Origin of the sequence: Salinibacillus xinjiangensis, assembly GCF_009649735.1 — a bacterium.
Classification (GTDB): domain Bacteria; phylum Bacillota; class Bacilli; order Bacillales; family Alkalibacillaceae; genus Salinibacillus; species Salinibacillus xinjiangensis.
Genome location: NZ_WJNH01000004.1, coordinates 1 through 224928, shown reverse-complemented (window position 1 = coordinate 224928; position 224928 = coordinate 1). Strand labels below are relative to the sequence as shown.

General features: G+C 40.3%; 207 protein-coding genes, 1 pseudogene and 1 riboswitch. Of the genes and pseudogenes, 150 read left to right on the top strand and 58 right to left on the bottom strand.

Translation table 11 applies throughout. The features are described from left to right. Window positions 1-106: IS3 family transposase (locus tag GH754_RS08465; RefSeq protein ID WP_153728279.1), on the top strand; the 106-nt coding region annotated here is incomplete at its 5' end. Between the two features lie 79 nt (window positions 107-185). On the opposite strand, the gene GH754_RS08460 is transcribed toward GH754_RS08465, so the two are convergent. From GH754_RS08460 to GH754_RS08445, 4 genes are all read right to left on the bottom strand, one after another. Then, window positions 186-3449, bottom strand: coding sequence for a DEAD/DEAH box helicase (locus tag GH754_RS08460; RefSeq protein WP_153728278.1), 3264 nt, complete (start codon window positions 3447-3449; stop codon window positions 186-188). A 143-nt stretch (window positions 3450-3592) separates the two neighbouring features. Beyond that, a complete protein-coding gene (pepT, locus tag GH754_RS08455) occupies window positions 3593-4825 on the bottom strand; it encodes a peptidase T (RefSeq protein WP_153728277.1) in 1233 nt (410 codons plus the stop codon). A gap of 84 nt (window positions 4826-4909) precedes the next feature. Beyond that, the gene (locus GH754_RS08450; RefSeq protein ID WP_323741922.1) at window positions 4910-6943 is read right to left on the bottom strand and encodes a TRAP transporter permease; all 2034 of its coding nucleotides are present in this window, start codon (window positions 6941-6943) and stop codon (window positions 4910-4912) included. A 102-nt stretch (window positions 6944-7045) separates the two neighbouring features. Continuing rightward, window positions 7046-8047, bottom strand: coding sequence for a TAXI family TRAP transporter solute-binding subunit (locus GH754_RS08445; RefSeq protein WP_153728276.1), 1002 nt, complete (start codon window positions 8045-8047; stop codon window positions 7046-7048). A gap of 427 nt (window positions 8048-8474) precedes the next feature. On the opposite strand from GH754_RS08445, the gene gndA reads away from it, so the two are divergent. Continuing rightward, complete coding sequence (gene gndA / locus GH754_RS08440) at window positions 8475-9884, top strand: NADP-dependent phosphogluconate dehydrogenase (RefSeq protein WP_153728275.1); 1410 nt, start codon at window positions 8475-8477, stop codon at window positions 9882-9884. 260 nt (window positions 9885-10144) lie between these two features. Here the strand turns inward: gndA and GH754_RS08435 are convergent, their stop codons facing one another. Further along, window positions 10145-10759, bottom strand: a complete 615-nt coding sequence (locus GH754_RS08435; RefSeq protein WP_153728274.1) for a cyclase family protein — start codon at window positions 10757-10759, stop codon at window positions 10145-10147. Window positions 10760-10774: 15 nt separating this feature from the next. Further along, window positions 10775-12250 (bottom strand): glucose-6-phosphate dehydrogenase, encoded by a 1476-nt coding sequence (gene zwf, locus GH754_RS08430; protein WP_153728300.1) that lies wholly within the window; start codon window positions 12248-12250, stop codon window positions 10775-10777. A 275-nt stretch (window positions 12251-12525) separates the two neighbouring features. Between zwf and GH754_RS08425 the strand changes: the two genes are divergently transcribed. After that, window positions 12526-13833, top strand: coding sequence for an amino acid permease (locus GH754_RS08425; RefSeq protein WP_153728273.1), 1308 nt, complete (start codon window positions 12526-12528; stop codon window positions 13831-13833). Here the strand turns inward: GH754_RS08425 and GH754_RS08420 are convergent. Beyond that, window positions 13830-14453: a LysE family transporter gene (locus tag GH754_RS08420; protein ID WP_153728272.1), complete on the bottom strand. Its 624-nt coding sequence runs from the start codon at window positions 14451-14453 to the stop codon at window positions 13830-13832. The two genes, GH754_RS08425 and GH754_RS08420, sit on opposite strands and share 4 nt — an antisense overlap. A gap of 159 nt (window positions 14454-14612) precedes the next feature. Here GH754_RS08420 and GH754_RS08415 point away from each other — a divergent pair, with 159 nt between their 5' ends. The 5 genes from GH754_RS08415 (at window position 14613) to GH754_RS08395 (ending at window position 19070) form a co-directional block, all read left to right on the top strand. Further along, entirely contained in the window at window positions 14613-14858 is a 246-nt protein-coding gene (locus GH754_RS08415) for a hypothetical protein (protein ID WP_153728271.1), read from the top strand. Window positions 14859-14878: 20 nt separating this feature from the next. Further along, window positions 14879-15466, top strand: coding sequence for a DNA-3-methyladenine glycosylase (locus GH754_RS08410; protein ID WP_153728270.1), 588 nt, complete (start codon window positions 14879-14881; stop codon window positions 15464-15466). Window positions 15467-15546: 80 nt separating this feature from the next. Beyond that, window positions 15547-16518 (top strand): bile acid:sodium symporter family protein, encoded by a 972-nt coding sequence (locus GH754_RS08405; RefSeq protein ID WP_153728269.1) that lies wholly within the window; start codon window positions 15547-15549, stop codon window positions 16516-16518. 153 nt (window positions 16519-16671) lie between these two features. Next, complete coding sequence (locus tag GH754_RS08400) at window positions 16672-17439, top strand: ABC transporter ATP-binding protein (protein WP_407690661.1); 768 nt, start codon at window positions 16672-16674, stop codon at window positions 17437-17439. Between the two features lie 302 nt (window positions 17440-17741). After that, window positions 17742-19070, top strand: coding sequence for a hypothetical protein (locus GH754_RS08395; RefSeq protein ID WP_323741921.1), 1329 nt, complete (start codon window positions 17742-17744; stop codon window positions 19068-19070). Window positions 19071-19158: 88 nt separating this feature from the next. Here the strand turns inward: GH754_RS08395 and GH754_RS08390 are convergent, their stop codons facing one another. The 3 genes from GH754_RS08390 to ectA form a co-directional block, all read right to left on the bottom strand. After that, window positions 19159-19548 carry an ectoine synthase gene (locus tag GH754_RS08390; protein ID WP_153728266.1) on the bottom strand — a complete coding sequence of 130 codons (390 nt, stop codon included), beginning with the start codon at window positions 19546-19548 and terminating at the stop codon, window positions 19159-19161. A 20-nt stretch (window positions 19549-19568) separates the two neighbouring features. After that, window positions 19569-20831, bottom strand: a complete 1263-nt coding sequence (gene ectB, locus GH754_RS08385; protein ID WP_153728299.1) for a diaminobutyrate--2-oxoglutarate transaminase — start codon at window positions 20829-20831, stop codon at window positions 19569-19571. A gap of 150 nt (window positions 20832-20981) precedes the next feature. Beyond that, window positions 20982-21506 (bottom strand): diaminobutyrate acetyltransferase, encoded by a 525-nt coding sequence (gene ectA, locus GH754_RS08380; protein WP_323741926.1) that lies wholly within the window; start codon window positions 21504-21506, stop codon window positions 20982-20984. A gap of 358 nt (window positions 21507-21864) precedes the next feature. Between ectA and GH754_RS08375 the strand changes: the two genes are divergently transcribed. Next, complete coding sequence (locus GH754_RS08375) at window positions 21865-22641, top strand: hypothetical protein (protein WP_153728264.1); 777 nt, start codon at window positions 21865-21867, stop codon at window positions 22639-22641. A gap of 57 nt (window positions 22642-22698) precedes the next feature. On the opposite strand, the gene GH754_RS08370 is transcribed toward GH754_RS08375, so the two are convergent. The 4 genes from GH754_RS08370 to GH754_RS08355 all read right to left on the bottom strand — a co-directional run bounded on the left by GH754_RS08370 (window position 22699) and on the right by GH754_RS08355 (window position 27796). Next, entirely contained in the window at window positions 22699-23448 is a 750-nt protein-coding gene (locus GH754_RS08370; RefSeq protein ID WP_194841315.1) for a type 1 glutamine amidotransferase, read from the bottom strand. 33 nt (window positions 23449-23481) lie between these two features. Next, window positions 23482-24873 carry a hypothetical protein gene (locus GH754_RS08365; RefSeq protein ID WP_153728262.1) on the bottom strand — a complete coding sequence of 464 codons (1392 nt, stop codon included), beginning with the start codon at window positions 24871-24873 and terminating at the stop codon, window positions 23482-23484. Window positions 24874-24978: 105 nt separating this feature from the next. Then, on the bottom strand, window positions 24979-26475 hold the full coding sequence (locus tag GH754_RS08360; RefSeq protein WP_194841314.1) for a BCCT family transporter: 1497 nt from the start codon (window positions 26473-26475) through the stop codon (window positions 24979-24981). A 118-nt stretch (window positions 26476-26593) separates the two neighbouring features. Further along, on the bottom strand, window positions 26594-27796 hold the full coding sequence (locus tag GH754_RS08355; RefSeq protein WP_153728260.1) for an MDR family MFS transporter: 1203 nt from the start codon (window positions 27794-27796) through the stop codon (window positions 26594-26596). Between GH754_RS08355 and GH754_RS08350 the strand changes: the two genes are divergently transcribed. From GH754_RS08350 to purU, 3 genes are all read left to right on the top strand, one after another. Beyond that, window positions 27783-28022, top strand: coding sequence for a hypothetical protein (locus tag GH754_RS08350; protein ID WP_153728259.1), 240 nt, complete (start codon window positions 27783-27785; stop codon window positions 28020-28022). The two genes, GH754_RS08355 and GH754_RS08350, sit on opposite strands and share 14 nt — an antisense overlap. 1070 nt (window positions 28023-29092) lie before the next feature. Further along, a complete protein-coding gene (locus GH754_RS08340; RefSeq protein ID WP_153728257.1) occupies window positions 29093-31255 on the top strand; it encodes a type IA DNA topoisomerase in 2163 nt (720 codons plus the stop codon). Window positions 31256-31483: 228 nt separating this feature from the next. Next, on the top strand, window positions 31484-32386 hold the full coding sequence (gene purU, locus GH754_RS08335; RefSeq protein WP_153728256.1) for a formyltetrahydrofolate deformylase: 903 nt from the start codon (window positions 31484-31486) through the stop codon (window positions 32384-32386). A 33-nt stretch (window positions 32387-32419) separates the two neighbouring features. On the opposite strand, the pseudogene GH754_RS08330 reads toward purU, so the two are convergent. From GH754_RS08330 to GH754_RS08320, 3 genes and pseudogenes are all read right to left on the bottom strand, one after another. After that, window positions 32420-33092 (bottom strand): annotated as a pseudogene (locus tag GH754_RS08330) (DUF421 domain-containing protein). 163 nt (window positions 33093-33255) lie between these two features. Then, window positions 33256-35355: a metallophosphoesterase family protein gene (locus tag GH754_RS08325; protein ID WP_153728255.1), complete on the bottom strand. Its 2100-nt coding sequence runs from the start codon at window positions 35353-35355 to the stop codon at window positions 33256-33258. A 129-nt stretch (window positions 35356-35484) separates the two neighbouring features. Next, window positions 35485-36879 carry a tetratricopeptide repeat protein gene (locus GH754_RS08320; RefSeq protein WP_153728254.1) on the bottom strand — a complete coding sequence of 465 codons (1395 nt, stop codon included), beginning with the start codon at window positions 36877-36879 and terminating at the stop codon, window positions 35485-35487. A gap of 187 nt (window positions 36880-37066) precedes the next feature. On the opposite strand from GH754_RS08320, the gene GH754_RS08315 reads away from it, so the two are divergent. Beyond that, the gene (locus GH754_RS08315; protein WP_153728298.1) at window positions 37067-37996 is read left to right on the top strand and encodes a 1,4-dihydroxy-2-naphthoate polyprenyltransferase; all 930 of its coding nucleotides are present in this window, start codon (window positions 37067-37069) and stop codon (window positions 37994-37996) included. A gap of 93 nt (window positions 37997-38089) precedes the next feature. After that, window positions 38090-39427, top strand: coding sequence for an MATE family efflux transporter (locus GH754_RS08310; protein WP_153728253.1), 1338 nt, complete (start codon window positions 38090-38092; stop codon window positions 39425-39427). A 454-nt stretch (window positions 39428-39881) separates the two neighbouring features. Here GH754_RS08310 and GH754_RS08305 read toward each other — a convergent pair whose 3' ends face one another. The 4 genes from GH754_RS08305 to GH754_RS08290 form a co-directional block, all read right to left on the bottom strand. After that, window positions 39882-41081 (bottom strand): M20 family metallopeptidase, encoded by a 1200-nt coding sequence (locus GH754_RS08305; protein ID WP_153728252.1) that lies wholly within the window; start codon window positions 41079-41081, stop codon window positions 39882-39884. Between the two features lie 63 nt (window positions 41082-41144). Then, on the bottom strand, window positions 41145-41987 hold the full coding sequence (locus GH754_RS08300; RefSeq protein ID WP_153728251.1) for a MetQ/NlpA family ABC transporter substrate-binding protein: 843 nt from the start codon (window positions 41985-41987) through the stop codon (window positions 41145-41147). Between the two features lie 36 nt (window positions 41988-42023). Further along, on the bottom strand, window positions 42024-42686 hold the full coding sequence (locus GH754_RS08295) for a methionine ABC transporter permease (protein ID WP_153728250.1): 663 nt from the start codon (window positions 42684-42686) through the stop codon (window positions 42024-42026). Continuing rightward, on the bottom strand, window positions 42676-43704 hold the full coding sequence (locus tag GH754_RS08290; RefSeq protein WP_323741918.1) for a methionine ABC transporter ATP-binding protein: 1029 nt from the start codon (window positions 43702-43704) through the stop codon (window positions 42676-42678). Before GH754_RS08290 ends, GH754_RS08295 begins: the two co-directional genes overlap by 11 nt. 167 nt (window positions 43705-43871) lie before the next feature. Further along, a riboswitch (SAM riboswitch) is annotated at window positions 43872-43982 on the bottom strand. A gap of 223 nt (window positions 43983-44205) precedes the next feature. On the opposite strand from GH754_RS08290, the gene GH754_RS08285 reads away from it, so the two are divergent. Genes GH754_RS08285 through GH754_RS08275 form a run of 3 tightly spaced genes read left to right on the top strand, consistent with a single transcriptional unit; the run spans window position 44206 to window position 47399 of the window. After that, the gene (locus GH754_RS08285) at window positions 44206-45210 is read left to right on the top strand and encodes a pyridoxal-phosphate dependent enzyme (RefSeq protein WP_153728249.1); all 1005 of its coding nucleotides are present in this window, start codon (window positions 44206-44208) and stop codon (window positions 45208-45210) included. Beyond that, the gene (locus GH754_RS08280; RefSeq protein ID WP_323741917.1) at window positions 45207-46190 is read left to right on the top strand and encodes a cyclodeaminase; all 984 of its coding nucleotides are present in this window, start codon (window positions 45207-45209) and stop codon (window positions 46188-46190) included. Before GH754_RS08285 ends, GH754_RS08280 begins: the two co-directional genes overlap by 4 nt. A gap of 45 nt (window positions 46191-46235) precedes the next feature. Further along, window positions 46236-47399, top strand: coding sequence for a M24 family metallopeptidase (locus GH754_RS08275; protein ID WP_153728248.1), 1164 nt, complete (start codon window positions 46236-46238; stop codon window positions 47397-47399). Between the two features lie 96 nt (window positions 47400-47495). On the opposite strand, the gene GH754_RS08270 is transcribed toward GH754_RS08275, so the two are convergent. Beyond that, window positions 47496-47975 (bottom strand): CarD family transcriptional regulator, encoded by a 480-nt coding sequence (locus GH754_RS08270; protein ID WP_153728247.1) that lies wholly within the window; start codon window positions 47973-47975, stop codon window positions 47496-47498. Between the two features lie 198 nt (window positions 47976-48173). Between GH754_RS08270 and GH754_RS08265 the strand changes: the two genes are divergently transcribed. From GH754_RS08265 to GH754_RS08235, 7 genes are all read left to right on the top strand, one after another. Next, on the top strand, window positions 48174-49118 hold the full coding sequence (locus GH754_RS08265) for a fumarylacetoacetate hydrolase family protein (protein WP_323741916.1): 945 nt from the start codon (window positions 48174-48176) through the stop codon (window positions 49116-49118). A gap of 28 nt (window positions 49119-49146) precedes the next feature. Beyond that, on the top strand, window positions 49147-49749 hold the full coding sequence (locus GH754_RS08260; protein ID WP_153728246.1) for a threonine/serine exporter family protein: 603 nt from the start codon (window positions 49147-49149) through the stop codon (window positions 49747-49749). 152 nt (window positions 49750-49901) lie between these two features. Next, window positions 49902-52241, top strand: a complete 2340-nt coding sequence (gene helD / locus GH754_RS08255; RefSeq protein WP_153728245.1) for an RNA polymerase recycling motor HelD — start codon at window positions 49902-49904, stop codon at window positions 52239-52241. A gap of 57 nt (window positions 52242-52298) precedes the next feature. Beyond that, window positions 52299-54026, top strand: coding sequence for an ABC transporter ATP-binding protein (locus GH754_RS08250; protein WP_153728244.1), 1728 nt, complete (start codon window positions 52299-52301; stop codon window positions 54024-54026). A 43-nt stretch (window positions 54027-54069) separates the two neighbouring features. Further along, window positions 54070-55866, top strand: a complete 1797-nt coding sequence (locus tag GH754_RS08245) for an ABC transporter ATP-binding protein (RefSeq protein ID WP_153728295.1) — start codon at window positions 54070-54072, stop codon at window positions 55864-55866. Between the two features lie 347 nt (window positions 55867-56213). Next, a complete protein-coding gene (locus GH754_RS08240) occupies window positions 56214-57773 on the top strand; it encodes a BCCT family transporter (protein WP_153728243.1) in 1560 nt (519 codons plus the stop codon). Between the two features lie 136 nt (window positions 57774-57909). Then, the gene (locus tag GH754_RS08235; protein WP_153728242.1) at window positions 57910-59277 is read left to right on the top strand and encodes an FAD-binding oxidoreductase; all 1368 of its coding nucleotides are present in this window, start codon (window positions 57910-57912) and stop codon (window positions 59275-59277) included. Between the two features lie 66 nt (window positions 59278-59343). Here the strand turns inward: GH754_RS08235 and GH754_RS08230 are convergent, their stop codons facing one another. Then, the gene (locus GH754_RS08230; protein WP_153728241.1) at window positions 59344-59658 is read right to left on the bottom strand and encodes a hypothetical protein; all 315 of its coding nucleotides are present in this window, start codon (window positions 59656-59658) and stop codon (window positions 59344-59346) included. 186 nt (window positions 59659-59844) lie between these two features. Between GH754_RS08230 and GH754_RS08225 the strand changes: the two genes are divergently transcribed. Next, window positions 59845-60177: a DUF2680 domain-containing protein gene (locus GH754_RS08225; RefSeq protein WP_153728240.1), complete on the top strand. Its 333-nt coding sequence runs from the start codon at window positions 59845-59847 to the stop codon at window positions 60175-60177. Between the two features lie 48 nt (window positions 60178-60225). Here GH754_RS08225 and GH754_RS08220 read toward each other — a convergent pair whose 3' ends face one another. Beyond that, window positions 60226-60405, bottom strand: a complete 180-nt coding sequence (locus GH754_RS08220; RefSeq protein WP_153728239.1) for an H-type small acid-soluble spore protein — start codon at window positions 60403-60405, stop codon at window positions 60226-60228. Between the two features lie 141 nt (window positions 60406-60546). Between GH754_RS08220 and ltaE the strand changes: the two genes are divergently transcribed. After that, window positions 60547-61584: a low-specificity L-threonine aldolase gene (gene ltaE / locus GH754_RS08215; protein WP_153728238.1), complete on the top strand. Its 1038-nt coding sequence runs from the start codon at window positions 60547-60549 to the stop codon at window positions 61582-61584. Window positions 61585-61734: 150 nt separating this feature from the next. Further along, window positions 61735-63546, top strand: coding sequence for a dihydroorotate dehydrogenase (locus GH754_RS08210; RefSeq protein ID WP_153728237.1), 1812 nt, complete (start codon window positions 61735-61737; stop codon window positions 63544-63546). A gap of 34 nt (window positions 63547-63580) precedes the next feature. Here GH754_RS08210 and GH754_RS08205 read toward each other — a convergent pair whose 3' ends face one another. Both GH754_RS08205 and GH754_RS08200 read right to left on the bottom strand, forming a co-directional pair. Next, complete coding sequence (locus GH754_RS08205) at window positions 63581-65053, bottom strand: amidase family protein (protein WP_153728236.1); 1473 nt, start codon at window positions 65051-65053, stop codon at window positions 63581-63583. A gap of 18 nt (window positions 65054-65071) precedes the next feature. Further along, the gene (locus tag GH754_RS08200) at window positions 65072-66256 is read right to left on the bottom strand and encodes an MFS transporter (protein ID WP_153728235.1); all 1185 of its coding nucleotides are present in this window, start codon (window positions 66254-66256) and stop codon (window positions 65072-65074) included. Window positions 66257-66640: 384 nt separating this feature from the next. Here GH754_RS08200 and cysK point away from each other — a divergent pair, with 384 nt between their 5' ends. The 3 genes from cysK (at window position 66641) to treC (ending at window position 71573) form a co-directional block, all read left to right on the top strand. Then, window positions 66641-67570, top strand: a complete 930-nt coding sequence (gene cysK, locus GH754_RS08195; RefSeq protein ID WP_153728234.1) for a cysteine synthase A — start codon at window positions 66641-66643, stop codon at window positions 67568-67570. Window positions 67571-67921: 351 nt separating this feature from the next. Then, a complete protein-coding gene (gene treP, locus GH754_RS08190) occupies window positions 67922-69862 on the top strand; it encodes a PTS system trehalose-specific EIIBC component (RefSeq protein ID WP_153728233.1) in 1941 nt (646 codons plus the stop codon). Window positions 69863-69887: 25 nt separating this feature from the next. Further along, window positions 69888-71573 (top strand): alpha,alpha-phosphotrehalase, encoded by a 1686-nt coding sequence (gene treC, locus GH754_RS08185; RefSeq protein ID WP_153728232.1) that lies wholly within the window; start codon window positions 69888-69890, stop codon window positions 71571-71573. A 31-nt stretch (window positions 71574-71604) separates the two neighbouring features. Here the strand turns inward: treC and GH754_RS08180 are convergent, their stop codons facing one another. The 3 genes from GH754_RS08180 to GH754_RS08170 are packed head-to-tail and all read right to left on the bottom strand — an operon-like array spanning window position 71605 to window position 73381. After that, window positions 71605-71778 carry a hypothetical protein gene (locus GH754_RS08180; RefSeq protein WP_153728231.1) on the bottom strand — a complete coding sequence of 58 codons (174 nt, stop codon included), beginning with the start codon at window positions 71776-71778 and terminating at the stop codon, window positions 71605-71607. Between the two features lie 52 nt (window positions 71779-71830). Then, window positions 71831-72442 carry a YpmS family protein gene (locus GH754_RS08175; RefSeq protein ID WP_153728230.1) on the bottom strand — a complete coding sequence of 204 codons (612 nt, stop codon included), beginning with the start codon at window positions 72440-72442 and terminating at the stop codon, window positions 71831-71833. A gap of 42 nt (window positions 72443-72484) precedes the next feature. Then, complete coding sequence (locus tag GH754_RS08170; RefSeq protein ID WP_194841313.1) at window positions 72485-73381, bottom strand: SGNH/GDSL hydrolase family protein; 897 nt, start codon at window positions 73379-73381, stop codon at window positions 72485-72487. Window positions 73382-73671: 290 nt separating this feature from the next. On the opposite strand from GH754_RS08170, the gene GH754_RS08165 reads away from it, so the two are divergent. Further along, on the top strand, window positions 73672-74484 hold the full coding sequence (locus GH754_RS08165; protein WP_153728228.1) for a DUF4097 family beta strand repeat-containing protein: 813 nt from the start codon (window positions 73672-73674) through the stop codon (window positions 74482-74484). 40 nt (window positions 74485-74524) lie between these two features. On the opposite strand, the gene GH754_RS08160 is transcribed toward GH754_RS08165, so the two are convergent. Further along, window positions 74525-75445 (bottom strand): FtsZ/tubulin family protein, encoded by a 921-nt coding sequence (locus tag GH754_RS08160; RefSeq protein WP_153728227.1) that lies wholly within the window; start codon window positions 75443-75445, stop codon window positions 74525-74527. A gap of 256 nt (window positions 75446-75701) precedes the next feature. On the opposite strand from GH754_RS08160, the gene GH754_RS08155 reads away from it, so the two are divergent. The 3 genes from GH754_RS08155 (at window position 75702) to GH754_RS08145 (ending at window position 77213) form a co-directional block, all read left to right on the top strand. Continuing rightward, a complete protein-coding gene (locus tag GH754_RS08155) occupies window positions 75702-75902 on the top strand; it encodes a cold-shock protein (protein WP_153728226.1) in 201 nt (66 codons plus the stop codon). A gap of 78 nt (window positions 75903-75980) precedes the next feature. Further along, the gene (locus GH754_RS08150) at window positions 75981-76874 is read left to right on the top strand and encodes an NAD(P)/FAD-dependent oxidoreductase (protein ID WP_153728225.1); all 894 of its coding nucleotides are present in this window, start codon (window positions 75981-75983) and stop codon (window positions 76872-76874) included. 132 nt (window positions 76875-77006) lie between these two features. Continuing rightward, window positions 77007-77213: a DUF1657 domain-containing protein gene (locus tag GH754_RS08145; protein ID WP_153728224.1), complete on the top strand. Its 207-nt coding sequence runs from the start codon at window positions 77007-77009 to the stop codon at window positions 77211-77213. Window positions 77214-77263: 50 nt separating this feature from the next. On the opposite strand, the gene GH754_RS08140 is transcribed toward GH754_RS08145, so the two are convergent. Further along, entirely contained in the window at window positions 77264-77620 is a 357-nt protein-coding gene (locus tag GH754_RS08140) for a DUF4363 family protein (protein WP_153728223.1), read from the bottom strand. 66 nt (window positions 77621-77686) lie between these two features. On the opposite strand from GH754_RS08140, the gene GH754_RS08135 reads away from it, so the two are divergent. Next, window positions 77687-78547, top strand: a complete 861-nt coding sequence (locus GH754_RS08135; RefSeq protein ID WP_153728222.1) for a DUF421 domain-containing protein — start codon at window positions 77687-77689, stop codon at window positions 78545-78547. Window positions 78548-78589: 42 nt separating this feature from the next. Here GH754_RS08135 and GH754_RS08130 read toward each other — a convergent pair whose 3' ends face one another. The 6 genes from GH754_RS08130 to GH754_RS19955 form a co-directional block, all read right to left on the bottom strand. After that, a complete protein-coding gene (locus tag GH754_RS08130; protein WP_153728294.1) occupies window positions 78590-80104 on the bottom strand; it encodes an FAD-dependent oxidoreductase in 1515 nt (504 codons plus the stop codon). Window positions 80105-80542: 438 nt separating this feature from the next. Continuing rightward, complete coding sequence (gene rarD, locus GH754_RS08125; protein ID WP_153728221.1) at window positions 80543-81469, bottom strand: EamA family transporter RarD; 927 nt, start codon at window positions 81467-81469, stop codon at window positions 80543-80545. A 340-nt stretch (window positions 81470-81809) separates the two neighbouring features. Further along, window positions 81810-82997: a methionine gamma-lyase gene (megL, locus tag GH754_RS08120; RefSeq protein WP_153728220.1), complete on the bottom strand. Its 1188-nt coding sequence runs from the start codon at window positions 82995-82997 to the stop codon at window positions 81810-81812. 112 nt (window positions 82998-83109) lie between these two features. Beyond that, window positions 83110-83793 carry a CPBP family intramembrane glutamic endopeptidase gene (locus tag GH754_RS08115; protein WP_194841312.1) on the bottom strand — a complete coding sequence of 228 codons (684 nt, stop codon included), beginning with the start codon at window positions 83791-83793 and terminating at the stop codon, window positions 83110-83112. A gap of 651 nt (window positions 83794-84444) precedes the next feature. Beyond that, a complete protein-coding gene (gene abc-f, locus GH754_RS08110; protein ID WP_153728218.1) occupies window positions 84445-86055 on the bottom strand; it encodes a ribosomal protection-like ABC-F family protein in 1611 nt (536 codons plus the stop codon). Window positions 86056-86211: 156 nt separating this feature from the next. Further along, window positions 86212-86322, bottom strand: coding sequence for an RAxF-45 family protein (locus GH754_RS19955; protein ID WP_323741915.1), 111 nt, complete (start codon window positions 86320-86322; stop codon window positions 86212-86214). 224 nt (window positions 86323-86546) lie between these two features. Between GH754_RS19955 and pxpB the strand changes: the two genes are divergently transcribed. The 8 genes from pxpB (at window position 86547) to GH754_RS08070 (ending at window position 94663) form a co-directional block, all read left to right on the top strand. Continuing rightward, window positions 86547-87266, top strand: a complete 720-nt coding sequence (pxpB, locus tag GH754_RS08105) for a 5-oxoprolinase subunit PxpB (protein WP_153728217.1) — start codon at window positions 86547-86549, stop codon at window positions 87264-87266. Further along, entirely contained in the window at window positions 87263-88276 is a 1014-nt protein-coding gene (locus GH754_RS08100) for a 5-oxoprolinase subunit C family protein (protein WP_153728216.1), read from the top strand. Before pxpB ends, GH754_RS08100 begins: the two co-directional genes overlap by 4 nt. 2 nt (window positions 88277-88278) lie before the next feature. Beyond that, window positions 88279-89046 carry a LamB/YcsF family protein gene (locus GH754_RS08095; protein ID WP_153728215.1) on the top strand — a complete coding sequence of 256 codons (768 nt, stop codon included), beginning with the start codon at window positions 88279-88281 and terminating at the stop codon, window positions 89044-89046. A gap of 24 nt (window positions 89047-89070) precedes the next feature. Then, entirely contained in the window at window positions 89071-90261 is a 1191-nt protein-coding gene (locus GH754_RS08090) for an NRAMP family divalent metal transporter (RefSeq protein WP_153728214.1), read from the top strand. 14 nt (window positions 90262-90275) lie between these two features. After that, window positions 90276-91067: a putative hydro-lyase gene (locus tag GH754_RS08085; protein ID WP_153728213.1), complete on the top strand. Its 792-nt coding sequence runs from the start codon at window positions 90276-90278 to the stop codon at window positions 91065-91067. A gap of 420 nt (window positions 91068-91487) precedes the next feature. Beyond that, window positions 91488-92678, top strand: coding sequence for a glycine C-acetyltransferase (locus GH754_RS08080; protein ID WP_153728212.1), 1191 nt, complete (start codon window positions 91488-91490; stop codon window positions 92676-92678). 34 nt (window positions 92679-92712) lie between these two features. After that, window positions 92713-93648 carry an L-threonine 3-dehydrogenase gene (locus GH754_RS08075; RefSeq protein WP_153728211.1) on the top strand — a complete coding sequence of 312 codons (936 nt, stop codon included), beginning with the start codon at window positions 92713-92715 and terminating at the stop codon, window positions 93646-93648. 172 nt (window positions 93649-93820) lie between these two features. Then, the gene (locus GH754_RS08070; RefSeq protein WP_153728210.1) at window positions 93821-94663 is read left to right on the top strand and encodes an STAS domain-containing protein; all 843 of its coding nucleotides are present in this window, start codon (window positions 93821-93823) and stop codon (window positions 94661-94663) included. 49 nt (window positions 94664-94712) lie between these two features. Here the strand turns inward: GH754_RS08070 and GH754_RS08065 are convergent, their stop codons facing one another. Further along, entirely contained in the window at window positions 94713-95249 is a 537-nt protein-coding gene (locus GH754_RS08065; protein ID WP_153728209.1) for an HD domain-containing protein, read from the bottom strand. Window positions 95250-95388: 139 nt separating this feature from the next. Here GH754_RS08065 and GH754_RS08060 point away from each other — a divergent pair, with 139 nt between their 5' ends. From GH754_RS08060 to GH754_RS08030, 7 genes are all read left to right on the top strand, one after another. Beyond that, window positions 95389-95904 (top strand): acyl-CoA thioesterase, encoded by a 516-nt coding sequence (locus GH754_RS08060; protein WP_153728208.1) that lies wholly within the window; start codon window positions 95389-95391, stop codon window positions 95902-95904. Window positions 95905-95991: 87 nt separating this feature from the next. Next, window positions 95992-97197: a beta-N-acetylhexosaminidase gene (gene nagZ, locus GH754_RS08055; protein ID WP_194841311.1), complete on the top strand. Its 1206-nt coding sequence runs from the start codon at window positions 95992-95994 to the stop codon at window positions 97195-97197. Between the two features lie 6 nt (window positions 97198-97203). Continuing rightward, window positions 97204-97359 carry a hypothetical protein gene (locus GH754_RS08050; protein WP_153728206.1) on the top strand — a complete coding sequence of 52 codons (156 nt, stop codon included), beginning with the start codon at window positions 97204-97206 and terminating at the stop codon, window positions 97357-97359. Further along, window positions 97356-98060, top strand: a complete 705-nt coding sequence (locus tag GH754_RS08045) for an alpha/beta hydrolase (RefSeq protein WP_323741925.1) — start codon at window positions 97356-97358, stop codon at window positions 98058-98060. The genes GH754_RS08050 and GH754_RS08045 overlap by 4 nt, the downstream gene beginning before the upstream one ends. Next, entirely contained in the window at window positions 98057-98524 is a 468-nt protein-coding gene (locus GH754_RS08040; RefSeq protein WP_228550194.1) for a DUF6884 domain-containing protein, read from the top strand. Before GH754_RS08045 ends, GH754_RS08040 begins: the two co-directional genes overlap by 4 nt. Window positions 98525-98542: 18 nt before the next feature. Further along, the gene (locus tag GH754_RS08035; RefSeq protein WP_153728203.1) at window positions 98543-98920 is read left to right on the top strand and encodes a PH domain-containing protein; all 378 of its coding nucleotides are present in this window, start codon (window positions 98543-98545) and stop codon (window positions 98918-98920) included. Between the two features lie 65 nt (window positions 98921-98985). Further along, window positions 98986-99168: a hypothetical protein gene (locus GH754_RS08030; protein WP_153728202.1), complete on the top strand. Its 183-nt coding sequence runs from the start codon at window positions 98986-98988 to the stop codon at window positions 99166-99168. 64 nt (window positions 99169-99232) lie between these two features. On the opposite strand, the gene GH754_RS08025 is transcribed toward GH754_RS08030, so the two are convergent. Together GH754_RS08025 and GH754_RS08020 are read right to left on the bottom strand one after the other, a co-directional pair. Further along, the gene (locus GH754_RS08025; RefSeq protein WP_153728201.1) at window positions 99233-100915 is read right to left on the bottom strand and encodes a putative bifunctional diguanylate cyclase/phosphodiesterase; all 1683 of its coding nucleotides are present in this window, start codon (window positions 100913-100915) and stop codon (window positions 99233-99235) included. 256 nt (window positions 100916-101171) lie between these two features. Further along, complete coding sequence (locus tag GH754_RS08020; RefSeq protein ID WP_153728200.1) at window positions 101172-101357, bottom strand: SE1832 family protein; 186 nt, start codon at window positions 101355-101357, stop codon at window positions 101172-101174. Between the two features lie 186 nt (window positions 101358-101543). Between GH754_RS08020 and GH754_RS08015 the strand changes: the two genes are divergently transcribed. The 3 genes from GH754_RS08015 to GH754_RS08005 are packed head-to-tail and all read left to right on the top strand — an operon-like array spanning window position 101544 to window position 104137. Continuing rightward, a complete protein-coding gene (locus GH754_RS08015) occupies window positions 101544-102095 on the top strand; it encodes a DUF6230 family protein (RefSeq protein ID WP_153728199.1) in 552 nt (183 codons plus the stop codon). A gap of 20 nt (window positions 102096-102115) precedes the next feature. Continuing rightward, window positions 102116-102538 (top strand): DUF6114 domain-containing protein, encoded by a 423-nt coding sequence (locus GH754_RS08010; RefSeq protein ID WP_153728198.1) that lies wholly within the window; start codon window positions 102116-102118, stop codon window positions 102536-102538. Between the two features lie 12 nt (window positions 102539-102550). After that, window positions 102551-104137, top strand: a complete 1587-nt coding sequence (locus tag GH754_RS08005) for a hypothetical protein (protein WP_153728197.1) — start codon at window positions 102551-102553, stop codon at window positions 104135-104137. Window positions 104138-104169: 32 nt separating this feature from the next. Here GH754_RS08005 and GH754_RS08000 read toward each other — a convergent pair whose 3' ends face one another. Together GH754_RS08000 and GH754_RS07995 are read right to left on the bottom strand one after the other, a co-directional pair. Then, window positions 104170-105015: a GNAT family N-acetyltransferase gene (locus GH754_RS08000; RefSeq protein WP_153728196.1), complete on the bottom strand. Its 846-nt coding sequence runs from the start codon at window positions 105013-105015 to the stop codon at window positions 104170-104172. An 89-nt stretch (window positions 105016-105104) separates the two neighbouring features. Then, window positions 105105-105440 (bottom strand): hypothetical protein, encoded by a 336-nt coding sequence (locus GH754_RS07995; RefSeq protein WP_153728195.1) that lies wholly within the window; start codon window positions 105438-105440, stop codon window positions 105105-105107. Window positions 105441-105786: 346 nt separating this feature from the next. On the opposite strand from GH754_RS07995, the gene GH754_RS07990 reads away from it, so the two are divergent. From GH754_RS07990 to GH754_RS19425, 13 genes are all read left to right on the top strand, one after another. Beyond that, window positions 105787-106605, top strand: coding sequence for a lipoate--protein ligase family protein (locus GH754_RS07990; protein WP_153728194.1), 819 nt, complete (start codon window positions 105787-105789; stop codon window positions 106603-106605). 22 nt (window positions 106606-106627) lie between these two features. Then, entirely contained in the window at window positions 106628-107554 is a 927-nt protein-coding gene (lipA, locus tag GH754_RS07985; protein ID WP_323741914.1) for a lipoyl synthase, read from the top strand. A gap of 327 nt (window positions 107555-107881) precedes the next feature. Then, complete coding sequence (locus tag GH754_RS07980) at window positions 107882-108445, top strand: TRAP transporter small permease (RefSeq protein WP_153728193.1); 564 nt, start codon at window positions 107882-107884, stop codon at window positions 108443-108445. Between the two features lie 24 nt (window positions 108446-108469). Then, window positions 108470-109744 (top strand): TRAP transporter large permease, encoded by a 1275-nt coding sequence (locus tag GH754_RS07975; RefSeq protein WP_153728192.1) that lies wholly within the window; start codon window positions 108470-108472, stop codon window positions 109742-109744. A gap of 124 nt (window positions 109745-109868) precedes the next feature. Next, window positions 109869-110960 (top strand): DctP family TRAP transporter solute-binding subunit, encoded by a 1092-nt coding sequence (locus GH754_RS07970; protein WP_153728191.1) that lies wholly within the window; start codon window positions 109869-109871, stop codon window positions 110958-110960. Between the two features lie 337 nt (window positions 110961-111297). Further along, window positions 111298-112134: a TerC family protein gene (locus tag GH754_RS07965; RefSeq protein WP_153728190.1), complete on the top strand. Its 837-nt coding sequence runs from the start codon at window positions 111298-111300 to the stop codon at window positions 112132-112134. 72 nt (window positions 112135-112206) lie between these two features. Further along, a complete protein-coding gene (locus GH754_RS07960) occupies window positions 112207-112638 on the top strand; it encodes a universal stress protein (RefSeq protein ID WP_153728189.1) in 432 nt (143 codons plus the stop codon). A 367-nt stretch (window positions 112639-113005) separates the two neighbouring features. After that, window positions 113006-114100, top strand: a complete 1095-nt coding sequence (locus GH754_RS07955) for a PRK06851 family protein (protein WP_323741913.1) — start codon at window positions 113006-113008, stop codon at window positions 114098-114100. Window positions 114101-114126: 26 nt separating this feature from the next. Further along, complete coding sequence (locus GH754_RS07950) at window positions 114127-114489, top strand: DUF488 domain-containing protein (RefSeq protein ID WP_153728188.1); 363 nt, start codon at window positions 114127-114129, stop codon at window positions 114487-114489. A gap of 13 nt (window positions 114490-114502) precedes the next feature. After that, the gene (locus GH754_RS07945) at window positions 114503-114952 is read left to right on the top strand and encodes an OsmC family protein (protein WP_153728187.1); all 450 of its coding nucleotides are present in this window, start codon (window positions 114503-114505) and stop codon (window positions 114950-114952) included. Window positions 114953-115130: 178 nt separating this feature from the next. After that, the gene (locus tag GH754_RS07940) at window positions 115131-116531 is read left to right on the top strand and encodes an L-cystine transporter (protein WP_153728186.1); all 1401 of its coding nucleotides are present in this window, start codon (window positions 115131-115133) and stop codon (window positions 116529-116531) included. Window positions 116532-116685: 154 nt separating this feature from the next. Continuing rightward, window positions 116686-117927 carry an aminopeptidase gene (locus tag GH754_RS07935; protein ID WP_153728185.1) on the top strand — a complete coding sequence of 414 codons (1242 nt, stop codon included), beginning with the start codon at window positions 116686-116688 and terminating at the stop codon, window positions 117925-117927. Between the two features lie 145 nt (window positions 117928-118072). Then, window positions 118073-118276, top strand: a complete 204-nt coding sequence (locus tag GH754_RS19425) for a hypothetical protein (RefSeq protein ID WP_194841317.1) — start codon at window positions 118073-118075, stop codon at window positions 118274-118276. Between the two features lie 172 nt (window positions 118277-118448). Here the strand turns inward: GH754_RS19425 and GH754_RS07930 are convergent, their stop codons facing one another. From GH754_RS07930 to GH754_RS07920, 3 genes are all read right to left on the bottom strand, one after another. Beyond that, window positions 118449-119720 carry a YjiH family protein gene (locus GH754_RS07930; protein WP_407690659.1) on the bottom strand — a complete coding sequence of 424 codons (1272 nt, stop codon included), beginning with the start codon at window positions 119718-119720 and terminating at the stop codon, window positions 118449-118451. A gap of 103 nt (window positions 119721-119823) precedes the next feature. Then, window positions 119824-120693, bottom strand: coding sequence for a fructosamine kinase family protein (locus GH754_RS07925; RefSeq protein ID WP_153728183.1), 870 nt, complete (start codon window positions 120691-120693; stop codon window positions 119824-119826). An 88-nt stretch (window positions 120694-120781) separates the two neighbouring features. Then, complete coding sequence (locus GH754_RS07920; protein ID WP_153728182.1) at window positions 120782-122887, bottom strand: M6 family metallopeptidase; 2106 nt, start codon at window positions 122885-122887, stop codon at window positions 120782-120784. Between the two features lie 302 nt (window positions 122888-123189). Between GH754_RS07920 and GH754_RS07915 the strand changes: the two genes are divergently transcribed. Further along, entirely contained in the window at window positions 123190-123339 is a 150-nt protein-coding gene (locus tag GH754_RS07915) for a hypothetical protein (RefSeq protein ID WP_153728181.1), read from the top strand. Between the two features lie 60 nt (window positions 123340-123399). Here GH754_RS07915 and GH754_RS07910 read toward each other — a convergent pair whose 3' ends face one another. Beyond that, window positions 123400-124500, bottom strand: a complete 1101-nt coding sequence (locus tag GH754_RS07910) for a M24 family metallopeptidase (protein WP_153728180.1) — start codon at window positions 124498-124500, stop codon at window positions 123400-123402. Window positions 124501-124696: 196 nt separating this feature from the next. Between GH754_RS07910 and GH754_RS07905 the strand changes: the two genes are divergently transcribed. Then, complete coding sequence (locus GH754_RS07905) at window positions 124697-126103, top strand: Na+/H+ antiporter NhaC family protein (protein ID WP_153728179.1); 1407 nt, start codon at window positions 124697-124699, stop codon at window positions 126101-126103. Here GH754_RS07905 and GH754_RS07900 read toward each other — a convergent pair. Next, entirely contained in the window at window positions 126068-126826 is a 759-nt protein-coding gene (locus GH754_RS07900; RefSeq protein WP_153728178.1) for a YwaF family protein, read from the bottom strand. The two genes, GH754_RS07905 and GH754_RS07900, sit on opposite strands and share 36 nt — an antisense overlap. Before the next feature lie 196 nt (window positions 126827-127022). On the opposite strand from GH754_RS07900, the gene GH754_RS07895 reads away from it, so the two are divergent. Then, window positions 127023-128513 (top strand): aldehyde dehydrogenase family protein, encoded by a 1491-nt coding sequence (locus GH754_RS07895; RefSeq protein ID WP_153728292.1) that lies wholly within the window; start codon window positions 127023-127025, stop codon window positions 128511-128513. 16 nt (window positions 128514-128529) lie between these two features. Beyond that, window positions 128530-129672: a saccharopine dehydrogenase family protein gene (locus GH754_RS07890; protein WP_153728177.1), complete on the top strand. Its 1143-nt coding sequence runs from the start codon at window positions 128530-128532 to the stop codon at window positions 129670-129672. Between the two features lie 41 nt (window positions 129673-129713). Here GH754_RS07890 and GH754_RS07885 read toward each other — a convergent pair whose 3' ends face one another. After that, the gene (locus tag GH754_RS07885) at window positions 129714-130904 is read right to left on the bottom strand and encodes an acyl-CoA dehydrogenase family protein (protein WP_153728176.1); all 1191 of its coding nucleotides are present in this window, start codon (window positions 130902-130904) and stop codon (window positions 129714-129716) included. Between the two features lie 238 nt (window positions 130905-131142). Here GH754_RS07885 and GH754_RS07880 point away from each other — a divergent pair, with 238 nt between their 5' ends. The 4 genes from GH754_RS07880 to GH754_RS07865 all read left to right on the top strand — a co-directional run bounded on the left by GH754_RS07880 (window position 131143) and on the right by GH754_RS07865 (window position 133864). After that, a complete protein-coding gene (locus GH754_RS07880; protein WP_153728175.1) occupies window positions 131143-131934 on the top strand; it encodes a basic amino acid ABC transporter substrate-binding protein in 792 nt (263 codons plus the stop codon). A gap of 67 nt (window positions 131935-132001) precedes the next feature. Then, complete coding sequence (locus GH754_RS07875) at window positions 132002-132658, top strand: amino acid ABC transporter permease (RefSeq protein ID WP_153728174.1); 657 nt, start codon at window positions 132002-132004, stop codon at window positions 132656-132658. Window positions 132659-133162: 504 nt separating this feature from the next. After that, a complete protein-coding gene (locus GH754_RS07870; RefSeq protein ID WP_153728173.1) occupies window positions 133163-133462 on the top strand; it encodes a YwdI family protein in 300 nt (99 codons plus the stop codon). A gap of 36 nt (window positions 133463-133498) precedes the next feature. Further along, window positions 133499-133864, top strand: coding sequence for a DUF423 domain-containing protein (locus tag GH754_RS07865; protein WP_153728172.1), 366 nt, complete (start codon window positions 133499-133501; stop codon window positions 133862-133864). On the opposite strand, the gene GH754_RS07860 is transcribed toward GH754_RS07865, so the two are convergent. From GH754_RS07860 to hemQ, 4 genes are all read right to left on the bottom strand, one after another. Beyond that, complete coding sequence (locus tag GH754_RS07860; RefSeq protein WP_153728171.1) at window positions 133861-134139, bottom strand: hypothetical protein; 279 nt, start codon at window positions 134137-134139, stop codon at window positions 133861-133863. The two genes, GH754_RS07865 and GH754_RS07860, sit on opposite strands and share 4 nt — an antisense overlap. Before the next feature lie 99 nt (window positions 134140-134238). Then, window positions 134239-134781, bottom strand: a complete 543-nt coding sequence (gerQ, locus tag GH754_RS07855) for a spore coat protein GerQ (protein ID WP_407690660.1) — start codon at window positions 134779-134781, stop codon at window positions 134239-134241. Between the two features lie 44 nt (window positions 134782-134825). After that, window positions 134826-135248, bottom strand: a complete 423-nt coding sequence (locus GH754_RS07850) for a cell wall hydrolase (protein WP_153728170.1) — start codon at window positions 135246-135248, stop codon at window positions 134826-134828. Window positions 135249-135528: 280 nt separating this feature from the next. Beyond that, window positions 135529-136272 (bottom strand): hydrogen peroxide-dependent heme synthase, encoded by a 744-nt coding sequence (gene hemQ / locus GH754_RS07845; RefSeq protein WP_153728169.1) that lies wholly within the window; start codon window positions 136270-136272, stop codon window positions 135529-135531. Between the two features lie 261 nt (window positions 136273-136533). On the opposite strand from hemQ, the gene pta reads away from it, so the two are divergent. Further along, entirely contained in the window at window positions 136534-137508 is a 975-nt protein-coding gene (gene pta / locus GH754_RS07840; RefSeq protein WP_153728168.1) for a phosphate acetyltransferase, read from the top strand. Window positions 137509-137560: 52 nt separating this feature from the next. On the opposite strand, the gene GH754_RS07835 is transcribed toward pta, so the two are convergent. After that, on the bottom strand, window positions 137561-138391 hold the full coding sequence (locus GH754_RS07835) for a lipoate--protein ligase family protein (protein ID WP_153728167.1): 831 nt from the start codon (window positions 138389-138391) through the stop codon (window positions 137561-137563). Between the two features lie 247 nt (window positions 138392-138638). On the opposite strand from GH754_RS07835, the gene GH754_RS07830 reads away from it, so the two are divergent. The 3 genes from GH754_RS07830 (at window position 138639) to GH754_RS07820 (ending at window position 142903) form a co-directional block, all read left to right on the top strand. Next, complete coding sequence (locus tag GH754_RS07830; RefSeq protein WP_153728166.1) at window positions 138639-139934, top strand: HD domain-containing protein; 1296 nt, start codon at window positions 138639-138641, stop codon at window positions 139932-139934. A gap of 13 nt (window positions 139935-139947) precedes the next feature. After that, on the top strand, window positions 139948-140448 hold the full coding sequence (locus tag GH754_RS07825; protein ID WP_323741912.1) for a YwgA family protein: 501 nt from the start codon (window positions 139948-139950) through the stop codon (window positions 140446-140448). 394 nt (window positions 140449-140842) lie between these two features. Further along, window positions 140843-142903, top strand: a complete 2061-nt coding sequence (locus GH754_RS07820) for an ABC transporter permease subunit (RefSeq protein ID WP_153728165.1) — start codon at window positions 140843-140845, stop codon at window positions 142901-142903. A 54-nt stretch (window positions 142904-142957) separates the two neighbouring features. Here the strand turns inward: GH754_RS07820 and GH754_RS07815 are convergent, their stop codons facing one another. Next, window positions 142958-143146 carry a 2-hydroxymuconate tautomerase gene (locus tag GH754_RS07815; RefSeq protein ID WP_153728164.1) on the bottom strand — a complete coding sequence of 63 codons (189 nt, stop codon included), beginning with the start codon at window positions 143144-143146 and terminating at the stop codon, window positions 142958-142960. Window positions 143147-143300: 154 nt separating this feature from the next. Here GH754_RS07815 and GH754_RS07810 point away from each other — a divergent pair, with 154 nt between their 5' ends. Beyond that, window positions 143301-143825 carry a YwhD family protein gene (locus tag GH754_RS07810; protein WP_153728163.1) on the top strand — a complete coding sequence of 175 codons (525 nt, stop codon included), beginning with the start codon at window positions 143301-143303 and terminating at the stop codon, window positions 143823-143825. 1051 nt (window positions 143826-144876) lie between these two features. Here GH754_RS07810 and GH754_RS07805 read toward each other — a convergent pair. Beyond that, window positions 144877-146916, bottom strand: a complete 2040-nt coding sequence (locus GH754_RS07805) for a transglycosylase domain-containing protein (protein WP_228550192.1) — start codon at window positions 146914-146916, stop codon at window positions 144877-144879. Window positions 146917-147200: 284 nt separating this feature from the next. Between GH754_RS07805 and speE the strand changes: the two genes are divergently transcribed. The 4 genes from speE (at window position 147201) to argS (ending at window position 151367) form a co-directional block, all read left to right on the top strand. Beyond that, window positions 147201-148031, top strand: a complete 831-nt coding sequence (speE, locus tag GH754_RS07800; RefSeq protein WP_153728289.1) for a polyamine aminopropyltransferase — start codon at window positions 147201-147203, stop codon at window positions 148029-148031. A gap of 52 nt (window positions 148032-148083) precedes the next feature. Then, the gene (speB, locus tag GH754_RS07795) at window positions 148084-148956 is read left to right on the top strand and encodes an agmatinase (protein ID WP_153728162.1); all 873 of its coding nucleotides are present in this window, start codon (window positions 148084-148086) and stop codon (window positions 148954-148956) included. A gap of 314 nt (window positions 148957-149270) precedes the next feature. After that, window positions 149271-149687, top strand: a complete 417-nt coding sequence (locus tag GH754_RS07790) for a DUF1934 domain-containing protein (protein ID WP_153728161.1) — start codon at window positions 149271-149273, stop codon at window positions 149685-149687. Window positions 149688-149693: 6 nt separating this feature from the next. Next, on the top strand, window positions 149694-151367 hold the full coding sequence (gene argS, locus GH754_RS07785) for an arginine--tRNA ligase (RefSeq protein WP_153728160.1): 1674 nt from the start codon (window positions 149694-149696) through the stop codon (window positions 151365-151367). 192 nt (window positions 151368-151559) lie between these two features. On the opposite strand, the gene GH754_RS07780 is transcribed toward argS, so the two are convergent. Then, window positions 151560-152753, bottom strand: a complete 1194-nt coding sequence (locus GH754_RS07780) for a phospholipase D-like domain-containing protein (RefSeq protein WP_153728159.1) — start codon at window positions 152751-152753, stop codon at window positions 151560-151562. Window positions 152754-152955: 202 nt separating this feature from the next. On the opposite strand from GH754_RS07780, the gene GH754_RS07775 reads away from it, so the two are divergent. The 10 genes from GH754_RS07775 to GH754_RS07730 all read left to right on the top strand — a co-directional run bounded on the left by GH754_RS07775 (window position 152956) and on the right by GH754_RS07730 (window position 167344). After that, window positions 152956-155097: a 4Fe-4S dicluster domain-containing protein gene (locus GH754_RS07775; RefSeq protein WP_153728158.1), complete on the top strand. Its 2142-nt coding sequence runs from the start codon at window positions 152956-152958 to the stop codon at window positions 155095-155097. Between the two features lie 141 nt (window positions 155098-155238). Beyond that, entirely contained in the window at window positions 155239-156426 is a 1188-nt protein-coding gene (locus GH754_RS07770) for an acetyl-CoA C-acetyltransferase (RefSeq protein ID WP_153728157.1), read from the top strand. 76 nt (window positions 156427-156502) lie between these two features. Next, window positions 156503-157339 carry a 3-hydroxybutyryl-CoA dehydrogenase gene (locus GH754_RS07765; protein ID WP_153728288.1) on the top strand — a complete coding sequence of 279 codons (837 nt, stop codon included), beginning with the start codon at window positions 156503-156505 and terminating at the stop codon, window positions 157337-157339. Window positions 157340-157391: 52 nt separating this feature from the next. Beyond that, entirely contained in the window at window positions 157392-158534 is a 1143-nt protein-coding gene (locus tag GH754_RS07760; RefSeq protein WP_153728156.1) for an acyl-CoA dehydrogenase, read from the top strand. A gap of 18 nt (window positions 158535-158552) precedes the next feature. Continuing rightward, a complete protein-coding gene (locus GH754_RS07755) occupies window positions 158553-159695 on the top strand; it encodes an acyl-CoA dehydrogenase (protein ID WP_153728155.1) in 1143 nt (380 codons plus the stop codon). A gap of 13 nt (window positions 159696-159708) precedes the next feature. Then, window positions 159709-160656, top strand: coding sequence for a methylmalonyl Co-A mutase-associated GTPase MeaB (gene meaB / locus GH754_RS07750; RefSeq protein WP_153728154.1), 948 nt, complete (start codon window positions 159709-159711; stop codon window positions 160654-160656). Further along, window positions 160649-161260 carry a TetR/AcrR family transcriptional regulator gene (locus GH754_RS07745; protein ID WP_153728153.1) on the top strand — a complete coding sequence of 204 codons (612 nt, stop codon included), beginning with the start codon at window positions 160649-160651 and terminating at the stop codon, window positions 161258-161260. The genes meaB and GH754_RS07745 overlap by 8 nt, the downstream gene beginning before the upstream one ends. 35 nt (window positions 161261-161295) lie before the next feature. Then, window positions 161296-164538 (top strand): fused isobutyryl-CoA mutase/GTPase IcmF, encoded by a 3243-nt coding sequence (gene icmF, locus GH754_RS07740; RefSeq protein WP_153728152.1) that lies wholly within the window; start codon window positions 161296-161298, stop codon window positions 164536-164538. 361 nt (window positions 164539-164899) lie between these two features. Next, on the top strand, window positions 164900-165415 hold the full coding sequence (gene rpoE / locus GH754_RS07735; RefSeq protein ID WP_323741910.1) for a DNA-directed RNA polymerase subunit delta: 516 nt from the start codon (window positions 164900-164902) through the stop codon (window positions 165413-165415). A gap of 321 nt (window positions 165416-165736) precedes the next feature. Beyond that, window positions 165737-167344, top strand: coding sequence for a CTP synthase (locus tag GH754_RS07730; protein ID WP_153728151.1), 1608 nt, complete (start codon window positions 165737-165739; stop codon window positions 167342-167344). A 542-nt stretch (window positions 167345-167886) separates the two neighbouring features. Here the strand turns inward: GH754_RS07730 and GH754_RS07725 are convergent. Beyond that, window positions 167887-168426, bottom strand: a complete 540-nt coding sequence (locus tag GH754_RS07725; RefSeq protein ID WP_153728150.1) for a DUF2529 family protein — start codon at window positions 168424-168426, stop codon at window positions 167887-167889. Between the two features lie 162 nt (window positions 168427-168588). Between GH754_RS07725 and GH754_RS07720 the strand changes: the two genes are divergently transcribed. The 50 genes from GH754_RS07720 (at window position 168589) to spoIID (ending at window position 217899) form a co-directional block, all read left to right on the top strand. Further along, window positions 168589-168957: a response regulator gene (locus GH754_RS07720; protein WP_153728149.1), complete on the top strand. Its 369-nt coding sequence runs from the start codon at window positions 168589-168591 to the stop codon at window positions 168955-168957. Between the two features lie 141 nt (window positions 168958-169098). Then, entirely contained in the window at window positions 169099-169962 is an 864-nt protein-coding gene (gene fba, locus GH754_RS07715) for a class II fructose-1,6-bisphosphate aldolase (protein ID WP_153728148.1), read from the top strand. A 92-nt stretch (window positions 169963-170054) separates the two neighbouring features. Next, entirely contained in the window at window positions 170055-170699 is a 645-nt protein-coding gene (gene fsa, locus GH754_RS07710) for a fructose-6-phosphate aldolase (protein ID WP_323741909.1), read from the top strand. Window positions 170700-170806: 107 nt separating this feature from the next. Then, on the top strand, window positions 170807-172093 hold the full coding sequence (locus GH754_RS07705; RefSeq protein ID WP_153728146.1) for a UDP-N-acetylglucosamine 1-carboxyvinyltransferase: 1287 nt from the start codon (window positions 170807-170809) through the stop codon (window positions 172091-172093). An 83-nt stretch (window positions 172094-172176) separates the two neighbouring features. Further along, window positions 172177-173148: a class II fructose-bisphosphatase gene (gene glpX / locus GH754_RS07700; RefSeq protein WP_153728145.1), complete on the top strand. Its 972-nt coding sequence runs from the start codon at window positions 172177-172179 to the stop codon at window positions 173146-173148. A gap of 341 nt (window positions 173149-173489) precedes the next feature. After that, entirely contained in the window at window positions 173490-174773 is a 1284-nt protein-coding gene (rho, locus tag GH754_RS07695) for a transcription termination factor Rho (RefSeq protein ID WP_323741908.1), read from the top strand. 238 nt (window positions 174774-175011) lie between these two features. Further along, entirely contained in the window at window positions 175012-175257 is a 246-nt protein-coding gene (locus tag GH754_RS07690) for a type B 50S ribosomal protein L31 (RefSeq protein WP_153728144.1), read from the top strand. 268 nt (window positions 175258-175525) lie between these two features. Further along, window positions 175526-176146, top strand: coding sequence for a thymidine kinase (locus GH754_RS07685; protein ID WP_323741907.1), 621 nt, complete (start codon window positions 175526-175528; stop codon window positions 176144-176146). Window positions 176147-176679: 533 nt separating this feature from the next. Then, window positions 176680-180084, top strand: a complete 3405-nt coding sequence (locus tag GH754_RS07680) for a phosphodiester glycosidase family protein (protein ID WP_153728143.1) — start codon at window positions 176680-176682, stop codon at window positions 180082-180084. A gap of 398 nt (window positions 180085-180482) precedes the next feature. Beyond that, window positions 180483-181553, top strand: a complete 1071-nt coding sequence (gene prfA, locus GH754_RS07675) for a peptide chain release factor 1 (protein ID WP_153728142.1) — start codon at window positions 180483-180485, stop codon at window positions 181551-181553. Then, complete coding sequence (gene prmC, locus GH754_RS07670) at window positions 181513-182424, top strand: peptide chain release factor N(5)-glutamine methyltransferase (RefSeq protein WP_228550191.1); 912 nt, start codon at window positions 181513-181515, stop codon at window positions 182422-182424. Before prfA ends, prmC begins: the two co-directional genes overlap by 41 nt. Before the next feature lie 189 nt (window positions 182425-182613). Further along, on the top strand, window positions 182614-183246 hold the full coding sequence (spoIIR, locus tag GH754_RS07665) for a stage II sporulation protein R (RefSeq protein ID WP_153728141.1): 633 nt from the start codon (window positions 182614-182616) through the stop codon (window positions 183244-183246). A gap of 170 nt (window positions 183247-183416) precedes the next feature. Continuing rightward, the gene (locus tag GH754_RS07660) at window positions 183417-183845 is read left to right on the top strand and encodes a hypothetical protein (RefSeq protein ID WP_153728140.1); all 429 of its coding nucleotides are present in this window, start codon (window positions 183417-183419) and stop codon (window positions 183843-183845) included. 385 nt (window positions 183846-184230) lie between these two features. Next, on the top strand, window positions 184231-185274 hold the full coding sequence (locus GH754_RS07655; protein WP_323741906.1) for an L-threonylcarbamoyladenylate synthase: 1044 nt from the start codon (window positions 184231-184233) through the stop codon (window positions 185272-185274). A gap of 67 nt (window positions 185275-185341) precedes the next feature. Continuing rightward, window positions 185342-185887, top strand: a complete 546-nt coding sequence (locus tag GH754_RS07650) for a manganese efflux pump MntP (RefSeq protein WP_323741924.1) — start codon at window positions 185342-185344, stop codon at window positions 185885-185887. A 549-nt stretch (window positions 185888-186436) separates the two neighbouring features. Then, a complete protein-coding gene (locus GH754_RS07645; protein WP_153728138.1) occupies window positions 186437-187027 on the top strand; it encodes a low molecular weight protein arginine phosphatase in 591 nt (196 codons plus the stop codon). Between the two features lie 32 nt (window positions 187028-187059). Beyond that, on the top strand, window positions 187060-188349 hold the full coding sequence (locus tag GH754_RS07640) for a methyl-accepting chemotaxis protein (protein WP_153728137.1): 1290 nt from the start codon (window positions 187060-187062) through the stop codon (window positions 188347-188349). 18 nt (window positions 188350-188367) lie between these two features. Beyond that, window positions 188368-188808 carry a ribose 5-phosphate isomerase B gene (gene rpiB / locus GH754_RS07635; RefSeq protein ID WP_153728136.1) on the top strand — a complete coding sequence of 147 codons (441 nt, stop codon included), beginning with the start codon at window positions 188368-188370 and terminating at the stop codon, window positions 188806-188808. 18 nt (window positions 188809-188826) lie between these two features. Next, complete coding sequence (locus tag GH754_RS07630) at window positions 188827-189408, top strand: TIGR01440 family protein (protein ID WP_153728135.1); 582 nt, start codon at window positions 188827-188829, stop codon at window positions 189406-189408. A 72-nt stretch (window positions 189409-189480) separates the two neighbouring features. Next, window positions 189481-190716 (top strand): serine hydroxymethyltransferase, encoded by a 1236-nt coding sequence (locus tag GH754_RS07625; protein ID WP_323741905.1) that lies wholly within the window; start codon window positions 189481-189483, stop codon window positions 190714-190716. Window positions 190717-190837: 121 nt separating this feature from the next. Then, window positions 190838-191548: a hypothetical protein gene (locus GH754_RS07620; protein ID WP_153728134.1), complete on the top strand. Its 711-nt coding sequence runs from the start codon at window positions 190838-190840 to the stop codon at window positions 191546-191548. Further along, window positions 191545-192297, top strand: a complete 753-nt coding sequence (locus GH754_RS07615; protein ID WP_153728133.1) for a hypothetical protein — start codon at window positions 191545-191547, stop codon at window positions 192295-192297. Before GH754_RS07620 ends, GH754_RS07615 begins: the two co-directional genes overlap by 4 nt. Window positions 192298-192471: 174 nt before the next feature. Further along, window positions 192472-193101 (top strand): uracil phosphoribosyltransferase, encoded by a 630-nt coding sequence (upp, locus tag GH754_RS07610; RefSeq protein WP_153728132.1) that lies wholly within the window; start codon window positions 192472-192474, stop codon window positions 193099-193101. A gap of 106 nt (window positions 193102-193207) precedes the next feature. Further along, the gene (locus GH754_RS19800; protein WP_267206654.1) at window positions 193208-193336 is read left to right on the top strand and encodes a hypothetical protein; all 129 of its coding nucleotides are present in this window, start codon (window positions 193208-193210) and stop codon (window positions 193334-193336) included. A 280-nt stretch (window positions 193337-193616) separates the two neighbouring features. Then, window positions 193617-195818, top strand: coding sequence for a S8 family serine peptidase (locus GH754_RS07605; RefSeq protein ID WP_153728131.1), 2202 nt, complete (start codon window positions 193617-193619; stop codon window positions 195816-195818). A 128-nt stretch (window positions 195819-195946) separates the two neighbouring features. Further along, complete coding sequence (locus GH754_RS07600) at window positions 195947-196165, top strand: AtpZ/AtpI family protein (protein WP_153728130.1); 219 nt, start codon at window positions 195947-195949, stop codon at window positions 196163-196165. A gap of 1 nt (window position 196166) precedes the next feature. Then, entirely contained in the window at window positions 196167-196538 is a 372-nt protein-coding gene (locus GH754_RS07595) for an ATP synthase subunit I (RefSeq protein WP_153728129.1), read from the top strand. Window positions 196539-196556: 18 nt separating this feature from the next. Beyond that, window positions 196557-197279, top strand: coding sequence for a F0F1 ATP synthase subunit A (gene atpB / locus GH754_RS07590; protein WP_153728128.1), 723 nt, complete (start codon window positions 196557-196559; stop codon window positions 197277-197279). A gap of 49 nt (window positions 197280-197328) precedes the next feature. Beyond that, window positions 197329-197538: a F0F1 ATP synthase subunit C gene (gene atpE / locus GH754_RS07585; RefSeq protein WP_153728127.1), complete on the top strand. Its 210-nt coding sequence runs from the start codon at window positions 197329-197331 to the stop codon at window positions 197536-197538. 219 nt (window positions 197539-197757) lie between these two features. Then, entirely contained in the window at window positions 197758-198282 is a 525-nt protein-coding gene (locus GH754_RS07580; protein WP_323741904.1) for a F0F1 ATP synthase subunit B, read from the top strand. Beyond that, window positions 198275-198820, top strand: a complete 546-nt coding sequence (locus GH754_RS07575) for a F0F1 ATP synthase subunit delta (RefSeq protein WP_153728125.1) — start codon at window positions 198275-198277, stop codon at window positions 198818-198820. The genes GH754_RS07580 and GH754_RS07575 overlap by 8 nt, the downstream gene beginning before the upstream one ends. A gap of 17 nt (window positions 198821-198837) precedes the next feature. After that, window positions 198838-200346 (top strand): F0F1 ATP synthase subunit alpha, encoded by a 1509-nt coding sequence (gene atpA, locus GH754_RS07570; RefSeq protein ID WP_153728124.1) that lies wholly within the window; start codon window positions 198838-198840, stop codon window positions 200344-200346. 45 nt (window positions 200347-200391) lie between these two features. Beyond that, window positions 200392-201255 (top strand): ATP synthase F1 subunit gamma, encoded by an 864-nt coding sequence (gene atpG / locus GH754_RS07565; protein WP_153728123.1) that lies wholly within the window; start codon window positions 200392-200394, stop codon window positions 201253-201255. A 28-nt stretch (window positions 201256-201283) separates the two neighbouring features. Further along, a complete protein-coding gene (gene atpD, locus GH754_RS07560; protein WP_153728122.1) occupies window positions 201284-202696 on the top strand; it encodes a F0F1 ATP synthase subunit beta in 1413 nt (470 codons plus the stop codon). A gap of 60 nt (window positions 202697-202756) precedes the next feature. Continuing rightward, a complete protein-coding gene (locus tag GH754_RS07555; RefSeq protein ID WP_153728121.1) occupies window positions 202757-203161 on the top strand; it encodes a F0F1 ATP synthase subunit epsilon in 405 nt (134 codons plus the stop codon). 610 nt (window positions 203162-203771) lie between these two features. Continuing rightward, the gene (locus GH754_RS07550; RefSeq protein WP_153728120.1) at window positions 203772-204146 is read left to right on the top strand and encodes an NADH-quinone oxidoreductase subunit A; all 375 of its coding nucleotides are present in this window, start codon (window positions 203772-203774) and stop codon (window positions 204144-204146) included. Then, a complete protein-coding gene (locus tag GH754_RS07545; protein ID WP_153728282.1) occupies window positions 204143-204655 on the top strand; it encodes a NuoB/complex I 20 kDa subunit family protein in 513 nt (170 codons plus the stop codon). Before GH754_RS07550 ends, GH754_RS07545 begins: the two co-directional genes overlap by 4 nt. Further along, a complete protein-coding gene (locus tag GH754_RS19950; RefSeq protein WP_323741902.1) occupies window positions 204652-205407 on the top strand; it encodes an NADH-quinone oxidoreductase subunit C in 756 nt (251 codons plus the stop codon). Before GH754_RS07545 ends, GH754_RS19950 begins: the two co-directional genes overlap by 4 nt. 2 nt (window positions 205408-205409) lie before the next feature. After that, window positions 205410-206510, top strand: a complete 1101-nt coding sequence (locus tag GH754_RS07535) for an NADH-quinone oxidoreductase subunit D (RefSeq protein ID WP_153728119.1) — start codon at window positions 205410-205412, stop codon at window positions 206508-206510. Between the two features lie 9 nt (window positions 206511-206519). Beyond that, the gene (gene nuoH, locus GH754_RS07530) at window positions 206520-207518 is read left to right on the top strand and encodes an NADH-quinone oxidoreductase subunit NuoH (protein ID WP_153728281.1); all 999 of its coding nucleotides are present in this window, start codon (window positions 206520-206522) and stop codon (window positions 207516-207518) included. A 48-nt stretch (window positions 207519-207566) separates the two neighbouring features. Continuing rightward, entirely contained in the window at window positions 207567-207980 is a 414-nt protein-coding gene (gene nuoI / locus GH754_RS07525) for an NADH-quinone oxidoreductase subunit NuoI (RefSeq protein WP_153728118.1), read from the top strand. Between the two features lies 1 nt (window position 207981). Further along, on the top strand, window positions 207982-208488 hold the full coding sequence (locus GH754_RS07520) for an NADH-quinone oxidoreductase subunit J (RefSeq protein WP_153728117.1): 507 nt from the start codon (window positions 207982-207984) through the stop codon (window positions 208486-208488). Beyond that, on the top strand, window positions 208485-208799 hold the full coding sequence (gene nuoK, locus GH754_RS07515) for an NADH-quinone oxidoreductase subunit NuoK (RefSeq protein WP_153728116.1): 315 nt from the start codon (window positions 208485-208487) through the stop codon (window positions 208797-208799). The genes GH754_RS07520 and nuoK overlap by 4 nt, the downstream gene beginning before the upstream one ends. 52 nt (window positions 208800-208851) lie before the next feature. After that, on the top strand, window positions 208852-210708 hold the full coding sequence (nuoL, locus tag GH754_RS07510) for an NADH-quinone oxidoreductase subunit L (RefSeq protein ID WP_153728115.1): 1857 nt from the start codon (window positions 208852-208854) through the stop codon (window positions 210706-210708). A gap of 1 nt (window position 210709) precedes the next feature. After that, entirely contained in the window at window positions 210710-212182 is a 1473-nt protein-coding gene (locus GH754_RS07505) for a complex I subunit 4 family protein (RefSeq protein ID WP_153728114.1), read from the top strand. Between the two features lie 3 nt (window positions 212183-212185). After that, entirely contained in the window at window positions 212186-213652 is a 1467-nt protein-coding gene (gene nuoN / locus GH754_RS07500; protein ID WP_153728113.1) for an NADH-quinone oxidoreductase subunit NuoN, read from the top strand. 59 nt (window positions 213653-213711) lie between these two features. Continuing rightward, complete coding sequence (locus tag GH754_RS07495) at window positions 213712-213945, top strand: DUF1146 family protein (protein WP_153728112.1); 234 nt, start codon at window positions 213712-213714, stop codon at window positions 213943-213945. A gap of 72 nt (window positions 213946-214017) precedes the next feature. After that, window positions 214018-214746, top strand: a complete 729-nt coding sequence (locus GH754_RS07490) for a YwmB family TATA-box binding protein (protein WP_153728111.1) — start codon at window positions 214018-214020, stop codon at window positions 214744-214746. Window positions 214747-214781: 35 nt separating this feature from the next. Then, on the top strand, window positions 214782-216113 hold the full coding sequence (gene murA, locus GH754_RS07485) for a UDP-N-acetylglucosamine 1-carboxyvinyltransferase (RefSeq protein WP_153728110.1): 1332 nt from the start codon (window positions 214782-214784) through the stop codon (window positions 216111-216113). Window positions 216114-216867: 754 nt separating this feature from the next. Further along, the gene (spoIID, locus tag GH754_RS07480; RefSeq protein WP_323741923.1) at window positions 216868-217899 is read left to right on the top strand and encodes a stage II sporulation protein D; all 1032 of its coding nucleotides are present in this window, start codon (window positions 216868-216870) and stop codon (window positions 217897-217899) included. A 71-nt stretch (window positions 217900-217970) separates the two neighbouring features. Here the strand turns inward: spoIID and GH754_RS07475 are convergent, their stop codons facing one another. Beyond that, a complete protein-coding gene (locus GH754_RS07475; protein WP_153728108.1) occupies window positions 217971-218135 on the bottom strand; it encodes a hypothetical protein in 165 nt (54 codons plus the stop codon). 277 nt (window positions 218136-218412) lie between these two features. On the opposite strand from GH754_RS07475, the gene GH754_RS07470 reads away from it, so the two are divergent. The 7 genes from GH754_RS07470 to fabZ all read left to right on the top strand — a co-directional run bounded on the left by GH754_RS07470 (window position 218413) and on the right by fabZ (window position 224727). Beyond that, window positions 218413-219366 (top strand): M23 family metallopeptidase, encoded by a 954-nt coding sequence (locus GH754_RS07470; protein ID WP_153728107.1) that lies wholly within the window; start codon window positions 218413-218415, stop codon window positions 219364-219366. Window positions 219367-219925: 559 nt separating this feature from the next. Beyond that, entirely contained in the window at window positions 219926-220201 is a 276-nt protein-coding gene (gene spoIIID / locus GH754_RS07465; RefSeq protein WP_323741901.1) for a sporulation transcriptional regulator SpoIIID, read from the top strand. A 291-nt stretch (window positions 220202-220492) separates the two neighbouring features. Further along, window positions 220493-221491: a rod shape-determining protein gene (mreB, locus tag GH754_RS07460; RefSeq protein WP_153728106.1), complete on the top strand. Its 999-nt coding sequence runs from the start codon at window positions 220493-220495 to the stop codon at window positions 221489-221491. 30 nt (window positions 221492-221521) lie between these two features. After that, entirely contained in the window at window positions 221522-222343 is an 822-nt protein-coding gene (locus GH754_RS07455; RefSeq protein WP_153728105.1) for a flagellar hook-basal body protein, read from the top strand. Window positions 222344-222356: 13 nt separating this feature from the next. Beyond that, window positions 222357-223157, top strand: coding sequence for a flagellar hook-basal body protein (locus GH754_RS07450; RefSeq protein WP_153728104.1), 801 nt, complete (start codon window positions 222357-222359; stop codon window positions 223155-223157). A 97-nt stretch (window positions 223158-223254) separates the two neighbouring features. Continuing rightward, complete coding sequence (locus tag GH754_RS07445; RefSeq protein ID WP_153728103.1) at window positions 223255-223578, top strand: DNA-directed RNA polymerase subunit beta; 324 nt, start codon at window positions 223255-223257, stop codon at window positions 223576-223578. Between the two features lie 726 nt (window positions 223579-224304). Then, the gene (gene fabZ / locus GH754_RS07440; RefSeq protein WP_153728280.1) at window positions 224305-224727 is read left to right on the top strand and encodes a 3-hydroxyacyl-ACP dehydratase FabZ; all 423 of its coding nucleotides are present in this window, start codon (window positions 224305-224307) and stop codon (window positions 224725-224727) included. Window positions 224728-224928 lie beyond the last annotated feature (201 nt).

The following is a 224928-nucleotide window of genomic DNA, read 5'->3' as shown; positions in this document are numbered from 1 at the left end:
GATAGAAGAATATATTTACTGGTACAACCATGAACGATCAAAAGAAAAATTGGCTGGATTGAGTCCAGTTGAATACCGAACTCAATCCAGCCAATCAGCTGCATAATAAAAACTCTAACTTTTGGGGGTAACCACCATCCCAAGCGTCTTGTACAGTTCAGTGTAAAACAGTTTTAAAATCTATTCTATACACTAAGCAATTCTCGAATTTCATCCTCGCTAAGGCTCTTAAACATCGTTTCTCCTGGCTGGATAATATTTTCGATTAACTCTCGCTTTTTCTGCTGCAAGGAATAGATTTTCTCCTCAATCGTCCCTTCTGTAATCAAACGGAATACTTGGACGACCTTTTTCTGGCCGATGCGATGAGCGCGTCCTGTTGCTTGTTCCTCAATAGCTGGGTTCCACCAGAGATCATAGAGAATAACCGTATCTGCACCGGTAAGGTTAAGCCCTGTACCACCAGCCTTTAAGGAAATTAAAAAAATTTCTTTTTCCCCTTGGTTAAATCGCTCAGCCATATCTACCCGCTCACGTGAAGGTGTTTGACCATCTAGATAAAAAACATCCTTACCAAGCTCCTGAAGCTTTTCCCTGATAATTTTCAGCATGCTAGAAAATTGGGAGAAAATGAGCATTCTTTGCCCGTTTTCAGATGTATTCTGAACAAGCTCTAACAATTGATTTAGTTTACCAGACTCTCCCTGATAGTCCTCAATAAATAAGGATGGGTGACAGCATAGCTGGCGTAGCCTTGTTAAGCCTGCTAGTATTTTCATTCGACTTCGCTGAAAGCCCTCTGTTGAAATGGCGTGCGCAGCTTCCCCTTGGATTTGCTCGAGGTAACCAAGGTATAGCTGCTTTTGTTCTTTGGTGAGTTCAGAAGTATGTACCGTTTCAATTTTGTCTGGCAATTCCCTCAGAACATCCTGCTTGAGTCGGCGTAAAATAAAAGGTCGACTCATCCTAGAAATTTGCTCTTGTGGTAAGGTATTGAACGTCTTTTTATTAGGAAAAAAGCCAGGTAAAATGGCATCAAAGATCGACCAAAGTTCATCTAACGAATTTTCAATCGGCGTCCCACTTAACGCAAAACGCTGTTGGGCCTTTACAGACTTTACGGCCCTGGCTGTTTTGGTTAAATGATTTTTAATGGCTTGTGCTTCATCCAAAATGATGGTTGAAAACTCTAATTCTTGATAGGATTCTACATCCTGACGTATTAAAGGATAAGACGTTACCATTACATCTACTTCTTGGAAGCCTTCAATCTGAGCCTGCCGCTCGTCTTTATTTCCACTCACTACTACAACGTTTAACTGGGGGGCGAACTTCGTAAATTCACTCTTCCAATTGTAGACGAGAGAAGCGGGTGAAATAACTAAAGATGGTTTGTTGGTATGGTTATGCTCTTCCCATTCTGAAAGCAGAAAGGCAATCGCTTGTAGCGTTTTACCAAGTCCCATATCATCAGCTAAAATACCGCCGAAACGATAATAACTAAGCCCCTTTAGCCACTGAAACCCTACATTTTGATAGTCTCTTAAATCAGCTTGGAGGGAGTCAGGAATGGAATAGTCATTGTCATCAGGATTTTTAATATCCTGAATTAACTGTCGGAAGGCTTTGTTATATTTGGCCCCGGTTTCTTTATTGATGAATTCTTCCACCTGCAGACCTCGATAAGCAGGTAATGTCACCTTCCCCTGCTCAATGGAATCTGGCTGAAGATTCAATTCATCAAACAGCTTTGTAATGGGTGAAAACGATTCCTCCTCAAGGGGGATAAACGTCCCATTTGGTAAGCGATAATAACGTTTCTTTTCCGTAATGGATTGGAAAATATGCTGAATTTCATCTTGATTGATATCCTCAAAATCAAAATTAATCTCTAAGAAATTCTCACTCGCATCTAAATCTACGTTTACTTTCGGCAATTGTCGTTCTTCAACCAATAATTGCTTCACTTGATTGGTCATAAAAATATCTAGCTTATCCTCAATTCGAGGTAGCAGGTCATAGATGAAGGAAAATATCTCATCCTCTTCATCAATATATAATTCATACCCATTGTATTTAAAGGATGCATTCTCAATCACATTCATAATTTCTTGCTCTTTTTCCATATCTCGTATTAGAATTTGATTGCTTTCAGGTCTTGTCTCCTCCTGGTTTCGATCAAAAGGATAAAAAACGTAATCATCATAGTGATATTCAAGATTAGCATCCAGGCGTTCCTCATTAAGGTCTAAATAAAGCTTTGCCTGTAAGGGTGGATGAATAATTTCATTGGATACGTCCTCTGTAATGTTTAACTCTCCAATTTTATTAAGAGAGGGCATGACATTTGATAAAAACGGCTCGATTTGCTTTAAGTCAATGGGTAATGTGCGGTTATGGACTCGTTCAATGATATTGCCCATTTCCGTTAAAATGCCCAATTGAGTTGTGTTTAGCTTATAAAACGTATTTTCCGTTAAAATATATTTGTAATCCTCAAAAATTGTTGCATCGTTGAGAAAGTGTAAATCGAGATTGTAATTCTCTTGTTGTTGATCACGGGTCAGCTCAAAATTGAAAGGCAGAGGACCCTCACTCCACTCAATATTTTCATAGGTTTGGCCATTTATATTAGTAAAGTGACAGTTCCGTTGTTGTAGTAGCTGTAAAAACCGATCAATAAATAGTGGTGGAATGGACATTGCTCGTTTTTCATCTGCTGAGGCTGCTAGCCAACTGGTTTGATAAAAGGCTTCACTTTTATGAATATCGATCAGTAAGCGAATGACCTCCCAATCCTCCTTTGTAAAATGATGGATACGGGGGTCATAGGAAAACTTTTTCGTGAAAAATAATTCCTTTTGCTGCTCAATATGCTCTAGAAGCTCTCTTATTTTTTTAACTACGTAAACTCTCTCTTCACCAATTTTCAGTTCAATCGTCAAAAGTGGACTATCCCAGGGTCTTTTGCGCGTCTTCAATATGTATTCACAGGTTAATGGCTTACTCGTTATGGATGTTGATTGAGGAGATTCAGAAGTCTCCAAGTAATTTGAAAATAGATTTATCATTTCATTGGTTAAATCAGGTGCTTTTCTTGGCTTGTTTTGTCTGAGCATAGGTCCACCTTCAAATTGACTAAGAAAGTTGTTTAGAGTCGTTTTATTTTGCACATCATGGATTTCATCGGAAATTTCCAACATTGCAGCAATCGAATGCTTACAAGCTCGATATTTATCGTGAGCAGCACATTCGCATACGTATGAAATTCCATCATCGTTAAATTCAATTGTTACGACATACTCGTCTTGTCCAACAACAAGTCCCTTCCAAACATCTTCATGATTTGAAGAGTTCAAATAGTGTACACGACCTTGATTATAATATTCTAAGCCACGTCGATAAACCTTATTTGTAAACATACCTTTTGACGATTGATTTCTAAGCATAACACGAACATCCTAACCGTTTTTATTCTATCATTCTACTTTTTTAGTTGTAATATACGTATATACTGGTATTTTTACTCGAAAAGAAAGGCTAATCCAATTCTTTGGAATCGGATTAGCTCTGACTAACTATTATATAGTGGCTATGCTTTTTGTTCAAACAATTTTATGATTTGAACGATCGTTTCAGTCGATTTCAACATGTGGTCGACGGAAACAAACTCGAATTTACCATGAAAGTTTTCCCCACCTGTAAAAATATTCGGTGTAGGTAGCCCCATATAGGATAGCTGAGAGCCGTCTGTTCCTCCGCGTATCGGTTCAACAATCGGTTTAATATCTAGAGTGTCCATAGCTTCATAAGCAATATCTACAATGTGCTTAACCGGCTCAATTTTATCTCGCATGTTGTAATATTGGTCCTTCATTTCTAAAATAATGTTACTCTCACCATACTTTGCTTGTAGATCGGCTACTACCTTTTCCATATTCTCTTTTCGGGCTTGGAATTTTTCCTTATCATGGTCGCGAATGATATAGGTAAGATTTGTTTGCTCTACATCTCCTTCAAAGGATAGAAGATGATAAAAGCCTTCATATTTTTCTGTATGTTCTGGTGCTTCTTCTGCTGGAAGCATACCATTTAGCTCCATTCCGATTTTAACGGAATTGACCATTTTTCCTTTAGCCGTACCTGGGTGTACATTGTTTCCTTTAATTGTGATTTTAGCGCCAGCAGCGTTAAAACTTTCATATTGAAGTTCACCAATTGGCCCACCGTCAACTGTATATGCATAGGAGGCATTAAAGCGTTCTACATCAAATTTGTGAGGTCCTCTACCAATTTCCTCATCAGGAGTAAAGGCAACTCTGACCTTGCCGTGCTTAATTTCTGGATGCTGAATTAAGTAATCCATGGCAGTCATTATTTCTGCAATCCCTGCCTTATTATCAGCTCCAAGTAAAGTGGTACCGTCAGTTGTAACAAGTGTATGTCCTTTGTAATTTGAAAGGTTTGGGTAATCGTTTGGTGAAAGTACAATATGTAAGGATTCATTTAACACAATATCATTACCATCATATTGCTCGACGATTTGTGGATTCACATTTTTGCCCGTAAAGTCAGTAGCTGTATCCACATGTGCTAAAAAGCCAATTGTTTCTACTTCTTTGTTGGTATTGGCTGGGAGAGTGGCCATTACGTATCCGTGTTCATCTATACCAACATCTTCCATCCCTATCTCTTTAAGCTCATCAACTAGCTGATTAGCTAAAGTGAGTTGTCCTTGAGTAGAAGGACAAGATTCGTTATTTTCGTTTGACTGTGTGTCTACCTTTACGTAAGATGTAAATCTTTTAATCATATCGTTTTTCATATTACTTATTCACCTCTTTTATCTCTATAGTAGCATACGTATAACAAAAAAACACGGGAGGTATAGTCCCTCCCGTGTTAGCTTTTACGCTTGTAATGATGGTTCGATTTTTTGGCTGTCATCTGGTCGTTGTGATTGAAGCATCCAAATACCAGCAATTAAAACAAGGCCAATAATATTTGTAATATTCTCAGGAACAATTAGCATTAAACCACCAACAAGTAGTACCAAACGTTCCCAACCATATGCCTTCCGCTTAAAGTAGCCCATAATCGAACTACTTACTCCCATCATACCGAGCAGTGCTGTTGCAACAGCAATAATGAGTACTATGACGTTATAATCTCCCGATTGAACTAATATCGGGTTAAATACAAATATATATGGGATGATAAAGGCTGCGATTGCCAGCTTGACGGCAGTGACTCCGGCTTTAAATGGATTGGCTCGTGCAATACCTGCTCCAGCATAGGCTGCCAAACAAACTGGTGGAGTAATATCGGCAACAATTCCAAAATAGAAAACAAATAAATGTGCTGCTAGGATATCCACACCAAAACCATTAATTAATGCAGGTGCAGCAACAGTAGCTGTAACAACGTAGTTTGCTGTTGTAGGAAGTCCCATACCGAGAATGATACAAGCAATCATCGTGAAGAAAAGAGCTAATGGTAATATTCCATTGGATAACGTAATAATTCCAGAAGCTATTTTTCCACCTAAACCTGTCATCCCGACTACACCAGCAATAATCCCGGCTGTACCAACTGCAGCAATTACGGGAAGAGCTACTCTTGCCCCTTGTTCTAAAACATGAAGAACCTGTTTAAAGTTCATACGGTCTTCTTTTCGAACAAAACTAGCTAAAAAGGCAACCAAAATACCGCTTAATGCTGCTCTTTGAGGTGTAAATCCTGCAAACAGCGTCCCGACTATTGCAATTAACGGTAACAGCATGTAGCCTTTTCTCTTAAATAATTCCTTTGCATTTGGCAAGAAATCCTTAGATAAGCCGAAAATTCCTTGTTTTTTCGCTTCGTAATGTGTACCCATAAAAATCCCTGAGAAATAAAGCAAGGAAGGGATTAGGGCCGCTAACATAATCGTACCGTAAGAAGTACCTGTATATTCAATCATAATAAAGGCAGCAGCACCCATAATTGGAGGCATTAATTGTCCACCAGTTGATGCAGATGCTTCAGTAGCTGCAGCAAATTCTGGCTTGAATTTGGCCTTCTTCATCATAGGAATGGTAAAAGAACCAGAAGCAACAGTGTTTGCAATAGAACTTCCTGAAACCATACCTTGCAGGGCACTTGCTGTTACGGCTGCTTTTGCCGTACCACCTGTAAATCGTCCTGTTAGGGCATATGCAATATCATTAAAAAATTTCCCTACACCAGAATGGATGAGTAGCACCCCAAATAGTAAGAAGAGGAAGATAAATTTTGAGGACACTTGTACAGGTATACCAAATATAGCATTCTCTCTAAACCAAAGATCCGTCATTACCTTTTCAAATGAGAATCCTGCATGGGACAACATTTGTGCTGGAATGTGGTTTCCGAATAGGGCATAAAGGATTACCACAGAAGCTACAATAACGATTGGTAAACCAACACATCTTCTTGTTGCTTCAAGTAAGAGAAGCACACCTAAAACAGATACAATAATATCAAGGGTTTCATAACCGTGGACACGTGCATCTAAAATATGGTCAAACTGAATAATTTTAAAGTAGCCAACGAAAATTGCGGTAAAAGCAAGCACCACATCATACCAAGGCACTTTATTTTTATGCAAACCTTTTTTCGCGGGATAAAGTAAAAAAATAAGCCCTAGAGCAGTACCAACATGGACGGCACCTTGGATTTGTGATTGCATCGTACCAAAATACCCTGTATATAGATGAAACAGGGTCAGGTAAATAGCAATAAAAGAAACAACCCATGTCCATTTCCCTATATTTTTTCGATAGGTACTTTCACGGTCATATTTCTCTAGCAGCTCTTGTTCAGACAATTGTTCACCGTTTTCTTCAGTGATTTCTGATGTGAGGTTCTTCTTTTCTTGGGTGACTTTTTCTTCGTTTTTATGATTGTTGTTCTTTTTAGTCACACCTTTCACCACCTTTTATAAGAATTGAGATTAAAAGGGACCGGACACACTGTGTCGGTCCCCACAAAAATGAAAGATTGCTAGATTTGCTTAACTAGCTATTTATTCCTTCAAATCTTCAAGGTTAGTGATACCTGTTTCTTCGCGTGTAATAATTTGCATTACTTCAGGATAGATATGACCAATAAACGCGAAGTTTTCAACTGGTGCACCCTCAAATTCGCCTTCTCCGTTATAAGCGTCTTGAGCAGGTACGTGAACAGTCATACCAAGGTCCATAGAGCCCTCACCAATAGTAGCAAGGTTTTCAACTGATGCACCAGTTTCGGTAGCTGTTACGTTAACACCATCAATATAGTTACTCCATAGCGTAGCCATTTCACCACCTAGTGGGTAGTAGGTTCCACCTGCACTACCTGTACCAAGAACAAGTTCTTCTTTACGGCTGTCAGCAGTTGCGCTAACTTCCGCTTCCTCTGATTCAACTGTTAATCCTTGTTCCTCATAATATTTTTTCGCACCAGGGTGGATAGGTAAGCCTTGTGATCCGTTTAAAGCATTTTCAATTGTGGCATGAGCAGACTGAGCGTGGGTGTTTTCATCAGCGTGTTCAACCGAAATTCTTGCAAGCTCATATGCAAGCTCGTTGTCAATTGTATCTGTGTTACCAACGAGTACAGCATAGGCTGTTACGGTTTTAACATCTTCCTCTTGGAAGTCATATGTTCCAGCAGGAATTGTATATTCCATGTAGCCGAGGTTTTCTTCTACGTAGCTAATTGTTTCGTCAGAAAGGCTAACTAGCTTTGCATCGCCAGCTGTAGCTTGCAGGTCATTCACACTTCCGGCTGGTAATCCTAATAAACCAAAGGACAAATCAATGTTTCCATCCTGTAGACCATCTTTCGCATTACCGAAGCCTTCTTCATATGCTTCATAATGTTCTCCTTCTTCTAGACCTGCACCTTCAAGAATGACTTTTGTAGCAGCTTGTGTACCACTACCAGCAGGACCGATGGCGACATTTTTGGTGCCTCCACCTCCGCATGCTGTTAATACAAGTGCAATAATGGAAAATAAAGCAACTGTGATTGTTTTCTTCATGCAATTTTCCCCCTTTAATATTTATATGATTCTCATGTAACTTAAATATTTGATAATAATAGAGTTTAAGTTACCGAGAATGACAACAAAAATAGCACATGTAAAGCGGTTGCACATGACATCATAATCTATTCTATCATAATTTAAGAATTTGTAAATTTTTGTTTAAATTTTTTGTAAATTTGATTCGTTATCGATAGTTTAAAACACCTTAAACAGACAGAAGATTTTATGTAGACAAACGTTTATTAATAACATTTTATTCCTTAAATGTTACAGTTATGAACAAAGCTAGACAAACAAATTCTGTTTTTCATATTTCATAATTTCACATCCGTCTCAACATAATATAAAATAGAGACGAAAATGAGTTTTCTTTAACGTTTACTAAAAAACGTCAATGTTGATACAGAAAGGATAATGTAGAATGTCAAAGCAACAAATTGGTGTTGTGGGAGCAGGCGTAATGGGAAAAAGTCTAGCCCTAAACTTTGAAAGTAAGGGATATTCCCCTGCCATATATGATATATCAGAGGATACGATTTCCAAGATCCTAGAGGAGAATCGTGAAAAGAATTTAGTCGGAACAAGTGATGTAAAAGACTTTATTGAGATGCTCGAAACCCCAAGAAAAATTCTAATGATGGTTCCAGCTGGTGACATTACGGATAAAGCCATTGATTCGTTACTCCCTTATTTGGACCAAGGAGATATATTAATTGATGGTGGAAATACATATTTTGAGGATACGATGCGTCGAAATAAACGATTAGCTGAAAAAGGGATCAACTTCATTGGTGCTGGTGTTTCCGGAGGAGAAGAGGGAGCCCTTAAAGGCCCATCGATTATGCCTGGTGGTCAGAAGGATGCTTATGAAAAAGCAGAAAAATTGCTGACAGATATTTCGGCTAAAGTAAATGGAGAGCCTTGCTGTTCCTATATTGGCCCAGATGGTGCTGGTCATTATGTGAAAATGGTGCACAATGGAATTGAATATGGCGATATGCAGTTGATTTGTGAGGCATACTTTTTCCTTAAGCATACGCTAGGATTAACAGCTGAAGAATTTCATGAAATCTTTTCTAAGTGGAATGAAGGCGAATTAGATAGCTACTTAATCGAAATTACTGCGGATATTTTCACGAAAAAAGACGATGAAACTGGAAAACCGATTATTGATGTCATTCTTGATACTGCTGGTCAAAAGGGTACAGGGAAATGGACAAGTCAAAGCGCACTTGACTTAGGGGTTCCACTGCCTATTATCACTGAATCCGTTTTTGCAAGGTTTATTTCTGCGTTAAAGGATGAGCGTGTCGCTGCTAGTGAAGTTTTACAAGGACCGCAAGACAAGCCATCCCTAAGCATGGAAAAAGAGGAATTAATCGAAGCGGTACGTAAAGCCCTTTATATGAGTAAAATTTGCTCCTATGCCCAAGGATTTACCCAATTAAAGGCGGCATCAAAGGAATACGATTGGAACCTTGATTTTGGTGAAATTGCCATGCTATGGCGTGGAGGCTGTATTATTAGAGCTGGTTTCCTTCAAAATATTAAGGAGGCCTATGACCGCAATGAAAACTTGGACAATCTGCTTCTAGACTCTTATTTTAAGGAGATTGTCGAGTCCTACCAAGGCTCGTTGCGTAAAGTCATTGCGCTTGCGGTTGAACAGGGAATTCCTGTACCAGCATTATCTGGTGCTATTTCGTATTATGATAGCTATCGAACGGCTACACTACCAGCCAATTTACTACAAGCACAACGAGATTACTTTGGAGCACATACGTATAAGCGAATTGATAAAGAGGGAACTTTCCATACAGAGTGGTATTAATTAAAAAAGACGTGATTGCCTTTGGTTGTGGCAATCACGTCTTTTTATTTGGTAGTGGTTGAAGGCGGGGCCGGGGCTTCAGCAAATTTTGTTAATACTTTAGCATAGAGGTGCGATTCTTTAGCAAAGTCTAAGGCAACTTTAGCAGAAAAACCCCTGACTTTAGCTAAAATGATCTTCTTCAGCATTTTGATAAGAATCATCAGCATAAATCAGCCAATCATCAGCATTCCGCCAACCGGAGCCATCAAGCAACAATCCTACTTCTCAAACAACAACACTCGTGCTGGTGAAGCGTCAATTCCAGAAACCTTCAAGGGAGCAGCCACCATGTGATAGGTGCCTGGTTCTACTTCTTTAAAACTTAGTCCTTCGATCACAATAATGTCATGAGCAAATAAGGTTTTATGTGTTGGGTGACCCTCTTGAGCTCGTTCAATTCCGAGTGAATCAATTCCAACTCCAGTAATGCCTTTTTCGGAAAGATACTTGGCCCCACTTTCCGCTAAGAAAATGAATTCAAAATTAAATTCTTCATCAAAGGTGTTTTGGGTCTTAAACAGAACAAAGTCACCCTTTTCAATACCAAGGTCTTGAATATGTTCCTCTTCAATTTTTTCTTCTACATGTGTTAAATCAAACACCTTCACATCCCCGATTAATTTATCCAGTGGAATAGTTTCAAAGGTATCACCATCATTAATCATGTGAAGAGGGGCATCAATGTGTGTTCCGGTATGAGCATCCATTTTAATGGTTGATTCGGTTACATGTCCGTTTGTTTTGGTTGCAAACTCGGGTTGCTTTTCTGGTTTATTCTTATAAACAGGCATCCCTTTATAAACGGGAAGTGTAATATCGTACATTTTCGTCATACAAATTCTCCTTTTTTAAATGGAATAATCGCCATCGTCGGCAATCGGCCACCACTTAAAGCCATCCTGATTTAATAGGTCATCAGCGGCTTTAGGACCCATCGTTCCTGAATCATAGTTTGGAAAGTCCGTTGCTTTTTTCTCCGCCCATGCTTGATAAATCGTATCGACAAACTGCCAGGATAATGCGACTTCATCCCAGTGAGTGAAGTTCGTAGCGTCGCCATTAATGGCATCATGTAACAATTTTTCATAGGCTTCAGGTGTGTTTTGTTGATCGACACAGTTATTGCAGTAATCCAATTTGACTGGTGTAGTTTCCTTGGAGTTGTCTAGCTTTTTACCGTTCATCACAATGGAAATCCCTTGGTCTGGTTGGATATGAATAATCAGTAAGTTAGGATGCATTTCGTCCTCTGACTTATAATAAAGGTTCATAGGGATATCTTTAAACTGAATGACAATCTTCGTAGACTTTTCAGCCATTCGTTTCCCTGTGCGAATGTAAAATGGTACACCTGCCCAACGGAAATTATCAATTAACACCTTTCCAGCCACAAATGTCTCAGTGTTGGATTCAGGGTTAATGTTTTCTTCACTTCTATAGCCAGGCACTTCCTGATTTTCTATTTGTCCAGGACCATATTGACCACGGACAAAATACTCGTCTACTTCATCAATTGCCATCGGGCGGAGAGCACGTAATGCTCTAATTTTTTCACTTCTAATTTCATCAGTGGACAGCTTGATTGGCGGTTCCATGGCAAGTAAAGCTACCATTTGTAGGATATGATTTTGAACCATATCTCGAAGTGCGCCAGACTTATCATAATAACCGCCTCTTTCCTCCACACCTAATGACTCACTTGATGTGATTTGGATGTTTGAAATGTAACGGTTATTCCACAGTGGTTCAAACATCGCGTTAGCAAAACGGATGACTTCAATGTTTTGGACCATTTCTTTGCCAAGGTAGTGGTCAATTCGGTATATTTCATCCTCCTCAAAGGCTTGGCGAATTTCTGCATTTAATTTTTTAGCAGAAGGTAAATCGTGTCCAAATGGCTTTTCGATAATCAATCGATTCCAGCCATCACCGTTCGTTAGACCTTCAGATTTTAGGAATGAAGCAATCGTTCCAAAGAATTGAGGTGCCATGGCTAAGTAGAACATCCGATTTCCGGGTATATGAAATTCACCTTCTAGGCTTGAAATTAGCTTACTAAGTTCCTGATAGGACTCTTTTGTGGTTACATCCATAGGAATATAATCAAAGTGGGCCAAAAAGTCCTCTACATTAGCCTCCACTTCTATTTTGGAATCGTGAAGAGCCTTTTCCACATTTTCACGAAAAACCTCTGTACTCCAACCACGCCTTGCTGTTCCAATTACTGCAAACTTCTCATCAAGGTACCCTTTTTTATAAAGGTTATAAATCGATGGAAATAACTTGCGTTTGGCTAAATCTCCTGTAGCACCAAAAATAACCATTGTACAATATGTATGATTTTCGTTCTTCACTGTAAATCCTCACCTTCATCTAGTTGTATCTGTAGTATTCCTCTAAACCTTAGATGAAACACATTTTTTCTACTATCTTTAGGAAACTAGACCGTTTATTCAAAAAGAAATCCCCTAAAAAGTATAAGGGTTTGCTCTCAGGATATCAATAAACAGACATTTCCCAGTTGGAAAAGAGACAATCATAAAATGTCAGTCGTATCGTCTCTAATTTTGGGCATCCTTTACTTTAGAGGAGGATGTAGATGAGTAAACAGGAAGGAAATATGAAATGGTGGCAGCTATCACTATTTGGGGTAGGCTGTACGATTGGTACGGGATTTTTTCTTGGCTCTAGTATTGGCATACGACTTGGGGGACCTGCCATATTATTAGCTTTCATTTTTGCGGGGCTCACCACTTATATTGTGTTCGATGCCTTAGCCAAAATGACAGCTCAGGATCCGCAAAAAGGATCCTTTCGATCTTATGGTAAAAAAGCATTTGGCCATTGGGCTGGCTTTACGATTGGATGGGTTTATTGGGCATCTGAAATATTAATTATGGGAAGCCAATTAACAGCTTTATCGATTTTCACACAATTTTGGTTTCCAAATATATCAATGTGGATCTTCGCTGCCATCTATGCAGTGCTTGGTTTACTTGTACTATTAGCAGGCTCTAAAAGGCTCAGCAAATTAGAAAACGTTTTTGCAATCATAAAAACAGCGGCGATTGTTATGTTTATATTCATTGCTGGGGCTTTTATTTTAGGTTTCATTGACTATTCAAGTGAAATTTATTTGCCTAAAACCATAAATGATTTTTTTCCGAATCAAATGTTAGGGGTCTGGTCGAGCTTTATTTTTGCTCTTTACGCTTTTGGAGGAATTGAAATCATGGGATTAATGGCAATGGAATTGAAGGACCCAAAGGAAGCTCCCAAAGCGGGAAAAGTTATGATTTTTACTCTAGTGACCATTTATGTGATTTCGTTAGGATTAGCTCTATTGTTTATGAATTCCTTTAGTACCGAGGAAAGCCCGTTCGTAGAGGTCTTAAACAAGCTAGGTTTACCATTTTTTACGCATGTACTTAATGGTGCACTAGTTATTGCTGGCTTTTCCACAATGGTGGCTTCTTTATTTGGAGTTGCTAGTATATTGCGGTCCTTAGCCGAGGACGGGGATGCCCCAGCATTTTTTGCGAAGGATGGACGACTCGCCATTCCCTATCCTTCGCTCACTTTACTTGTGATTGGTTTGTTAATTTCCATTTTTATGGCCTTATTACTGCCGGATAAAATTTATGAATATGTTACAACAGGTGCAAGCTTAATGCTGATTTATAATTGGCTCTTTATTATCCTATCTGCTCGCAGGCTGTTGAAAAAGTCTACCGTCGATCGTCTGAAATTTACTATTGGGATTATTCTTGTGTTGTTAGGAGTTAGTGGAACTTTATTTCATGCAGCTAGTCGTCCAGGCTTTCTTATTAGCCTAGGGTTTGTTGTTGTTATTGGAATTGTCACCATCATCATGTCTAAACGATGGAAGTTTCAAAGACGAGGTTAAAGCAATAATTTCAAGCCTTGGTACCCAAAGTAAGCACCAAAACCAATGAGTGATAAACCTGAAATGGCAGATAGACCCTGTAATATACGGGTATTTAAAAGCTTTCGAAAGCTACTTGAAATTGTCGCCATGGTGATATCCCAGCTCATAAGACCAATAAAAATAGCCGTACTATATAAAATAAGTTGTTGGTTTCCATATGAAGATGCAGTTTCGGCTAAGACTGAACCGTAAATCCCCAGCCAGAACAGAATGGTAAGAGGATTCATTAAGGACATCATAAATCCTTTTAAAAAGGATTTAGAAAAGGGACCGACATTTCGTTGGTTTTCAATGCTCATTTTATTGGCTGATAGCATACTTTCAAACCCTGTATAAAGTAAGACAAAGCTACCAAATAGCCATAAAAAGGTTTTAATAAAGGGGGTGTCGATAACATGAACTACCCCTAAGTAAACGACTAGCATATAAATTCCATCGGCTATAACAGCTCCTAGTCCAACTAGCCAAGAATGAAAAAACCCCCCCTTAATACCGAGGTCTAGTTGTGCTGCGTTAACAGGTCCAATGGGAATAGCTAGTGATAATCCTAATAAGATATAGCTGAAAAACGTATTCAATTTGTCCACCCCTTATGAAATAAAGCTTGTCTAATTCATGTGTATTCATAGAAGAGGGGTTGTACCACAAAAAGATATAGATATGTTTCTTAGGATGAATAACGGACATTGTGATAACAAAAATTAGAAGTAAAATAAGTACTGGAAGGGGATTTACAGATGACGAATCAACAATTTCAAGAAGCAATTAACTCTGTCCATGATGCAGAAAGAGCCGTTTTAGATGCACAAGGAAATACAGACCCTGAGCATTATCAGCAGGCACAGCAGCATTTATTTAGGGCACAAAAGCTATTGAATGAACTGGAACACAATCACCACAGCGGAAATGAGGAAGAAACACGACAGTTACAGCATGCTAGGGAATTACTAAAGCATTTACTTGAAGCTCAAAATTCCATTTAAAAGAGAGAGGAGGAGAGTGTTTGCGATATACTCCACTTGGTTCGTCCTTTTATAATATGCCTACCCTGACTTTGGCTGAAGAACTTCTTGGGAAGCTACTTGTGAAGGAAACCTCATCGGGACTGACCTCGGGATGGATTGTTGAGACAGAAGCGTACAAGGGACCAGAGGATCGAGCTGCTCATAGTTATCAAAATCGGAGAACAAAAAGAACAGAGGTCATGTTTGGGAAACCGGGGTTGGTCTATACGTATTCTATGCACACCCATTGTTTGGTAAATGTTGTGAGTGGTGAGGTGGATAGGCCTGAAGCGGTATTAATTCGTGCCGTTGAACCAAAAGACGGAATTGACCTCATGTATGAAAGACGTGGTGTGGATAAAAAGGAAGTGAATTTAACCAATGGACCCGGAAAATTAACGAAGGCCCTAGGAATTACGATGGAGGATTACCGTCGAAGTCTTTATGAGCCACCGATTTACATAGCAGAGGGCCCGAAGCCAGCGTCCATTTCAAAGGGTCCTCGGATTGGTATTGAAAATAGTGGTGAGGCAAAGGATTATCCTTGGCGTTATTGGGTGACGGGGAATCGGTTTGTTTCGAGGTAACAGTAGTCTTTTTAACATATGACACCAGTTTTATATTATGATAGGTACATAGTTTGCTAAAGGGATGAAGGAGTCTTTTCATGTTAAAAACTTTTAATCAATTTTTACAACGCTGGATGCCTCTGATTACACCGCTATCGGTCGTTATTGGGGTGGCGCTTTCAGATTGGCTAATCCCGTTAGAATATCTCGTGCCATGGATTTTTGCTTTTATGACCTTTGCAGGAAGTCTAGGGTCAAACTTTTCTGATTTGAAAAAGGTTATGCTTCATCCGTTGCCTTTGTTTATATGTTTATTGATTCTGCATATTGTCATGCCGGTAATTTGTTTTGGGGTCGGGAGTCTAGTTTTCTATGATGAACCTTACTTTGTGACCGGTCTTATTTTAGCATTTCTAGTTCCAACTGGGATTACGAGTTTAATATGGGTTTCGGTATATAAGGGGAATATTGTCTTAACGCTCTCCATTGTCTTAATAGATATGTTTCTGGCTCCGTTTCTAGTTCCGGCTATTTTAAATGTGTTTGTTGGTTCATCTGTGAATATGGACGGTGTGGATATGATGATTGGTTTGTTATGGATGGTTGTGATTCCGTCTGTTCTGGGTATGGCTCTGAATCAGATGACCAAAGGGAAGGTCAACGAGCAATTGGCACCCAATCTAGCCCCTTTTTCCAAGATTGGACTAGGTGCTGTGGTCATGATTAATAGTTCTCAAGCCGCCTCCTATTTTCTTAATATTAATTGGCAGTTAGTTCTAGTAGGAGTAGTTGTGTTTTTATTAGCTGCACTAGGCTATGTGTTGGGGTGGTTTGCATCCAAGGCACTTAAAGCTAATCAAGATACGGCTGTGACGCTGATCTTTAATAGTGGAATGCGTAATATCAGTACGGGAGCAGTAATTGCCATCACCTACTTCCCTGCAGCTGTGATCGTTCCAGTTGTTATGAGCATGCTATTTCAACAGGTCTTAGCCTCTCTTTCAGGTGGGCTATTAGATCGACTATACTCCATAACGTTTAATCGCAATGTATCACAAATAGAACAATAATCTCCCTTTAGCGCTTTAAAGCAGTTGGGGACAGTCCCCAGTCGCTTTAAAGTGTTAAAGGATTTATTTGGAAATTTGGTTTGGGTTATATGTTATGATGGGATTAGCATTTTTTGGGAAGGTGATCTTATTTCTACGGCAGCTAATGAACCGATTCTTTCGCTTGAAGGATTGGGGAAATCTTATGGCGCAAAGCGTGTATTAGATGGTATTGATTTAAATGTATATAAAGGGCAAATCATCGGCTATATCGGCCCAAATGGTGCGGGCAAGAGCACAACGGTGAAAATTATGCTTGGACTTGAGCAATCCTATTCAGGTAGAGTGAAAATTTTTGGACGGGATATTTCTGATGGTAATGTGGAATATAAGCAAAGAATAGGTTATGTACCTGAAATTGCGGAGCTTTATGACAATCTTACAGCTCACGAGTATTTAACGTTTATCGGCGAACTGTATGGATTAGATTTTGACGTAGCAAACCAAAAAGCTATCAGGCTCATGAAAATCTTCGGGTTGGAGGAGGCTTATCATAGTCGAATATCTTCCTTCTCCAAAGGAATGAAACAAAAGACTCTCATTATCTCAAGTCTATTACATAACCCAGACTTACTATTTTTAGATGAACCCATTGGTGGACTCGATGCTAATAGTGTGATGGTATTCAAAGAGGTGCTCGCCCAGCTTGCAGCACAAGGTAAAACCATTTTTTACTCCTCACACATCATGGATGTTGTGGAGAAGATAAGCAATCGTATTATTCTACTCAATGGTGGCCAAATTGTTGCAGATGGTAGCTTTGAAGATTTACAGGCACACAACCAGGAAGGAACGTTGGAGGAAATCTTTAATCAATTAACAGGCTTTGATGAGCATAAAGGATTGGCTGAAGAGTTTGTCTCCATCGTTCAGGAGTCGTGATTGACATGAAAGACTACCTGACACTAAGGTTTTTCGACAAATTTAAGTGGATTTTTACTAGATTTGGCGTGGACTACCCCGTGATGAGGAGGATTCTACAAGTCAAACTCACCATGGACCAACGAAGGGTGCCTACACTTTTCAATCAGCCAAACCAAAAAAAGAAAAAGGATCAAAACTACTTTCTAAGGTCATTGTGGATGTACGTGTTTTTTGGACTTTTTCTCATACCATTTATGTTTTTGGGGGAAAATTATTTTTTTCAAATGAGTATAATGTTTGGCATCATGATGTTTATAATTATGACAGCAATGATTTCCGACTTCTCAACAGTTCTTTTGGATATTCGTGATCGAAATATTTTGTCCACAAAACCTGTGGATAAAATGACTATCAGTACCGCAAAGGCCTTACATATTTGTTCATATTTATTTTTATTAACAACAGCAGTCGTAGCAATTCCTTTTATTGTGGGCATATTTAGGCATGGACTTATGTTTTCAGTTCTTTTCCTATTGAATATTGTTTTAATTGATATCCTTGTTGTCGTGCTAACGGCCTTGCTATATATTCTGATTTTACGCCTTTTTGATGGAGAAAAATTGAAGGACATCATTAATTATGTACAGATTGGCCTTTCGATTACGATGGTAGTGGGCTATCAAATCTTGGCACGTGCATTTAATGTTGTTAATGTTGACATTACCTTTAACCCAGTTTGGTGGCACGTGTTCATTCCGCCTATGTGGTTTGCATCACCATTTGAGTTAGTGTTAGGTCAAAATGATGATCAGGTGTTTGTTATATTTACGGTCATCGCCGTTGCTGTCCCAATTGCAGCCTTACTTGTTTATATCAGGTCCATGTCAGCTTTTGAAATTAATTTACAGAAGCTTGCCAATCACGCTGTGAGCAAGGAGCCTAAACAAAAAACAGGGAAGGTGGGATTGCTAAAGCTAGTTTGCGCATCAAAGGAAGAAAGGGCATTTTTCCGCTTTGCGAGTTATATGATGAAAAATGAGCGAGAATTTCGGTTAAAGGTGTACCCTTCCTTAGGCTTTTCGCTCGTTTTTCCCTTTATCTTTATTTTTAATCAATTACAGGTGGAGAGTTTAGCGGAAATCGCCACGGGTAAATTGTATTTATCTTTATATTTTTGTTTCATTATGATTCCGACTGCAGTCATGATGCTAAAATACTCAGGAACTTACAAGGGCTCTTGGATCTATAAAACGATACCAATAAATGACTTAGAGCCACTATATAAAGGGACCTTAAAGGCTTTTATTATCAAGCTCCATATTCCGATTTACGTGGTTCTTAGTGCTATTTTTATTTGGTTATTCGGATTTCGTATTGTTCCGGACGTTATCGCTATTCTGTTAGGTTCATGTGTTTATATTGCGATATGCTTTACCATTCTGAAAGGATCACTTCCTTTTTCAGAGCCGTTTGATACTGCCCAACAAAAAGAGGGGTGGCTGACCCTTCCATATATGATATTAATCGGTGTATTTGCAATCGTGCACTTCTTAGCAACACTTTATGATTATGGAGTCTATATATATTTAATCATCTTACTGATAGCCAATACTATTGCATGGAAAAAGTTGTTCAAGGTAACGTGGTAAAAGTAAAAAAGGGCCCCTTTCCACTCCGGAAAGGGGCTTTGTCTATGAAATATTGGTTAACCTTAAGTGGGGAAGTTCTCGTTCATGTTTAGTCCATCACAGGGTATACGCCGTTTTCATCATGAACTTCTTTACCAGTTAGCGGCGGGTTGAATACACATACCATGCGCATATCTCCCTTTTCGCTAGCACGTAAAAGATGTTCATCATGTTCATCAAGAGCATAAAGAGTACCAGCCTTGATTGGCCAAATTTTGCCGTCCTTTAGGGTTTCTACTTCACCTTCACCCTCAATGCAGTATACTGCTTCAAGGTGATTTTGGTACCAAATATGAGTCTCAGTACCTGCTTTAATGATCGTGTCATTTACAGAGTACCCCATGTTATCTTTTTTAGTAAGAAGGCGTCGGCTTACCCAAGTACCACCATCTACATCATGTTCAGTTCCTTGAATGTCTTCTAGTTTTACTGTTTTCATCGATTAGTTCCTCCTCTAAATTAATTGAATACTGGCTCTTTTACTAATTTTCTTACACTTTGTTCGATAATGTCAAATCCTTTTTTCAATGTCTCATCATCGATATTAATAGCTGGGAATAACTTAAATACTTCATCGTTAAATCCTGAAGTCTCCATAATTAATCCTTGGTTAAAGGCCTCAGCTGCAACTTTGGATGCTAGCCCTTCAACATCGCTCGCGATTCCTGCCATTAAACCACGACCACGAACTTCTCCCTTTAATTCAGGATATTTTTTGTTTAGGTTTTCTAAGAATTCACGAGTGAGCTTTCCTTTTCGTTGCACTTCTTTTTCAAATTTCGGGTCCGCCCAATAGTCTAGGGCAGCTGTAGCTGTAACAAATGCGTGGTTATTTCCACGGAAAGTTCCGTTATGCTCACCTGGATTCCAAACATCTAGCTCAGGGCGGAATAAGGTAATAGCAAATGGAACGCCATAACCACTTAGGGATTTGGACATACAAACGATATCAGGCTTAATCCCAGCTGGTTCGAAACTAAAGAATGTTCCTGTGCGTCCTACACCAGCTTGAACATCATCGATAATAAACAAAATGTCCCAACGCTTACAAAGCTCATCTAAACGTTTCAGCCACTCGAAACGAGCAACATTAATTCCGCCTTCACCTTGAACTGTTTCCACGATAACGGCTGCTGGGATATCAACTCCACTACCGCCATCCTCTAAGAAACGCTCGAAGTACTCTAATGTATCCATGTCCTCATTGACATAATTGTCAAAAGGCATTGTGACAGCATTTTGTAGTGGAACTCCAGCACCCTTACGTTTAGAGGCGTTTCCTGTTACAGAAAGTGAACCAATGGTCATGCCGTGGAAACCGTTCGTAAAGCTAATGATATCCGTACGACCTGTTACCTTTCGAGCAAGCTTCAGGGCACTCTCAACTGTATTTGTACCTGTTGGACCAGGGAACATAATTTTATAATCAAGTTTTCTAGGCTTTAAAATCACATCGTTAAATTTTTGGATAAATTCCCCTTTAGCTGTTGAAGCTTTATCTAGTGAATGAGTAATTCCGTCATTTTGAATATACTCAATCAATTTCGCTTTCATTTTGTCATCATTGTGGCCATAGTTTAATGCACCAGCGCCGGAGAAGAAGTCAATGTATTCGCGCCCCTCTTCATCCCACATTTTTGATCCTTTAGCTTTGTTGAAAACAGTTGGAAAGCTTCGGCAATAACTACGTACCTCTGATTCGTACTTTTCAAAAATGTTCATATTTGTGTTACCCAAATTTTTTCCTCCTTAATAAACTTTACCTATTTTAGATAGGTTTTAAAGTTAAGACCTTCTCGCATTCTATTTATTTATGAAAACTTTGTATGGTAAGAGTAATATGTTATCAACTTAAGAACTAAACAATTCTAATTAAGACCTTTCAAACGGCCCAATTAAAAAGCTAAGTTCTTCTTCATGGTCATCAGATGGAAATAGATCCTCAGTAAAGCATTCTGAGATTTTGCAATCGGTTTGATGATCACGGGCTAAACGCTTGAATAGGGATTGAGATGCCTTGTTTGATGGTGTTACGGTTGCCTCCAAGTAATTAACGTCTTTACAGGCTTGACGTTCAACTAAGGCATTTAATAGCTTGGATGCGATACCTTTACCGCGTTGTGAGGAATCAACCCCAATTTGCCAAACAAACACAACATCCTTCTTCTCAGGAGGGATAAATGCGGTAACAAACCCTACTAATTTACCATTTTCCTTTGCAACAACACATGTATCTGCGAAATATTCGCACATCATGATGTATTTGTACGCAGAGTTTTGGTCGAGTGACGAATTGTTCACTAATTCCCACATCGCTTTACCATCTTCTACACTCGGCTTCTCAAACGTAACCGAATCCTGTGTCGATGGCTCGAGAACAACTTGACTATTAATAATAGTAAATACTCCCTTCGTAAACGTTATTTTTCAAATCAAAATAAGTACATAATTAATCATAGTAATGACAGAAAATTTTATCAAATCACATTAATAATGATTAACAAGCATTATTTATGCTTTGTAATGATTAAACAAGTTAAGATAGTTGATTATTAAAAATGCTTACATATTGTTAGTTTTCCTAACGATTATTAGAGATATGGAAAAACACGCATAAAGTGAAAACATTCACATAAGAATACGCTTACTTTAGCGCTTTAAAGGATGTGGGGCCTGACCCCCGTCGCTTTAAAGTGTTAAAGCGAGGAACGTAATTCCCTAGCATGAATATGGTGTTTATAGGGTGGTGATATTCGTGCAGGGGCCATTTTTACTGCGACAAAATAAAGATTGGATAAAGCTGAGGAAAATTGATGATATCCCCAATAGTATAACGGCTATTTATATTGATCATCAGCTGACAGCTTTACTATATAAAGGGAATGAATTTCAAATGGGGAAGGGGCATCTCCCGCCTGGACAGCATCACTTGAGCGTTAAAACATTTCATCAAGCTTCAGGTTATCCCCCTCTCTATGAGCAGCAGTTTCGATTTGTCGTACTTGAACAGCAAAAGGGGAGTCGTCAACGAACCTTCAAACCAGGGGATGTTTTGGTTTCAAGTGATAACGTTATGCAACAAATGACAGGCTATATGGGTCATGCAGCGCTTGTAATCAATGAGAATGAGTTAATCGAAAGCCCAGGTGGTTATCCCGCAATCAAACAAGATACCATTCAACAGTTTTTAGAAAAGCATCCCGAGCATGCCCAATTCCGACCTATTCAAGAACAAATGGGAGTCGGTGCTGCAGAATTTGCTAAGCAATATTTAGCTACTTATGAAAAGAATTTGGAAAAAGGCGAGGAAAAGCCTGTTTTCTTCTTCTCCCTTTCAGAACTTACAAATCCATGGGCGTATGTTTATTGCTCCAAGCTCGTGTGGCTGAGCTACTACTATGGAGCTAATTTTGAAATGAAAAATGACCATTTATGGTTTTCACCTGAAGATTTATATACAGTATTAGGTGCCAGTTCTGAATTTGAAAAAGTGTATGAACATCCAAATGTTTTATTTAAGGTAGATACTTGATTTGTTGCAAAAAAGGACCCCACACATACGTTGTTAGGCCATAAGTGTGGGGTCTCTTTATGATTCTTGTAAACTCATGAAATTTGTGAAAATTTGTTTATTAGCGGGAATGTCCCTCACATTTTTCTCAATTTCTTTAATCGATAATTGTAAGTCATTTTCTAATAGAGTTTGATAATTCCTAATGAGCTGCATAAATATTGGGAAAGTCAGCTCAGGGTGAAACTGAACACCATAACAATAGGAATCCTCAATTTCATATGCTTGAACAAATTCTCCACCAGAAAATTTATGTGAGGAAATAATATTCACATTGTCTATTTTGATTTGATTGTAGTGAAATGAATAAGCAGGTAATTCCCCTTCATAACCTACAAATAAAGGACAGCTTTGCTTGTCCAGTTTAATCGTACTTACACCCATTTGAGGTTGATTTAAATACGTAACACTGCCCTTTTGCTGTGATTCTGCAATTAATTGGGCACCAAAACAAATACCTAGGAGCGGAATTTTTTTGGCTTGATCTACTTGCTTATTAAATGAAATTCGTTTTCTTACAAAGTCACGTGCTTCATTTACCCATGGAATATCAGCTGATGCTTCGGTCATTCCCCCAGATATAATCAAAGGCAAATTCGGGAGATCATCTAAACGCCAGCTATTTTCCTTTAATGAAACTACAATTGGCCGAAAGTTAAGTCGCTTCAACTGTTCTGCAATACCATAGCCGTATCCCTTATCATCTGCAACCACACCATCTGCTTCTAATATAATGACGTCTCCATCTTTTTCATTGATCCACGCCATGTTCATGCCCCCTTGTCTCTAGTAGCGTTGATCCTAGCTTTTACTCCTAAGAATTAAAAAGATAGATAACAAAGTAGCCAAGACCCCATTACCCAAAATAAATAGCTTCATATACGGGCTAAATTGAAAAATTTCTTGTGTGTAATCAATTATAATCGCAATGATTTGACTCATACTTAGAATGGTAATAAATAGTAAGACTACATTTAAGGTGTCGTCTCTTTGTTCCTTAAGTCGATGATACAAAAAGTCTAGCATATTTTCTACCAATGCCATTTTTTCTTGAACATTAGATAGCATATCCAAAGAGTTCCACCTTTTCTGCATTTCAACTAATAGATTTCGCTTTTCCGTATCAAAAGTTACTCGAATTTCTCTCGCATCATCAAGGATTTGATCAACATACTTATTGAAGAATCGAATTTCATATATATCCCTTTTCAGTCTTCTAAAGGATAATTTTTTACCATTACGACTAAAGGAGTATCTAGCTAAATCTACTATATTGGAAAGTAAATCAAAGCATTGCCAGTTTGATTGAGCAATTTCAACTAAACGAACATATTCTTTTACTTGTGTTTGTGTTTGTACATAATTTTTAGTAGTATCCTTTGTTAAAATGAGGGAATGTCCCCAACCAAAGTAGATGTACTTATCTTCATAAATAGATAGATCAACAATATCCTCTTTTTTTGATGGAGTTAGTATGTATTTGAAGGGTTGTCCAGGATTATCTAATTCAAAAAGACGCTCATCGTGAATATGATAAATTCGATGTGTCCAAGGTATACAGGCTTTTTCCTTATTCTCCTTTTTTAGTGTCGGCATAAAATCAAACGAAAACGCACTAATACTTAATTCTGATATAACCCGACTATATGCTTGTGTTAGTTCAAAACAAATATCTTCAAAATACACTTTAAATAATTTGTTGATGGATTCTGATATATGTTCAAGTTCAATTAAATTAAAGTCATCAATAGACTCAATCTGAATTTTAGCCGAACAAGTTCCAACACCGGATTCTCGAAAATAAAACCTTACCTTTTCAAATGACAAAGCATTTTGTGGTAGTTTATCACTAACCTTTTCCAAGATCGGGAATCCTTTTCCTTCAGTAGGAATCAACTCAGCGTAAATCAGGGAATTGCTTTGCCCTTGATTGGCAAAAACACCCTTAGCCTTTTTTAATTCATTCGAATCCTCTCTATTCCATTGTACTTTTGCGTTTAAGTTATGATTGGTTATCGGAATGCTATTTAATGAGTTTATGAGTTTGCTAGGTACATCTAATTCTTTATTAAACTTTAATTCATCAAGGTCTAGGAACACATATGTATGAAAAGGGGCGAAGATATATTCTGTTACCTTGGTGAGTGCTACATTTTGATCCTCTAATAAATTTGATCGTTCTTTTATTTGCAAGACAAACACCTCGCTTTACTGTTGGGTATATTTTACCATAAGTGACGATGTTGAGGGGGAAACAGTAAAGCTTTTAAGGTGTTTGGTGAGTAGCAGTTCGGTTTTTTATAACCGATCTTGGTCAATGATACGTAAAAAGGAAAAGGCCAGTAAAACAAGTATAAATACAGATGGCAAAGCGGCGATGATCGTAACGGTCTGTAATGCCTTTAATCCGCCAATAAACATGAGAGCAGTTGGCGGTAGAGCCAAACCAAAGGCCCAAAACAGTCGGTTCCATCGAACTGGATCATCATCCACTTGATTCTGCGTAACGGCCGCTAACATATATGAGGATGTATCGTATGTTGTCGCAATAAAAATAATAGATAGTACAGAGAATAACAATACGATAAAATCCCCGAATGGTAGCGAGTGAATAATGCTAACAATCGCTTCAGGACCATTCGCAACCTCTAAAATCGTAGACACCTGCAGCAAATCGTTTAATTGTAAATATAGACCATAGTTTCCGAGAATCGAATAAAATAACCAACAGCCTAACGAACCGAACCCAACAGCGCCTAAAATCATTTGCTTTAGCGTTCTTCCCCTAGAGATTTTGGCGATGAAAAGACCAATAAAGGGCGCAAATACAATCCACCAAGCCCAATAAAATAGTGTCCATTTTTCTGGAAATCCTGTATTCATAATAGGGTCAATCCATGTATTTAACCGAATAAAATGATCTGCAATTAACCCTATACTGTTGGTTGTCATTTTTAAAATGAACACGGTAGGACCTAATATGAAAACAAATGCCAATAAGAAAATGGCTAAATATACATTAATATCACTTAATCTTTTAATCCCTTTACTCAATCCAGAATAAACACTGATAGAAAAAATGATAGTACAAATAAGAAGAATTACAATATCCAATAAATAAGTATGGGGAACCCCTAACACGCGGTGAATCCCAGCTGATATCATCGGAATACTGAGTCCAAGGGTTGTCCCAGAGGCACCCAACAGACCAAACATAAACATCAAATCAATCGCTTTGCCTAAAAAGCCATTCGTATGATGCTTCAAAATGGGCTGACAGGCTTCGCTAATTTTAAGGATTTTCTTTCCCTTTACATGATATAAATAAGCCATTGGAATGGCTGGTAAGCAGTAAATGGCCCAGGCTGTTGGCCCCGAGTGAAACATGCCATAGGTTGCACTCCACTCAATGGCTTCAGCCGTACCAGCATCAAGTCCGAACGGCGGGGTTGCATAATAATAAGCCCACTCAATGGTTCCCCAATAAATGACGCCTCCACCAATACCTGCACAGAAGAGCATGGAAATCCAACTAAAGGTTGAAAAGGCGGGCTTTTCGTGTTTAGGACCTAGTTTAATCCGACCATAGCGGCTAAAAGCAATCCAACATAAAAAAAGAACGGATAAAAAACCAACCCAAAGGTAAAGGATGCCGATTTTATCCATTAATAGAGTGTGTGCTTGATCCAGCCACACTTCGGTTTGGTTAGGATATAAGAATATCGTCGAGCAAATCACAACTAGAAATCCAAAGGTAAGTACAAAAGTAGGCCAGTCGAGTACATTTTTTTTCAAATTCTGACACTCCTCAGTTTGTCCATATCTATGTTCAAGCATATGAACAAGCGTAAGGAATCATGACTGTAAAAAGATGAATCAACAAAGTCACCTACACGAAAAAAGGCTGTCTCATCTAATGTGAGACAGCCTCTTGTTTAGTGTCATGTATTTCCCGATTGCGAAACTTACGGTCATAAACTGACGTGGTAATGTAAGGAATAGTAAATAAAAAGATTAGGATGTAAAACAAAAATTGGATATGAAAATGGTCGACAATAAGCCCACCAAGTACAGGGCCAATCATTCTTCCTGCGGTGCTGACGCCATTGATAATGCCCTGATAGAACCCAGTTTTGCCTTTAGGTGCTAGCTGATCGGCGAGCGTTGGAACAGAGGGCCAAACGAGCATTTCACCTAAGGTTAAAATCACCATACCAGTAGCAAATTGGGCAAATGAATCAGCGAATGATACATAAATGAACGATAGCATGAAAATTGTATTTCCAATATAAATGTGCGTTTTTGGTGACGGGATCACACTCGCCACTAGTTTGACCAAAGGCTGCCCGGCTACAATTAACACACCATTAATAGTCCACAGTAAGCTGTAGCTACTAATCGAGATGCCTAAATCCTGTGTATAGGAGGAAATCGTCGTTTGCCACTGAACATAAGCGACCCAACAAATAAAGAATCCGATGCTTAATATAATAAGTGACTTGAAGGCTTCTTTATTGGCAATAGCGGTTGGCTGGTCAATCCCACCTGTATATGCAAAGTTATCAAGCTTATTTTCAATAGGTTTAAATTTAAACCATACAAGTAAAAAGAATATGAAAAAGGTAATCGCATTGGCGATAAAGATGTAAGAAAAAGAAAGAGCTGCAACAAATCCACCTAAGGATGCTCCGAGGGCAACCCCGAGGTTTTGGGCTACATAGATAGCGTTGAAGGCTCTTCTTCCTCCTTCTGGCCAAGCAGAGCTTGCTAATGCAAACATGGAAGGCTTCACCATTCCTGAGCCAAGCCCTATGAGCATGAGTAAAACGACATAAGGGACAATGCTGTTAAAAAAGGCTAGAATGGAGGCTGAAACCATCGCGATTGAGGTTCCGAGCATGATGGTTTTGTATCCGCCAAATTTATCAAATAAAGTTCCGCCCACTAGGTTTCCTAGAATCGCAAATCCCTGATTGAGCATTAAAATAACCCCTGCAAACGCAAGAGATTTTCCGAGTTCATTGTGCATATAAATTGTATTTAATGGCCATATAAATGAGGCCCCAGTTACATTGACCGTCATACCAATAATGAGTAACCAAATGTGTTTTGGCATTATACCACTCTTTTCTAGATGTTTAGGAGTACTAGAGAATACTAATACGGTTGAGGGGAAATTGCAATGGTTTTGTTTTGGTAAATTTATGAGTAGGGTGGATGGTGGGTGTGGCGGGGAGGGTGCTGAAGTAGGGAGTTTTTGGCTGAAGATGGGGATTGGGATGCTAAAGGTTGTTCTGAATGCTAAAGGTGGCTTGGAGGATGCTGAAGAATTGACGCGTTAGGCTAAAGTTTGGTGTCCTTTTGCTGGAGAGCGTGGCTCACATGCTGAAGGTGTGGAGTATGCTAAAGATTCCATTAATAAACTAAAGTGGACTGGCTTTTTGCTGAAGATGCCCGAAGATGCTGAAGAATACGTGTGTATAGCTAGAGTTCACTCGTGTTAGGCTGAAGCTACTTACAATTATGCTGAAGTCCATCAAAAGAAGCTGAAGATTCCCGTTCAGTATCATCTCACACCTTTGCGAAATCTGTAATTTGTTGCGCCTAAGCCTCAATTATTCTATTTATACCCTGTTATCTCCACATTTAAATTCATTCTAAATTAGAGCAAATATGTATATATGGCTCAATTCCCCGTCTAAAATTCATTTTCTGTCATTTTAAAAGTAGAACTTTAAAGCACCTTATTAATCTCAAAACCAAGTTTTCCCCATGTGACTTTTAAATTGTTTTGTTTATAAAATAAGGTACGTACACTGAGTTGTATGAGGATGAAAGTGATATTCTATATAAATTAAGGTAAAATATAGGGAGGTATGGAGATGGGAATTTGGGGGTTCATACATATATATGTATTATAATGACCACATCCCACCTCATATTTACATTATAAAAAAAGTTGTTTTTACAATATATGTGGAACATTTAAAAGGTTCTTTAAATGGATTGAACTTAAAGGATATTGCCAAAAATAAAGAAATTCTAGAATATAACTGGATACAGATGCAGGATGGAGGAATTAAAAAATTTAGGTAGGTGATAAAATGATATAACCTCTGTTTATCCAACTAGAACATTCAAGTTAATTTTGGAATTTGAAAAGAAAGAGTATCGTTTACTGGATAAAAAATTCTTAGAATCAGATAAAGGTGTATTGGCTGATATACGTGATAACATTGACTTGTTTTTAACAGTCGAAATAGATGAAACTGCTGGTACCGTTTACTGGGAGAATGGGGTTATTTTGATCAAGAGGTGTTATATCAGAACAGTGTAGATAAAGATAGATTCTCTGACGTAATTTGAGGGACAAGGGACCTGTCCCTCCGTCCCAAAGGAGGTTCATAATCAATTGGGAAATACATTAATTCTTGCTGAAAAGCCTTCTGTTGCGAAGAATATCGCCGAGGCATTACATATAAAGGGTAAACAAGACGGTTATTTTGAAGGGAATAACTATATTGTGACCTGGGCGTTTGGTCATTTGCTAGAGCTCTATGATGCAAAAGACTATGATTCTAAAATGGCTAAATGGCGGATGGAGAATTTTCCATTCATCCCAGCAAGCTTTCAATATAAAGTAAAAAGCAATCCAAAAAATCGCACTAAGCCTGATTTCGGTGCACAAAAACAATTAAAAACAGTTCATTCATTAATGAAGAGACGTGATGTGGAATCGATTGTATCTGCGTGTGACTATGACCGGGAAGGACAATTAATTGGAGATAGTATTATCTATAAACAAAAGCCCTCAAAGCCCGTATACCGCTTGCTATTAAATGAGTGGACACCAGAGGGGGTAAAAGAGGCGATTGGGAAGTTAAAGCCAAATGAAGAAATGCGTCCTTTGCTCCACGCTGGGATGAGTCGGCAATGGGCGGACTGGGTTATTGGGATTAACCTTACATCAGTTGCGACATTGAAGTTTCAAAAGGGGAAAGGTAAAGCGCTTAATATTGGTCGTGTGCTATTACCCACGTTGAAGATTATTTATGATCGCGATGAGGAGATTAAGCACTTTAAGCCAGAGGAGTATTTTAAATTAAACGCAACCTTTCTCACCAAGGATGAGCAGACTTATGAAGGTACATATGTGGATAATAAAAAGGAGAAGTTCAAAGACAGGGCTTCGTTAGATCAAATCCAGCAGCTTATTCACAATCAACAAGCTACCATTGTGGATAAACAAGTGGATAAGAAAAAAGAGTTTCCGCCGTTTCTCTTTAATCTATCAAACTTGCAAGGTTTTATTACTCATAAATATCGAGGTTGGTCTAGTGATAAGGTGTTGAAAGTCGCTCAATCACTCTATGAAAAGAAATTAATCACCTATCCACGCACATCAAGTGTCGCCTTAGATGAAAGCTTGGTAGGGAAAACGGCTAAGGTTTTAAAGGTTCATTCTGAGGGACTTCCCTATCAGGATGAAATCAAATTTATGAGGACTAAGCGGGTGTTTAATAATCAGAAAGTAGAGAGTCATAGCGCAATTATCCCGACCTATTTAAAACCAAAGCGACTGACTAGAGATGAAGAAATCATTCATACTGCGATTAAAAATCGTTTTATTATGCAGTTTATGCCCGTAGCTGAGTATGAGCAGACAAAGATCATCACCAAGATACAGGATGAGCAAGTGAAAGGGCACTTTTTATCAAAGGGTAAAGTTCAGTTAGTAGAAGGGTGGAAAAAAATAGAGAACATTGAATCGAAGGACACCATCCTTCCTAAGGTAAATCAGGATGACCAAGTTGAGGTGAAAGGGTCCAAGGTTACCTCCCATATGACCAAACCACCCAAACCACACACGGAAAAGACGCTGTTAAAGGTGATGGAGACCTGTGGGAGAAACGTTAAGGAAACGGATGATAGTGAGGAAATGCTAGGGAGTATTTTAGCTGGATATAGCATTGGCACACCGGCGACTAGAGCTGAAACGATTAAAAAACTTAAAGATATTGGCTACATTACCACAGATAAGAAAAATTTAGTTTGCACTTCTTTAGGCAACAGGCTTGTGGAGACTTTTCCAGTCAAAGACCTGTTTGACCTTGAATTTACCGGACGCTTAGAAAAAACATTGTCTGACATTGAGAAAAATAAGGTCCCGAGAAATGACTTTTTAAATCTTGTATTTTCCTTTACTCGCGAATCGGTTGAACAAATAAAAAATGAACAAGATATCATTATAAATGAAGTTTCATCGACCAGGAAAACAAATGAGGTGTTAGGAAAATGCCCTCTATGTGGACAAGGTGTAGTGGAAACGTCAAAAGGATTTGGCTGTAAGAATTGGAAAAAGGGCTGTAAATTCACTATCTGGAAAAACGATAAGTTCCTGGCTACTATGAAGAAAAAGCCGAACAAAACGATGGTGAAATCATTGTTGAAGAGCGATGTTGCCTATGTAAAAGGCTTAACGAGTAAAAAGGGTAAGAAGTTTAATGCCTACTTAAGGTATGAAAAAAATAAGGATAATGATTATTTTAGCTGGAAAATGGAATTTAAAAAATAATATGTTTGGAGAAGACAAGTGGAGGTGATATCTACTTGTCTTTTTTTGTTTGTTTTTGGCATGTGGGCGGAGACGGGAATATCTGAAGAAGTGACAGGAGTAATGGAGGTTGACGGAATAAAGGGCAAAATGACAGGATTAATTATTTCCCTCCACCCCTTTTTGCGCCGATTGGTTTGATAATCCATTTTCTTAAAGTATAATGTGGTACAAACCATTAAAGAAGGAATGAAAGCAGTGAATATGGAAGATAGACTACGTGAATTTAAGGAAAGTCAAAAAAACCGCGGTCGTTTACTCATTAGCTGTCCTGATCGGCCTGGAATCGTTGCTGCGGTTTCAAAGTTTTTGTTTCAGTTTGGTGCTAATATTTTGGAGTCAAATCAATATTCAACCAATCCTCAGGGTGGGACCTTTTTTATTCGACTGGAATTTGAATGTCCGGATTTAGCGGCAAAAGAAGCCATTTTAAAGAAGCGTTTTGAAGAGGTAGCTAAGAGCTTTTCCATGGACTGGCAAATGACAGCAGTTCAAAACGTGAAAAGGACAGCTATTTTCGTTTCAAAGGAATTACATTGCTTGAGGGAATTATTGTGGGAGTGGCAAACAGGAGATTTAATGACCGATATTGTCATGGTGGTAAGCAATCATGAAGAGGCAAGAGAAACAGTGGAATCCTTTCACATTCCTTTTCATTACATACCCGCAAATAGGGAAATTCGAGAGGAAGCGGAGGCAAAGCAGAAGCAGTTATTAAAGGAGTATGATGTGGATCTCATCGTTCTGGCACGCTATATGCAAATATTAACCCCATCCTTTGTAGAGGCTTATGAACGTAAAATTATAAATATCCATCACTCATTTTTGCCGGCATTCGTGGGTGCAAAGCCTTATGAAAGGGCATTTCAACGAGGGGTAAAATTAATCGGTGCGACCTCACATTATGTCACAAACGATTTAGACGAAGGGCCGATTATTGAACAGGATACGATGAGAGTGGATCACAAAGATCAAGTCCAGGATTTGAAAAAAATTGGAGCAAAAATTGAACGAAGCGTTTTAACCCGTGCTGTAAAATGGCATTTAGCGGATCGAATCATTGTCCATGAGAACAAGACAATTATATTTTAATAAGGAAGGTGTCGGAAGCTTCTCCCGGCACCTTTAATGATAAAAATTAGGAACAGATTTTGATTGTTCATTCATTAATGAAATATGTAATTCGAGACTTCGATTAATAGAGACATAAAAAACATCATTTAACTGACAAATGCCTTTGTTGTTCAGCTGCTTCATCAGCCACTCCTCGTTAACCTGGAAGTCCTTCAATTCATCCGAATAAAACCTTCCTTCCACAACCACAGGGAAGGCAATGGAGGGTGTAGTTTTCACTAAGCCCATATCCTTTAAGGTCACAGTATGCTCAGCGGGCTTCTTATAAACGCTCAACTGCCCATTGGCTTCAATAATCCCCGTTTCAACCTCGTTCAGATCAAAAACGTCCTTTTGCCTAAGCATCTGTAAAACATTATCCACTGAATAGCGGATTTGTCTTAGATTATCCTCAATTATTTTTCCGTTATGAATGACTACAGTGGGGCCAAAGGTAATGAAACGTCCTACTTTTCTATTTTTTATTTTCCAATGAACAACAAGCCTTTGTAAAATACCAACTAAAATGATAGCAAGGACGGTTAAAAAATGATTAATTTTAGGATCTGCGATTATCAGCACTAACAACAGACCCAAGCGTGATAACAATTAAAAAACCAAATACAGGAAGTTCACCAATAGCTCGTTTACCCATGAAAATCCCTATGAACAGTAGTAGTGGCATAATGGTTAAAACTCTCCCTAGCACAATGAGGGAATCGGTAAATATTTTTTCCACTACATAACCTCCTACACTATTTTGTTAATTTTAATATTTTACAAGAGGAGGAAAGTTATGCCTTGGAATTAAAAAGGGGAGCACAGTTTGTTTAGTGCTCCCAAATGGTTCACATCAAATGTTTAATCTCACGCTTTTGTTTTCCATTATATTTTATAAAGCAACTATCTACCTTATCACCTTGAACAGATAATAAACCCATATGATTATCCGTTTCCATAACAGAGCCATTTTCTAAACGAAGATAATCCATTTTTTCACGCCATTTTAAGGTTTTTGCATCAGATGAAGGAAGCTCGTTGACATAAACATCTTCATGTTGGTCATAAGCTCTGTAAATGGTGTTTTGTTTCCGTTTAAGGGATTTAAACCAGACTGCGCGTTTTATTAAAAATCCCCACAGACCTGAAAAACTTATATTTTGAATGGGGCTACTCGTAAATTGATAAAGTGTATTTTTTTGGCCAGTTCTTGTTCGTATAAAGGACTTTAATGCTGTGCCATAGTGAACATCTCCTGATAAAATATAGCATGGATTTGGATTCCATTGTGAAATTTGTTGAATCAAACGATGAAATCCTTTTTCATTATAGCTCCATCCCTCAAAATCTAGGTTAAAGCGTACAGGTAACCCTAATGAGCGGAGTGGATACATATAGCCTTGAAGGAGGTTTTCGATGAGTCCCACACCATAAACAGGTGAAGGGGAAACAAGAATCAATGGTTCACCTCGATTCCAACCACTATTTGCTAATCGATTGTTTACGTCCTTCCAGCCCTTTTCATCAATCATCTGTGGGGCCCTAACCATTTCTTTAAAGGTACCTTCAATCTGAATAGGCTGCGGATCCAGTTCATACTTGCGCATCGTCCTTGTATCCAGAAATAGACTTTTAGGCTTGGTAGGAGCGGTAAAATGCCAAGTATGGAATTCCCACAATAAATTAATCCAGTTCGTATAAGTATGGGAATTAGATGAAAAGTTTTTAAAGTAATCCGATACGGTGTCTATAAAGTAGTGGTCAAAGGAATCTGGATCATTTCCCCATCCTTGAAATAAAAAGTAAGCGGATAATCCGTTGGCCACCACATGCCTCCCCAATGGAGATTTTTTGACGTTGTTCTTCCATTCAAGAGACAGATTCCAGTCATCAGTAATGTCGTGGTCGTCAAAAATCATATACGTAGGTGTATTGGCAAGTACGCGACGTATTCGTGGAAGGTTTTTAGCATATAATCGAATGGCTTTTAACTGCTCTTCGTATCGTAATTCCGTTTCTTCTAATTCTTTAATACGTTCGTTTGAGTGATTTCCATAACCCGAAAAGATAAAGTAGACCTGATTTTGGATAAGTAGTTGTTCAAATGAAGGAAAGGAGTCTTTTTCATCCCTAATCTCGCACAATGGAGTGCCGAACATAAATAAATACATGGCCACATATTCGTGAAAACGGAATAAATGATTATCTGCTTTTCCTGATGTAAACTTGCAAAATTTTTCGGTGATATATTGCCGTCCATTTAATTTATCTATAGCCGAGTGAAAAGGAGATTTAACTAGACGGGGATCAACCTTTGTTAATTTTTCCTCTCTTTTTCTACCCATTAGCTCTTTGGCCCATGAAGTGATAACAGGAAAGAGTGGACCGGCTACATCGTCGGCATAGATTTGATCTCCCATCATAAAAAGGGTGTTCGGTCGGTCTTCTAAATGGAGGTGTGTTTGCTGCAATTTGATGTCGGCGCCTACTAGTGTATCCTCACCCTCGCTATGTGGCTTTCTGCAAGAACCATATAGGATATTCGTAGGGTTTTCATGCGGAATTATAAAGGTCGGGTAGTCTAAATCTCCATATACAATGGAGTTAGGATTTTCATGAGATAAAAGTTGAAAATCTCCTAAATCTAACCAGCTCCCATATTCAGTGAAAAATAGATTATAGCCTAATAACGTATCGGTTGGGAAGGACCGGCCTGCTGGTGAAACCTTGATTAAGTGAAAAAATAAGTGAGCCCCCGCTTGAATGGTAGTAGGTTTCGATTTATTGGAAACAGGTTTGTATGTTGTTTCATTTTCACCAGATTGATTAACATGATAAACCTCAGCTTCAATGTTAAAGCGTTTGCTGGTTGCAATCCAAATGTAGACCTCTTCTAGTGATACCCGCCGAATGATAGGTCCTAACAGAATATTAGGTAATGTCATCACACAAGATCACCCCATGTTAATGAATTCCTGATATCCTATTCACCCATGTGTGGTCTTGTGTCTGGGACAGGGGGTCACATCAACCTTGTCCCGCTCGGTAGGGTCAAGGTACCTGTCCCTCCGTCCCCTTTAAGCGTTTTTCTGCATGTCTTTATAGAGTTGTTGATAGGCTTTTGATTCTTCGGTTAAACCAATCTCCTGATACACCTTGGATAGCCATTTGACTGGTTTAGGGTCGTTTTCCTTTAACTCCATTTCAAAGCTAAAGCATTCAATGGCCTGATCAAAGTGCTGAAATTGAAAATATAGCTCGCCTAGCTGCTGTTGTTGGTCAGGGTCATTTCGTATTTGAAGCATTTGCTCAATCTTATGGAAAATAGGTAGGTTATGTCCATTTGCCTTCATGGGCCCAACCCACTCTTCGATAAAGGTAATATCATGTTTTTTTAATAAATGGTGAACACATTTACGAATGAATTTTTCTTGTCGTTCTACGTCAGAACTGTAGACTTTGGGGATGAATTTATTTAAGCTTTCTACCTTAATGTTCTCACTCTCTAAATCAATTTGGTCAAAGATAGACTCAAAATAAGTCAGTTGGTTATGAGGGATAGGGAGATTATTTTCAATGACAAGCTGCAGTAGCTTTGTCGGTTGATTAAGGGTTTTATAAATTTTCATTATATCTTTATATAATGGTTCAAAGCTCGGATGCTGGGTAAGCAAGGTTTCTAAAATGACAACCGTTTGGTCGAGGTTGAAATGTTCTTCGCATAAAGATAAAAGGGAGGAATAGACAGATTGCGATGGGGACATGGAAAACTTTCGTAAGGCAATGGTTATTAATTCGGTCATGCGATGTTCTTTTTTGAGGATAGAACAGAGCCTGTCGTAGTATAAGTCCTGATCCATTTGCAAAAATAGCATTTGTTCAGCCCAAACAGGATCCTTTTTTTGTAATTCTTCAGAAGGTTTATTGTAAATGTCTTCATATTTGTTGTAGGCTAATTTACTCCCAAAATCCTGCACCCACTGATCTTCTGGAGCAAAGGATTGAAGAATTTTAATAATTCGATATCCCAAATAGGTTTGCCCATTACGTTGATACTGATAAAATATTTCCTTTATGTACGTTAGCAATTCGTCTTTTGGGATAAAGGAGTCAAAATATGTTGCGATAACGGCACATTCCTGATGCGTATATTTTTGTTCATTTCTTTTACACAGCTGCTGAAAAGAATATTTCCGGTAAGGTTTTTCTAAGTTAAGTGAAACTTGTGTTAATGGGTGATGTGAAGAAAAGGTGATTCCAGAGGTGAAGGCGGATTTTAAAAAGGATTCATCGTGAACATGGGTTGCTTTACAGTAGGTAAGGTATTCATTCTTATAGAAAAACAGGTAGTATGTTTTTCCATTTTCATCAAGGGCTTCTATAATCTTGCTTTGCAGGTAGGTAGCCATTCTTCCTACCTCCAATGTACTGGTCTGTTTTTGCTGGACAATCGAAATTTGATTATTTACCATCGTAATTCCCCCTTATAATTACTTATACTATATCATATTTTATGCCATCAGTTGAAATACAACCATTAATAGAAGGTTCATGAAAAATTAGCTAAATCTGTATGACAAAAAGATGTCATTTTTATGATAATATATAGTTTGAAGAAAAATATTTAAGTATTTAATCCAAGGAGCGATTCATTTGAAAATGACTACGAATGATCCTTTTTTAGATAAAGCTGCAAGCCCTAATGTAGGCAAAGTATTGTGGCAGCTTACACGACCTCACACCTTAACCGCATCCTTTGTTCCCGTCTTAATTGGGACTGTATTAGCGATGCATTATGGTCAAATTCATTTCGGCCTTTTTATGGCGATGCTCTTATCTTGTTTATTTATTCAAATTGCCACCAATATGTTCAATGAATATTATGACTTTAAAAGAGGACTAGATACAGAAGACTCTGTTGGAATTGGAGGAGCTATTGTCCGTGATGGCTTTAAGCCGATGACGGTGTTAAATTTAGCTCTTGCTTCTTATGGGGTAGCCTTATTATTAGGGGTATACATTTGTATGTCTTCTTCTTGGTGGCTGGCTGTGGTCGGTCTTATCGGAATGGCTGTAGGTTATCTATATACTGGCGGGCCATTTCCGATTTCGTCAACTCCATTAGGTGAGTTGATGGCTGGGCTTTGTATGGGTTCTATTTTCATTATTATTTCATTCTTTATCCAGACAGGCTATGTCAATATGGATAGTATCCTTGTTTCCATTCCTGTTGCTATTTTAGTTGGTGCTATTAATATGGCCAACAACATTCGGGACCGGGAAGGCGATGAGAAATCCGGGCGAAAAACGCTAGCGATTTTACTTGGTCATCATAAGGCTGTGTTCTTTTTAGGAAGTATGTTTGCCATAGCTTATTTATGGATTATTGGGTTAGTAGTATTAGGAACACTATCCCCTTGGTCATTAGTGGTTTTATTAAGTCTACCAAAACCATTAAAGGCTTATCGTGGTTTTGTTGGAAAGTCAGTCCCAATGCACATGATGCCTGCAATGAAGTATACCGCACAAACCAATACTATTTTTGGCTTGTTATTAACGGTAGGATTGTTTATTAGCAATTATTTTTAATTCGATATACGATGAAAAAGGTTGACCTGAATAATTAGGTCAACCTTTTCTACATATTCATAAACTTATGGGTAATGTTAAAGGGGATTCGTAATGAGTAAACAACAGGATTTCACGAGTGGAAGTATATTTAAACAGCTTTTATTTTTCTCAACTCCAATTATGTTTACCAACCTCCTACAGGTGTCCTATCAGTTTATTGACAGTCTGTGGATTGGAAACTTAGTTGGGGCTAGTGCCCTCGGTGCCGTTGCAGTATCTAGTACGGTGATTTTTACCATTCTGTCGTTTATTATCGGAATCAATAATGCCACCCTAACGATCTTGTCCCAACAAAAGGGCAAAGGAAATGAGGAAGGGCTTAAGCGATATTTAAACGCATTTGTCGTAGTTTTAACTGTAATGGGTATGATTTTAGGCACCATTGGATTTGTGTTTGCCGAATGGATTTTATCACTGCTAGGTACACCAGAAGGCATGCTAGCAGATGCGAAAATATATTTACAAATTAACTCCTTAGGGGTTTTGTTTTTATTAGGATATAACTTTATCGGGACAGTTTTGAGAGCGTTAGGAGATAGCCGCACACCATTGCACTTTGTTATGATTGCAGTTTTATTAAATACAGTTTTAGATCCCTTCTTTATTTCTGTGCTCGACCTTGATGTAAGCGGGGCAGCCTTAGCTACTGTTTCGGCCCAAGGGATGGCGTTACTGTATGGATTATTTTTAGTGCTGAAAAAGAAGCTAGTTCCATTTACGATTCCTAGCCTGCCTAAGAAAAAAGAAGTGTTGCTGATTTTAAATTTGGGGATACCATCAGGATTGCAAATGTCAGTTATTTCTGCAGGAGTTGCAGCCATTATGAGTGTTGTAACTTCCTTTGGTGGAGCGGTTGTGGCTGGTTTCAGTGCAGCTCAACGCTTAGATAGTGTCCTTATGTTACCTGCACAGGCCTTGGGGACAGCTGTAAATAGTATGGCAGGTCAAAATATTGGGGTAAATAAATGGGGACGGGTTAATCAAATTGCCAAATACGGATTTATTTACAACATGTCATTTATGCTGTTGATAGCTCTTATTTTGGTATTGTTTGCGGACTTTGGTATTCAGCTTTTTATACAGGATGAGGCGGCCGTTCGGTTTGGTGCTGAGTATTTAAAAATTGTCGCCTTTTTCTATCCGTTTCTAGGGATTAATTTTATTTTAAATGGGGTAGTTCGAGCATCAGGCGCGATGTATCAGGTGTTAGTTTTGAACATCATCTCCTTCTGGGTGTTGCGGTATCCGCTCACATACCTATTTTCCTCCTGGATGGGGGATCAAGGGATTGCTTATGGAATGGGCATTAGCTTTGTGATTAGTAGTGTGTTTGCCTTTTTGTACTTCTGGTTTGGTGGATGGAGACGGAAGGAGCTGTTTCGGGAATAGGGAAGAGTATGAGGGGTGCTGAAGATAGCGTGACTTAGGCTGAAGAATCAGGTTGAAATGCTGAAGCCTGCCCGTGCGAGGTGAGATGCTAAAAATGAGGGTGGTAATGCTGAAGTTTGGTGTGGAAAAGCTGAAGAAGGGTGAAAAAGCTAAAGCTGCGCGTGGACTTGCTAAAAAACGGGAATTGAATGCTGAAGCTGCTGTGTACTAAGCTAAAAAACGCGCTACAAATACTAAACCCAGTACCAGCGCAGGATGATGCTAAAGTTCCAAGCCAATATGCTAAAGTCACACACTGAAATGCTGAAGCTGACGACAAGTGCTAAAGCTGTCTGCAGACACGCTAAAGATTCGAATAATATGCTAAAGTAACCTCCGCAAACTCACTGAAAACCCGCACCCCTGCTGTCACCATTACCAGTGACATAGCAGGAATGCGGGTTTTATCATGACATTATTGCTTTGCCTTCGCCTCCTGAAAATCCTTCTTCGCTTTCTCCAACAGCTCAGGTTCTGTTAATAAACGATAGGCTGATAATGCTAGAGCCTTCGCACCTTGAAGTAATGCAGCATCCCCTTTTTCAGACCGGGCAGCGTCTTTAAATTCGACGGTGTGGCCAACCAGGTCATCAGGTCCTATTTTAATGTGTGGATGGGCAGTCGGTGTTTCATGACTAATGTTTCCAGCATCTGTTGACCCAATACCTGTACCCTTTTCACGAAAGACATCTTCTCCTAATCCCTCAAGCTCTTCGCCTAAAATGGAATCTAATGTAGAGTTTAAAATAAAGTCCTTTACTTCATTTTGGAATCGTTCTATTTTTACCGTGGTTCCTGTAGCTAGTGCAGCTCCTTCAGCGATATTTCGCACTTTAGCGGATACCTCTTCACAACGGCTCCACGTTTGTGAGCGAATATAAAAACGGCAAGAAGCATATTCAGGGATGATGTTCGGTGCGTCACCGCCATGTGTGATGATGCCGTGAATACGGGCATCTTGAGGTAATTGCTGACGGAGAGCGTTGATGCCATTATATAGCTGTATGACTGCATCTAAGGCGTTAACCCCTTTTTCAGGTGCACCAGATGCGTGTGCTGGCTTGCCGTAAAAATGGAAGTCTAATGGATCGACGGCTAAGGTTGGGCTGGTCAAGCTCGTTTTTGAACTTGGATGAATCATGAGTGCCGTGTCGATGTCCTCCACTAAGCCATGTTTCACAAAGCTACCCTTCGCACTTCCATTAGGTCCGCCTTCTTCTGCGGGAGTTCCAAATACGACCACTTCTCCGCCTGTTTCATCTATTACTTTCGATAGAGCAATACCTGCAGCAACACTTGTCGTTCCAATAATGTTATGTCCACAACCGTGTCCTAAACCGGCTAAGGCATCATATTCAGCTAAAAAAGCAATTTTAGGTCCTTCCTTGTCTGAACCCTTCCTTGCTACGAACCCCGTTTCATGTCCTGCCACATTACGTGTAACCTCAAAGCCTGCCTTTTCCAAAATGTCCGTTAAAAGCTTAGAGGCGAAAACCTCTTCATTTCCAATTTCTGGATTTTTGTGAATACGGTGACTTGTATCTAAATAAAGCCCCTTTGATTCCTCAATATTGTTTACAATAACATCTCTTTGTGAAATTGCTTGTGTAGTCATCTCAACCACTCCCTATGTTTATTTGGATAAGCGCCCCGCCTTAAGTGAGGCGCTTAAAGCTTTTTAATCAATAACATCCTGCAGTTCAGAAATAGGTGTCCTTACCACAACTGACCCGCCATTCGTATCTTCTATAATGGCTTCCTCAACAGCCTCTGACTGATGAATTTCAACGATTCTTTTATATACTTCATTGTCTTTGTCCTCTTCACGGGCTGCAATGATATTAATATATGGCTTTGCCCCTTCATTATCTGGATCCTCAAAGAAAATGCTATCTTCGTTCGGTACGAAACCTGCTTGACCTGCAATACCGTTATTGATGACAGATGCGGCTACATCTTTAAGAACACGTGGTGTTTGTTGAGCGACAATGGGTGTAATCTTAAGTCCTTTAGGGTTATCGGCAATATCTTCAGGAGTACCAAAAAGACCGAAGTCATCACTAAGCGTTAGTAAGCCAGCATCCTGTAAAAGTTTAAGTGCACGGGCTTGGTTGGTTGGATCATTTGGTATAGCAATTTCACTACCATCTGGAATTTCATCTGGTGATGCAAACTTCTCGGAATAAAGTCCCATAGGAGCAATCAATGTTGTACCGATTGGAACGAGATTTAAGTCGTGCTCTTGTTTAAATTGATTTAAGAAAGCGATATGTTGGAACGCATTTAAATCGATGTCCCCATTGGCGAGTGCTTGGTTTGGCAATGTGTAATCAGAAAACTCGACTAATTCGATTTCGATACCTTCTTCAGCTGCTTTCTCTTTAATCACTTCCCACTGTTTTCCGTCTGTTCCTGTAACCCCAATGGTAACCTTCTTACTTTCAGCGGATGAGCTACCACAAGCTGAAAGTAGAGTCATAGAAATAATTGATAAAACTACTAATAAAAATGCTTTTTTCATGTTAAAAATCTCCTTTTATATAATATTTCATCCTTCTTATCTACGAAGGAAAATTCTAGCTAAATAATTCCCGATAAATTGTGCAATTTGAGTTAAAACAATTAATAGTAAAACAGTGACAAACATGACCGAATTATCAAATCGTTGGTACCCATATGTCATGGCGAGGTCCCCTAAACCTCCGCCCCCGACTGTTCCGGCCATAGCTGAAAAGTCAATTAGAGCAACTGATATAAAGGTCAGTCCGAGGATTAATGGTCCAAGTGCTTCAGGAATTAAAACGGTAAATATAATGCTGACGGGACTGGCTCCCATCGCTTTAGCTGCTTCTATAATTCCTGGGTCAATAGATACTAAATTATTTTCCACGATTCTAGCTATTCCAAAGGAGGCAGCAATGGTCATGGGGAATATTGCTGCCCATGTGCCAATTGTCGTTCCTACCACTACTCGAGTTACCGGACTTAAAGCAACTAGAAGGATGATAAACGGAATCGGTCGGATAATATTAATAAAAACGTTTAGGATATTGAATAATACCTTGTTTTCCAAGATGTTCCCTTCCCTAGTAACGTAAAGCAGTAATCCTAATGCTATCCCGAATACCGATGAAAAGAGTAGGGTAAACAAGACCATGGTCAGCGTTTCACCCGTTGCTTCAAAAATCCGGGGCCAAAATGTATTCCAATCAACCTGCATGGTCAGTAACCTCCTTTACTTGTACCTGTTTCTGTAATTCCTCAACCACTTGATCAATCTCGTTGTCGTTTCCTTGTAGCTCCACCACTAAATTGCCAAACAGTGCTTCCTGGAGTTCGCTTATGTTTCCGTTAATGATGTTGACACTTACGTTATAATCCTTGGCAATGTTTGATAAAACAGGTTGGTTAGTTGCATCTCCCATAAAAATAACGCGGTAAAGTCTACCTTTTTTACTGGCCTGTAACTGCTTAAATAGGTTAGAAGATATATGGTCGTTTAATACGGAACTAATAAACTTCTGAGTTGTCCTCTCCTGTGGATTCGTAAAAATATCGTAGACAGACCCTTCCTCAATCACCTCACCATTTTCCATCACGGCCACTCGATTACAGATGGTGCGAATAACGTTCATCTCATGAGTGATAAGCAAGATTGTGACATTGAATTCTCGGTTTACTTTTTTTAGTAGATTTAAGATTTCCCCTGTTGTCTCAGGGTCAAGTGCTGAAGTTGCCTCATCACAGATTAAGATATCAGGCGATGTAGCAAGGGCTCGTGCTATCCCTACACGTTGCTTTTGTCCTCCAGACAGCTGTTCAGGATATTGATCGGCTTTATCGGCTAGCCCCACGAATGATAATAGTTCATTAACCCTTTTCTTAATTTCCTGCTTCGGAACTTTTGCTATTTTCAGCGGATAAGCTACATTTCCGAAAACCGTTCGCGAGTTAAATAGATTAAAGTTTTGAAAAATCATGCCGATTTTCTGACGCATTTGGCGTAGTTCCTTTGGGGATAAAGTGCTGATTGATTTGTCATTGACGAGCACTTCTCCATATGTAGGACTTTCAAGTAAATTCACGAGTCTTAGCAATGTGCTTTTACCGGCACCACTCAGGCCAATTACACCGAAAATCTCACCTTCATTTACGGATAACGAAACATCATTTACAGCTTTCACCTCATTCTGCTTAGACGTGTGAAAGACCTTACTAACTTCTCTAAATTCAATCACAAGCTCCCCTCCTCTGGGACACAGGGACAGGTTCCGCGTCCCATTCTGATGTAAATCCTCAGTGGGACAAGGTACCTGTCCCTCCGTCCTACTGAAAATCAAAAAACCCTCTCTTCTTATCCATGCAAAGATAAGAAGAGAGGGTTACAATAATGTACTCACTCAGCTTCTTATCTTTCAAGTTGATCCCATCAACTTGTAGGAATTGGCACGGTACTAATAAAAAGTCCGTTGCCGAGGTTTCGCAGGGCCTTTCCCTCCACCTCTCTGGATAAGAATCTATATCGGTTTATTTAATTTTAGATTACTTTAAAAAGTATGTTTTTAATAATATGGGATATCAAAATAGAAGTCAATCACTTTTTTAAATTTTTTTGTAAGTAGTGGGTCAAGGTACCTGTCCCCGTGTCCCCATTAAAATTAAATTTCATAGAATGATTTTTTGCTCTTGGACATATTTTCTTAAAAAGGTTATGAGGACGAAGAGGAGGAATGTAGACGTTGAACACAATAGATTCCATCGTTCCACGGCAAATTTGGGAGGCGAAGCAGCGTATTGCATCATTTGTGAAAAAGACACCTTTAATTCAATCTAAAGAACTGTCGAAGTTAACAAACAAAAATATTTATTTAAAGCTAGAAACCGTTAATGAAGTAGGAGCATTTAAGTTGCGAGGGGCCGCTAACAAAATTCTTTCTTTATCTAAACTAGAGAGAGAAAAAGGCGTTACCACATTTTCTACAGGAAATCATGGTTTAGCCGTGGCCTATGTGGCGAATCAATTGGGAATTCCAGCTGTGATCTGTGTTTCTAATCGAGTACCCGAGGCTAAAATTGATACCTTGCAAAAGCTTGGGGCAGAACTCAATGTAGTCGGAGAGAGCCAGGATGATGCGGCTAACCATTGTAAGCATCTTGAACAAGAGTACGGAATGGCCATTGTACCACCCTTCGATGATACAGATATTATTGCGGGTCAAGGAACCATTGGCCTAGAGCTGTTTGAGGATTTACCTAGTATTGATCAGTGTGTCATTCCTTTATCAGGAGGAGGTCTACTATCGGGAATTGGAATAGCGCTAAAAAGTGTAGACCCAGCCATTCGAGTTTCAGGTGTATCAATTGAAGGGGCATCGGCAATGAGTGAGAGCTTGAAAAAGGGCTATCCTGTGGACGTACCTGAAAAGGAGACACTTGCCGATAGTTTACTTGGTGGAATCGGGGCTAATAATCAATATACTTTACATCTTGTAAAGCATTTAATGGATGACCTCACTCTACTATCTGAAGATACCATAGAAGAGGCGATGATTTATTTATTAGCAGAGGAGCGACTCATCGTAGAAGGTGCGGCTGCCGTTGGGGTAGGCGCTATTTTGGAACAAAAATTACAAGGTTTAGGGAATGATGTGGTATTAATTATCAGTGGTAATAACGGCAGCATTTCAGCGCTCAAAGAGTCTAAATTTAGAGGGCTAGAACAGAAAAAGGGGGCGTGCATGTGATTATTTATACAGAAAAGGAGCTTAAAGAGACGATCCATCTTAATCAACAAATCATCAAAGTGATAGAAGGTGGATTTACTAGTTTAGTAACAAAAAAGGTGCAGATGCCGCCAATCATGAGAATTGATGTCCCAGAATTTCAAGGGGAGGTCGATATAAAATCAGCCTATATCCCTGGATACGATCAATTTGCGATTAAACTTTCTTCTGGTTTTTTTCTAAACCCGGAACGAGGTCTGCCTAGTGGAAATGGAATGATGATATTGTTGAGTACAGAAACAGGGATTCCAGACGCCATATTTTTAGATAATGGTTATTTAACCGATGTAAGAACAGCGGCAGCCGGTGCCATTAGTGCAAAATATTTTGCTAAGGAAGAGGTGAAAACAGCTGGTGTCATTGGGGTTGGTAGTCAAGCACGTTTCCAAATGAAGGCCTTAAAACAGGTGCGTTCCATTCGAAAGCTGTTAGTATACGGCCGAAATGAAAATAAAGCTAACCTTTTCAAACAGGAAATGGAAAAGTCGCTAGGTGTTGAAGTGAAGGTTTGTTCAACAGCAGAGGAGGTAGTGAAAAACAGTGAGGTCGTAGTAACAACTACCCCAGCTGAAAAGCCAATTATTCAAAAAGAATGGTTACATCCTGGCCTCCATATTACAGCAATGGGGTCGGATGCGGAGTATAAGCAGGAGATTGATTCGAAAGTGTTTTCAAGTGTGGATCGAATTTTTTGTGATGTGAGATCTCAATGCGTACGTCTAGGAGAGCTCCATCATGCCGTTGACCAGGGAGTGATAACAGACCAAACCGAGGTAACGGAGCTTGGGCAGGTGATTTCAGGTAAGTACCAAGGGCGTCAGTCGAATGAAGAGATAACAATTTGTGATTTAACCGGAACAGGAGTACAGGATACGGCCATTGCTCTAGCAGCATATCAAGAACTACAGTCAAAAGCTGTTGGGAAAGAAATCAAAAATTAGCCCTCCAAGTAAAATTTCAAAAGAAAATAGAAGGGGGGAATCCCTATGTTCCCAATTATGGAATATAAAGAGCGGATAAAGAAAACGAAGGAGAAAATGGCGTTAGAGGGTATTGATGTCTTGCTGATTACAAATCCGTCGAATATGAATTATTTATCAGGCTATGATGCTTGGTCCTTTTATGTACATCAAATGCTCGTCGTGACCTTAAAGGAAGAACAGCCGTTTTGGATTGGCCGAAAACAGGACGCCAATTCAGCAAAAGCCACTACATGGCTCGACCAGAAAAATATTTACTCCTATACGGATGATTACGTGCACTCCATTACTAAGCACCCGATGGACGTCATTGCTAGAGTGTTAGATGAAAAGGGTTTAAATAACTGTGTAATGGGCGTTGAAAAGGAAAATTATTATTTTACAGCCAAGGCCTATGAACAACTACAAAAAGGAATACCGAATGTTGTGTTCAAAGATTCCACCTTGCTCGTTAATTATGTCAGAATGATCAAGTCAGACTTAGAAATTGAGTATATGAAACGGGCGGGGACGATTGTCGAAAAGGCAATGAAAACCGCAATTGAAGAAATTAATGTCGGGGTTCGTGAAAATGAGGTCGTAGCTCAGATCTATCATTCCCAAATATGGGGAACAGAAAAATATGGAGGCGACTACCCTGCCATTGTCCCGCTTCTTCCATCAGGTGAAAGAACTTCCTCTCCACATATTACTTGGTCGGATCAAACCTATAAACTAGGTGATTATGTCATTATCGAATTAGCTGGCTGCTACCAACGTTATCATGCTCCACTCGCACGAACACTTGCCATTGGTGAACCGAGCCAGGAGGCAACAGATTTAGCGGCAGTAGTAAACGAAGGGATTTGTGAAACACTTGATTTTATCAAACCCGGTGTAACCTGTGAAGAAATTGAAGAAGTATGGCGTACGACCATAGCCCAGCACGGATTTATTAAGGACTCTCGTATCGGATATTCAATGGGATTGAGCTATCCGCCTGATTGGGGTGAGCACACCGCAAGCTTGAGGGCTGGAGACAAAACAATACTACGACCAAACATGACCTTTCATCTCATTCCTGGTATTTGGTACGATGATTTTGGTATTGAAATTAGCGAGTCCTTTGTGGTGACCGAAAAGGGAATTGAAACCTTTGCCAAGTTTCCTCGGGATTTATATGTAAAATAAAAGCTGTTACTTCCTAGCTGGGAGTAACAGTTTCTTTTGGACAAAAACAAAGCTGCCTCAACCCTCGAGACAGCATTGGCCTTACTATTTAGTTTGTTACTGATTAATAACTTGATCTAAATATTCGTGAGCCTTGTTCTCATCAATTCCTTTTACCATAACGAGTTCACTTATCAAAACTTGCTGAGCATTGGTAAGCATATTTTTATCTGCTGTCCCTAGGTTTTTCGTTTTACTGATTCGAGTTAAATCACGTATGACTTTGGCTTCTTCCAAAATATCGCCACTTTTTATTTTATCCATATAAAGGCGATGTCTTTGGTTTGGGTGAACATTTTCTTCGGTTTCTGCATCAGAGAAGACCGTCCGAATTTCATCAAATTTATCGGAATCCACAATTTTTCGTAAACGTAAGTCCTCTTCCTTGCCTTTAGGAATCATAACGTTCATGTTTTGTGTGGGGATCTTCATGATGTAATAAAGCTGCTTTTCTCCTGTGAATTCCTTTTCTTCAATCGCCTCAATAATCCCAGCGCCATGCATTGGGTAGAAAACTTTATCACCAATGTTAAACAATAGGACACCCCCAAGTTTTGTCTTGACTCCATTATATCACAAAATATTAGAATGACAAAATTTTTAATTTACCACATGATTTCACCTATGTCAACAACTTTTTCGGTGCCCGGAAAATTATTTCTAAAGATTCTGTATTCGGTTGACATCCCCTAGAGCTTGGGCTAGATTATGTACAAATGAAAGGGGAGGATAACCGTGAAACTTGTATCATATCGACATAATAAAACATTTGGATCCTACCGGGTAGGGGCAGTTGTCGAAGAAAAAATTATTGATGTAAACGAAGCCTATAAAAGATACCTTGTATTTCAGGGTGACAATCAATTGGACAGTGCAGATTATTTAGTGCCTGCTCAATGGGAAGACTTTATCGCATTAGGACAAGCTAGTATAGAACGGGGTCAAGTGGCATTGTCCTTTGTATTAGAGCACCAAATTTCTGATGTATGCTTTGAACGATCTGATGTAAGCATTGGTGCCCCGGTAAAGTCTGGAGCGAAAATTATTTGTGTTGGTAAAAATTATCGGGATCATGTGGCGGAAATGAGTAAAGGCGGCATGGAGAGTGATTTACCCACATATCCAGTGTTATTCTCGAAATTTGATAATGCCATTATCAGTGCTGCAGAACCGATCCAAAAGAGCCCGCATACAAATCAATTAGATTACGAAGGGGAACTAGCGCTTGTAATTGGGCAAAAGGCTTCAAATGTTCCTAAGGAAGAGGCTTTGCAATACATAGCTGGTTACACAATAGGGAATGATGTGTCAGCAAGAGACTTGCAGAAAAGAACTCCTCAGTGGCTTCAAGGGAAAACATTAGATAAAAGTACTCCAGTTGGTCCATGGATGGTGACGTCCGATGAAATTCCTGACCCATCGAGTTTAAATATCCAAACCTTTATAAACGGTGAAAAAAGACAGGATTCAAATACGCAGCATTTGATTTTTACTATTCCCTATTTAATTGAATTTATTTCAAGTTTGATTACTTTACAGCCAGGGGATATTATTTTAACAGGAACCCCTAATGGAGTAGGATTTGCGATGGACCCACCACAGTTTCTTCATGATGGTGACGAGGTTCGAATTGAGATCGAAAAGGTAGGGGTGTTACAAAACCGAGTGAGTGAGCAGTAAGCTTTCCAGTTCAACAAGGAGCGAAGACATGTCACAGATAAAAATAGATCGGTATGCAGTTGTAGATCTTTGCTTGCTGGCGGGGAAAATACTCCTGCAAAGTGGAGCAGAAACGTATCGTGTTGAGGATACCATGATGCGTATGGCTGCTTCGTGTGGGCTGAAAGAATCTCATAGCTTTGTGATGCCAACAGGAATTATGTTCTCTACGGATGGTGACGGTCCAACGAAGTTAACTCGAATTACAGACCGAACGACGGACTTACATAAGGTAGCAGAGGTAAATGATGTTTCTAGAAAAATTAGTGCAGGAATTCTTTCTGTTTCCGAGGCCCATCAAATGCTAATGGAAATAGACCAATCGAGCAATACATTTCCTAAGTGGTTCCAAGTGATCGCTGCGGCTATTGCTAGTGGCTGTTTTTTAGTGATGTTTCAAGGACAATGGCAGGATTTTGTTTATGCAGTTGTAGCTGGAGGATTAGGCTTTATTGCCTTTCTATATTTTCACCCCATCATTAAAATTAAGTTCTTTTCCGAGTTTTTGGCATCAGTGGTTATTGGTGCTATATCCCTCTTTTTTGTCTCGTTGGACTTAGGACAAGAGCTTGATAAAATTATTACAGAATGAAACTATATTTAGCTACGTCGCATTTTATATCTTTTAGTCAAAACAACAAACTCTTAGAAAAGGGCGTTTCTTTTTGTATAGAAATAGTTCAAGCCATTCCATAATAGTATGAGAAGTAGTAGCCACTTATAGATATAAGGTTGTGAGATACGATGGATGAACAAAGTCAAGATTGGTTAGCAGAACAAGAACGAGTAGAAAAAGTGAAACATGAGATTGAAATTATAAAAAGGAAATTAAAGACAAGTCTAAGTCAGGTTAGAGACCGTGTCATTGAACTCCGTGAGAATTTTTGGGAGGATGTGACGGTCAATCTTGAAGAGATGGATGATGTGATTGAAACGCAGGCAAGCATAAAACAGCAAGCAGAACTGTTGTCCGAACGTGAGCGGAGTCATGGACAATGGAGCGAAAGACTGAAGACATTGGATAGACTGAAAAGCTCGCCCTATTTTGGCAGAATTGATTTTGTTGAGGATGGGGAGCAAGAAACGGATGAGGTGTACATTGGGATTGCCTCGCTAATGGATGCAAAGGACGAAAACTTTCTCATCTATGATTGGCGAGCACCCATCTCAAGCATGTACTATGATTATCCACCTGGTCAGGCTCAATATGACACCGTCGATGGAACCATATCAGGTGAAATTACATTAAAAAGGCAATACATCATTCGTAATGGTCAATTAAAGGGAATGTTTAACACCGGACTTACCATTGGGGACCATTTATTGCAGGCTGTTTTAGGTGAAAATGCTAGCGATACGATGGAGAGTATTGTGTCAACGATCCAAAAGGAACAAAACCAGATTATCCGTAATGAACGAAATAAAATTCTTATCGTGCAAGGTGTAGCAGGTAGCGGAAAAACATCTGCCGCCCTACAACGTGTAGCATATTTGCTATATCGCCATCGTATAACATTAACATCAGAGAATATTTTGCTGTTTTCCCCGAACCCACTTTTTAATAGCTATGTAGCTAATGTACTCCCTGAACTGGGAGAAGAAAATATGAAACAGACGACCTTCCAACAACATTTAGAGGAAGGATTAGGCTCGGGTTATCAAATGGAAACACCATTTGAACAAATGGAGGCTTTTTTAACGAAAAGCTATACAAACCATAATGAGAAATTAGCGGGAATTCAGTTTAAATCAACGTTAACGTTTAAGCAATTGATTGATAATTATATTAAGGATTTATCAGGAAAGGGTATTCAGTTCCGAAATATTTCGTTTAAAGGCAATGTTCTGCTGAAAAAGGAAGAGATTCGTGACTATTTTTATTCCTTAGACGATACGGTGTCCATTGGTCATCGAATGGATGAAGTCAGTCAGTGGATTTTGACTAGATTAAAGGAGATGGAAAGGGCTGAACGAGAAAAGGATTGGGTATTAGAAGAGGTGGAATTGCTCGATAAGGATGACTATGTGCGGATTTTTCATGAGCTAGATAAGGAGCAGAACTTTAATGAGGATACCTTTGATGACTTTATCCGTGAAGAGGACCAGCTCCGTAAATTAGTCGTTGCCAGAAGGCTGAATCCACTCAAGAAAAAGGTTGAAAAGCTGGCTTTTGTCAATGTTTTGGCTACGTATGTGAAGTTTTATCAGGAATGGTCACAGCAGAATAACCAACAGGAATTGGTACCTGAAAATTGGCAAGCTATTTGTGAACATAGTGTTGATCACTTAAAACGAAAGCATTTTTCCTGGGAGGAAGCAACACCATACTTATATTTTAAAGAACGGTTGTTAGGGTTTATTGCCAATAAGACAATCCGCCATGTTTTTATAGATGAGGCCCAGGATTATTCGGATTTCCAATTTGCATATTTGAAAGAGAAGTTCCCTAGCAGTCAATTCACTGTGTTGGGGGATATGAATCAAGCCATTTATGCCCATGCTTTGCAAGGGGATACCGTTTTAGAGGCTGAACATCAAGAAAAAATGGAGAAGCTCACTTTAACGAGAAGCTATCGTTCCACAAAGGAAATCGTGGAATTCACTAAGCATTTAGTTAAAAATGGGAACCTCATTCAACCGTTTAACCGTGAAGGGGAGAAGCCAACCCTTCAAAAAGTGAGCTATGAAAAGGATTTATTATATGCCATCATGAATCAGGTTGGAGACTGGCGAGCAGAAGGATATGAGACAATCGCCGTAATTTGCAAATCCATGGAGGAAAGTCAGGCGGCATATGAAAGGTTATCAGAGCTTCTTTCATCTGTGAGCTTAATTACAGAAGAAACCACAACCTTTGAAAAAGGCATTGTCATCGTCCCTGCATATTTAGCGAAGGGTATCGAATTTGATGGCGTCATTCTTTATAATGTAAGTAAAGAGGTTTACGATCAAGATTCAGAGCGAAATCTATTTTACACGGCATGCACAAGGGCGATGCACGAGCTTGTGTTAATGTCAATTGGGGAACCAAGTCATTTTCTGCATGACGTACCAGAGGAGAAATATGAGATAAAAGAGAGTTAAATTGCCTGGTACCTGAGAAGGGTGCCAGGCGTTTTATATAGATTGAAGGGGATAAACATGAAAACCATACTGGGTTATGCGTTACATTATAAAAAATCGGCAGCTGTTGCCTTACTTTTAATGGGCTTAGAGCTGTTTGTAGAATTAGTTCAGCCCATCATTATGGCGATTATTATAGATGAAGGAATTGTCACCCGTGACATGTCCAAGGTAGTGATTTGGGGAAGTATTCTATTGGGTCTATCATTGCTTGCTTTTATTGGTGGGATTGTGAGCTCCTATTTTGCGGCTAACGTGAGTCAAGGGGTTGGGTATGATGTGAGAAGAGATGTGTTTACGAAAATTCAAACCTTTGCAACAGCCCATATGCAAAAGTTTGAAACCTCCTCGTTATTAACGAGATTGACCAATGATGTTACTCAAATACAGGGGTTTTTGTTTATGAGCATGCGCATTATGCTACGGGCACCACTTTTTGTATTCATCGGGGTAATCATGGCTTTTTCTGTTCATGCTCGACTATCTATGATTCTATTAGTAGCTGTCCCTGTTTTGGTTGTGGTAATGCTATGGATTGTATCAAAAGGGGTAGCTAGATTTCAGTTGGTTCAAAAAAGGCTAGACAATGTAAACTCTGTTATTAGTGAAAATTTAGTTGGTATGAAGCTCATTAAATCTTTTCATCGTGGAAAATATGAAGAGAACCGCTTTCAAAGGGTTAACCAAAATTTAATGGAACGCAATGTCAATGCCCTGCGTCTAATGGAGCTTTCTGTACCAGTGATTATGCTAGGGATGAATGCTAGTATCCTATTAATCCTCTGGTTTGGTTCCTTTGAAATGGCAGCAGGGACTGCACAGCCTGGGGAGATTGTCGCAATTTTAAATTACGGAACCCGTATTATGATCTCCATTGGAATGTTTTCCTTCTTAATGATGAGTTTTTCGAGAGGGAAGGCATCTGCGTCTAGAATTGAAGAGGTCTTGGATGAACCAGAAGATGAAAGCATTCATAGGGGTACAAATAAACTACTTGATCTGCAGGGTGACATTACCTTTGACCAGGTTTCCTTTACTTTTCCAGGTATGGAGCAATCCGCATTAGAGGATATAGATTTTCACGTCAAACCAGGAGAAATGGTTGGAATACTTGGGGAAACAGGGGCTGGGAAATCAACCTTAGTCAAACTGATTCCAAGGTTAATCGATCCAACTTCGGGCCAAGTGTTAATCGATCAAACAGACGTGACGAGCATCGATCCACAAGAATTAAGGAATGAGGTTGGTGTTGTTCCCCAAGAGGTTCACCTATTTTCCGGTAGTATTGCAGAAAATCTTCGGTGGGGGAATGATACAGCGACAATGAATCAGATGGTCGAGGCAACTAAAGAAGCTGATCTTCATGATTTTATAATGGGTCTTCCTGAGCAATATGAATCTATAATCGGGGCAAGGGGAACGAATTTATCAGGTGGTCAAAAACAGCGACTATCACTTGCGAGGGCGCTGTTAAGAAAACCCAAAATTCTGTTGTTAGATGATAGTACGAGTGCGCTTGATGCCCACACGGAACAGAGGATTTTAAGTAGACTCAAGGAACAACACTGTACAATCATTCTAGTGGCACAAAAAATTAGCTCTGTTCGAGATGCGAATCAAATTATCATTTTAAAGGACGGGCAGATTGTCGGATGTGGAAGTCATAAGACTTTATTACAGGAAAACAGCTATTATCAGCAAATCTATTATTCTCAAGAGCAAGAAGGTGTAATTCACGGTGGCTAAAACACAGATAAATCGTAATTGGAAAGGAAATGGTCACCCGCATATGCACTTAGGGAAGCGCCCTAAGGTGAAGAATGTGAAAGGGACCTTGCTTAGAATTTGGGCATATATAGCAAAGGATAGAACCTTATTTATTGGGGTTCTCTCGATGGTATTCATCAGTTCCGTTCTCTCCCTTTTAGGACCCTATTTATTAGGTATTGCGGTGGATTTACTTATTGAAGATTTTGAGACAACTATACTTGCGACAATGTTAATTTGGCTCCTTGTAGTTTATGCTGGGCAGGCTACAGCACAATGGCTACAAAACTATTGGATGATCACGGTGGCTCAGCGTACTGTTAGGGAGATGCGTTCCCATCTATTTTCTCATCTTCACAAGTTACCCATTTCTTATTTTCAAAAGAACCATGATGGCGAAATTATGAGTCGTCTTACCAATGATATGGAGAACGTGAGCCGAACCTTAAATTCATCGATTATTCAAGTAACAACTAGTATATTAACATTGTTAGGGACAATTGGAGTTATGCTTTGGCTAAGCCCTGTACTCACGCTTTTAACCTTAACAGTAGTTCCGGTGATGTATGGGGGAATGAAATGGATTACGAATCGAACCGGAGTCTATTTTAAAGAGCAGCAACGTCATTTAGGGGAGTTAAATGGTTATATTGAAGAAACACTTGCCGGTCATACTATCGTGAAAATGTTTTCAAAGGAACAAAAGGTGATTGAGGAATTTCATGAAAAAAATGAGGCCCTTAAGAATTCGGGTTATTTTGCTCAAACCTATTCTGGCTTCATTCCTAAGCTGATGAACATGCTGAATAATGTAAGCTTTACGATTATTGTAGGGGTTGGCGGATTGCTGGCAGTAAAAGGTGCCGTGTCGATTGGGGTAATTGTGACCTTTACAACCTACTCCAGGCAGTTTACTCGCCCTTTAAATGACCTAGCTAACCAATTTAATACTATTTTATCTGCGGTAGCTGGTGCTGAGCGTGTGTTTCATGTCATTGATGAAGACAGGGAAGACTTAAATCTTCGTAAAGAAGTTGATATCCCATCAATAAAAGGAGAAATTGAATTCCGCTCTGTTTCCTTTTCGTATGAGGATGTTGACCAGACTTTACATGATGTTAGCTTTAAAGCCGCACCGGGGGACACCATTGCTTTAGTAGGACCAACTGGGGCTGGAAAAACAACCATTACATCACTCCTGTCACGTTTTTATGATGCTAATAAAGGGACAATTCTCATCGATGGCAACGATATCACCGAGATCACGAGGTCAAGCTTACGAAAACAGATGGGAGTAGTCATACAGGATTCCGTTTTATTCCATACGACAGTTCGTGAAAATATTAGGTACGGAAAGCTGGATGCAAGTGATGCAGATGTTATAGAAGCAGCAAAAGAAGCGAACGCACATTCATTTATTATGAAGTTACCAGAAGGATATGATACGTTGCTTCATTCAGATGGAAGAGATATCAGTCAGGGTCAACGACAGCTCATTGCGATTGCTAGAGCAATGATAGCAAGCCCATCCCTCCTGATATTAGATGAAGCCACAAGTAGCATTGATACCATTACAGAAATAAAAATCAATGAGGCGTTAGCTAGGTTGATGAAGGGGAGAACGAGCTTTGTAATAGCCCATCGCCTCAACACAATCAGAAATGCTAATTTGATTGTTGTTTTACACGAAGGGAAAATTATTGAACAAGGCACACATAAGCAATTATTAAAACAAGGTGGAATGTATGCCAAATTACATGAAACCCAGTCCGGTAATGATACAAGGGGAAGTGTTTTAGAGCATTTGGAGGGTAGATAGAGCAAAAGATAAGATGTGGGGATTTAATCCTGCAGATGTATCGTTATGAAGGAGTTTGCCATGATTTACATCCTTAACCTATTTGACGCTATTAGACTTTATTACTATAATTTTAAAATAGTGTTTGAAAAGAATCCTAATAGGGTATTAAAAGACATTGTTAGGTTTATATAAAATAAATAGGGTAGGTGTAATTATCCAAGACGACTATTATAGGATGTTGAACATCTTGAGAAAAGCCGTATGCAAATCGGTTCCATGATGATTTCATTCGAAAAACCTTATGACAAATCGGTCAAAAAACAAAGCGGAAAATTTTCGCGGTAAAATTTATTAGGAGGAAAAGAATGAAATCGTTTAAACCGAAAACGGATTGGACCACATTTTTAGTAAGTGGTGGATTTTTAGGACTTTTTGTTATTTTTTCATTTATTGATTTAGATATGGTAGGAACTTGGGTGACTGAATCATTTAATTGGTCAGTTAAATATTTTGGTGCCTTTTGGCAGCTATTATTATTCGCAATATTTGTAGTTGGTATTGGACTCGCTGTTTCATCTAGATATGGTAGATTAAAACTAGGTAAAAAAGATAAACCCGAAAATAGCTATTTTCGTTGGGTCTCCATGATCTTATGTACATTGCTTGCAAGCGGCGGTGTGTTTTGGGCAGCTTCAGAGCCGATTCAGCACTTTATTAGTACCCCACCTTTATTTGCAGAAGAGGGGATGTCGCCAGTAGATAAAGTACTTCCGGCATTATCTACTAGTTTTATGCACTGGGGATTCCTTGCTTGGGCAAGTTTAGGAACATTAGCAACCATCGTCCTCATGTATGCTCATTATCATAAGGGATATCCATTAAAGCCTCGGACCATTTTATATCCATTATTTGGCGAGAAACTATTTGGTAAAAGTGTAGTTGGATCGATTGCAGATATTGTGTCTATCATTGCAGTTGCTGCAGGTACCATGGGTCCAATTGGCTTTTTAGGTGTTCAAATTGGCTATGGCTTGAATTATCTATTTGATATCCCGAATACGCTCACAACGAACATCATCGTGATTGCTGGATTAGTTACCATTGCAGCTATTTCAGCAGCGACGGGGGTAGATAAAGGAATCCAATTATTAAGCCGTATTAACGTTGGAATGGTGTTGTTTTTAGGACTTGTCATTTTACTAGTTGGCCCAGGAATGTTTATTATTGATTCATTTATCGGGGCACAAGCATTTCAATTACAACACTTTTTTGAAATGAATTTATATAGAGGAGATCAAGCCTGGTTAGGTTGGTGGACGATCTTTTTCTGGGGTTGGTTCCTAGGATATGGTCCGATGATGGCCATCTTTATCAGTAAAATATCTCGAGGAAGATCCATTCGTGAGCTTATTGTTGCAGTCGCCTTCATTGCTCCATTAGTGAGTAATTTATGGTTCACTGTAGTAGGAGGAACGGGTCTATTCCAAGAACTGGAAAAACCAGGCTCCATTTCTGAAGCCTTTAATGAAGGTGGCATGCCAGCGACGGTAATGGCTATTATGGAGCAATTACCACTTGGCTTCTTCCTTGCTGTTGGTTTCTTGCTTGTTACGATTGTGTTTGTAGCAACGACTGTAGATACGATGTCTTATACAGTGGCAGTGACCATAACTGGTTCAGATGAGCCGGCAAGATGGATGAGAGTATTCTGGGCCATTATGTTTGGTGTGATCACTACCGTTTTATTAACTATAGGGGAAGGTAGTATTCAGGCTATTCAAAACTTTATTGTTGCTACAGCTGTCCCTGTTTCACTTCTTCTGTTACCACCGGTTTGGACATCTGTAAAGGTTGCCAAATTTATGTATGAAGAACACCAAGAGGAAATGAAGGAACAGCAAGAACAAGTGAAAAAAGTAAGCTAATATTAGTTGAAACTCGGTATACAAATTAGGTATGCCGAGTTTTTTTATTAATGGTTTTAAATATTCAGAAAAACATTTACCCGCCCTTCTAAAACAGGTATAATCTAAGTGTTCACTAAAAAGGAGGTAATTTGCGTTGTCAAGAACACTTGGAGAACGGTTAGGAAGTAAGGTGGTTGTACCTCAGGATGAATTGTATGAAGAGAAACGAAAAGTTTGGAATGGAGCGATCAATCGTTATCCGAATGCGATTGTCCTTTGTCAATCAGAGGCGGATGTGGTGGCAGCTGTGCAATATGCGAATGAACAAGCAATGTCGATTGCTATAAAAGGTGGCGGCCATCATGTTGCCGGTACGGGTGTATGTGATGATGGACTTATGATCGATTTATCCGAGATGCGCAAGGTAAAAGTGGATGAAAAAAGAAAGGTTGCGATTGTACAAGGTGGAGCCACTTTAGGTGATGTGGACAAAGAAACACAAAAGTATGGCTTAGCCACTCCAACAGGAACAGTTTCTGAGACAGGTATCGCAGGGTTAGCCTTAGGTGGGGGTCTTGGCTATTTAAGAGGAAAATATGGTTTAACCTGTGATAATCTTGTTGGTGCTAGAGTGGTAACTGCAAATGGAATTGTACGTCATGTGAGTGCTGATGAACATGCTGACCTGTTTTGGGCTATTCGTGGCGGAGGGGGTAATTTTGGGGTTGTCACATCCTTTGAGTTTCAGCTTCATGAAGTTGGTCCAGAAGTCCTTGGAATTGATGTGATGTATGATTACAAGGATGCGAAAAGGATTTTTACTAAAGCCCAGCAGTTTTTAAATGATGCACCTGATGAGGTCTCCTTTAATTTAACAGCTATGGAACTGCCTCCAGCTCCGTTTTTACCAGAATTTCTTCACCATAAAAAGGTTGTGGCAGTGTCTGGGATGTATGCGGGTGATCCCAAAGAGGGGGAAGAGATTGTGCAACCCATTCGTGAATGGGCAGTGCCTATCGTTGATCAGACAGGAGTAATGTCCTATGTTGAACTTCAAAGCAAATTAGATGTGTTAGTGGAAAATAATATTCCTGTTTATGGTACATCTTTATATTTCTCCGAATTAAATGAAGAAACGGTAGATGTTTTAATGGAAAAGTTAGATCATGCACCTGTTCCGACTGTTTTATCCCAACTATGGGCACTACATGGACAAATGAACCGTGTTCCAGAAAGTGAAACCCCATTCTCGGTACGCGACGCATCGTTTGTACTGTTACTAGACGCCATGGCGATGCCTGGAATGGATGAAGATGTGATTGAACAGTGGATTCACTCAATTTACACAGATTTACTTCCTTACTCTCACCGCAACGCCTCTTACTTAAACGGCATCGGAACAATTGAATCCGCCACCAAAGCAACCTATGCAGCAAATTATGACCGATTGGTAGGGATTAAGAAGAAGTATGATCCTAAAAACCTATTTAGACATAATCATAATGTGAATCCGAACGATTAAAGAAATAGAAAAGGGCTATATGACGTTGTGTCAATAGCCCTTTTTTGTGCCTAATCGTATAAAAAATTATAAGGCCGCACTTTCTGATGACTTTTGGTCTGGTTGAGCTGCGTTGATCATTAGGAATACCGCTGAAAGAATGTGAAGCACCATACCAACACCTGGAATCCAACCTAGACAAGAAGTAATAATACCTAAAATACTACCAACAGATTTTCCACCGTCTTTTTTCGTCATAACTAATGTAACGATATGTAAGATTAACATAATAAGAAGTGGTGTCCAAGCAAGGCTTAAAATAATTGCTCCACCTAGTACTGGAATACCTAGTAAAGCTTCAAGTCCACCTGTTACCCATTTTAGAATTCTTGAAACAGACATGTTTTCACCTCCATTGAATGTAATATCAAGGACTATTCTACCATCAAAGTTTGAAAAAGTAATCCTTTTTTTACAGGATTATGAAAAATAGATGCTATTTGAGTATATTTTTACTAATTTGGCTGAATAATCCACTAATAATTATACAAACTAATACGGATTACAAACATAAAGGAGAGTGTGCATATGAGGAAATTTCTTTTATTTAGCTTTGCCTTCTTTTTAACCCTAGGCTCTTTAGGCATTCAGGTAAGCGCTGAAGCTGATGGGGAGGCTGAACCAACGAATGTTGAATTAAATGAACAGCAGACAAAAGAGCTTGAAACCTTACATAATGAGATGTTCGAGCTTCACAAGCAGTTGATTAATAAGTATGTTGAGTTCGGCGTTATTAGTCAAGAGAAGGCAGATATGAAGCTAGCTAAGATGGAAAAACATCAGGAAAAGCTAAAGGAAAATGGCTATATTCCGCATTGCGACCATAAGAAAAGGGAAATGAAGGATGAAGCAGACGATTAAACAAAAGAGGCCTGTGAACTACATTGTTCACAGGCCTCTTGAAAGTTATTAATGCTCAACTAGTCTCTCTAAAGGAACATCCTCTTCGCGATCGGGTGAGTCTAATGGGTAGATTCGCGCCATGTTTGCATCTTCTAGTACCTTTTCAATGTAGATAGGGGTACCATTATACGAAACATTAATTTGATCAGGTGAATCAATAATTTGTTGAGCCCTTTGAGTGTCCATCCTTACACCTCCATATTTTATGTACTACTTATAGCCTGTCATAAAAGAGTGTAAAATATGCTAATTTTCCATCTCAATGTTTATCAAAATACCAATGCTATAGTATGATGAAAGGTACATAGATTTGGGGGAGGAATTAAGATGATTGACTTAAGAAGTGACACCGTAACCAAGCCAACAGAAAAGATGCGTCAAGCAAGCTACAATGCTGAAGTAGGAGATGACGTATATGGTGAGGATCCATCCGTACATAAATTAGAAGAAAAAGCAGCTGAACTGTTGGGGAAAGAATCTGCTCTATTTGTTACGAGTGGTACCCAAGGAAACCAGATTGCGGTTTTAACCCACTGTTCACCAGGTAATGAAATTATTTTAGAGGAAAATGCCCATATATATATGTATGAAGGAGCGGCAATCTCTGCTTTTGCTGGTGTTCAGCCGCGTACATTAAAGGGACATAAAGGTGCCATGGACCCAAGTGAGGTTCAAGCAACGATTCGTCCAGAGGATATTCATTTTCCCGAGACGGGACTGATTTGCCTAGAGAATACCCATAATAAAGCAGGTGGAGCTGTTTTACCGTTTGAAAATATGAAGGGTATTTATCAAATAGCAAAGAATCATCATGTACCAGTCCATTTGGATGGAGCGAGACTTTTTAATGCAGCTGTATCATCAGGTATTTCAGTGGGTGAATATGCGGGCTATACAGACACTGTTCAAATTTGTTTATCTAAAGGACTCGGTGCTCCTGTTGGGTCCATTATTGCGGGTAGTAAATCCTTTATCCAGCAGGCTAGGAAATGGAGGAAGCGACTCGGAGGAGGATTACGTCAAGTTGGTGTGATTGCAGAGCCTGGTTACATCGCTTTAACCGAGATGGTGGAGCGTTTAAGTGAGGACCATAAACACGCTGAGGTATTAGCTGAAGGATTAGCGAATATGGAAGGGCTTAAAGTTGAAAATAAAGTGGAAACGAACATCGTCCTTATCAATGTTGAGGATACGGGACATAATGCTGAGTCATTTTTAACAGCTCTTCAAAAAGAAGGTGTTTTAGCAGTACCATTTGGTCCAAATACAGTGAGATTTGTTACTCATTATGACGTGAGTGGGCAAGATATTGACCGTGTGATCAAAAAAGTAAATGATGCAGTAAGCAGTCAATTAACAAGTTAATTTAATGCAGTAAGCAGTCAACACCGGGATTATGATTCTCGGTGTTTTTGTTTGGGAGCCACAGTGAGGACCTAGGCTATCAGTCAATCCTTTAGCCCCTATAAATTCCATGTTAAACTAAAATCAAATCAACTAAAGCAGGTGATGACAATGCCTGATTGGTCGTATCATCCCTTGAAAAAATTACTATTATCCAAAATGAGACCAGTTAATAGCCGTGAGTTTATACACCAATCTATGAGTCAGATTGCGTCTATACCTGGTGGGAGACATGTAATCGAATTTCTAGGTCATATGAAACCATCCTCTCAATCTGAACGAAAGACAAATCTAGTAGATGCTCGATCACCGATAGGGTTGAGTGGAATAATTGATCCCAATTTGACAGGCTTGAGGGCATTTCAACATCTCGGGTTTGGGTTTATAGAGATAGGGCCGGTCGTACTTCAGGATTTTATGGACGCTGAGCCCCCGATTACAACGGATGATAGACAAGAAATTCAAATTTCTAGACACGCTGAAAAGGTAACCTTACAGCGTGCTATTCGAGTGCTGACAAATACAGACGTACAGGTTCCCGTTTTAGCACGTTTGGATCAAAAGCTAACGCTAGATGAAGCTATTGCTATAATTGACCATTTAACGCCTTATGTGAATGCGTTAGTCGTAACGGAAAAACAAGCAGAGAGTTTATCTGAGCACAAAATTATTCGACCATTAATTATGGCATACACAGCAAATGAAGCGATAAAAAAGAATGATTTCCTAAGAAATAATCGAGTAGAAGGAATTTGTTTAGATGCACCAATGATTGAGAATGATGGATACTTGCATGAATCAGAAAACGCGAACGAAACCTTAGTCCAAGCGGTGAAAAAGGTTAAGAAGTCTGATCCTAATTTTGCTATCATAACCTCTGGTGGCATAGAAGATCCAGCTGATGCTAGATTACTAGACGAGGCAGGCGTCGATTTAATGCTATTAACCACTGGATATGTAAAGGCAGGACCTGGATTACCGAAACGAATTCATGAACGACTACTTTATGACCAACATGATGCAACAACCTATCAGTGGCATTGGTCATTTCTGTTTGGGCTGGCAATTTTAATCGGTGGCTTAATCGCCCTGTACTTTAGCTTGACAAGCATTATTCTGCCCTATGATGAAGCATTCTTAGGGATCACACGTAGTGAAATACTTCAGGTTAATCCTCTCATTTTAGCATTTATGTCACATGACAGGATGTCTTTGGCCGGAACAATGATATCTGGTGGTATTATTTATATTCAACTAGCTCGTCATGGAATTAGATATGGTCTGCATTGGGCAAAGGTAGCCTTTCATACAGCTGCCATCGTTGGCTTTCTCGGTATCCTTTTGTTTATTGGATATGGTTATTTTGATTGGCTCCACGGGTTGTTTTGGCTCATTTTACTACCAATTTATTTTCTAAGCTGGAAGGAAGGGAAGCAGGCAAAAGAAGCCCCGACATCAAAGAATGAAGGAAACAATCAAGCGTGGCTCCAGGGTCTATATGGTCAGCTATTGTTTGTTGTTTTAGGCTTTGCGATTGTGGTGGGTGGTATTGTCATCTCAACAATAGGAGTCACGGATGTATTTGTATCTACCGACTTGAGCTTTCTCTGCATGCCGGCAGAGATGTTAAATGAAATGAATGACAAACTAATTCCCGTCATTGCTCATGATCGGACAGGATTTGGAGGGGCCCTAATAAGTGTTGGGTTATTGGTGTTAATGTTGTCTTTATGGGGGTTTCGACAGGGAGAGAGGTGGATATGGAATACAATTGCGATTGGAGCCATTCCGGCCTTTGCTGCAGGGATTGGTACTCATTTGTATATTGGATATACCACCTTTATTCATCTTTTACCTGTATATTTTTTAGTAATTTTATATGTAGTAGGATTAATATTGACGTATAGGTTTCTAAAAAAATAACTGTCACACTATAGCTCGTGTGACAGTTTTATCGTTAGTCTAGCTTTGGCGGCTTACGCAGTTTGGATGCCTGTTCAAAAGCATAACCGATTTTTAACAGTTTCCCCTCTTCAAAGGCTCCAGCAGTAAAGGTAATACCAAGCGGTTTTCCTTTATTGGTGTATCCACCTGGAACAGAAATAGATGGGTATCCTGCTTTCGCCGGTATTCCAGCTCCAACATTATTTGGGAATAGGATGGCGTCCAGCTCATGCTCATCCATCACAGCATTGACACCACGATCCTGTGATAGATATAGATCTTTCTGTAGACTGTTCAAATAGTCGGGCTCTATTAATGTTCCGCTTGTTTCCTCGCTTTTCGTTAACATGGTTTGACCATACTTAAGCATGAGGTCACTATGTGAGTCGTTAAACTCAATTAAATCCTTTAATGATTTAATCTCGATATGTGGCTCAGTTTGCTGAAGGTATGCGTTGATTCCATTTTTAAATTCATAAATAAGAGTGTTGATGTCCCAATTTTCTTCCTGTGATGGCAATTTCACGTCATCTACAATATAGGCACCATGTTCCTTTAATATAGACAAAGCATGCTCCATAAGCTCCATTTCCTCTTCATTTAAATGTTCAAAATATGGCTCCTTTGCAATACCAATTGTCATGCCATCTAAACCCTTCGATTCTAAAAATGAGACATAATCTACGGATGGTTGAGGATTTTTCTTCGTTACAGGATCTTCCTCATCAATTCCGGCAATAGCACTTAGGACCATAGCGGCATCTTTAACCGTGCGAGTAAGAGGGCCTGCAGTATCTTGGCTGTGGGAGATAGGGATAATTCCTGTTCGACCCACAAGGCCAACAGTTGGTTTGATTCCAACAACCGAGTTTGAACTAGCCGGACTTAAAATGGACCCTGAAGTTTCCGTGCCAATTGCAGCTGTTACTAAGTTCGCTGCTACAGATGCGCCTGACCCACTACTTGACCCACCTACATCTAATTCCCCGGGCCCATAAGGATTTATAACCTGTCCTCCACGTGAACTGTATCCATTTGGCATATTATCTGTCATGAAGTTTGCCCACTCAGTCATGTTGGCTTTTCCCAAAATGACAGCACCTGCATGCCGTAGTTGTTTGGCAACTAAGGAATCGCTTGCCGCATGGTGATTCTTTAGGGCGAGTGAGCCTGCACTCGTATGAAGCTTATCGTTCGTGTCGATATTATCCTTTAAGAGAATAGGAATTCCATGTAAAGGTCCTCGTCTTCCTTTTGTTTTCCGCTCCCTGTCTAATGCCTCTGCTATATGCAATGCATCTGGATTGATTTCCATAACACTATTAATTTTCACCCCATCTTGATCATACTGACTGATGCGATGAAAATACATGAGAACCAGTTCCTTAGATGTGACTTCTTCTTTTTCTAATGCTTGTTGAATGTCGTCAATCGTCGCTTCAACTAACCAATCCTCGGCGCGTTCTTTTAGTCTTTGATTCAACATCTAATCATCCCCTTAACCTTAATTGTATTGCTTTATTGCCTTTGGCTTTTGATGCCGTAGCAATGTAATCATAAGAGTAATTCCACCAAACAGTAATAAAGAACTTGAAATGAAAAAGACAGCGGAAATTCCGAAGTAACCAGATAATAGTCCACCAATTAATGGACCAATTATGTTTCCTAAAAATCGCACACTCGTATTATAGCCAAGTACTTCTCCCTGTATGGAAACAGGCGCCACCTGACGTATATAGGCCACCCGCACAGGGATAATTCCACCTAATGTGACACCAAGTAAGAAACGTAATACGATAAGTTGCCAAATATTCGTGACAAATGCACCTGGGAAATAGACGATTGCTGCTAGTATAAGTAACACAACTAGAATTTTTTCATGATCAAATTTGTCTGCCAGTCTACCCCATCTTCTCGCCATTAGTAGGTTGCCAAGCCCTGTTATGGAAAAGGCAATACCTGAGAAAAAGGCTAAATTTTCAGGTCCGTGAAGCTCTCCCACATAGAGGGATAAAATAGGCTGAATACTAAAATGGGCAATTTGGACCAAGATGGACAACACGATGACCATTAACAATACAGGGTGACGGAATATAAATTGGATCACTTCTTTGCTTGAATATTTGTGCTCTTTTTCCTCCTTGGATTCTAGCTTATATTCTTGCACACCAAAGGTCACCAATAATGCAGCAATAGCCAATGGAATAGCCGTAACTAAGAACGTATAGGAATACCCAACACTGTCTGCTAAAACCCCACCTAATAATGGTCCAAGTAAAGTTCCTGATACATTTCCAGTTTGAAGAGTTCCCAACACTTGGCCGGCGTTTTTTTTGGGTGTTTGAGTGGAAATCATTGCCTGTGCCGTGGAAATGAATCCAGTAAAAATCCCCATAAACAAACGCAGCAGGAATAGCTGGATGACACTTGTAACGAAGGACATTAAAAACACACAAAGACTTAGTCCAAATCCTGCAATAACTAAAAATTTCTTCCTTCCATAATGGTCACCGAAACGCCCCCAAATGGGAGAGAAAATAAAAGCGGTCACAAACGTTATGGCAAAGACCCAACCCGACCAGCTTTTCACATATTGATCAGAAAAGTTACCAAAGGTTTCAATATATAAAGACAAAAATGGTATAACCATAGTCATGCTGCCAGCAATAAAGAAATTTGCAAACCACATAATAGCCAAATTTCTTTTTGCTACTTTTTCTCGGTCGATGATAAATCCCTTCCTTCTAAATACTTCGAGTCCCTAAATATATATCATACCGAAATATTTTTTAAAAAGGAATAGAATTGCATCACTATTCCGTGAAGTCATAATTTTTAAAAGTATATGGTTGAATATTTCGTTGTTGGTTTTAAAAAATGTTTCAGAAGTGCAATTCAGTATTTAAAATAGCCATTCATCTCATATAGGTTTAACTAAAATTCGCTAGTGGTTTAATAATTTTTTGAAATAGGTTTAAATAGCTCTTTTCACAGAATCTAAAACCTTCTACATTCGATAATTTTTCCTAATGTGATAAAATCATTAGCAAAGTCTAACTAAAGGATGATTTTGATGCTACGAAAAGTAGATAATATAGCGGAATTAATCGGTGATACACCGCTAGTAAAATTAAATAAAATTACCCCTGAAAACGGAGCAACAATCTATTTAAAGTTAGAAATGTTTAATCCAAGTAAAAGTGTAAAAGACCGAGCAGCCTTTAACATGATTATTGAGGCAGAAAAGCAAGGATTTTTAAAGGAAGGCTCAACCATTATTGAACCAACCAGTGGCAATACTGGTATTGGCCTCGCTATGAATGCAGCAGCAAGAGGGTACAAGGCCATTATGGTAATGCCCGACTCTGCCACAGAAGAACGAATTAAATTGATGAAAGCCTATGGGGCAGAAATTGTGTTGACACCTAGTGCAGAACGTATGCCTGGAGCAATTAAAAAGGCGGAGCAGCTAAAAGCAGAAATTCCAAATAGCTTTATCCCGTTACAATTTGATAACAGTGCAAATCCAGATGCACATCGACATACAACAGCAACAGAAATTATCAACGATATGAAAGAAATCAATAAAACACTAACGGCGTTTGTTGCAACAGCAGGTACTGGTGGAACCATCACAGGAACTGGTGAAGAATTAAAAAAACATTATCCTGATTTATCTATCCATGTGGCAGAACCAGCTGGCTCGCCGGTACTGTCTGGAGGCCAACCGGGTAAGCATAAGCTAGTCGGAACTAGTCCGGGATTTATTCCAAACATATTAAATCAAAATGTATATAACGAGATCATTCAGGTAAAGGACGAACAAGCCTATGATGTCACGAGAAGACTAGCAAGGGAGGAAGGCATTTTAGTCGGCGCATCAGCTGGTGCATCCTGCTTTGTAGCGCTTGAGGTGGCGAAGAGAAAAAGTCCATCAGATGTTATCGTAGCGATTGCCCCTGATACTGGTGAACGGTATTTGACTAGTGATTTGTTTGAGTGAGTGGGGTTGTTGATGAGGGGTTTAGCATATGAATGTGAATGATCAGCATAAGTTATGCCTGCTTTAGCAATCCGTGCTGAATCATTAGCAAAAACGTAAGAAATTTCAGCATATAAGCTACTCTTTAGCATTTGATTCAAGTTCTTTAGCATATTACAGGGTAACTTCAGCATCAACAGTACCAACTTCATCATAAACAACAGCACCATTTTTAGCCTATAAAACTCATTAGCAAGACCCCAAAACGAAAAGTGCCCATCCAGCACTTTTCGTTTTTTTAATGGATAAAGATAATCCCATAGACAAAAATTAATGGTTAGCAATTAGTTTCTCTATAGGAGGAATTCGACCATGGCAAAAAATAATGTAACATACCCGGAGGAAACCATATATGCGCCTTTAACGGGGAAGGTATTACCACTCGGAGATGTTCCCGATCCAACCTTTGCTGAGAAAATGATGGGTGACGGGGTAGCCATAGAGCCAACTGACGGAAAGGTTATTGCTCCTCTTGATGGTGAAATTATGCAGATTTTTCCAACCAAACATGCTGTTGGACTGCGCAGTCATGCAGGGGTAGAAATTCTCATTCATATTGGTTTAGATACCGTAGCCCTAGAAGGTGAAGGTTTTGAAGCACATATACAACAAGGCGATCAGGTAAAAAAGGGTGATCCTTTAGTTACGTTTGATTTGGACTTTATTAAAGAAAAGGCATCAAGTCATATTACGCCTATTGTTATTACGAACGGTGATGCACTGGAGACCTTTGAAAAAACAGAGGAGACAAATGCTGAAGCAGGGAATACGGTGCTTTTTCAAACAAAAGTAAAAGGTAAAGAAAATGAGGCTGAACCAAGCAAAACAACGAAGACAAGTCGAAATGATACACCTTACAGCAAGGAAGCTGAGGAGATTGTAGCTGCTGTTGGAGGGGTTGAGAATATTGATGCAGCAACCCATTGTGTAACTAGACTGCGCTTTGCTTTGAGTGATGATGAAAAGGTAGACCACAAAGCCTTAGAGGAAATGGATATCGTGAAGGGTTCATTTGCTGCCAATGGGCAATTCCAAGTAGTCATTGGACAAGGTACGGTGGATAAGGTCTATAAAGCAATGGTCCAAGGTTCAGGTATTGAAGAAGCATCGAAGGAAGATGTAAAAGCAGCTGGCGGGAAAAAACAAAATCCGATTCAGCAGGGGATAAAAGTTTTAGCTGACATCTTTATTCCAATCCTACCAGCCATTGTAACGGCAGGTTTATTGATGGGGATTAATAATGTTCTTGTGAATCCAATCTTTGGTGATGAAGCCATAACGGAGATGTATCCACAATGGGCTGGTATCGCCAATATGATTAACATTATTGCCAATACGGCTTTCACCTTTTTACCCGCATTAATTGGCTGGTCAGCCGTAAAAAGATTTGGTGGTAATGAATTATTAGGGGTGGTTTTAGGTTTAATTCTTGTCCATCCTGATCTGTTAAATGCGTGGGGGTATGGTGAAGCATTAAGAGAAGGAACCATTCCGACGTGGAACATTTTTGGATTCGAGGTCGAAAAAGTTGGCTATCAGGGTCAAGTTTTACCGGTATTATTCGCATCGTGGGTCCTAGCCAAAATTGAAGTATTTCTTAAGAAGTACGTTATGGATGCACTACAGCTCTTAGTTGTAGCTCCCATCGCTCTGTTGGTCACTGGCTTTTTAGCTTTCATTGTTATTGGTCCGATTACATTTGCAATTGGAAATTGGATTACAAATGGTGTTGTGTCTGTCTTTGATGCCTTTCCAATTATCGGTGGCCTATTATATGGCTTGCTATATGCACCGCTCGTCATTACCGGTATGCACCACACCTTTTTGGCTGTGGATCTTCAACTTATCGGAAGTACGGGGACAACTTTTTTATGGCCAATTGTGGCATTGTCCAATATTGCCCAAGGTGCAGCGGTTTTTGCCATCATGCTAGCGGCTAAGGATGAAAAAGTAAAAGGTCTTGCCGGAACATCAGGCATTTCAGCGTGGTTAGGCATTACAGAGCCTGCGATGTTTGGGGTCAATTTGCAGTATAAATATCCATTCTTCGCAGCCATTATCGGCACAGGTATTGCTGGAGCATTTATAACCTTTCAAAGAGTAAAGGCAAGCTCCATTGGTGTGGGAGGAATTCCTGCTCCATTATCCATTGTCCCTGAATATTGGATGTCCTTTTTAATTGGCATGGCAGTAGTGATTATCGTGCCTTTTATCATTACCTATTTCATCGCAAGACGGAGATTGAATAAATAAGTACGACAAGAAGGAGCTGTAATGGATGAGTACACCTTGGTGGAAAAAAGCGGTCGTTTATCAGATTTATCCGAAAAGCTTTCATGATACAACTGGAAATGGCGTTGGCGACATTCAGGGGATTATCAAAAAATTAAATTACTTACAAGAATTAGGGGTAGACGTCATCTGGCTTACCCCTATTTATAAATCCCCTCAAAATGACAACGGCTATGATATTAGTGATTACTTTTCCATTCATGAGGAATACGGGACAATGGAGGATTTTGAACAGCTATTGTCCCAAGCCCATGAACGAAATATTAAAATTATAATGGACATTGTTGTGAATCATACATCAACAGACCACGATTGGTTTGTAAAATCTAGGTCTTCAAAGGATAACCCATATCGAGATTTTTACATTTGGAAGAATGGGAATGAAGGTGAAGAACCGACCAATTGGAAGTCCAAATTTGGTGGTTCAGCATGGGAATATGATGAAAATACCGGGCAATATTATTTGCATTTATTTGATGTGACCCAAGCTGATTTAAATTGGGAAAATGAGCAGGTTCGCCGGGAAGTATATGACATGATGAACTTTTGGGTTAAAAAAGGTGTTGACGGTTTCCGACTAGATGTTATTAACCTCATCTCAAAGGACCAGCGTTTTCCTAATGACGATGGGTCTGTACCTCCGGGTGATGGGCGGAAGTTTTACACAGATGGTCCACGAGTACATGAATTTTTGCATGAAATGAATCAAGAGGTGTTTGTGAATCATCCAGAATTTATGACAGTTGGTGAGATGTCATCCACAACGATCGAAAATTGTATAAAATATTCCCGAGCGGATCGTCAGGAATTAAGTATGACCTTTAATTTTCATCATTTGAAGGTCGATTACCCGAATGGAGAGAAGTGGGTTTATGCTGATTTTGACTTTCTACAGTTAAAAGAAATTCTGTCTACGTGGCAAGCGGAAATGCACAAGGGTGGCGGATGGAATGCGTTATTTTGGTGTAACCACGATCAGCCGAGGGTCGTATCGAGATTTGGACATGAGGGTGAATTTCATAACGAATCAGCTAAAATGCTTGCTACTACTATCCATATGATGCAGGGAACCCCTTATATCTATCAGGGAGAAGAATTTGGCATGACGAATCCGCATTTTTCCAAAATTGACGACTATCGAGATGTGGAATCGTTAAATATCTACAAGCAATTAAAAGAAGAGGGTAAATCTGAGGAAGAAATTATTCAGATTTTACAGCAGAAGTCCCGTGATAACTCCAGAACCCCTGTACAGTGGAATGATTCCAAGCATGCTGGATTTACCAAGGGAGAACCGTGGATTCATGTTGCATCTAATTATGAAACGATTAATGCAGAAAAGGCTGTAAACGATCGAAACTCTATATTTTATCACTATCAAAAGCTCATCAAGCTTAGAAAAACCTATGATGTGATTACAACCGGTGATTATCAGCTTATATTAAAGGACCATGATCAAATATTTGCTTATGTTAGAAATGGTGATGGAGAGAGATTATTAGTAGTTAATAATTTTTATGCGGATAAAGTAGAGTTTGAGCTGCCGTCACAGCTTTCTTTTTCAAGTGACAAAAGCTCCATTATACTATCCAATTATGAGGATTCCCCTACTGACTTTCAGAGAATGACATTAAGACCATATGAATCGATTGTTTATCATATAAACGAATAAATCCCCCAAAGAGCTTGTCTCTTCGGGGGATTTAGCTTTGTTCATCATTAAACAAAATTTCATCCGCTATGCCTTCCACTTCACTATCATCATAATGCTTGTATTCATCTAACATCGTATTTGTGATACTCTCGATTTCTCTTTTGCTGTAGCCAAGTTTTTTCATTGCAATGGTTGTATATGCCATAGCCTGTGTCAGTTCCATAGTTCTCCTCCTTTTGGTTTTAGTATGAACCAAAGGAGAATAATCCATGAATCTAAAAGGCTCCACCTAGGTCAAAGGTTTGATTTGGGACCGTGATTTTAAAAGCAAGATTTTCATCGGTTAGGTTAAATTGCTCTACTCTTACGTTAAAGTTACTCTTCATTTCCATTTGAGTGACAGCGGCATAGATATTTTCATCTCCAGGATTCACCACTACCCATTCTGGCATCGGGTAATTCTTTTTAACATACTCGAGAACCTTTTTGTTAGGAAGCTCGAGCCGTCCTAAGGAAATGGATTCAAGATTTAAAATTAGATCACCATTGTCCTGGACTTCAGGAATAAATCGAGCCGTTAATGGGATTTCTCGATCAAAGGCCACGATGGTACCAATTAGTTGTACATTTTCCCCAATATTAATCGAGTAATTGATATCACTATGTTTGGATAGCTCATCTAAATACGTATTAACTAATTTATTAATATTTTCTTTTGTTGAAGAGATGGTAAACTCTGCTTCACCTTTATCAATATCTTCTATTTTTTTAATTTCTTCCCCGTTAATCGGAAGCAATATCAGTAATAGTAGCCAAATAACGATAAAGATATTAAACCCCGCTAGCCCGTAAAACATGATTTTCCATTTGTTTTTCATATTTTGCATTATCGATCTCCTATCCCCATGTAGGATGTTCTCTTTTAGCCGTTAATTTTCTTCAATTTCAAAAGCTTGTTCAAGGTAACGTATGACCCTTTCCCCAATTTGATTATAGCCCTCTTTATTGGGATGAAAATTATCCTCTGCAAATAAGTTAGAATTAGCATTGATAAATAGGTCTTCTACTGGAATATATGTAGCAGGTTCATAGCTACCGAGGACCTTCCTGCTGATAAAATTATAATCATTAATGATTTTGTCTAACTCAGGGATATCCTCAAAGTATTGAGAAAAAGGGTTATATAAGCCTATTAAGAAGATGTGAGCTTCACTATTTTCAGACCGTATTTTTTTAAAAATGTCATGTAATCGCTTTTGATACTTTGGCTGTTCCACTGTGAAGTCATCGTAGCTTAAGGATAGAAAGTTTTCTTTAACGATTTTCATAATATCATTCGCACCAATTGTGATGAGTATGAGGTCCGCTTTTCGAATTGATTGTGATAATTCTGGCTCTTCCTCTAATCGCTTTAATAATTGATCAGTTCTGTTCCCTCTTTTACCATAGTTTGAAATGGTATAATCATCAAGCGTGCTATTTTCAAGTGCATTTTCTAATACACCAAGATAACCACCATTATCTGTTGAATCCCCTACTCCTTGTGTTAAGGAATCCCCAACAGCCACTACATTAAGTTTGTCTTTAACAAAGAAATTAATGGTCTTATCGACTACCTCTGTTACAGATTGAGAAATCTTTTCTGTAATGGTCTCGTCCTCTTCATCCTCAGTTGTTTCGGATTGCTCCTCACTAGACTGTTGTTCTTCCTCTGCATCCTGAGTAGTGGAAGGAGGTGTATTTGAACCCTCAAAGAGATTATTTATATAAAATACTACGAAAACGGCAATTACCAATATAATGACGAAGATACCAATTTTTTTCATCTTAATCACACCTACCAAGAATGAATTCATTCATACGTTTTTTTTACTTTTCCCCATTCATTCAGATAGTAAAACAAAAGCAGAATAGGATTTCTGTACTAATGTATCATATTCTATTCAAAATAGAAGTGGGCAGAAATAATTTCAATTTTTTTATAAACAAGTGTAACGAAAAACACGTCTCCAATTGGATATAAATTAGGACTTAAGGCTGATAAAAAAAGTGGAAAAAGGAGTAAACTGGTAAATGTGAAAAGGGGATAGAAAAAACTTCCAAGGGTGGAGATCAAATGAAAAAGATTTTAGTGGGAGCGTTAATTGTTGTTTGCATTGGCTTGATTGGTACAGTTGTGCTTGCGACAGGCTTCTCAATAGGACCTAAAGCGGAAATTGATGAAACAAAAACATTCCAGGCCAATGGTGTAGAACGGGTAGTGATTCAATCCGAGATTGGTAACATTCAGGTCAAGGAAAGCACAAACAATAAAATAGGAGTTCATGTTTATGCAGAAATGGCAAAACGTCACCTTGACCGATATCAATATGAAATAAAACAAGACGGAGAAGTACTGTATGTGACCACAGAAGAAGATGAAAAAAGACTCATTTCCATCCCTTTTATTCATTTTGATGGTAATGGAGAACGATACATTGAGGTAAGTCTTCCAAAAGAAATGATTAATCAGCTTGATGTTGAATCAAACATTGGTGAAATTAAACTTGGAGAAATTGCAGTAAACGAACTAAATGTGACAAGTGATGTTGGGGAAATATTAATAGAAGCATTTTCTGGTCAAAAGGCTAACCTACATTCCAACGTAGGTAAGACCACCTTAAAGAGTGCAGTAGGAGAAGTAAATGTACAGACCGATACAGGTGAGATTCATGTAACCATGGATGAGGTAACAGACGATGTCACATTACAGTCAAAGGTAGGGGAAATTAACGTACAGGTGAAAAATATTCCTGATGAGGTAGGATTAGAAGTCAATAGTAATGTAGGGGAAGTTGATGTTCAGGGGCCATTTATAATGAATGCCGAAACAGATGGTCCAGTGATTAAAGCAATTACAGATGTAGGCGAAATCAATGTAACCCAATAACTAAAAAACCAAGGAGAGGGGTTTGCCCCACTTCTTGGTTTTATGAGTGTATATTGTCCTTTTTGTCGAATGAATGGATAGAATGATCCTTATCGAATGAAGAAATGTCTAATTTGATACCTTTTTCAATCAATCGATCCCATTTTTCTTTTAGCCAGTCGGACTTAAAGGACACTTTTGGTGGTTGCTTTAATTGTTTCGGCTGAGGATAGGGATCATCGATACCGTTAATGAGAATAGTTATTTTAAATCGTTTTCCAGTTTCATTCATAAAATAAGAGCCTAGCTTAACTAAGTCGGCCTTATGAAACATATCATGCAGGCGCAAATTAATTTGGCGATATGAGTCCATGTCCACGTCACGTGTAAAGCCGATATTTAAAATCATCTGTTTTCCATCGGAGTAATTGTTCGGTAAATATGGAGCCGAAATTAAATATTTAAGTGGCTCATCAAAGGAATCATCTTCAATGGTATGTAAAAAGAGTGGTCCCTTGCTGTCCTTAATAAAGGTTTGTATGTCCTGGGCGTCAATGTTCATTTCTCCAGGCTCACAGATCATTTCCTCTAATCCACGGACTGTTTCCTCCTCCAATGAATTGAATATATCGTGAGCATCTAAAACAGTTGTTCCGGGTGGAATCATATCTAACATTCCATCACCATGAAAGAAAATGATGGAATCACATAAGTTTTTCATATGGAAGTATTGGGTAATAGCTGTTTGCATTCTTTTCTTTCCTTCGAAGCGAAAAGGAAACCGAAAGATACCAATTACAAGCAGCTTCTTACTTTTTAATTGACGTAGGTGTTCAAAAAGCTGTTTCGTTTCATTCGAGTCACCTCCGACAAAAAGATAAAAGCAAAAATCGTCACGTTCCATGCGGTCCTCTAGACGATGAAAATCCATATGAAATTGTGAGTGCTTGATTTTGTAAACTGTCACAGGTTTCTCCATCATTCTTGTTCACCACTTCGCATTTTTTCTCCATTATAATGGACAAGCATTAAAAAGCCTGTCATTATATGTCAAATGACTTTGACTTCTTTTGTGGTTTTTTCTGGTATTTCGTTCTTTTCTGTATGAATGTAAACTTTTTATGTTTATACATCGAGTTTTTTGTGAAATATTGTATTGTTTTAAGGTTTTAAACACATATTAGGAATGTAGTGATACAAAAATGTATCACATTTAGTAATGATTCAGGAGGATGGAAATGGCAACTGGAACGGTAAAATGGTTTAATTCAGAAAAAGGCTATGGATTTATCGAAGTGGAAGGATCTGACGATGTATTCGTTCATTACTCTGCTATTCAAGGTGAAGGGTTTAAGACCTTAGAAGAAGGTCAATCCGTTACCTTTGATGTAGAAGAAGGTCAAAAAGGTCCACAAGCTGCTAACGTAGAAAAGCAGTAATGAAATAAAGGTTCTAACGAAATTTTTCGTTAGAACCTTTATTGCTTTTAAGAGTATAAGCAAGAAGGAAGTGGAAATATGGTTTACGATTGCATCATTATTGGGGGTGGGATTGCAGGCTTGCAGGCAGCCATCCAATTAGGTAGATATAAACATAAGGTATTAGTGGTCGATTCAAACGATGGGAGATCAACCATATGCCAAAGCTATCATAATATTTTAGGATATCCAGATGGAGTCAGTGGTCAAACATTGCGCACTATCGGAAGGTCCCAAGCCGAGACGCTTGGGGTTGAATTTAATGAAGATACAGTTGTTACAGCCAAAAAACAAGATGATACATTTACCTTGAAATCTGCACAGGGTTATGACTTAATAGCAAAACGAATTCTGATTGCGACGGGCGTCATGGACAGAATTCCTTCTTTTGCTGAAATTTACCCTTGCTTAGGCAAAAGTATTTATGTTTGTCCAGATTGTGATGGCTATGAGATAAATGATAAAAGGACAATTATAATGGGATCAGGTCATGCGGGGGCAAATATGGCATTAACGCTAACATATTGGTCGAATGATCTTATTTATGTAAATCATGAAAAGGAAAATATAGCCCCATCCAAGCTAGAGAAACTGCGCCAACATCATATACAATATGAAGAATTTCAAATAGAAGATATTTTAGCTCAGGATAGCCAGTTTAAGGGTGTACGCTTAGAGAATGGACAAGAGATAAATGCGGAGAAGGGATTTTTAGCATTAGGCGGGAATGAAGTTCGATCTGATATTGCCAAACAGCTAGGTGTGGAGAGACTAGAAAACCGCCATATCCCTGTTGATTCACGATCCAAAATGACAAATGTCCCTAATGTATGGGCGGCAGGAGATGTTGTCGCCCATTCCGAACAAGTCACCATCGCTATGGGCGAAGGGTCGCAGGCAGGCATTTGGATACACAAGTCTTTAATACAATAAGTTTTTTAAGAGAGAGTATAAGTGTAAATAGGTATTCGCCAAGTTTTCTTTAAAATAACAATAAAAACCATAAATAAGTCAGAAAATTAATCAAATAATAAAGTTGTACCCTGATGAAGGGAGGGAAATACGTTGACCGTATCAGCCCAAGTCAAGCAAACTGTAGCAGGTTTAAAAAGTGCACAAGCAAGCCTTGAACAATTTGCCCTTCAAACACAAGACAAACAAGCAAAACAACTTTATGATAATGCTGCTCAGCAAACCAAATCGCTTGTGCAGTCCCTTGAACCACGCGTAACGCAAATTGAACAGGAAGAGCCTGAATATAAAGGCTTTTAAACGAAAACCCCTCCATAAACATGGAGGGGTTTTTTAGCCCTTGCGTTGTTCTAATTAAAGATTTCCGATAAATAAGATTTACTCTTGGCGATTTGAGAACTGATCTCATTTTTATTTTGTGTCTTTACTGCAGCTTTAAGCTGATCAATAGCTAATTTTAAATTATCATAGGACGTTTGGTCTCCAAGCAATTGCATCTTCCATAATTCTTTTTGATACTCCTTTTTTGCACTCTTTACATTTTCTTCTGCCTGAGTCCAGTCAGAAATTTTTGTTGCTGCCTCCACTTGTTCAAGTTTGTCCTCAATTTTATTTTTTGCCTCTTCATTAGCAGCGCAGCCTGCAAGTATAGTTATAAGTAACACAGCAAAAACAATATGCCTCAGCATGTTTAACAGCCCTTTCATAAAATTAAGTACTCATATTTTCTCTAAATATGGAGAAAGTATGTGTGTATGGGAGGGAAAGCCTTTATGACGGATTTTTTATTAACCTTTGTTCGTACATTTATCGCTTTTGTCGTTTTGTTAATTTTAACCAGAATTATGGGAAAGAAACAGATTTCGCAATTCACATTTTTTGATTATGTCGTGGGTATTACCATTGGTAGTATTGGAGCATCTATTGCAGTCAATGAAAATGTAAAAATCATGAACGGCATTTACTCATTGATATATTTAACGATTTTTTTGTTGATTACTTCCTACATAGCCTTGAAATCATTTGTATTTCGTGACGCTACAGAAGGAAGCCCGACCATTTTGGTAGAGAATGGTAAAATACTGGAAGATAATTTAAAAAAAGTTCGATTTACCTATGATGATTTAATGACTATGTTAAGAGAAAAAAACGTGTTTAATCTCTCTGATGCTGAACTTGCTGTCCTAGAAACAGACGGGAAGGTTAGTGTCATGAAAAAGGCAGAAACACAGCCAGTTACTCCACAAACGCTTGGTCTCATGGTGGAGGAAGTCCATCGGCCACAATTGGTTATTATTGATGGGAAACTAATTGAAAAGAAATTAAAAGAGTATGGTTATACAAAGGAATGGCTACAGGGCGAAATTGAAAAGCAGGGTGCTCAGAACTTTTCAGACGTTTTTCTTGCCCAGATTGACTCCAAAGGTAATGTTTATGTCGATTTATATGTGGATGATACCGATGACCAACAAATTCAACAGAAGCCGTTGCTTGCGGCACAACTGAGGAAGATTCAGGCTGATTTAGAGGGCTTTGCATTACAAACCAAAAATAAAGAAGCCAAACAGCTTTACTATGAGCAGTCACAGCAATTGCAGCAGCTTATTAACGATTTAAATCCGTTATTAAAGTAAAACAACCCCAAATGCCTCCAAGCATTGGGGTTTTATTTAAGTCTAATCAACATCAATTTTCGGTAAAGGTGTTTCCGCAGGACCTTCTACAACTTCTCCCTCAATTGAGAATCTTGAACCGTGACAAGGACAATCCCAGGTATGCTCACCATTATTCCATTCTAATTCGCAGCCCATATGTGTGCACGTAGTATCAACGACATAGAGCTTTCCATTTTGATCCTTATAAGCCCCTGCGCGATTGCCATCTATCTTAACGACGGCACCTTCACCTTCTTGAATGTCGTCAATAGCTTTAGACTTCAGCCCAACTTTACCTTTCACAAAGTGGCCCGCAACATCTAAGTTCTGACTCACAAACTTTCGTACACTGGGATCGGCATTAAATCTTGCTGGGTCATAAAGCTCCATATATGGATTATCCTTTTTTAAAATCATATCACTCATTAATAATGATGCGACTGTACTTGTGGTCATACCCCATTTCCGAAAACCGGTCGCAACCAAAATACTCGGGTCATTAGAGGTAATATGACCAATATATGGAACTTTATCCAATGTGGTTAAATCCTGGGCTGACCATCGATATAGAAATTCCTTAATACCAAATGTTTGGTTCGCAAATTGCTGTAGAGCCTCGTAGTGTTTCATGGTGTTCGTTGCATGCCCTGTTTTATGACCTTCCCCACCAACAATTATCATTTCCTCGCCATTAATCGTGGCTGAACGTAATGACCGTGTTGGCTGATCAGCACTTAAATACATCCCACCAGGGTATTCTTTATTTGCTTTAATTCCAATCACGTAGGAACGGTCTGCATACATTCTCGAAAAATAAGCGCCTTTAAAATCATAAAAAGGAAAGTGAGAGCAGGAAATGACATAATGACATGTCGCTTTTTTCCCATTTCTAGTCATAACTCTCGGTCTTGCTTCCTCTAAGATATCGACAGCGGTCGTTTTTTCGTAAATCTTCCCACCTCGTTGTAGAAAATCATCGACAAGGTGTTTAAGATATTTTAACGGATGAAATTGTGCCTGGTTTTTCATAACAAGGGCACCTTTTACATCTTCAATATCAACTGGAATGCTGTCGACAAAGTCACTGTCAATGCCAAGCTTTTTATAAGCATTCCATTCATTTTCGAGGTTTGCTAGCGACTGTTGAGAGGTTGCATAAATAATGGCTTCCTGTTCTTTAAAATCACAGTCAATTCCATGTTCCTCGATAGTGTCTTGGACGAATTTTTTGGCATCCATATTAGCCTCGTAATATAATCTTGCTTTTTCTTTTCCTAAATGGCTAATAAATTCATCATAAATGACATCATGCTGCGCGGTTAGCTTGGCCGTCGTGTGTCCTGTCGTGCCATTTAATATATTGCTGGCCTCCAAGATCACGACATTCATGCCTTCCTTTTGCAATAAATAAGCTGTTGTGATCCCGGTAATCCCGCCGCCAACTACGACAGCATCGGCTTCAATATCCTCTTCCAATGGTTCAAAACTCTCAAACTCCACTGAATCTCTCCAATAGGGCTCAGGAAAAGTAGGCATCATATTTTTTAAAGGTTTATCTTGAGTCACGAACATACCTCCTCATATGTATGATTACTGTTAATTTTTCCAAGAAGTGAAAATACATACTTATGAAAAAATAAACCATTGGGTAGTTCGAAATTTTGGAGTGGAGAGCGTGTTGTGTGTGAAAATGTTTGATGACTAGTGGATATTGATGGCGGTTTTAGGTCTGTTTATTGGTTTATTCCGTGAGTTTATAGGAGAATCACGTCAGAATGGTTTTGATTCACGTCGCCTTTTTGTTAATTCGCCGTTTTTCCGGTTAATCACGTCAGTCCCTTTTATTTACGCCCAAAAACGCTATAATTAAGTCGCTTCATCACGTATTTCCGTCAAAAGCACACCTATTCACATCCGCTTATCATAAGGCCTCAACAAAAAACCTTAGCTCCTAATTAAGAGCTAAGGTTTAAGTTATGCCGAACGTTTTTTTACAAATAATTTCGGCTCTATTTTCGTTAAAAATTTCGTCCTAGACAAGCTGTAAATGGTGCAGGACGTCCAAATAAGTATGAATGATGTAAGGTGGACGGCTGTAAATGGTTCATGATAAACAAACACGCCTAGGATGAGCATTATTGTCGGTGCGATATACTGTAAAAAGCCTACCATGGATAATGGAATGCGTGCTGCTCCGCCAGCAAATAACAATAGGGGCACAGCTGTTGCTATCCCTCCACCGATTAATAATAGAATAAGGGCTGCTGTAAGACCCCCAGAGGGTTCTCCGCCTATATTTACGTTCAATAAAAAAAGCAAAGCAATTGGTGTCACAATTAATGTTTCAATGGTCAATCCATACATTGCTTTAATTTGGACCAATTTTTTTAATAAGCCGTACAACCCAAAGCTTGTCGCTAACAGAAGGGCTACCCAAGGAACAGACCCAAAATGGATTGTCATATTCAAAACCCCGAGCATTGCCACAATAAAGGCGATAATCTGCCAAAAGGATAATTTCTCCTTTAGAACAATCACGCCAAGTAGAATGCTAATGAGTGGGTTAATGTAATAACCTAAACTCGTTTCAATTACGTGCTCACTGTTCACGGCCCAAATATAAGTTAGCCAGTTGATACTGATCACAATTGAAGCTAAGGTAATGCCAATCAAACGTTTTTTATTTTTGATTAGTTTTTTGGTTTCAGCTATAAATGGTTTCCAATTTTTACTGAAGAAAAGAATAAACAGCATAAATACAAACGACCAAACAATGCGATGTGCCAAAATCTCACCAGCTGGTACCGCTTCAACAAGCTTCCAATAAATAGGGAGAAGCCCCCAAAAGAAATAGGCTGATGCAGCAAAGATAATCCCTAATTTTGTTTCTCGATCCCCCATGATTTTCCCTCAATTCACTTAGATGATTCTCCTATTATAAGGGATTTAGCTGAGAAAATATAGGGTTTTGCATGGTGGGAGGATGAATTGAATTGACTGGCTTTAGCATTTAAGGCGGGTTCTTTAGCTTAGTTTGTTTCAACTTCAGCACGGCTCTGAGATACTTTAGCATAAAAATACCTAACATCAGCATATAACCTGAACTTCAGCACAATTTAAAAACTTTAGTGAATGAGTGCCTTCCTTCAGCAAACCCAACCACATCTTCAGCATAAAACCCCCGCACCCCAGAACCTTCAGCGCAGACCACACATCACACGTAGCCGCATTCACAATAAAATCACAGCACATCCAAAGCCTGACTCAAATCAGACCAAATATCCTCCCAGTCCTCTAAACCAACAGAGAGGCGAATAAGCTGATCCGTAATATCCATTTCCAAACGATTTTCCTCAGGCACTACAGCATGAGTCATGGTAGATGGATGCTGGATAAGGGTTTCAGCATCTCCTAAACTGACAGCTAAAGAAATAAAGGATAATGAATTCAGCATGCGTTGAGCATCTTCTTTTGTCCCTTTAACTTCAAAGGAAATAAGGCCGCCACCTCGGCTCATCTGTTTTTGCATAATGCCATAGTCCTGATGCTCTGCATCTCCTGGGTAATAGACGCTTTCTACATTAGGATGTTGCTTTAAACGTTCCACGATTTTTTCAGCGTTTGCTGTATGACGATCTAGTCGGACGGGTAGTGTCTTAAGTCCTCGTAGTAAAAGCCAAGCGTCAAATGGTGAAATGATACCGCCAATATCCTTTTGTGTTGTCATGGCTACTTTTGACATAAATTCTTCATTTCCTACAACTAAGCCAGCTACTACATCCCCATGTCCGCCAATGTACTTGGTGGCACTGTGAAGAACAACATCACAGCATTTTTCGAGAGGTCTTTGCAGGTATGGTGTGGAGAAGGTGTTGTCTACTACGACAGGGATATTATGTTCCTTAGCTACCGTTGCAACCATCTCTAAATCTATTAATTTCATTGTTGGATTAATAGGAGTTTCTACATAAATACAGGTTGTTTCAGGTCGAATCAAGGAACGAATCTCTTCCTCCGTTTCCATTGCAGAGTAGTCGGTTTGAATATTATATTTATCCTCCATTAAACTGAGCAATCCGAATGTGCAGCCATACAACCCTTTCGAACAAAGAATGTGGTCATTTGCTTTCGTGAGGGCAATCAAAATCGCCGAAACAGCTGCCATACCAGAACCAAAAGCAAGGCCCTTTTCGCCGCCTTCTAATTCGGCAATTCGCTCTTCAAGTGCACGGACTGTAGGGTTTCCGAGTCGAGAATAAATGTATCCATTCTCTTCACCCATAAAACGGTTTTCCCCTTGCTCTGCAGTATCGAAGGTGAAAGTCGAGGTTTGAAACAGTGGGGTTGTTAAACTTCCTAAATGCTGTTTGGAATCATAACCGCTATGGATAACCTTCGTATTAAAATGACGATCCTTTGATTGATGCATGATGCTCACTCCCCTTTTGTAATATATAAATCTCTCTTTCTATATCATATGCTATCTTATCGGAAAATGAAAGCGTTTACAACAACTTGTGATAATCAAATATCTGTCTAGTTTACGAAACTTGAAAAAGGTAAAATCCAATAGAAACCACGGCGATGTCGGCTAATATATGCAAAATCCATGAGTTTAAAAAATTATTTGACTTAGTATTTAGCCAATTAAAAACAAGACCGACAGTGAATAAACCAACTAAAGCTAATAAAATTAAAGATATATTAAACCAAGTTGCGAAAATAGCAATATGGTAAAAAGCAAATAAACCTGCTGAAAATACATAGGCAAAGACCTTTTGATTCGTTTGATAGAGCTTCAAAAAGATAAATCCACGAAAATAAAATTCCTCGAGTAAAGAATTCCCAAAAGTAATATATAAGGCAACAAAAATGTATACCTCAGCAGTAATGTGAAGTCGGTTTTTTAAATCGGAAATAATGGCTTTTGTATCAATGAAATCTTGCAGTAATAGAAATGTGAGTAAAACAATACCAGAGGCGAGGAGACCTAATAGGAATCCACTTTTCAGTCGTTTCATATCTATATGTTTTAAATTTAAAAACTCTAATATCCTTTGCTTAAGAATGAATCGGATGTAAATAAGAGGTACCACTAGAAACATCACAATCTTGGCTAAGGTTTTCGTCACATAGGTAGTTTCTAATCCTTGTTCAATCAATAGCATAATCGCACAGCTCAACACGGTCATAACTGTAATGGTTAGAGTTTGCTTTTTCGACATTGTGATCACCTCAAAATCTGTAAGGCGCCCCATTAGGGCACCTTTATTAACGTTCATTTCTAACAGAATGTTGTTTGTGACTAAAAAATATAAACTGCCACGTAGTTAAGTTTAGATATCGTTCTATACTGAATAACATGAGTGCAGGCAATCCGTTCCGGCAGAATACTCCGCTTTCCATGGGCACGGCCTCAGCCTCCTCGGAAGCCCAGACCGCTTCCTGCGGGGGCTTCACCACGCTTCGTCCCATAGGAGTCTCCGTATTCTGCCTCCACTATAGGAGTGTTCTGATGTATGCATGTTTAAAAAGCTTTTGATTAACCAATAGTTCACCTCTAAATAAACTTATAAGGCACTGATTTTAGCGGAGGAAATACACGTAGACTCCTGTGGGAGCAAAGAGACAGGTGAGACCCTCAGCGTTAGCGAGGAGGCTCACCGCTCGCCCGCGGCAAAGAAGACACTACGAAACGACCATAGGGATTTTGAGTAGATGTTGCACTTGTGCCCTTGGGTGAAAGCGAAGTGTATTTCCGGAGCGATGGTTTTGCACTCATCATATTGACCATAGGAAAACGTCACTCTGGATATGTCGTGTTTTATATCTACTGCAAAAGTATAAATCAACAATGTTTACGAAAACAGCCTAATTTAAAAAGCAACATGGTGTTTAGTTTCCTCATAGGTACCAAAGAATCGATGTAGCTTCCCTTTAGATAAATAGGCTGTTTCAGGAAAGCATTGATTCAGGAAAAAACGGTCATGGGATACACAGATGACGGTACCCGTAAATTTGGCTAGCGCGTCCTCTAGTACTTCCTGTGATTCCACATCCAAATGGTTCGTCGGTTCATCTAAAATGAGTAGATTTAAATCTTGGTGCATAAAGATGGCGAGCTTAAGTCGCATTCGCTCTCCGCCACTTAATTGTCGTATCGAGCGAAAAACCGAATAACCATAGAACATAAATCGGGCTAATATTTGTCTTGCTTGACCTTCAGTTACACGAATGTAGCTACGGAAATAATCTATCAATTTCGTGTTCGGTTTGGCATCCTGTAGAGGCTGTTGAGACAAGTATCCGATTTGCACCTGTGAGCCTATTTCCACCTTACCAGATGTTGGAGTTTCTGTCTCCATGATTAATCTTAATATCGTTGACTTTCCACTCCCGTTTGGACCAACAATAGCAAGCCTGTCTTGAAAGCGGATGTGTAGTTTCAAACCCTCTAAAACCTTGTTAGAGCCATACTCTTTATGAACATCTGTTAACCTGACCACATCCTTACCACTTCTTTGTTCAGATTGAAAAGAGAGTGCCATTTTCTTAGGGTCTAATAAAGGCTTGTTGAGCTTTTCCATCCGTTCGAGGGCTCGTTCCATGTGCTTAGCACGTTTAAACAGCTTTTCATTCGGTGGATTGGCTTGATTTGCCCATTGACGTAATCGTTTAATCGCTTCTCTCATTTTTTTAATCTTTTTTTGTTGTTCCTGATAAGCCTTAAACTCTGCTAATAGTCGCTCTTCTTTTTCCTGTACAAAACTAGAATAGTTGCCTTTATACAGTGTGATTTCACCAGATTCTAAATCAGCTATTTTTGTCACAACCTGGTCCAAAAAATGGCGGTCGTGGGAGATGATACAGCACGCTCCTGAATACTCATTTACATAACTTTCTAACCATTCAATCGAGGGTAGGTCTAGATGGTTGGTCGGCTCATCTAATAAAAGAACATCTGGTTCCTCTAGCAATACACGTGCTAACCCTACTTTTGTTTTTTCCCCGCCGCTTAAGGTTGAGAAAGGGAGGTCCAATAGATTGTGTATAGCTAACCCGTGGGTAACACGATCAATTTTGGAATCCATTTCATAACCGCCTAGACGGGTGAATTGCTCTTGAATATCACCATAGCGTGTCATTGTACGTTCAAATTGCTCAGGGTCAAGCATTTTTGCTTCTAAGGCTGTCATTTGTTGTTTTAAGTCCATAAGTGTTTTAAAGCTCTCTTGCAAGTAATGGATTACTGGCCCTTCGTAGGTTGGGATTTGTGCTAAATATCCAATTCGAGCATCCTTTTTTATAAATAAATGGCCCTCATCAAGAGGTTCTATTTTCGCCAAAAGCTTAAAAATTGTTGTTTTCCCGCTACCATTCCGACCTACTAAGCCGATACGGTCCTGTTGATTGATTTCCAGGGTAAGATTTTCAAAAATGACGTCTCCCCCTAAAATTTTTTTCGCATCTTTTAATGTCACAATCATTTTTATACCTCCTATTTGAAAACAAAAAAAGCCTAAGGATTCACTGACCCTAGGCTTTTGAAAACATAGAAGTTTTCTTCAAATAATGTCTACTTTTAAAAAAGCAGGCAGATTATCCGTTTGTGAGCTAGGTTAAGATCCAACACATGTCATGATTTAGTTGCTAAAAAAGGGCATACGTATCCCGTTAGCCGCAAAATCATGAGTAATCGCACGGTTCAAATAAAGCTTATTGATTTGAATAACGTGCTTGCATGCGTTGATCATCTTAACCATCACCTCCTAAAAGTTTTAGTAATTTAAACATACCATGAATTTACTGCAAAGGTAAAGGTTATAATGGAGAACATTTTCATCCGGGGACCTAGTAGTCGTATTTTAAGAATTATTGTATAATTAAGTAATCTATATTTATTTAATAGGATTAGTGGGGATATTTTCAATAATGTGAATGGTGAGGAAAATAATCATTAGAGTTAAGAGGTGTAGGAATGAAATTTGAGTTACATCCTTTAGGGGATCATGCAGTAATTATTGAACTAGGGACGGAAATCAACTTGGACACTCACCAAAAGGTAAAAATAGTTACCGCATTGTTGGATGAGCATCCTGAAGAGTGGATGGTTGAATATGTTCCTGCCTTTACTACTGTCACGGTATTTTACGATCCTATTAAAGTATTAAATCATTTAAATGATTCCTCAGGTAGACTGCCATATGATTTAGTATGTCAGCAACTAAAAGTAAAGCTTACAAACGTGACTACAGGGAACGACACAGAATCTCGCATTGTGGAAATTCCCGTATTATACGGTGGAGATGTAGGACCTGATTTACATACTGTTGCAGAAAAAAATCATTTAACTCCACAGGAAGTCATTGATATTCACTCAGGCGGAGATTATTTAGTGTATATGATCGGGTTCGCCCCTGGTTTTCCATATATCGGCGGAATGTCAAATGAAATTGCTACTCCAAGGCGAAAAACTCCTCGCTTAAACATACCAGCTGGAACCGTTGGAATTGCGGGACAACAAACCGGTGTTTATCCTATTGAAACACCTGGTGGCTGGCAATTAATTGGGAAAACCCCTATTAAACTATTTCGTCCCAATCATGATCAACCGAGCTTACTACAGGCTGGTGATCAAATTCGTTTTAAACCGATTACACAACAAGAATTTAACGACTGGGAGGAGGAAGTAGAATGATCAAAGTACTAAAACCTGGCCTCCTTACAAGTATTCAGGATTTAGGGCGATATGGATACCAAAAGTATGGGGTTATTGCAAGTGGTGTCATGGACCCATTTTCACATCGAGTTGCCAATTTATTAGTCGGAAATGACGAAAACTGTCCGACGATGGAAATTTCATTGCTTGGCCCTGTTATTGAATTTCAGCAGGATGCCATCATTTCCATATGTGGAGGGAACTTAACACCGACAATTGACTATAAACCTATTTATATGTGGCGAACTATATTTGTGAAAAAAGGTAGTGAGCTGCGATTCGGACCTGCTGAAACAGGCTGTAGAGCATATTTAGCTGTTGCGGGTGGATTCGATATTCCAATCATTATGGATAGTTATTCAACCTACCTTCGAGGGGAGATTGGTGGCTATCATGGTCGTGCTTTACAGGCTGGAGATGAAGTGGCGTTTGGGGATTCAAGTGAGAGAGCAAATCGTATAATGGACAAGCTTGTGAAGGCTAATCGAGATTCTTCACAGTCCTTCATGGATGCGAATTGGTCGGTTGCTACAGAAATGTTACCCGAGTTAACAGGCCGCTCAGCTGTTCGGGTCACAAAAGGAAGACAATATGAGTTGTTTTCCGAAGAAAGCCAAAAACAGTTTCAAGCGGAATCCTTTCGAGTTTCTACCCAATCGGACCGAATGGGCTATCGTTTAGAGGGTCCAGCATTACATTTGAAGGAGCCTGAGGAGCTAATTTCAGAGGCGGTAAGCTTTGGTTCTGTACAAGTACCTTCTGATGGAAATCCAATCGTTTTATTAGCAGACCGACAAACGACAGGTGGATACCCGAAGATTGCACAGGTAGCAACAGTCGATTTACCCTGTATGGCTCAATTAAAGCCAGGGGAAGCGGTGAGATTCGAATTTATAAATCACAGCGAGGCACAAAGGCTTTATTTAGCTAGAGAACAATACATGAGGAGTCTTAAAAATGGAATTCTACTAAAGATAGGGAGGAACTAATCATGCATATCGTTGATTTAAACTGTGATATGGGAGAAAGCTTTGGAGCATATAAGAAAGGAACCGACGACGAAATACTGCAACATGTAACATCAGCTAATATTGCCTGTGGGTTCCATGCTGGAGACCCTGCCACAATGCGGAAAACTGTACAAATGGCTATTGAGAAAAATGTTGGAATTGGCGTACACCCTGGACTTCAAGATCTAGTAGGCTTTGGGAGAAGAAGCATGGCTATCTCTCCTCAGGAGGCCTATGATATGGTCGTTTATCAGATGGGTGCTTTACAGGGCTTTGTTCAAGCTGAAGGCGGCACCATTCAGCATGTTAAGCCGCATGGTGCGCTTTATAATATGGCAGCCAAGGATGCAGAACTATCTTCAGCCATTGCTGAAGCCGTTTATAAGGTAAATCCTGACCTTATTCTCTTCGGCTTAGCTGGAGGGGAATTAGTAAAGGCAGGGGAAAAGACTGGGCTACGTACAGCTAGTGAAGTCTTTTCTGATCGTACCTATCAGGACGATGGTAATCTCACCTCAAGACGCGAGACAAATGCGTTAATTACAGATAGTGAACAGGCTATCAATCAAGTGATTCGAATGGTAAAAGAACAAAAGGTAAACACTGTAAATGACAACGATATCAATATTAAAGCTGACACAATCTGCATACATGGTGATGGTGTTACCGCATTAGAGTTTGCGAAGACCATTAAAAATTCATTGAAGGAAGCAGGAATTGAAGTAAGAAAAATAAGTGATATTAAATAATTTCATAGGGGGATTTTCAACAACATGAAGAAATCTAGTAATTATAGCATTCTGTTAGGTGCTGCCTTTTTAATGGCAACATCTGCTGTCGGACCAGGCTTTTTAACACAAACCACAACATTTACCCAAACGTTAGCCGCGAGCTTCGGCTTTGTTATTTTAATCTCTATTATCATTGATATTGGTGTTCAGTTAAATATATGGCGTATTATTGCTGTCTCTGGTAAAAGGGCACAGGAAATTGCCAATGATGTTTTGCCGGGGTTAGGAGTCTTTCTATCGATATTAATTGTGATGGGAGGACTGGCCTTTAATATTGGAAATATCGGAGGGGCTGGTTTAGGAACCAATGTACTGTTTGGCATTTCTCCTGAACTTGGAGCTCTTCTTAGTGGAGTTTTAGCGATTGGCATCTTCTTAGTTCGGGAAGCTAACCGTATTATGGACCGCTTTGCGCAAATTATGGGATTTGTCATGATTGCGTTAACCATCTATGTTATGTTTACGGCTCAACCTCCATTGGGTGAAGCAGCTGTGAAGACGTTTGCACCTGATACCATTGATTTCTTGGCAATTGTCACCTTAGTAGGTGGAACAGTTGGAGGATACATCACCTTCGCAGGTGGTCACCGATTGTTAGATGCCGGGCTAAAAGGTAAGGAATCTCTTCCTGAGGTGACAAAAAGCTCAGTCTCAGCTATCGGGATTGCATCGATTATGCGTATTTTCTTATTCCTAGCTGCATTAGGAGTCGTCGCACAAGGATTACAGCTAGATCCACAAAACCCACCTGCATCTGTTTTCCAGCATGCAGCCGGGAATGTGGGCTATAAAATATTCGGTATTGTCATGTGGGCAGCAGCGGTCACGTCTGTCGTTGGCGCAGCCTATACATCTGTTTCATTTATTCGTACTTTCAGTGGTTGGCTGGAGAAGTATCATAAATGGTTAATCGTTGCCTTTATAGCCGTTTCTACCATCGTGTTTGTTTTTATTGGACAGCCAGCAAAAGTATTAGTATTTGTAGGTTCATTAAATGGATTAATTTTACCTATCTCGTTAGGTGTAATGCTGCTGGCAGCACACAACAAGAAAATTGTTGGCGATTATAAACACCCGGTTTGGCTGACGTTTACAGGTATTGTGATTGTAATTGCAATGGCTTATATGGGTATCTATAGTATGATTAACGGTTTTGGGAATCTATTTAGTTAAAAGGGGGAGTTCAAATGCAAGACCATTCATCATTAACACCTGCCACGGCACGTGAGATGATTCGAAATAATGAGTTGATTAAGCCCACATCAGGTGTTGCAAATGGATTTACACAAGCAAATTTAGCTGTATTACCAAAAGAACTGGCCTTTGAATTTCTTCTTTTTAGTCAACGTAATCCTAAGTCTTGCCCGATTTTAGATGTTGTAGAGCCAGGAGAATACAAGCCTAAAATCGTGGCGCCTGAAGCGGATTTACGCACGGATATACCCAAATATCGTATATATCAACATGGAAAATTGATAGAAGAAAAAACGGATGTGAAAGATTTATGGGACGAAAACATGGTTGGTTTTCTGATTGGATGTAGCTTCACATTCGAGAATGCTCTATTAAACAATGGAGTTCCGATTCGACATAGAGAGGAAAATTGTAATGTTCCGATGTACAAAACGAATGTTCAATGTGTGAAAGCAGGACGTTTTGAGGGTCCGATGGTCGTAAGTATGCGCCCTATGCCAGAGGAACATGTGGTTAGGGCGGTACAAGTAACGAGCCGCTTTCCATCTGTTCACGGTGCTCCTATTCATATTGGAAATCCAGAGAGTATAGGAATTCAAGACATTCATTCACCAGATTTCGGAGACTCTGTAACCATTAGAGAAGGTGAAGTACCCGTTTTTTGGGCCTGTGGTGTGACACCCCAAGCGGTTGCGATGCATGTGAAACCTGAATTGATGATTTCTCATGCTCCAGGGCATATGTTTATTACAGATTTGAGAGATGAAGAGTTTGGTGTATTATAGTTGTTTAATAGATGGTGGCTGACCTATAAAGCGGGTCAGCCTCTTTTATTTAGAGAAGTTTTGGTTAATGATACAGTTTTGGGGTTTAATTTCACGCTAAATTAACCTTGAGAACATTTTAATTACCTAAAAAATAGTACGAATAAGTGTTTTAGAGCACCAATTCAATCCATAAAATGTTAATTCCCGCCCTGATTCTTCAATTAAGACTTCCAAAATCACCATCTATCAAGGTATATATCCCAAAGTTGGTTAAATTAAAATATAGTACCTTTATAATTTTGATGTCCTTATGAAGTGTACATTTTAATCGTTTGTGGTATTATAATATGTGATAACAAGTAAAGTTCGTGATGGTTGTTCTTCTCAGGAGGACAATTGTATATAAAGCGTTTACATTTGTGGAGGAGGTAATTTTTTATGACGAGTAAGAAGCTGAATCAATTTCTTAATGAGAACTTAGAGGATTTAAAGGAAAAAGGATTGTACAATGACATCGATACTGTAGAGGGTGCTAATGGTCCTGTCATCAAGCTTGATGGAAAGGAATTAATTAACCTTTCCTCCAACAACTACTTAGGTTTAGCGACAGATGAACGTTTAAAGGAAGTAGCGGTTGAGGCGGTTCAATCTCACGGAGTTGGTGCTGGTGCTGTTCGAACCATTAACGGAACATTAGACCTTCACATTGAATTAGAGAAAAAAATCGCTGAATTTAAAGGAACGGAGGCGGCGATCTCCTATCAATCTGGTTTTAATTGTAATATGGCAGCTATTTCTGGTGTGATGGATAAAAATGACGCAATTTTATCAGATGAATTAAACCATGCTTCAATTATTGATGGATGCCGTTTATCCAGAGCAAAAATTATTCGGTTTAACCATTCTGATATGAATGATTTAAGAGCAAAGGCGAAAGAGGCTGTAGAATCAGGCCAATACAATAAAATCATGGTAATTACCGATGGAGTATTCTCCATGGATGGGGATGTGGCTGATTTACCTGGAATAGTAGAAATTGCTGAAGAATTTGACTTGATTACCTATGTTGATGATGCGCATGGTTCTGGTGTATTAGGAAAAGGTGCAGGTACTGTAAAACACTTTGGCTTACAGGATAAAGTGGACCTGCAAATGGGGACTTTGTCAAAAGCGATTGGTGTTATAGGCGGCTATGTTGCTGGTAATCAGAACTTAATTGATTGGCTTAAGGTACGTTCACGCCCATTTTTATTCTCAACAGCCGTTACACCTGCTGATGTTGCAGCATGTACAAAAGCAATCGACTTGCTGATGGAAAGTACAGACTTACAAAATAAAATGTGGGAAAACAGCAAGTATCTTAAAGACGGATTAAAGAAGCTTGGCTTTGATATTGGAAACAGTGAAACACCAATTACGCCATGTATTATTGGTGAGGAAAAAACAACCCAACAATTCAGCAAGCGATTGTACGAAGAAGGGGTTTATGCTAAATCAATCGTCTTCCCGACCGTTCCACGCGGTACAGGACGTGTTCGCAATATGCCAACAGCAGCCCATACGAAGGAAATGCTTGATCAAGCCTTAGCCGTTTATGAAAAGATTGGGAAAGAATTTAACATTATTTAAATAGATCATCTGAGGAAAACCAGGAGGATTTACGATGAAGAGAATACTTGTGACGGGAGCATTGGGACAAATTGGCTCTGAGTTAGTAATGAAACTTCGAGAAGTGTATGGAGCGGACAATGTTTTAGCTACCGATATTCGTGAAATGGATTGTGATGTCGTTCATTCTGGGCCATTTGAAATTTTGGATGTCACAGATAAAAATCGCATGGCAGAATTAGCGAAAAAACATGATGTAGATACAATCATGCATCTGGCTGCACTTTTATCTGCAAAAGCGGAACAGAATCCACTGTTAGCCTGGAACTTAAATATGGGTGGACTTGTGAATGCACTTGAGGTAGCAAGAGAACTGAACACCCAATTTTTTACCCCAAGCTCGATTGGGGCATTTGGTCCAAGTACACCAAAGGATCAAACACCTCAGGATACGATTCAACGGCCCAATACAATGTATGGCGTAAATAAAGTATCTGGGGAATTGTTATGTGACTATTACTATCACAAATTTGATGTAGATACTCGCAGTGTTCGTTTTCCAGGACTCATATCCTACGTGACTAAGCCTGGTGGCGGAACAACGGATTATGCTGTGGAAATGTATTATGAGGCAGCCCGCCAGCAAGCGTACACATCCTATATTAAAGCAGGAACCTATATGGATATGATGTATATGCCTGATGCCATTCAAGCGATTATTCAGTTAATGGAGGCAGATCCGGCTAGGCTGAAGCATCGAAATGCGTTTAATGTATCTGCAATGAGTGCAGAGCCCGAGGACTTTGCCCGTGAAATTCGCAAGCACATACCAGAATTCGCTCTTTCGTATCAGGTCGATCCTGCTCGCCAAGCTATTGCTGACAGCTGGCCAAATGGTATTGATTGTTCTGCTGCGAGAGAAGAATGGGGCTTTAAACCGGAGTATAATCTAGAATCCATGACAGCAGACATGCTGAAAAAAATTAAATGAGTCTTCGAATAGTGCATGTTCTCCTCGTGGGAACTGCGCTATTTTTTATGTAGTTTGCATAAATCGACATATCAAGACCTTTTTCGAAATGTACGAGACCATGTCCGTTTGATATACTTAGGGGTATATGCTAAAAACAATCAATGAATAAAAAGAATAGGAGACGATTCTTTTGAAACTCAATTATACAAAAGGACAAGATGTGAAAGAATTTTTAATTAGTAATCGAGATCAATTTGAAAAAAATTTGTTAACAGAAGCTGTAAACGTTCGAGAAAAAATTGATGAGATTCATCGTATTGGTAATATTAATTTAATAAATAATGCCCATAAGCTAATTCTATACATAGTCGATCAACAAGATGAGGAAGTAAAAGCATTCGCAAAACAAGAAGGAATTGCATGGGCGAAACACTCATTAACATTGACATTTAAATTAGAATGGGTTCATGCCATTCGAAGAACCCTATGGAATTTTCTCTATGAATATGACACGTTAGCAGGAAGGGAAATTACTCCAGAAGACTTTTATAACCAAGAAAGTAAAATAAATGAACAAGTTGATCAGTTTTTAAATAGCTTTTTCATCAGTTATTCCAAGTATAAGGATGAGCTTATTGAGTCGCAAAGAAAATTAGTAGAGAGACTGTCTGTACCCATTATTCCGATTACTTCCTCCGTTTGCGTATTGCCTTTAATTGGTTCGATTGATTATTATCGAGCATCCGCGATAGAAGAAAAGGTTTTAATTGAAATAAGTAACCTAAGTATTCAAACCTTAATTATGGATTTGTCAGGAATTTATGATATGGAGGCTGAAACCATCAGCCAATTGTTAAAATTACTTGATGGAATCTCGATGATGGGATGTAAGCCAGTCTTGACTGGTTTACGACCAGGGTTGGTTAGAAAAGTGGTTGAAATCGGCGGTCTTGAGCATAAAGCAGAAACTAAGGGTACTCTTCAACAGGCTTTAGCAGACTACATGAATCATGGAAATATAAATAGTAAATAAGAATGGTAAGGGCAGCTTAAATTTAGGTTAAGCTGCCTGTTTATCCTATTTAAGAAAATAGTTCTTTCACCTCTGTTTTTAGTTCTTCTAATAATGGAAAGCCTCCTTGAAACTCAAGGCTTTTCATCACATTTTGATAATACCAAGCTTGGTCATCCTTTCCCCGTTTAAATCGGTTCCAGATCGTCGGTCCTTCTGTTTTTTCATTGTGGCTAATGGAGCGAATATTGTGTAACTTGTCTGCACAGGCTACCAACCGTACTTCAATTGGAGCGGTTTGTAAATAGTCAATGGTATGCTGTTTTCGCTCCTCCCATGAAAGGTCTTTATTTGGCTCTGAACATCCTTCCACAATATCCGCAACCTCTTTACCGAACTTTTCTTGAATTTCCTTCAACGTAACAGACGTGTCTTCTACTGTATCGTGCAATATCCCGGCGGTAATTTCCTTTTCGGTACATCCGTGCTTCATTAAAATCATCCCAACTGCATAAGGATGACTAATGTATGGCAAGTCCGTTCCCTTACGAAATTGATTATGGTGTGCTTTAGCACTAAATTGTATAGCTTGATCAATGAAATCCATAGAAATTCCCCTTTCTTACCTCTACCTTTAGTATTCGGAATGTTTCTTTTCATTTCCTGTTTAACATAATTTTTTACCACAAAGTTAAAGATAAGGTGAGATTAAAAACCAGACAGAATGGTAGCTAGGGGGATTCAATATGGATAAGAAGCCGTGTATAGACTCTTTAACCATTAAAACCTCACACGTCTTACCACCAGATACCAATACACATGGTACATTATTTGGTGGAAAACTGATGGCGTATATGGATGATGTAGCGGCCATTGCGGCATCAAGGCATGCGAGAAAATCTGTTGTGACTGCTTCGACGGATTCCGTGGACTTTTTAAATCCTGTTTTTGAGGACGATACGATTTGCTTGGAAGCCTTCGTAACCTATACACACAAAACGTCGATGGAGGTATTTGTAAAAGCTGTGACTGAGGATTTAGTTTCAAGCGAGCGTAGAATATGTGCTTTTGCCTTCCTAACGATGGTGGCGATTGATGACGATAATAAGCCTACCCCTGTACCACAGGTTTATCCTGAGTCCGATGAGGAAAAATGGCTGCATGAGGGAGCAGTACGACGTGCGGAATATCGAAGGGAGAGAAGGAATAACTCCAAAGAGATGGCGGAAAAGTTTGGAACAGACCTACCCTGGACAAAATAATATTAAAACAATGGAAAAGTATCGATTGGAGTTCATCCATTGATACTTTTCTTTTGGATTGACTAGTGAAAGGATAAGAGGTGTATGATGATACGAAATATTCGCTTCGTCGTTGTTATTATTATTTTGTTATTTGGTTTTATTATGCCTTATAAGACGAAGGCGATTTCGCTTCCGTTCGGCCCATATGATCATATTCAACAACAGATCTATTCCCTAAGTTTGGATGAAAAAATTGGGCAAATGCTTATGGTTGGTTTTATGGGGGATTCCTATAATGCTGAATTAGAAGCTTATATTAACCAATACCAGGTAGGAGGCCTAATTTTATTTGAGAGAAATATTAAGGATACCGCACAAACCGTCGCTCTTTTAAATCAAATGAAGGAAAAGAACCAAGGGCAAATTCCGTTGTTCCTGAGTTTAGATGAAGAAGGTGGCCGGGTAAGTCGGGTGCCAGATGAATTTTCATCTTTACCAGCAGCACGTAAAATCGGTGAACTCAATCAGCCTAAGTTATCCTACCGGTTTGGTCAAACCATTGCACAGGAAATAAAATCGCTTGGCTTTAATATGAACTATGCTCCTGTATTAGATGTGAATAATAATCCTAGTAACCCGATTATAGGAGAGCGGGCTTTTGGCACATCTCCTAAGGAAGTTATAACACATGGAGTTGCGGTAATGGAAGGAATGAGGTCATCTGGTGTCATTCCTGTTGTCAAACACTTTCCTGGACATGGCGATACGTCAAAGGATTCACATCTTAGCTTGCCGACCATCCATAAAGATTTATCAGAATTGCATAAGGTGGAACTAAAACCTTTTAAAGCAGCCATCAAAGCAGATGTTGATGCCATAATGATTGCTCATTTGCTTCTACCAAAGCTTGATTCTAAGAAGCCTTCCTCACTATCTAAACCCATTATTACTGAGCTATTACGTAACCAACTAAATTATAACGGTTTAGTTATTACAGATGATTTAACAATGAAAGCTGTAACTAATCAGATGTCTGTGAGTGATGCGGCAGTTCAATCAGTGAAAGCGGGAAATGATCTTTTATTAATTGCCCATCATAAGCAAAATGTTGTTGAGACCTTTCAAAAGCTTAAACAAGCGGTTCTAAGTGGGGAGATTTCTGAAAGCAGGATAAATGAAAGTGTTTATCGAATTTTAAAAGCAAAGGAAAAGTATAACATTAATAATCAACAAGTAGAACAAGTTGATGTAGATAGTATCAATCAAAAATTAGAACGGTTTTTATCAGAACTGGAAGGTGTGGAGAGGTGAAACACTGTGCATCAAACGTTACCGGAGCTTGAGTCATTTCCTTTAAAGGACAATACAAGGATGTATTATCGTCATTTTCCATCCAACACAAATGTAGTCCTTATTTTGGTACATGGAATTGCAGAGGATCACAAGTATTTACGACCGCAGCCGAGTATATAGCTGATGAGAATTTAGCGCATGTTTACACACCGGATTTAAGGGGACACGGTGATTATGCTGCGCGAAGAGGGGATATTGATTATCTTGGCCAGCACGATGATGATTTAATGGAATTGATTGATAAGATTAAAAGCACTCACGGGGATACAAAGCTAATTATGGGTGGGCATTCAGCAGGGGGAGGCACATCTCTTCGAATGCTGACACACAAGTACGACCAGTATATTAGTGGATACCTGCTTCTAGCCCCTTTTGTGCACTTTATGGCACCAATCATGAAAAAGTCAAAAGGGGAAACGGAAAGCAATAACAAAGCCCACATGGGGACAATGATTAAATTAATGATTTTTAATGGGTTTTGGATGAAAAAGTGGAATCATCAGACTGTATTATCCGTGAATCATATTGAAAGTGACAACCCTTCAAAGTTAAATTTTCTTAGCTACCGTTTATTTATGTCGCGGTTGCCGAGGAACTATAAAAAAAGTCTGCGTTCAATCAAAAAGCCAACACTCGTGCTAGTTGGGGATAAGGATGAGGAATTTGAGCATACGGCATATGAGCCCTTATTTTCAAAGCATACTCAAGGTGCCCGTGTAAAAACTATCGACAATGCAACCCATGATGGCTTGCTATCAAATGCTGACAGTTTTGAAGCTATTAAAGAATGGATAGCAGATATGAAGGAGAAAGACATTTGAAGACTAATCATACACTATATATCATCCCATCTGGAAAACCAAAGATTTGGGACCGCAATCCCGAGCTTGGATCCACTAAGGCGAATGAGGCATATACGGGTACTTTTCATCGTTTGTGTCAGCAATATGTGAAACAATTTTCAGACCCATGGGTGGTAATATCCCCCAAGTATGGATTATTGAGACCTGATGATGAAGTTAAGGGAACTTATGATTTATCCTTTAATATAAAACGTAATCCAGAGGTAATATCAATTGAAACTATGAAGCAACAGCTTGACGACAAAGGCTTGCAGCACTTTTCAAATATCATCATGTTAGGTGGAAAGAAGTTTAAGCCGATTATGAATCAGCTATATTCAAATGCTCAAGTTTCCTTTCCACTCCACGGCACTAAAGGAATTGGTGACATGCAACGAATTTTGAAACAGGCCATTGAGAAGGGGCAAAAAATATCCAAATGAAAAGGGGTTTGATCGATAATGGGATTATTTGATGGCTTAATGGGAAATGCATCAGAGGTTAAGTTGGAAGAGGTCGAGAAGGAATTTGGAAAATTACTGGCACCAGAGGAACGTATTGAACGAGCATATAAACTCATTCGTGATCTTTTCATTTTCACTAATAAGCGACTCATTTTGATCGATAAGCAAGGAATGACAGGGAAAAAAACAGACGTTCACTCCATCCCATACAAAAATGTAACCCATTTTAGTATAGAAACGGCAGGCACTTTAGATCTGGATGCGGAATTAAAAATTTGGGTTTCGGGTTCCTCAACCCCAATCCAAAAGCAGTTCAATAAGCAGTTGAATATATATGAAGTGCAAAGTGTCTTAGCTGCTTATGTGTTAAATTGAATGGAGTCTTTACACGAATCCTTTTTTATATTTAGCAAAAGCTAATTTCAAAAGGAGGGTGTGAGATGACCAAACGTAAAACAGCCTATAAAGCGGCAAAGCAAAACAATAAAACTCCTACTGAGAGTCAACCCGACATGGAATTTGCAGCTGAATATACTGATGAAAATGTGATGAAAGGTGCAAATCGCAACTCCAAGAAAGGGAGACAGGGTAAAGGAATGAGGGCTACAGAGGAGGATCAATAGCAAAATAACACAGCAAAAGGGTGAAGCATCGAAGAATTTTACATCGGCTTCACCCTTTTTCATATTAAATCATAATTTTATTATCCTCAATTTGTTTAAGAAGTACCTGAAGGGGAATAGGTTTACTAATATAGTAACCCTGGATTTCTGTACAATCCATTTTCGTTAACATTTCAACATGTCTCCACTTTTCTACACCTTCTGCGGTCACTTCTAAGTCCAGGTTTTTAGCTAGTTTAATAATCATCTGTACAATTTGATGATCTTTTTTGTGATAATCCATATTCATAATAAACGACTTATCAATCTTAATTTTCTGTACAGATAATTCCTTTAAGTAATTGAGTGAGGAGTAACTAGTCCCGAAATCATCCAACACCAATGAAAACCCTTCTTTACTTAAGGCATCGAATTGTTTCTGAGCAGAAGATAAATTAAGTAAATCATTCTCGGTAATCTCTAATTCGATTCGCCGAGGATCTTCTTTACCATCTAAGACAATTTGCTTAATATCCCTTACAAAAAGGGGATCGTTCAATTGAATCGGGGACACGTTGATGGCTACTTTCACATTAGAATCATGTTCTTGAAAAGCTTTTAGGTCTTGACAAACTTGTTTAATGACCCAACGTCCAATAGTTTTAATCGATTGGTTACTTTCAGCAATAGGGATGAATTCATTAGGAGGAATGATACCGAACTTTTCATGATTCCACCTTAACAACGCTTCCATGTTTAAGCTATTCTTTTGGATATCAATCTTTGGCTGATAGTAAATTTCAAGTTCATTTCGTTGTAAAGCATAGGCGAGATCACGCTCTAATTTATCATGTCTCGTATTACGGTGCCTGTTCTTTTTATCAAAGGGCAAATAAATTTGCTGTTCACTTTTGGACTTTGCTCTTAGCATAGATTGAAAGGCTTCCGTCATAGCACCACGTACATCAAGTGTTTCTGGATTAATTTTAGAAACGCCAATGGTAGGCTGAACAACGACCTCATAGTCATCCGTACGATAAGGCTGATGAAGAGCTTCATAAATCTGAGTGGCTACTTTCTTGCTATCATCATTTTGAGTTGCGCGTATCGTCAAAATAAATTCGTTACCAGAGACCCTACTCAGCTGATCATCATTTTCTGAAAAGCGCTTTAAGCGATTCGTAATTTGTTTTAGCAAATCAGCCTCGGTGCTTTTATTGGAAAATTGAACAAACGATAGCTGGTTTATGGAAATATAATAGAGGTTCCAAATGGTTCCTTCGTTCTTCTTTAAACGTAGGGTGGACTCTAAAATATTCATGAAATTTTCTACGAAGGGTAAATCGGTAATGGGATCGTTTGCCTGCTGCTGTTCAAGGTTCACTACATGAGTAATATCTCGAGTTAACCCTACAACATAGGATTCACCACTATATGTAAAAGGAATTAAAACCGACTCTCCAAAACGTTTCTCTGAATCAATGCCCATTCGGTCTCGAAAGGTCACGGTGGCATTAGTGGAAACGGCATCATAGTAATAGGTTGTTAAATGGGAGGCCATCGGTTCATGATAAATTTCTTTTATTGTTTTTCCAATATCCTCATCACTAAGCATGGCTAACTTTTTTGCACTTTCACTAACCTTTATGTAACGAAATTGATTGGGTGGTTCAAATTTCATTAAATAAACGATATCAAAAAGGGAAGTAAAGATTTGAAACATTTCATCTTCATTAAAAAGCATGTGGTTTTTCTCTAGATTCGACATAAACTAATCACCTTTATGAGTTATTGTTAAAATGTGTCATTTACTTATACACCCATTCCAAAAAACAAGTCCCAGGTTAGGAAAGCATTGGTTTTTTTACCATAATAACACTTTTAGAGTGGAAATGACATTTATCAACAAAAATTCATAAACATTAGGGAAATAGGACTAGTGAATGGTAGTAAATTCCTTCTTAGAGAGGAGTGGGAAAGATAGAAAAAGCTCATGGTAAAGGTCCATGAGCTTAAGGGTGTGTTTATTCAGTTGCATTAGCAAGTTTCTCACGTAATGTAGAAAGCTGCTGTTCCATTCTTTCCAACGTCTTTTCAAGTGAGGAAACATTTCCGCCAACAGACTCCATTTTATCTAAATCACCTTGTATACGGATGTAGTCCATTTTTAATTGTGCAATCTCTTGTTCTAGCTCTTTTTTCGATGGCATTTCATCACCTCAAGTATTTTTACTACTCATTGTAAAGAACTTTAAACCATTTTAAAAGAGATAACCCGACGAAAATAGGGGAGGTGTCTTGATGACATATATTTTTCGTTATTGTTCATAGGCTATGAATCATATTTAATATAAATAAGTAAGCGATTTCAACAGAGTACAAGGGAGGAAAGTGAATTGGAAGGCAAAACAAATAAAAAAGTATTCTTTACTGCATTTGGATCGGGTATTCTAGCACTTGGAATATTACTCATGTCCATTGGTTTATCAGGAGTGGCCTATGCAGTCCCCATTGCGGGTGTTGGGGATTTTTACGTAGAGTTTGATCGTCTGGAAGGAACAGGTTACGAGTTTTATCCCAAGTTAGGGGAAACCAGTGCTGCAGACAGTGCTCCACAAGGAACCAACTTAATTGATGAGTTGACGATTGAGAATTTAAAGCTGTATAAGGATTTTGATATTGGCGATGGCTGGATTAGAGTAAAAATCACTGCTTCAAAGCCAGTTCAAATCGAGGGACTACAGCATGATGCCGGAATGATTCAAGCCAATGCTAGCTTCCAAGACCTAGTTTTAGAGGAAAACAACAGTGATAATTGGCAGGAGCAGTTTCAACAAACCTCATCATCGATTGTATTAAAGGATGCCAAACTGAAAACCCACTACTTATTCCAGGAAAAAATGAATATGAATGGTATGAAGCTAACGGTTGATTATATTGACAAGTAAATCATTTGGTGGTGAAAACAATGAAATTTAGACGTTGGAGACGTTCCCGCCCGTTTTGGGGATCTTTAATCACAACCTTTGCTGGGCTAACCATTCTTTGGGTACCTTTAAATCTAGTTTTAAGTGCATTTTTACCTGGCAGTATGGCTGTGATCGGAATTTTATTTGGTGGGCTCATTATCTTACTAGGACTTTTAGGTTTCTTCTTCCCCCAATTTTCTACGATTATCGGTATTCTTACAATCTTTTTATCTATCTTATCCATTATAGGAGCGCTTGGAGGATTTATTTTTGGAACCATCTTTGGGTTAATAGGAGGAGCAATGAGTATTGCCTGGCGAACCATTGATCCCAATGAAGAACAAAATAAGAAAGCTAAACGAAAAACAAACACACCAGAGGCCCAAGAGGACCCACCAGCATCTGCAAGTCAAACGGTTTAGGTGGAGATGATTATGAAAATAAAAGGAAAACGCATGTTAGCATTAGCTATTGTGTGTGTTATGAGCACTTGGTTACCATTCTTACAAGAACAAGAGGTCCACGCAGATGGTACTGCTGCAGGAGGCTTTATTATAGAGGCTGATCTCGTAGAAGGGGAAAATTTAACACCAAGTATTGTCATGCAGGAAACCGCATCCAGTGAGGCAAAGCCGATGCTGCGTTTGCAGTACGAAAAAGCAACAATATATGGGATGCGATTAGTGAAACCATTATCATCAGGTAATGGTGATGTTATGATTCACATGGAGGCTAAAGGTCCTGTCACAATCGAAGGGATGACAGTGGATGCTTCAGTTGTCAGCTTTGAAGGTGCCTGTTTATTTGCTGGTAAAACCTTGCCTCAGGTAGGGATGAAAAACGTCTCCATGAATGCCCATTATATGAATGCCGATTATTCGAATTTGCAGCAGCTTATGCTCCAAACGAAAAAATCATCAGGAGAGGTGGAGCGTCCAACACACACAACCTTATTAAAGAATTTGCTGGGCCTCCCGCTAGAGCAGCTCAAGGATGAAATTGACAATATTCAAAATCAGCAGCTGCCTTTAAATTGTGATCCAAATGAATATGAAGACGACGAAAATTCTCCGAGTCTTGACGGTGTAACAGGTCTATTACCAGACGGTGAAAAAGACCTCCCGGATGAATTAGAGAAGATTATCGATGATATCGAAAACATAGAAGATACCCCCTTGGATAATGTAGATGATATTGTAGGTGATATACCTGAGGACTTAGAGGATGTCATTGATGGTTCTCTTGACGATACGACAGAATTAATTGATGAAACCTTGAAGGATACCATTGGTTTGGTCGACCATACAGTGGGAAATGTTAACTTATTAATTGGTACTTTACTAAACGATGTGTTGGCAACTCTAAATCGAACCGAATATCTGCTGGCTATGCTAAACGATTATCAGGAGAATCAAGTGCAAAATGCAAAAGAAACCACTCAAAATACAACAAAGCAGCTAGAAAAAACTCTGGGTCAGACTACCGATACGGTTAAAGAGGTTGTCAAACAAGAAAAGACTGTGCAAGAGGTAGTGGATGATACAGTTAAACAAGTAGAGGATACTACAAAGGAAACAGGCAAAACAGTAAATAAAACCGTTAATGACACCAAGGAACTGGTTGAAAAAACGACCGAAGAAGTGCAGTCAACTACGGATGAGGTGGAAGAATCGACAGAGGAAGTCGTTACGGAAACAGAGAAAACGATTGATGAAGTAACAGAAGTAGTCGATGAAACAACTGACCGTGTAAACGAAACAACTAGTAACTTATGTACTCGTATAGCTGATGCAGGTGATTCGTTATCGAAAGAATTAAAGCTTGAGATTATTAATCGTGCACAGGAAAAAGGAATCATGCTATCAGAGGTTTGTTCGTCTGTGGACGGGGTGCAAAGCATCTTAGAGGGACTGGAAGAGGAACTACTCAAACGACTAAATCCTCTCACCTATATCAAAATCCTCTTAACAGGTTATGATGAAGAAATGCTATTAGATATGGAAAATTTATTAAAAAATTAAGTGAAGCGCTAGTGTCCAATAGGATGCTAGCGCTAATTAAATTTCAAGACGATAGAATCCTGAACAGGCTCGTACCCAATGTTTTGATAGATTTTATTTGATGTAGGATTCGCTAGGTCTGTGTAAAGGGTGCAAAATGATTTATCCATTAAAATATGTTCACTAACCTTTTTTACAAGTGTTGAGGCATAACCATTTCCACGAAATTCCTTCGGTGTATAAACTAGGGTAACGACTCTACCATTTGGGGATTGGCGCCCCTTAGCTGTCATCGTCACGGGCTTTCTATTAACCTTCCACAAGTATAAAGTTTTACCTTCAATTTTTGACCGCATCCGATTTTCAATATCCTCATTTGATAACGGCATTTCATGTGTTTCCTTAATAAAGGCCTTCATCCACATAACAAGAAGAGGCAAATCGTCCATTTCTGCTAAAGCATATTGACCAGGGGATTCTGGTATTTGGTTGACGTCTTTTAGTTGAAAAATGCGCTGTTTCATACCGATAGAATATGAGCTTAGTGTTTGTTTCGACCATTGTTTAGCAAAATAAAGAGTCGTTTCTTTTTCTCCTATAATACTTGGAATTTCAATTCGACCTTTCATTATTGCTTGTATAGCAGTAAAAATGACATCTTTAATGGGTGCATAGGGATCAATGGTAACAATGAGATGGTGGGGTGGTGTCATAAGAAATGATGCATAAATTTGTTTTTGATCTTCAATGGTTGCCGTTAGCACCTGCTTTTCCTTTCCATTTTTAACTAAATCATCAATAATCCCGAGCGGCAAATTATTTGCTGCCTCTTGCTTCAACAGAAATGGTGACACTTTATCTGAAAATGCTTGAATACTAGAATAATCCTTCCATTTCATGCTAGAAGTCTCCTTTCCCTATGGGAATAATTGAACATATTGTAGAGGTCAGGATGATGGCTGTCAACGGTATAGTATAATAGCTAAACCTAGAATGGGTTGAATGATGTCTGGCGTGGCAGGGTTGTGAGTTCAGCATTTGGGAGGAGCACTTCAGCCGTTAGACCTGAAACATTAGTAAAAGTCGCCCCGATTTTAGCATCTTCACCGTCATCTTTAGCAAAATTGTCAAACTTCAGCAATAACAGAGAAAACATCAGCGAAAATACAACTATTATCAGCATTCCAGGGGAGCGCTCTGGCCAAGTTGTGAGTTCAGCATTTAGTGAGAGCACTTCAGCCGCCAAACCTGAAACATTAGCAAGAACCGCCCCACCTTCAGCATGCTCACCGTCATCTTTAGCAAAGCTCTCACTCTTCAGCATAAGTGAAAAATCTTCAGCGAAATCACACCCATTATCAGCATTCCCAGGGGAAGTACGCCGACCAGGGAAGTGTTCAGCTTTAATAGGGAGCACTTCAGCCAGCGACCATAATTCATCAGCACCCTCGACTCATTATCAGCATTCAAGTAGCCAAAGCACCCCACCCCCGACTTTTTACTAAAAACAACGAAATTTTATAAAATTCTCTACTCATCCCTCCCTCAAAGTACCCAAACCCCTATCCTCACAAGTGTTAAAGCGCTTAACCTGTTCTGTTTTACATTCCACAAAGCGGTTGGTATTATTGTACTGTGCAGGAAAAATCAACATAAAGTGAGGCAACAGCATGTCAGAGCAGTGGTTATTTTTAGATACTAAACCGATGTCTCCAGCTATGAATATGGCCTTAGATGAAGCGTTATTGAATTGGCATAGTGAAGGGAAGATTCCTCCTGTTCTGCGTTTTTATACGTGGGAGCCTGCCGCATTATCATTGGGATATTTTCAAAAGATTCGTGGAAAGATTGACGTAGAGGCAGTTTATCGACATGGCTTTGAGCTTGTACGAAGACCTACTGGTGGCCGGGCTGTGTTGCATGACCATGAGCTTACTTACAGTACGATTGTATCTGAGCAGCACGAAAAAATGCCTCAAACGGTCACAGAAGCGTATCGTGTGTTATCTAAAGGGGTTCTAGAGGGTTTCCGGAATCTGGGGTTACAAGCTGAATTTTCAATCCCTGAAGGTAAATTGCCGAAAACTAATTCAGCCAATTGCTTTGATCAGCCTTCGTGGTATGAGCTTGTTGTAGAAGGTAGAAAAGTGGCTGGTAGTGCCCAAACTAGACAAAAGGGTGTCATTCTTCAGCACGGTTCAGTTCCGATTGAATTAGATAAGGATGTTTTATTTGACTTGTTTCTATACCCAAATGAAAGAGTTAAGCAGAGGGCAAGGAAGTCTTTTGAACAAAAAGCCATTTCAATTAATGAACTAAGTCGTGAACCGAAGACCATCCATGATGTAAAAACAGCTTTTAAGAAGGGCTTTGAAAAGGGATTAAACGTAGACCTTAAGCCATTTTACTTATCCCAAGAGCAATTAGCAGAGGTAGAGGAATTAGCTGAGACGAGATATCAAACAGAGGCGTGGACAATGTCACGTTAACTAGATTAGGGAGTGTTGCTACGTGAGTAAAAACGAAGAGTACTTAAGAAAACCTGAGTGGTTAAAAATTAAACTGAATACGAATAAAAACTACACAGGCTTAAAGAAAATGATGAGAGAAAAGAATTTACATACGGTCTGTGAAGAGGCGAGATGCCCAAATATCCATGAATGCTGGGCAGTTCGTAAAACCGCAACATTTATGATTTTAGGTAAGGTTTGTACCCGTGGATGTCGTTTTTGTGCAGTTCAAACAGGTTTACCGAATGAACTAGATTGGGAAGAGCCAGAACGCGTGGCAGAATCTGTTGAGATTATGGGGCTACGTCACGTTGTCGTAACGGCAGTAGCTCGTGACGATTTAAAGGACGGGGGAGCTGCTGTCTTTGCTGAAACCATCCGCGCCATTAGAAGAAGAAACCCAGGCTGCTCCATTGAAGTACTTCCATCTGATATGGCAGGAGATTATGAAAGTCTTCATACATTAATGGATGCCAAACCGGACATTTTCAATCATAATATAGAAACGGTTAGACGACTTACGCCAAAGGTTAGAGCTAGGGCAACCTATGATCGTTCATTGGAATTGCTTAGACGTGTAAAGGAAATTGCGCCTGACGTGCCAACAAAGTCAAGTATTATGGTAGGACTTGGTGAAACAAAGGAAGAGATTTACGAGGCTATGGATGATCTTTTAGCTCACAATGTGGACATTATGACAATTGGTCAATATTTACAACCAACTCGTAAACACTTGAAGGTAGAAAGATACTATCGTCCAGAGGAATTTGGGGAATTACGTAAGGTAGCTTTCCAAAAAGGCTTTAAGCATTGTCAGGCTGGGCCGTTGGTGAGATCCTCCTATCATGCGGATGAACAGGTAAGTGAAGCGGCTAAAAGACGTAGAGAACAATATGAACAAAATTATGTAAATCAAGAGAGTGTATAAGCTCTTTATGAATGACCTTAGACCCTGTATGGGCTAAGGTCATTTTTATATTTAGGACTTTTGTATGTGGTTGTTTGGCTATTCATAAGTCAAAAGGCTAAAAGTCAAGGAGCGATTTTGAAGCATAAGAGATTATTTTCTAGCATTTTTGGTTATATTTGAAAAGGTTGTATAATATATATACATAAAACCATTAAATGTCAGATAATTACGTCAAATCAAATTATATCACGTTTGAGTGAAAGATGGTTTTCAACTAACATTTTAAGTATATGAAAAATGTCTTTAAAAATAGTTCTTTATTTCCATTGGAGGGGGATAAAAGGGTTGAAAATCTTTAGTTTGATAGACAAATTTATTATGAAAGCGGAAGAGTTTATTCTCAGTTTTTCCGTTATTATCATTTCTATTATGATTATCGGAAATGTGATTGCAAGAGAAGTTTTTAATTCTAGTGCATTCTATTTTAATTTAGAGGTTAGTAATATTGCGATTACCATTGCAACGTTTATGGGAATTGCCTATGCAGGTAGAAAAGGTAGACATATTAGTATGTCAGCATTTTATGATTTTGCCCCATTTAAGGTTAGAAAAGTTATGATCGTTTTCATCCATCTTGTCACTGCAATTATCTTATTTGCTCTAGCCTACTTTTCTTTTACATATACCCAATCCGAGTTAGATAAAGGTACGGTAACTCCGGCTTTACAAATCCCACAATATTTAGTCGTTATGTTTGTTCCATTAGGCTTCGCTCTTGGGGGAATTCAATTCCTTCGTAACATGTGGATCAATTTGCGTGTAAAAGAAAAGGTTTATCTTGGTATAGACGCAGAGGACTATAATGACAAAGAAAAAAGTGAACTTGATCAAGAAATTACAAACTTATAGATTTTTAATAGAAAGGAATCTGTTATGTTAACAACACTAATAGCGATTATGGTTGTTTTGTTGTTGCTGAACTTTCCGATGATGATTCCACTCATCGTAGCTCCGATTGTGGGCGTTTTTATATTCTTTCCCAATTTACGTACAGACCTATTAATGGACCAGCTTTTAACAGGGATAGAGTCTCCTGTACTACTATGTGTGCCTCTTTTTATCTTTGCGGCAGACATTATGACGTCAGGTAAAACTTCTGAAAGACTACTAGATTTTATTGGTTCATTTGTTGGTCATATACGAGGAGGATATGCCGTCACAACTTCAGCAGCATGTACATTATTCGGTGCCATATCAGGGTCAACCCAAGCAACCGTAGTTGCAATAGGTAGACCAATGCGTGAGCGACTACTGAAGTCCGGATACAAGGATTCAAGTGCAATCGCTTTAATTATCAATTCAAGTGATGTAGCTTTACTTGTACCACCAAGTATTGGGATGATTATCTATGCATTAGCAGCTGGCCAAGTATCAGTCGGTGACCTATTTATAGCAGGTATTATACCAGGTGTTATCGTATTTTTAAGCTTTGCCATTTATAGTTATTTTTATGCCAAAGTAAAAAATATACCATTAGCCGACCGTGCAAGCTGGAAAGAACGCTGGGTTTACTTTAGAAAAGCATTATTACCATTAGGTTTCCCAGTTATCGTCGTTGGAGGAATTTATTCAGGTATTGTAACACCAGTTGAAGCTGCAGGTATTTCAGTGCTATATGCTTTTATTTTAGAAGTTATTATATATCGTTCCGTTCATATTAAACAACTGCCGAAGCTTGCATTATCAACAGGTCTTGTAACATCTGTTGTATTTATATTAGTTGCAGGTGGGCAAGTGTTCACATGGGTTCTTGGGTATGCAAGAATTCCACAGCAAATTACAGAAGCTGTGCTAGGTACAGATCCAAGTGCAATTTTTGTATTAATTATGGTAAGTATTTTCTTCTTTATCGGATGTATGTTTGTGGATCCGATTGTAGTTATTCTTGTTTTAACACCAATCTTTGCACCAGCGGCAGCATCTGCAGGTGTTGACCCAATTCACTTAGGGATAATTATTACATTCCAGGCAGCCCTAGGTTCTGCAACACCACCATTTGGGGTCGATATCTTTACCGCGAGTGCGGTATTTAATAAACCATATTTAGACGTTATTAAAGGGACACCACCATTTATTATCATGCTACTCCTAATTGGTGTATTGTTAATTTTTGTTCCAGAATTGTCCTTAATGCTGTTGCCTGATTAATTATCGATTTTAAATATCCTCGCGACAGTGGGGATATTTAAAGATAAAAAATTTCTAGAAAAATTACTAGGGGGTAATTATTATTTTTAACAAGAAAAACATTCTTGCTGTACTATTCGTTTTAATGTTAAGTCTATTTCTAGCCGCTTGCGGTGGAAATAGTGAAGGAGATTCTGAAGGTTCTGGAGACTCCGGTGAAACAGATACGGAACAAGGATCTGGCGACTCTGGTGAAGAGGGTGCATCCGGACAAGAGTATGAAGAACAAACTTGGCGTTTTATTACAGAGGAAACTGAAGGACAAGTGCAATATGTTTACGCTCAAGAATTTGCTAAGCGTATAAGTGAAAAAACAGATGGTGCCATCACAATCGAACCATATGAGTATGGTGGACTTGGTAGTGAAACTGACCAGGTAGCAGCTCTTCAAGATGGTGCTGTTGAAATGGCTGTCATGTCTCCAGGTTTCACAGGTAATATGGTTAAGGAAGGACAAATCTTTGCCCTACACTTCCTATTCCCTGAAAGTGTTGAACAAACACAAGAAATCTTGAACACAAGTGAAGCCTTAAATACAGATTTAAAGGCTAAGTATGAAGAGCATGGTATTACTCCACTTGCATTCTGGACTGAGGGTGCAACAGCTTGGTCAAGTAATGATGGATTACAAGAACCATCTGATTTTGACGGATTTAAAATGCGTATCCAAGAATCACCATTAATGCAAGAGTCTTATAAAGCATATGGTGCAAGCCCACAAGCGCTTAGCTGGAGTGAATTGTACACAGCGCTTGACCGTGGAACTGTAGATGGACAAGAAAACCCTGTATTCTTCATCTATGATGCTTCTTTCCATGAGGTTCAAGATACTGTAACAATCTCAAACCACAACAACTATGTAGCGATGACAACTGTAAATACAGACTGGTATAATGGTTTACCAGAGCATGTTCAAAAGCTAATTGATGAGACTACTCAAGAAATGCAAGATTGGATTTTCAAAGAGCAAGAACGTCAAAACTCTGAGTATCTTGAAGAAATGAAAAACGATACTGAGAACCCAACAGAGGTTATCGAGTTGACTGAAGAACAACGTGCAGAATTTAAAGAGCTAGCTTTACCTGTACGTGACTACTACAGAGAAGAAATTTCAACAGTAAATGGTGAAATTTTAGATAAGCTTGTAGAAGAAATTAAAGCCGTAACAGGTGAATAATTCATAGTGTAAAGGCCTGAGCCATTTGGTTCAGGCCTTTACCTTATTTGATAAAAGTATTACGAATAAATTGACAAAAAAAGAAAAAGTCGGTAAGATATAAATACAATTAAAAACTTCTTTTAGTTCATAAAGGGGAGTAGCTCTTCAATAAAGTCGTCATTTCGAGGGAAAATTTCCTCCGGCTTTATTGGCAACTGACGTTGTTAGCGAGACCTTTACAGGTAGCATTATCTGTAAAGGTCTTTTTTTAGGCCTTTACCAATCACGGGTAAAGGCCTTTTGATATTTTTATAGGTTGAAAAGAACAGAAGGACTATTAAAAGGGGAGACGTACATGGAAACTGCATTACTATTAGAATATGGCTGGGTATTGCTTGTTTTAATCGGACTTGAGGGGATATTGGCAGCAGACAATGCCCTAGTCCTTGCCATTATGGTGAAACATCTACCGGAGAAGGAACGGAAAAAGGCTTTATTTTACGGATTGTTTGGTGCTTTTATACTGAGAATAGGTTCCTTATTTATCATCTCCTTTTTGGTCGATGTATGGCAGGTGCAAGCACTCGGAGCCGCGTACTTATTATTTATTTGTATTAATCATTTAGTTAAGAAATTTGTGAAGAAGAAGAAAGAGGATACCTCAGAGGATAAAGACAAGAATGAAGAAGAGGAAGAGGAAACCACGCCAGAGGGATCTGGTTTCTGGGTAACTGTCATGAAGGTAGAACTTGCTGATATTGCTTTTGCTGTTGATTCTATTTTAGCTGCTGTTGCCTTAGCTGTTGCCCTACCGTTAACCGATCTTCCTCAGATTGGTGGAATGGATGGAGGACATTTCCTTGTAATCCTTGCGGGTGGTCTAATTGGGGTTGTTATCATGCGTTTTGCAGCCTCCATTTTCGTCAATCTACTTCACCGTAAACCAGGCTTGGAGACGGGTGCTTTTATCGTTGTAGGTTGGGTTGGGGTTAAATTACTTGTTATAACTCTAGCACACCCTTCAATTGGACTTATCGATTCCCACTTTCCACACTCAACAGGCTGGAAAGTAACCTTTTACATTGTACTTATAGCTATTTTAGTTGCCGGTTGGTTCTTCGGTGGCAATAAAGAAGAAAACACGGTTAGTGATCCAGTTCAGGGAACGGCTGTCAAAGCAGAAGAAAAATAACATAAATTATTCACAACTTGTTTAAGGAATCCTTATATTAATCTCGAAAGTATTAATTAGGGAGGGATTACTATGGGGATATTCATCGTTCCAATTGATGGATCGGATAATTCGTTAAAGGCCTTAGCTTATGCAACCAGGCTAGCTACACCTCTGCAAAATGATTTATTAATTGTTAATGTACAACCGAATTTAAGTAATGCTTATGTGAAAAGGTTCGTTACAGATCGTCAAATTAAGGAGTTTAGGGAAGCAATGACAACAGAGGCATTTGAGAAGGTCGATGATGTCATTAAGGATTTCCCTGGAACTGCTGAAAAACAAATGCTTATTGGTCTTCCTGAAAAAGAGATTTGTCATGTAGCAGAAAAGGTAGATGCTGAGAACATTATTATGGGGACACGAGGGTTAAGTTTGATGAAGGGGAAGATTTTGGGTAGTGTAAGCTACAGCGTGCTACATGAAGCCCCGTGTCCTGTAACGATTGTACCTTCAGTTGATTAAGAAAATGCAGCCTGTGCGGCTGCCTTTTTTATTTACTTTTTCAAGGAGTATTCCCCCTAGGACTGGTTCAGCATTTGAAGCTAATTTTTCAGCAATGTCCACACCTTCATCAGCATCTAACTCCCATTCTACAGCTTTTCTCTCTAGATCTTCAGCTTATGGAGCTCTCTTCAGCATTCTACCTGTATATTCAGCTTTTTAAACTAAACCTTCAGCATTCACGCCCCCATATCCAGCAAATCCTGCACTGTCTACATAAACAACGTCTTCAACCATAAAAAAACTACCCAAAAAACACATAGGCATTCACCCATTTTTCAAGTTTTGCATAGGATGTGATGTAAGTAACTTAAAAAGAGGTGATCGTGTGGCACGTCGAATTTATAACTATTATGCTGGAGGCAACACAGCGGAAGGCTTTTATGATTTATTTCCAGAGGTTATTCAACAGCTTGAGCGCGTGTTTATATTAAAGGGTGGACCTGGAACAGGAAAATCCACCTTAATGAAAAAAATCGGCGAGAAATGGGGAGAGAAGTATGACATCGAATATGTACATTGCTCTGCCGATTATGGTTCCATTGATGGTGTCATCATTCCTGCATTAAAGATAGGGGTAATCGATGGAACAGACCCACACGTCGTGGAACCACGATATCCAGGAATAGTAGAAGAATACATTAACTTAGGAGAATCGTGGGATTCAGAAAAACTAAGACAACATAAAGAGGACGTCGCACAGGTTAAAAGTCAAATTAAGGCCTGCTACGACGAGGCATATCAATTATTTGCTGAAGCCTTACGCATACATGATGATTGGGAAAAAATCTATATAAATAACATCGATGTTGAAAAAGCTGAAGAATTGACTAATTATTTAAAGGAAACGTTTTTTGGTACGATTTCTCTTCATAAGAACGGAAATACAGTCCATCGTTTCCTAGGAGCAGCAACACCAGACGGACCCAAGGATTTTATTCAAAATTTAACGGATGATGTTCCAAAACGTTATTTTATAAAAGGTCGACCGGGCTCAGGGAAGTCGACGATGCTGAAAAAGCTGGTAAGTGAAGCAGAACAAAGAGGAATTGATGTTGAGGTTTACCATTGTGGCTTTGACCCCCACAGCCTGGATATGTTAATTTTCAGGGAATTAGGTATCGCAATTTTTGATAGCACAAGTCCACATGAGCATTTTCCTTCCCGTAAAGGAGATGAAATTGTGGATATGTATGAGGAGGTCATTACCCCTGGTACAGATGAAAAATATAAAGAGCAAATTCAAAGCTTTGCAAACCAATACAAGCAAACGATGCAAAAGGCAACAAGTAAGCTAAAGGAAAGCAATATTTTACGAAATAAGTTAGAATCGTATTATATTGAGTCTGTTGACTTTTCCGTTGTAGAACAAAAACAAAAAGAGATTGAGGCCGCCATAGAAAAGTGGGAACAGCTTGTATGATTCTTTTGCTCGGAAGGAAGTCTAAAATGGCATTACACTTAAAGAGAGTTTATGAAGAGGCATCTGATTCGGATGGAAAACGTATTTTGGTCGATCGGCTTTGGCCAAGAGGCATTTCGAAACAGAAGGCAAGGTTAGATGAGTGGGAAAAGGATATAGCTCCAAGCCCGAGTCTTCGTAAATGGTTCCAGCATGATCCCAATCGTTTTGAGGAATTTAAGCAGGAATATCGTAAGGAATTAGATACGCATCCAGAAAAAATTGCAGCGGTGTCGAGAGTGCTTCTTTTAAGTGAGAACGAAACTGTTACATTAATCTATGGTGCTAAAGACTCTGTGCACAATCATGCAATCGTGTTAAAAGAGTATTTAGAGGAAAAAGAGTCATAAGGAGAGATTTACGATGGCGGAGCATACGTTTCACTTAAAAGCAGATTGGCCTGGAGGAAGAAACAGCGTAGGCGCAATTGATGCTGGTAACTTAAAAACAAAGGTCTCGATTCCTCCTGAAATGAACGGCCCCGGAGTTGGTACGAATCCAGATGAGATGCTTTTAGGGGCAGCGGCAACCTGCTATGTGATTACATTGGCAGCAATGATTGAAAGAGCTAAACTCCCTCTTCATGAAATGGATATGGAGTCTGAGGGGATTGTAGATGTAACGAATGGTGTGATTACGTATAAAAAAATCATTCATAAGCCTACAGTGAGCTTGAAGGCTGGAGCAACAGAAAAGGATTTAGAAAAGCTAAAAAGACTTACTGAAAAGGCCGAAGTAAGCTGCATGATATCAAGAGCGATTAAGGGAAATGTAGATATTGAGTTAGAACCGACTCTTACCATTAAAGGGTAAACAAAAAAGTAGTTCAATTTTGGGGTGCAAACTCCATAATTGAACTACTTTTTTTGGGCCTAGTGCTCATTCTCATGCACAAGGGTTGACGTTGGGTCCATGTGGATGTATATTAAAAAAGCATACTAAGCACATAGGAATTATATATTATAGAAAGTAACCTTAAGGAGGGAATACGATGACAACGACATATGTCTTGTTAAATATTGCTATTATTCTAGCACTAGTAGGATTATTAATTTATATGCAGAGAAAACACGTATCCTTTAGTAAACGTGTATTTACAGGCTTAGGCTTAGGGATACTACTCGGTACCTTTTTACAAATTGCTTACGGTCCTGGATCTGAAGTCGTAAGCCAAACTAGTGAATGGTACAACATTTTAGGTAGAGGGTATGTTCGTCTTCTTATGATGATTGTTATCCCATTAGTGATGGTATCGATTATTCAATCCATCATTAAATTGGAAAAATCATCTGAGCTAGGAAAAATGTCAGCTTGGATTATAGGCATTTTAGTTGGTACAGCTATGATCGCTGCTTTGGTAGGAGTAGGCAGCTCACTTACGTTTGATTTAAATGCTGAAGACATTGAAGCAGGTCAAGCAGAGCAAGAGCGCGGAAGCATGTTAGAGGATACATTGTCAGGTATAGAGGATATGTCGACACCGCAAAAAATTCTCGAATTTATTCCTTCAAATCCATTTGAAGATATGGCGGGTTCACGTTCAACATCAACCATTGCAGTGGTTATTTTCTCTGCATTTGTAGGTATTGCTGTTCTTGGAGTACGAAGAAAAAATCCGGAACAAGCTGAGATGTTTACGAAAATCATAAACTCCATATATGCGGTTGTGATGAGAATTGTAACCTTAGTTTTACGCTTAACTCCATTTGGGATTTTAGGATTGATGGCCAATACGGTAGCATCAACAGATGTGGCCGGCATTTTAGAGCTTGGTAAATTTGTATTAGCATCCTATGTAGCTTTAATTGCGATGTTTGTGATTCACCTAATTTTCATTGGGGTATCTGGACTAAACCCACTAACATATGTGAAAAAAGTGTTGCCTGTGCTAGGGTTTGCCTTTACGTCACGTTCTAGTGCGGGAACGATTCCATTAAACATTCAAGCTCAAAAGAACAACCTTGGGGTACCAGATGGAATTGCGAACATGTCAGCATCCTTTGGGGCCACCATTGGACAGAACGGCTGTGCAGGGATTTATCCAGCTATGTTAGCCGTTATGATTGCACCATCTCAAGGTATTAATCCGCTTGATCCGGGCTTTATTATCCCGTTAGTCATCATTACAGGGATTAGCTCCTTTGGGGTTGCCGGTGTAGGTGGAGGCGCAACGTTTGCTGCCTTAATCGTATTATCAGCTATGGACCTACCAGTTGCACTTGCGGGTCTATTAATTACAGTTGAGCCTTTAATTGACATGGGACGTACTGCGTTAAATGTTAATGATGCCATGACATCAGGTACACTAACCTCCCGTATTATGGGTAAACTAGACAAGAAAAAATTTGATGATAAAGAGGCAATTGAAAAAGACCTTTCAACTGCTATGTAATGCTAGAAAATACGACTGTGGGATGATGCCCGTGGTCGTATTTTTTTATATACTTTGATGGTGAAGGGAGTTTATGTAAGAATAAAAGGGTAGTCTATTTTTGGTATTGTTGTGATTTGGAATGTTAAAAAATGACCAGAAAGAGGGGACTTGAATGAAAGTAACTGAGGAATTATTAAGAAAGTATGCCAAACTAGCCATACGTACAGGAGTTAACATTCAACAAGGCCAAGCGCTTATGATCAACGCACCCATTGAAGGAGCGGACTTTGTTCACTATGTAGTGGAAGAGGCGTATGAGGCAGGTGCTGAAAATGTGCAGGTCGAGTGGATTGACGAAAAGCTAACCAGACTAAAGTATAAAAATGAACCATTACATGTGTTAGAGAATTTCCCTGAATGGCGTGTACAAAAATTAACCGAACACGCTAAGAATGGAGGGGCAGTATTGTCAGTTTATGCTCCTAACCCAGAACTCCTTAAGGGAATTGATCCGAAGAAAATGGCTGCTGCTAACAAAGCTGCTGGCCAAGCACTAGCTGAATACCGCAATTATATGATGAATGACCGCATTCAGTGGTCCATCGTAGCAATCCCAACAGATGATTGGGTGAAAAAGGTGCTTCCTGATGATAGCTTAGAAGAAGGGACAGAAAAGCTATGGGAGCAAATTTTCCGTATTACACGTGTAGATCAAGAAGATCCACTAGATGCATGGAATCAGCATAACGAAACCCTTCGTAATGCCCGTGAGGTTCTAAATGAAAAACAATACAAAAAATTAATATATAAGGCTCCAGGTACAGATTTATCTATTGAGCTTCCTGAAAATCATATTTGGCACGGAGGATCATCTGTTGCCGAGACTGGCGCTGTTTTTAATCCAAATATTCCGACTGAAGAGGTGTTTACCCTTCCTCATCGCGAAGGAGTAAATGGTACGGTAACAAGCACGAAGCCACTAAACTATAACGGCAATTTAATTGATAACTTTACCCTTACCTTTAAGGATGGAAAGGTTGTCGATTATAAGGCAGAATCTGGCGAAGAAGTGTTAGAGCAATTATTGGATTTGGATGAGGGCTCTCGCTATTTAGGTGAAGTTGCTTTAGTACCACATTCATCGCCTATTTCACAATCCAATTTAATTTTCTTTAATACCCTGTTTGATGAAAATGCTTCCTGCCATATTGCATTAGGAGAGGCGTATCCAACCAATCTTGAAGGCGGTTCTCAGATGTCTGAGGACGAACTACGAAAACATGGAGTGAACACAAGCATTACACACGAGGATTTTATGATTGGGTCTGCTGAATTAGATATTGATGCGGAAACTAAGGACGGTAAAATAGAATCGATTTTCCGTAATGGGGAATGGGTAATTGATTTAGGTTAATAGGAAATATGGCCATCAACATCTAGTTGGCGGCCATTTTGTGCACTTTAAGAAAATATAAGATTAGTCGGATTAAGTATAAGAAAAGACATCGAATTTCGCCATTTTTGGCGGAATTCATGTTTTTTCTAATGGCTACTCCACAATGTCCCAAAATTGTGAGGCAGCTTTTGAAATAGGTTTATCCTCTATTTTAACCACGACAGGCTCTACATTAAATCGTGCTAAGGTTACGGGTGATTTATTAAGTGTGTTTGTAGCTGGAGCTATTTGCTTAACCTTCATAAAATCATTCGGATCGATTGGAATTGGTACACTGATTGCAGCGTATTTTATCGGAAAATTTTAGGCTGGATGATGTAGCGTTATCAAAAGAAACTTTATCAATGGATGAATCGAACGAAGGAGGAGCCATCAGCATTAGGGTGGGAAACGAACAAGTTAGATACGAGTGGAGAAATTCGATAAGCACCAAAATACCCCTTGAGGCGTCTGGCCACAAGGGGTTTGATGTTACAAAATTAAAATATAATGTGCCCTATAACAACGATAATAGGTAAAGAAATTAACGTTCTTAGAAGGAAAATGATAAACAAATCCTTAATATTCACGGGAATCTTGGAACCTAAAATTAATCCCCCGACCTCTGACATATAGATGAGCTGCGTGACAGATAAGCAGGCAATCACAAAACGGGTGAGATCACTAGAAACCGATTCAATGAGTAATGCTGGCAAAAACATATCCGCAAAACCTATTAAAAGTGTTTCTGAAGCTGCTTTAGCATCGGGCAGCTGCATCAGCTCAAGGAGTGGAATAAAAGGATATCCTAGCCACGTAAAAAGGGGCGTGTGCTCAGCTAAAATCAAGGCAATGGTTCCAAATGTCATGACAATAGGAGCAACACCCATCCACATATCTAGTACATTTTGAAAGCCTTCTGTTACAAACTGTTTTACCCCTTTGCTATTTCCAGCCCGTTTTACGGCTAGTTCATAACCATATCCCCAGGAAGAACGACCCTCTGGAATCGTCTCGTCAAATGCTTGTTGATTTTCCCTAAAATAATCATCCTTAATTTTTGAAAGCGGTGGAATTCTAGGCATTATGAGGGCTGTTACAGCTCCTGACGCTAATACCGTTAAATAAAAGGGAATAAACATATGCTCTAGATGCACTTGTTCAATGACAACAATACAAAACGTAATGGATACAACCGAAAAAGTCGTTCCAATAACAGCTGCTTCCCTTTTCGTATAATAGCCTTGCTCATATTGTTTACTCGTAAGCAAAACACCAATTGTACCGTCGCCCAACCAAGATGCAAGATTATCGATAGATGAGCGACCTGGTAAGGTGAAAAGGGGACGCATTACCTTTTGCAGCACTGTACCAAAAAGCTCTAGCAAGCCAAAATTTAAGAGTAAAGGTAGTAGTAAGCCTGCAAATAAAAAGACCGAAAATAAAATATGCAGTAGATCCCTAAGTAAAAGACCGCCTGTTGCCGCTGAATAAATAGCTTCAGGGCCAATTTGATAGTAGGTAAGGATTGCAAAAACAGCCCCCAAAATTCGAACAATGGTCCAAAACCAGGATACATGCAATAAACTGTTTAAGAAAGGTGATAAGTTGCTTTTCTTTATAAATAATTTAAATAGTAAAGATAGAATAGCTGTGACCGTAATAATAACGGTCATAATACGGGTTAATTGATCTCCGAGTAGCTCCTGTAGCCAATTGGCTAACAGTGCAACAGGGATAGTGAGACTCCCTTCGTATGAAATCGGAGTCATAAAAAAGAATATCCCAATTAACGAAGGAATAATAAACTTAAGATGATTGCTAAGCATGCTGTAAACAAACCTTTCTAATCGATAAGGTAAATGCCAATTTAGCTTACCCAATATATCGTTTTAAAATCCTGTCTACGCTTCTGCCATATCCTTCACCAAATAGGTTGAGGTGAACAAGTAGATAATATAGCTGGTAGAGAGGTTGAATATCTTTATAGTAAGTAGGAATTGGAAAAACATCCTCATATGCGTGATAAACGGTTGAGGAAAAGCCGCCAAATAGCTCAGTAAAAGCCAATTCGAAAAGGTGATCCCCGTATAGTACAGATGGGTCAATCAAATAAGGCTTCCCAGCTGGCCCTACAATCCAGTTTCCGCCCCAGAGGTCACCGTGTAATAACGATGGCTTGGGAGAGTGGTTGAGCCATTGGTCTAAGTGATTCAGTAGCTTCTCCATTTGACGTTTTCTTTGGCCTACTATTTTACCTGATTGAATCCCCGTTTTATATTGCGGGGTTAACCGACAATCTCGATAATAAGCTACCCAATTCTCATATAGGCCATTGGGGTGTGGGAGTTCCCCGATAAATGTATCCTCTTCAAAACCGAAGTGACTGCCTGTTGTTTTATGTAGACTCGCTAAAGAATGCCCTAGCTGTTCATCAGTTTGGGCTGTCTTTTCGCCTTCAATCCATTCTAAAACAATTACTCCAGTTTCATCTGGAGCAGGATTATTATAAAAGTAAACTTGGGGAACGTCAATGGTGTTGGATTCCTCAATGAACTGAAGACCCTTTGCTTCGGCTTGAAAGAAGTGGGGAGAGACGCCTGTGTTCGTTTTGATGAAAAAACGGGATTTGGTTGTTTCTACGTAGTAGGCGTTGTTGATTGAGCCGCCTGAGATTGGAGTAACTTTTGTAATAGGGTTTTGGTGCTGAATTTGATTAAGTAAGTTGGAGATGAATTTATGCAATTTATAGGCCTCCTTTTCCCTTTATTTTAGCAATAGAACTGGGCAAAGAGAAAGGGCATCCGTAATGGATGCCCTTTTGTCTAATCATTTATTCTTTATTTTTATTCTTACCATTGTCCTTGAATATAACTTCATAATCATATTCAACAGGATCTAAGCTATCTTGTGGTGCAGCATAATACGTATGCATGTAATTGTTGCCATCCTTAAATAGCTGACGAAGTTGAAGTGCATCTTCTTCGGTTACGTTGTAAGGATCAACATGGAACACTTTGTACTTTCCGTTTTTCTCGTTAATGAAGGTTGTACCATATTCTACATAGTTTTCTTGAACCTCATCTACTGACTTCAACCCGTCTAGACTTGAGCCGTCATAGGATAAGCCGATTTCAGGAATTTCGATGTTATCCACATACCAACCAGTGTCGTTGTAACCCCAGTCAGTTAGATAACGGAAGGAAACGTGTACTTTTTGACCAGCGTACTCGCTTAAGTCAAATGTTTCCTTTTGCCAATCTTCATAATGACCAGTAAATCCTGGTAGATTGTCTTTAATCTTTGGATAACCTTCAGCTACTACATCAGAACGTGTATTTTCATTGGCTAAGGAGGTCCAAGTGTCACCACCATCTGTGGAAACTTGAACTACACCAAAATCCCATTGCTCTTCAATATCAATGAAATTATCAAAAGATAAAGTTGCTTCCGATACATTACTTAAATCAGCTTCAAATACCATGGTGTTATCTGCTTCGTGGCCTTCACTACCCCAATAAACTTGGTTATCAGAGCCTAATGGGTCTGTAGTTGTTTTCCACTTAGTACCAAAGAAGTCAACACCGTTAAACTTAATGGTATCGATCTTTTCATCAAAATCTAGCTTTTTATAATCTCCGCCCCAAGCAGGAACGCCTTCTTTTTCATATTCTTTCACTTCTTCAAATTTAACGGTTTCTCCACGTGGAGTTCCATCTTCCTCTAAAATATCGTTGCGAAGGTCAATGTTTTCAAAGCCATAAATACCGTTTTTACGGCTTGAATCATCAATTAGTAAAGCGGTAGAGAAGCGCTTATATACATCCTGGAAATCTAAATTAATGTTGTTGTTTTCATATGCTTGGTTATAGCTTTCAATACTGTTTGCTTCGTTAGTGGCAACTTCACGAATAAATTCTTGTCCAAAGCGCTCATAGTTGTAAAGAGTAAATAATTGTACGAGTGCATAGTCGGCGATAGTTTCTGGACCTGTTTCCGCACTATAGTGCTCATCCCAAGCGGTTAAAGAGTTTTCAGGATGATCCAGTAAAAATTTAATGGAACCAGTATCTAATCCATACCCACCAAGGAATTCAGAGAAAGTAGACATTCCTTCATTCAACCAAGTGGTTTCATCACTATCGTTGTCGTCATGGATTAAGTGTTGCAACTCGTGAATAGTAGTTCCGTAGAATGTGTTTTCTAGGCGTTCTTCCCAGTTGTTTGTGTCGATGGTGATGATGTTACGGTCGTGATACATTTCAAGTGTTGACCAGTAGAAACCTGCAACAAAGAATGGGTAGTCTGGGTCTTGATAGTTTTCATCTTGAATGTTATCCACTAGCATGACAATTTTGTCTCCGTCACCTTTATAAAAACCTTCAGGAACAATTCCTAAATCCTCTAGGACTGCATTCGTTCCATCATGACTGTCTGGTGTACCAAAAAATCCAGTATCTGTAGGATAAATGTTGCTATCAAACTCGTCCCGAAGTTTATCTACTTGTTCTTGAGTTACAATGTGTGCTGGCCGATCATCAGGGAAGGAAAGGTCATTTGCAACCCAAATTTCAACATGTTCACCAACACTACGGAGAGTGAAATTCTTAAATGATAGATTACGAGTTAAAAATGGTTTGGTCCCACCGTTATAAGTAAAGTTACCATCTGCACTTTCAGATTTTGCTTCTCCTGTTTCATTAAAATTAATTTCATCAGCTTGTGCTTTAATCTTTTCCCTTGCTTCCTTTTGGAAATCCTCATCCTCCGCTAACTTATTCAAGTACCCATCAATATCCACTCGATCCGTATAACGCTCGGTATCAAAGTTAGCGTACTTGGATGTTGCTTGTCCATCTGTTGTTGCTGCAGTTGCCGGTGCACCTAGTCCGAGTGTCAATGCACCAATTGATAATAGGGAAACAATTTTCTTCTTCATCCATTAACCTCCTATTAATCTATTAATTTTTAAGTATAACTTCTATACTATCATTTCAAATTTTCTAATTATTTTGAATAGCTATATTGACTTATATTTGCGACGAAATGCGCACGATTACTAGGTCTTTGGTAGGTTTCTTTCTACAACTTCTAAGCAAAAATAACTGTTTTTTGGAAAAACGGACATAAAATAGCATTATTAGTAATATAATTTCCAAAAAATTAGAAAATTTTATCAACAAATAGAAGATTTCGTTGTATAATGATAGATGGGTTGGTATTTTTGTAAGGGGGAAGGGCATGAATACCAAATTTGATTTTGAAAATCTTGTTGAGGAATTTGAGGGAAAGCTTGGCCGCAAATTGAATCAGCAGGAGACAGAGTTTTTATATTCCATTTTTCTTAGATACTTAGAAGAGTATGGCGGAAATCAGCGCAAAGCGAAATGATTTTCAAATGGAAAACACCTTGTTATCCACAACAAGGTGCTTTTTTTGTTCTTAGGCATACTATTCAATGATCTGTAGCTCTTTGGGAAACTTTGTTAGAGTTTCATATCCGTCTTTAGTTACGAGTACATCATCTTCAATTCGAACTCCACCGAGATCTGGGAGGTAAATGCCTGGTTCAATGGTATAAACCATTCCTTCCTTCAGTGTTCCATCATTTTTATGACTAATAGAAGGGAACTCATGAACATTAATTCCCATTCCATGACCAATTCGGTGCGGGAAGAAATCTCCATAGCCTGCATCTTTGATGATATTGCGGGCAACATGATCTAAATCACCGATTCGAAAGCCTGGCTTGCTTGCCTCAAGTGCAGCTAGCTCGGCTTTTAGAACAGTCTGATAGATCTCTTTTTGTTTTTCTGTGACTGATTTGAAGGCTACCGTTCTGGTGATATCTGAGCAGTATCCATCTAATACAACGCCGAGGTCAAACAACACCATGTCACCAGGCTTTAGTTTACGATCACCAGGGTTGCCATGAGGATCACCAGATTTTTCACCGAATAGAACCATGGTTGAAAAGGACATTTCACGAATTCCCTTTTTCTTTAGCTCATATTCGATTTTGGCTAAAACCTCCATTTCACTTATACCTTCTTCAAGTGCGTCGACACCCACCTGAACCCCGAAGTCAGCAATTTCTGCTGCCTTGCGAATAATCGCAATTTCCGATTCATCTTTCACTACACGCATTTCATTTAATTGTTCTTCTACTGAAACGACTTCTACCTTTGGAAAGAAGGATAGGAATTGTTCGCTGCGTCTATATGTAAGAACATCCTTTTCCATAGCCACTTTTTCCACTTGGCCAAGTTCCTTCGTTTCAAACTTTGATTTTAATAACTCCCATGGATCTTCATCATCAGAATACCCGATAATGTCATATTCCCATCCGGCACGCTTTAGTTGTCCAGACTCCATCGCAGGTAAGATAAAGACAGGCTCCGCTTGCTTAAAAAGAAAAATGCCCATTAGCCGTTCGTGAGGGTCGGTATAAAAATTAGATATGTAAAATACATTTTCAGTTGAATTCAAAAATGCTACATCAATGCTTGCATCTATCATCCAATCAATAATTTGGTTTAACCTATTCTTCATGTTTGTACACTCCTATCTCTTCAGAGTCAAAAAGGATTATCTACCTATATCATACGCCATATTTCATGCTGACGAAAGTAGCAGACTGCGAGCCTTTTGTGAATAGATACCTTCCTTCGTTCACAACATAACAGGAGACTAGTTGAAATAAACGCAACATATCAGAGGCAAAATTTTAAGGTATAGAGAAAGGAACATGTCTATGGAATGGCTAGCAATCCTACCTTTTATTGTCGTCATTATTTTTGCTATTTGGACAAAGCAGGTAATCCCAAGCTTGTTTTTAGGTGTACTGACAGCGGGGTATCTTTCCGAGCCTCACTGGTTAAACGGATTAACGGAAACCCTCCGCTTTGTGATTGAAAGCTTAACCGATCCCAACAATTTAAAAATCATCATCTTTTTATATTTGTTCTCGGCAGTAGTAGGAATTATGAGGATGTCTGGGGGAATTAAAGGCTTTGTGGAAACAGCCTCCAAAAAGGTCAAAGGAAGAAAAAGTGCAATTTTTTTAACATGGATTTCAGCTTTAGGTACGTTTAGTGCACCGAGCTTTCGGATTGTAACCATTGCTCCTGTGATGAAGGCGATGCGGAAAAAGGTCAACATGAAAAAGGAGGAGCTCGGATTTATTATTGAAACGACAGCCTCACCCTTAATTGTACTGATTCCGGTTGCCACTGCGTTTGTAGGCTATATGACGTCAGTGATTGAATTGTCCCTTCATCAATCCGATACAGAACAGGATGCCTATGGACTCTTTTTAAGTAGTATTCCCTATAATTTCTTTGCCTTTGCGATGCTGGCAACGGGAGTTTATTTTGCTTTATTTCATAATGTGAAAAAATCGATCAAGGTACAGGAGGATTCCAACCAAGAAGAGGAGGACTGGGTTGATTGTCACCCAGCTGTTGCTAAGGACCTTCCTGCCAAGCCATTGAACTTGCTTTTACCATTGGCGAGTGTCATTTTATCTACATTCTTTTTCATGTATTTTTTAGGGTTAAAAAGTGGTTCTCGAGGATTGGAGGTATTTCTTGAGGCCAATGTGCTAGATGCTATGGTATTAGGTCTGCTTTTTACTGCGGTGTGGCTGTTAGTTTATTTGTTACGAAATCATAAATTAAAAACGATGATGGAGAACTTTGTTGACGGTGGAAACGAAATGATGGGAGTTATTGTATTACTTGTATTAGTTTGGGCATTAAGTGTCGGATCAGAGGCTTTAAATTTTGCCGATATTGTGTCTTCTTCCTTATCATGGATTCCTCCTAGCTTCGTAGGCGGCCTATTATTTATTGTCGGCTGTGCATTAAGCTATTTTATCGGGTCATCCTGGGGAACCTGGGGGATTTTAATGCCGGTTGGTGTATCTCTTGCCCAGGTGTCGGGAATGGATTTGGCCTATGTCATCGGGGCCGTATTTGCGAGTGGAACCTTTGGCGCATTTGCATCGCCGTTAAGTGATGATACCAATACAACGGCCGGAATATTAGATTTGAACCCGATGCAGTATGCTAAATTCAAACTAAAACCGGCTCTCATTGCAGCCGGTATTGCAGGTGTATTATTTTTCGTAGTTCCATTCGTGTTGGATCTCTAGGTTTGATTTCTTGTTCGTGATTGCGCGATAAACTGACCACTGCAGCGTAAAGAGAAAGCACGCAGCAATTTCTAAATTTATAAAATAGATAAAGCCACTACCAAAGAAGCTTAACGGGGTAGTGGCTTCTGGTGTTTGGTTTAAATATAAATAATTCGATCCAAGTGCGCCATTAACAGCCGCCATTAGTAAAGCATAAACATTCAAATATCCGAATGTCTCGAGCACATGCTTAAAGGTTACACGTCTGTTCATATAAATGGAAACTAAATAGATTCCGGTCCAAGAGATGATCATATGATGGATAAAAAATTTCATAAACCGGTAATGCGGAAATGCATGTGGGAGTTCAGGTGTAACAAGTGCGAGCATGGCTGGAATAATCCCAATAAAAAAGGTGATTTGGACAAGCTTTTGATTTTTGGTCATTAGGGCCAACATCCCCAAAATCGAAGCGATGCCACATAAATGTAATGGCAAATGTTCCACTGTATTCCATACTCCATTAACTACTGCCCAGGTTTGATAGGAAATTTCAGATAGTAGCAGTAGGGTGAATAAACTCCATCGAAGGACTTCATTTATTCCTTTGTGGTTTTTAATTTGTTGAAAAAAGCTGATAAACAGAATAATTCCTAGGATATATAGTCCGAGCATGATGATATGGCTGATTGAAAAAGCCTGAAATGGTTCTGTCATGATATTTCCAAACCAATTCTCCATCCCAATTCCCCCTATTAAAATTAGGATATCACGGTTGCTTCAGAGTGTCAGCACCTCAGGTTAGAAAGATTCATTTCCCAGAGTACCCAAATGTAGGCACTGAACATAGGATATTTAGCAAAAGAAAAACCGTAAGCGATTACAATTAATCATTTATTTTCAACAAGTAAGGAGGCTTTTTAATTTGGCTAAATCAATGATTACGGACAAAAAAGTACGGAATTTTATCAATGGAGAATGGGTTGATGGGAAAGGGGAAGAGAGTACACCGGTAACTAATCCGGCAAATGGGCAAAAAATTGCTCAAGTACCACTTTCCACTTTAGAGGATGTAAATGCCGCGGTGAAAGTAGCGGCTCAGGCACAAAAGGATTGGGCGCAGGTTCCCGCTCCCCAAAGAGCAGAGATTTTGTATCAGGTTGGGCATTTAATGAAGGAACGCAAGGAAACCCTATCCAAAATTTTAACCATGGAAAATGGCAAGGTGTTAGAAGAAGCTCGTGGGGAGGTTCAGGAAGGAATAGACATGGCGTTTTATATGGCAGGAGAGGGACGTCGTCTGTTTGGTCAAACCACGCCATCTGAATTAAGGGATAAGTTTGCCATGAGTGTAAGGGCACCAGTTGGAGTAGTAGGCATCATTACGCCATGGAATTTTCCAATTGCCATCGCGACTTGGAAGTCCTTTCCGGCTATTGTTGCAGGAAATGCTGTCATCTGGAAGCCCGCAACAGAAACACCGTTAATGGCCCATGAAATGACTAAAATTTTTCATGAAGCAGGCTTACCTGAGGGTGTTCTCAATGTAGTCTATGGTACGGGGTCAAAGGTGGGGGAGGCCATGGTCGACAACGATGGCATTCGGGTGATCTCGTTTACAGGCTCAAATGAAGTAGGGCGAACGATTGCTAGCAAGTGTGGGTTAAAGCTGAAAAAGGTGTCCTTAGAAATGGGCGGCAAAAATGCGGTAATTGTGATGGATGATGCGGATTTAGATTTAGCCGTAGAAGGCATTTTATGGAGTGCGTTTGGTACGAGTGGGCAGAGATGTACAGCCTGCAGCCGAGTGATTGTCCATGAGGATGTAAAGGAGGACTTAGAAGATAAACTGCTAGCCGAAATGAAAAAGCTAACCATTGGAGACGGACTGGATGAGAGTGTGAAGGTTGGACCCGTCATCAATGCACAAGGGCTAGCTAAGATTGAGAAATATATAGACATTGGAAGGGAGGAAGGAGCCAAATTATTAGCAGGCGGCCATGTGATGAATGAGGAACAATTCCAGGGTGGCAATTATTTTGCACCAACCCTTTTTACAGATGCTACCCCAAATATGCAAATAGCGCAGGAAGAAATTTTTGGTCCTGTAGTGTCCCTTATTCCTGTTAAGAGCTTTAAAGAGGCGATTGAGGTCAATAATCAAGTTGATTTCGGTCTTTCCAGTTCTATTTTTACGAGGGATGCCAATCAAGTGTTTGCGGCTCAGCGGGATTTAGATACAGGGATTGTATATGTGAATGCAGGAACAACTGGAGCGGAAATTCACCTGCCATTTGGGGGGACGAAGGGAACGGGGAATGGTCATCGTGATTCAGGGACCGCAGCCCTAGATGTGTTTACGGAATGGAAGGCTGTCTATGTCGATTACAGCGGCAAATTACAACGAGCTCAGATTGATATTGACTAAGGAGGGTGATGAATCTATGAAAATAGCAGTTCTAGGAGCAGGCTTAATGGGCAAGGAGGCAGCCCGCGATTTGGTCAATAGTGATAAGGTAGAGTTCGTTGGATTAGCTGATATCGATTTGGAGCAGGGCGAAAAAGTATGTCAGCAGCTAAACTCGCCTAAAATTCAGGCATACCAGGTAGATGCAAGTAACCCAGATGAGCTCGCTGAATTTATGCAGACATTTGAAGTCGTCATTAATGCCTTATTTTACACGTTTAATGAGCAGGTCGCTAAAACAGCTATAGAGGTTGGCGTTCATTGCGTTGATTTAGGAGGACACATTGGTCATATTACAGATTCTGTTTTGCAGCTACACGAGGATGCTAGGCGGGCCAATGTAACCGTCATTCCAGACTTAGGAGTGGCTCCAGGAATGATAAATATTTTATCAGGATATGGGGTGAGCAAGTTAGACGTTGCCGAATCAATTCATTTGTATGTCGGAGGAATCCCTGTTCATCCCGAGCCACCGCTGGAATATAATCATGTATTTTCCATGGAAGGGCTGATGGACCATTATACAGACCCAGCGCTCATCATTCGAAATGGAATGAAACAGGAAATCCCATCGTTATCTGAGGTGGAGAACATCTATTTTGAGAAATTTGGTCCCTTAGAAGCCTTTCATACTTCAGGGGGAACCTCAACTCTCCCACATTCCTTCCCCCATTTAAAAACCCTAGAATACAAAACGATTCGTTACCCGGGTCATGCAGAGAAATTTAAGCTGTTGGTAGACTTAAATTTAACGAGAAAAGAGCTTCAAGTTAACGGTTCAACTGTATATCCGCGAAAGATTCTATTAAAGGTGTTGGACCCTATTTTAGATTTAAAGGATAAAGATGATGCAGTGCTTTTAAGAGTCGTGGTTGGTGGGCTTAAGGGCGGTAAGGAGGTCTGCTATCAATACGAAATGATGACCTTTAAGGACAGACAACGTCAAACTACAGCTATGGCACGTGCAACGGCCAATACGATTTCGGTTGTGGCTCAAATGATTGGTGAGCAGTCCATTACGAAAAAAGGGGTTTATCCACCAGAAAAAATCGTGCCGGGAAGACTTTATATTCAAGAAATGGCGAAAAGAGGGGTGAAAATTAAGGAGGATATAGTTTAAATGAGAGGTTGCCTGTTATTGGAGACAGGCAACCTTTATGGTTATTCAGGATCCCATGCTGGTAGTGTTTTGTTTAGTGGTTTGTCTTTTCGATAGCCTAGAGCATATTCGGCTTGCATAATGGTATGAATTTCGCGGGTTCCTTCATAGATCACAGGTGCTTTGGAATTTCTAAGATATCGCTCGACTGGGTATTCGTTGGAGTATCCGTACGCCCCATGAATTTGCACAGCATCATCGGCAGATTTGTTGGCTATATCACAGGCCTGCCATTTTGCTAGTGAGGTCTCTCTTGTGTTCCGTTTCCCTTGGTTCTTGAGCTCTCCAGCCCTATACACAAGCAGGCGACTCATTTGTAGACCTGCCTCCATATTGGCAATCATTTGTTGGACGAGCTGATGTTTTCCGATTTCTTTGCCAAACGTTTCTCGTTCATGACAGTATTTCACGCTTGCCTCAAGACAGGCCATAGTGAGTCCACATGCCCCGGCTGCTACTGTGAATCTTCCATTATCCAATGCGGACATGGCAATCTTAAATCCTTCTCCCTCTTCCCCGAGCAAGTTCTCTTTTGGAACTCTGACCTCATCAAAGAATAATTCACCTGTGTTTCCGGACCTGATCCCAAGCTTCCCTTTGATAGCCTTCGATGAAAAGCCTGGCATGGTTCTCTCCACAATAAAAGCTGATATGCCGTGGTGCTTTTTCTTTGAGTCTGTTAAGGCAAAGACGATAAAGTGATCGGCAACATCACAGAGGGAAATCCAGGTTTTCTGCCCGGAAAGAATGTAATCATCCCCATCCTTTACGGCCGTCGTTTGCATAGCCGCAACATCGGATCCCGCTCCAGGCTCTGTTAAGCCAAAGGCACCAATTTTTTCTCCTTTAGCCTGGGGTGTAAGGTATTTATTTTTTTGTTCTTCAGTTCCCCATTGCAAAAGTGTCATGCTATTTAGCCCTGTATGTACAGAAACGGCGGTACGGAATGCGGTATCCCCACGCTCTAGTTCCTCACAAACAATAGCTAGAGAATTGTAGTCCATGCCACTCCCGCCGTATTGTCTAGGGATACAAACACCCATTAATCCAAGCTCAGCCATTTGCTTGTGGAGGGATTGGTCATAGCGCCCCTCTTCATCCCACTTTGCGATGTGTGGGAGGATTTCTTTGTTTACAAAGTCTCGTACGGTTTTTCTTAATAGTTGCTGTTCTGCACTCAATTCAAAATCCATTTTATTCACTCCTTTCTATGAATCTATTCATTTCCATCATAGTATATGTAAGTGGATATTAATAGTTATAATTTTTTAATTTATTAGACATGTAAACGCATCCGCGGTAAGGGTGTATAAAGTTTTTTGGGATTCTTCATTTTTTGACAAAAATCTATTTACAAATATACAAATCAATGTATAATTATTAACTACAACGAATAAATATACTAAAATTAATTCAAAGGAGACTTACAAAATGAAAAAATTAGCCATGCTATTTATAGGAATTGCACTTATATCATTAGTTGCTTGTGGAAGTGAGGATACATCAGGCAGTGCAGAGGAATTACAGGAGCTTACCATCGCTACAGATGCTGCCTTTGCACCTTTTGAATATATGGATAAAGGTGAAATAACAGGCTTTGATGTTGATTTTGCGACAGCAGTATTGAAGGAAGCAGGATATCAAGCAAACTTTGAAAATGTAGGATGGGAAACGATGCTGCAGGATGTGAAGAACGAAAAGGCTGACTTGGCTGTTGCGGGGATTACGATTACAGATGATCGGAAGGAAACCTATGATTTTTCTCTACCATACTTTGAGTCTACTCAATTAATCTTAGTACCTGAGGATTCATCAATTAGTAGTGTAGCGGACCTAAAAGATAAGCAAGTAGGGGTTCAAATTTCAACAACAGGTGCAACAGCTGCTGAAAAAATCTTCGGAGCGAATTCAGACCAAGTGAACCAATATGACAAAGTTCCACTTGCGATTATGTCCATGCAGCAGGGTGATGTAGACGCAGTCATCGTGGATAATGTGGTCGCACAGGAGTATATTAAGAATAATCCAGATGAGGCTATTAAGGCAGTAAACGATTCTTCGGCCTTTGACTCTGAGTATTACGGATTCATGTATCCAAAAGATAGTGAATTAGCGAAAGAATTAAATGAAGCGATGAACACCGTATTTGAAAATGGAACATATGAAAAAATTTATGAAGACTGGTTCGGACAAAAACCAGACATGAGCACTTTAACACAGTAAAAATTTACCGCATGTGGGGTCAGACCCCACGTGCCTTAAAGCGCTAAAGCATTAGGGGGAAGTCAGCATGAATATAAGATGGGATATTATAGAAGAATATATGCCTTTTTTCTTAAAAGGAACGTTATTGACAATAGGTATTTCACTAGCCGGGATCCTCATTGGGGTTTTGTTAGGCTTGTTTGTAGCCCTTGGCCGTATGGCACCGAATAAGCTGCTACGTTTTCCGTTTCTAGCCTATATAAACTGTTTTCGAGGTACACCTGTCCTAGTGCAACTATTTATTGTTCACTATGCTCTTCTACCATCTATATATCCTGATGCAACAGCCATGGTCTCTGCGATAGTTACACTGAGCTTAAATTCATCAGCATATGTGGCGGAGATCTTTAGAGCGGGTATTCAATCAATCGCCAACGGCCAAACCGAAGCCGCTCGCTCTCTAGGCATGAATAAGGTTCAAACCATGAGATACGTTATATTACCCCAGGCTGTTCGGAGAATGGTTCCACCGCTCGGGAATGAATTTATCACCCTTATTAAAGAGTCGTCGTTAGCTTCTGTCATTGCGGCTAAGGAATTAATGTACTGGGGGGATGCCGCAGTTGGCCAGTACTACGTCGTGTGGGAACCGTATATCACCGTGGCGGTTATCTATCTCATTATTGTGCTCGGTTTAACGTATTTGCTACAGGTAGTAGAAAAAAGATGGGTCCAAGCGTAATCGAATATATTTCTTATGGAAGTGCTCCAAGTTTAGCTTGGGGCTTTTTTTTATATAAGGAACTTATCCATTTGTCACTCACCAATTCAATCATGCAACCAAAGGAGCAACTGGTTTGATAGAAGTTACAAAATAACAGGATTGTTAAAAGCAGGCGCTGAGCTAAGGCGTCTGCTTTATGTAATTTGAGCAGAGATGACCATGGGAGTGGGAGACGAGGGAGATGTGAATGTTTAAATTTGTGACGTGAATATAAGCTGGAGTGACTTGAATATCGTATGAAGTGACTGGAATATGCGGTATTGACGGAATTGAGAGGAGAGGTGACGTGATTAGAGTGACTGGTACTTGAAAAAGAAAATTACTGACAGTAATAATCCACGAGGCGACCGAAATCCAAGGGTAAACTGACCTGATCCCCCTATCCACCGCCTACCTAGTTCATCCCACCCCACAATCATGTTATAATAAACCAGACATTTAACATAAAGGAGGCAGATAGAAGTGCCGGTTTCAGATCAAAAAGTACTCCGCAAAATGATGAATGAAGTCCAAAAGGCGATGGAAAACCAACATGATGCAACAAAAATGAAGGAACACATTAAATCAGTCCGGTTATTAACCGATTTGTTTATAGATGAAGAATCCTCAACAAGTGAAACAGATGTTTTAGCCAAGCTTACAGAGGAAAAACAAATGAAAACTCAGGCTGTACAACCACAAGAGACCCGTCAAATGCAACAAACAGGACAACAATCAATCGACCATGAAGGAGCAAACGGATCCTCAATCTTTGACTTTTAATCAAAAAAACACAAACAAACTAGGGGGAATAAGTTTATGAAGTTATTTATAATTCTAGGGGCCATTAATGGCTTTCTTGCTGTTGCTTTAGGTGCCTTTGGTGCCCATGGCCTCGAAGGAAAATTGAGTGCAAAAATGCTTGCTACGTGGGATAAAGCTGTGACCTATCAAATGTTCCATACAGTCGCATTGTTTATTACAGGTATTCTCGCTTTAAAATTGAATCAATCCTTAACAGGAGCGGGTTGGTTTTTCTTTATCGGAATTCTGTTGTTTTCTGGTAGTTTGTATATCTATTCCACTACTGCAATTAAAACGTTTGCAATGATTACACCGTTAGGAGGCGTAGCCTTTCTAATTGGTTGGATCATGCTCGGCTATGCCGTTATTAAATATATTTAAAAATATAGAAATGAAGACAATAAAAAGATTAAAAGAGCTCGAATGATTTGCTCCACAAATTGAACATGGTTTCGACGTGATTGGTAAGCGAGCCCTTCAAACATAAAGCTTAAAGATAGGGCATAAAACGCAAAAAGGAAAAATAAAGGTGTATCACTCTGCCAGAGAGCTAAAACACCAAATAGAAAGCTAGTAAATAAGGAAAGATATTGATATTGAAAAAATTTCTCAGCCTGATGTCTCATCATGCTCTTCCTTTCAGCATAAACATTCATATATACTCGTCCCGTTTGAACGGTAAGAAAACCCCTTGTCAATAGTAAGATGACAAGGGATTTTTCTATCAATCTTCTTTTTCGTCATCCATGTGATTATTACGCAAATGGATATTGATATTCAAGTTCTTCATCAAAGGTTACATAATCGAGATAAATCATTAATAGAAGGTAGCGACGACCTGTCTGTGGATCACTTAACACAATATGGTCTCGACCAGCCGCTTCTATGATTCCTTTGAACACTTTGGCATTCCATTGGGTGTTATTTTCAAAAGTCATGTAAACCGTTGCCATTTTACCTCGGTTTAAACGTAAAATATTTTCAATGTAGGACTCTTCCTCAAATGGGACACCACCATTTTGTCCCATACCTGCATCAGGTCCTATAGGTGCTCCAGATGGTGGCATTTGCTGCATTCCACCAGGCATTTGCCCCATACCGCCTGGCATCTGCTGCATCCCATCAGGCATTTGACCCATTCCACCTGGCATCATTCCAGGCATCATACCTCCTGGGGCCATTCCTTGTGGCATACCTCCTTGTTGACCTCCTGGGAAACCTCCTTGAAATCCAGGTGCTTGTGCTTGCGGCTGCTGCTGTGGACCGCCTTGAAATGGTGCGCTAGGGCCTTGCCCCATACCATTTGATGCATTTTCTTCAGCCATTACATGGACACTCCTTTCTAAAATACAGTTGGACATTCTGATTGAGTAGGTGAAAAGAAACAATGGGATTTATATCTACCTGTGTTCCACTGTCCAAACCACTGTGCCGGACAGCTTCCTTCAGGCATGAAAAACCATAAAGAATTGGTAGCGGGATGTTCCCGTCTTCCTCTTAATACTTTAAGGGCTAAATCTAAATCTTTACTTCTAGCTCTTTGATAAAAATAACTTTTCTGTGTTGCTTCAAAGCCACCAGGTGATTGGTACACCATGTCATTTATGGTGCGTATGTCTTTAAAATCCAGGCAATCAGCACGTACACGGTTGACCCCGGTATTTCCAACCATTAACATCCCTAGCTGCCCATCACCTTCAGCCTCAGCACGCATTAGTCTTGCTAATAATTTTTGACCTGCAGCAGTAAAGGGAATCACTGCCAAATAGATCACCTCACTTTACCTAGGCTAAGTGTTCGTGATTTTTCAAACCAGCTTCAATAGGGGTTCCTCTCATGGTCTAATCCATATATGCCTAATAGACATTACACCTTAGTCTATGTCGTAAAATGGGTGAAAGTTCCAAAAAAATATACCTTTACCTATAAAATTTATATGCTTCATAACGTGGGATATGCATGAGGATGCAAAGAGGAATCATAAAAAAACCCTATGTTCAACATATGTAAACATAGGATTTTTAGAACTTATTTAGTTGAATTTTTTACACATGAAGCAAGGGTACAAGCTCATCAAATGTTTTGCGGTGGCCCACATAGAAGGAACCAAATTCAGCAAATCGTGCACTTACTTCATCAAAGCGCATTTCATAAATCAATTTTTTGAACTGTAGTACATCATGTGCAAATAAAGTGACGCCCCATTCCCAATCGTCAAAGCCAACGGACCCAGTAATAATCTGGCGTACTTTACCAGCATACTTACGGCCAGTTTTTCCGTGAGCGTACATGAGCTTACCGCGCTCTTCCATAGAAAGAGAATACCAGTTATCATTCCCTTCACGACGCTTGTCCATTGGATAGAAACAAACATGATTCCATTTTGGTAAAATCGGCTTTAACCTTGCTTGAATCTCAGGGTCCGTTTCTGGATCTTTATCCTTTGCCATGTAAGAGGATAACTCTACAACGGAAACATATGAGTATACAGGCTCAGTAAATTCGGCAAATTTGGTTTTATTAAAGGCAGTTTCGATTTCATTTAATTCTTCCATAGTTGGTCGAAGGTGCATAAACATGAGGTCAGCTTTTTGACCAACAATGGAATAAACGCCAAAGCTACCTAATTTGATTTGCTCCCTTTCCTGCCATTTTTCATATTCATTTCTAAGTTCTGCAAGGGCTAGTTCGCGTTCTGTAGCAGATGCCTCTTTCCATGCCGCCCAATTAATGGTACGGAAATCATGCAGGCAATACCAGCCATCTAAGGTTTCAACTGCTTCACTCATCTATATCGCTCCTTTTTCCTTCGTACATACTTTCCATGTTTAATATAACACAAGTTATTGGCAATATTAAAAACATAAACACGCTGTAAATACGACAAATTTGTGTACAAAGTGATTAGAATCCTCTAGTCATTAAAATACATCAAACAGGGAATAGTAAGAAGGGATAGCTGGAAGGATATGGGATATAGCAAAATGATTTCATTAATACAGCAAATAGGTTAAAATATATAACAGATGCAGATTTTAGGAGGGAAACCCATGAGTGATCTGTTTACAACCTTAAAAGAAAAATTACATAATAATGATAGAAAAATCGTATTGCCTGAAGCTTCCGATGAACGTGTTATTGAAGCTGCAGGTAAACTTTCTGAGGAAGGTGTTGTTACGCCTGTACTAATCGGAAATGCGGATGAAGTAAAACAGAAAGCAGAGCAGCTTAATGTCAATGTGGACAATTGTCAAATCGTAGACCCAGAGAACTATGACAAATTTGATGACATGGTCAATGCCTTTGTGGAGAGAAGAAAAGGGAAGGCAACAGAAGAGAAAGCACGTACTGTTTTGAAGGATGAAAATTACTTCGGAACAATGCTTGTCTATATGAATGAAGCGGATGGTCTAGTCAGTGGTGCGGCTCATTCAACAGCAGATACCGTGCGCCCAGCCCTACAAATCATTAAAACGAAGGAAGGAATTAAAAAGACTTCCGGAGTATTCATTATGGTGCGCGATGATGAAAAGTATGTGTTCGCTGATTGTGCTATAAACATCGCACCAAACAGTGAGGATCTAGCAGAAATTGCGGTAGAAAGTGCACAAACAGCTAAGCTATTTGATATTGACCCACGTGTCGCGATGCTAAGCTTCTCTACGAAGGGATCAGCTAAATCTGAGGAAACAGAAAAAGTGGAAAATGCCATTCAACTAGCCAAGGAAAAGAATGCTGATCTTGTGGTAGATGGTGAGTTCCAGTTTGATGCAGCCTTTGTTTCGTCTGTTGCGAAAAAAAAGGCACCAGATTCTCCAATCCAAGGAGATGCCAATACGTTTATTTTCCCAAGCTTAGAAGCAGGAAATATTGGCTATAAAATTGCACAACGTTTGGGTAACTTTGATGCGGTGGGTCCAATTTTGCAGGGACTTAATCAGCCTGTGAACGACCTGTCAAGAGGCTGTAGTGCCGATGATGTTTATAAGCTATCCATTATTACGGCGGCTCAATCTATAGGATAATACAAAAAAGGTGTAAGCAATTTGTTTTTCAACATTTGCTTGCACCCTTTTTTTATCCAAACACTTTTTCATTTCTCTCCACCATCTGTTCAAGTCGCTTCTCGAACCAGACTAACTCCTGGTCATTTAAGGGTTCTGTTTTGATGGTATTAGATATTTCATTTAATTTATATAAAATACGATTCCGAATGTCCTCAACTGTTATTGGTTTTCCGAGTAATTCGCTCAAAGATGCCATTGAATCTGGTTGAATATCAGGGTAGGTGAAACGAGACGATTCACCCTGTAATCCTTTTTCATAAAACTGTTGAACGAGTGCTGCCCGTTCTGAACCGGAACCATCCACACACATGTAGATTTGGACTGCAGTTCCGTCTTTGACCCGTCGTTGGGAAATGCCAGCAAATTTTTTCCCGTTAATACTGAGGTCGTAATCCCCAGGGCAATAGGACCCTACGACTTCATAGGCCTCAATATTCACCTGCTCAGGCATAAACAACTCCTTCACAAACGAGACCATGGCTTCATACCCATCGTGGATGCCGAGCTTCTTTCCAGTCGGAAAAATGAGTGAAAGGTTTAAGATGCCAGGATCAAGAACTACAGCTAAACCACCTGAATTCCTTACCACTATCTGATATCCATTAGCCTGTAAAAATTTGATTCCCTCTTGCAAATGGGGGAGACGGCTGTCAGGAATCCCGAGTACAATCGTGCGGTCATGCACCCATAATCGTGCTGTAGGAGTCGAAATCCCTTCACTAACAGACAGGCAAAGGGCGTCATCAGTCGCGAAGGATTGCATGGCGGGTATATGAATGAAATTGGATTGATCTAAAAATCGGACTTGATCAAAATGTAATATAGGATGAAGATCCTTCATGTTCTGTTCTCCTTTATGTCAATCTAACTATTCTATTATAGCAAAATATTAGGCTTGTAAGAATGATGGGTAATCAACTACACTTAGAATTAGTCACAAAAATTTTTTTATGAACCAACACCTTAGAATAAGCGCAATTGCGCACGAAATTTGTCAACACCTGAAAAAGTCAAGGTGTTTTTTTGACGATAAATTTTATATAATAAAACAAAGTTAAACGGAATCTAATGCGGAAAGGTCGGGAAAAATGTCGTATCAGAGCGAGCAGCTAAGGGAAGAAAAAGTCTTCAAAGACCCTGTACACCGTTATGTTCATGTACGAGATCGTGTGATTTGGGATTTAATTGGTACCCCTGAGTTTCAGAGACTGAGAAGAATTAAACAGCTAGGCACTTCTTTTTATACATTTCATGGAGCGGAACACAGTCGTTTCAACCATTCCCTTGGAGTCTATGAAATTGTGAGAAGGATACTAGAGAACTTTAAAGAGCATCCGGATTGGAATGAAGATGAGCGTCTTTTATGTTTAACAGCTGGTTTATTACACGATTTGGGACATGGACCATACTCACATTCGTTCGAAAAGGTATTTAATCTCGATCACGAGGACTACACGCGTGAAATTATTTTGGGGGATACGAGCGTAAATCGTATTTTAAAGCGTGTGGATCCTAAATTTCCGCAAAACGTTGCCGATGTGATTGGTAAGACCTACTCTAATAAGCTTGTTGTGAGTATCATTTCTAGTCAAATTGATGCGGACCGTATGGATTATTTGCAGCGGGACGCCTATTTTACTGGGGTTAGCTATGGGCATTTTGATATGGAACGCATACTCAGAGTGATGCGGCCTATGGATGAACAGGTTGTCATTAAAGCAACAGGAATGCACGCCGTTGAAGATTACATCATGAGTCGCTACCAAATGTACTGGCAGGTTTATTTCCACCCTGTGACGAGAAGCTCGGAGGTTATTTTGACGAAAATTTTACACCGAGCAAAGCATTTGTATGAGCAAAATTACAAATTCAAACTTGCCCCGCTTCATTTTGAATCCTTCTTCAAGGAGGCACCAACCCTTGAGGATTACTTAAAGCTAGATGAATCGATCGTCATGTATTATTTCCAAATTTGGAAGGATGAAGACGATGAGATTTTGAGTGATTTATGTAATCGATTCGTCAATAGGCACTTATTTAAATATATTGAATTTAATCCGAACCATCAATTTGAGCAGTGGATGGAGCTACATAAGCTCTTTACAGAAGCGGGAATAAATCCAGATTATTATTTAGAAGTGGATTCATCGTCAGATCTACCGTACGATTTTTACCGCCCGGGTGAGGATGAGGAACGTTTGCCGATTCATTTGGTGATGAAAAACGATGAATTAAGAGAGCTTTCCCGCGAGTCCGATATCGTTGAGGCGATTTCAGGCAAAAAACGTACGGATCACAAACTTTATTTTCCATCTGATTTTATCGAAGCCTTATCTGATGATAGTCATATTAAAAAACGTATTTTGGAGATTTTAGAGGGATAGGAGTTGACCAATTGTGTTACAGGAACATGCCAAATTAATTACGTTCTTTTCTGAGTGCAAGGAGCTTGTGGGCAGAAAAAGATTGCAAAAGATGATCTACATCTTAAAAAAGTGTCAGTTTCCTTTTTCGGAACGATATCAGTTTCACTTCTATGGTCCTTATTCCGAAGAGCTAACTTTAAGAGTGCAAGAACTTATCAATCTCGGATTTTTACAGGAAGAAAAGGAAAAGAAAAGTGGCTACTATCAATATCGTTACACCCTAACAGGTGAGGGCGAAAAGTTTTTGGATCACTACAACCTAGATATGCCGAATATGGATGAACATATTGAAAAAATGAGTGAGACAAGCTCCCGGTTTCTAGAGCTCGTTTCCACGATGCTGTTCTTTGAAGGGATGCCGAAAGAGGAAGTAGAAGAAAAAGTGCTAACCGTGAAGAAGAAACAGAATTATACGAGCGAAGAGCTGCAGCAGGCTTGGAACTTTATTGGCGATATGGGTATTCAGCATTAAAAGATGAAGGAATCCACCCGGAGATGAGGAAGGGGTGGATTTTTTCTCATCTTGTGAGGACTGAGCCTGATGCTGGCTTGGTGTTTGGCTAAAAATGGCGCTGAGTGCTTGGGCTAAAGAGAACCGGGAAAATGCTGAAGATTTAACGTGTTTTGCTAAAGGTCTCCGATTATGCTGAAGCTTGTCACAGGTACGCTTGAGTTTACTGCAGACAAGCTGAAGAACAAGGATTAATGCTAAAGTCTCAGCTAGTTTTACTAGTCACCTCTCGATTAACACCTGTAGCTTAAGCAAAATTACACCCGGAAATATCAGAAAGTTTAAATAATACTGAAACAAAAGACTCACATCATCCGTCTATTGTATATAAGAAAATGCTACTAGGGGTGGACTTATGAAATTTATCAAACCATTCATTTATTACATATTAGGAATCGTTGGCATATTGTGTATTAGTATTATGCCTCAGGTGTTTCAAACTCGAGGATTAACTGACATCAAAGGTTACTTTATCGATTTAAGTCAGTTTTTCAAACAGTTCGTTAACCCTGATTCATGGGTGTACATAGCAGGGCGCCCGCCGAAGGAATTTCCTTTGCTTGATGTCTTGTGGGACCCGTTTATTTATTCGATGCAAATATTACTTGGTGCCCTATTGCTAGGTTTCCTAATAGCTTTTATTTTTGCTTTTGTTGCAAACTTTTTACCGAAAGTACTGTTAAATCCAATCAAACGTTTGCTTGATTTGCTGGAATCTGTACCAGACCTTATTGTTGCCATTCTCTTACAAATGCTAGTCATTTATATTTATAAGGCAACAGGAGTCAAGATTTTTAGCATTGCAACCTATATGGATTCAAAGATTTATTTAGCCCCTATCATTACACTCGCCATTTTGCCAATGGTGTCTTTGTTCAAAGTGCTGCTCCTAATGGTAGAGGAGGAATTTTTGAAAGACTATGTAGTATTCGCAGAGAGCAAAGGGATCAAACGTAAGGCCATCATTTTACGGCATATTTTAAAAAACATTACGCCGAGTGCTTTTTATCATTCAAAAGTTATTTTATGGGGAACCTTATCAAGCCAATTTATCATTGAGAGAATCTTTAGTATAGAAGGATTGACCTTCTATATGGTCGAGGGGTTCGACCCGATTACGATAGCTGTTTCCCTCATCATGCTGTTTACACCGTTTTTTGTTTTTTACCAGTTCATTGATGTTTGGTTAGAAGAAGAACGAGTCTATGGCAAAGTGATTGGTCAAAAGAGAAGTAGATGGCGTAGGGTTCAAGCCATTCAGCCGTTAGTCAGTTTACGAAATTTCATAGAAGGCTTTGGTAGGTCCATCAAGCAAATTCGTAAACCACGGCTGCTTATGGTTTATCCATTGAAAGTATTTTTTGTTCATATGAAAAATATTAAATTTGCGATTGGTAGTCTATTTTTTATCGGTTTAATTGTCTATAGTGCTCTTTATTCCATCACGACTGATAATCATGTAGACCAGGAGAGAATCGTATATGAGGAGGATGGAGCGACAATAAAATCAGCTCCACCTCATGCACCACCTGAACCCTTTTTATTAGGGTCTGACAAGCTTGGCTTTAGCCTTTATGACCAAATAGTGATTGGGGCTAAGTATACGCTTATCTTTGCGCTTGCCATTGCGCTACTTCGTGTATTGATTGGATTTCTGATGGGTACATTTTATGCATTTCACTTAAATACAAGGGGACAAAAGTGGCTTGAGAAACTCGTAGATTCCACACATTTTCTCCCGCTCAGCATTATTGCGTATTTATTGTTGGCTCCGATTTTAATGGAAACAAGAGTCGGATTTGCCTATAGCTTTAGTGAGCGAATCATTATCGAAATCGTTATATTGACGATTTTGGTTGTTCCTTTGACTACAGTTTTAATTGGTAATGAAATGAAGCAAACCTTAAATAAAGAGTTTATTACGAGTGCAAAGGTATTAGGTGGAAGCAAATTTCACGTTTTATGGAAACACATCATTCCACACATTGGTCCAAGGTTGACGATTGTTTTCGGGCAGCAGTTTATTCAGGTACTACTCATTTTTATCCACCTTGGAGTCTTTAACTTTTTCTTCGGTGGGACGAATGTTAGCTTTGAAAATCCACCCGATCCACCAAGGTCGATTACCTATGAGTGGTCAGGATTAATCGGATCGACCACATATGCGATGTCAGGCAATCGTTATTGGATTATCCTCTGGGTGTTAATCGCATTTATGCTATCGATTATAGCCATGCAATTTATTATTCAGGGGGTAAAAGAGGTCCAACAGGTTAAAGTTGGGGTTGTCTATAGTAAAAGGAAATTACGAAAGAGTGTAATGAAACAGAAACGCCAGCAGTTGAAAAAGGAAACCTTAACAGACGAGGACTTTGTTTGGGTGCATCGACGGGATGGCGAGGTTCCTCTAGAGTGATGAAAAGGCCAATCTCCTATAAGTTTAGGAGCTTGGCCTTTTTGAGTATGTAGATTAATCTTCGTCACTTAAGCGTTTACCAGCGACTGCGTAATGATTCTTAGACATTTCTTCAATAAACACAACGACTTTCTCTTTAGAGGCACCTGTGGTCTCTACAACAGCATCAGTTACTTTTTCTACTAAGGCCTTTTTCTGATCCTCAGAACGACCCTCTAGCATTTTGACATTTACATATGGCATGGTGATTCCCTCCTTATTTAACGTTATTTACAGTTTATTTCACTTTTCTAAAAAAGCCAAGTATGTCCGAGTGGGAATTCGTTGAAGATGTGTTTAGGTGTTGGAATATGTTAAAATGATAATCAAACTTTCCCTGAACAACTGAAGGAGGTTTATGGAAGTGGCAGATAAAAAAGAACCAAAGAAAACCCAAAGCTTTACAATAATGAAGGATGATCCAATAGATGGCCACCCAGGCTACAGTGGAGGTGGATCGTTTAGTCTTGAGAATTTATCGCCTATCATTGTAGATCCAAATGAGGAGAAGGCATTTGTGGATATGGGAGCCATGCATGCCCGAAGTGTAGTGGAAAAACGTATCAAGTTTTTACCAGACCGCAATGAAGTCCCAAATGGAAAATTATATTGGATTGCATGGACAACCGTAGAAAGGGATGAAAAAGGTCCGTTTTATTACGGTGTGGCAGCAAGTGAATTAGTCGTAGATCGCGAAATTCGCCGTGGCTACAAGCTATTACCTGAGCATGTTAATCATATGGATAAGGCTCTTAAAGGTAGAGTGATTGTTGACCACATGGACGATAAATCCAAAAAGGTTTTAGGTGATTTTCTAAAGGAATTCAATCCTGACATGTGGGATAATTCTCGTGAAGAAGTACATAAAGCCTTTGACGAATAGGCTGAAGGAAAAATTTGAAAGAATTGTGAACGTTTTTTGAATATCTTGTGCTTTTCACTGGAACTTTGTAAAATAAGTACACATGGGTTTACATGTTTACTAGGACAAGAAAAAGGGTCGACCTAGCATTAATTGCGGTCGGCCCTTTTTCTATGGGGTTCATGGGTGTGGTGCAAGGGTGAAAAATGGATTGCAGTGAGACGGTGTAAATTGCTCTTTTTTAAAGAATCTGTTTTCGCAAAGTTTGTTGCTTTTTATTAATTCGCAGTTGATAGTAACTGCGACATAGTTAGACTCTTTAGTGTTGCTGAGTCGTTCTGAATAATATTGAGTGCATGCAAACCGTTCCGGCAGAATACTTCGCTTTCCATGGGCACGGCCTCAGCCTCCTCGGAAGCAAAGACCGCTTCCTGCGGGGTCTTCACCACGCTTCCTCCCATAGGAGTCTCCGTATTCTGCCTCCACTATTTGAGTGTTCTGATGAATGCATATTTAAAAAGCTTTTGATTACCAAAAGTTCAGCTCTAAATAAACGAATGAGGCACTGCTTATAGCGGAGGAAATACACGGAGACTCCTGGTCGGTTAAAAACGGCCACGTCCTGTGGCCAACACCGACACTCGAACGTCCTGTTCTTCGTGGGATCAAAGAGACAGGTGAGACCCCGCAACGTAGTGAGGAGGCTCACCGCTCGCCCGCGGCAAAGAAGACACTATGAAAACGACCAAAGGGAGTTTGAATAGATGTCGCACTTGTGCCCTTGGGTGAAAGCGAAGTGTATTTCCGTAGCGACGGTTTCGTACTCATCAAATTGATATTTGGAAACGAGTCATGCTAAAGTTACGTCGCAATTTATATCTATTGCTAAATAAAACAGCAACAATGTTTACGAAAACAGCCTTTAAAATAATTGAACCGTTTTCCACACAATTGAACACTAACTAGAGGGATTGAATATAGATCTTTACTTTTCAACATCTATTTCATCAATTGCAAAAAACATCTCCACATTGCACATCCAATCGTCCAATTGCATCTTGCGCTAACACCATTAAAATCCTACCCAGTCCCAAAGAGAGCTTCCATCCTCTTTCTCATCCTTTGGTTGGTTCGGATCAAACAGATTTTTAGGCACATGAAGTGTACAGGATTCTCTCGGTTCGGTTCCTTCGACGAAATAGGTAACACGCTGGTCCTCACAGCCAGAATGGGCAATTTTTCCGGTGTGGGAGTCCATGGAAACCGCAACAACGCCTTCAGGTGGCTTAAACTTTTTCACTGGGAGCTCCTTATGTACAGCCTCCATGTAATGAGCCCAAATGTTTCGCGCATAGGCTTGTTCCTCTGTTTTCGTGATTTTTTCATTTTTGTCATAGCCTGTCCAAACGGCAGTAGTCACCTGAGGGCTAAAGCCAATCATCCAGCTGTCGGTATTGGTAGACCCAGTTTTGCCCGCATATGGACGGCTGAGCATATCCTGAATGGCGGCGCCAGTTACCCGACTGTAATCATTTAAGTTTTCATCAAACATCCCGGTCATTAAATGGGTTAAGATAAAGGACTGCTTAGGGTCAAGCACCTGTTCCTTTTCTGTTTTTTTGCGCTCATATAAAACTTCGCCCTCGGCATTTGTAATTTTGGTAATGGTATGTGGAATCACATCCTTACCCCCATTAGCCAAGACACTATAGCCCTTTGCCATTTCCAGGACTGATACAGATGCAGTACCTAAGGCAAGTGATGGGACAGCAGGAAGTTCACTTTTAATACCAAATTCCTTCGCCGTTTCCACTAAGGTTTCAGGCTCATAGAATAGATTCGTTTTGACCGCATAAATGTTATCGGATAGCGCAATGGCTTGAGCCAGTGTAATTTCATCGTTGGCATAATAGCCGTTATAGTTCGAGGGTGCGTAAACGCGCCCATCGGCTAATTCAAACTGTGTTGGTGCACTCTCGAGCGGTGTTGCAGGTGTATAACCCCGCTCTAAAGCTGCATAGTACAGGAATGGTTTAAAGGTTGAGCCTGCCATTCGTTTGGCTTGTACTACCCGGTTATATGGACTCTCTTCATAGTCACGCCCTCCTAATAAAGCTTGAACAGAACCGGTCTTCGGCTCAATGCTGACCGCAGCCACTTGAATTTTAGAGGAGTCATCCATCTGGTTTTCGGCTGTTTTTTCTAATGCCTTTTGCTTTTTTGTGTCTAAGGTGGTGTGTATTTTGTACCCACCTGTTATGAGCTCCTCCTTTGTGATATCTAATATTGTTGTTGCTTCTCCTATGACAACATCCTGAAAATAGGGTGCAATTTGTTTTCCTTGTCGTTCCTCTTCCTGTGCAATTGCCAGCTTCTCCTGCTTAGCATGCTTGAGTTCAGTCTCGGTGATTTCACCCTGGTTGGCCATAAGCTTTAGAATCATTTGCTGTCTCTCTGTGGCATGTTCAGGATGATTGATCGGCGAATAATAGGAAGGCCCTTTAGGAATTCCAGCTAGCAATGCCGCTTCTGCAATGGTCAATTCATTGGCATGCTTATCAAAATAATAGCGACTTGCAGCCTCCACTCCATAATTGCCGTGCCCGAAGTAAATGGTATTTAAGTAGCCTTCAAATATTTCATCCTTTTCATAAAACATCTCCAACCGTAAAGCATAGATGGCCTCATTGATTTTACGGGTCCACGTTTTTTCATGATTTAGAAACAAGTTGCGGGCATATTGCTGGGTAATGGTGCTTGCCCCTTCGACCTTGTCCATATTAACAATGTTTTTTATCATAGCGGCGGCAATTCGAGACATGTCAAACCCAAAATGCTCATAGAAGGATCGATCCTCCGTTATGAGAAAAGCCTTTTTTAGATGAGGGGAAATTTCATCAAGCTTCACCCAGTAACGATTTTGATTTCCGTGTTTTACCCCAATCACTTCTTCCGCATTTGAATAAATAACTGTATTCTGGTCACTAGTGAGGGAAGGAGGTCCTTGAGAATAACTATAAAAATACACACTTAGGGCACAAATAAACATAACCCCCAAGCCAATGAGAAAGCTATATATAAACCATTTTAATAATCGGTGACCACGTTCCAAAATAGCTCCACCTTTCTTAGAAGTGCGTAGGCGACTTGGTTACACCTAATAGGCATAAGACGAGCCTTGTAGTGACGGTTTTGTCACGAAAAGGATTGACTTTATGACCTCAAGGGTGTAGGAGCCGCAACCAGACATCTGAAAAAGCTTATTATTCAGTATGGAAATGGAAATGTGTTTTTAAACAAAAAATTGTCGGATTATACCGATTTAAAAAGTACTTAACATTTATGGCTTAATTCCCTATAATTTGGTGGATGACTGTCAGAAAGGAAGATGAAGACTTGAGCTTATGGTTTACGGAAAAACAAACAGAGAATTTCGGTATCACAGCGAAAATAAATAAAACGTTACACACAGAACAAACCGATTATCAAAAATTAGATATGTATGATACAGAAGAATGGGGTAACATGCTTGTATTAGATGACATGGTTATGACCACGAAAAGAGATGAGTTTGTCTATCATGAAATGGTCGCTCATGTACCCTTGTTTACCCATCCAAGTCCAAAAAATGTATTGGTTGTAGGCGGTGGAGATGGAGGGGTGATTCGTGAAATTTTGAAACACCCCTCTGTTGAAAAAGCAACCTTAGTTGAAATTGATGGAAAAGTAATTGAGTACTCAAAAAAATATCTACCTGAAATTGCAGGAAGCCTAGATGACCCGAGAGTAGAGGTGAAAGTCGATGATGGCTTTATGCATATTGCCCAGAGTGAAAAAGAATATGACGTCATCATGGTCGATTCTACAGAGCCTGTGGGTCCTGCGGTGAACCTGTTTACGCGGGGTTTTTATGACGGAATATCAAAGGCTTTAAAAACAGACGGCATTTTTATTGCTCAAACAGACAATCCATGGTTTAAAGCAGACCTTATTTATCAGGTCTTTCACGATGTCAAAGAAATTTTTCCAATTACCCGTCTATACACAGCCAATATTCCAACCTATCCAAGTGGGTTATGGACCTTTACGCTAGGAAGCAAAATTCATGATCCATTAAAGGTAAATCAGGAACGATTCCATGACATAGATACCAAATATTACACGAAGGAGCTTCACTATGCCTCCTTTGTGTTGCCGAAATTTGTGAAGGATTTGACGGAAAAGTAAATAGGGAGTGGACTCGCTCCCTCTATATTACATAATGTGTGAGGTGTTACGGATGCGATTTGATGAAGGTTATTCCGGAAAAGTTTTTATCATGAGCCGTCCCACCCATGAAGAAGCAGATGCGATTATTTATGGTATGCCCATGGATTGGACGGTAAGCTTTCGACCTGGCTCACGGTTCGGCCCTAATCGAATTCGCGAGGCGTCACTAGGCCTTGAGGAGTACAGCCCTTATATGGATAAGCACCTTGAGGAAGTGAACTATTTCGATGCGGGGGACATTCCATTACCGTTTGGAAATCCGCAACGAAGCTTAGATATGATTCAAGATTATGTTGAAAAAATATTGGAGCAAAACAAATTTCCATTGGGCCTTGGTGGTGAGCATCTCGTCACCTGGCCGATAATTCAGGCAGTTTATAAAAAATATTCCGATTTGGCGATGATTCACATTGATGCCCATGCGGATTTACGTGAGGAGTATGAGGGAGAGGCGCTAAGTCACTCCACACCTGTTCGTAAAATCTGTGAGCTAATTGGACCAGAGAACGTGTTTTCTTTTGGTATCCGCTCAGGCATGCGGGCGGAATTTCAATATGCTGTGAATAGTGGCATGTATATGGCCAAATATGATGTAGTAGAGCCGTTGCGTGAGGTATTGCCTCGTTTAGCGGGTAGACCTGTCTATGTCACCATTGATATTGACGTCCTTGATCCAGCCTATGCGCCTGGAACGGGAACCGCTGAAGCAGGAGGGATAACGTCCAAGGAGCTTCTTGAGGCTATTCAAAAGATTGCCGAGTCGGACCTTAACGTGGTCGGGGCTGATTTGGTTGAAGTGGCTCCTGTGTATGATCCGACGGAAAAGACCCCGATTGCTGCTAGTAAGTTTGTGCGTGAGATGTTGTTGGGGTGGGTGAAGTAGCGGATAGCTGCAGGTGATAAGCATGGTCGCGTGTGTGTGCGTGTGTTGTTCAGCATTTGATGGTGGAACTCTAGCAAGGTAACTGAATGCTTTAGCTAAATATGAGAGGACAACAGCATATATAAGGTGATCTTTAGCTAATTTAAGTTTCTTCAGCAAAAATAATGTATACATTAGCTTTTATTAGTTAATCTTTAGCATCCACCGCCCCCAACGCGCACCACCCCCAAACATTTGAGAATTTCCCCCCAAATCTTTATAATAGATAAGACCTAAACCAATGATCGGAGCGATACATCTTGGCTGGTAACCCAATGAATGTTAAAGTAACATTAAAAACTGAGATTACAGACCAGAGTTTTCGTGAACAAATGGATGTAGTGGAGAAGGGTGAATTCTATGATAACGATGATACCCATGTGTTAATTTTTAATGAACATGATGAGGATGGGAATGCCATCCGAAACATGATTACCATCTCTCAGGACAAAGTGGTCGTGAAACGTAAGGGCAAGGTGAAAATGAATCAAATTTTTCGTGAGGACCGAATTACGGAAAGCACCTACTATCATCCATATGGCACAATGCGTATGGAGACAGAAACAAAGGATATTGAGTTTTCAGAACCGGTAAAGGGCCTGCTTGGCCAGGTGGATATTAGTTATTTGCTAAGCATAAACGAACAGGAGCCACAAAGTCATAGATTGACGCTTACATATGAAAGGGAGTAAAGGTATATGAATATAGTAGAACAAACCGAACAAAAATTAAAAGCCGAGATTGCACAGGCTGTTGTGAAGGCTGGATTGGCAACAGAGGAGCAGCTTCCAGAGGTCGTTTTAGAGACGCCAAAGGAAAAGGCGCACGGGGATTACGCAACCAATATGGCGATGCAGCTTGCTCGAATTGCTAAAAAAGCCCCGCGTAAAATTGCCGAGGAGCTCGTCGCTGAATTTGATCAGTCCAAGGCATCGATTAAAAATATAGAGATTGCTGGACCAGGCTTTATTAACTTTTTCCTAGACACATCCTTCTTAACGGATTTAGTCCCAACGATTTTAAAAGAAAAGGATGATTACGGGAAGACGGATGCTGGGAAAGGCGAAAAGGTTCAAATCGAGTTTGTATCGGCCAATCCGACTGGAACCTTACATCTTGGTCATGCGCGAGGCGCGGTATTTGGGGATTCCTTAGCGAACATTATGGAAAAGGCAGGCTATGATATAGAGCGTGAATATTACATTAACGATGCCGGAAATCAAATGAATAATTTAGCTAAGTCTGTTGAAGCGCGCTATATGCAGGCACTTGGCAATTCTGATTTTGACATGCCTGAGGATGGCTACCATGGAAAGGATATCGTCGTGCTTGGGAAGAAAATGGCTGATGAGTTCGGTGATAAGTGGGCGAACGAATCTGAGGATGAACGCGTGAAATTTTGTCGTCAATATGGGTTGGACTTTTTATTAGACCAGATTAAAAAGGATTTAGAGGATTACCGTGTTCCGTTTGACAATTGGTTTTCAGAAACCTCTCTTTATGATGAGGGGCTAGTAGAAAAAGCTATCGAGACCTTGAAGGATAAAGGCTACGTCTATGAAAAGGATGGGGCGGTTTGGTTCCGTACGACCGATTTCAAGGATGATAAGGACCGTGTGCTCGTCAAACAAGACGGCTCCTACACCTATTTAACACCTGATATTGCATACCATAAAAATAAATTTGAGCGCGGATTTAATACCCTAATTAATGTTTGGGGTGCAGATCACCACGGCTATATTCCGCGGATGAAAGCGGCAATCGAGGCTTTAGGCTATAATCCGAAGCAGCTGGAAGTGTCCATTATTCAAATGGTGAACCTCATGAAGGATGGGGAAATTGTCAAAATGAGTAAGCGTACGGGGAAAGCTGTAACAATGGTTGAATTAGCCGAAGAGGTTGGCCTTGATGCGGTGCGTTATTTCTTCGTGATGCGTTCCAATGATACACACTTAGACTTTGATATGGATTTAGCAACCGCTGAGTCTAATGAAAATCCTGTTTACTATGTACAATATGCACATGCGCGGATTTGCAGCATGCTCCGCCAAGCAGAGGAAAAAGGCTTATCGCCGAGTGCTGATATTGATTTGTCAGTGCTTGGGGCAGAGAAAGAGGTAGATTTATTGAAGAGATTGGGTGAATTCCCGCAAATTGTGGCTGAAGCTGCTACTAAGCGCATGCCGCACCGGGTAACCCAATACATTTACGATCTTGCTTCAGACTTACACAGCTTTTATAATGCGGAAAAAGTACTAGATTTGGAACAGGTAAATCGGACGAAAGCTCGCCTTGCGTTAATTGAATCAGTACGAATTACGCTAGCGAATGCGATGAAATTGATTGGTGTTCACGCACCAGAAAAGATGTGATGAGTGAAGCCTCCCTGATGGATGGGGGGGCTTTTTTTAATGGGTATGGAGTGGCATGCAAGGGCGAAGCGACTTTATGGAAAGTTTATCTTTAAATATAGTAAGAAAGCATTATCCCACTCCCGCCCCAAAACACTTCACCACACTAACGCGACACCGCACTGAGGGTCAGACCCTCAGTGCTTTAAAGGGTTAAAGGAGGGGGCGGAATAGTTTGGCTAGGGGGATTTTGATAATACGAGTCCACCAGCTGAGTTGTTGGTACCATTTTTCGCTTAGGACAATGCTCGCGTTAAAATCGCGCATGAATTGTTCGCGAGCTATTTCAATAAAGGTATGGTCATACATAATCACGTTAATTTCTTTGTTGACAAAAAAACTTCGGCGATCAAAATTAGCTGTTCCAATGTCACACACCTTTTGGTCAATTATCAGCACCTTGCCGTGAAAAAATCCCTGATCATATAAACGGACATCCGCCCCCACCCTTTTCATTTCGAACAAATAGGGAATGGCCCCCTCCTTAACGAGTGGATGATCCGCGCGCATAGGGACCATGATTTTGACGGAAACCCCACGATTGATTGCGGATTTTAATCCATGAACTAATGCACGACTTGGCACAAAATACGGAGATCCGATCATGATTTCTTCTTTTGCAAAGCTAAACAACTGCAAGAAGGAATTTTCTAAGCCAACACCATCTGTAGCCAAAACTTGTACTTCACCATTCTCCCGCCTTAATTGAGGTTTATATACCTCAATAGGCTTGGCGGACTCTCTCCAATCAAGCGAAAACACCTGCTGAAAATCGTGAGCGACAGGACCATGTAGGCGAACATGATAATCACGCCATTTACTAAACTTAACATTCCCATCAATATATTCCTTGCCAATATTAAATCCGCCTACATAAACGGTTTCTCCATCAATGACGGCGATTTTCCGGTGGTTGCGGCGGTTTAATCGATATAGAAAAAATGGGAATCCGGGTCGTGAGCTGAAAGCAAACTCAACTCCAGCCTCTCTTAAGCGGTAACGGATATCCTTAGTTAGTCGAAAGCCTCCAACTCGGTCCACTAACAGCCTGACCTTGAGCCCCTCCCTGGTTTTTTCCTCCAACATTTTCAATAGTTGCTCGCTAATATCATCTCGTTTGACAATGAAAAACTGAACGTTAATTTCTTTCTTCGCATCTTTCATATTTTGAAACATATCATGAAAAAGGGGACTACCAGATTGGTATAACGTATAATGTCCGTTCGAAATAGGAAAATATAGCTTTTCTCTATGCTTTACATGATGCTTTTTTCCGAAATAGAAATCTAACCAAGTCAAAAAAATAAGACAAATAAGGATTATTCCAATCGCCGCAATCCAAGTCATGCTCGTTCTCCTTTCTCTACAGGTAGTATTCACGGTTTTAGTGGGGGCTAAACTAAATTTAATTTCGGAAAGGTGTTGACTGAATGCTCATTCATAATATAAAGTAATAAATAACAGTCAGAAAATTATTTTGTTTCAAAATCTATTGAATATCGTATCCGCTTTCATTAAAATGTTAGATAAAAGGACTGGGGGTTAAAGGATGAATACATTAGGAATTATTAATTGGGTTTTATTTTTAGCTGTCACCGTATATGCTATCGGACTCTTCGTTCAAGTCGTCCGAACCCGTATTGCCTATATCAAGCTTGGTCGCAAAGTCGAATTCGATAAAGCTTGGAAAGAGCGAATCCGAAAAATTATGATCAATGTTTTTGGTCAAAAGAAATTATTGAAGGACAAAAAGTCAGGTACCATTCACGTCATGATGTTTTATGGCTTTTTACTCGTACAGTTTGGTGCCATTGATTTTATTTGGAAGGGTCTCGCACCAGGGTCACACCTTCCGTTAGGCTTTCTGTATCCTGGATTTACCTTCTTCCAGGAAATTGTTACTTTAACGATTTTGGTAGCGGTTATTTGGGCATTTTATCGCCGTTACATTGAAAAACTCGTTCGTTTAAAACGAGGCTTTAAAGCAGGACTTGTTCTTATTTTTATCGGTACTTTAATGCTATCGGTTTTACTAGGTAACGGAATGGCGATTATTTGGCATGGTGAAGCACTTGCGTGGAGCGAGCCAATCGCCTCTGGTATTGCTGCGGTATTTGGTTGGATGAGCCCAACTGCAGCCGCTGTTGTATTTTTTGTCTCATGGTGGATTCACTTGATTGCGCTTCTATCTTTCTTAGTTTATGTGCCGCAATCCAAGCACGCTCACTTAATTGCAGCACCGGCTAACGTCTTTTTGAGCCGTAATGAATCACCCGGAAAGCTTTCTAACATTGATTTTGATGTCGATGATGAAGAAGCGGAAGAGGTTTCTTTTGGGGTCGGAAAGATTGAGGACTTCAACCAGCTGCAAATGATTGACTTTTACGCTTGTGTCGAATGTGGTCGTTGTACAAACGTTTGTCCCGCATCAGGTACAGGAAAAATGCTGTCGCCGATGGACCTCATCGTGAAAATGCGCGACCATTTAACCGAGAAAGGAGCTGCTGTAACAGGAAAAGCTCCATGGGTTCCATCTTATGCTTTCGCTGGTACTGAAGGGAACCAGTTAGCGAAAATGGCTAAACAAGGTGGAGGTGCAGCACATGATGAAGCAGCAGCTGGCCTTGAAACGATTCAAGCTACAAGCCTAATTGGTGATGTCATTACTGAAGAAGAAATCTGGGCTTGTACAACTTGCCGTAACTGTGAAGATCAATGTCCGGTTATGAACGAGCACGTGGATAAAATTATTGACCTTCGTCGTTATTTAGTTTTAACAGAAGGAAAAATGGACCCAGATGCGCAACGTGCCATGATGAATATTGAGCGCCAAGGAAATCCTTGGGGTCTATCGAAAAAAGAGCGTGAAAATTGGAGAGAAGCTGACGAATCCGTTCATATCCCAACCGTTAAGGAACTTAAGAAATCTGATGAAGAATTCGATGTTCTGTTCTGGGTTGGCTCTATGGGATCATACGACAACCGCAGTCAAAAAGTCGTGATGGATTTTGCTCGCTTAATGAACAAAGCAGATGTGAAGTTTGCGATTCTTGGAAATAAAGAACGTAACTCTGGTGATACGGCTCGCCGTTTAGGAAACGAATTTCTATTCCAAGAGCTTGCGGAGAAGAACATCAAAGACTTTGAGAAAAACGGGGTTACGAAAATAGTCACTACTGACCCACACGCATACAATGTCTTTAAGAATGAATATCCTGACTTCGGACTGGAGGCAGAGGTTTATCATCATACCGAGTTCCTATCCAAGCTAGTAGAGGAAGGTCGTCTCGCTCCGAAGTATGCGGTCAATGAAACAATTACGTACCATGATTCCTGTTACTTAGGACGATACAATGAGGTTTATGATGAGCCTCGTGATGTACTTAAGGCAATCCCAGGAGTTACCTATGTTGACATGAAACGTAGCCGAGAAAATGCCATGTGCTGTGGTGCCGGTGGCGGTCTCATGTGGACAGAGGAGAAAACAGGTAATCGTGTGAACGTTGCCCGTACTGAGCAAGCCTTAGAAACAAAAGCAACAACCATTTCAAGTGCATGTCCGTTCTGTTTAACGATGTTAAGTGACGGAACGAAGGCAAAAGAAGTAGAAGATAACGTGAGCACGATGGATGTTGCCGAAGTATTAGCAAAATCTATCTTTGGGGAAGAAAAAGAAGAAACATCAGCTTAATCGTTTGGTAGATGTATAAATGGATAACTGAAGGGTTGGTCACCACTTTGTTTGGGTGACCTCCCCTTTTGTCATAACATTGAGCGAGCGTTCAATCGTTGTTATGTAAACGCTCACAACAATTTAGAGGAGGAATAAGTAATGGTTAAAACGGTGATCGTTTCAGGCTCAAGAACGCCTTTTGGCAAATTTGGAGGTGGGCTAAGTTCACTAACTGCATCAGAGTTGGGAGGCGTTGCGATTAAGGGTGCCTTAGAAAGAGCAGGGTTTTCAGCTGAAAAAGTAGATGAAGTTATTATGGGAACAGTGCTTCAAGGAGGACAGGGGCAAATCCCTTCACGACAAGCTGCCCGAAACGCCGGAATTCCTTGGAATGTGAAAACAGAAACCGTCAACAAAGTATGTGCCTCAGGGCTCCGCAGTGTTACATTAGCTGATCAGATTATTCGTGTTGGTGATGAAGAGGTGATCGTCGCTGGTGGTATGGAGAGCATGAGTAACGCGCCATACTACATGCCAAAAGCAAGATGGGGCATGCGGATGGGCGACCAAAAAGTAGTGGATATGATGGTTCATGATGGATTAACCTGTTCCTTTGCTGGTGTACACATGGGAACCTACGGAAATAAAACAGCAGAAGAGTTTGGATTAACTCGTGAAGCTCAGGATGAATGGTCCTATCGCAGTCATCAAAAAGCAACCAAAGCGACAGAAGAAGGCATTTTTGCTGAAGAGATTGTACCCGTAGAAGTTCCGAAGCGAAAGGGAGACCCAATGGTTGTTGACACCGATGAAGCTCCTCGTAAAGATACATCTGTTGAAAAACTCCAAAAACTGAAGCCAGCCTTTGATAAAGACGGCACCATTACGGCAGGAAATGCACCAGGTGTGAACGACGGGGCGGGTGCGATGTTACTTATGTCAGATGCCCGTGCCGAACAGGAAGGATTAACTCCTCTAGCTACTATTCTAGCGCATGATGAAGTAGCTGTTGAGGCTGAAAACTTCCCACAAACACCAGGTCTCGTTATTAACTCGTTATTGAAAAAAGCAGGTAAGTCGATTGATGATATTGATTTGTTTGAAATTAACGAAGCCTTTGCTGCCGTGGCATTAGCAAGTGGCAAAATAGCTAATGTTGATCCTGAAAAAGTAAACGTCAATGGTGGAGCTGTTGCACTCGGTCACCCAATCGGGGCAAGTGGAACACGGATTATTTTAACTTTAGTTCTTGAATTGAAACGCCGTGGTGGCGGACTTGGTATTGCGGCCATTTGCTCTGGTGGAGGGCAAGGTGACGCGGTACTAGTTGAGGTGCCTAAGGGGTAATTTGGCAAATAAATTCTTATAATCTATCACAAAAATAAAAGACGCCCGCAAAGGAGGACTAAAATTGAAAAAAATCATGGTCATCGGCGCAGGGCAAATGGGAGCTGGCATTGCCCAAGTGTTTGCTCAAACCGGTTTTGAAGTGAAATTAAATGATATAGCAGAACAATCTCTTGAAAAAGGAATCGCAACAATCGAGAAGAACCTATCGCGTTCCGTGAAAAAAGAACGTATCACAGAACAAGAGAAATCCGACACAATCAACAATCTCACCACAACGACAAACATAGAAGACGCTAAGGACCGAGACCTTGTTATTGAGGCAGTTGTGGAAAACATGGATGTGAAAACGAAGGTGTTTAGCCAGCTAGACGAGATCACACCTGAACATACAATCCTAGCATCTAATACATCATCTCTACCAATCACTGAAATTGCAGCTGTAACAAACAGACCAGAAAAAGTAATCGGAATGCACTTTATGAATCCAGTTCCTGTCATGAAGCTAGTAGAGATTATTCGTGGTCTAGCTACTTCTGATGAAACGTACAAAACTATTGAAGATGCAACTAAATCATTGAACAAAACGCCAGTAGAGGTCAATGATTTTCCAGGCTTTGTTTCCAACCGAGTGCTCATGCCAATGATTAATGAAGCGATCTACACCGTGTATGAGGGAGTTGCAACGCCGGAATCAGTAGATGAGGTCATGAAGCTTGGCATGAATCATCCAATGGGGCCGTTAACATTGGCAGACTTTATTGGGCTGGATACGTGTCTATATATTATGGAAGTGCTTTACGAAGGATTTGGCGATAGCAAATATCGTCCATGTCCATTGCTTAGAAAATACGTCAAAGCCGGGTGGTTAGGACGTAAAACAGGACGTGGATTCTATGTCTACGATAACTAAAGCTCGCCCTTCACATGCAAAGCAAGAACATCATGAACATGGGGGTGCAACCATGAATTTGAATTTTACCGAAGAGCAAGAAATGATGCGCAAGATGGTACGGGACTTTGCCAAAAATGAAGTTGCTCCAGCAGTTGAGCGAATGGAAACGGAGGACCGTTTTCCGCGTGAGGTGGTCGATAAAATGGCAGAGCTAGGGCTAATGGGAATACCGATTCCTGAGCAATATGGTGGGGCTGGAATGGATTTCACCTCCTACATTATTGCCATCAATGAGCTTGCAAAGGAAAGTGCAGCGTTAGGCGTTATTTTATCTGTGCATACATCCGTGGGAACGAATCCGATTTTATATTTTGGCACGGAAGAACAGAAGCAAAAATATGTCACTAAACTAGCATCAGGTCAATATTTAGGTGCATTTGCCTTAACCGAGCCAAGTGCTGGTTCGGATGCGGGAAGCTTAAAAACACGGGCTAAGAAGCAAGGCGACCACTATGTATTAAATGGATCAAAGGTGTTCATCACCAATGGAGGGGAAGCAGACACCTACATTGTCTTTGCCCGTACAAGTGCAAGCAAGGGGTCAAAAGGAGTCAGCGCCTTTATTGTGGAGAAGGATAAAAAGGGACTCACCATTGGGAAAAAGGAAAAGAAAATGGGGCTGAATGGCTCCAATACAGTGGAATTAACCTTTGATCAATGTGAAGTGCCAGAGGAAAACTTACTCGGCGAAGAGGGAGAAGGCTTCAAGATTGCCATGGCCAACCTTGATGTCGGACGCATTGGTATTGCTGCACAAGCTCTTGGTATTGCTGAAGCGGCTCTCGAGCATGCAACCGAGTATGCGAAGGAAAGAAATCAATTTGGCAAGCCGATATTGCAACACCAAGGGATTGCCTTTAAGCTAGCCGATATGGCGACCCAGGTGGAGGCAGCTAAACTATTAACCTATCAAGCTGCGAACCTAAGAGCTCAAGGGCAGCCATGTGGAAAACAAGCATCCATGGCCAAAATGTATGCGTCCAAAATAGCGATGACATCAGCGATTGAGGCTGTGCAGGTATTTGGGGGCTATGGCTACACAAAGGATTATCCAGTCGAACGACTCTTTAGGGATGCGAAAGTCACAGAAATTTATGAGGGAACCAATGAAATACAACATAAAGTCATCAGCAAACACCTGTTAAGGGACTGATAAAGGGAGGAAAAATAGATGAATTTTCAATTGACAGAAGAACAAGAAATGCTAAAAACCATGGTACGTAATTTTGCTGAGAAGGAAGTAGAACCGACGGCCGCAGAGCGTGATGAAGAGGAGCGCTTTGACCGTGAAATTTTCGATAAAATGGCTGAGCTTGGTCTAACAGGGATTCCTTGGCCTGAAGAATATGGAGGAATTGGCGCTGATTTTGTCAGCTATGTAATTGCCGTTGAGGAGCTATCAAGAGTGTGTGCATCAACAGGGGTGACACTATCTGCGCACATTTCACTCGCTAGCTGGCCAATCTTTAAATTTGGTAACGAAGAGCAAAAGCAGCATTACCTTAAGCAGCTTGCGACAGGTGAAAAATTAGGAGCTTACGCCTTATCTGAGCCTGGCGCGGGATCTGATGTTGCCTCCATGCGAACAACAGCCAAGGAAGATGGCGACCATTATGTGTTAAATGGAAGCAAGGTTTGGATTACCAATGGTGGTGTAGCCGATATTTATGTTGTATTTGCTAAAACAGATCAGGATGCACGCCATAGAGGAATCAGTGCCTTTATTGTCGAAAAAGATACTCCAGGCTTTACTTTCGGGAAAAAGGAAAAGAAACTCGGGATTCGTTCATCTCCAACAACGGAGCTAATCTTTGAAAATTGCCGAGTACCTAAGGAAAATATGCTAGGAAAAGAAGGAGAAGGCTTTAAGATTGCCATGATGACCCTTGATGGTGGGCGTAATGGAATTGCCGCTCAAGCCGTAGGAATTGCGCAAGGAGCTTTAGATGCAGCGGTTGATTATGCCAAAGAGCGTGAGCAATTTGGTAAGCCAATCGCCAATAACCAAGGAATCTCTTTTAAACTAGCAGATATGGCAACCGAAGTAGAAGCATCTCGACTTTTAACCTATCAAGCAGCCTATCTTGAATCAGAAGGTCTTCCATATGCGAAAGCGTCTGCGATGGCGAAGCTGTTTGCAGGAGACACGGCGATGAAATCGACTGTCGAAGCGGTTCAAGTATTTGGTGGCTATGGGTTTACAAAGGACTATCCAGTAGAACGCTATATGCGTGATGCGAAAATTACTCAAATATATGAAGGAACCAATGAAATCCAACGTCTCGTGATTGGGCGGATGTTGACAAAGGAATAGAAAGGAAGATTTGATGCACTCGCTAGCTGAACGGATTCAAAAACAAGATCAACGAGCATTGGCCAGAGCCATTTCGATGGTGGAGAATGATCATCCAGAAAAATTAGAGCTGTTAAGTGATATCGCCTCCATCAAGAAAAAGGCGTACTATGTTGGGATTACGGGATCTCCAGGGGCAGGGAAAAGCTCCTTAGTAGACCGACTAGTAACCCATTTACGGGAGCAAAACTTAACGGTGGCCGTTATTGCCGTTGATCCGACGAGTCCATTCAGCGGTGGAGCACTACTCGGGGACCGGGTACGGATGCACAAGCATTTTACTGACCCGGGTGTGTTTATTCGTAGTATGGCAACACGAGGAAGTTTAGGAGGGCTTGCACGTTCTACAAAGGATGCCATTCGTGTTTGTGATGCTTATGGTTTTGACTGTGTACTTGTTGAAACGGTTGGGGTTGGACAGTCAGAGCTTGACATTATGAAGGTTGTGGATTCTACAGCGGTGGTGCTCACCCCTAATAGTGGTGATGTACTTCAAATTTTCAAGGCGGGCATTATGGAAATTGCCGACCTATTTATCATTAATAAGGCCGATTTATCAGGCGTACAAAAGCTAAGAGGTCAGCTGAAGGATTTTTTGCATATCATCGACCCTCAAGGCTGGAAGGCACCCATTGTGGAGACTATTTCTACGGAAAACAAAGGAATCGAAAAACTTTGGAAAAAGTGCACCGAGCATCGAGACTATTTGTTCGATACGGAAGAAGGGCAAAAAAAGCGCCAGGAGCAGCTGGTCTTTGAGGTTTATGAATTAATGCGGGAAGAGCTCTGGAAGGATGTGCAGGATTTTATCGAATCTGATGACACCAAGACGCAGGCCCTATCCGAAATGGCTGACCCATACAAATTAGCTAGCAAGTGGCTTTCGGAATGGAAAAACGTGGGGGTGAAGAAGGATGACTAAAAACGTACCCACATCTATAAAGGACCAGCAATTAATCGAAAAACGACGCAAGCAAATGGTGAAGGGTGCCGTTACGTTATTTAAAGAAAAAGGCTTTCACCGAACGACAACTAGGGAAATTGCCAAAGCATCAGGCTTTAGCATCGGGACGTTATATGAATATATTCGCACGAAAGAGGATGTGCTGTTTCTCGTTTGTGATGACATTTATGAGAATGTAAAAGAACGAATGGTAGGGTCAATTGATATGGAAAACAGAAGTGTCGAATGTCTTGTTGATGCTGTCCGTTCCTATTTTCAGCTCATTCATGATATCCAGGACGAAATTCTAGTTATGTATCAGGAGATTAAGGCCCTGTCGAAGGATGCGCGGGAATATATTTTGCAGAAGGAAAAGGATATGGTTCATATGCTGGAGGTTGTGATTGAAAACAGCCTGCCATATCAAATCTCGGATCAGGAGCTTAAGCTGATTGCCAACAATATTTTTGTTCATGGACATATGTGGGGCTTTCGTCGTTGGATTCTGCAAAAGGAATTTACGATTGAGGAGTATACCGATAAGCAGATTGAGTATCTCTTAACATCGTTAAAGTTAACTTAATCTATTACCTCAAGAAAAAGGGAGGACGAGATAGAATGGAAAAAGTTGAGGTTTATATGCCGAAGAATCCGGTTCGTTTTGTAACCGCCTCCAGTTTGTTTGATGGTCATGATGCGTCCATCAACATTATGCGGAGAATTTTACAGGCGAGCGGAGCAGAAGTGATTCACTTAGGGCATAACCGTTCTGTTGAAGAAGTGGTGAATGCAGCCATTCAGGAGGATGCGCAAGGGATTGCCATTTCATCCTATCAAGGCGGCCACGTCGAGTATTTTAAATATATGGTTGATTTACTACGAGAACGAGGATCCGGTCACATCCGAGTGTACGGAGGTGGCGGTGGAGTTATTATTCCACGCGAAATTAAAGAACTCCATGATTATGGAGTGGCACGTATTTTCTCACCTGAAAATGGTCGAGAGTTGGGCCTTCAAGGCATGATCAATACCATGCTCGAGGAATGTGATGCCATTTATCCAATCAATCCTGAAGACGAGTTAAAACGCTTAAAGGCAGGCGAACCACAAGCAATTGCGCGGTTTATCACCTATGTGGAAAATCACGAAAAACAGAGTGAAGAAACGGCTGCAGTGGTCGAAAAGGCACTAGAAAGTCCGAAGAAAACCGTTCCTGTTATGGGGATTACAGGTACAGGAGGCGCCGGGAAAAGCTCGCTAACTGATGAGCTCATTCGACGTTTTATTACCGAAATTCCAGATAAAAAGATTGCCATTTTATCGATTGACCCAACCAAAAAGAAGACAGGTGGAGCCCTACTTGGTGACCGAATTCGCATGAATGCCATCTTTAATGATCGCATTTATATGCGTTCGCTTGCCACTCGCGATTCTCAAACCGAGATTTCGAAGGCGGTAACAGACGCCATTGATGTTGTAAAAACGGCTGGCTACGATTTCATTATTGTAGAAACAAGTGGCATCGGGCAAGGGGATGCTGCGATTACAGACATCACCAACCTATCCATGTATGTCATGACAAGTGAATTCGGTGCACCATCTCAGCTTGAAAAAATTGACATGATTGACTTTGCTGACTTTATTGTCATTAATAAGTTTGAGCAAAAGGGATCTGAGGATGCATTGCGCCAGGTTCGTAAGCAGTATCAGCGCAGTCATATGCTATTCCACTCCGATCCAAAAGAAATGCCTGTATACGGTACGATTGCAAGTCAATTTAATGACCCAGGAACCAACACCTTATTCGCCGCAATCATTGACAAAATCAATGAGGACTATGATTGGAATGCGACAACATCCTTTGAAAAAACAGATGTCGTTGAAAAACAAAACCTAATTATCCCGAATGAGCAACGACAATATTTACGTGACATTTCTCTAACCGTGCGAAACTACCATGAAAAGGCTGAAAAACAAGCTGAAGCAGCACGCAAGCTTTATAAATTAAAAGGAACAGCTGAAGAATTAGGGGAAGAGGCGACCTTAAAAGAGTTAAATGAAAAAATTGAACACTATGAAAAACAAATTGAAAACGAAAATATCGAGCGACTTGAAAAGTGGGATGAGGTCAAGGACCAATATGAACAGGAACAAATGACGTATAAGGTTCGTGACAAGGAAATCACCATGGATTTAACCACTGAAAGTTTATCTGGTCTGAAAATCCCTAAAGTTGCCCTACCGAAATACCATGACTGGGGCGACCGTCTCGTTTGGTTACTCAAGGAAAACGTGCCAGGCGCCTTTCCATTTACTGCTGGAGTTTTCCCATTCAAGCGAAAAGGAGAGGATCCGAAGCGTCAGTTTGCTGGAGAAGGAACACCGGAGAGAACCAACCGTCGTTTCCATTATCTTTCAAAGGATGATGATGCGAAACGCTTAAGTACAGCATTTGATTCGGTGACGTTATATGGGGAAGACCCTGATGAACGCCCTGATATTTACGGTAAGGTTGGAGAAAGTGGTGTTAGCATTTGTACATTGGAGGATATGAAAAAGCTATATGACGGCTTTGACCTTTGTCACCCATCCACTTCTGTTTCCATGACCATTAATGGACCTGCTCCAATTATTCTAGCGATGTTCTTTAATACAGCGATTGAACAACAGGTTCAAAAGTTTAAAGAACAAGAGGGTCGCGAGCCAAATAAGGCCGAATATAACCAAATCAAAGCGGAAACCTTAGCAGTAGCACGCGGTACAGTGCAAGCGGATATTTTAAAGGAAGACCAAGGACAAAACACTTGTATCTTTTCCACCGAGTTTGCGTTACGGATGATGGGGGATATTCAGCAATACTTTATCGACCATAACGTCAGAAATTACTATTCTGTTTCCATTTCTGGCTATCACATTGCCGAGGCTGGAGCAAATCCAATTACACAGTTAGCCTTTACACTAGCGAACGGGTTTACCTATGTGGAGTACTATTTAAGTCGAGGAATGGATATTAACAAATTCGCGCCAAACTTATCCTTCTTCTTCTCAAATGGGCTAGATCCTGAGTATACCGTGATAGGACGTGTGGCGAGAAGAATTTGGTCGATTGTGATGCGTGATAAATACGGTGCCAATGAAAGAAGTCAAAAGCTCAAATATCATATTCAAACATCTGGCCGCTCCTTGCACGCTCAGGAAATTGATTTTAATGATATTCGTACAACTTTACAGGCGTTGCTGGCTATTCAGGATAATACAAATTCACTGCACACCAATGCTTATGATGAGGCCATTACGACACCAACGGAAGAGTCAGTTCGCCGCGCGATGGCGATTCAAATGATCATCAATAAGGAATTTGGCTTAACTAAAAATGAGAACTCCATTCAAGGTTCCTTTATTGTTGAAATGCTAACAGACATGGTGGAAGAGGCAGTGCTACAGGAGTTTGAACGCCTAAACGACCGTGGTGGCGTACTTGGTTCTATGGAACGTCAATATCAGCGTGGAAAGATTCAAGATGAGTCCTTATATTATGAAGGGAAAAAGCATTCTGGTGAGCTGCCAATTGTCGGCGTGAACACCTATCAAAATCCAAATCCACCTTCAGAGGACGACATCAATTCCATGGAGCTGGCACGTGCATCCAAGGAAGAAAAGGATCAGCAAATTGAAAACTTACGCAAGTTCCAGCAAGCACATCAAGGCGAATGTGAAGCAGCACTTAATCGCCTTAAAGAGGTCGCCGCAAGCGGTGGCAACATCTTCGCTGAGCTCATGGAAACCGTGAAAGTAGCAAGCCTAGGCCAAATTACCAACGCCCTATATGAAGTTGGCGGCCAATATAGGAGAAATATGTAAGGTCAAAAGCTAAAACAAAAGGCAAAGAAAACTACACCGTCAACCAAATTAAGTCAAAAGCCATATAAAATGGAAAGCACCAGGGTCTGACCTCTTACTGCTAACAAAATGAACCAACCAACCTAGGTAAGAGGTCAGTCCTTACATATCAACCCCAAATCAAGTGGGGTCTGACCCTACAAAGCACAAAACTTAAATCCAAACCACCAACCACCCAACCAATCAAACCCTCAACACTTGATTCCCCCTAGCATAAATGCTATTTTTTTGTATATAATGTATACTATGGTTAAAAAACGGCAACACGAATAGCGAGATGTTATAATCTTTATAGTAATCGAAAGAAAAGGGAGTGCTGGTCATGAGCTTGGAATTGGAAAAATACAATGAAGAAGACATTGCTGAAGTTTCATTGTTAAAAGTAGCAACAGAGATTTTAACCAATGAAAAAAAAGCAATGGATTTTAATGAATTATTTAATCGAGTGGCAGAATTTAAAGGATTAACAGATCAACAAAAGGAAGAGGTCATTGCGCAATTTTATACAGACTTGAACACGGACGGCCAGTTCATGACAGTTGGTTCAAATATGTGGGGATTAAAGCGTTGGTATCCTGTTGATCAAATTGAAGAAGATGTGGCACCTAAGAAGAAGAAAAAGAAAAAGGCGAAGAAAAAGCCTGCTAAAAAAGAGGTTGTCGAGGAAGTAGAAGAAAAAGAAGTTGAAGAGGATCTGACCGAAGACTTTGATGACTTTGAGGAAGATTTAGATGAAGACTTCGGATTTGATGCTGAAGATATAGATGATAGCAGTGATGATAATAATGACGATGATGACTTCTTAAGTGAAGATGACGATGAGGAAGACGATAAATAATTTTTCATCTTGACTTTGAGAGTCGAAATGGATAAAATTTTATTTGGGCTCCTTTGAACGGAAATGAAGCGCTCCCGATACAAATCGGGGGCGCTTTTGTTATTTCAACAACGTTTACGAGTGAATCAGTCCAACTTGTCACAAGCCAAGTTTTCTAGGTTTACTCGGTTAGACGAAAAGATAGTAGGTAAAACTAAGTCCGACTAACTTTTCGGAATCTAGTCCTTTCATAAATTACTAAATATACTTATTGACAATGATTTCTTTCTTAACTAAACAAAGAAGGATAGCATATGTACTAAATGGAAGAGAGGTTTGAACATGACGAAATACATCTTTGTAACAGGCGGAGTAGTATCTTCATTAGGGAAAGGAATTACAGCTGCTTCACTCGGTAGATTATTAAAAAACCGTGGCTTAAAAGTAACCATTCAAAAGTTTGATCCCTATATTAACGTGGACCCAGGGACAATGAGCCCTTATCAGCATGGTGAGGTATTTGTAACAGAGGACGGGGCAGAAACAGACCTTGACCTTGGCCATTATGAGCGTTTTATTGATATTAATTTGAACAAATTCAGCAATGTAACAACAGGGAAAGTCTATTCCTCCGTCATCCGTAAAGAACGTAAAGGAGAATATTTAGGCGGTACGGTCCAAGTCATCCCACATATCACAAATGAAATTAAAGACCGGGTTTTTCGTGCAGGTGAACAAACCAACGCGGATGTTGTCATTACTGAAATTGGCGGAACTGTTGGGGACATTGAGTCTCTTCCATTTTTAGAAGCAATCCGTCAAATTAAGAGTGATATTGGCCGTAAAAATGTGATGTATTTGCATTGTACATTGGTTCCGTATATTAAAGCTGCAGGTGAATTAAAAACAAAGCCGACCCAGCACTCTGTTAAGGAATTACGCTCCTTAGGGATTCAGCCTGATGCGATTGTTCTGCGTACCGAGCGTGAAATTAGCCAGGAAATGAAGGATAAAATCGCTCTATTCTGTGACATTAACAAAAAAGCAGTTATTGAAATGAAGGATGCGGAAAACCTTTACGAGATTCCGCTAAACCTACAGGAACAAAGCTTAGATCAAATTACTTGTGACCACTTTGGCTTAACGTGTAAAGAAGCCGACATGGAAAGCTGGACTCAGCTTGTAAACAAGGTTGCCAACCTTTCTGATACTGTAAATATCGCACTAGTTGGTAAGTATGTGGAGCTGCAGGATGCCTATTTATCTGTTGTAGAGGCATTAAAGCATGCGGGCTACAACTACAATTCAGATGTCAATGTGATGTGGATTAATGCGGAAGATGTTAATGAAGACAATGTAAAAGAAACGCTTCGCGGAGCAGATGGAATCTTAGTCCCTGGTGGCTTTGGCGACCGGGGGATTGAAGGTAAAATTGTAACGACCAAATATGCTCGTGAAAACAAAATTCCATTCCTAGGCATTTGTTTAGGTATGCAATTAGCATCCGTTGAATTTGCACGTAATGTGTTAGGATTTAAAGATGCACATTCAGCTGAGATCAATCCGAATACGACTCATCCTATTATTGATTTGCTACCAGAGCAGAAGGATGTAGATGATTTAGGTGGAACGCTTCGTCTTGGTGTTTATCCTTGTAAGCTTGAGGAAGGGACTAAAGCTTATGAGGCTTATCAGGATGAAGTGGTGTATGAGCGTCATCGCCATCGTTATGAATTTAACAATCATTATCGTCAAGAAATGGAGCAAAATGGGTTTGTATTTTCAGGGACAAGTCCAGATGGTCGTCTCGTCGAAATTATCGAGTTAAAGGATCATCCTTGGTTTGTTGCATCCCAGTTCCATCCAGAATTTAAATCCAGACCAACCAATCCACAGCCTTTATTCCGTGACTTTGTGAAGGAATCAATTGCAAGTCGTGTGAAGGCTTAAAAAAACGGCCAAGCCCTATTTTTGGGGGCTTGGCCTTTCTTAATTTGGTGCTTTATTCTGATCGCTCTTTTTTAAGAACAAGTTGTTTTGGTTTAATAAATATAAAATGCGACGTAAATAAGTGTCTCCCAAGTCATTCTGATGAGTGCATGCAAACCGTTCCGGCAGAATACTTCGCTTTCCATGGGCACGGCCTCAGTCTCCTCGGAAGTAACGCTTCCTCCCATAGGAGTCTCCGTATTCTGCCTTCACTATAGTAGTGTTCTGATGAATGCATGTTTAAAAGCTTTTGTTTTCCAATAGTTCACCTCTAAATCAACGAATTAGGCACGGTTTTTAGCGGAGGAAATACACGGAGACTCCTGTGGGAGCAAAGAGACAGCTGAGACCCCGGAGCACAGCGAGGAGGCTCAGCGCTCGCCCGCGGAAAGCGAAGTGTATTTCCGGAGCGATGGTTGTGCACTCATCAAAGTCATCATTGGAAACCAGTCACACCCGAGTTACGTCGTATTTTCTGATAAACCTGCGCATGACCAACAATCCTACATCATCCCACCAGGTAATTCCCCTTCAAAATCAGCAATCATCTCTTTTGTAGTGACATATAATCCATAATAAGTATAGAGCATGGTCATAACTGCTGGAAATGCAATTTTCTCTTCATCCAACGGTACCAAAGCTTCAACGAGCTTCGTATCTATATGGTAATTGGCGAATTGTGGGAGTGGGTTTTGCTCAGATTTTACCGCTGAAAGAGCAATAACCTCTACACCTTGATGTTGAACTTTTTCTATGAATTCAACAGCCTGCTGATCATCGGCAAACCGAGCTGCCACAACAACACGATCCGTAGAAGACAAATCGACTTGTCCGTCATATAGCTTTGATGATGGAAAAGGTTCTGCTCCATGCTCGATTTCAGCTAATAAGGCCTGCATTTCACCAGTGGCATACCAATAAATATGTCCATCACCAATGACTGCATTCGCTAAAGAACGGGCGGCCTCTTCAAAGGCGAGCTCTTCTTCATTTTGTATTTGGTTTAACTTGTTTATTAATTGGGTAGTAAACAATTGTAGCATTTATGTACATCTCCTTTCAGAGAACATCCGTTCCCTATAAAATCCGTCTTTTTCACTATTTAGAACGTAAAAGAAGGAATTCAAAACCTATATATAGAAAGCAGTATAAATATAACATAGTTGTACGTTATTTTTTAATATGAACAAAAAGGTGATGAAAAAGTGGGCAAAAAACAGACGTTTATCGTGGATGACCAAATGGGAATACGTTTATTACTCAAGGAAATCATTTCGAGTGAAGGACATCAAGTAAAGGAATTTGAAAGTGGTCAGGCATTGTTTCAGGAATGTGAGAAAAACAAGCCCGATTTTGTCTTTGTGGATTACAGCTTACCTGCTATGAATGGGAGAGAAATTGCCGATCGTTTATCGCAAAAATATGGAAATCAAGTGGCAGTTTATATAATGAGTGGTTATTCGATGGACGAAATTGATATGGATATGAAAAATCCTAATATCAAGGGATTTTTGCAGAAGCCGTTTGACGTGACGGAGGTAATTGGGCTACTAAAAGAAAACACGCCGTCATAAAATATCCTTAAATTTGAATCCTCTTTTGTTGCACATGTTTATTCGACTTGGTATGCTATAAAAGTGCTTATAGTTACATAAATTAAAGTATGTCCAAAAAATGATGTGCAGGACATTCGTACAATAAAGGAGGATTCCGTCATGCCACTAGTATCCATGAGAGAAATGCTCAACAAGGCCAAAGACAACGGGTATGCAGTCGGACAATTTAACATTAACAACTTAGAATATGTGCAAGGGATCTTGCAAGCAGCCGAGGAAGAAAAGTCACCAGTTATTTTAGGTGTCTCTGAGGGTGCTGCACGCTATATGGGTGGTTTCAAAGTAGCAGTAGCTATTGTGAAATCCTTAATGGAATCATATGGCACTACTGTTCCGGTAGCGATTCACCTTGACCATGGTTCAAGCTTTGAAAAGTGTGCTGAAGCCATTCAAGCTGGATTCACTTCCGTTATGATTGATGGTTCACACTATCCATTAGAAGAAAACATTGCCTTAACGAAAAAAGTTGTCGAGCTTGCTCACATTCACGGTGTTTCTGTCGAAGCAGAACTAGGCCGAATTGGTGGTCAAGAAGATGATCTAGTTGTAGAGGATGCTGAGGCAGCTTATGCAATTCCATCTGAGTGTAAACAGCTTATCGATGAAACAAATGTCGATTGCTTTGCACCTGCACTAGGTTCTGTGCACGGACCATACAAAGGAGAGCCTAACCTTGGCTTCGACCGTATGGAAGAGGTATTTAACATTACTAATGTACCACTTGTACTTCATGGTGGAACAGGTATCCCAACAAAGGATATCCAAAAAGCCATCTCCCTTGGTACTGCAAAGGTAAACGTAAATACAGAAAACCAAATTTCACAAGCGAAAAGAGTTCGTGAAGTGTTAGCTGAAAAGCCTGATCTTTATGACCCACGTAAGTATTTAGGACCAGGTACAGAAGCGATTAAAGAAACCGTAATCGGCAAAATGCGCGAATTCGGTTCTTCAAACAAAGCATAAAAAGTCTTTAAGGAAGCCGTCATTTTTGGCGGTTTCCTTTTCATGCATTAGTAAAGCGCTTGCGCTGAATGAAAAAAAGGGAGGTTTATTTAGTGAAATTTTTTATTGATACAGCCAATATTGACGAAATACGCGAGGCCAACGCATTAGGTGTTTTAGCAGGTGTTACAACCAATCCAAGTCTAGTAGCTAAAGAAGGTGTTTCCTTCCACGATCGTCTAAAAGAAATTACGACAGAGGTAACAGAAGGATCTGTTAGTGCTGAGGTTATTTCTGAGGATGCTGAAGGAATGCTGAAAGAAGCTGAAGAATTAGCAGCCATTGCCCCAAACATCACCATCAAAGTTCCCATGACATTAGAGGGCCTAAAAGCGGTCAAAAAACTTAGCGATCAAAACATAAAAACAAATGTCACCTTGATTTTCTCCGCAAACCAAGCTCTTCTTGCAGCACGTGCTGGCGCTACATATGTTTCACCATTTCTCGGTCGTCTAGATGACATTGGCCAAAATGGGATGACATTAGTCGCGCAGGTTCGGGAAATTTTCGACATCCACGGAATTGACACTGAAATTATTGCAGCATCTGTAAGACATCCTATGCACGTCACTGACGCAGCGCTTAATGGAGCCCATATTGCAACGGTTCCACTAAAGGTGCTACAAGGATTGGTGAAGCATCCATTAACAGACCAAGGTATTGAGAAATTTTTAGCTGATTGGAATCAGCAAAAGTAAGCATAAATGTTAAGTTATTGTTAAAACTAATCATAAGAGGAATAGTTTTACCCGTGTAGAGTTTTCAACTGACAACATTTGGTAGCAATAGAGGAGCGTATTTGCATATGGAGAAATTATTAGTTGAAGGTGGCAGAACACTTCGGGGCCAGGTTCGAATTAGCGGTGCAAAAAATAGTGCAGTGGCGCTTATTCCCGCCACAATCCTAGCTGATTCACCTGTTACCATCGAGGGGCTCCCGAGTATTTCTGATATTAGTATTTTAAAAAACTTACTTGAAGAAATTGGTGGGAGTGTTAAACAATCGGGTGAAGATATAACCGTGGACCCTTCAGCCATGGTTTCCATGCCTTTACCAAACGGAAAAGTGAAGAAGTTAAGAGCTTCTTACTACTTCATGGGGGCAATGCTAGGTCGATTCAAAAAGGCGGTTATCGGGCTTCCAGGTGGCTGTAATTTAGGTCCAAGACCTATCGACCAGCATATTAAAGGCTTTGAGGCTTTAGGTGCTGAAGTGACCAATGAGCAGGGTGCCATGTATCTTCGGGCCGACGAATTACGTGGTGCTAGGATTTATTTGGACGTCGTAAGTGTCGGAGCAACAATCAATATTATGCTTGCAGCCGTAAAAGCAAAGGGAAAAACCATCATCGAGAACGCAGCAAAAGAACCTGAAATCATTGATGTGGCTACTTTGCTTACAAGTATGGGAGCCAAAATTAAAGGTGCAGGTACTGATGTCATTCGGATTGAAGGAGTTGAGCGCTTAAGTGGCTGCCAGCATACGATTATACCTGACCGTATCGAGGCGGGAACGTATACAATTATTGCAGCAGCAATTGGTGACGAGATTCTAATTGACAATGTGATACCGACGCACCTTGAGTCACTGATAGCGAAACTCCGAGAAATGGGCGTGATTGTCGATGTTATCGATGATCAACTGCTTATTCGAGGCAATAAACGACTAAAAAGTGTCGATATTAAAACGCTCGTCTACCCGGGCTTTCCAACCGACCTGCAGCAGCCGTTTACCACTTTATTAACCCAGGCGGATGGCACAGGAATTGTGACAGATACCATTTATCAATCCCGCTTTAAGCATATTGACGAATTACGTCGTATGAACGCGGATATTAAGGTGGAAGGCAGTTCAGCCGTCGTAGCAGGACCTGTTCAGCTAGAAGGCGCAAAGGTAAAAGCAAGCGACCTTAGAGCTGGTGCAGCCCTTGTTGCTGCTGGTTTGGTGGCCGAGGGTGTGACGGAAATAGCCGGACTTGAGCATATCGACAGAGGCTATGAAGGATTAACCGATAAATTAATCAACCTAGGAGCAAAGGTTTGGCGTGAAGAGATGACAGAAGAAGAAGCCGAACAATTTCAAGAGTCATAAAAATCAGTAAGGTTCCATGGATATGAGAGAAACCAATAGAGAGAGAAAAAGGATATTTTATTATTTTGGGGAGGAATTATACCATGGAAAGAAGCCTTACAATGGAATTAGTACGCGTAACAGAGGCGGCAGCACTAGCCTCAGCTAGATGGATGGGAAGAGGTAAAAAGGAAGAAGCGGACGATGCAGCTACAACTGCGATGAGAAATGTCTTTGATACCATTCCAATGAAGGGGACTGTCGTGATTGGGGAAGGGGAAATGGATGAAGCCCCAATGCTCTATATCGGTGAAAAGCTAGGAAATGGCTATGGTCCACGAGTGGATGTAGCCGTTGACCCATTAGAGGGAACGAATATTGTGGCATTAGGTACATGGAATGCATTAGCTGTACTTGCTGTTGCTGACCATGGCAAAATGCTACACGCACCAGATATGTATATGAACAAAATCGCAGTGGGACCTGAGGCTGTTGGCAAGGTTGATATTAACGCTTCTGTTACCGACAACTTAATGGCCGTTGCCAAAGCGAAGAATAAGGATGTTGAGGATGTGGTTGCAACCGTACTTAATCGTGACCGCCACTCAGCCATTATTGATGAGATTCGTGAGGCAGGAGCCCGTATAAAGCTAATTCCGGATGGAGATGTTGCGGCGGCTATCAATACAGCCTTTGATCATACAGGTGTCGACATTTTATTTGGGATTGGAGGCGCACCTGAAGGCGTATTAGCTGCTGTAGGCCTAAAATGCTTAGGCGGTGAAATTCAAGGTAAATTAGTTCCATCCAATGAGGAAGAAGAACTTCGCTGTCAGGAGATGGGCATTACCGATATCAACAAAGTGCTCACGATGGATGACCTTTGCGGTGGGGATGACGCCATTTTTGCCGCTACAGGCGTAACTGATGGTGAGCTCTTAAAGGGAGTTCAATTTAAAGGTACAAAAGGAACAACCCAAACCATCGTCATGAGAGCAAAATCAGGCACCGTACGATTTATTGATGGAAATCATAGCTTAAAAAAGAAACCCAACCTCGTCATCAAAGAAGGATAAATTGCATCAGGAAGTGCTAAGTGATTTTGGAGATCATTTAGCACTTCATTTATAGATAATAGGATAAGCTTCAAACCCTATGAAATCCCCACCTAATCTTTCTATTACTAAAAAATAAAGGAATTTATGATTTAGTATTGAATAATTTATATAAATAAGGTTAAAATGATAATGTTTTTATTGAATGAGAAAGCCTCTATACCAAGTGACTTCGAAATCACTTCCTGGTCTCTCCGGAAAAAACTATATATTCCATTTTACTGGTTTCATAGAAATGATAGATTAAGAAAACTTATATTCTGATAGGATAAATATTAATAGAAAATAAAAGTGGTGATAATGTGTCTTCAATTACAATTGGACAACTTGAGTCAATGACATTAAAGGAATTATATGCGCAAGCGCGTAGTTTTAAAATCTCTTATTACAGCAAATTAACAAAAAGAGAATTGATTTTTGCTATATTAAAAGCACAGGCTGAAAAAGATGGATATTTATTTATGGATGGAATTTTAGAGGTGATCCCGTCAGAAGGATTTGGTTTTTTACGACCGATTAATTATTCGCCGAGTGCAGAGGATATTTACATATCAGCCTCACAAATTCGTCGATTTGATTTACGTAACGGGGATAAGGTATCAGGAAAAGTTAGACCACCAAAGGAAAACGAACGCTACTACGGACTTCTCCATGTTGATGCAGTGAACGGTGAAGACCCAGAAACAGCGAAGGAACGGGTTCACTTTCCAGCACTCACTCCGCTCTATCCTGATCGGTTAATGAAGCTTGAACACAAACCCCAAAAATTATCAACAAGAATTATGGATATCATGGCACCTGTTGGTTTTGGGCAGCGTGGTTTAATCGTGGCTCCGCCTAAAGCCGGGAAAACGATGCTTTTAAAGGAGATTGCCAACAGCATTTCCGTTAATCATCCTGAAACAAAATTGATTATTCTACTCGTTGATGAACGACCAGAGGAAGTTACTGATATCGAGCGCTCTGTTCACGATGATGTGGATGTTGTTAGCTCTACGTTTGATGAGCTACCGGAAAATCATATTAAGGTCTCTGAGCTTGTGCTTGAGCGTGCGATGCGCCTTGTGGAAAATAAAAAAGATGTGGTCATCTTAATGGATAGTATTACAAGACTGGCGAGAGCCTATAACCTAGTGATTCCACCAAGTGGCCGTACACTATCAGGTGGTATTGACCCAGCAGCCTTCCACCGACCTAAGCGTTTCTTTGGGGCAGCCCGTAACATTGAAGAAGGCGGAAGTGTAACGATTCTCGCAACCGCATTGGTTGATACAGGCTCACGTATGGATGATGTTATCTATGAGGAATTTAAAGGAACAGGAAACATGGAGCTCCACTTAGATCGTAGCCTAGCTCAACGCCGTATTTTCCCTGCGATTGACATTGGTCGTTCTGGAACGCGGAAAGAAGAACTATTGCTACCTAAGGATCACATTGAAAAAATGTGGGCGATTCATAAAACAATGAGTGACTCCCCAGATTTCCTAGAACGATTCTTAAGAAGATTAAAAGCATCCAAAACGAACGAAGAGTTCTTCCAAATCATGGATGTCGAAATGAAAGGCAAATCATCAAGCAGAAGATAAACCCTGCTTGATTTCGCCCTAACGCTTTAACGCTCTAAAACGATGGGGGACAGACCCCAGTTGCTTTAAAGCGCTAAAGGGTCGATGTTTAGGTTGCAAAAAGAATTTGACCTTGATATAATCTTTCTATGTGAGCTTAATTTGATACTTTTATTCAATCGTAGCAAATGAATTGCAGCAACGATTTCAACTATAACTCTGTTTCCAAAGGATTCAGGGCAAAAAGGAGTGTATAAGCATGAAAAACGGTATTCACCCAGAGTACAGAAAAGTTGTATTTCTTGATACAAGCTCAGATTTCAAATTCTTGAGCGGATCAACACAATCTTCTGATGAAACAATCGAATGGGAAGATGGCAACACTTATCCACTAATTCGCGTGGAAATTAGCTCAGCTTCTCATCCGTTCTACACTGGTAAGCAAAAGGCTGACAAGGTTGGCGGACGTGTGGATCGCTTTAAGAAAAAATATAACCTTAAGTAAGAGATATGCTGACGATGTAAAGTTGATGCAAATCAACCGTCAGTTTCAGATAAAATCGGCTTAACCGCCGATTTTTCCTCTTTTTAAATTGATACTTCCAGTCCTATGATAAGTACTGGAGCCGTATGTTATGAAGAAAACAGGCAAATTTGCTTTATTTTGCCTGTTTTTTTATTCGTTGAAATCATTTATAAAATAACTATATAAACAAAAAATACAAATGCCTTAATATATGATGTTTTATTCGTTGGAAAGGGGAGAGGCTTCAGTGCATGTCATGAAGCAAAATGGCTGGGTAGAAGTGATATGTGGGAGCATGTTCTCAGGAAAGTCTGAGGAATTAATTAGACGCGTTCGCCGTGCTACATACGGTCATTTAAATGTAAAAGTATTTAAACCTGTTTTGGACAACCGTTATGCAGATGAGGCAGTCGTTTCCCATAATGGGTCATCCTTAGTTGCGAGACCAATCGAAAAATCAACGCAAATTTATGATCAAATAGATGAAACAGTGGATGTTATTGGAATTGATGAAGTTCAATTTTTTGATGAGCATGTGGTAGAAGTGAGCCAAGACCTAGCCAACCAAGGCTATCGAGTCATTGTGGCAGGACTTGACCTTGATTTTAGAGGCGAACCATTTGGACCAGTACCTGAGCTAATGTCACTTAGCGAATCGGTAACGAAATTAAATGCCATTTGCCCGGTGTGTGGATCGCCAGCAAGTAGGACCCAACGCTTAATTGATGGAAAGCCTGCATCCTATGATGATCCGGTGATTTTAGTGGGGGCTTCAGAGTCATATGAGCCGCGTTGTCGTCATCATCATGAGGTGCCGAACAAGCCTAAGCTGGCTGTTGAACCGATATTAAATAAAGAGATTAAATAGAAGGTGGACAGACCTAATGGCAGATAATAGCTGCTGTTGGGTCTTTTTTTATTCCGTTGCTTAGTAAATTGCGGGACTGTTTATAAGTACGACTCGCTTGAATATCCTCTGAAGTGACGTGATTATAGGTGATGTTGACTAGAATAGTTGGTGGTGACTGAAATAAGAGGGAAAGTAAGGGGATTAAGTCGAAATGTGGCGTGATGGACGACGGGTATGGCAGGATCCCATAATGAAGTGACTTAATTAAAAGCGTTTTTGACTGAATTATTTTTTTTACATAAATGTTGAGACTGAATCCGGGAGACTTTTGACTTGAAAAGGAAGCAAGTTGACCAGATTAAACAAGAAGTCAACGTGATAAATAATGGATCTGACTGGAACAACATCTCACTTAGAGAATCTACTATCCACTCTATTAGAACTAGAAGAAAAATTGATACCTTTGCCCTACTAAAATTCACAAAATTCTATCATTTTCTTAATATTTATTTGCTAGAATAGCCATGAATAAATCATAGAGAGGGGAGATTGTGATTAATAGAAAACGGTGGTTAAGTATGTTGTTGGCGGCAAATGTTGCTATGGTATCCTTTATACCTGCAGTGCATGTGAAGGCAAAAACGAACCCAGTGTCTGATGCCCGATCATCTTCAGATCGTACAGAGCCTATTGTTACGGTGGGACCGTCTGGGAAAACACTTTTAGCAAATGAGGAAACAACCACAATCGCACCAGGGATTCAGCTTCATAGCTTTGAACGTTTTGATGCTAGAGGCTGGTTAAACGGGGAAGTAATGACGGTGGATTTAACAAATGATGCCATATCAACAGATCTACTTTTTCCAGGTGTCATTACAGATGCTAAGCCACTTTCAGAAATGGCAAACGAGGCGGGTGCTGTCGGCGCGGTAAATGGGGACTTTTTTGATATCAATGATACTAAAGCGCCGTTAGGGTCCATGATTCAAAATGGAACATTATTAAAGGGTCCACAGGGCTCACATACCCTAACAGCAGGAGTAAATGAACAGGAAATTGGGCAAATCACTGATCTTTTTTTAGAAGGTACAATAAAACTTCCAACTGGAGAGGTTCCATTAGCGGCCTTTAATCAATCTGGCATTCCTGCAAATGGTATTGGATTGTATACGTCTGTTTGGGGACAGGCTGAACGCCCTGGAGGGGGAAGCCCAGTCATCGAAGTAGAGATTAAGGACGGGAAAGTTGTGAAGGTATCTGACCAAACAGGACAAGGACCAATTGATGAGAACAGTTTTATCCTAGTGGGTCGTGAAGATGGGGCCAATCAATTGGAGAAACTTGCTGTTGGTGATCCAATAAAAGTTTCTTATGCTCCGAAAGTGGATGGAGAAACATTGATGGAATTTGCAGTTGGTGGAAATGTAAAACTGGTCGAAAATGGTGAGGTACCAGCTGATTTAGATGACCGTACTTCGGCTCCAAGGACAGCTGTTGGCTTTTCTGAAGATGGAAAAACGATGATTCTCGCATTAGTGGATGGGCGTCAGACAGATAGCCGTGGAATGACCTATAAGGAATTAGGAGAACTAATGAAGGAATACGATGCACACCAAGCACTAAACATTGATGGTGGAGGTTCATCAACAATGATTGCTCGTAAGCCCGGTGAGGAAAATACGGAAGTGGTCAATAACCCTTCTGATGGAGCTGAGCGTGAAATCCCAAATGGAATCGGTATTTTTGCTGAAGCTGGAAGCGGCGAATTAGCAAATTTTGCTGTGGAGCCAGCAATTGACTCCGAGCACAGCCACAGGGTTTTTCCTGGACTAAGTAGAAAGTTTGTCGGTCTAGGATATGATGAAAACTATTCACCAGTAGAGACAGAGGGAATTAAGTGGAAAGCACTTCCTGGCGATGTTGGGGAATTTGATCAAAAGGGAATATTTCACGCTAAAAAAGCTGGCAAAGCCGTTGCTCAAGCACAAATAGAATCAGCTAAAGGAACCTCAAAACTCACTGTGCTAGGAGAGTTAGACCGATTGGAAGCAACGGAATCCTCACTTGGAATGGAAATGGGGAGAGAGAGCAGTTTTTCCGTGATTGGTTATGACAAAAATGGGTATTCTGCACCGATTGAACCGAGGGATTTGGAGCTTGAGTATAATCAATCAGTGATTGAAGTAAAAAAATCCGCTGATGGTGGATATACGGTTAAACCTATACAGGACGGCGCATCTACAACCATTTCTATAACTACACAAGGAAAAGAGACACACCTGCCTGTAACCATTGGGTTAACCACCGAAAATGTGTCTAATTTTGAATCTAGTGAAGGTTGGTCGTCTACGAAATATCCTTCTAGTGTAGGAGCTTCAATGGATGTAGTTCCAGGTCGAGAAGGAAATGGCATACAGTTAAGCTATGATTTTACAACAACAACCGCTACTCGTGCCGCTTACTTACAAGCATCTCCAAGAATAGAGCTCCCAGGTGATGTACAAAAAATGGGCTTGTGGGTTCATGGTGATGGTAACGGCGCATGGCTCCGAACCGTTATTGAGGATGCGACGGGCACGAATTACACGTTAACATTAGCCGATGAAGTAAATTGGACGGGATGGAAACATGTTGAAGCCACGTTACCTGATGGAATCCAATACCCTGTTAAACTATGGCGGATTTACCCAGTTGAGACGAACCAAAATGATCAGTATACCGGAGAACTCATTTTCGATGACTTAACGGTGGAAGTACCTCCAGCTATTGATTTTCCTGAACAAAGCAAGGATCAGGAAGACCCACTTGTTATGCAAAATGAAGTGATGGGTAAAGATCGTTGGAAATTTGCTGTGTTGGCTGATAGTCAGTTTAAAGCCAGCACTTCAAATAGCTCACAAGAAAAAATGGCAAGAGAATCCTTACAACAAATTGTTGCTGAGGATCCTGAATTTTTAGTTATAAATGGTGACTTAGTAGATTCAGCATGGAAAGAGGATTTTGAATTGGCAAAACAAGTGTTAGAGGAGGAAGTAGGCGATGCGTTTCCTGTCTACTATATCCCGGGTAATCATGAAATTGCCGGCCCTGGAAACCTTGATCACTTCCTCAAAGTATTTGAAGAAAATCGCTACACCTTTGATCATAAGGGAACAAGATTTATTTTACTTGATACGTCTACAGGAAGCTTCCGAACGAGTGATTTTGAGCAATTGATAGAATTAAAGAAATCGTTAAATGATGCAGCAACAAACCCATCGATCAATAATGTAGTTGTGTTTGGTCATCACCCAACGCGAGATCCGCTGCCGACGAAAAATAGCCAGCTATCAGATAGAAAAGAAGCTGACCTCATTGAGACATGGCTGACTGAATTTCGAGAGGGCTCTAAAGGAAAAGGGGCCATGTATGTTAGTGGTCACGCACATACCGTAAATGTGGAACGTGTAGAGGGAGTTCCGTATATGGTGGTAGGTTCATCAGGGAAATCTCCGTATGGTTCTCCAACAAATGGAGGTTTTTATGCCTGGACGATGTTTGGGGTAGATCCTACTCCAGTTCAGGAAAAAGCAGCTGGACCTGAAGAGGCAGCAGGGAATAGCAAGGTTAGAGGAACAGAGTGGATTCAGGCAGAGGTTCGACCGTTATTAGAAGCCATTACAATGGATGCTCCAGAGGAATTAGCAGTAGGAGAGACGGTGGAAATTCAGGCAACAGGCCATCAGCAGAGTGGTTTAGACTTTCCACTGGAATATCCCGCTTCCGTTCTTTGGGAAGGCGATGAGAATGTGTTTGTCGGTTCAGGTGCAGAGCTTCAGAAGGCAAAAGAATCCGGAAAATACACCGCGTCGTTCAATACAGCAACGAACGAATTAACAGCATTAGCGAGAGGAGCGTTTTCCATTAAGGTAACTTCCAATAACATGGATGCTGAAATGGAAATTGAAGTTAAGTAGCAGTTTTGACTAAGGTAAAGATCTAATGGCAGAGTTTTTTCTGCTGTTAGGTCTTTTTTTATGGCGGTGTGAAGCTAGGTGGTAGAGAGCGGAACGGACTTGATAAATAGGGATGATGACTTGAATAATTATGATTGTGACGTGATTCTTTCGTAAGCCGACGGGAATGATGTAAAGTGACAGAATAACCGTGAAGAGTGGCAGAAATATCATTGCCACCGACTGGTATTTATCTTATTTATGACTTAATTATAATTGGGGTTGACTTGAATACCCCTAAAGCTGACGTGATGTACATAAAGGCCATGTTAAAAAATCTACACTCAACAGCTCCCTTTGACCATATCGCACTCCCTATAATATAATGAGTATGTTTAGTAGAAGAAGAGGTGGAAAACATGTTAGATAAACTACAAGCCCTTGAGGATCGTTATGAAAAGTTAAATGAGATGCTCAGTGATCCTGAAGTGATTAATGATACAAAAAAACTACGTGAATACTCCAAAGAACAAGCTGACTTACAAGAAGTAGTGGAAAATTATCGTCGCTATAAAGAAGTTCAAGAAGAGCTTTCTGATGCGAAGACAATGCTAGAGGATAATTTAGATGATGACATGCAAGACATGGTGAAGGAAGAAATTGATGGACTATCAACTGAAAAAGAAGAGCTAGAAGAAAAGCTGAAGATTTTATTGATTCCGAAAGATCCAAATGATGATAAAAACGTTATCATGGAAATTCGTGGCGCTGCAGGTGGAGATGAAGCAGCTTTATTTGCTGGTGACCTATATCGCATGTATTCTCGCTATGCGGAAGCACAAGGCTGGAAAGTCGAGGTCATTGAATATCACGAATCAGATGTTGGTGGTTATAAGGAAATGATTTGCATGGTAAACGGGAATGGGGCCTTTTCGAAGCTTAAATATGAAAATGGCGCTCACCGTGTGCAACGCGTTCCAGAGACAGAATCTGGTGGACGTATTCACACCTCAACAGCTACCGTCGCTGTTCTTCCAGAGGCTGAAGAAGTAGAGGTTGACATTCATGAAAAGGATATTCGTGTCGACACCTTTGCTTCCAGTGGACCAGGGGGACAAAGTGTTAACACTACGATGTCTGCGGTTCGACTAACTCATGAGCCTACCGGAATTGTGGTTTCCTGTCAGGATGAAAAATCTCAGCTTAAAAACAAGGAAAAAGCGATGAAGGTATTGCGTGCTCGTATTTATGAGAAGTTCCAAAAAGAAGCCCAAGCGGAATATGATGAATCCAGAAAGTCAGCTGTTGGAACTGGAGATCGTTCTGAGCGTATTCGTACGTATAACTTCCCACAAAATCGTGTCACAGACCATCGTATTGGCTTAACGATTCAAAAGCTCGACCAAATCCTTGAAGGTAAGCTTGGGGAAATCGTGGACGCACTAATCATTGAAGAACAAACGAAAAAGCTTGAAGAAATTGGTGAGTAATGTGGAGCAGTTTACAACCATTTGGGGAGCCCGCCACTGGGCTTCTCTTTTTTTGCAGGAGCATGGGTGTGAAAAAGGAGTAGCTGACATTCTTTTAATGCACCTATTGTCGATGTCCCAATCTCAGCTACTCGCAGCCATGCAGGATGATTTTCCACAGGATATCCAAGAAACCTTTATGGAAGGCATTTATCAACATGTGGATAAAGGGACGCCGGTGCAGCATCTGATCGGCTATGAATATTTTTATGGTCGAAAATTTGCTGTGAACCCACACGTGTTGATTCCACGCCCAGAAACAGAGGAATTAGTGGAATTGGTTTTACGGGAAATAAAAGCCGGCTTTTCCAAGGATGATGAGATTTTGGTTGTTGATATTGGTACGGGATCTGGAATCATTGGCATTACCTTAAAAAAAGAACTTCCAGCTTTACATGTAAAAGCTGTGGATATCTCAAAGGATGCTTTACAAACAGCCAAACAAAATGCTCAAGATTTGAATGCTGATGTGGAATTTGTAGAGGGGGATTTTTTAAGTCCATTGGTTGAAAGTGGACAAAGGGTTGATGTCATTGTCTCGAATCCACCCTATATTTCACCTGAGGACGAGACTTCTTTGGATGATGTTGTACGTAAGCATGATCCGAAGCTAGCTCTATTTGCAGAGGATGAAGGGCTTGCTGCATATAAAAAAATTGTCAGTCAGTTGCCTGAAGTGATGAATCGTCCGGCACTTGTCGCCTTCGAAATCGGTCATCAACAGGGAGTTGCAGTCCAGGAAATTATTAAGCATAAGTTTCCAAAAGCAGAGCCGAAAGTCATGCAAGACATTAATCAGAAGGATCGAATTGTATATAGTTGGATGAAATAAAACCTGTGGGTAACTTTATCCACAGGTTTTATGGTTACATTCCTGATAGCTCCTATTGCTCACACCTTGTTAAAAAGTGATGCATTTTTAATAATCTTTCTATCAATCTAAAAAAATATGATTTCATACGTTTAGATATGAAAACATCTGCCCATACTGATGACCAAGAAGGGTTAAGGGGGCAGAACGATGAAGAAGGTTATCTTTTTATTTGTTTCAGCATTTATTATTTTTTATAATCCGATGATTGGGTCTGGAAAGCAGGAGCAGAATTCGGAGTATAAGGTGATCCCAGATGAATCGATTCGCCTGCGGATTCTAGCTCATTCAAATAGTGAAAAGGATCAAGAACTTAAGCGCGAGATTCGTGATAGGGTGAATGCAGAGATTACAACATGGGTGAACGACTTAAACTCTATTTCCTCAGCTCGTGAATTAATAGAATCTCGTTTAGGAGAAATAGAGAAAATCGTAGAACAGACTTTAGCGGAAAAAAATATCAATCAAACGTTTGATCTAGAGTTTGGAGATGTTCAGTTCCCTACTAAGGTTTATGGTGGTAAGGTATATCCAGGTGGAATCTATGAAGCTTTACTCATTACGATTGGCGATGGAAAAGGCGATAACTGGTGGTGCGTACTCTTCCCGCCACTTTGCTTTTTAGACTTCTCGAATGGTACAACCGTTGCGGACGATGAGGAAAAAGACGAACATTTAGAAGAGAACCAAGAGGTTAAAGAAAATGAAAAGAAAGTTGAAGTGCAATTTTTCCTTATCACATGGTTTGATAGTATTATAGGTTGGGTTAAAAATCTTTTTTAAAAGAGCGAAAGGGGAAGGGCCTCGGTCATCCCCGAGCGCTAGGCCCTGCAGCTGGACGTGGCTTTTCTAGATAACTCAATTTAGAGAGATTATAAAACTTTTAAATATCATAAATCACTCCCTATTTTCATAGAGTAAAGTAGAAATGAAAATCCGGGAGTGATATTTTTATGATTAAGATTGTGTTGGCGAATGATCGAGCAACGGTAAGGGACTTTTTTGGCGAACAATGGGACAAGCAATCCTCAAAGGATGAGCTGCATAAGTATGGTAGATTCATAGAAATTAAGGGCGAAAAGAAAGGATTCTATGCCATTGTTCCGGTATTGAACGAAAAGGGCTGGTTGCGTACGTTATATTTTACGGAGCAGTTAAATGCAGGACTTCTGATGGTGTTAATTGATTGGATTAAGGAGGACGCTGCACAATCAGGCTATCAACAACTTATGGTATATAGCCATAATTCCTCAACGGACACTCTTTTTCAGACATGGGGCTTTGAAAAAATGAATCAAAATGAGCCCCTTAGTGTAGATGAAGAGGGGAATTGGTGGATATCAGCTGTAGAGTTATCAAGAGATGTGGATAAGTATTGTTGATAAACTGTGGGTTGTAGGTGGATATTGTGGATAAGTTGTGCATAACTGTTGTGGGTAGCTACTAGAAAGATGGCAAAATTTTAATTGTGGGCGAGAAGGGGTTAAATGAACATTTCATTATTGTAATTCTTTAATTAAATGTTTAATAATTCTTTATCAGGAGTAATTTTTGGCGAACGTACTCATTATTTAACGGAACGGTTCAATAAATTTGTAAACAGTTCATTTGCAGCCCGCTCATGTTCAGGTCATAGCTATAAAGGTTCTAATCCCTGACTAAAGGATTCATAACCACTGTCGCAGACCCTGCAGAGAAAGCCTAACTTGCGTATACAAGCCATCAAGCACATAATAGAAAGGGAAAATAGAAATAGGAGTGCCCACAATGAGTGAAATGGAAACAAAATACTGGAATGTACAAGACGAAAAAATAGATGTGAATAACTCAAAAATAATAGCAGCAGCTGAGGCAATCAGGAGACAAGAAACGGTTGCTTTTCCTACTGAAACCGTTTATGGTTTGGGCGCTGATGCGACCAGCCATTCAGCAGTGGATAAAATTTTTCAAGCAAAAGGTCGTCCTGGGGATAATCCTCTCATTGTTCACATTGCTAAAATTGAGCAAGTGGAACAAGTGGTAGAGGATATTCCGGATATGGCGTTAAAACTAATGGAAGCCTTTTGGCCAGGTCCTCTTACGTTGATTTTAAATAGTAACGGTGCTTCGGCGGACAATGTAACAGCAGGTTTATCCACAGTGGGGGTAAGAATACCTGATCATCCTGTTGCACAAGCGATGTTAACAGCTAGCCAAGTACCTGTAGCTGCGCCAAGTGCTAATCGGTCGGGCAGACCAAGTCCCACAACGGCTCAGCACGTGTACGATGATTTAGCTGGCCGTGTATACGGAATTGTGGATTGCGGACCGACTGGAGTTGGGGTTGAATCAACTGTAGTAGATTGCACAGGTGAACAAGCGGTGATTTTACGACCTGGTGGCGTGACAAAAGAAGAGTTAGAGCAAGTTGTTGAGACTGTGAGCACAGATTCTGCTGTGGAAAATAAAGAGGAGCAACCGAAATCGCCGGGAATGAAATACACCCATTATGCACCGAATGCTCCTTTTTGGTTAGTAGAGGGTAGTGCTGATGCAATGCAGCAAGAAATAAACCGACTGAATCAGGACGGTCTAAACGTTGGTGTTATGGCAAGTGAAGAAAACGCAGCACATTACCAGCATGCGATTGTGAAAAGCTGTGGATCTCGGGAAAATTTGCGCGAGGTCGCCCAGCAAATTTACGATGTGCTAAGGACCTTTAATCGTGAAAATGTAGATGTCATTCTTGGTGAAACCTTTACGAAGAAAGGTTTAGGGGTTGCCGTAATGAATCGTTTGGAAAAAGCGTCGTCTAAAATTATAAAGATATAATCATTTATTCTAAAGCTTATCCTCCTCGCATATATTGTTTTTAGCATGTCCGAGGAGGTTTCACATGATTTCATATATTATTGGCGAATGGCTAACCCTATCCTTAATGGCAATCGCAATTGGCATGGACGCTTTTTCGGTGAGCCTCGGAATGGGAATGCTTAATCTGCGCCTACGTAAAATTGCAATTATCGGTATTTTAATTGGAATCTTTCATATGGTTATGCCCTTTTTAGGGATGCTGCTCGGAAATATTCTATCCAAACAATTTGGCTCCTTCGCGGCATTAATGGGCGGAGTGCTACTAATCGTTTTAGGAATCCAGATGTTTATCGGTTCCTTTTCAGATGAACGGAACACGAAATTAGTGAACGGCTTTGGCCTATTCGTGTTTGCTTTTACCGTAAGCTTAGACAGCTTTTCCGTGGGGCTAAGCTTAGGAATGTACGGAGTCAAAACAATCGTAGCTCTAATATTATTTGGCTCAGCCAGTGCTGTTTTAACCTGGCTCGGATTCTTACTTGCACGAAAAGCAACCGCACTACTCGGCTCCTATAGTGAAATGCTGGGTGGAAGTATTTTATGTGCGTTTGGATTGCAGTTGATTTTGTAGACAAGCAGTGAGGCCTGTCACTTGTCCGATGTGGATGAGTGGGGGGCTTTTTGTTTTTGTGGGGGTTTATGACCGTGGCGGTGGGAGGCGTGCTTTAGCATTTGTTTAGTGTCTTTTGACATTTACAAGTGCTTTTTTAGCGAATGGAAAGGCAACTTTAGTTAAACCATCTCAGACTTTAGCATTTGGCTGGAAGTTTAGTATTTATTTTCTAACTTTAGCATTTGGAGGAGTATCTTCAGCATCCGGAGTAGGAGTACATAGGCGGGAGTGCGAGTTTAGCAAAATAGACCTTAGCTTCAGCACATGAATCGGAAACTTTAGCACCCTCCCCCGAATCTTTAGCATCCACAAGTCGTTCTTTAGCATTTCAAGACGTCTTTAGCTTATAAAGTACTTTTTTAGCAAAAAGCCTATAAACCTTAGCCAAAGCACCCCAATCTTCAGCACATCCCACACCATATCAATCCCCTTCGCAAAAAGTGACACCCACCCCGCCCAAATGATATATTTAAGACAAAAGAGAGTACCAAATGGAGGTTCGGCTTCATGAAAAATATTTTATTTGTTTGCACCGGAAATACGTGTCGCAGTCCGATGGCTGAGGCATTGCTGAAGCATAAAAATGTATATATAAATGTTCAATCAGCTGGAATTTTCGCAGGTCATGGACAGTCTGCTTCCCAGGGAACAAAGGATGTACTGTCCCAAAAGGGGATTGATTGTCAGCATCAATCACAACCGATTACCCCTCAATTAATCGAGTGGGCGGATCTCATTTTAACGATGACGATGAACCACAAGCAGTCCATACTCATGCAGTTCCCAAATGCTGAGAACAAAATTTTTACCTTAAAAGAATATGTAGACGACGAACAGCAACAGATTTGGAATCAGCTAAAGGAAGCCTATGCGGCGCTCGAAACGGACCGGGCGTTATTCCAGGCGAATCAGGACCAACAGCTGGAGAACAAAATGAAGGAGACGCAAAAGGAAATCATGGAGCTGGAAAGACAGCTCGACAATGTGGATATTCAGGACCCTTTTGGCGGAGATGTGAACATCTATCGAAAAACCCTTTCTGAACTGGAAAAATATATTGAACTTCTTCTGCAAAAGATAGACAATAGAGAAAAATAGCTTTTTTGGGAATTCGAATTGGGGGATGCGGGATGAAGGAAAAACATCGCTTTAGCTTACGGATTAAGCTTGTTATTTTTACTACAGTATTAGCGGTCATTACATATGGTACAAGTGCTCTGTTTATTTACGCCTTTTCTGGCCAGATTCAGGCCTACCTAGGAATATCGGAGCAATTGTATACGGTTATGGTTCTATTCATGGGGATTTTGTGGTCTGGAATACTTGCTTATTTTGCTGCTCAAATGTTAACCAAGCCGTTATTAACCTTAAGGGATGCTGCACATCAAGCAGCAGATGGGAATATCGCGAAGGACGTTCAGGTCTCAAAGTCGGATGATGAAATCCGTTCACTGGGGCTTGCTTTTAACGCAATGCTTGCTAGTTTGCGTGATATTATCACCAATATTGAGAAAAACTTTGACCAAACCAATCAATCGGTTGGCGCGATTAAAGATTCTTTAACAAATGCGGAGAATCAAGCGAACACCATAGCCCAAACTGTTGGCGAAATTGCATCAGGGGCGGAGAACTCCTCCTCCTCGATTTTGCAAACAGCACAGTCCATTGAAGATGCAACCATTGTCGCGGGAGAGGTTCAAGAAAAAGCTAAGCACTCTCGTTCGTTATCGCAAGGGATGATTGGTACCTTAGATCAGTCAAAGGCCATTATTCAAGAGCTGGTTTCCAGTGTACAAAATATTTCTAAAGAACAGGAAACGTCATTGGAAGCGGTAGAACGTCTTGAGAAAAATGCGCAGGAAGTAGAAAAAATCATCTCTCTTGTGGGTGAAATTGCCGATCAAACCAATTTACTAGCTCTTAACGCATCCATCGAAGCGGCAAGAGCGGGTGAACATGGACGTGGGTTTGCGGTAGTCGCAGAGGAAGTACGCAAACTTGCCGATGAAAGTGCTACGGCTGTCCATAACATTTCAGGTTTTATTTCGAACATTCAAACGGACGTCAATGAAGTTGTGGAGCGGATTCAGCAACAGGTGAAATTTGCCCGGCAAGAGGCAAAAAAAGGTGAAGAGTCGAATACGGCGATTGAGAAGGTTTCTGCTTCAGTCAATGAAGTAGCTGAGGTTGTTGGTCATATCTCTGACTTAATGGACCAGCAGTTAGAAACCATGGAAGCGACAACTAGACAATCTCAAGAAGTGGCAGCGATTGCTGAAGAAACCACAGCTGGAACCGAAGAGGTCAGTGCATCCATCCAAGAACAAAGTGCAGTTGTCCAAAAAATTAGTCATCTCGCTACTCATCTAGAACAGCATGCGGAAAGTTTAAACAAGCAAATTCATAAGTTTGAAAAATAACAGAAGGATGTGACCTGTATGAAACTTGTATTAGCTTCAGACCATGGTGGAATAAATCTGCGCACTGAAATTGGTAACCTGCTTTCTGAAATGGGAGTAGATTTTGATGATATGGGCTGTGATTGCGAGGATTCTGTTGATTATCCCGATTACGGGATTCCGGCAGCCGAAAAAGTGGCAAATGGCGACTATGATTTAGGCATTTTAATTTGTGGAACAGGTATTGGCATGACGATTGCGGCCAATAAAGTAAAAGGGATTCGCTGTGCACTTGTCCACGATGTGTTTAGTGCGAAAATGACAAAGGCTCATAACAATGCCAATGTCATTGCGATGGGCGAGAGAGTAATTGGCCCAGGATTGGCACGTGAAATTGTAAAAGCTTGGCTTGAGGCCGAATTTGAAGGTGGCCGTCACGAAAATCGTATTGGTAAAATCGCTGAATATGAAAATAAATAGTTTAAGGTAGTGATTACCATGACAGATCAACTTATTACAGAAATCAAATCGCACCTAAATGAGCTTGTTCAAGATTGGGCTTCCCTTGATCAATTGAAATCGGGACATGTATTTCTTTTAGGATGCTCCACTAGTGAAGTAGCCGGTGAACGAATCGGCACCTCGGGAAGTGAGCAGATTGCTGAAACAATTTTTACGGAGCTACAAGTCTTGAAGCAACAAACTGGTGTAGAGCTTGCCTTTCAGTGCTGCGAGCATTTAAACCGATCTCTTGTGGTCGAACGAATGGTGATGGAGAAATATAACCTAACCAGGGTTGCGGCGGTTCCCATTCCTGGTGCAGGAGGTTCGATGGCCGCCTATGCGTATAGACACATGGATGACCCTGTGCTAGTAGAGTCCATCAGCGCCCATGCGGGAATGGATATTGGGGACACCTTTATTGGTATGCACTTAAAATCCGTGGCAGTCCCAGTGAGATTATCAAGAAAAAATATCGGCAAAGCCCATGTAACGGCAGCCTACACAAGACCCAAGCTCATTGGGGGACAGAGAGCCGTCTATCAAATCCCAGATTCCTCTGGAGATACTTGCGAGTAATGTTATACTAAAAGTGGAGAATTTTTCGAATAGACCTAGCAACCTTTTTTCAAAATGTGAGGAGGAGAAATCGTGGAGCATTTAAAAAACGTAGACCCTGAAATTCTAGCAGCAGTAGAAAAGGAAAAGAAGCGTCAACAGGATAAAATTGAACTGATTGCATCGGAAAACTTTGTATCAGAAGCGGTTATGGAGGCAGCAGGTTCCGTACTAACCAACAAATACGCAGAAGGCTACCCAGGTCGTCGCTATTATGGTGGCTGTGAATTTGTTGATGTAGCTGAAAACTTAGCCCGTGATCGTGCGAAGGAATTATTCGGAGCAGATCACGCCAATGTTCAGCCGCACTCAGGTGCCCAAGCAAACATGGCTGTGTATTTTACGGTACTTGAGACTGGTGACACCGTTTTAGGGATGAACCTGAACCATGGTGGACACTTAACCCACGGAAGTCCAGTAAACTTTAGTGGTACCCTATATAATTTTGTTGATTATGGCGTTGATGAAAATAGTGAACAAATTGATTATGACGCTGTTTTAGCTAAGGCCAAAGAGGTTCAGCCAAAGCTAATTGTTGCTGGAGCAAGTGCCTACCCTCGAGAGATTGATTTTGCGAAATTCCGCGAAATTGCTGATGAGGTTGGAGCTTACTTAATGGTAGACATGGCACACATTGCAGGGCTTGTTGCAACAGGACTTCATCCGAATCCAGTCCCACATGCCCACTTTGTGACGACGACTACTCATAAAACATTACGTGGACCACGTGGTGGAATGATTCTTTGCCAAGAAGAATTTGCGAAAAAAGTAGACAAATCTGTTTTCCCTGGCATGCAGGGTGGACCACTCATGCATATTATTGCGGCAAAAGCAGTTGCCTTTAAAGAGGCCCTTGAGCCAGCGTTTAAAACCTATACTCAAAATATCGTAGACAATGCGAAACGACTAGGCGAGGCACTTACCAAAGAAGGAGTGCGTGTCGTTTCAGGCGGAACAGATAATCACCTCCTATTACTAGATGTTCGCCCACTTGGGTTAACTGGAAAAGTTGCGGAGAAGGCACTTGATGAAATTGGGATTACCGCAAACAAAAACACCATTCCGTTTGATCCTGAAAGTCCATTTGTAACAAGTGGTGTACGAATTGGAACAGCAGCAGTGACCACTCGTGGCTTTGATCTTAACGCGATGGATGAGATTGCAGCAATCATTTCTCTTACCTTGAAAAATGTTGAAGACGAAGCGAAACTTGAAGAGGTGAAAGAGCGTGTAGCTGCTTTGACTGCGAAGTTTCCTTTGTATGAATAATGATTGATAAAGACTGGCTTAGGCGCCAGTCTTTTTTGTGGGACGGGGGGACAGGTCCATCGTCCCACTGGGACAACGGACCTGTCCCCCTGTCCCGATTTAGAAGGAAGTGGGTGAGTATTTGGCTTTTCAAAATATTAATCTTATCGAGGTTTTATCAGGAGCTTTAGCGTGGGGAATAGTCGTATATCTCATTTATCGTCTTTATAATAAGCGGCGGGTTAAACCAAAAGGGTGGAAAATTTTAATTGTATTTTGGATTGGGATGTTTTCTTTCTCCTTCAACTTTAACCTGTTTGGTGAGGCAGTTCGACTATCTATTCTACCACTTGGGGTATGGATTTTATATTTTATTTTGAATTCAAAAGAGGGGAGATGGGAAATCTACCGTCGTTTTGCTTGGCTTGGATTTGGTGCAAATTTTATATTTTTACTATTTTCGCTTATCTCGACGCCGGTGCATCAGGCCATCTACCCTCAGAATGAAATAGATACATATATTGCTGGTGTAGAAGAGGCTTATTTCATAACCATCCATCCTTCAGGTCAGGATGTATCACTCAAAAAAGACACCCTTTTAGATGGAATAGAACGATTACAGAAATCAACTATTTCTAGTGATGATTGGTACTATGATTTAACTAGAAATGACTCAAAAGAAGTGAATGAAAGGTTCCCGTACCAGCTAGTTAATGCAACACCCAAATGGGGAAGTGGCAGTCAAGCAATCATTTACCTTGAGGACGACGGAAAAGGATTACTTATCCTGACACCTGAAAAGCAGCGCTATTTTCGCTCCGATCAATCGTTGTTAGAGGAGGGAAATGAATGATGACTAAAAAGAGAAAACTAACTTTAGGGATTGTTCTAATTGTAATTATTTTAGCTGCTATTTACTGGATGTATTTTTCAAAACCATCTCCTCTGCCAACGAAAAATCAATTGGTTACCGAAATAAATGAAGTTTTCACGAGAGCAAATGCCGAAAAAATACAGAACACCATTCAACTCGATGATAAGCATGTATTTGTCCCGTTTATTTCTAAAAATAATGAGTATGGGCTTAGTTATTGGGTATGGGACATGTACAAGTGGAAGGTGAAAAAGATTGATACCACCGGGGAACCAATGATATGGAAAGTAGATAAAAAAGATCCATCAACCTTCCATATTATTTGGAATATGCATCCTAATGATCGTCTTCGTTATATGAAATTTTATCTAATTCGAAAGCGAGGATATCAAATCACTGCAGGAAACCATCACTATACGCCGCGAATTCAGCTGGAGAAAAAGGTTTCGCTTGAAGAGAAGTCTTATGGTGTGCTGAAGTTTCCGCAAAAATGGGCTGCAATTAAAGAGGCAAATGCAAAAGTGATGCAAGCCAGGCAACCTGATAAACTGTTTTCCAGTTGGATGCCGGATCATTCCATCTATATCGGCTGGATTCCATATGACGAGTCAAATCAAGAAACATTTCCAGAGCAATCTGTGAATGGGAATACGTTTTCAGATGGGGATGTGGAAACAGATTTTGTGCATATTTTAAATGAATCGGAGCTTGAGGTTGCTGCGGAATAGGGATTGTCCTCGTGGGACAGGGGGACAGGTCCATCGTCCCACTGGGACAAAGGACCTGTCCCTCCGTCCCATTCGTAATCAAATATTTCTGAAATCCAGCTATTCCTTGAAAGAAATGTCGGATTTCAGTACAATTTGTAGGATATAACTTTTAAATAAAGGAGAGTTCGGTTCATGGGAAAAGTGTACGTGTTTGATCATCCATTAATCCAGCATAAATTGACATTTATTCGTGATAAAAGAACGGGAACGAAGGAATTTCGAGAGCTTGTTGATGAAGTAGGGACTTTGATGGCGTTTGAAATTACGAGAGATTTACCGCTTCAAGAGGTAAACGTTCAAACTCCTGTTTCAGAGGCAAACTCCAAAGTACTAGCAGGGAAAAAGCTTGGACTCATTCCGATTTTACGTGCAGGTCTTGGTATGACAGATGGAATTTTAGGCCTCATTCCAACAGCAAAAGTAGGCCACGTCGGTTTATATCGTGACCCAGAAACCTTACAGCCTGTTGAATACTATGTGAAATTACCATCTGACATTGAAGAACGTGAATTAATTGTTATCGACCCAATGCTTGCTACTGGTGGATCTGCTAACGTGGCCATCGAAGCGTTGAAAAAGCGTGGCGCTAAGCAAATTCGTCTCATGTGCCTAATTGCAGCACCAGAGGGAGTCGAAGCCGTGAAGGAAGAACACCCAGATGTGGATATTTATCTAGCAGCCTTAGATGAAAAGCTTAATGAAAAAGGCTATATCATCCCGGGATTAGGAGATGCTGGCGATCGGTTGTATGGAACGAAGTAGTTTTTCGATAGTGAAGTCTGAATCTAGTTTTTTGATTCAGGCTTTTTTATTGATAGGAAATGAAGTGTTAACCCTGGCCAGACGCGTGCTGAAGATGGTACTTTTTTTGCCAAAAATCTCGGTGAAAATGCTGAAGTACAGTGATTATGCTAAAGTTCATCGTCAATTTGCTGAAGTTTTTACCGACTACGCTGAAGGACGAGCTTCAAATGCTATAAACATGATTAAAAAATAAAGTTTACTAAATGCTGAAGGCAACTCAGTAAAAGCTAAACCACATTCCCCAAATGCTGAATATTACAGCAATATGCTGAAGCCCCCTTGATATGCTAAAGAATCCCTGTAATTAACTAAAGACCCCCAGTGAAAAGCTAAAATAATTCATGCAAAAACTAAAGTCCACCCGAAAAATGCTGAACCCCGCCATCAGTCTACCAGTCGGAAATTTCAAAGCATAAAACCCCCTCAACTTGCAAAAACTAATGCCAAAAAGCAAAGACTAGGGGACCTGAACTATGAACACACTACAAAAATTGATCAAACCAATCATCATTCTACTATTAATCACAGCTCTACCTTTAAGCACATTTTCACCTAATCAAACACACGCACTTGGCGAAGAGGTTTCCATGATTGTAGAGGTGGATGGGGATCCGCACAAGTGGAAGGAGTACATTGAGAAGTATCATCCGTTTGTTGAGGTTGTACAGGTGTATGACACCATCCTGAATGCTTTAGCCATTAAAGGAACAACTAAGGATGTTTACAATATTGATAAAGAGGACTTTATTAAACATGTACATCCAACCACTACATACAAGGTGCCTACACCAATGCCCCAATCTAGTGAAAACTCAAAAAACAAAATTGAGCCTCCACAACGGCCTGTGAAGTCCAAATACACGGGGAAAGGAGTCAAGGTTGGGGTGATTGACACGGGGATTGATTATGAACATCCAGACTTAGCCAACGTTTACCAAGGGGGCTATGATCTGGTGGATTTCGATGATGACCCTATGGAGACACTTCCTGAGCAGGGCGCGGCTACCTTGCATGGTACACATGTTGCGGGAATTATCGCAGCAAATGGTGAAATGAAAGGGGTTGCGCCTAACGCGGAGATTCACAGTTACCGAGCACTTGGCCCAGGTGGTGTGGGTTCATCGGTCGGCATTATTGCGGCGATTGAACGTGCTGTTGAAGATGGTATGGATATCATCAACCTTTCTCTAGGGAGTACGGTGAACAGTCCGGATTGGCCGACAAGTGTAGCGGTTAATAAAGCGATTGATATGGGCGTTGCGGTTGTGATTGCCAATGGAAACGAAGGGCCAGGAAAATGGACGGTTTCATCCCCTGCTACATCGGTGAAGGCTCTATCAGTCGGCGCCTCCATCACAGAGTTAAATATTCCTTATGTGTCAGTTCCGTTGGAGGATAAAAAAATTCCACTTGCTATGATGCAAGGTTCCCCGGCTTGGGATTTTACAAAGCCTTATAAACTCGTTGATGGAGGACTAGGAAAAGAGCCTCCAACAGATGCCCAAGGAAAAATTGTCGTGTTTAAGCGCGGGGAAATTCCATTCTCAGAAAAAGTGAAACTAGCAGAAGAGGCCGGTGCAGTTGGTGTCATTATTTACAACAATGAAAAAGGGGAGCTTCAGGGCGGTTTAACAATGCCAACATCAATCCCTGTTGCAGCTGTTAATCAGAAGGATGGGAAATGGTTGATGGAGCAAATGAATAAACAGAGGTGGCTCCACACAGCTTATCAACATCAGGAGGATAAGCTAGCAACCTTTAGCTCAAAAGGACCGGTTTTGGCCAACTGGGATATAAAGCCTGAGATAATAGCTCCAGGGGTTCAAATTGCGAGTACGGTACCTAGAGGAGGATATCAAAAGTTACAGGGAACGAGTATGGCGTCGCCTTATGTTGCAGGGGTTTTAGCGCTGATTAAGGAAGCTCATCCGGACTGGGGGCCAAAAAAGCTCAAAGCTGCGGTTCTCTCAACAACAAAACCATTCCGTAATAAAGTAGGAAGTCTATATTTTCCGATTGAACAAGGGATGGGTTCAATTCAGCCTGAAAAGAGCATCAATCCTGATGTTATGGTATACGGAAGTCGTTTAGCGTTAGGAAAGGTAAATGAACGGAACCAAACGCAAACTGCGGAGCTAGTGATTGAAAATCGTTCAGATAAAGAGAAAAAATTTCGATTTGATATACCACAAAACCATCCCGGTATGACCTGGCATTTGCCTCAAACCTTTTATTTAGAGCCAAAGGAAAAGAAATCCATAAAAGTAGAATTACGGGTTAATTCTGGAAATTTGAAAAAAGGGCTACATCAAGGCTGGATAACATTATATAATGAAAACAATCCAATGAAATTGCCTTATTTATTTGTGAATCAAACAGCAGATTATCCAAAAATCGAAGGACTAGAATTATCGGTTTCTCCGTTCGAGGATGAGCAATTGAAATATCGTATGTATTTGCCGGATGGTGCGGATAAGCTCACTGTTGATTTATATGACCCCTACTCCTTACGATATATAAAGACGATCGTGGAGGAAAATGATGTAAAGGCTGGAATGTTTAGTGGGATTATGCCGAAAGCAAAAGTGGGGAGAGAGCATTATATAGCGCTTGTCAAGGTACTAAATGGCTCAGATTACAGCTCATTTGTGACAGATTTTCAACTCTTTCCTTAGGGACTCGAAATTTGCACCATATTTATTGACAGAAAATAGCTACTATTGTATGCTAATCTAGGTGTGTGATAGGGCTTTCAGTATGCCCTTATCACACGTTTGGAACCCACAAGATGGGGGCTTATATAATGGGGAAAAATCAAAAGCCATTTCACGCTATTGCGTTGACGAGTGCAATCGTTTCAAACTTGTCAGGGTGCACGCTTGTCGGCATATTTTTCGGTCGATGGATTGATCAAAAACTTGGATTATCGCCATTATTTTTAATTATTGGCCTTATGATTGGATTAGGTGCAGGAGTTTATGGCACAATTTATTTAGTTAACAAGTACACAGGAGATCTCTGACATGCAATATAAGGTTATGGTCAATCGTCAAAGAAAATGGATGCTTTATGTACTGGCCCTCTTTGTCTTAGGGTGGGGTCTCACGCCTTATCCAGACATATTTTTAGGTCTACTATTAGGCTCCTCAATCAGTTTTTTTAACCTCTGGCTTTTGCAACGCAAGGTTAACCAAGTAGGACAAGCAGCAGCGAAGCAAGTGACAGCACGAGCACTTGGTACTTTTTCACGATTTGCTAGTGCAGTACTCGCGGTTTTGATTGCACTCCGCTATCCGCAACATTTCCATATGATAGCAGTTGTTATTGGATTAATGACGATTTATTTTGTCATTATGATAGATTTTTTTGTTACATCACAAAGATCTAAACCCTAGGAAGTGAGGTGAATTATCTTGGATCACGGAGCACCCATTAAAGAAGACGTGTTTGGCATCTCATGGTTGGATTTTAACCTTTCCAACGTAGTAATGATGATAATTACAGCACTTATTGTCTTTACGCTAGGTGTCCTAGCAAGTCGGAACCTTCAGCGGAAACCGACTGGGCTACAGAACTTTATGGAATGGCTTATTGATTTTGTAAAAGGCATTATTGGTGGCAATATGGATTGGAAAACTGGTAAACAGTTTCTTCCTTTAGGGTTAACGTTGATTACATACATCTTCGTTGGCAACATTTTAGGGGTTATTATGATGATTAGTGTGGACCATGAGCTATGGTGGAAGTCACCTACATCTGACCCAGGGATTACCTTGTCACTCGCCGTTATGATTATTGTTCTAACAAACTATTACGGTGTCAAAATGCAAGGTGCTAAAGAGTATGCAAAAGGCTTTTTAAAGCCACTCCCATTTATGCTACCCTTTAAGATTATTGAGGAATTTGCCAATACGTTGACATTAGGTCTTCGTCTATTTGGTAACATTTACGCAGGTGAAATTCTCTTAGGCCTACTGGCTGGATTGATGACATCTGGGGTAGGTGGGTTCATCGGTGGTATTATTCCGATGTTAGCTTGGCAAGGATTTAGTTTATTTATAGGTGCAATTCAAGCATTTATCTTTACAATGTTAACAATGGTGTATATGGCACACAAAGTGAGTCATGACCATTAATTTTATAATCAACAAAAACTAATTTTGAAAATATGAGGAGGAATTTGAAATGTCAGGAGCATTAGCAGCAGCAATTGCAGTAGGTTTAGCCGCACTAGGTGCAGGTATTGGTAACGGTCTTATCGTAAGTCGTACAGTTGAGGGTATCGCACGTCAACCAGAACTTCGTGGTGCTCTTCAAACAACAATGTTCATTGGTGTTGCGTTGGTTGAGGCACTTCCAATCATCGCGGTTGTTATCGCATTTATGGTAATGTAACGACCATCATCTAAAATTCAACAAAATGGCGGAGTAACAGCTTTTTAACTTCGCCATTCCTTTATGACAACGAAAAGCGGAGGCGACTGGCAGCCGCAGCTAGACATCATAATAGCAAAACGTATCAAAGTAAAAAGGCTTTCGCCATAAGGACTTGGTCGACCAAGTTTTTCGAATGTAAAGCCTAAATCAAAACAATTGGCGAAAGGAGTGGGTGGCGTGTTAGATACAAGCGTACTTGTGTTAAATGCTGGATTTAGTTTGAACGGTGGCGATATTGCCGTTTCACTAATTACCTTCATTATACTATTAGCTCTTTTGAAAAAATTCGCTTGGGGTCCTTTAATGGGGATCATGAAAGAGCGTGAAGATCACATTGCAAATGAAATCGATACTGCTGAGAAAAATCGTCAAGAAGCTGAACGCTTAGCGAAAGAGGCACAGGATAGTATTAAGAATACTAGACAAGAGGCTCAGGCAATCATTGAAGAAGCAAAGCAAACAGCTAAAGAACAAGAGCAATCAATCGTTACTGCTGCTCGTACAGAAGCAGATTGTATAAAAGAATCCGCTCGTCAAGAAATCGAGCAAGAGAAAGAAAAAGCTATTACAGCCTTGCAAGATCAAGTGGCTTCCTTGTCCGTTCGCATTGCTAGCAAAGTAATTGAAAAAGAACTTTCCGAGCAGGATCAAGAAAAATTGATCAACGAATATTTAAAAGAGGTAGGAGATAGCGATGAGTAATTCTGTTGTAGCGAATCGTTATTCCACCGCTCTTTTTGAACTAGGACAAGAGAAATCGTTGTTAAATACACTAGAAATCGAAATTCGTGGTGTTCAAGAGGTTTTTCAAAACAATGAACAACTACAAACATTCCTGAATCATCCGAGCATTCCAGTAGAAAAGAAGAAAGAGCTTTTGAAGGATGCGTTCAAAGATGTTTCTAAGGAATTGTTGAACACATTACTCATTATGGTTGAACGTCATCGTGAAAGTGAAATTCTCCCGATGACTGAAGCTTTCATTCAAATGAATAATGAAGCGCAAGGAGTTGCCGAAGCGACAGTTTATTCGGTCCGTGCGTTATCAGATGATGAAAAGCAGTCACTAGAAAAAGTGTTTGCAGCAAAACTAGACAAGAAGGCTCTTCACATTACGAACATTGTTGACCCGACCATTATCGGTGGCGTTAAGCTGAAAATTGGTAACCGAATTTATGACGGCACAGTAAGTAGTAAACTAGAGCGTATCGAACGTCAACTGGTTTCTGCAAACAAATAAGATAGGGGTGAAATTGGATGAGCATCAAAGCTGAAGAAATCAGTGCACTGATTAAGCAGCAAATCGAAAATTATGAATCTGATATAGAAGTTAACGATGTAGGTACTGTAATCACAGTTGGTGACGGTATCGCACGTGTACACGGTCTTGATGATGCGATGTCCGGTGAGCTTGTTGAATTTTCAAATGGTACGATGGGTATGGCCCAAAACCTTGAAGAAAACAACGTCGGTATCGTAATCCTTGGACCATATAAGGACATTCGTGAAGGTGATGAGGTTCGTCGTACAGGTCGCATTATGCAAGTGCCTGTAGGAGAAGAGCTTCTTGGCCGTGTGGTAAACTCTCTTGGTCAACCAGTAGATGGCAAAGGACCGATTGAAACAACTAAAACACGTCCAATTGAATCGGATGCACCTGGTGTTATGGATCGTAAATCAGTACATGAGCCATTACAAACAGGTCTTAAAGTAATTGACTCTATGATTCCAATCGGTCGTGGTCAGCGTGAGCTTGTCATCGGTGACCGTCAAACTGGTAAAACAGCTGTTGCCCTAGATACCATCATTAACCAAAAGGATCAAGACATGATTTGTATTTATGTGGCAATTGGACAAAAGGAATCAACTGTACGTGGCGTTGTGGAAACTCTACGTCAACAAGGTGCGTTGGACTACACAATTGTTGTAACAGCAAGTGCATCTCAACCAGCTCCATTATTATACCTAGCTCCTTATGCGGGTGTATCAATGGGTGAAGAGTTCATGTACAACGGCAAGCACGTACTTGTTGTATATGATGACTTATCAAAACAAGCGGCAGCATACCGTGAACTTTCCCTATTACTTCGTCGTCCTCCAGGTCGTGAAGCATTCCCAGGGGATGTATTCTATCTTCACTCACGTTTACTTGAGCGTGCAGCGAAGCTTAGTGATGCAAAAGGTGGCGGTTCTTTAACTGCATTACCTTTCGTTGAAACACAAGCAGGAGATATCTCTGCTTATATTCCAACAAACGTAATTTCCATCACTGATGGACAAATTTTCTTAGAATCTGATCTTTTCCACTCCGGTGTACGTCCAGCGGTTAACGCAGGTCTTTCCGTATCCCGTGTTGGTGGTGACGCCCAAATTAAAGCGATGAAGAAGGTTGCCGGTACATTGCGTTTAGACTTAGCCGCATTCCGTGAGCTTGAATCCTTCGCCCAATTTGGTTCAGATCTAGATAAAGCAACACAAGCAAAACTAAACCGTGGTGCTAGAACGGTTGAAGTATTAAAGCAAGGACTTCACCAACCACTAGCTGTTGAAAAGCAGGTTTCTATTATTTATGCACTTGTTAATGGGTTCCTTGATGATATTCCAGTAGCGGACATTCAACGCTTTGAGTCAGAGTTGTTTGTTTGGATGGAAAAGAACGCAAATGAAATCTTTGAGCATATTACAAGCACAGGTCAATTACCTGAAAAAGAAGACTTCAACAAGGCTATTGAAGGCTTCAAGAAAACATTTGTCGTTTCAGAATAATAAAGTGAGTTTGAGAGCGTAGTCCAGAAAAGGTGGTGAAACGGCTTGGCATCTCTTCGTGACATTAAAGGAAGAATTACTTCCACGAAAAAGACGAAACAAATCACAAGTGCAATGGAAATGGTTTCCGCTTCTAAAATGAACAAAGCAGAACAAAATGCCCGTTCATTTGTTCCATACATGGAAAAGATTCAAGAGGTGGTTGCTAGCATTGCAACAGGTAACCTTGATGTCGACCATCCGATGTTAAAATCGAGAGAGGTAAAGAAAACAGGTTACTTCGTGTTTACATCTGATCGTGGACTTGCTGGTGCTTATAACAGTAACATTCTGAGAACTGTTTATAACACGATTAATAAAAGACATAAGTCCTCTGATGAGTATACGATTATTGTCATCGGAAAAGTGGGTCGTGAATTTTTCAAAAACCGCAATATGCCCGTTTCTAAAGAGATTGTAGGACTCAATGATCAACCTGACTTTGCTGATATTAAGGATTTGGCGAATGAAACGGTAAACCTATACGCAAATGAAGAAATTGATGAATTGTACATGTACTACAATCATTATGAAAGTGCAATTTCACAAGTGGTAACGGAAAAGAAACTACTCCCACTTACAGATTTAAACGAAGGCAATTCAAAAGCAACAAGCTCGTATGAATACGAACCAAACCAAGAAGAAATCTTACAAGTTCTATTGCCGCAATATGCAGAAAGCTTAATTTATGGGGCAATCCTGGACGGTAAAGCTAGTGAGCATGCTGCACGTATGACAGCGATGAAAAATGCTACGGACAATGCGAACGATATTATTGATGACTTAAGTCTGAAATATAACCGCGCACGTCAAGCAGCCATCACACAAGAAATCAGTGAAATCGTTGGTGGAGCAGCCGCACTAGAATAGGATATGTAAATGTAAGGAGGGAAAAAGGATGAGCAAAGGACATATTTTACAGGTAACAGGTCCGGTTGTTGACGTTAAGTTTAATAATGACAACCTACCTGAACTATACAACGCCTTAACCGTACGTCATGAAGCCAAAGAAGGCCAAGGCGTTGATATTGACCTTACTTTAGAAGTAGCTTTGCACTTAGGTGATGATACAGTACGTACCATCGCTATGTCCGGAACAGAAGGTCTTGTTCGCGGAATGGAAGTAGTAGATACAGGTGCTCCAATCTCTGTACCTGTTGGGGACGCAACACTTGGACGCGTATTTAACGTATTAGGAGATAAAATCGATTTAGAAGACGAAATTGGTGCGGACGTAAAGCGTGACCCAATTCATCGCGATGCTCCTAAATTCGAAAACCTAACAACTAAAACTGAAATTTTAGAAACTGGAATCAAAGTAGTAGACTTGCTTGCTCCTTATGTTAAGGGTGGTAAGATCGGTCTATTCGGTGGTGCCGGAGTTGGTAAAACCGTATTGATCCAGGAATTGATTAACAACATCGCTCAAGAGCACGGTGGTATTTCCGTATTCGCTGGTGTAGGGGAGCGTACTCGTGAAGGGAACGACCTATTCCACGAAATGAGCGACTCAGGCGTTATCAAAAAGACAGCCATGGTATTCGGACAAATGAACGAGCCACCTGGTGCACGTATGCGTGTTGCCTTAACAGGTCTAACAATGGCTGAGCATTTCCGTGATGTAGAAGGACAAGACGTACTTCTATTTATCGACAACATTTTCCGCTTTACCCAAGCTGGTTCAGAGGTATCCGCCCTACTTGGACGTATGCCATCTGCCGTTGGTTACCAACCAACACTAGCAACAGACATGGGTCAATTACAGGAGCGTATCACATCCACAGATAAAGGTTCCATTACCTCTATCCAAGCTGTATACGTACCTGCCGATGACTATACTGACCCAGCACCAGCGACAACTTTCGCTCACTTGGATGCAACAACAAACCTTGAGCGTAAATTGTCTGAGCAAGGTATCTACCCAGCGGTGGATCCACTTGCATCAACATCACGTGCCCTTGACCCGAACATTGTTGGGGAAGAGCATTATGAAGTTGCACGTGAGGTTCAAAGAACATTGCAAAAGTATCGTGAGCTTCAGGATATTATTGCAATCCTTGGTATGGATGAATTGAGTGATGAGGATAAGTTGACTGTATCCCGTGCACGTCGTATTCAATTCTTCCTATCTCAAAACTTCCACGTTGCTGAACAGTTCACTGGTCAACCAGGTTCTTATGTACCAGTTGACGAAACGGTTAAAGGATTTAAAGAAATCCTTGACGGGAAGCATGATGACATTCCTGAGGATGCATTCCGCCTAGTGGGCCGCATCGAGGAAGTTGTCGAAAAAGCACAAGGTATGGAATAATAACGGGGAATTCAATCGTGCAAGTGATTAACTTAATCTCAAGCCCAAGGAGGGGTTCACATGAAAACACTGACTGTGAGTGTTGTTACTCCTGATGGCCCTGTATTGGAAAATGCGTACGAGATGGTTAGCGCTAAGGCGGAAAATGGCGAACTTGGTATCTTGCCAGGACACATTCCCCTTGTTGCACCATTAACCATTAGTGCTGTCCGTCTAAAAGGAGAGGGAAACACCGATCACATCGCGGTCAGCGGAGGATTCCTAGAGGTTCGTCCTGACAAGGTCACCATTCTAGCTCAGTCCGCTGAAATGCCAGATGAAATCGATGTCGAACGCGCACGCAAAGCAAAGGAACGTGCCGAACGCCGTCTCCAATCCCAAAAAGACGATGTCGACTTCAAACGAGCCGAATCAGCACTAAGACGTGCCATTAACCGCATCAACGTAGCAGGAGCTAATAAATAGGGACGGGGGGACAGGTCCCTTGTCCCACCAGGAAGGGATGGAGGGATCGTTCCCTCATCTCTTCAGAATATAACAGTAGAAGCCAGGATTTCCGTGGTAATGCGGAGGTTCTGGTTTTTGTATTCGCACTTTTCTAAGGGAAGGTTGTTTTTGGCTAACAAGATAGTTAAATTGTGACACACCACCGTTGAGCTACGGCTGATTAGCATTGACATTAAGACACGAGTTAAGAGCTATGCATGACGTACATTACATCGGTAAAAAGAGTAAAACATGTGTTATAGTGTGCTCATGACAAGCAAGGCATCATCAGAAACAGTAATACATCCATCATGGCTCTTACGCTGGCCAGTTCTTCGCAGTTCGCCCTCAAGCCACACTCCAAAATTATGACAATACCCCGAACTTTCCCCACAATTTCATCCAAAGAAAACACATTCCTCTGCATGTCTCACTCCTAACCAACATACAAATATAGTGATTCAATAAAACAATAGACTTTACGAAATATCGACATTATGAAACTATAATGCTATAATGGAACCGATTGCAAGATTGATAATTTAAAAGATTCAAAAAGATTCAAAATTCAATACATAGAGGTGAATCTATGGACTCTCTTCACATCTATCAAAACAGCTACACCTTCATTGTCGTATTTATGTTTGTAGCCATTTTACTCCCGATCGTAGCGCTCTCAGCAGGAAAACTTCTTCGTCCACATCAACCTACCAAAGAAAAGATGACCACATATGAAAGTGGTATAGAACCCTTTCAAGATGCCAGAGTTCAGTTTAATGTGCGCTACTATTTATTCGCTTTAATGTTTGTCATTTTTGATGTTGAAACCGTCTTTTTGTACCCATGGGCTGTTGCATATGAGCAGCTCGGTATATTCGCTCTGATTGAAATGTTGATCTTTATCGTCGTTTTATTCTTAGGATTAGTGTACGCATGGAAAAAGGGGGTACTTAGGTGGAGATGAATTTAGAAAATATAAAGGTAGAAGACCAAGAGGAACTGCAGCGGAATGTCTTTTTTATTACACTTGAGCAACTAAAATCATGGGCGCGGAGCAACTCCTTGTGGCCAGTTCAGTTTGGATTAGCCTGCTGTGCTATTGAAATGATGGGGGTTGGAGCCTCTCATTATGACTTAGACCGATTTGGATCCATTTTCCGCTCATCCCCAAGACACTCAGACTGCATGATTGTATCAGGTACAGTAACGAAAAAAATGGCACCGATTATACGGAAGCTGTATGATCAAATGCCAGAACCGAAGTGGGTTATTGCCATGGGGTCTTGCGCGACTGCAGGTGGACCATATATCCGCTCATATTCTGTAGTAAAAGGAGTTGACCAAATCGTCCCAGTTGACGTCTATATTCCTGGTTGTCCACCAAACCCAGCAGCATTAATTTATGGCATTAATAAATTACAGGAAAAAATCCGCTATGAAGCCAAAACAGGAAAGCGGGTGACGAATAAGTGACAGATGAAAATCAAAACCAACCACAATCCAATGAAGAAAACGAAAAATCAAAAGTAGAAGAAACGAAAAATCAAGCCGATGAATCCCAAAAAGAACCAAAAGCCGAACCCACCACACCTAAAGAGGAATCGCCTTCAAACAAAGAATCCACCAAAAACGCAAAAGAAGACACATCCGCCAAAACAGACAAACCAAAGCCGAAAAAAGACCGACCCAAACGACCACGAAAACCTCGTGCCAAAAAAGAAGAAAAGCCTGAAGACCTTGGACCATCGCCAAACCAACCGATCCTAGACCACTACGTAAACGTAATCAAAACAAACCTCGGTGAAGAAGCCATTGAAGAAGCTAGTATTAATCGCAACTCAAAAGACCTTCCTACCATTGTTGCCACACCAAAGAGCTATTTTCAAATCGCAAAGCTTCTGCGGGATCATGAGGAGCTCCAATTCAACTATTTATCAGACTTACATGGCATTGATTATGAAACCCATATGGAAATGTATGTTTATTTATATTCGATGACAAAAAAGTATTCGGTTGCTTTAAAAGTTAAAGTGGACCGAGAACATCCAGTTGTCGATTCTCTTACGCCTATATGGCAGGGAGCGAATTGGCCAGAAAGTGAAGCGTACGATTTACTTGGAATCCAATTTAACAATCATCCAGACTTAAAACGAATCCTTCTTGGTGAAGATTGGGAAGGATATCCGCTGCGTAAAGACTATGAACCTTATGATGTGGAGGTGTAGCTATGATTCGAACAGAGGAAATGCTATTAAACGTTGGACCCCAGCATCCGAGTACCCATGGGGTTTTTCGTCTCGTTGTAAAGGTTGAGGGGGAAATCATTCGTGAGGCTACACCGGTGATTGGTTATTTACATAGAGGAACGGAAAAGCTTGCGGAGGATCTTCAATACACCCAAATCATACCGTATACAGATCGAATGGATTACCTCTCCGCCATGACAAACAATTATGTCATTTGTCATGCTGTTGAGACAATTGTGGGTTTAGAGGTTCCAGAACGGGCCGAATATTTACGTGTGATTGCGATGGAGCTGGGGCGAATTGCCAGTCACCTTGTTTGGTATGGAACGTACTTACTTGACTTGGGGGCAACCAGTCCATTTTTGTATGCCTTCAGAGAAAGAGAAGCGATTATTAATCTATTAAATGAACTTTGTGGGGCACGTCTTACCTTTAACTATATGCGTATCGGCGGCGTAAAGTGGGATGCTCCCGAGGGCTGGATTGATAAGGTGAGAGAATTTATCCCGTATATGCGTGAGCAGCTTGATGGCTATCATGGGTTTATTTCAGGTAATGAAATATTCCTTAACCGTGTCAAAGGAATTGGCCAATATACGCAGGAAGAGGCCATTCAATATTCCTTAAGTGGAGCAAATCTTCGCTGTACGGGTGTCGATTATGATATTCGAAAAGTTGAGCCTTACTCCATTTACGACCGCTTTGATTTTGATGTACCTGTTGGAGAAACTGGTGATGCTTGGGCTAGGTACAAATGTCGGATGGGGGAAATTGAGGAGTCCTTAAAAATCCTAGAACAAGCGGTAGAGCAAATCCCTGAAGAAGGCAAGGTGCTAGGAAAAGTTCCACGTATTATTAAAGCGCCAAAAGGGGAGGTTTACGTTCGCATTGAATCCCCACGTGGTGAAATTGGCTGTTACATTGCAAGTGACAATAAAAAATCACCATACCGATTAAAGTTTCGCCGGCCATCCTTTTACAATCTTCAAATCCTTCCGAAGCTGCTGGAGGGGGAAAACATGGCCAACTTAGTCACCATTTTAGGCGGAGTGGATATCGTACTTGGGGAGGTGGACGGATAAATGGAATGGATGATGGAGCTGTTAAAATCACCGCCAGGGCTTAGCAATCTATCGACGTTTCTTATTCTAACGCTTCCTGTATTGTCCATCGTACTCGGATTTGTTACGTATGCGATTTTAGCCGAACGAAAGGTGCTTGGTTACATGCAATTGCGGTATGGTCCAAACCGAACAGGGGGAAGATTTGGCCTCCTGCAAACAGTAGCTGATGTTCTTAAGCTACTGATTAAAGAGGACACCCGACCAAAGGAAGCGGACCGACCATTGTTTATTTTAGCACCTGTCATCGCCTTTGTACCTTCCTTCATGGTGCTTGCGGTTATTCCGTACACAGAGTCAGTGATGTTTGCCAACATTGGTGTCGGCTTACTGTACTTTATCGCCATCTCAGGACTCACGACAGTCGGAATGCTGACGGCAGGCTGGGCATCTAACAATAAATATGCACTCATGGGTGGTATGCGCTCGGCTGCGCAAATGATCTCCTATGAAATCCCGCTACTGATGGCGCTCGTAGGTGTCGTTTTATTCGCCGGCTCTTTGAATTTAGTTGAAATCGTGGAGCAGCAGCAATATATTCCTTACATTTTGCTCCAGCCAATTGGATTTATCATCTTTTTTATCGCCGCAACCGCTGAACTGAACCGTACACCTTTTGACTTACCAGAAGCTGAATCTGAGCTGATTGCCGGTTATCATGTTGAGTACTCTGGCTTCCGTTTCGCCTTCTTCATGCTGGCGGAATATGTATACTTGTTTGCCATGTCCGCCCTCATTACCGTTTTATATTTAGGCGGATGGAATCCAATCATCGGACTTGGCTTCATCCCAGACCTCGTTTGGTTCGGCATCAAGTTTAGTATTTTGGTATTCGTCTTCATGTGGGTTCGCGCCACTTTACCAAGAATCAGACCAGACCAACTGATGGAATTTGGCTGGAAAGTACTCCTGCCTGTAGCCATGCTGAATATATTTCTATCAGCCATTTTAAAAGAAATCTTTTTCTAGAAACCTAGGTTTTTAGAAAATATCTGTATAAAAGGTGGTGTTTGTACGATGAAAGGTATTACGAAAGGGTTAGCCCATACGCTGAGAAACATGTCGAAAAAGAAGATGAGCTATCAATACCCCGATGAACCAGTTCCAATGCCAGACCGTTTCAGAGGCATTCAAAAATTTTATCCGGAAAAATGTATCGTTTGTAACCAGTGTGTCAACATCTGCCCGACAGACTGCATCCAGCTCACTGGGAAAAAACATCCCGACCCCGATCGCAAGGGAAGAATTATTGAGACTTACGATATTAACTTTGAAATTTGCATACTGTGTGACCTTTGTACAGAGGTATGTCCAACCGAAGCCATTGTCATGACTAATAACTTCGAGCTTGCCGATTACTCAAGAGATGAGCTCTTCAAGGATCTCCAATGGCTTGATGAAAATGATACAAATGTTCGAGAGGAGAATTAAGATGAATGGTGAATTTATTGCCTTTTTAATCCTTTCGTTCACAGCTATTCTCGGTGGAATCCTCATGTTGAACTTAAAAAAGGTCGTCCATATGCTGTTGTCGGTTGTTCTCACCTTTGTGAGCCTAGCTGGAATTTATGTATTATTATCAGCTGAATTCGTTGCGGTTGTACAAATCCTTATATACTCAGGCGCTGTTACGATCATCCTAGCTTTTGGAATCATGCTCACGAAACATACCGCTCGAGACGAGAGAACATCCAACCGATTACGCGCTGCTTTGGTGGGAGTTGGGGTGCTGGTCTTTTTCTTCACGGTATATGGAGCCATTGATAACCTATTCTTCGGCCCTGGAGCGGAAGGATTACATGTAGAAAATACACAACAAATTGGGGAACGCATTTTTGCTCACTATGTCATTCCATTTGAACTCGTATCCATTGTGTTACTCGTCGCTTTAATGGGAGCAATCGTGTTAGCGAGGAAGGAAGGGGAGGAGAATAAATGACAACTATACCTTTACAGGCGTACCTTATTCTCGCCCTCATCCTATTTTGTATCGGACTTTTTGGTGCGCTAACGAAACGAAATACCATCATTGTGTTAATTTGTATCGAGCTCATGTTAAATGCAGTCAATTTGAATTTGGTCGCATTTAGCCAATTGGGCAATAATCCTGGAATTACAGGTCAAGTTTTTTCCTTATTTACCATCACGATTGCAGCTGCAGAAGTGGCAGTTGGTATGGCCATTCTGATTGCGTGGTATCGACATAAAAATGGGGTTAATGTAGATGAGATGGACGGATTAAAAGATTAACCGATTGAGGTGCGAAAGTATCACCTTGATCTGAAGAAGGGATTTGAGGTAAATGATTGAATTCGCATGGCTAATCCCAGCGTTACCATTACTTACATTTTTATTACTCATTGTCCTAAGAGAAAAATTAAAGAAAGCAAGTGGCTATGTCGCTGTTCTCATTTCGGGAATCACCTTCATCGTCGCCACACTTGTATTTTTGCAGCTTATAGATGTAGGAAATTTTCTAATGGAGTGGTCATGGCTCACAATCGGTTCCATTGACATTTCATTTGGAATCCTGCTGAATCCGCTGAATGGGCTCATGCTTCTCTTAGTTGCTTTTATCAGCTTTCTTATACATATGTACTCGCTCGGCTATATGGATGGGGATCAGCGTTTTTCTACCTTTTTCGCTTACCTCAGCCTTTTTACCTCAGCGATGCTAGGCTTGGTCATGTCACCAAACCTACTACAATTTTATATGTTCTGGGAGCTTGTCGGACTCGGGTCGTTTTTGCTCATCGGATTCTATTTCTATAAAAATAGTGCCAAACAAGCGGCTAAAAAAGCTTTCATTATGACACGGATTGGGGATGTTGGACTCCTAATTGGATTGATTTTGCTATTTTGGCAAACAAATAGTTTACGTTTTGTAGACATTTATCAAGCAGTGACCAATGGAGACATGAGTGGAGGCATGATAACGCTCATTGCTATTTTAATCTTTATCGGTGCGATTGGAAAGTCAGGTCAATTCCCGCTTCACACATGGCTACCTGATGCGATGGAAGGGCCAACTCCTGTTTCAGCATTAATTCACGCCGCAACGATGGTAGCAGCGGGGGTTTATCTCGTCGCCGTCATGTATCCACTATATATGGCAAGCTCGTTAGCAATGATGATTGTTGCGATTGTTGGAGCCTTTACAGCCATCTATGCGGCCACCATTGGACTTGTCCAAAACGACTTAAAACAAGTTCTAGCCTATTCCACCATTTCACAGCTCGGGTTCATGATGCTTGCGATGGGTGTATTAGGCTACACCGCAGGGATATTTCACCTGTTCACACACGCCTTTTTTAAAGCACTATTGTTCCTAGCGGCTGGAAGCGTCATTCATGCCGTTCACACACAGAACATTAAGGAAATGGGTGGACTTAATCAAAAATTAAAGCTGACCAGCGCGGTGTTTTTAATTGGTGCTCTAGCCATCAGTGGTTTCCCATTATTCTCAGGCTTTTTCAGTAAGGAGGAAATTTTAGCATCTGTCTGGGCAGAAGGACAATATGGGTTGTTTATCATCGCTATTGTTGCTGCATTCCTCACGTCAGTGTATATGTTCCGACTCTATTTCCTCGTCTTTCATGGAGAAAGCAAACTCACATTGGATAAAGTAAAGCCAGTCCCGATGACGATGAAAATTCCAATGATGGTGTTGGCTTTATTTGCGATATTTTCAGGCTTTTTCAATACGAGCTGGTTCGGAACATATATAGCTGACTTTTTAGAAGAGGGAGCAACCTACCTAGAAGGCATCCACCATGGTAGCTCCATTTGGCTAATGTTATTAGCAACCGTAGTTTCATTAGGTGGAATAGCACTGGCTTATCTCATATATGTAAAGAACGCCTTGAATCAGGAAAATTGGAAAACATCAGGTACCTACCAGATGCTATTAAATAAATATTACATGGATGAGTTTTACGATAACACTTTTGTGAAGGGATCACGCGGTATTGGTCTAGGTTTTCAATATGTAGAAAAATATTTTGTCCGACTCATCATTTTATTTATTGGCGATCTTGTAACGACATTTAGTAGAACGGGCTCCAAATCACAAACGGGTCAGGCGCAAACCTATACGGCTGTCGCCTTTCTAGGTCTTGTCCTATTCGCCGCCGTTTATATGCTGAAAGGGGGATATTAACATGGGTACACTTTCCTTATTGGTATTTTCCCCGTTTATTGGTTTAATCGCATTACTATTGGCCGGAAAACAGTCAGACAACATTACCAAACGAATCGCTGCTTTCAGTAGTCTGATTCCGCTCATTTTGTCCATACTTGTTTACGCCCAATATCAAGCAGGCAGTGGCTTAAGCGAAATACTTCGTTGGGTGCAATTTGAAGTAGGAGAACAAACTTTAACCTTGAATTACGAACTCGCAGTAGATGGCTTTAGTGTCATTTTGATTCTACTCACAACCATCATTGCCGTATTGGCTGTGTTTACGAGTAGCTGGCAAATCAAGCAAAATTCACATCTCTTTTTCATGCTAATGTTTTTACTAGAATTTGGGATTCTCGGTGTGTTTTCTGCTGACAATCTAATTCTCTTTTTCATCTTTTTTGAAATAACGTTGATTCCAATGTTCTTTTTAATCGGAAAATGGGGTGGAACCGATCGAGAGGAATCAGCTTTTAGTTATATTATTTACAATGGACTTGGCTCCATGGTGTTGTTGATAGCCATTGCCGCAATCTTTGTTACAGCAGGGACGACTAACTTTAGCGAAGCAGCAGAATATTTCCGCACATCAAATGAAGCGGGATTGCAGCTGGGTATAGCCATTGCTTTCCTCATCGCATTTGGAGTGAAGCTACCCATCTTTCCACTCCATTCATGGATGGTGAAGGTCCACGTTCATGCACCACCTGCTTTGGTGATGATTCATGCGGGGGTGTTACTGAAAATAGGAGCTTATGGACTTATTAAATTTGGAGTAGGCATCTTGCCGGCAAGCTTTACCACCTTAGCTCCACTCATTGCCATACTAGGCTTGGTAAATCTGTTATATGGAGCCTATCTAGCCCTCGTGCAGGAAGAACTTAGATCCGTGCTGGCCTACTCGAGTATCTCCCACATGGGAATCATACTGTTAGGTGTAGCAGCACTAAACGAAGCAGGGATTCAAGGGGCCATCTTCCAGTCTGTATCCCACGGATTAATCTCAGCCCTGTTCTTCCTATTAGTCGGAATCTTGTTGGTGAGAACGAGAACAACCAACTTAAGAAAACTAAGCGGTCTGGCACGACTAACACCTGTTTTAGCCGGATTTTTTTTGGTAGCCGCTCTGGCAGGCCTAGGATTACCAGGAATGAGTGGTTTTGTAAGTGAATTTACCGTTTTCCTAGGAATCTTTGAAAATATGCCTGTAATCGGTGCAATCGGGACACTGGGAATCATCATGACAGTCGTTTACATGCTGAGAGCCATTTTAAAAATGACCTATGGAACATATCGCAATATGTTCGGCGACATGAACGACTTAGGAATGGGAGAACTGATTCCAGCAACCATCCTGTTAATCTGTATCGTCGTTATCGGGGTCTACCCGAACACCATCGCCTTAACAGTTCAACAGACACTCGAAACTCTACTTGTAGGGATAGGGGGATAATTCATGGATATACAAACTTTACTTAGCTTTGAATGGGGAATGATGGCACCAGAATTCACCATACTGATTGTCGGTATCCTGTTATCCTTACTTGACTTATTTGGAAAAGATACATGGAAAAAATCATTACCGTGGCTTGCCGTTGGTGGTGTGGGCGTGGCTATTATTTTCCTTTTATTTCAATATGGGCATGGAGATATATCGATTTTAGGTAATACCTATGTTTTCGACTCCTTCGCCTTTTATTTTAAATTGATTCTACTCATCGCGACTCTACTTATTTTACTCATGGTCATATCTAGAACTGTACAACAGGAAGTCCGAGACAGAGGAGAGTATCTATATTTATTGCTAGCGGCCCTTCTCGGGGGAATGATGGTCGCATCAGGCGGAGACTTGATTTCGTTGTTTGTCGGTTTGGAGCTCCTATCCCTGTCTTCCTATATTATGGTTGGACTACGTAAAAGGGATGTCCGTTCCAGCGAAGGAGCGATGAAATATCTTATCAACGGCTCAATTGCGACAGCTTTCACGCTTTTCGGCATGAGCTACGTCTTTGGATTAACAGGATCAACTAAACTTGTCGATATTGCCCGGGAAATGTCAGGTTCACTAGGAAGTGGCGAACCGGTTGCTATCATCGGATTTATCATTATGTTTGTTGGTCTCGCCTTTAAAATTTCCACGGTTCCATTCCATATGTGGACCCCTGATGTATATGAGGGAGCGGTGACACCTGTTTCAGCCTTCTTGAGTGTGGTATCAAAATCAGCAGGGTTTATCATTATTGTTCGTATCTTCTGGGGGATATTCGGCAATGCAACATTTGGCGGAAGTGACACCTTATTTGCAACGATGATTGATTTTATTGCTGTTCTCGCCTTTTTAACGATGTTCATCGGTAACTTAGTCGCACTTAGACAGCGTAACATGAAACGACTTCTTGCTTATTCAAGCATCGGTCATGCTGGTTATATTTTGATCCCGCTTGTTTCCTTGACTCCTGTGTCCTTAGAAAATATTTGGTTTTATCTTTTAGCCTATGCTTTTATGACAATCGGTGCCTTTATGGTCATCTACATACTGGAGCAGCAAAAACAGTCCGAGGACATTTCTATCTTTACGGGGCTTTACCGAGAATCGCCTGCTCTAGCCATTATCATGACCATATTCCTCGCATCCTTAGCAGGGATACCAGGGACAGCCGGGTTTATCGGAAAGTTTAATATCTTCGTCGGCGCGGTTGCTGCTGATCCGGCACAGTACATTTTAGCGGGAACCATGGCTGTCATGACAGTCGTATCTTATATTTATTACTTCAACATTATGGTGCAAATGTATATTCGTAAGCCTCAGCTCGAGGGAACAACAAAGATTGCTAGACTACAATCTGTTCCGTTGATTTTATGTGTAGCTGGAACTATCGGGTTAGGTGTATTCCCGTTTATTGCACTGAATTTTTTCCACTAAATTGACAATCACTCCTAAATATTGCAAAGTGAATGGAGAGTAATATAGGAGGGAATAACATGACTGAAGCTATTGGAATGTCAGCTTTTACAGGAATCATTTCACATATCATCTTTTTTGTCGTTACGTGGAAAGTACTTGAAGGCTTACGTATTGAACAATTTTTTAAAAAAGGAAAAGTGATGGAGGCTAGAATTCTGTTCATCCTTGTATGTATAACCATTGGCGCCACAGCTAGTAACTTTTTTCTAGACATCCTAAGCTGGTCACAGGATTTAGTCTATTTATTTTAAAGGTTGAGTATAAACTCTCCCTCTCCCGTCCATAATTAATGATAGATAAAACGGGAGAGGGAGAGTTTTTTTATGTTTAAAAAAGCAATGATTTCTATTATTCTATTAATCTCATTCATTCAAATATCCACTAATCATCCGCAGGCAGAAGGTAACCAGGAGCTTAAGCCACTTGATGACATTTATGATTTTTTTCAACAGGAAAAGTTACAGTTCAAGGAATGGCAAGTGATGATGCAGGAAGAGATTACTGTAGAACAGAAGGAAGAAGTGCCACAGATCATGAAACAGCTTTTTCCTCACGCGTCCATTCAAAAGCAGGTTGAAGAGGATACCATGAAATATTTTATAAACAACCACAATAAAAATGAAAACATGCGCGAAAAGTTATCAATAGTCCACCAAAAACATAGTCAACAAGCCCAAATGAAATACATCATTACCGGCGGCGAATGGAATGACGAAATCAGGACGAAATTAGAAAAAAAGATGACTCAACAAATTTTTAAGAGATTCGACAAATATCCATCTTTTTTCACTTGTATGAAGGCAACTAGTAGTGATAATATAAAAAGTAATTTGTTAGTAGATAATTTTCAACAATTTTCAAATATGGAAAAATTGACATCAGTAAACGAAGAAAACTTTAAAACAATTTCTGGATATATTCACAAATGGAAGATAGACTCAATACCTATATCACATGAGGAAAAAATGAATATTCAATTGGCGGTACGTAATGGCTTGGAACACGGTTCGAATGTAATTGTTGGAACGCCAATCCTTGTTGTTGAATATTAATAATAGTGAAAATGAGGACGCGGAGGGAGAAAGCATTGGATAAAATCATCGTAAGTGGTGGGAGACAGCTGCGCGGCACGGTGAAGGTTTCCGGCGCCAAGAACGCTGTTTTACCCGTCATAGCAGCAAGTATAATGGCAAATGAAGGGAAAAGTAAGATTCATGAAGTACCTGCTCTCGCTGATGTAGACACGATGAGCGAAGTATTACGATATATGAATGTAAATGTTTTATCACACAATAACACACTAATAGTAGACGCAGCAAGATATCTGAAAACAGAGGCTCCATTAGAATACGTAAGAAAAATGCGTGCGTCTGTCCTTGTTTTAGGTCCTCTCCTCGCACGTTATGGGCATGCAAAAGTGGCAATGCCTGGTGGCTGTGCGATCGGTTCAAGACCTATTGATCAACACTTAAAAGGCTTTGAAGCGATGGGGGCTAAGGTTCATGTAGGCAACGGGTTTGTAGAAGCCTACACGGAAACCAACCAACGACTCCAAGGTGCCAAAATTTATTTAGATTTCCCAAGTGTTGGGGCTACCGAAAATATTATGATGGCAGCGGCCCTTGCTGAAGGTAAAACCATAATCGAAAATTGCGCAAGAGAGCCTGAAATTGTGGATCTTGCCAACTTCTTAAATAAAATGGGCGCTAAAATTGTTGGTGCCGGTACAGAAACAATTAAAATCGATGGAGTCGATACGTTAAAAGGTACCGAACACACCATGATCCCAGACCGAATTGAAGCGGGAACCTTTATGGTCGCCGCGGCAATCACAGGTGGAAACGTATATGTAAAGGGAGCTTTAATGGAGCACTTAAGCTCAACGGTTGCAAAGCTAGAAGAGATGGGCGTAACCATTATTGAGGAAAAAGAAGGTCTTCGTGTTATTGGACCAGAAAAACTCAAAGCAGTGAACATCAAAACGTTACCACATCCTGGTTTTCCAACCGATATGCAGGCGCAATTAATGGCGCTTGCCATGAGAGCTCAAGGAACCAGTGTAATTAGTGAAACCGTATTTGAAAATCGCTTTATGCACGTAGAAGAATTTGGTCGCATGAACGGCAACATTCGAATAGAAGGAAGAAGTGCCATTATCGAAGGTCCTGTTGACCTACAAGGTGCAGAAGTATCTGCAACAGACCTAAGAGCAGCCGCAGCCTTAATTCTAGCAGGATTAGTTGCTGACGGTTATACACGTGTGACCGAATTAAAGCATCTGGATCGCGGCTACGTAAACATCGTCGGAAAACTAAAGCAACTAGGTGCCGACATCATTAGAGTAAGAGACGTTCAAGGCGAAGAGCAAATGATAGACGAAGAAGATACAGAAAACGAAGGTAAAATATCCTCACTATAGTCCTGAGAATGAGGGCGTACGTGTGTGTTTTATAGGAAGCAGGTGGTTCTGGTGGAGCCACCTGTTTTTCTATTTTGTGCTGGGGTGGAGTGGGTGCCTTGGGGGGCGGTTTCAGCATTTGATGGGGGCTCTTTAGTTGTTTCAGTAAAGTTCTCGTTAACTTTAGCATAATCTCATTGGACTTCAGCATATGCAGTGGTCTTCAGCATTTGCATGGCAAACTTAAGCAAACAAGAGCGGGAGTTCAGCATCTAGAGGGCCGTCTTTAGCAAGGAGAGTGGGTTCAGCAAACAGCACACGATCTTTAGTTAATTAAAGAGCAACTTTAGTAAAACCCTCGTAAACTCTAGCATAAATCACCCAATCATCAGCATTTCCCCTCATCTTTAGCATTTGCACGCAAACTTAAGCAAACAAGAGCAGGAGTTCAGCATCTAGGGGCCAGACTTCAGCTTGGAAACTGGGTTCAGCAAACAGCACGCGATCTTTAGTTAATTAAAGAGCAACTTTAGCAAAACCTCCTCAACCTCTAGCATAAATCGCCCAATCATCAGCATTTCCGTTCATCTACAGCATATATGCATAATCTTTAGCAAATAACCAAGGAACTTCAGCATGACCACGCACCCCACACGCACCCCAAGCCCACACACCACCGGGACAAGTCTATGAACTGATAATTTTTTGTTCTATCATTTCAACCTCCTGAATAGATTTCATAGTAGAGTATGAAAGGAGGCTTTGTGTATTGAATGTGAAGAAAGTGAGTATCATCGCAGTTCTTGTCCTGGTTTCCATCATCGTTATTATTCCTACTGCCATTGTGACTCCTTATATTGGCGCGGGGGCGAATGTTCAGGATGACAATCAAGCAGAAACAAGTGGAGAAAAGCAAGAAAATTTATCAGCAGAGCCTACTGCTAAAGAGGAAGATCCTTATGTTGTCTCTGTGTTCAGATCACAGGATAAAACGGTTGATGACATGCCACTAGAGGAATATGTGGTGGGAGTGGTGGCATCCGAAATGCCAGCTGAATTTGAGTTAGAGGCATTGAAGGCACAGTCTTTGGCAGCTAGAACCTATGTAGTGAAGTACTTATTAAATGGTGGGGGAGATGAAAAGAACGACCCCATTACGGATACAGTTCAGCATCAGGTTTATAAAAGTGAAGAAGAACTAAAGCGAATTTGGAAAGAGGATTATTCGTGGAAGATAAAAAAGGTCAAGAAGGCAGTTGCTGAAACAAAGGGCAAAATTATAACATATGAAGGGAAGCCAATTACACCATCGTTCTTCTCTACTAGTAACGGGTACACCGAAAACTCTGAGGATTATTGGCAAAACCCAATTCCATACTTAGTGAGTGTAGAAAGCCCATGGGACCGGGAATCCCCTAAATTTGAAGATCAAAAAATTGTGACGATTGAAAAGGCGGAACAGGCGCTGGGTATTAATTTTAATGCCAATCCTACGATCGAAACCTTAGCGCGAACTAGCAGCAATCGAATCGAGACCATTAAAATTGCGGGGAAGGAGTTTTCTGGTCGTAAGGTAAGGGAGGCTCTTGATTTGCGCTCTAGTGATTTCACCGTCGAACAAAAAAGTAATCACCTTGTCTTCAGAACAAAAGGCTATGGTCACGGTGTTGGGATGAGCCAGTATGGTGCAAACGGTATGGCGGAAGAGGGAAAGACGTATAAGGAAATTTTAAAGTACTATTATAAAGGAACAAAAATTACGGAAATCGAATCTGATCCGGAGCGGGTTACAGCGTTGAAACAGTAATATAGAAACAGCGGCAATCGTATTATGCGGTCCGCTGTTTTTTTAGTTCAATGGTTATTTGCTGTGCTGACTTATGTGGTAAGAGACTCACTTATCTGTCCACCAATTGTTTTTTCGTGTTTATCAGCATTCCTTTCCAAAACTTTAAAGAAATCCTCACTAATATCCTTAGGTAGTTTACCATCTTCTTTTTTGATCCATTTGAAGAAAAAATCCATTTCATTTCGTTCTTGCATACTTCCTTACTTACCTCCAATATGCTATTTTATTTTAAATATAGGCCTGCGTTGAAGGTTTAATTCAGGGTTTACATGTGCAATCAAAGTGCGTCTTAGATTACTTTATATAACTGTTATTTAATTTATGATGGCATAAAAACCCCTCACTCCACACAACTTTTTTCTAAAAATCCGCATAAAATCACAACTTTATCAAAAAATAAGTAGAAAAATTTAATTTTGAGGTATATAAACTATCACTTTTGCTCAGAATGATTGCTGAGGTGGTGATAAAATGAAAGAAGAAAAAAATTCAACTTGGAGTAGGCTTATACGCAAGAAGTGGTTTTATCCAGCAGTTTATTTGACTTTTGCAGCTTTGATTTTAACAGGTGTCATCTGGTATCAAAATACAGCTATTGATTTACCAGACGAAAGTGCAGATCAGTCAGACCAACTTGATTCAGAAGGTACAGTGACAGATCCATTAGGACAAGGCCCTGACGGTGAATCAGTTCCGGTTGTGGATCAAGATGAGCTCTTGAAGATGCCTGTCGCGAGTGCAGATGATACAGAGATTGTAACCAAATTCTATGATTACAACGCATCAGAGGAAGAGCAAGAACAGGCACTCATCCTTTACAATAATAAGTACTATCAAAGTAAAGGAATTGACATTGCGTCTGCCAACGACGAACCATTTGATGTCACAGCTGCATTGACTGGTAGCGTTACAGAGGTGAAAGAAGATCCTTTACTAGGTATGGTAGTTGAGCTTACACATGACAATGGTGTAACGACTCATTATGCTAGTTTAGAAGAAGTAGCCGTAGAATCCGGCCAAGAAGTTAGTCAAGGTGATGTTTTAGGTACTGCTGGTAAAAACCTATATGGACAAGCGAATGGAACGCATGTACATTTCGAAGTGCGTAAAGACGAAAATCCAATCAACCCAGAAGACTTCTTCAATAAACCAATTAGCGACATTGAAGCGCCTAAATCTGATGAAAAGGCCAATGAAGATGAAGCTACTGAGGGTGAAGAAGGAAATAATGGTGAAGAGGCAACAGAAGAGGAAGAAACATCAGGTGAGAATAGTGATGAGAATGTAACGGAAGAAGATAACGTTACAGAAGATGAAAATGTATCAGAAGACGGAAATGAAGATGATGAAACGGGTGACGATGAGGAAGGCGACAATGCCGGTGAAGATGAATCTCAATCGTCAGTTTCATCAACAACAGCATAAACATTATGAAACAGACTGTCTCCACGTGGAGGCGGTCTTTTTTTTGCGTTTTCTCACAGAAACACCAACATGAAGGACATTATAGTTAAAATAGATTCAGGCCTTGTCCATCATAAATTTGATGAGGGACAATTCTCTTAGTTTTTGACCAAACTTTGTCCGTCAAGGCACCGATGACGGACATTTTATCAGTTAGATAACTAAATATTGTTCATTATGGCCATAATGACGGACATTTCCATTGAAATTAAATCAAGCTCTGTCCTTCATACTCTTCTTTTATGTACAATAAAGGAGAATACCCCTTTTTCACCCAAAAAACCAACAAACACCTTGTCCCTATTGAATTTTAAGCATATTCGGCCGACCTCGTTAATAAAATGTTACAAACAAACTCAAAGAAAGGTTTGAGGTGGGAAAGTGTGTGTTGTAGCCAACCAACAATTAGAAGCAAAAAATGGACATCTAACTGATAAATCGAACCGACCTAGTCATCTTAGTCCAATCACCTTGTCTCATTTCACGCCTTTAAGAGATCCAACTCAGGGAGGCGAGTGGTGTGCACGATTACATCAAAGAACGTACGATCAAGATAGGGAAATATATCGTGGAGACAAGGAAAACAGTCCGAGTGATAGCGAAGGAATTCGGAGTGTCCAAGAGTACTGTCCATAAGGATTTAACGGAAAGACTGCCAGAAATTAATCCTGAACTTTGGAAAGAGGTACAGGAAATATTAACGTATCACAAATCAATTCGACATCTGCGTGGTGGTGAAGCGACGAAAAAGAAGTACAGTGATCAAACAGAACCGAAAAGTAAAACCATTTCATAGTGGGCAGCTGCATTTCCCTGTATCTGTAAATCCTAACAACCTGGTCTAGCCTGAGCACAAAGTCCTTAACCTGCACAAACAACCAGAACAATCCACCCTTACATAATCCCCAACAGTCACCAAAGCCAAAAATCTCCATTCCCATGCGTTTATATCCATATACTCCAATATTTTTCGAAAAATTATGAGACGATTTGACAATTTTTATGTTAAAATGTAGAAATAGAATGGTATAATTACGGACAGTATGTAAAATAGGAAGAATGAAGACGCAGGGAGGACTATAAGTACATGTTTTCACGGGATATCGGAATCGACTTAGGAACAGCTAATGTACTCATACATGTAAAAGGAAAAGGAATTGTACTGGATGAGCCATCCGTTGTAGCAATGGATCGGAATACAGGGAAAGTGCTTGAAGTAGGAGAAGCTGCCCGTCGCATGATTGGACGTACTCCAGGTAATATTGTCGCAATGCGCCCTTTGAAGGATGGGGTAATTGCAGATTTTGATGTGACAGAAGCCATGTTAAAGTACTTTATTGAAAAAATTAACGTGAGAGGCTTTTTGTCGAAACCACGAATTTTAGTTTGCTGCCCAACCAACATTACAAAAGTAGAACAAAAGGCAATTAGAGAAGCAGCTGAAAAAAGCGGTGGCAAAAAGGTCTATCTTGAAGAAGAACCAAAGGTGGCGGCGATTGGAGCCGGCATGGACATCTTTCAGCCTAGCGGTAATTTAGTATTAGACATAGGCGGTGGAACAACGGACATTGCAGTATTGTCCATGGGAGATATTGTCACCGCCTCCTCGATTAAAATGGCCGGGGACAAGTTTGATTATGAAATCATGAATTATATTAAGCAAAAGTATAAGCTATTAATCGGGGATCGTACTGCTGAGGAAATCAAAATCAACGTCGCTACCGTTTATCCAAATGGACGTTACGAAGAAATGGATATTCGTGGACGAGATCTTGTGACAGGATTACCTCGGACTATTACAGTCAATTCTAGAGAAATTAATGAATCATTAAACGAAGCGGTTGCTTTAATTGTACAAGCTGCTAAATCCGTCCTTGAGAGAACACCACCAGAACTATCAGCTGACATTATTGATCGTGGAGCCATTTTAACCGGTGGTGGGGCACTCTTGAACGGTTTAGACCAAGTCCTTTCCGATGAACTGAAGGTCCCTGTCCTCATTGCAGAAGAGCCAATGCACTGTGTTGCTAAAGGTACAGGATTAATGCTTGAGCATATCGATAAATTGCCTAAGGTGAAAAATTAATTTTTATCCATAGTAAAGGAGTGTCCAGCGATGCTGAGAGGCTATAATACAGCTGCGGCGGGAATGATTTCACAGCAACGGCGTCAGGATGTGCTTTCTAACAATTTGGCCAATGCACTAACGCCAGGTTACAAAGCAGATCAAACGACTTTGCGTGCCTTTCCCGAGCTTTTAATTCAACGACAAAGTGCGGAACAAATTCCAGTTCAGCATTCTGTTAAAATTCCATCAAATAAATTACTTGGCAGCATCAACACAGGTGTTTATATGCAAGAAACCATTCCATCCTTCGAGCAGGGTGATGTTCAGCAAACAGGGATGAATACGGATGTAGCTTTGTGGAATGGGCAGCTCCCGGATGAAAATGGCTTTTTATTTTTCACCGTCCAAAATGAAAATGGTGAGACAAGCTATACAAGAAACGGGAATTTTACCATTGATGAACAAGGCTATCTCGTAACCAATAGTGGTTATTACGTCTTGGATGAAAATCAAAATCGTATTCAGCCCAATCATGACCAATTTTCAGTAACAAAGGATGGACAAATTCGCGTGGATGGAAACACCATTCCATTAGGGATTACCTATCATCCAAATGCTACTGAGTTAACTAAAGGAAATAACGATTTGTATCAGCTTGAAAATGGACAGGCAATTGAAAATGCAAGAAATGTAGCGGGTGTAACATTTGAAGTTCAACAAGGTATGCTAGAGCGTTCAAATGTGGATACGGCCGCGACCATGACTAGCATGATGCAAACCTTCCGTAACTTTGAAATGAATCAGCAAGTGTTAAAGGCCTTTGATCAAAGCATGGACATAGCTGTTAATCAAATTGGAAAGCTTCGTTAAGGGGAGATTTTAGATGCGTAGTTCATTATTAGCCGCCACAACCATGGGGCAACTACAAAAAAAGCTTGATATCGTAGGACAAAATATGGCCAACGCCAATACAACAGGATACAAAGCCAAAACGGCTAATTTTTCATCACTACTCACCCAGCAAATCAACCAGCCTAATGATCAAGCGCCAAGACAAACCCCAGAAGGCATTCGCCAGGGTACAGGTGCAAGACTTGGGCATACCAATTTGAGAATGACTGCTGGTTCACTGCAGCAAACCGATCGCCCACTAGACGTTGCTTTAACCAATGAAAATCAATATTTTCAAGTGCAAGTGACCAATAATGGGGCAACCGAAACTCAGTATACCCGTGCTGGAAATTTATATTTACAGCCTGTGAATAACAATGAACAGGTTATGTTGGTGTCGGCTGAAGGGAATCCCCTAATGGGACAAAATGGACCTATTATGATAGCGGGGGGAATGGATAATGTTGAAATCCAGGATAATGGAAACATCGTTGTAACCCGTGGCCAAGCGAAGCAAGTGGAAGATACACTTGACGTCGTGCAAATTAACCGTCCTCGTTCACTTGAATCAGCAGGTGGAAATCGCTATCGTTTTCCAAATGGTCCTGAAGCAGGCATGCTAGAAAATGTTGCAGATCTCAACTTACAAGTGGGTGCCTTAGAATCCTCCAACGTGAATCTTGGTGAGGAAATGACCAGTATGCTGGAAATTCAACGAGCATATCAATTTAACAGCCAAAGTATTTCGATTGGCGATCAAATGTCGAGCTTAATTAACCAATTGCGTCGATAGTTGGGGTATTGCGTCGTATGTTATGATGGGATAGAAATCATTCATTATTTAATGAGTAAAACCTAAGTTTTCTAAAATGAAGACGAGGAGCTTTCGTATGGTTACAGATCGAAAACAGAGTCGAACACAAACAAGAGAACAAGTGAAACAACGCAAGAAATCGGCTCAAAAAGAAGAAAAAATAACAAAGCGTGCCCAAAGAAAAGAAAAGAAGGCTCAAAAAGCTGAGGTCAAACCAAAAAAAATGCGCCGAAGAATTTTTCCAATTTGGTTACGAGTAATCGTAGCCATACTGTTAAGCATTGGAGCACTAGCCGGCGGATTGATGATGGGCTATGGCGTAATTGGGGATGGCTCTCCAACCGATGTTCTTGAGCGTTCTACGTGGCAGCATATTGTGGATATTGTGTTGAAGGAATAGAATCTTTATATTGAGGGAGAGGGATTTTCTGCTGTGAGGGTGGGAGGTCCTTTTTGTTTTGTGGGCGAGTTAGGCGTGCGGGATTGAGAGTGAGCGGGCTGTGTGGATGCTGAAGAATGGTGTTGAAAAGCTGAAGTTGATTCACTAATAGCTGAAGCCAGGGTTAAATGCTAAAGATTAGGTATAAGATGCTGAACATGGTGGTGAGCATGCTGGAGTGTGCAGTGTTTATGCTGAAGTTTATCATGAAAATGCTGAATCCAGTCAACGCGTCTGAGCAGCCTGTGGATGCTGAAGAATGACCTTGAAAAGCTAAAGTTGTTAAACAATAAGCTAAAGCTAGGATTAAATGCTGAAGATTAGGTATAGGATGCTGAACATGGTGGTGAGCATGCTGGAGTATGCAGTGTTTATGCTGAAGTTTTTCATGAAAATGCTGAATCCACTCAACGCGTCTGAGCAGACTGGGGATGCTGAAGAATGGTGTTGAAAAGCTGAAATTATCAATTAATATGCTGAAGCCAGGGTTAAATGCTAAAGATAAGGTATAGATAGGATGCTCAACATAATGTCGAGCATGCTGGAGTGCGCGATGTTTATGCTAAAGTCCACCATGAAAATGCTGAACTTGCCCCAGTGGATACACCAACACCACCCTGCACTCCACCCAATTTTCTGTTATGATTAATAAAAATACATACATAAATCGGAGGTCTTTACATGGAAATGGATATCAACCAAATTAAGGAAATCATTCCGCATCGCTATCCTTTTTTACTCGTCGATCAAATTGTTGAATTTGAAGAAGGGGAAAAGGCTGTTGGGATTAAAAATGTGACTATTAACGAACCGTTTTTCCAGGGACATTTCCCTGATTATCCTGTGATGCCAGGGGTACTTATTGTTGAAGCTTTGGCACAGGTTGGGGCAACTTCCATTTTACAAAAGGAAGAGAACAAAGGGAAAATTGGCTTTCTCGCTGGGATTGATAAGTGTCGTTTTAAGCGCCAAGTAACACCTGGTGATCAGCTTCGACTAGAAGTAGAAATCATTCGTGTTAAGGGCCCTATTGGAAAAGGGAAGGGCGTTGCAACTGTGAATGGAGAGGTTGCTTGTGAAGCGGAAATTACATTTGCGATTGGGAAATAAAAATAAATAGTGACCATTTGCGCCCAGGGTAATTGAACTGGGCGTTTTTGATGTGGTCATTGGGCTTGTCAAGTAAAGTGTGTAAGTTCAGATATATTTCAGAACTCGATCCTTTAATCGATCATCAACTAATAACTGGTTCATAGCTAAGGACCAATTCTGTATGTGTCCACCTTCCCATTTGGTCTCTAATTCTTTTAC

Excerpts from the sequence above, each read along its gene's own strand:
- GH754_RS07900 (WP_153728178.1), bottom strand. The coding sequence starts at position 126,826 with ATGGAGAATTGGTTTGGAAATATCATGACAGAACCATTTCAGGCTTTT.
- gndA (WP_153728275.1), top strand. The coding sequence starts at position 8,475 with ATGTCAAAGCAACAAATTGGTGTTGTGGGAGCAGGCGTAATGGGAAAA.
- GH754_RS08435 (WP_153728274.1), bottom strand. The coding sequence starts at position 10,759 with ATGACGAAAATGTACGATATTACACTTCCCGTTTATAAAGGGATGCCT.
- GH754_RS07780 (WP_153728159.1), bottom strand. The coding sequence starts at position 152,753 with ATGACTTGGATTGCGGCGATTGGAATAATCCTTATTTGTCTTATTTTT.
- GH754_RS07660 (WP_153728140.1), top strand. The coding sequence starts at position 183,417 with ATGATTAAGATTGTGTTGGCGAATGATCGAGCAACGGTAAGGGACTTT.
- icmF (WP_153728152.1), top strand. The coding sequence starts at position 161,296 with ATGGAAAAAGTTGAGGTTTATATGCCGAAGAATCCGGTTCGTTTTGTA.
- GH754_RS07505 (WP_153728114.1), top strand. The coding sequence starts at position 210,710 with ATGGGTACACTTTCCTTATTGGTATTTTCCCCGTTTATTGGTTTAATC.
- meaB (WP_153728154.1), top strand. The coding sequence starts at position 159,709 with ATGCACTCGCTAGCTGAACGGATTCAAAAACAAGATCAACGAGCATTG.
- GH754_RS07455 (WP_153728105.1), top strand. The coding sequence starts at position 221,522 with ATGCTGAGAGGCTATAATACAGCTGCGGCGGGAATGATTTCACAGCAA.
- GH754_RS07935 (WP_153728185.1), top strand. The coding sequence starts at position 116,686 with ATGAAAGTAACTGAGGAATTATTAAGAAAGTATGCCAAACTAGCCATA.
- GH754_RS07705 (WP_153728146.1), top strand. The coding sequence starts at position 170,807 with ATGGAGAAATTATTAGTTGAAGGTGGCAGAACACTTCGGGGCCAGGTT.
- GH754_RS07915 (WP_153728181.1), top strand. The coding sequence starts at position 123,190 with ATGAATACCAAATTTGATTTTGAAAATCTTGTTGAGGAATTTGAGGGA.
- fba (WP_153728148.1), top strand. The coding sequence starts at position 169,099 with ATGCCACTAGTATCCATGAGAGAAATGCTCAACAAGGCCAAAGACAAC.
- GH754_RS08010 (WP_153728198.1), top strand. The coding sequence starts at position 102,116 with ATGAAATTTAGACGTTGGAGACGTTCCCGCCCGTTTTGGGGATCTTTA.
- GH754_RS07470 (WP_153728107.1), top strand. The coding sequence starts at position 218,413 with ATGAAAGAAGAAAAAAATTCAACTTGGAGTAGGCTTATACGCAAGAAG.
- spoIIR (WP_153728141.1), top strand. The coding sequence starts at position 182,614 with ATGAAGAAGGTTATCTTTTTATTTGTTTCAGCATTTATTATTTTTTAT.
- GH754_RS07615 (WP_153728133.1), top strand. The coding sequence starts at position 191,545 with ATGATGACTAAAAAGAGAAAACTAACTTTAGGGATTGTTCTAATTGTA.
- GH754_RS07790 (WP_153728161.1), top strand. The coding sequence starts at position 149,271 with ATGAATGTTAAAGTAACATTAAAAACTGAGATTACAGACCAGAGTTTT.
- GH754_RS07885 (WP_153728176.1), bottom strand. The coding sequence starts at position 130,904 with ATGGATTTTGAATTGAGTGCAGAACAGCAACTATTAAGAAAAACCGTA.
- GH754_RS08315 (WP_153728298.1), top strand. The coding sequence starts at position 37,067 with ATGACTACGAATGATCCTTTTTTAGATAAAGCTGCAAGCCCTAATGTA.
- GH754_RS07860 (WP_153728171.1), bottom strand. The coding sequence starts at position 134,139 with ATGAATGTTTATGCTGAAAGGAAGAGCATGATGAGACATCAGGCTGAG.
- GH754_RS08310 (WP_153728253.1), top strand. The coding sequence starts at position 38,090 with ATGAGTAAACAACAGGATTTCACGAGTGGAAGTATATTTAAACAGCTT.
- abc-f (WP_153728218.1), bottom strand. The coding sequence starts at position 86,055 with ATGATTGTGACATTAAAAGATGCGAAAAAAATTTTAGGGGGAGACGTC.
- GH754_RS07575 (WP_153728125.1), top strand. The coding sequence starts at position 198,275 with ATGAGTAATTCTGTTGTAGCGAATCGTTATTCCACCGCTCTTTTTGAA.
- GH754_RS07605 (WP_153728131.1), top strand. The coding sequence starts at position 193,617 with ATGAACACACTACAAAAATTGATCAAACCAATCATCATTCTACTATTA.
- GH754_RS07725 (WP_153728150.1), bottom strand. The coding sequence starts at position 168,426 with ATGCTACAATTGTTTACTACCCAATTAATAAACAAGTTAAACCAAATA.
- GH754_RS07730 (WP_153728151.1), top strand. The coding sequence starts at position 165,737 with ATGACGAAATACATCTTTGTAACAGGCGGAGTAGTATCTTCATTAGGG.
- GH754_RS08250 (WP_153728244.1), top strand. The coding sequence starts at position 52,299 with ATGAAAACCATACTGGGTTATGCGTTACATTATAAAAAATCGGCAGCT.
- megL (WP_153728220.1), bottom strand. The coding sequence starts at position 82,997 with ATGCATCAATCAAAGGATCGTCATTTTAATACGAAGGTTATCCATAGC.
- GH754_RS07865 (WP_153728172.1), top strand. The coding sequence starts at position 133,499 with ATGAAGTTATTTATAATTCTAGGGGCCATTAATGGCTTTCTTGCTGTT.
- GH754_RS07640 (WP_153728137.1), top strand. The coding sequence starts at position 187,060 with ATGAAGGAAAAACATCGCTTTAGCTTACGGATTAAGCTTGTTATTTTT.
- GH754_RS08275 (WP_153728248.1), top strand. The coding sequence starts at position 46,236 with ATGTTCCCAATTATGGAATATAAAGAGCGGATAAAGAAAACGAAGGAG.
- GH754_RS08230 (WP_153728241.1), bottom strand. The coding sequence starts at position 59,658 with ATGTCTGTTTCAAGAATTCTAAAATGGGTAACAGGTGGACTTGAAGCT.
- nuoK (WP_153728116.1), top strand. The coding sequence starts at position 208,485 with ATGACAACTATACCTTTACAGGCGTACCTTATTCTCGCCCTCATCCTA.
- nuoI (WP_153728118.1), top strand. The coding sequence starts at position 207,567 with ATGAAAGGTATTACGAAAGGGTTAGCCCATACGCTGAGAAACATGTCG.
- GH754_RS07875 (WP_153728174.1), top strand. The coding sequence starts at position 132,002 with ATGAATATAAGATGGGATATTATAGAAGAATATATGCCTTTTTTCTTA.
- GH754_RS07630 (WP_153728135.1), top strand. The coding sequence starts at position 188,827 with ATGACAGATCAACTTATTACAGAAATCAAATCGCACCTAAATGAGCTT.
- GH754_RS19955 (WP_323741915.1), bottom strand. The coding sequence starts at position 86,322 with ATGATCAACGCATGCAAGCACGTTATTCAAATCAATAAGCTTTATTTG.
- zwf (WP_153728300.1), bottom strand. The coding sequence starts at position 12,250 with ATGGTTATTTTTGGTGCTACAGGAGATTTAGCCAAACGCAAGTTATTT.
- GH754_RS08090 (WP_153728214.1), top strand. The coding sequence starts at position 89,071 with ATGAAGAAATCTAGTAATTATAGCATTCTGTTAGGTGCTGCCTTTTTA.
- GH754_RS07495 (WP_153728112.1), top strand. The coding sequence starts at position 213,712 with ATGACTGAAGCTATTGGAATGTCAGCTTTTACAGGAATCATTTCACAT.
- GH754_RS08390 (WP_153728266.1), bottom strand. The coding sequence starts at position 19,548 with ATGAAAACAGTAAAACTAGAAGACATTCAAGGAACTGAACATGATGTA.
- GH754_RS08405 (WP_153728269.1), top strand. The coding sequence starts at position 15,547 with ATGTTAAAAACTTTTAATCAATTTTTACAACGCTGGATGCCTCTGATT.
- GH754_RS08000 (WP_153728196.1), bottom strand. The coding sequence starts at position 105,015 with ATGAAATGGAAGGATTATTCTAGTATTCAAGCATTTTCAGATAAAGTG.
- GH754_RS07880 (WP_153728175.1), top strand. The coding sequence starts at position 131,143 with ATGAAAAAATTAGCCATGCTATTTATAGGAATTGCACTTATATCATTA.
- pepT (WP_153728277.1), bottom strand. The coding sequence starts at position 4,825 with ATGAAAAACGATATGATTAAAAGATTTACATCTTACGTAAAGGTAGAC.
- treC (WP_153728232.1), top strand. The coding sequence starts at position 69,888 with ATGAGTACACCTTGGTGGAAAAAAGCGGTCGTTTATCAGATTTATCCG.
- GH754_RS08180 (WP_153728231.1), bottom strand. The coding sequence starts at position 71,778 with ATGGAACTGACACAGGCTATGGCATATACAACCATTGCAATGAAAAAA.
- hemQ (WP_153728169.1), bottom strand. The coding sequence starts at position 136,272 with ATGAGTGAAGCAGTTGAAACCTTAGATGGCTGGTATTGCCTGCATGAT.
- nuoH (WP_153728281.1), top strand. The coding sequence starts at position 206,520 with ATGATGGAGCTGTTAAAATCACCGCCAGGGCTTAGCAATCTATCGACG.
- nagZ (WP_194841311.1), top strand. The coding sequence starts at position 95,992 with ATGATACGAAATATTCGCTTCGTCGTTGTTATTATTATTTTGTTATTT.
- GH754_RS08395 (WP_323741921.1), top strand. The coding sequence starts at position 17,742 with ATGACAGCAATGATTTCCGACTTCTCAACAGTTCTTTTGGATATTCGT.
- GH754_RS08355 (WP_153728260.1), bottom strand. The coding sequence starts at position 27,796 with ATGCCAAAACACATTTGGTTACTCATTATTGGTATGACGGTCAATGTA.
- ltaE (WP_153728238.1), top strand. The coding sequence starts at position 60,547 with ATGATTGACTTAAGAAGTGACACCGTAACCAAGCCAACAGAAAAGATG.
- GH754_RS07815 (WP_153728164.1), bottom strand. The coding sequence starts at position 143,146 with ATGCCATATGTAAATGTCAAAATGCTAGAGGGTCGTTCTGAGGATCAG.
- GH754_RS08225 (WP_153728240.1), top strand. The coding sequence starts at position 59,845 with ATGAGGAAATTTCTTTTATTTAGCTTTGCCTTCTTTTTAACCCTAGGC.
- GH754_RS07950 (WP_153728188.1), top strand. The coding sequence starts at position 114,127 with ATGGCATTACACTTAAAGAGAGTTTATGAAGAGGCATCTGATTCGGAT.
- GH754_RS07920 (WP_153728182.1), bottom strand. The coding sequence starts at position 122,887 with ATGAAGAAGAAAATTGTTTCCCTATTATCAATTGGTGCATTGACACTC.
- GH754_RS08175 (WP_153728230.1), bottom strand. The coding sequence starts at position 72,442 with ATGCAAAATATGAAAAACAAATGGAAAATCATGTTTTACGGGCTAGCG.
- glpX (WP_153728145.1), top strand. The coding sequence starts at position 172,177 with ATGGAAAGAAGCCTTACAATGGAATTAGTACGCGTAACAGAGGCGGCA.
- atpD (WP_153728122.1), top strand. The coding sequence starts at position 201,284 with ATGAGCAAAGGACATATTTTACAGGTAACAGGTCCGGTTGTTGACGTT.
- atpE (WP_153728127.1), top strand. The coding sequence starts at position 197,329 with ATGTCAGGAGCATTAGCAGCAGCAATTGCAGTAGGTTTAGCCGCACTA.
- GH754_RS08065 (WP_153728209.1), bottom strand. The coding sequence starts at position 95,249 with ATGGATTTCATTGATCAAGCTATACAATTTAGTGCTAAAGCACACCAT.
- GH754_RS07520 (WP_153728117.1), top strand. The coding sequence starts at position 207,982 with ATGAATGGTGAATTTATTGCCTTTTTAATCCTTTCGTTCACAGCTATT.
- GH754_RS08370 (WP_194841315.1), bottom strand. The coding sequence starts at position 23,448 with ATGGCGTGGATCAATGAAAAAGATGGAGACGTCATTATATTAGAAGCA.
- GH754_RS08115 (WP_194841312.1), bottom strand. The coding sequence starts at position 83,793 with ATGTCGAAAAAGCAAACTCTAACCATTACAGTTATGACCGTGTTGAGC.
- GH754_RS08035 (WP_153728203.1), top strand. The coding sequence starts at position 98,543 with ATGGGATTATTTGATGGCTTAATGGGAAATGCATCAGAGGTTAAGTTG.
- nuoN (WP_153728113.1), top strand. The coding sequence starts at position 212,186 with ATGGATATACAAACTTTACTTAGCTTTGAATGGGGAATGATGGCACCA.
- GH754_RS07995 (WP_153728195.1), bottom strand. The coding sequence starts at position 105,440 with ATGCTGAAGAGTGAGAGCTTTGCTAAAGATGACGGTGAGCATGCTGAA.
- pta (WP_153728168.1), top strand. The coding sequence starts at position 136,534 with ATGAGTGATCTGTTTACAACCTTAAAAGAAAAATTACATAATAATGAT.
- GH754_RS07535 (WP_153728119.1), top strand. The coding sequence starts at position 205,410 with ATGATTCGAACAGAGGAAATGCTATTAAACGTTGGACCCCAGCATCCG.
- GH754_RS08085 (WP_153728213.1), top strand. The coding sequence starts at position 90,276 with ATGCAAGACCATTCATCATTAACACCTGCCACGGCACGTGAGATGATT.
- GH754_RS19425 (WP_194841317.1), top strand. The coding sequence starts at position 118,073 with ATGTCCCAAAATTGTGAGGCAGCTTTTGAAATAGGTTTATCCTCTATT.
- GH754_RS07600 (WP_153728130.1), top strand. The coding sequence starts at position 195,947 with ATGGGGAAAAATCAAAAGCCATTTCACGCTATTGCGTTGACGAGTGCA.
- rpoE (WP_323741910.1), top strand. The coding sequence starts at position 164,900 with ATGAGCTTGGAATTGGAAAAATACAATGAAGAAGACATTGCTGAAGTT.
- treP (WP_153728233.1), top strand. The coding sequence starts at position 67,922 with ATGGCAAAAAATAATGTAACATACCCGGAGGAAACCATATATGCGCCT.
- GH754_RS07595 (WP_153728129.1), top strand. The coding sequence starts at position 196,167 with ATGCAATATAAGGTTATGGTCAATCGTCAAAGAAAATGGATGCTTTAT.
- GH754_RS07990 (WP_153728194.1), top strand. The coding sequence starts at position 105,787 with ATGTCAGAGCAGTGGTTATTTTTAGATACTAAACCGATGTCTCCAGCT.
- purU (WP_153728256.1), top strand. The coding sequence starts at position 31,484 with ATGAAAGCAGTGAATATGGAAGATAGACTACGTGAATTTAAGGAAAGT.
- GH754_RS08460 (WP_153728278.1), bottom strand. The coding sequence starts at position 3,449 with ATGCTTAGAAATCAATCGTCAAAAGGTATGTTTACAAATAAGGTTTAT.
- GH754_RS07770 (WP_153728157.1), top strand. The coding sequence starts at position 155,239 with ATGGTTAAAACGGTGATCGTTTCAGGCTCAAGAACGCCTTTTGGCAAA.
- GH754_RS07645 (WP_153728138.1), top strand. The coding sequence starts at position 186,437 with ATGAAAAATATTTTATTTGTTTGCACCGGAAATACGTGTCGCAGTCCG.
- cysK (WP_153728234.1), top strand. The coding sequence starts at position 66,641 with ATGCTACGAAAAGTAGATAATATAGCGGAATTAATCGGTGATACACCG.
- gerQ (WP_407690660.1), bottom strand. The coding sequence starts at position 134,781 with ATGGGGCAAGGCCCTAGCGCACCATTTCAAGGCGGTCCACAGCAGCAG.
- GH754_RS08155 (WP_153728226.1), top strand. The coding sequence starts at position 75,702 with ATGGCAACTGGAACGGTAAAATGGTTTAATTCAGAAAAAGGCTATGGA.
- GH754_RS07830 (WP_153728166.1), top strand. The coding sequence starts at position 138,639 with ATGTCGTATCAGAGCGAGCAGCTAAGGGAAGAAAAAGTCTTCAAAGAC.
- GH754_RS08170 (WP_194841313.1), bottom strand. The coding sequence starts at position 73,381 with ATGAAAAAAATTGGTATCTTCGTCATTATATTGGTAATTGCCGTTTTC.
- nuoL (WP_153728115.1), top strand. The coding sequence starts at position 208,852 with ATGATTGAATTCGCATGGCTAATCCCAGCGTTACCATTACTTACATTT.
- GH754_RS08135 (WP_153728222.1), top strand. The coding sequence starts at position 77,687 with ATGACGGATTTTTTATTAACCTTTGTTCGTACATTTATCGCTTTTGTC.
- GH754_RS08005 (WP_153728197.1), top strand. The coding sequence starts at position 102,551 with ATGAAAATAAAAGGAAAACGCATGTTAGCATTAGCTATTGTGTGTGTT.
- GH754_RS07930 (WP_407690659.1), bottom strand. The coding sequence starts at position 119,720 with ATGACTCCGATTTCATACGAAGGGAGTCTCACTATCCCTGTTGCACTG.
- GH754_RS07745 (WP_153728153.1), top strand. The coding sequence starts at position 160,649 with ATGACTAAAAACGTACCCACATCTATAAAGGACCAGCAATTAATCGAA.
- atpA (WP_153728124.1), top strand. The coding sequence starts at position 198,838 with ATGAGCATCAAAGCTGAAGAAATCAGTGCACTGATTAAGCAGCAAATC.
- GH754_RS08200 (WP_153728235.1), bottom strand. The coding sequence starts at position 66,256 with ATGTGGTTTGCAAATTTCTTTATTGCTGGCAGCATGACTATGGTTATA.
- GH754_RS07890 (WP_153728177.1), top strand. The coding sequence starts at position 128,530 with ATGAAAATAGCAGTTCTAGGAGCAGGCTTAATGGGCAAGGAGGCAGCC.
- GH754_RS07810 (WP_153728163.1), top strand. The coding sequence starts at position 143,301 with ATGGAAGTGGCAGATAAAAAAGAACCAAAGAAAACCCAAAGCTTTACA.
- GH754_RS08020 (WP_153728200.1), bottom strand. The coding sequence starts at position 101,357 with ATGCCATCGAAAAAAGAGCTAGAACAAGAGATTGCACAATTAAAAATG.
- GH754_RS07755 (WP_153728155.1), top strand. The coding sequence starts at position 158,553 with ATGAATTTTCAATTGACAGAAGAACAAGAAATGCTAAAAACCATGGTA.
- GH754_RS08350 (WP_153728259.1), top strand. The coding sequence starts at position 27,783 with ATGTGTTTTGGCATTATACCACTCTTTTCTAGATGTTTAGGAGTACTA.
- mreB (WP_153728106.1), top strand. The coding sequence starts at position 220,493 with ATGTTTTCACGGGATATCGGAATCGACTTAGGAACAGCTAATGTACTC.
- GH754_RS07970 (WP_153728191.1), top strand. The coding sequence starts at position 109,869 with ATGTTAAGTCTATTTCTAGCCGCTTGCGGTGGAAATAGTGAAGGAGAT.
- speB (WP_153728162.1), top strand. The coding sequence starts at position 148,084 with ATGCGATTTGATGAAGGTTATTCCGGAAAAGTTTTTATCATGAGCCGT.
- GH754_RS08240 (WP_153728243.1), top strand. The coding sequence starts at position 56,214 with ATGAAATCGTTTAAACCGAAAACGGATTGGACCACATTTTTAGTAAGT.
- fabZ (WP_153728280.1), top strand. The coding sequence starts at position 224,305 with ATGGATATCAACCAAATTAAGGAAATCATTCCGCATCGCTATCCTTTT.
- GH754_RS08075 (WP_153728211.1), top strand. The coding sequence starts at position 92,713 with ATGAAGAGAATACTTGTGACGGGAGCATTGGGACAAATTGGCTCTGAG.
- GH754_RS08140 (WP_153728223.1), bottom strand. The coding sequence starts at position 77,620 with ATGAAAGGGCTGTTAAACATGCTGAGGCATATTGTTTTTGCTGTGTTA.
- argS (WP_153728160.1), top strand. The coding sequence starts at position 149,694 with ATGAATATAGTAGAACAAACCGAACAAAAATTAAAAGCCGAGATTGCA.
- GH754_RS08305 (WP_153728252.1), bottom strand. The coding sequence starts at position 41,081 with ATGACTACACAAGCAATTTCACAAAGAGATGTTATTGTAAACAATATT.
- GH754_RS07450 (WP_153728104.1), top strand. The coding sequence starts at position 222,357 with ATGCGTAGTTCATTATTAGCCGCCACAACCATGGGGCAACTACAAAAA.
- GH754_RS07820 (WP_153728165.1), top strand. The coding sequence starts at position 140,843 with ATGAAATTTATCAAACCATTCATTTATTACATATTAGGAATCGTTGGC.
- rpiB (WP_153728136.1), top strand. The coding sequence starts at position 188,368 with ATGAAACTTGTATTAGCTTCAGACCATGGTGGAATAAATCTGCGCACT.
- helD (WP_153728245.1), top strand. The coding sequence starts at position 49,902 with ATGGATGAACAAAGTCAAGATTGGTTAGCAGAACAAGAACGAGTAGAA.
- GH754_RS07975 (WP_153728192.1), top strand. The coding sequence starts at position 108,470 with ATGTTAACAACACTAATAGCGATTATGGTTGTTTTGTTGTTGCTGAAC.
- GH754_RS07905 (WP_153728179.1), top strand. The coding sequence starts at position 124,697 with ATGTCTATGGAATGGCTAGCAATCCTACCTTTTATTGTCGTCATTATT.
- GH754_RS08220 (WP_153728239.1), bottom strand. The coding sequence starts at position 60,405 with ATGGACACTCAAAGGGCTCAACAAATTATTGATTCACCTGATCAAATT.
- GH754_RS07945 (WP_153728187.1), top strand. The coding sequence starts at position 114,503 with ATGGCGGAGCATACGTTTCACTTAAAAGCAGATTGGCCTGGAGGAAGA.
- GH754_RS08445 (WP_153728276.1), bottom strand. The coding sequence starts at position 8,047 with ATGAAGAAAACAATCACAGTTGCTTTATTTTCCATTATTGCACTTGTA.
- GH754_RS08245 (WP_153728295.1), top strand. The coding sequence starts at position 54,070 with ATGCACTTAGGGAAGCGCCCTAAGGTGAAGAATGTGAAAGGGACCTTG.
- GH754_RS08300 (WP_153728251.1), bottom strand. The coding sequence starts at position 41,987 with ATGAAAAAAGCATTTTTATTAGTAGTTTTATCAATTATTTCTATGACT.
- GH754_RS07940 (WP_153728186.1), top strand. The coding sequence starts at position 115,131 with ATGACAACGACATATGTCTTGTTAAATATTGCTATTATTCTAGCACTA.
- GH754_RS08160 (WP_153728227.1), bottom strand. The coding sequence starts at position 75,445 with ATGATGGAGAAACCTGTGACAGTTTACAAAATCAAGCACTCACAATTT.
- GH754_RS07775 (WP_153728158.1), top strand. The coding sequence starts at position 152,956 with ATGAATACATTAGGAATTATTAATTGGGTTTTATTTTTAGCTGTCACC.
- GH754_RS07655 (WP_323741906.1), top strand. The coding sequence starts at position 184,231 with ATGAGTGAAATGGAAACAAAATACTGGAATGTACAAGACGAAAAAATA.
- GH754_RS07550 (WP_153728120.1), top strand. The coding sequence starts at position 203,772 with ATGGACTCTCTTCACATCTATCAAAACAGCTACACCTTCATTGTCGTA.
- GH754_RS08080 (WP_153728212.1), top strand. The coding sequence starts at position 91,488 with ATGACGAGTAAGAAGCTGAATCAATTTCTTAATGAGAACTTAGAGGAT.
- upp (WP_153728132.1), top strand. The coding sequence starts at position 192,472 with ATGGGAAAAGTGTACGTGTTTGATCATCCATTAATCCAGCATAAATTG.
- GH754_RS07555 (WP_153728121.1), top strand. The coding sequence starts at position 202,757 with ATGAAAACACTGACTGTGAGTGTTGTTACTCCTGATGGCCCTGTATTG.
- GH754_RS08030 (WP_153728202.1), top strand. The coding sequence starts at position 98,986 with ATGACCAAACGTAAAACAGCCTATAAAGCGGCAAAGCAAAACAATAAA.
- ectB (WP_153728299.1), bottom strand. The coding sequence starts at position 20,831 with ATGAACATTTTTGAAAAGTACGAATCAGAGGTACGTAGTTATTGCCGA.
- rarD (WP_153728221.1), bottom strand. The coding sequence starts at position 81,469 with ATGGGGGATCGAGAAACAAAATTAGGGATTATCTTTGCTGCATCAGCC.
- GH754_RS08320 (WP_153728254.1), bottom strand. The coding sequence starts at position 36,879 with ATGGTAAATAATCAAATTTCGATTGTCCAGCAAAAACAGACCAGTACA.
- GH754_RS07965 (WP_153728190.1), top strand. The coding sequence starts at position 111,298 with ATGGAAACTGCATTACTATTAGAATATGGCTGGGTATTGCTTGTTTTA.
- GH754_RS08150 (WP_153728225.1), top strand. The coding sequence starts at position 75,981 with ATGGTTTACGATTGCATCATTATTGGGGGTGGGATTGCAGGCTTGCAG.
- GH754_RS07960 (WP_153728189.1), top strand. The coding sequence starts at position 112,207 with ATGGGGATATTCATCGTTCCAATTGATGGATCGGATAATTCGTTAAAG.
- GH754_RS08210 (WP_153728237.1), top strand. The coding sequence starts at position 61,735 with ATGCCTGATTGGTCGTATCATCCCTTGAAAAAATTACTATTATCCAAA.
- GH754_RS08130 (WP_153728294.1), bottom strand. The coding sequence starts at position 80,104 with ATGCCTACTTTTCCTGAGCCCTATTGGAGAGATTCAGTGGAGTTTGAG.
- GH754_RS08025 (WP_153728201.1), bottom strand. The coding sequence starts at position 100,915 with ATGTCGAATCTAGAGAAAAACCACATGCTTTTTAATGAAGATGAAATG.
- GH754_RS08100 (WP_153728216.1), top strand. The coding sequence starts at position 87,263 with ATGATCAAAGTACTAAAACCTGGCCTCCTTACAAGTATTCAGGATTTA.
- GH754_RS07490 (WP_153728111.1), top strand. The coding sequence starts at position 214,018 with ATGTTTAAAAAAGCAATGATTTCTATTATTCTATTAATCTCATTCATT.
- pxpB (WP_153728217.1), top strand. The coding sequence starts at position 86,547 with ATGAAATTTGAGTTACATCCTTTAGGGGATCATGCAGTAATTATTGAA.
- prfA (WP_153728142.1), top strand. The coding sequence starts at position 180,483 with ATGTTAGATAAACTACAAGCCCTTGAGGATCGTTATGAAAAGTTAAAT.
- GH754_RS08295 (WP_153728250.1), bottom strand. The coding sequence starts at position 42,686 with ATGCAGGTTGATTGGAATACATTTTGGCCCCGGATTTTTGAAGCAACG.
- GH754_RS07475 (WP_153728108.1), bottom strand. The coding sequence starts at position 218,135 with ATGCAAGAACGAAATGAAATGGATTTTTTCTTCAAATGGATCAAAAAA.
- GH754_RS08260 (WP_153728246.1), top strand. The coding sequence starts at position 49,147 with ATGTCACAGATAAAAATAGATCGGTATGCAGTTGTAGATCTTTGCTTG.
- GH754_RS07545 (WP_153728282.1), top strand. The coding sequence starts at position 204,143 with ATGAATTTAGAAAATATAAAGGTAGAAGACCAAGAGGAACTGCAGCGG.
- GH754_RS07910 (WP_153728180.1), bottom strand. The coding sequence starts at position 124,500 with ATGAAGAATAGGTTAAACCAAATTATTGATTGGATGATAGATGCAAGC.
- GH754_RS08415 (WP_153728271.1), top strand. The coding sequence starts at position 14,613 with ATGACGAATCAACAATTTCAAGAAGCAATTAACTCTGTCCATGATGCA.
- GH754_RS08205 (WP_153728236.1), bottom strand. The coding sequence starts at position 65,053 with ATGTTGAATCAAAGACTAAAAGAACGCGCCGAGGATTGGTTAGTTGAA.
- GH754_RS07835 (WP_153728167.1), bottom strand. The coding sequence starts at position 138,391 with ATGAAGGATCTTCATCCTATATTACATTTTGATCAAGTCCGATTTTTA.
- GH754_RS07765 (WP_153728288.1), top strand. The coding sequence starts at position 156,503 with ATGGTCATCGGCGCAGGGCAAATGGGAGCTGGCATTGCCCAAGTGTTT.
- GH754_RS07690 (WP_153728144.1), top strand. The coding sequence starts at position 175,012 with ATGAAAAACGGTATTCACCCAGAGTACAGAAAAGTTGTATTTCTTGAT.
- GH754_RS08060 (WP_153728208.1), top strand. The coding sequence starts at position 95,389 with ATGGATAAGAAGCCGTGTATAGACTCTTTAACCATTAAAACCTCACAC.
- GH754_RS07895 (WP_153728292.1), top strand. The coding sequence starts at position 127,023 with ATGATTACGGACAAAAAAGTACGGAATTTTATCAATGGAGAATGGGTT.
- GH754_RS08165 (WP_153728228.1), top strand. The coding sequence starts at position 73,672 with ATGAAAAAGATTTTAGTGGGAGCGTTAATTGTTGTTTGCATTGGCTTG.
- GH754_RS08095 (WP_153728215.1), top strand. The coding sequence starts at position 88,279 with ATGCATATCGTTGATTTAAACTGTGATATGGGAGAAAGCTTTGGAGCA.
- GH754_RS07760 (WP_153728156.1), top strand. The coding sequence starts at position 157,392 with ATGAATTTGAATTTTACCGAAGAGCAAGAAATGATGCGCAAGATGGTA.
- GH754_RS08425 (WP_153728273.1), top strand. The coding sequence starts at position 12,526 with ATGAGTAAACAGGAAGGAAATATGAAATGGTGGCAGCTATCACTATTT.
- GH754_RS07445 (WP_153728103.1), top strand. The coding sequence starts at position 223,255 with ATGGTTACAGATCGAAAACAGAGTCGAACACAAACAAGAGAACAAGTG.